The 229811-nt window shown below is 65.1% G+C and carries 217 protein-coding genes, 1 tRNA gene and 1 pseudogene (2 of these 219 cut by a window edge); 111 read left to right on the top strand and 108 right to left on the bottom strand.

The window, feature by feature from the left end:
- The 3 genes from P0Y59_15265 to P0Y59_15255 form a co-directional block, all read right to left on the bottom strand.
- Positions 1 to 1199: the 5' portion of a multidrug efflux RND transporter permease subunit gene (locus P0Y59_15265; GenBank protein ID WEJ98303.1), read on the bottom strand. The gene continues 1984 nt to the left of window position 1, outside the view; 1199 of the gene's 3183 nt are visible here — the first part of the coding sequence; the start codon lies at positions 1197 to 1199; the stop codon falls past the left edge of the window.
- Between the two features lie 4 nt (positions 1200 to 1203).
- On the bottom strand, positions 1204 to 2409 hold the full coding sequence (locus tag P0Y59_15260) for an efflux RND transporter periplasmic adaptor subunit (protein ID WEJ98302.1): 1206 nt from the start codon (positions 2407 to 2409) through the stop codon (positions 1204 to 1206).
- Between the two features lie 258 nt (positions 2410 to 2667).
- Positions 2668 to 5250 (bottom strand): PAS domain S-box protein, encoded by a 2583-nt coding sequence (locus P0Y59_15255; protein WEJ98301.1) that lies wholly within the window; start codon positions 5248 to 5250, stop codon positions 2668 to 2670.
- Between the two features lie 432 nt (positions 5251 to 5682).
- On the opposite strand from P0Y59_15255, the gene P0Y59_15250 reads away from it, so the two are divergent.
- From P0Y59_15250 to P0Y59_15240, 3 genes are all read left to right on the top strand, one after another.
- The gene (locus P0Y59_15250; protein ID WEJ98300.1) at positions 5683 to 7266 is read left to right on the top strand and encodes a toll/interleukin-1 receptor domain-containing protein; all 1584 of its coding nucleotides are present in this window, start codon (positions 5683 to 5685) and stop codon (positions 7264 to 7266) included.
- Positions 7267 to 7271: 5 nt separating this feature from the next.
- A complete protein-coding gene (locus P0Y59_15245; GenBank protein WEJ98299.1) occupies positions 7272 to 7898 on the top strand; it encodes a hypothetical protein in 627 nt (208 codons plus the stop codon).
- Between the two features lie 66 nt (positions 7899 to 7964).
- Complete coding sequence (locus tag P0Y59_15240) at positions 7965 to 9545, top strand: hypothetical protein (GenBank protein WEJ98298.1); 1581 nt, start codon at positions 7965 to 7967, stop codon at positions 9543 to 9545.
- Here the strand turns inward: P0Y59_15240 and P0Y59_15235 are convergent.
- Positions 9540 to 10178, bottom strand: a complete 639-nt coding sequence (locus P0Y59_15235) for a Crp/Fnr family transcriptional regulator (protein WEJ98297.1) — start codon at positions 10176 to 10178, stop codon at positions 9540 to 9542. The genes P0Y59_15240 and P0Y59_15235 overlap by 6 nt on opposite strands.
- A gap of 123 nt (positions 10179 to 10301) precedes the next feature.
- Positions 10302 to 10535, bottom strand: coding sequence for a hypothetical protein (locus P0Y59_15230; protein ID WEJ98296.1), 234 nt, complete (start codon positions 10533 to 10535; stop codon positions 10302 to 10304).
- A gap of 355 nt (positions 10536 to 10890) precedes the next feature.
- Between P0Y59_15230 and P0Y59_15225 the strand changes: the two genes are divergently transcribed.
- The 3 genes from P0Y59_15225 (at position 10891) to P0Y59_15215 (ending at position 15998) form a co-directional block, all read left to right on the top strand.
- A complete protein-coding gene (locus tag P0Y59_15225) occupies positions 10891 to 11682 on the top strand; it encodes an alpha/beta fold hydrolase (GenBank protein ID WEJ98295.1) in 792 nt (263 codons plus the stop codon).
- A 106-nt stretch (positions 11683 to 11788) separates the two neighbouring features.
- A complete protein-coding gene (locus P0Y59_15220) occupies positions 11789 to 13282 on the top strand; it encodes an ATPase domain-containing protein (protein WEJ98294.1) in 1494 nt (497 codons plus the stop codon).
- 7 nt (positions 13283 to 13289) lie between these two features.
- Positions 13290 to 15998, top strand: a complete 2709-nt coding sequence (locus P0Y59_15215) for a PAS domain S-box protein (GenBank protein WEJ98293.1) — start codon at positions 13290 to 13292, stop codon at positions 15996 to 15998.
- A gap of 117 nt (positions 15999 to 16115) precedes the next feature.
- On the opposite strand, the gene P0Y59_15210 is transcribed toward P0Y59_15215, so the two are convergent.
- The 12 genes from P0Y59_15210 to P0Y59_15155 form a co-directional block, all read right to left on the bottom strand.
- Positions 16116 to 16721: a hypothetical protein gene (locus P0Y59_15210; protein WEJ98292.1), complete on the bottom strand. Its 606-nt coding sequence runs from the start codon at positions 16719 to 16721 to the stop codon at positions 16116 to 16118.
- On the bottom strand, positions 16691 to 17605 hold the full coding sequence (locus tag P0Y59_15205) for a sulfotransferase domain-containing protein (GenBank protein ID WEJ98291.1): 915 nt from the start codon (positions 17603 to 17605) through the stop codon (positions 16691 to 16693). Before P0Y59_15205 ends, P0Y59_15210 begins: the two co-directional genes overlap by 31 nt.
- Before the next feature lie 148 nt (positions 17606 to 17753).
- Positions 17754 to 17930: a hypothetical protein gene (locus tag P0Y59_15200; GenBank protein WEJ98290.1), complete on the bottom strand. Its 177-nt coding sequence runs from the start codon at positions 17928 to 17930 to the stop codon at positions 17754 to 17756.
- A gap of 20 nt (positions 17931 to 17950) precedes the next feature.
- Positions 17951 to 18385, bottom strand: coding sequence for a hypothetical protein (locus P0Y59_15195; protein ID WEJ98289.1), 435 nt, complete (start codon positions 18383 to 18385; stop codon positions 17951 to 17953).
- Positions 18386 to 18526: 141 nt separating this feature from the next.
- The gene (locus P0Y59_15190; GenBank protein ID WEJ98288.1) at positions 18527 to 19549 is read right to left on the bottom strand and encodes a hypothetical protein; all 1023 of its coding nucleotides are present in this window, start codon (positions 19547 to 19549) and stop codon (positions 18527 to 18529) included.
- 3 nt (positions 19550 to 19552) lie between these two features.
- Positions 19553 to 20209: a hypothetical protein gene (locus P0Y59_15185; GenBank protein ID WEJ98287.1), complete on the bottom strand. Its 657-nt coding sequence runs from the start codon at positions 20207 to 20209 to the stop codon at positions 19553 to 19555.
- Positions 20163 to 20483 carry a hypothetical protein gene (locus tag P0Y59_15180; protein WEJ98286.1) on the bottom strand — a complete coding sequence of 107 codons (321 nt, stop codon included), beginning with the start codon at positions 20481 to 20483 and terminating at the stop codon, positions 20163 to 20165. The genes P0Y59_15185 and P0Y59_15180 overlap by 47 nt, the downstream gene beginning before the upstream one ends.
- A 220-nt stretch (positions 20484 to 20703) precedes the next feature.
- The gene (locus P0Y59_15175; protein ID WEJ98285.1) at positions 20704 to 22398 is read right to left on the bottom strand and encodes a portal protein; all 1695 of its coding nucleotides are present in this window, start codon (positions 22396 to 22398) and stop codon (positions 20704 to 20706) included.
- Positions 22398 to 22583 (bottom strand): hypothetical protein, encoded by a 186-nt coding sequence (locus P0Y59_15170; protein WEJ98284.1) that lies wholly within the window; start codon positions 22581 to 22583, stop codon positions 22398 to 22400. The genes P0Y59_15175 and P0Y59_15170 overlap by 1 nt, the downstream gene beginning before the upstream one ends.
- A gap of 129 nt (positions 22584 to 22712) precedes the next feature.
- On the bottom strand, positions 22713 to 25922 hold the full coding sequence (locus P0Y59_15165) for a tetratricopeptide repeat protein (protein ID WEJ98283.1): 3210 nt from the start codon (positions 25920 to 25922) through the stop codon (positions 22713 to 22715).
- A 138-nt stretch (positions 25923 to 26060) separates the two neighbouring features.
- Positions 26061 to 26702: a glutathione S-transferase gene (locus tag P0Y59_15160; protein WEJ98282.1), complete on the bottom strand. Its 642-nt coding sequence runs from the start codon at positions 26700 to 26702 to the stop codon at positions 26061 to 26063.
- 5 nt (positions 26703 to 26707) lie between these two features.
- On the bottom strand, positions 26708 to 27031 hold the full coding sequence (locus P0Y59_15155; GenBank protein ID WEJ98281.1) for a reverse transcriptase-like protein: 324 nt from the start codon (positions 27029 to 27031) through the stop codon (positions 26708 to 26710).
- Positions 27032 to 27206: 175 nt separating this feature from the next.
- Here P0Y59_15155 and P0Y59_15150 point away from each other — a divergent pair, with 175 nt between their 5' ends.
- Positions 27207 to 28304, top strand: a complete 1098-nt coding sequence (locus tag P0Y59_15150) for an IS630 family transposase (GenBank protein ID WEJ98280.1) — start codon at positions 27207 to 27209, stop codon at positions 28302 to 28304.
- Positions 28305 to 28314: 10 nt separating this feature from the next.
- On the opposite strand, the gene P0Y59_15145 is transcribed toward P0Y59_15150, so the two are convergent.
- Positions 28315 to 30078 carry a GGDEF domain-containing protein gene (locus tag P0Y59_15145; GenBank protein WEJ98279.1) on the bottom strand — a complete coding sequence of 588 codons (1764 nt, stop codon included), beginning with the start codon at positions 30076 to 30078 and terminating at the stop codon, positions 28315 to 28317.
- Positions 30079 to 30569: 491 nt separating this feature from the next.
- Between P0Y59_15145 and P0Y59_15140 the strand changes: the two genes are divergently transcribed.
- The 4 genes from P0Y59_15140 (at position 30570) to P0Y59_15125 (ending at position 34119) form a co-directional block, all read left to right on the top strand.
- Positions 30570 to 31553: an alpha/beta fold hydrolase gene (locus P0Y59_15140; protein WEJ98278.1), complete on the top strand. Its 984-nt coding sequence runs from the start codon at positions 30570 to 30572 to the stop codon at positions 31551 to 31553.
- Between the two features lie 53 nt (positions 31554 to 31606).
- Positions 31607 to 31756, top strand: a complete 150-nt coding sequence (locus P0Y59_15135; protein WEJ98277.1) for a hypothetical protein — start codon at positions 31607 to 31609, stop codon at positions 31754 to 31756.
- A 284-nt stretch (positions 31757 to 32040) separates the two neighbouring features.
- Positions 32041 to 33510 carry a DUF87 domain-containing protein gene (locus tag P0Y59_15130; protein WEJ98276.1) on the top strand — a complete coding sequence of 490 codons (1470 nt, stop codon included), beginning with the start codon at positions 32041 to 32043 and terminating at the stop codon, positions 33508 to 33510.
- Positions 33511 to 33900: 390 nt separating this feature from the next.
- Positions 33901 to 34119: a hypothetical protein gene (locus P0Y59_15125; GenBank protein WEJ98275.1), complete on the top strand. Its 219-nt coding sequence runs from the start codon at positions 33901 to 33903 to the stop codon at positions 34117 to 34119.
- A 66-nt stretch (positions 34120 to 34185) separates the two neighbouring features.
- On the opposite strand, the gene P0Y59_15120 is transcribed toward P0Y59_15125, so the two are convergent.
- On the bottom strand, positions 34186 to 35364 hold the full coding sequence (locus P0Y59_15120) for an alpha/beta hydrolase (GenBank protein WEJ98274.1): 1179 nt from the start codon (positions 35362 to 35364) through the stop codon (positions 34186 to 34188).
- Between the two features lie 124 nt (positions 35365 to 35488).
- Positions 35489 to 36400 carry an HNH endonuclease gene (locus tag P0Y59_15115; protein WEJ98273.1) on the bottom strand — a complete coding sequence of 304 codons (912 nt, stop codon included), beginning with the start codon at positions 36398 to 36400 and terminating at the stop codon, positions 35489 to 35491.
- A gap of 154 nt (positions 36401 to 36554) precedes the next feature.
- On the opposite strand from P0Y59_15115, the gene P0Y59_15110 reads away from it, so the two are divergent.
- The 5 genes from P0Y59_15110 to P0Y59_15090 all read left to right on the top strand — a co-directional run bounded on the left by P0Y59_15110 (position 36555) and on the right by P0Y59_15090 (position 42651).
- Positions 36555 to 37328, top strand: a complete 774-nt coding sequence (locus P0Y59_15110) for a DeoR/GlpR family DNA-binding transcription regulator (GenBank protein WEJ98272.1) — start codon at positions 36555 to 36557, stop codon at positions 37326 to 37328.
- Between the two features lie 14 nt (positions 37329 to 37342).
- Positions 37343 to 38482 carry an MFS transporter gene (locus P0Y59_15105; GenBank protein WEJ98271.1) on the top strand — a complete coding sequence of 380 codons (1140 nt, stop codon included), beginning with the start codon at positions 37343 to 37345 and terminating at the stop codon, positions 38480 to 38482.
- A 537-nt stretch (positions 38483 to 39019) separates the two neighbouring features.
- Positions 39020 to 41125, top strand: coding sequence for a TonB-dependent receptor (locus P0Y59_15100; GenBank protein ID WEJ98270.1), 2106 nt, complete (start codon positions 39020 to 39022; stop codon positions 41123 to 41125).
- 317 nt (positions 41126 to 41442) lie between these two features.
- Entirely contained in the window at positions 41443 to 41871 is a 429-nt protein-coding gene (locus P0Y59_15095; GenBank protein ID WEJ98269.1) for a hypothetical protein, read from the top strand.
- A 105-nt stretch (positions 41872 to 41976) separates the two neighbouring features.
- Positions 41977 to 42651 (top strand): hypothetical protein, encoded by a 675-nt coding sequence (locus P0Y59_15090; protein ID WEJ98268.1) that lies wholly within the window; start codon positions 41977 to 41979, stop codon positions 42649 to 42651.
- A gap of 119 nt (positions 42652 to 42770) precedes the next feature.
- Here P0Y59_15090 and P0Y59_15085 read toward each other — a convergent pair whose 3' ends face one another.
- The 9 genes from P0Y59_15085 to blaOXA all read right to left on the bottom strand — a co-directional run bounded on the left by P0Y59_15085 (position 42771) and on the right by blaOXA (position 50960).
- Positions 42771 to 43046 carry a hypothetical protein gene (locus P0Y59_15085; protein ID WEJ98267.1) on the bottom strand — a complete coding sequence of 92 codons (276 nt, stop codon included), beginning with the start codon at positions 43044 to 43046 and terminating at the stop codon, positions 42771 to 42773.
- 166 nt (positions 43047 to 43212) lie between these two features.
- Entirely contained in the window at positions 43213 to 44850 is a 1638-nt protein-coding gene (locus P0Y59_15080; protein ID WEJ98266.1) for a terminase family protein, read from the bottom strand.
- Positions 44822 to 45364 carry a hypothetical protein gene (locus tag P0Y59_15075; protein ID WEJ98265.1) on the bottom strand — a complete coding sequence of 181 codons (543 nt, stop codon included), beginning with the start codon at positions 45362 to 45364 and terminating at the stop codon, positions 44822 to 44824. The genes P0Y59_15080 and P0Y59_15075 overlap by 29 nt, the downstream gene beginning before the upstream one ends.
- Positions 45365 to 46064: 700 nt before the next feature.
- A complete protein-coding gene (locus tag P0Y59_15070) occupies positions 46065 to 46394 on the bottom strand; it encodes a hypothetical protein (protein WEJ98264.1) in 330 nt (109 codons plus the stop codon).
- Positions 46395 to 46458: 64 nt separating this feature from the next.
- Positions 46459 to 46866: a hypothetical protein gene (locus P0Y59_15065; GenBank protein WEJ98263.1), complete on the bottom strand. Its 408-nt coding sequence runs from the start codon at positions 46864 to 46866 to the stop codon at positions 46459 to 46461.
- Between the two features lie 144 nt (positions 46867 to 47010).
- Positions 47011 to 47778 (bottom strand): hypothetical protein, encoded by a 768-nt coding sequence (locus P0Y59_15060; GenBank protein WEJ98262.1) that lies wholly within the window; start codon positions 47776 to 47778, stop codon positions 47011 to 47013.
- Positions 47779 to 48081: 303 nt separating this feature from the next.
- Positions 48082 to 48546 (bottom strand): lysozyme inhibitor LprI family protein, encoded by a 465-nt coding sequence (locus P0Y59_15055; protein ID WEJ98261.1) that lies wholly within the window; start codon positions 48544 to 48546, stop codon positions 48082 to 48084.
- Positions 48543 to 50057: a hypothetical protein gene (locus P0Y59_15050; GenBank protein WEJ98260.1), complete on the bottom strand. Its 1515-nt coding sequence runs from the start codon at positions 50055 to 50057 to the stop codon at positions 48543 to 48545. The genes P0Y59_15055 and P0Y59_15050 overlap by 4 nt, the downstream gene beginning before the upstream one ends.
- A 60-nt stretch (positions 50058 to 50117) precedes the next feature.
- Positions 50118 to 50960 carry a class D beta-lactamase gene (blaOXA, locus tag P0Y59_15045; protein ID WEJ98259.1) on the bottom strand — a complete coding sequence of 281 codons (843 nt, stop codon included), beginning with the start codon at positions 50958 to 50960 and terminating at the stop codon, positions 50118 to 50120.
- A gap of 105 nt (positions 50961 to 51065) precedes the next feature.
- Between blaOXA and P0Y59_15040 the strand changes: the two genes are divergently transcribed.
- Together P0Y59_15040 and P0Y59_15035 are read left to right on the top strand one after the other, a co-directional pair.
- On the top strand, positions 51066 to 51935 hold the full coding sequence (locus P0Y59_15040) for a LysR family transcriptional regulator (protein ID WEJ98258.1): 870 nt from the start codon (positions 51066 to 51068) through the stop codon (positions 51933 to 51935).
- 170 nt (positions 51936 to 52105) lie between these two features.
- Positions 52106 to 52363 (top strand): hypothetical protein, encoded by a 258-nt coding sequence (locus P0Y59_15035; GenBank protein ID WEJ98257.1) that lies wholly within the window; start codon positions 52106 to 52108, stop codon positions 52361 to 52363.
- Here the strand turns inward: P0Y59_15035 and P0Y59_15030 are convergent.
- A complete protein-coding gene (locus tag P0Y59_15030; GenBank protein WEJ98256.1) occupies positions 52360 to 52803 on the bottom strand; it encodes an Rrf2 family transcriptional regulator in 444 nt (147 codons plus the stop codon). The genes P0Y59_15035 and P0Y59_15030 overlap by 4 nt on opposite strands.
- Before the next feature lie 124 nt (positions 52804 to 52927).
- Here P0Y59_15030 and P0Y59_15025 point away from each other — a divergent pair, with 124 nt between their 5' ends.
- Complete coding sequence (locus P0Y59_15025; GenBank protein WEJ98255.1) at positions 52928 to 53716, top strand: methyltransferase domain-containing protein; 789 nt, start codon at positions 52928 to 52930, stop codon at positions 53714 to 53716.
- Between the two features lie 99 nt (positions 53717 to 53815).
- A complete protein-coding gene (locus P0Y59_15020) occupies positions 53816 to 54715 on the top strand; it encodes a diacylglycerol kinase family protein (protein WEJ98254.1) in 900 nt (299 codons plus the stop codon).
- A 96-nt stretch (positions 54716 to 54811) separates the two neighbouring features.
- Here P0Y59_15020 and P0Y59_15015 read toward each other — a convergent pair whose 3' ends face one another.
- The 5 genes from P0Y59_15015 to P0Y59_14995 all read right to left on the bottom strand — a co-directional run bounded on the left by P0Y59_15015 (position 54812) and on the right by P0Y59_14995 (position 56970).
- A complete protein-coding gene (locus tag P0Y59_15015; GenBank protein WEJ98253.1) occupies positions 54812 to 55153 on the bottom strand; it encodes a hypothetical protein in 342 nt (113 codons plus the stop codon).
- A 17-nt stretch (positions 55154 to 55170) separates the two neighbouring features.
- Positions 55171 to 55590, bottom strand: coding sequence for a hypothetical protein (locus tag P0Y59_15010; protein WEJ98252.1), 420 nt, complete (start codon positions 55588 to 55590; stop codon positions 55171 to 55173).
- A 69-nt stretch (positions 55591 to 55659) separates the two neighbouring features.
- Positions 55660 to 56124, bottom strand: a complete 465-nt coding sequence (locus tag P0Y59_15005) for a hypothetical protein (GenBank protein ID WEJ98251.1) — start codon at positions 56122 to 56124, stop codon at positions 55660 to 55662.
- A gap of 11 nt (positions 56125 to 56135) precedes the next feature.
- Complete coding sequence (locus tag P0Y59_15000; protein ID WEJ98250.1) at positions 56136 to 56603, bottom strand: hypothetical protein; 468 nt, start codon at positions 56601 to 56603, stop codon at positions 56136 to 56138.
- Positions 56581 to 56970, bottom strand: coding sequence for a hypothetical protein (locus tag P0Y59_14995; GenBank protein WEJ98249.1), 390 nt, complete (start codon positions 56968 to 56970; stop codon positions 56581 to 56583). The genes P0Y59_15000 and P0Y59_14995 overlap by 23 nt, the downstream gene beginning before the upstream one ends.
- Before the next feature lie 339 nt (positions 56971 to 57309).
- Here P0Y59_14995 and P0Y59_14990 point away from each other — a divergent pair, with 339 nt between their 5' ends.
- The 4 genes from P0Y59_14990 to P0Y59_14975 all read left to right on the top strand — a co-directional run bounded on the left by P0Y59_14990 (position 57310) and on the right by P0Y59_14975 (position 60783).
- The gene (locus P0Y59_14990; GenBank protein WEJ98248.1) at positions 57310 to 57849 is read left to right on the top strand and encodes a hypothetical protein; all 540 of its coding nucleotides are present in this window, start codon (positions 57310 to 57312) and stop codon (positions 57847 to 57849) included.
- A 49-nt stretch (positions 57850 to 57898) separates the two neighbouring features.
- Positions 57899 to 59434: a M23 family metallopeptidase gene (locus P0Y59_14985; protein WEJ98247.1), complete on the top strand. Its 1536-nt coding sequence runs from the start codon at positions 57899 to 57901 to the stop codon at positions 59432 to 59434.
- Positions 59435 to 59667: 233 nt separating this feature from the next.
- A complete protein-coding gene (locus tag P0Y59_14980) occupies positions 59668 to 60207 on the top strand; it encodes a hypothetical protein (GenBank protein WEJ98246.1) in 540 nt (179 codons plus the stop codon).
- Positions 60208 to 60453: 246 nt separating this feature from the next.
- Complete coding sequence (locus P0Y59_14975; protein WEJ98245.1) at positions 60454 to 60783, top strand: hypothetical protein; 330 nt, start codon at positions 60454 to 60456, stop codon at positions 60781 to 60783.
- 12 nt (positions 60784 to 60795) lie between these two features.
- On the opposite strand, the gene P0Y59_14970 is transcribed toward P0Y59_14975, so the two are convergent.
- The 4 genes from P0Y59_14970 to P0Y59_14955 all read right to left on the bottom strand — a co-directional run bounded on the left by P0Y59_14970 (position 60796) and on the right by P0Y59_14955 (position 63901).
- Positions 60796 to 61263: an NUDIX domain-containing protein gene (locus P0Y59_14970; protein WEJ98244.1), complete on the bottom strand. Its 468-nt coding sequence runs from the start codon at positions 61261 to 61263 to the stop codon at positions 60796 to 60798.
- A 108-nt stretch (positions 61264 to 61371) separates the two neighbouring features.
- Complete coding sequence (locus P0Y59_14965; protein WEJ98243.1) at positions 61372 to 62187, bottom strand: LytTR family DNA-binding domain-containing protein; 816 nt, start codon at positions 62185 to 62187, stop codon at positions 61372 to 61374.
- A complete protein-coding gene (locus tag P0Y59_14960; GenBank protein WEJ98242.1) occupies positions 62184 to 63347 on the bottom strand; it encodes a histidine kinase in 1164 nt (387 codons plus the stop codon). The genes P0Y59_14965 and P0Y59_14960 overlap by 4 nt, the downstream gene beginning before the upstream one ends.
- 71 nt (positions 63348 to 63418) lie before the next feature.
- Positions 63419 to 63901 (bottom strand): hypothetical protein, encoded by a 483-nt coding sequence (locus tag P0Y59_14955; GenBank protein WEJ98241.1) that lies wholly within the window; start codon positions 63899 to 63901, stop codon positions 63419 to 63421.
- Positions 63902 to 64085: 184 nt separating this feature from the next.
- On the opposite strand from P0Y59_14955, the gene P0Y59_14950 reads away from it, so the two are divergent.
- Entirely contained in the window at positions 64086 to 64544 is a 459-nt protein-coding gene (locus P0Y59_14950) for a GNAT family N-acetyltransferase (GenBank protein WEJ98240.1), read from the top strand.
- A gap of 3 nt (positions 64545 to 64547) precedes the next feature.
- Here the strand turns inward: P0Y59_14950 and P0Y59_14945 are convergent, their stop codons facing one another.
- Positions 64548 to 65867, bottom strand: coding sequence for a YceI family protein (locus tag P0Y59_14945; GenBank protein ID WEJ98239.1), 1320 nt, complete (start codon positions 65865 to 65867; stop codon positions 64548 to 64550).
- A gap of 99 nt (positions 65868 to 65966) precedes the next feature.
- On the opposite strand from P0Y59_14945, the gene P0Y59_14940 reads away from it, so the two are divergent.
- Positions 65967 to 66401, top strand: a complete 435-nt coding sequence (locus P0Y59_14940) for a hypothetical protein (protein WEJ98238.1) — start codon at positions 65967 to 65969, stop codon at positions 66399 to 66401.
- A gap of 55 nt (positions 66402 to 66456) precedes the next feature.
- Complete coding sequence (locus tag P0Y59_14935; protein ID WEJ98237.1) at positions 66457 to 67806, top strand: hypothetical protein; 1350 nt, start codon at positions 66457 to 66459, stop codon at positions 67804 to 67806.
- A 75-nt stretch (positions 67807 to 67881) separates the two neighbouring features.
- Here P0Y59_14935 and P0Y59_14930 read toward each other — a convergent pair whose 3' ends face one another.
- The 3 genes from P0Y59_14930 to P0Y59_14920 all read right to left on the bottom strand — a co-directional run bounded on the left by P0Y59_14930 (position 67882) and on the right by P0Y59_14920 (position 69055).
- Positions 67882 to 68412 carry an O-acetyl-ADP-ribose deacetylase gene (locus tag P0Y59_14930; GenBank protein WEJ98236.1) on the bottom strand — a complete coding sequence of 177 codons (531 nt, stop codon included), beginning with the start codon at positions 68410 to 68412 and terminating at the stop codon, positions 67882 to 67884.
- A 27-nt stretch (positions 68413 to 68439) separates the two neighbouring features.
- A complete protein-coding gene (locus P0Y59_14925; GenBank protein ID WEJ98235.1) occupies positions 68440 to 68604 on the bottom strand; it encodes a hypothetical protein in 165 nt (54 codons plus the stop codon).
- Between the two features lie 256 nt (positions 68605 to 68860).
- Positions 68861 to 69055, bottom strand: a complete 195-nt coding sequence (locus P0Y59_14920; GenBank protein WEJ98234.1) for a hypothetical protein — start codon at positions 69053 to 69055, stop codon at positions 68861 to 68863.
- 212 nt (positions 69056 to 69267) lie between these two features.
- Here P0Y59_14920 and P0Y59_14915 point away from each other — a divergent pair, with 212 nt between their 5' ends.
- The gene (locus P0Y59_14915) at positions 69268 to 69951 is read left to right on the top strand and encodes a L,D-transpeptidase family protein (GenBank protein ID WEJ98233.1); all 684 of its coding nucleotides are present in this window, start codon (positions 69268 to 69270) and stop codon (positions 69949 to 69951) included.
- A gap of 243 nt (positions 69952 to 70194) precedes the next feature.
- Here the strand turns inward: P0Y59_14915 and P0Y59_14910 are convergent, their stop codons facing one another.
- The gene (locus tag P0Y59_14910; GenBank protein ID WEJ98232.1) at positions 70195 to 73173 is read right to left on the bottom strand and encodes a TonB-dependent receptor; all 2979 of its coding nucleotides are present in this window, start codon (positions 73171 to 73173) and stop codon (positions 70195 to 70197) included.
- A 522-nt stretch (positions 73174 to 73695) separates the two neighbouring features.
- The gene (locus P0Y59_14905) at positions 73696 to 74064 is read right to left on the bottom strand and encodes a hypothetical protein (protein WEJ98231.1); all 369 of its coding nucleotides are present in this window, start codon (positions 74062 to 74064) and stop codon (positions 73696 to 73698) included.
- 180 nt (positions 74065 to 74244) lie between these two features.
- Here P0Y59_14905 and P0Y59_14900 point away from each other — a divergent pair, with 180 nt between their 5' ends.
- The 4 genes from P0Y59_14900 to P0Y59_14885 all read left to right on the top strand — a co-directional run bounded on the left by P0Y59_14900 (position 74245) and on the right by P0Y59_14885 (position 78034).
- Complete coding sequence (locus P0Y59_14900) at positions 74245 to 74574, top strand: helix-turn-helix transcriptional regulator (protein WEJ98230.1); 330 nt, start codon at positions 74245 to 74247, stop codon at positions 74572 to 74574.
- A 27-nt stretch (positions 74575 to 74601) separates the two neighbouring features.
- On the top strand, positions 74602 to 75792 hold the full coding sequence (locus P0Y59_14895; GenBank protein WEJ98229.1) for a hypothetical protein: 1191 nt from the start codon (positions 74602 to 74604) through the stop codon (positions 75790 to 75792).
- Between the two features lie 210 nt (positions 75793 to 76002).
- Positions 76003 to 77052, top strand: coding sequence for a methyl-accepting chemotaxis protein (locus P0Y59_14890; GenBank protein ID WEJ98228.1), 1050 nt, complete (start codon positions 76003 to 76005; stop codon positions 77050 to 77052).
- A 76-nt stretch (positions 77053 to 77128) separates the two neighbouring features.
- A complete protein-coding gene (locus tag P0Y59_14885) occupies positions 77129 to 78034 on the top strand; it encodes a hypothetical protein (GenBank protein WEJ98227.1) in 906 nt (301 codons plus the stop codon).
- A gap of 129 nt (positions 78035 to 78163) precedes the next feature.
- Here the strand turns inward: P0Y59_14885 and P0Y59_14880 are convergent, their stop codons facing one another.
- Together P0Y59_14880 and P0Y59_14875 are read right to left on the bottom strand one after the other, a co-directional pair.
- Positions 78164 to 78556: a hypothetical protein gene (locus tag P0Y59_14880; GenBank protein WEJ98226.1), complete on the bottom strand. Its 393-nt coding sequence runs from the start codon at positions 78554 to 78556 to the stop codon at positions 78164 to 78166.
- Positions 78557 to 78713: 157 nt separating this feature from the next.
- On the bottom strand, positions 78714 to 80837 hold the full coding sequence (locus tag P0Y59_14875; protein WEJ98225.1) for a S9 family peptidase: 2124 nt from the start codon (positions 80835 to 80837) through the stop codon (positions 78714 to 78716).
- 125 nt (positions 80838 to 80962) lie between these two features.
- On the opposite strand from P0Y59_14875, the gene P0Y59_14870 reads away from it, so the two are divergent.
- From P0Y59_14870 to P0Y59_14855, 4 genes are all read left to right on the top strand, one after another.
- On the top strand, positions 80963 to 81367 hold the full coding sequence (locus P0Y59_14870) for a hypothetical protein (protein WEJ98224.1): 405 nt from the start codon (positions 80963 to 80965) through the stop codon (positions 81365 to 81367).
- Between the two features lie 68 nt (positions 81368 to 81435).
- Positions 81436 to 83790 (top strand): TonB-dependent receptor, encoded by a 2355-nt coding sequence (locus P0Y59_14865; GenBank protein WEJ98223.1) that lies wholly within the window; start codon positions 81436 to 81438, stop codon positions 83788 to 83790.
- 13 nt (positions 83791 to 83803) lie between these two features.
- A complete protein-coding gene (locus tag P0Y59_14860; protein WEJ98222.1) occupies positions 83804 to 85174 on the top strand; it encodes a PepSY domain-containing protein in 1371 nt (456 codons plus the stop codon).
- Positions 85175 to 85406: 232 nt separating this feature from the next.
- Positions 85407 to 85670: a hypothetical protein gene (locus P0Y59_14855; GenBank protein WEJ98221.1), complete on the top strand. Its 264-nt coding sequence runs from the start codon at positions 85407 to 85409 to the stop codon at positions 85668 to 85670.
- 679 nt (positions 85671 to 86349) lie between these two features.
- On the opposite strand, the gene P0Y59_14850 is transcribed toward P0Y59_14855, so the two are convergent.
- Positions 86350 to 87033: a hypothetical protein gene (locus P0Y59_14850; GenBank protein WEJ98220.1), complete on the bottom strand. Its 684-nt coding sequence runs from the start codon at positions 87031 to 87033 to the stop codon at positions 86350 to 86352.
- A 327-nt stretch (positions 87034 to 87360) separates the two neighbouring features.
- On the opposite strand from P0Y59_14850, the gene P0Y59_14845 reads away from it, so the two are divergent.
- Positions 87361 to 88050 carry a hypothetical protein gene (locus P0Y59_14845; GenBank protein WEJ98219.1) on the top strand — a complete coding sequence of 230 codons (690 nt, stop codon included), beginning with the start codon at positions 87361 to 87363 and terminating at the stop codon, positions 88048 to 88050.
- Positions 88051 to 88175: 125 nt separating this feature from the next.
- Here the strand turns inward: P0Y59_14845 and P0Y59_14840 are convergent, their stop codons facing one another.
- The 3 genes from P0Y59_14840 to P0Y59_14830 form a co-directional block, all read right to left on the bottom strand.
- Entirely contained in the window at positions 88176 to 88373 is a 198-nt protein-coding gene (locus tag P0Y59_14840) for a hypothetical protein (protein WEJ98218.1), read from the bottom strand.
- 427 nt (positions 88374 to 88800) lie between these two features.
- Positions 88801 to 89505, bottom strand: a complete 705-nt coding sequence (locus P0Y59_14835) for a DNA alkylation repair protein (GenBank protein WEJ98217.1) — start codon at positions 89503 to 89505, stop codon at positions 88801 to 88803.
- Between the two features lie 431 nt (positions 89506 to 89936).
- Positions 89937 to 90131 carry a hypothetical protein gene (locus P0Y59_14830; GenBank protein WEJ98216.1) on the bottom strand — a complete coding sequence of 65 codons (195 nt, stop codon included), beginning with the start codon at positions 90129 to 90131 and terminating at the stop codon, positions 89937 to 89939.
- A gap of 374 nt (positions 90132 to 90505) precedes the next feature.
- On the opposite strand from P0Y59_14830, the gene P0Y59_14825 reads away from it, so the two are divergent.
- From P0Y59_14825 to P0Y59_14815, 3 genes are all read left to right on the top strand, one after another.
- Positions 90506 to 91627, top strand: coding sequence for a galactose mutarotase (locus P0Y59_14825; protein WEJ98215.1), 1122 nt, complete (start codon positions 90506 to 90508; stop codon positions 91625 to 91627).
- A gap of 510 nt (positions 91628 to 92137) precedes the next feature.
- Positions 92138 to 92455 carry a PilZ domain-containing protein gene (locus P0Y59_14820; protein ID WEJ98214.1) on the top strand — a complete coding sequence of 106 codons (318 nt, stop codon included), beginning with the start codon at positions 92138 to 92140 and terminating at the stop codon, positions 92453 to 92455.
- 93 nt (positions 92456 to 92548) lie between these two features.
- The gene (locus P0Y59_14815) at positions 92549 to 92683 is read left to right on the top strand and encodes a hypothetical protein (GenBank protein WEJ98213.1); all 135 of its coding nucleotides are present in this window, start codon (positions 92549 to 92551) and stop codon (positions 92681 to 92683) included.
- 314 nt (positions 92684 to 92997) lie between these two features.
- Here P0Y59_14815 and P0Y59_14810 read toward each other — a convergent pair whose 3' ends face one another.
- A complete protein-coding gene (locus P0Y59_14810) occupies positions 92998 to 93396 on the bottom strand; it encodes a MerR family DNA-binding protein (GenBank protein WEK02589.1) in 399 nt (132 codons plus the stop codon).
- A gap of 81 nt (positions 93397 to 93477) precedes the next feature.
- Here P0Y59_14810 and P0Y59_14805 point away from each other — a divergent pair, with 81 nt between their 5' ends.
- Positions 93478 to 94242, top strand: a complete 765-nt coding sequence (locus P0Y59_14805; protein ID WEJ98212.1) for a glutaredoxin family protein — start codon at positions 93478 to 93480, stop codon at positions 94240 to 94242.
- Between the two features lie 24 nt (positions 94243 to 94266).
- Here P0Y59_14805 and P0Y59_14800 read toward each other — a convergent pair whose 3' ends face one another.
- From P0Y59_14800 to P0Y59_14790, 3 genes are all read right to left on the bottom strand, one after another.
- On the bottom strand, positions 94267 to 94752 hold the full coding sequence (locus tag P0Y59_14800; GenBank protein ID WEJ98211.1) for an SRPBCC family protein: 486 nt from the start codon (positions 94750 to 94752) through the stop codon (positions 94267 to 94269).
- A 119-nt stretch (positions 94753 to 94871) separates the two neighbouring features.
- Positions 94872 to 95501 (bottom strand): TIGR02281 family clan AA aspartic protease, encoded by a 630-nt coding sequence (locus P0Y59_14795; GenBank protein ID WEJ98210.1) that lies wholly within the window; start codon positions 95499 to 95501, stop codon positions 94872 to 94874.
- A gap of 115 nt (positions 95502 to 95616) precedes the next feature.
- Entirely contained in the window at positions 95617 to 95844 is a 228-nt protein-coding gene (locus P0Y59_14790; protein ID WEJ98209.1) for a hypothetical protein, read from the bottom strand.
- A gap of 371 nt (positions 95845 to 96215) precedes the next feature.
- Between P0Y59_14790 and P0Y59_14785 the strand changes: the two genes are divergently transcribed.
- A complete protein-coding gene (locus P0Y59_14785) occupies positions 96216 to 96404 on the top strand; it encodes a hypothetical protein (GenBank protein ID WEJ98208.1) in 189 nt (62 codons plus the stop codon).
- Positions 96405 to 96465: 61 nt separating this feature from the next.
- Here P0Y59_14785 and P0Y59_14780 read toward each other — a convergent pair whose 3' ends face one another.
- The 3 genes from P0Y59_14780 to P0Y59_14770 all read right to left on the bottom strand — a co-directional run bounded on the left by P0Y59_14780 (position 96466) and on the right by P0Y59_14770 (position 97429).
- A complete protein-coding gene (locus P0Y59_14780; GenBank protein WEJ98207.1) occupies positions 96466 to 96735 on the bottom strand; it encodes a GlsB/YeaQ/YmgE family stress response membrane protein in 270 nt (89 codons plus the stop codon).
- A gap of 112 nt (positions 96736 to 96847) precedes the next feature.
- The gene (locus tag P0Y59_14775) at positions 96848 to 97051 is read right to left on the bottom strand and encodes a hypothetical protein (protein ID WEJ98206.1); all 204 of its coding nucleotides are present in this window, start codon (positions 97049 to 97051) and stop codon (positions 96848 to 96850) included.
- Positions 97052 to 97117: 66 nt separating this feature from the next.
- A complete protein-coding gene (locus P0Y59_14770) occupies positions 97118 to 97429 on the bottom strand; it encodes a hypothetical protein (protein WEJ98205.1) in 312 nt (103 codons plus the stop codon).
- Positions 97430 to 97793: 364 nt separating this feature from the next.
- Between P0Y59_14770 and P0Y59_14765 the strand changes: the two genes are divergently transcribed.
- Both P0Y59_14765 and P0Y59_14760 read left to right on the top strand, forming a co-directional pair.
- Positions 97794 to 98837 carry a potassium channel family protein gene (locus P0Y59_14765; protein ID WEK02588.1) on the top strand — a complete coding sequence of 348 codons (1044 nt, stop codon included), beginning with the start codon at positions 97794 to 97796 and terminating at the stop codon, positions 98835 to 98837.
- Between the two features lie 317 nt (positions 98838 to 99154).
- Positions 99155 to 99478, top strand: coding sequence for a hypothetical protein (locus P0Y59_14760; GenBank protein ID WEJ98204.1), 324 nt, complete (start codon positions 99155 to 99157; stop codon positions 99476 to 99478).
- Here the strand turns inward: P0Y59_14760 and P0Y59_14755 are convergent.
- Positions 99423 to 99980, bottom strand: coding sequence for a TIGR00645 family protein (locus P0Y59_14755; protein ID WEJ98203.1), 558 nt, complete (start codon positions 99978 to 99980; stop codon positions 99423 to 99425). The two genes, P0Y59_14760 and P0Y59_14755, sit on opposite strands and share 56 nt — an antisense overlap.
- Positions 99981 to 100165: 185 nt before the next feature.
- On the opposite strand from P0Y59_14755, the gene rarD reads away from it, so the two are divergent.
- Positions 100166 to 101101, top strand: a complete 936-nt coding sequence (rarD, locus tag P0Y59_14750) for an EamA family transporter RarD (GenBank protein ID WEJ98202.1) — start codon at positions 100166 to 100168, stop codon at positions 101099 to 101101.
- Positions 101102 to 101284: 183 nt separating this feature from the next.
- On the opposite strand, the gene P0Y59_14745 is transcribed toward rarD, so the two are convergent.
- Complete coding sequence (locus P0Y59_14745) at positions 101285 to 102466, bottom strand: serine hydrolase (protein ID WEJ98201.1); 1182 nt, start codon at positions 102464 to 102466, stop codon at positions 101285 to 101287.
- A gap of 142 nt (positions 102467 to 102608) precedes the next feature.
- Between P0Y59_14745 and P0Y59_14740 the strand changes: the two genes are divergently transcribed.
- Positions 102609 to 103706, top strand: a complete 1098-nt coding sequence (locus P0Y59_14740; protein ID WEJ98200.1) for a PHB depolymerase family esterase — start codon at positions 102609 to 102611, stop codon at positions 103704 to 103706.
- 24 nt (positions 103707 to 103730) lie between these two features.
- Here P0Y59_14740 and P0Y59_14735 read toward each other — a convergent pair whose 3' ends face one another.
- Positions 103731 to 104630 (bottom strand): LysR family transcriptional regulator ArgP, encoded by a 900-nt coding sequence (locus P0Y59_14735; GenBank protein ID WEJ98199.1) that lies wholly within the window; start codon positions 104628 to 104630, stop codon positions 103731 to 103733.
- Positions 104631 to 104703: 73 nt separating this feature from the next.
- On the opposite strand from P0Y59_14735, the gene P0Y59_14730 reads away from it, so the two are divergent.
- Positions 104704 to 105333: a LysE/ArgO family amino acid transporter gene (locus P0Y59_14730; protein WEJ98198.1), complete on the top strand. Its 630-nt coding sequence runs from the start codon at positions 104704 to 104706 to the stop codon at positions 105331 to 105333.
- 42 nt (positions 105334 to 105375) lie between these two features.
- On the opposite strand, the gene P0Y59_14725 is transcribed toward P0Y59_14730, so the two are convergent.
- The gene (locus P0Y59_14725) at positions 105376 to 106305 is read right to left on the bottom strand and encodes a hypothetical protein (protein WEJ98197.1); all 930 of its coding nucleotides are present in this window, start codon (positions 106303 to 106305) and stop codon (positions 105376 to 105378) included.
- A gap of 278 nt (positions 106306 to 106583) precedes the next feature.
- Here P0Y59_14725 and P0Y59_14720 point away from each other — a divergent pair, with 278 nt between their 5' ends.
- Together P0Y59_14720 and P0Y59_14715 are read left to right on the top strand one after the other, a co-directional pair.
- Entirely contained in the window at positions 106584 to 107024 is a 441-nt protein-coding gene (locus tag P0Y59_14720; GenBank protein WEJ98196.1) for a VapA/VapB family virulence-associated protein, read from the top strand.
- A gap of 240 nt (positions 107025 to 107264) precedes the next feature.
- Positions 107265 to 108848, top strand: a complete 1584-nt coding sequence (locus tag P0Y59_14715) for a Na+/H+ antiporter (GenBank protein ID WEJ98195.1) — start codon at positions 107265 to 107267, stop codon at positions 108846 to 108848.
- Between the two features lie 108 nt (positions 108849 to 108956).
- Here P0Y59_14715 and P0Y59_14710 read toward each other — a convergent pair whose 3' ends face one another.
- From P0Y59_14710 to P0Y59_14700, 3 genes are all read right to left on the bottom strand, one after another.
- Positions 108957 to 109214, bottom strand: a complete 258-nt coding sequence (locus P0Y59_14710; GenBank protein ID WEJ98194.1) for a hypothetical protein — start codon at positions 109212 to 109214, stop codon at positions 108957 to 108959.
- A 424-nt stretch (positions 109215 to 109638) separates the two neighbouring features.
- Positions 109639 to 110154 (bottom strand): hypothetical protein, encoded by a 516-nt coding sequence (locus P0Y59_14705; protein WEJ98193.1) that lies wholly within the window; start codon positions 110152 to 110154, stop codon positions 109639 to 109641.
- Between the two features lie 79 nt (positions 110155 to 110233).
- Positions 110234 to 110842 (bottom strand): FMN-dependent NADH-azoreductase, encoded by a 609-nt coding sequence (locus P0Y59_14700; GenBank protein ID WEJ98192.1) that lies wholly within the window; start codon positions 110840 to 110842, stop codon positions 110234 to 110236.
- 121 nt (positions 110843 to 110963) lie between these two features.
- Between P0Y59_14700 and P0Y59_14695 the strand changes: the two genes are divergently transcribed.
- Positions 110964 to 111878, top strand: coding sequence for a LysR family transcriptional regulator (locus P0Y59_14695; protein WEJ98191.1), 915 nt, complete (start codon positions 110964 to 110966; stop codon positions 111876 to 111878).
- A 4-nt stretch (positions 111879 to 111882) separates the two neighbouring features.
- Positions 111883 to 112281, top strand: coding sequence for a thiol-disulfide oxidoreductase DCC family protein (locus P0Y59_14690; GenBank protein ID WEJ98190.1), 399 nt, complete (start codon positions 111883 to 111885; stop codon positions 112279 to 112281).
- Between the two features lie 71 nt (positions 112282 to 112352).
- Here the strand turns inward: P0Y59_14690 and P0Y59_14685 are convergent, their stop codons facing one another.
- The gene (locus tag P0Y59_14685; protein WEJ98189.1) at positions 112353 to 112841 is read right to left on the bottom strand and encodes a dual specificity protein phosphatase family protein; all 489 of its coding nucleotides are present in this window, start codon (positions 112839 to 112841) and stop codon (positions 112353 to 112355) included.
- Positions 112842 to 112870: 29 nt separating this feature from the next.
- On the opposite strand from P0Y59_14685, the gene P0Y59_14680 reads away from it, so the two are divergent.
- Complete coding sequence (locus P0Y59_14680) at positions 112871 to 114550, top strand: DUF4166 domain-containing protein (GenBank protein ID WEJ98188.1); 1680 nt, start codon at positions 112871 to 112873, stop codon at positions 114548 to 114550.
- On the opposite strand, the gene P0Y59_14675 is transcribed toward P0Y59_14680, so the two are convergent.
- Both P0Y59_14675 and P0Y59_14670 read right to left on the bottom strand, forming a co-directional pair.
- On the bottom strand, positions 114528 to 115067 hold the full coding sequence (locus P0Y59_14675; GenBank protein ID WEJ98187.1) for a GNAT family N-acetyltransferase: 540 nt from the start codon (positions 115065 to 115067) through the stop codon (positions 114528 to 114530). The genes P0Y59_14680 and P0Y59_14675 overlap by 23 nt on opposite strands.
- A 55-nt stretch (positions 115068 to 115122) precedes the next feature.
- Positions 115123 to 116085: a hypothetical protein gene (locus P0Y59_14670; protein ID WEJ98186.1), complete on the bottom strand. Its 963-nt coding sequence runs from the start codon at positions 116083 to 116085 to the stop codon at positions 115123 to 115125.
- A 47-nt stretch (positions 116086 to 116132) separates the two neighbouring features.
- On the opposite strand from P0Y59_14670, the gene P0Y59_14665 reads away from it, so the two are divergent.
- Both P0Y59_14665 and P0Y59_14660 read left to right on the top strand, forming a co-directional pair.
- Complete coding sequence (locus P0Y59_14665; GenBank protein WEJ98185.1) at positions 116133 to 117143, top strand: M28 family peptidase; 1011 nt, start codon at positions 116133 to 116135, stop codon at positions 117141 to 117143.
- 2 nt (positions 117144 to 117145) lie between these two features.
- A complete protein-coding gene (locus P0Y59_14660) occupies positions 117146 to 117580 on the top strand; it encodes a nuclear transport factor 2 family protein (GenBank protein WEJ98184.1) in 435 nt (144 codons plus the stop codon).
- 479 nt (positions 117581 to 118059) lie between these two features.
- Here P0Y59_14660 and P0Y59_14655 read toward each other — a convergent pair whose 3' ends face one another.
- Together P0Y59_14655 and P0Y59_14650 are read right to left on the bottom strand one after the other, a co-directional pair.
- The gene (locus tag P0Y59_14655) at positions 118060 to 118278 is read right to left on the bottom strand and encodes a hypothetical protein (protein WEJ98183.1); all 219 of its coding nucleotides are present in this window, start codon (positions 118276 to 118278) and stop codon (positions 118060 to 118062) included.
- Between the two features lie 85 nt (positions 118279 to 118363).
- Complete coding sequence (locus P0Y59_14650; GenBank protein WEJ98182.1) at positions 118364 to 118705, bottom strand: hypothetical protein; 342 nt, start codon at positions 118703 to 118705, stop codon at positions 118364 to 118366.
- Positions 118706 to 118878: 173 nt separating this feature from the next.
- Here P0Y59_14650 and P0Y59_14645 point away from each other — a divergent pair, with 173 nt between their 5' ends.
- Positions 118879 to 119334: a hypothetical protein gene (locus P0Y59_14645; GenBank protein ID WEJ98181.1), complete on the top strand. Its 456-nt coding sequence runs from the start codon at positions 118879 to 118881 to the stop codon at positions 119332 to 119334.
- Positions 119335 to 119410: 76 nt separating this feature from the next.
- Complete coding sequence (locus tag P0Y59_14640) at positions 119411 to 119800, top strand: hypothetical protein (GenBank protein ID WEJ98180.1); 390 nt, start codon at positions 119411 to 119413, stop codon at positions 119798 to 119800.
- A 15-nt stretch (positions 119801 to 119815) separates the two neighbouring features.
- Here the strand turns inward: P0Y59_14640 and P0Y59_14635 are convergent, their stop codons facing one another.
- Positions 119816 to 120640, bottom strand: coding sequence for an NAD(P)H-binding protein (locus tag P0Y59_14635; GenBank protein ID WEJ98179.1), 825 nt, complete (start codon positions 120638 to 120640; stop codon positions 119816 to 119818).
- Positions 120641 to 120746: 106 nt separating this feature from the next.
- Here P0Y59_14635 and P0Y59_14630 point away from each other — a divergent pair, with 106 nt between their 5' ends.
- On the top strand, positions 120747 to 121394 hold the full coding sequence (locus tag P0Y59_14630) for a TetR/AcrR family transcriptional regulator (GenBank protein ID WEJ98178.1): 648 nt from the start codon (positions 120747 to 120749) through the stop codon (positions 121392 to 121394).
- 23 nt (positions 121395 to 121417) lie between these two features.
- Here the strand turns inward: P0Y59_14630 and P0Y59_14625 are convergent, their stop codons facing one another.
- The 5 genes from P0Y59_14625 to P0Y59_14605 all read right to left on the bottom strand — a co-directional run bounded on the left by P0Y59_14625 (position 121418) and on the right by P0Y59_14605 (position 126382).
- Positions 121418 to 121888: an FKBP-type peptidyl-prolyl cis-trans isomerase gene (locus P0Y59_14625; GenBank protein ID WEJ98177.1), complete on the bottom strand. Its 471-nt coding sequence runs from the start codon at positions 121886 to 121888 to the stop codon at positions 121418 to 121420.
- A 104-nt stretch (positions 121889 to 121992) separates the two neighbouring features.
- Entirely contained in the window at positions 121993 to 122388 is a 396-nt protein-coding gene (locus P0Y59_14620) for a type II toxin-antitoxin system VapC family toxin (GenBank protein ID WEJ98176.1), read from the bottom strand.
- Positions 122385 to 122642, bottom strand: coding sequence for a type II toxin-antitoxin system prevent-host-death family antitoxin (locus tag P0Y59_14615; GenBank protein WEJ98175.1), 258 nt, complete (start codon positions 122640 to 122642; stop codon positions 122385 to 122387). Before P0Y59_14615 ends, P0Y59_14620 begins: the two co-directional genes overlap by 4 nt.
- Before the next feature lie 134 nt (positions 122643 to 122776).
- Positions 122777 to 123382 (bottom strand): DUF4142 domain-containing protein, encoded by a 606-nt coding sequence (locus P0Y59_14610; protein ID WEK02587.1) that lies wholly within the window; start codon positions 123380 to 123382, stop codon positions 122777 to 122779.
- A 99-nt stretch (positions 123383 to 123481) separates the two neighbouring features.
- The gene (locus P0Y59_14605; protein WEJ98174.1) at positions 123482 to 126382 is read right to left on the bottom strand and encodes an EAL domain-containing protein; all 2901 of its coding nucleotides are present in this window, start codon (positions 126380 to 126382) and stop codon (positions 123482 to 123484) included.
- A gap of 375 nt (positions 126383 to 126757) precedes the next feature.
- On the opposite strand from P0Y59_14605, the gene P0Y59_14600 reads away from it, so the two are divergent.
- The 5 genes from P0Y59_14600 to P0Y59_14580 all read left to right on the top strand — a co-directional run bounded on the left by P0Y59_14600 (position 126758) and on the right by P0Y59_14580 (position 130865).
- Positions 126758 to 127015 (top strand): hypothetical protein, encoded by a 258-nt coding sequence (locus P0Y59_14600; GenBank protein ID WEJ98173.1) that lies wholly within the window; start codon positions 126758 to 126760, stop codon positions 127013 to 127015.
- A gap of 84 nt (positions 127016 to 127099) precedes the next feature.
- Positions 127100 to 127726 carry a YbhB/YbcL family Raf kinase inhibitor-like protein gene (locus P0Y59_14595; protein ID WEJ98172.1) on the top strand — a complete coding sequence of 209 codons (627 nt, stop codon included), beginning with the start codon at positions 127100 to 127102 and terminating at the stop codon, positions 127724 to 127726.
- On the top strand, positions 127726 to 128325 hold the full coding sequence (locus P0Y59_14590; GenBank protein ID WEJ98171.1) for an alpha-ketoglutarate-dependent dioxygenase AlkB: 600 nt from the start codon (positions 127726 to 127728) through the stop codon (positions 128323 to 128325). The genes P0Y59_14595 and P0Y59_14590 overlap by 1 nt, the downstream gene beginning before the upstream one ends.
- 269 nt (positions 128326 to 128594) lie before the next feature.
- A complete protein-coding gene (locus tag P0Y59_14585) occupies positions 128595 to 128984 on the top strand; it encodes a cytochrome c family protein (protein ID WEJ98170.1) in 390 nt (129 codons plus the stop codon).
- A gap of 78 nt (positions 128985 to 129062) precedes the next feature.
- Positions 129063 to 130865, top strand: a complete 1803-nt coding sequence (locus P0Y59_14580; protein ID WEJ98169.1) for a diguanylate cyclase — start codon at positions 129063 to 129065, stop codon at positions 130863 to 130865.
- A gap of 23 nt (positions 130866 to 130888) precedes the next feature.
- Here P0Y59_14580 and P0Y59_14575 read toward each other — a convergent pair whose 3' ends face one another.
- The 7 genes from P0Y59_14575 to P0Y59_14545 all read right to left on the bottom strand — a co-directional run bounded on the left by P0Y59_14575 (position 130889) and on the right by P0Y59_14545 (position 141492).
- A complete protein-coding gene (locus P0Y59_14575; protein WEJ98168.1) occupies positions 130889 to 131515 on the bottom strand; it encodes a 2-dehydro-3-deoxy-6-phosphogalactonate aldolase in 627 nt (208 codons plus the stop codon).
- The gene (locus P0Y59_14570) at positions 131505 to 132383 is read right to left on the bottom strand and encodes a 2-dehydro-3-deoxygalactonokinase (protein ID WEJ98167.1); all 879 of its coding nucleotides are present in this window, start codon (positions 132381 to 132383) and stop codon (positions 131505 to 131507) included. Before P0Y59_14570 ends, P0Y59_14575 begins: the two co-directional genes overlap by 11 nt.
- 120 nt (positions 132384 to 132503) lie before the next feature.
- Positions 132504 to 134972 carry a zinc-dependent metalloprotease gene (locus tag P0Y59_14565; protein WEJ98166.1) on the bottom strand — a complete coding sequence of 823 codons (2469 nt, stop codon included), beginning with the start codon at positions 134970 to 134972 and terminating at the stop codon, positions 132504 to 132506.
- A 151-nt stretch (positions 134973 to 135123) separates the two neighbouring features.
- Positions 135124 to 136725: an amidohydrolase gene (locus tag P0Y59_14560; GenBank protein ID WEJ98165.1), complete on the bottom strand. Its 1602-nt coding sequence runs from the start codon at positions 136723 to 136725 to the stop codon at positions 135124 to 135126.
- 33 nt (positions 136726 to 136758) lie between these two features.
- Positions 136759 to 139866, bottom strand: coding sequence for a TonB-dependent receptor (locus tag P0Y59_14555; protein ID WEJ98164.1), 3108 nt, complete (start codon positions 139864 to 139866; stop codon positions 136759 to 136761).
- Positions 139867 to 140245: 379 nt separating this feature from the next.
- A complete protein-coding gene (locus tag P0Y59_14550) occupies positions 140246 to 140740 on the bottom strand; it encodes an Lrp/AsnC family transcriptional regulator (protein ID WEJ98163.1) in 495 nt (164 codons plus the stop codon).
- Positions 140741 to 140850: 110 nt separating this feature from the next.
- The gene (locus P0Y59_14545; protein ID WEJ98162.1) at positions 140851 to 141492 is read right to left on the bottom strand and encodes a L,D-transpeptidase family protein; all 642 of its coding nucleotides are present in this window, start codon (positions 141490 to 141492) and stop codon (positions 140851 to 140853) included.
- Positions 141493 to 141780: 288 nt separating this feature from the next.
- On the opposite strand from P0Y59_14545, the gene P0Y59_14540 reads away from it, so the two are divergent.
- Positions 141781 to 142326: a murein L,D-transpeptidase catalytic domain family protein gene (locus tag P0Y59_14540; protein WEK02586.1), complete on the top strand. Its 546-nt coding sequence runs from the start codon at positions 141781 to 141783 to the stop codon at positions 142324 to 142326.
- A 31-nt stretch (positions 142327 to 142357) separates the two neighbouring features.
- Here P0Y59_14540 and P0Y59_14535 read toward each other — a convergent pair whose 3' ends face one another.
- A complete protein-coding gene (locus tag P0Y59_14535; protein WEJ98161.1) occupies positions 142358 to 142510 on the bottom strand; it encodes a hypothetical protein in 153 nt (50 codons plus the stop codon).
- A 404-nt stretch (positions 142511 to 142914) separates the two neighbouring features.
- On the opposite strand from P0Y59_14535, the gene P0Y59_14530 reads away from it, so the two are divergent.
- The 25 genes from P0Y59_14530 to P0Y59_14410 all read left to right on the top strand — a co-directional run bounded on the left by P0Y59_14530 (position 142915) and on the right by P0Y59_14410 (position 169844).
- Entirely contained in the window at positions 142915 to 143622 is a 708-nt protein-coding gene (locus P0Y59_14530; protein ID WEJ98160.1) for a flagellar hook basal-body protein, read from the top strand.
- Positions 143619 to 144389: a flagellar hook basal-body protein gene (locus tag P0Y59_14525; protein WEJ98159.1), complete on the top strand. Its 771-nt coding sequence runs from the start codon at positions 143619 to 143621 to the stop codon at positions 144387 to 144389. Before P0Y59_14530 ends, P0Y59_14525 begins: the two co-directional genes overlap by 4 nt.
- A gap of 10 nt (positions 144390 to 144399) precedes the next feature.
- Positions 144400 to 145041 carry a hypothetical protein gene (locus tag P0Y59_14520; protein WEJ98158.1) on the top strand — a complete coding sequence of 214 codons (642 nt, stop codon included), beginning with the start codon at positions 144400 to 144402 and terminating at the stop codon, positions 145039 to 145041.
- Positions 145038 to 145616: a flagellar basal body L-ring protein FlgH gene (locus tag P0Y59_14515; GenBank protein WEJ98157.1), complete on the top strand. Its 579-nt coding sequence runs from the start codon at positions 145038 to 145040 to the stop codon at positions 145614 to 145616. Before P0Y59_14520 ends, P0Y59_14515 begins: the two co-directional genes overlap by 4 nt.
- 6 nt (positions 145617 to 145622) lie before the next feature.
- Positions 145623 to 146747 carry a flagellar basal body P-ring protein FlgI gene (locus P0Y59_14510; protein ID WEJ98156.1) on the top strand — a complete coding sequence of 375 codons (1125 nt, stop codon included), beginning with the start codon at positions 145623 to 145625 and terminating at the stop codon, positions 146745 to 146747.
- A gap of 12 nt (positions 146748 to 146759) precedes the next feature.
- Positions 146760 to 147104 (top strand): hypothetical protein, encoded by a 345-nt coding sequence (locus P0Y59_14505; GenBank protein ID WEJ98155.1) that lies wholly within the window; start codon positions 146760 to 146762, stop codon positions 147102 to 147104.
- 2 nt (positions 147105 to 147106) lie between these two features.
- Complete coding sequence (gene flgC / locus P0Y59_14500) at positions 147107 to 147535, top strand: flagellar basal body rod protein FlgC (protein ID WEJ98154.1); 429 nt, start codon at positions 147107 to 147109, stop codon at positions 147533 to 147535.
- A complete protein-coding gene (locus tag P0Y59_14495; GenBank protein WEJ98153.1) occupies positions 147532 to 147849 on the top strand; it encodes a flagellar hook-basal body complex protein FliE in 318 nt (105 codons plus the stop codon). Before flgC ends, P0Y59_14495 begins: the two co-directional genes overlap by 4 nt.
- 4 nt (positions 147850 to 147853) lie before the next feature.
- Positions 147854 to 149095, top strand: coding sequence for a flagellar basal-body MS-ring/collar protein FliF (gene fliF, locus P0Y59_14490; protein WEJ98152.1), 1242 nt, complete (start codon positions 147854 to 147856; stop codon positions 149093 to 149095).
- Entirely contained in the window at positions 149085 to 149483 is a 399-nt protein-coding gene (locus P0Y59_14485; protein WEJ98151.1) for a hypothetical protein, read from the top strand. Before fliF ends, P0Y59_14485 begins: the two co-directional genes overlap by 11 nt.
- Positions 149480 to 150148, top strand: a complete 669-nt coding sequence (locus tag P0Y59_14480) for a hypothetical protein (protein WEJ98150.1) — start codon at positions 149480 to 149482, stop codon at positions 150146 to 150148. Before P0Y59_14485 ends, P0Y59_14480 begins: the two co-directional genes overlap by 4 nt.
- Positions 150145 to 151476, top strand: coding sequence for a FliI/YscN family ATPase (locus tag P0Y59_14475; GenBank protein ID WEJ98149.1), 1332 nt, complete (start codon positions 150145 to 150147; stop codon positions 151474 to 151476). The genes P0Y59_14480 and P0Y59_14475 overlap by 4 nt, the downstream gene beginning before the upstream one ends.
- A complete protein-coding gene (locus tag P0Y59_14470; protein ID WEJ98148.1) occupies positions 151469 to 151918 on the top strand; it encodes a hypothetical protein in 450 nt (149 codons plus the stop codon). Before P0Y59_14475 ends, P0Y59_14470 begins: the two co-directional genes overlap by 8 nt.
- A complete protein-coding gene (locus P0Y59_14465; GenBank protein ID WEJ98147.1) occupies positions 151915 to 152748 on the top strand; it encodes a hypothetical protein in 834 nt (277 codons plus the stop codon). The genes P0Y59_14470 and P0Y59_14465 overlap by 4 nt, the downstream gene beginning before the upstream one ends.
- Before the next feature lies 1 nt (position 152749).
- Positions 152750 to 153196 carry a flagellar hook capping FlgD N-terminal domain-containing protein gene (locus P0Y59_14460; protein ID WEJ98146.1) on the top strand — a complete coding sequence of 149 codons (447 nt, stop codon included), beginning with the start codon at positions 152750 to 152752 and terminating at the stop codon, positions 153194 to 153196.
- Between the two features lie 3 nt (positions 153197 to 153199).
- Positions 153200 to 154378, top strand: a complete 1179-nt coding sequence (locus tag P0Y59_14455; protein ID WEJ98145.1) for a flagellar hook-basal body complex protein — start codon at positions 153200 to 153202, stop codon at positions 154376 to 154378.
- Positions 154379 to 154396: 18 nt separating this feature from the next.
- Entirely contained in the window at positions 154397 to 155176 is a 780-nt protein-coding gene (locus P0Y59_14450) for a FliM/FliN family flagellar motor C-terminal domain-containing protein (GenBank protein WEJ98144.1), read from the top strand.
- Positions 155177 to 155269: 93 nt separating this feature from the next.
- On the top strand, positions 155270 to 155509 hold the full coding sequence (locus tag P0Y59_14445) for a FliM/FliN family flagellar motor switch protein (protein ID WEJ98143.1): 240 nt from the start codon (positions 155270 to 155272) through the stop codon (positions 155507 to 155509).
- The gene (locus P0Y59_14440) at positions 155509 to 155907 is read left to right on the top strand and encodes a flagellar biosynthetic protein FliO (GenBank protein ID WEJ98142.1); all 399 of its coding nucleotides are present in this window, start codon (positions 155509 to 155511) and stop codon (positions 155905 to 155907) included. The genes P0Y59_14445 and P0Y59_14440 overlap by 1 nt, the downstream gene beginning before the upstream one ends.
- On the top strand, positions 155904 to 156614 hold the full coding sequence (fliP, locus tag P0Y59_14435) for a flagellar type III secretion system pore protein FliP (GenBank protein WEJ98141.1): 711 nt from the start codon (positions 155904 to 155906) through the stop codon (positions 156612 to 156614). The genes P0Y59_14440 and fliP overlap by 4 nt, the downstream gene beginning before the upstream one ends.
- Complete coding sequence (locus P0Y59_14430; protein ID WEJ98140.1) at positions 156611 to 157345, top strand: sigma-70 family RNA polymerase sigma factor; 735 nt, start codon at positions 156611 to 156613, stop codon at positions 157343 to 157345. Before fliP ends, P0Y59_14430 begins: the two co-directional genes overlap by 4 nt.
- A gap of 13 nt (positions 157346 to 157358) precedes the next feature.
- Positions 157359 to 157928 (top strand): hypothetical protein, encoded by a 570-nt coding sequence (locus P0Y59_14425; GenBank protein WEJ98139.1) that lies wholly within the window; start codon positions 157359 to 157361, stop codon positions 157926 to 157928.
- An 8-nt stretch (positions 157929 to 157936) separates the two neighbouring features.
- Positions 157937 to 158281 (top strand): hypothetical protein, encoded by a 345-nt coding sequence (locus P0Y59_14420; protein ID WEJ98138.1) that lies wholly within the window; start codon positions 157937 to 157939, stop codon positions 158279 to 158281.
- A gap of 113 nt (positions 158282 to 158394) precedes the next feature.
- Complete coding sequence (locus tag P0Y59_14415; GenBank protein WEJ98137.1) at positions 158395 to 169119, top strand: polymorphic toxin-type HINT domain-containing protein; 10725 nt, start codon at positions 158395 to 158397, stop codon at positions 169117 to 169119.
- A gap of 23 nt (positions 169120 to 169142) precedes the next feature.
- Positions 169143 to 169844, top strand: a complete 702-nt coding sequence (locus P0Y59_14410; protein ID WEJ98136.1) for a hypothetical protein — start codon at positions 169143 to 169145, stop codon at positions 169842 to 169844.
- A gap of 126 nt (positions 169845 to 169970) precedes the next feature.
- Here P0Y59_14410 and P0Y59_14405 read toward each other — a convergent pair whose 3' ends face one another.
- From P0Y59_14405 to P0Y59_14380, 6 genes are all read right to left on the bottom strand, one after another.
- Positions 169971 to 171104, bottom strand: coding sequence for a tetratricopeptide repeat protein (locus P0Y59_14405; GenBank protein WEJ98135.1), 1134 nt, complete (start codon positions 171102 to 171104; stop codon positions 169971 to 169973).
- 43 nt (positions 171105 to 171147) lie between these two features.
- A complete protein-coding gene (locus P0Y59_14400) occupies positions 171148 to 173178 on the bottom strand; it encodes a flagellar biosynthesis protein FlhA (protein WEJ98134.1) in 2031 nt (676 codons plus the stop codon).
- Positions 173175 to 174272, bottom strand: coding sequence for an EscU/YscU/HrcU family type III secretion system export apparatus switch protein (locus P0Y59_14395; GenBank protein WEJ98133.1), 1098 nt, complete (start codon positions 174270 to 174272; stop codon positions 173175 to 173177). Before P0Y59_14395 ends, P0Y59_14400 begins: the two co-directional genes overlap by 4 nt.
- Before the next feature lies 1 nt (position 174273).
- Positions 174274 to 175029: a flagellar biosynthetic protein FliR gene (locus tag P0Y59_14390; GenBank protein WEJ98132.1), complete on the bottom strand. Its 756-nt coding sequence runs from the start codon at positions 175027 to 175029 to the stop codon at positions 174274 to 174276.
- An 11-nt stretch (positions 175030 to 175040) separates the two neighbouring features.
- Positions 175041 to 175283, bottom strand: a complete 243-nt coding sequence (locus tag P0Y59_14385) for a flagellar biosynthetic protein FliQ (protein WEJ98131.1) — start codon at positions 175281 to 175283, stop codon at positions 175041 to 175043.
- 192 nt (positions 175284 to 175475) lie between these two features.
- A complete protein-coding gene (locus P0Y59_14380; protein ID WEJ98130.1) occupies positions 175476 to 176678 on the bottom strand; it encodes a serine hydrolase in 1203 nt (400 codons plus the stop codon).
- A 139-nt stretch (positions 176679 to 176817) separates the two neighbouring features.
- Here P0Y59_14380 and P0Y59_14375 point away from each other — a divergent pair, with 139 nt between their 5' ends.
- Positions 176818 to 177402: a hypothetical protein gene (locus P0Y59_14375; GenBank protein WEJ98129.1), complete on the top strand. Its 585-nt coding sequence runs from the start codon at positions 176818 to 176820 to the stop codon at positions 177400 to 177402.
- 138 nt (positions 177403 to 177540) lie between these two features.
- On the opposite strand, the gene P0Y59_14370 is transcribed toward P0Y59_14375, so the two are convergent.
- From P0Y59_14370 to P0Y59_14360, 3 genes are all read right to left on the bottom strand, one after another.
- Positions 177541 to 179040 carry a DUF4403 family protein gene (locus tag P0Y59_14370; GenBank protein WEJ98128.1) on the bottom strand — a complete coding sequence of 500 codons (1500 nt, stop codon included), beginning with the start codon at positions 179038 to 179040 and terminating at the stop codon, positions 177541 to 177543.
- A 132-nt stretch (positions 179041 to 179172) separates the two neighbouring features.
- Positions 179173 to 180786: a M28 family metallopeptidase gene (locus P0Y59_14365; GenBank protein ID WEK02585.1), complete on the bottom strand. Its 1614-nt coding sequence runs from the start codon at positions 180784 to 180786 to the stop codon at positions 179173 to 179175.
- Positions 180787 to 180820: 34 nt separating this feature from the next.
- The gene (locus tag P0Y59_14360) at positions 180821 to 181738 is read right to left on the bottom strand and encodes a dipeptide epimerase (GenBank protein WEJ98127.1); all 918 of its coding nucleotides are present in this window, start codon (positions 181736 to 181738) and stop codon (positions 180821 to 180823) included.
- On the opposite strand from P0Y59_14360, the gene P0Y59_14355 reads away from it, so the two are divergent.
- Positions 181739 to 181930, top strand: coding sequence for a hypothetical protein (locus P0Y59_14355; GenBank protein WEJ98126.1), 192 nt, complete (start codon positions 181739 to 181741; stop codon positions 181928 to 181930). It begins immediately after the preceding gene.
- Between the two features lie 95 nt (positions 181931 to 182025).
- On the opposite strand, the gene P0Y59_14350 is transcribed toward P0Y59_14355, so the two are convergent.
- Positions 182026 to 182973 carry a MurR/RpiR family transcriptional regulator gene (locus P0Y59_14350; GenBank protein ID WEJ98125.1) on the bottom strand — a complete coding sequence of 316 codons (948 nt, stop codon included), beginning with the start codon at positions 182971 to 182973 and terminating at the stop codon, positions 182026 to 182028.
- 192 nt (positions 182974 to 183165) lie between these two features.
- On the opposite strand from P0Y59_14350, the gene P0Y59_14345 reads away from it, so the two are divergent.
- From P0Y59_14345 to P0Y59_14325, 5 genes and pseudogenes are all read left to right on the top strand, one after another.
- On the top strand, positions 183166 to 185343 hold the full coding sequence (locus P0Y59_14345) for a TonB-dependent siderophore receptor (GenBank protein WEJ98124.1): 2178 nt from the start codon (positions 183166 to 183168) through the stop codon (positions 185341 to 185343).
- A 46-nt stretch (positions 185344 to 185389) separates the two neighbouring features.
- Positions 185390 to 186910: an amidohydrolase family protein gene (locus P0Y59_14340; GenBank protein WEJ98123.1), complete on the top strand. Its 1521-nt coding sequence runs from the start codon at positions 185390 to 185392 to the stop codon at positions 186908 to 186910.
- A gap of 41 nt (positions 186911 to 186951) precedes the next feature.
- Positions 186952 to 187974, top strand: coding sequence for a DUF1611 domain-containing protein (locus P0Y59_14335; protein ID WEK02584.1), 1023 nt, complete (start codon positions 186952 to 186954; stop codon positions 187972 to 187974).
- Complete coding sequence (locus P0Y59_14330; protein WEJ98122.1) at positions 187974 to 189614, top strand: serine hydrolase; 1641 nt, start codon at positions 187974 to 187976, stop codon at positions 189612 to 189614. Before P0Y59_14335 ends, P0Y59_14330 begins: the two co-directional genes overlap by 1 nt.
- A pseudogene (locus tag P0Y59_14325) lies at positions 189527 to 190921 on the top strand (erythromycin esterase family protein). The gene P0Y59_14330 and the pseudogene P0Y59_14325 overlap by 88 nt, the downstream one beginning before the upstream one ends.
- Before the next feature lie 87 nt (positions 190922 to 191008).
- On the opposite strand, the gene P0Y59_14320 reads toward P0Y59_14325, so the two are convergent.
- The gene (locus tag P0Y59_14320) at positions 191009 to 191365 is read right to left on the bottom strand and encodes an SgcJ/EcaC family oxidoreductase (GenBank protein ID WEK02583.1); all 357 of its coding nucleotides are present in this window, start codon (positions 191363 to 191365) and stop codon (positions 191009 to 191011) included.
- 393 nt (positions 191366 to 191758) lie between these two features.
- On the opposite strand from P0Y59_14320, the gene P0Y59_14315 reads away from it, so the two are divergent.
- From P0Y59_14315 to P0Y59_14290, 6 genes are all read left to right on the top strand, one after another.
- Complete coding sequence (locus P0Y59_14315; protein WEJ98121.1) at positions 191759 to 202804, top strand: LysM peptidoglycan-binding domain-containing protein; 11046 nt, start codon at positions 191759 to 191761, stop codon at positions 202802 to 202804.
- A 20-nt stretch (positions 202805 to 202824) separates the two neighbouring features.
- Positions 202825 to 203001 (top strand): hypothetical protein, encoded by a 177-nt coding sequence (locus P0Y59_14310; protein WEJ98120.1) that lies wholly within the window; start codon positions 202825 to 202827, stop codon positions 202999 to 203001.
- 83 nt (positions 203002 to 203084) lie between these two features.
- Positions 203085 to 203312, top strand: coding sequence for a hypothetical protein (locus P0Y59_14305; protein ID WEK02682.1), 228 nt, complete (start codon positions 203085 to 203087; stop codon positions 203310 to 203312).
- 3 nt (positions 203313 to 203315) lie between these two features.
- Positions 203316 to 203639 (top strand): hypothetical protein, encoded by a 324-nt coding sequence (locus P0Y59_14300; protein ID WEJ98119.1) that lies wholly within the window; start codon positions 203316 to 203318, stop codon positions 203637 to 203639.
- Between the two features lie 450 nt (positions 203640 to 204089).
- On the top strand, positions 204090 to 204335 hold the full coding sequence (locus tag P0Y59_14295; GenBank protein WEK02582.1) for an addiction module antitoxin: 246 nt from the start codon (positions 204090 to 204092) through the stop codon (positions 204333 to 204335).
- A gap of 2 nt (positions 204336 to 204337) precedes the next feature.
- Positions 204338 to 204649 (top strand): type II toxin-antitoxin system RelE/ParE family toxin, encoded by a 312-nt coding sequence (locus tag P0Y59_14290; protein ID WEJ98118.1) that lies wholly within the window; start codon positions 204338 to 204340, stop codon positions 204647 to 204649.
- Between the two features lie 31 nt (positions 204650 to 204680).
- Here the strand turns inward: P0Y59_14290 and P0Y59_14285 are convergent, their stop codons facing one another.
- From P0Y59_14285 to dapB, 5 genes are all read right to left on the bottom strand, one after another.
- Positions 204681 to 205061, bottom strand: coding sequence for a DUF2958 domain-containing protein (locus P0Y59_14285; GenBank protein WEK02581.1), 381 nt, complete (start codon positions 205059 to 205061; stop codon positions 204681 to 204683).
- Positions 205062 to 205346: 285 nt separating this feature from the next.
- Positions 205347 to 205423: transfer RNA gene (locus tag P0Y59_14280), tRNA-Arg, on the bottom strand.
- 43 nt (positions 205424 to 205466) lie between these two features.
- Positions 205467 to 205847, bottom strand: a complete 381-nt coding sequence (locus P0Y59_14275; protein WEJ98117.1) for a hypothetical protein — start codon at positions 205845 to 205847, stop codon at positions 205467 to 205469.
- 2 nt (positions 205848 to 205849) lie between these two features.
- The gene (gene nth, locus P0Y59_14270; GenBank protein WEJ98116.1) at positions 205850 to 206512 is read right to left on the bottom strand and encodes an endonuclease III; all 663 of its coding nucleotides are present in this window, start codon (positions 206510 to 206512) and stop codon (positions 205850 to 205852) included.
- Between the two features lie 13 nt (positions 206513 to 206525).
- Entirely contained in the window at positions 206526 to 207254 is a 729-nt protein-coding gene (gene dapB, locus P0Y59_14265) for a 4-hydroxy-tetrahydrodipicolinate reductase (GenBank protein ID WEJ98115.1), read from the bottom strand.
- Between the two features lie 423 nt (positions 207255 to 207677).
- On the opposite strand from dapB, the gene P0Y59_14260 reads away from it, so the two are divergent.
- Complete coding sequence (locus P0Y59_14260; protein ID WEJ98114.1) at positions 207678 to 208655, top strand: hypothetical protein; 978 nt, start codon at positions 207678 to 207680, stop codon at positions 208653 to 208655.
- A 25-nt stretch (positions 208656 to 208680) separates the two neighbouring features.
- Here P0Y59_14260 and P0Y59_14255 read toward each other — a convergent pair whose 3' ends face one another.
- Together P0Y59_14255 and P0Y59_14250 are read right to left on the bottom strand one after the other, a co-directional pair.
- Positions 208681 to 209370 (bottom strand): phosphatase PAP2 family protein, encoded by a 690-nt coding sequence (locus P0Y59_14255; protein WEJ98113.1) that lies wholly within the window; start codon positions 209368 to 209370, stop codon positions 208681 to 208683.
- Positions 209370 to 211685, bottom strand: a complete 2316-nt coding sequence (locus tag P0Y59_14250; protein ID WEJ98112.1) for a TonB-dependent receptor — start codon at positions 211683 to 211685, stop codon at positions 209370 to 209372. Before P0Y59_14250 ends, P0Y59_14255 begins: the two co-directional genes overlap by 1 nt.
- A 187-nt stretch (positions 211686 to 211872) precedes the next feature.
- On the opposite strand from P0Y59_14250, the gene P0Y59_14245 reads away from it, so the two are divergent.
- On the top strand, positions 211873 to 212571 hold the full coding sequence (locus tag P0Y59_14245) for an NAD-dependent deacylase (protein ID WEJ98111.1): 699 nt from the start codon (positions 211873 to 211875) through the stop codon (positions 212569 to 212571).
- A gap of 25 nt (positions 212572 to 212596) precedes the next feature.
- Here the strand turns inward: P0Y59_14245 and era are convergent, their stop codons facing one another.
- Both era and P0Y59_14235 read right to left on the bottom strand, forming a co-directional pair.
- Positions 212597 to 213499 carry a GTPase Era gene (gene era / locus P0Y59_14240; GenBank protein WEJ98110.1) on the bottom strand — a complete coding sequence of 301 codons (903 nt, stop codon included), beginning with the start codon at positions 213497 to 213499 and terminating at the stop codon, positions 212597 to 212599.
- 58 nt (positions 213500 to 213557) lie between these two features.
- A complete protein-coding gene (locus P0Y59_14235; GenBank protein ID WEJ98109.1) occupies positions 213558 to 214640 on the bottom strand; it encodes a hypothetical protein in 1083 nt (360 codons plus the stop codon).
- Positions 214641 to 214791: 151 nt separating this feature from the next.
- Here P0Y59_14235 and P0Y59_14230 point away from each other — a divergent pair, with 151 nt between their 5' ends.
- Together P0Y59_14230 and P0Y59_14225 are read left to right on the top strand one after the other, a co-directional pair.
- Positions 214792 to 215967, top strand: a complete 1176-nt coding sequence (locus P0Y59_14230) for a GGDEF domain-containing protein (protein WEJ98108.1) — start codon at positions 214792 to 214794, stop codon at positions 215965 to 215967.
- Between the two features lie 104 nt (positions 215968 to 216071).
- Entirely contained in the window at positions 216072 to 216434 is a 363-nt protein-coding gene (locus P0Y59_14225; protein ID WEJ98107.1) for a DUF2809 domain-containing protein, read from the top strand.
- Here P0Y59_14225 and P0Y59_14220 read toward each other — a convergent pair.
- Positions 216429 to 217559 carry a CapA family protein gene (locus P0Y59_14220; protein ID WEJ98106.1) on the bottom strand — a complete coding sequence of 377 codons (1131 nt, stop codon included), beginning with the start codon at positions 217557 to 217559 and terminating at the stop codon, positions 216429 to 216431. The two genes, P0Y59_14225 and P0Y59_14220, sit on opposite strands and share 6 nt — an antisense overlap.
- Before the next feature lie 158 nt (positions 217560 to 217717).
- On the opposite strand from P0Y59_14220, the gene P0Y59_14215 reads away from it, so the two are divergent.
- The 4 genes from P0Y59_14215 to P0Y59_14200 are packed head-to-tail and all read left to right on the top strand — an operon-like array spanning position 217718 to position 224852.
- Positions 217718 to 220633 (top strand): TonB-dependent receptor, encoded by a 2916-nt coding sequence (locus P0Y59_14215; GenBank protein ID WEJ98105.1) that lies wholly within the window; start codon positions 217718 to 217720, stop codon positions 220631 to 220633.
- Between the two features lie 38 nt (positions 220634 to 220671).
- Entirely contained in the window at positions 220672 to 222084 is a 1413-nt protein-coding gene (locus P0Y59_14210; GenBank protein ID WEJ98104.1) for a YfcC family protein, read from the top strand.
- A gap of 14 nt (positions 222085 to 222098) precedes the next feature.
- The gene (locus P0Y59_14205; GenBank protein WEJ98103.1) at positions 222099 to 223919 is read left to right on the top strand and encodes a CocE/NonD family hydrolase; all 1821 of its coding nucleotides are present in this window, start codon (positions 222099 to 222101) and stop codon (positions 223917 to 223919) included.
- A 9-nt stretch (positions 223920 to 223928) separates the two neighbouring features.
- Positions 223929 to 224852 (top strand): LysR family transcriptional regulator, encoded by a 924-nt coding sequence (locus P0Y59_14200; protein WEJ98102.1) that lies wholly within the window; start codon positions 223929 to 223931, stop codon positions 224850 to 224852.
- A gap of 155 nt (positions 224853 to 225007) precedes the next feature.
- On the opposite strand, the gene rnc is transcribed toward P0Y59_14200, so the two are convergent.
- The gene (rnc, locus tag P0Y59_14195; protein ID WEJ98101.1) at positions 225008 to 225697 is read right to left on the bottom strand and encodes a ribonuclease III; all 690 of its coding nucleotides are present in this window, start codon (positions 225695 to 225697) and stop codon (positions 225008 to 225010) included.
- Positions 225694 to 226527 carry a signal peptidase I gene (gene lepB / locus P0Y59_14190; protein WEK02580.1) on the bottom strand — a complete coding sequence of 278 codons (834 nt, stop codon included), beginning with the start codon at positions 226525 to 226527 and terminating at the stop codon, positions 225694 to 225696. The genes rnc and lepB overlap by 4 nt, the downstream gene beginning before the upstream one ends.
- Positions 226528 to 226754: 227 nt before the next feature.
- Here lepB and pgi point away from each other — a divergent pair, with 227 nt between their 5' ends.
- A complete protein-coding gene (gene pgi, locus P0Y59_14185) occupies positions 226755 to 228251 on the top strand; it encodes a glucose-6-phosphate isomerase (GenBank protein ID WEJ98100.1) in 1497 nt (498 codons plus the stop codon).
- Between the two features lie 107 nt (positions 228252 to 228358).
- Positions 228359 to 229705, top strand: a complete 1347-nt coding sequence (gor, locus tag P0Y59_14180) for a glutathione-disulfide reductase (protein WEJ98099.1) — start codon at positions 228359 to 228361, stop codon at positions 229703 to 229705.
- 66 nt (positions 229706 to 229771) lie between these two features.
- On the opposite strand, the gene P0Y59_14175 is transcribed toward gor, so the two are convergent.
- A protein-coding gene (locus P0Y59_14175; protein WEJ98098.1) for an AbrB family transcriptional regulator crosses the window boundary here: on the bottom strand, positions 229772 to 229811 show its end. It continues 1028 nt past the right edge of the window; 40 of the gene's 1068 nt are visible here — the last part of the coding sequence; the start codon falls outside the window, past its right edge; its stop codon occupies positions 229772 to 229774.

Raw genomic sequence — 229811 nt, 5'->3', positions numbered from 1 at the left:
AACAGCGACAGGTTGTTGAGGCTGAAGCCGAACAAGGCGAGCATCGCCAAAGACCCGACCAGCGACACCGGCACCGCGATCAGCGGGATGATCGTCGCGCGCCAGCTTTGCAGGAACAGCAGCACGACCAGCGCGACCAGGACAATCGCCTCGATCAGCGTGTGATACACCGCCTCGATCGACGCCTGGATATATTCGGTCGGGTTGTAGGGGATGCTGTACGCCATCCCCTGCGGGAAGCCCTTGGACGCCTCGGCGATATCGGCCTTGACCGCTTCGGCGGTGGTCAGCGCGTTGGACCCGGGCAGCTGGGTGATCGCGATGCCGATCATCGGCTTGCCCGAAAGGAAGGCGTTGATGCCGTAATCCTGCGCGCCGATCTCGACGCGAGCCACATCGCGCAGGCGCGTCAGCCGGCCCTGGTCGTCGCGCTTGACGATGATCTCGCCGAACTGCTCCGGATTGGCGAGCCGGCCCTTGGCCTGGATGCCGAGCTGGAAGGCGGTGCCGCCCTGGTTGAACGGCGGTGCGCCGACTGATCCGACCGCGACCTGGGCGTTTTGCGCGCGGATCGCGGCGACGATCTCGTCGACGGTCAGGTTGCGCGACGCGGCGCGATCGGGATCGATCCAGACGCGCATATTATAGTCGCGCCCGCCGAACGCGCGCACGCCGCCGACGCCGGGGATACGCGCCATGCGGTCGATGATCTGGGTCGTCGCATAGTTGGAGACATATTGCTGGGGCAGCGACCCGTCGGGTGAGGTGAGCGCGATCACCATCAGGATGTCAGGCGAATTCTTCAGCACCGTGACGCCGACCTGGCGGACTTCGGCGGGCAGGCGCGGTTCGGCGGTGGAGACCCGGTTCTGCACCAGCACCTGCGCCTGGTCGACATTGACGCCCTGCTTGAACGTCACCGTGATCTGCAGCGATCCGTCGCCGGTCGCCGACGAGGACATGTAGAGCATGTTCTCGACGCCGTTGATCGATTCTTCCAGCGGCGCAGCGACGGTTTCGGCCAGGGTCTCGGCGGTCGCACCGGGATAGGTCGCGCTCACCACCACCGTCGGCGGCGCGATCTCGGGATATTGCGCCACGGGCAGGCCGGGATAGGCGACCAGTCCGAACACGACGATGAGGATTGACATGACCGCCGCGAAGATCGGTCGTTCGATGAAGAAATGGGGAAACTTCACCGGGTCAGTCCGCCGTCGCTTCGGCCGGTGGCGGTGCTGTGTCCGGTTGTGACGTCGGCGCGGTATCCGCTGCCTGCGGTTTCATCACGACTTTCTTCGCCGTTACCGCCGCGCCGGGCTGCAAGGTCGTGATGCCTTCGATCACCACCTCGTCAGTCGGGGCAAGGCCGGTCTTGATGACGCGCAGGCCCTCGACCTGGGGGCCTGTTTCAACCGGCCGCGGCGATGCCTTGCCGTCCTTGCCGACGACATAGACGAGCTTCCGTGTCTGGTCGGTGATGATCGCCTCGTCCGGCACCAGCATCGCCTTGTAGGTGCCGGAGCCAAGCAGGCGCGCGCGGCCGAACATGCCTGGTGTCAGGAACCCGTCTGGATTGGGCACCACCGCATGGGCGCGAATCGTGCCCGAATTGGTGTCGATCGCATTGTCGAGGAATTCCATGCGCCCGCGCCAGCGATAGCCGCTTTCGTCGGCAAGCTGGATCTCGACCGGATTGGGCGTGCTGCGGGAGGAGCCGCGCTCGCCCTTGCGGTCCTGGCGGAGATATTTGAGGTAGAAGCTCTCTGCGCCCTCGAACGAGAACCAGATCGGATCGGTCGAAACGACGCGGGTCAGCACGGTCTGGCCCTCGGTCGCGAAATTGCCCTTCGACACGCGGCGGTCGGAAACCAGCCCGGTGATCGGCGAGCGAACGGTGGTGAAGCCGAGGTTCAGCCGCGCGTTGCTGACATTGGCCTGTCCCGCCGCAAGGTCGGCCGCGGCGCTGCGGACATTGGCCTGCTTCGTCTCATATTCCTCCTTGCTGATCGCCAGGGCGGCAAGCAGCTTGTCGGCGCGGGCCAACTCGGATCGGGCGTTGATCAGCGCGGCGTTGGCCTTGGCGACCTGCGCCTGGGCCTGGCCGAGGGCGGCTGCATAGGGGCGCGGATCGATGATGAAGAGCGCCTCGCCGGCCCGGACATGCTGCCCGTTGGCGAACAGGATCCGGTCGATCGCGCCGGAGACGCGCGGACGAAGCTCGACATCCTGGATCGCCTCGAACCGACCGACATATTCGTCCCAGTCGATCACGTCGCGTTGCAGCGGCACGGCGACCGTCACCTGCGGTTTGGGAGGAGCGGGCGGCTTGCCGCCGCCGGAACAGGCGGCCAGGGCAAGCGCGGCAACGGGGATCAGGGACGCGGCGGGCCAGCGGAAGGCAATCGGCATCGGCGGCTCATCCCCTTAACGGCCAGCGCTCTTTCCGGGCATCCCCCAAATGATCCTGGGTCTCCCGCCCGGCGTACATTCCCGCTGGAAGTGCGAACATTGCGACTCATTTGCAAGGGTGATCCAACCGTTCTGACCACCAGTTTGTCAGTAACATATTTCAAAAGAAGGAGAACTTTCTTTCTGCTTTGTTTCTGACGGGAACGCTCGGGTCGGGAGACGGCCGCAGGACCGATCAGCGACCGTTTTTCCGGGCGCCTATTCCTCCAGCTCGCCAAGCGCGGGCACGGTGAAGCTGAACATCGCGCCTCCCTCCAGCCGGTTGGTGGCGACGAGCGCGCCGCCATGCGCCTCGACGATCCGGCGCGAGATGGACAGGCCGATGCCCATCGACGGGCCGCCCTTGGTGGTGGCGAAACGCGAATAAAGACGGTCGGCCATCTCCTTGGGCAGTCCGGGGCCGCTGTCGCAGACGGATATCTCGACCATGTCCTCCATCATTCGCGAGCCGATGATGATCTCCCGCGCGCCGTCGGCCTGCCCGCGCAATGCATCGACCGCGTTGCGCAGCAGGTTGACCAGCACCTGCTGGATCTGGATTCGATCGGCGAAGATGGTGTCTGCCGCCGGGTCCAGGGCATAGGTCAGCTGGATATCGAACTGGGCGGTGCCGAACAGCACCAGCTCGACAGCCTCGCGGACGACGGTTTCGAGGGATTCCACGCGCATTTCACCTTCGCGCTTGGCCAGGAAGTCGCGCAGCCGGCGGATGATCTCCCCGGAGCGCAGGGTCTGCTCCTCGCCGAGGCGGAGCAGGTCGGCGATGCGGCCGCCATCCTCACCGCGCTCGATCAGGATGCGCGCGGTGGCGAGGAAATTGGCGGTTGCGCTGAGCGGCTGGTTGAGCTCGTGCGCCAGGTCGGCGGCGAGCTCGCTCATCGCGTTCTGGCGGGAGATGTGCGCCAGTTCCGAATTGAGATCGCTCATGCGCTGTTCGGCGGCGAGCCGGTCGGATACGTCGCGGATCACGCCGGTGAAGATATGTTCCCTGCCCAGCACTGCCTCGCCGATATTGACCTCGATCGGGAACAGCGTCCCATCGGCGCGGCGTGCGGTCAGCTCCCGCGTCGCGCCGATCACATGGCGCTCGCCGCTCGCCAGATAGCGCGCGATCGACGCGTCATGCCCGGCGGCGATCGCATCCGGCATCAGGAACTTCACGTTGCTGCCGATCGCGGTAGCCGCATCGATCCCGAACATCCGCTCGGCGGCGGGGCTGAAGCTGCGGATGATGCCCGTGGAATCGATCATCACCGTCGCATCCGGGATCGTCTCGATGATCGACTGGAGCTGCGATGTCGCTTCGCGCTCGTCCCGCTCGGTCACATCGGCATTGGCGCCGATCACCGTATCGAGCTGGCCGTCCGCATCGTAGAAGCAGCGCGCGGACCCTTCGATCGTGCGCACCACGCCATTGGCCTGGCGGAAACGGTATCTGAAGCTGACGCGCTCGTCCCGATTGGTGACCGCGCGTTGCATCGTCTCCATTACCCCCTGGGCATCGTCGGGGTCGACAAAGGCATACCATTGGTCGAAGGTCGCCAGCCCGCCGGTGGGCAGGCCAAGGCGCTGTTCCGATCCGGGCGACCATTCGAGCCGGCCGCTTTTGACGTCCCATTGGGACACGCCGAGCTGATGCGCGTCGGCTGCCGCGGCGAGCCGGCTCTCGCTCAGTCTCAGCGCGTTTTCGGTGCGCACGCGCTCCGATATGTCGAGCATCCTGAGCACCAGCAGCGGCTCGCGATCCGGTCGTTCGTGGATCCGGGTACTTTCAAGCACGCTGATCTCGCTGCCGTCACGCCGCCGCTCGACCAGCTCGCGCTCGGCCGACCCTGTCGGCCGGAGCGGCCCGACCTGGCAGTCCCTGCCGTGACGTGAGTGCAGCAGCTCGTATTTCTTGCGGCCGATCGCTTCGTCCGCCGGCCAGCCATAAAGCTGCTCGCAGCCGCGCGACCAATAGGTGATCTCGCCGTCCGCCCGGGTCAGCGCGATCGCCGCGACGTCAAGCGCCAGCGTGACCTCGTTGAGTTCCTCCTGCTGCCGCCTGAAGCGATCGGCCGACAGCCAGAGCAGGAAGCCCAGGATCGCCACATTGCCAAGCATCGCCAGCAATTCGGTCTCCGGCAGCGCGACCGGCCCGGCCCCTGCGCCCCACCGCGCGGCCAAAGTCGGTATGACCGGCAAGGCGATGACCAGTGGCAGGATCAGCCAGTAGAGCGGGCTGCGCGTGCGGTCTGGCGAAAGCAGCACGGTCCAGCCGGCATCGGGCCGCCACAGCAGGAACGCGGTTGCCAGCGTCACGGTAATCAGGCTGCCGGGCAGGGGCGCGACGAACATGTGCAGGATGGTCGCTTCCTTTCCCGGGCCGACGAAAAGCAGCAGCAGGGTGGAGGCGACACCGAAGCAGAAGGCAGCCGAGGCGAACAGGTTGGCCAGTTCCGCCCAGGCGTGGTTCCGTCGCCCGGCGACAAGCAATGCGAGGCCGAGAAAGCCGAAGGTGGCGATCGAGTTCGCGACCGGGCGCCCGGGATAGACCCCGCCGAACTGGCTGACCTGCCCCGGGAAGAGCAGCCGGTCGATGCCCGGCGTGACGCCGGCGACATTCTCAAGCAATATGCAGGCGGCGATCAGGATCGGGATGGCGAGGAGAAAGGGCGCGGCCCGGTGCTGCGCCATCGTCGCCCAGAAACCGGCCGCGAGAAAGATGTAACCGACCGCCGATAACGGCCACATCGGATAGCCGGTGACGCCGAAACTCTGGAGCGCGGGCGCATCGAACACCCATCCGGCAAATGGTATGCCGCTGAACAACCCTGCTGCGACGATAAGAGTAAGAACAATCTTCCGTTCCGTGGACCCACCGTGCCCTGGACGTGCATGCGATTGTTGTCGCAACCTTTTCGCAGCTCCTCAACCCGGAAGAACATCCCGGAAGGTTAACACAGGTCAGGGGTCCAGGCGAGATTGGCGGGCAGCGATAGTCCGGTCATCTGAACCGATATGGTTGTTCTTTGCGTGCGGCTTAGCTGAGCGAATTGCTCTCCGACTCACCGAAAGAAGGTAAAGCGGAAATTAGGCATATCGGGCGAGAGGGGCCGAAAATTGCTCGATTCACTCTGAATCGGTTGCATTTTAGTTTGAGGCGCGCGCCGTTTCTCTGTCAGCATGCGCGCGACGGCGTGTCGCCGTCGCGCCAACCGGGGGGAAGGCGGGATGACGGGCGGCGAGCCGCGTTACGGGGCATTTCTCAGCTATAGTCACAAGGATGCGGGTGCGGCGCGCTGGCTGCATCGGCGTCTTGAATCCTATCGCATCCCACGCCGTCTCGCCAGGACCGGCACCGCCCGCCCGGCGCTACCCCAACGGCTCGGTCCGATCTTTCGCGATCGCGAGGAACTCGCTGCCGGCCATGATCTGAGCGAAGGGGTGCGCGCGGCGCTCGCGCGGTCGGATGCGCTGGTCGTGCTCTGCTCGCCCGATGCGGCGGTGTCGGTCTGGGTCGGGCGGGAGATTGCGGCCTTTCGCGAGCTCAATCCGGGCAAGCCGGTCTTGGCCGCGATCGTCCGGGGGGACCCGGCTGATTGTTTCCCTGAAATGTTACGGGAAGGCGCGGACGGCGCGGCGCTTGAACCGCTCGCCGCGGATCTCCGGCCGGAGGGGGACGGTCGCCGTCTCGGCCTGCTGAAGCTGGTCGCTGGACTTGCCGGCATCGGCCTCGACGCGCTTGTCCAGCGTGACGCGCAACGCCGTATTCGCCGCGTGATGGCCGTCACGCTCGCCGCCGCAGTCGCGGTGATAGCCATGGCGGTGTTGACGATCTTCGCGCTCTCTGCCCGTGCGGAGGCCGATCGCCAGCGCAAGGAAGCCGAGGGACTGGTGGAATTCATGCTGACTGATCTGCGCGACAGGTTGAAGGGAGTGGGGCGGCTCGACGTCCTCACCGCCGTCAATCGGCGCGCGCTCGGCTATTACCGTCAGCAGGATGTGGCGGTGCTGCCGGCGGACTCGCTCGAACGGCGCGCACGCATCCTTCACGCGATGGGCGAGGACGACGAGCGGCGCGGGGATTTCGATCGCGCGCTCGCTCAGTTCGACGAGGCGTCGCGGACCACCGCCGCGCTGCTGGCGATCGCGCCGAACGATCCGCAGCGAATCTTTGCCCAGGCGCAAAGCGAATTCTGGATCGCTTCGGTCGATTATGAGCGCGGCAATCTCGTGCGGGCGAAGACAGGGTTCGGCCGCTATCGGGCGCTGGCGGAACGTTTGATCGCGATCGACCGGCACAACCCGGACTGGTTGAAGGAAGCAGGCTATGCCGAGGGCAATCTCTGCTCGATCGCGCTGAAGCAGCCGCGGGATGTCAATGCGGCGCTGCGTGCCTGCACCGCTGCGCTCGCCTGGATGGAGGCCGCCGCCCGCCGGACCGGTGACCCTTCTGCCATGATCAAGGATCTGGCGAACCGCCATGCCTGGATGGCGGACGCCTATCGCGCCGCCGGCGACTGGCCGGACGCGGTGCGCCACCGGGACAGTGAACTCGCCTTGCTTGATCGCCAGCTTGCGCGCGATCCGGCGAACGTCAAATTCCGCGCGGCGCGTCTCTGGTCGCTGCGTGGCCGGGCCAAGATCGATCTGGATACCGGCCGGACCGATGCCGCACGCGAGCGGCTGACAGCGGTGCTCGGACAGCTCGATGCACTCATCCGCCTCGACCCGGCAAATATCGAGTGGCGGCAGGTTCGGACCCAGATCGTGAACGAAATCGACGAAAGCCGCGCGCAAACCCCGAAGGAGTAAAGACAATGGCGACAAAGCCCCTCTGCAACATGAGCACCTTCAGGCCCGGAAGATATTTCGAGCAACACGAACTGAGCCCAGTCGGACCGATCTCCTATGATTACGAGGTGACGCGCTCTTTCCTCATCAGGGCGGAGACCAGCACGAGGGCGGGGCCGCTGGATGATCTGACCATTTCGATCTACCCGTTCGAGGAGTCCGTTCCCGACGTGGGGACGCCTCATATGGGGGCGAAGACGTGGAGGGACGTCTTGCAGCACGTCCTGAATTCGCAGCCATTTATCGGGGTTACATCACTTGACTTCTCGCTCGCGGTCAGGTCGCGCGTGATCTTGCTGCTTGCGGGAAAGTTCTGGCGATTCTCCAACACTATGGCCCCGATGACGACCAAGTTCGATCTGGGCACACAATATTTCGATCTGCTACGACACAAGCTGGACGAAAAGGGTAACGCGGTCGAAGCCGGCCCGACGGATGATTGCCAATGCATCTCGTTTTTCGCCGATCAACCATGTCCCTCTGGCCTGAATGTCGCTCACGGATTCAGTCTGAACATAGAACTGGTCAACGGCGGCAAGGTCCTTCTGCCGATGACAATCGATCCGGATATCGAGAACAAGGGCGGCGATTGATTCCTTCTCCGCGTCTCTTCGCCAGATCGGCGCCGCGGAAGGCGCGTGCAGCTTCATGGAATGCCGATGCCAGTTGACAAGCAGGTCCTGCTCTCGATCATCACCAATGCCCGTGCCGGGGCCCTGGATCATGCCCGGTTTCTCTTCGAACAGGCCGGCCTGGCCGCGATAGTCGACGATGCCGCCGTGCTGAGCGTAAAGGGCCGCCTGCTCAAGGATATGGCCGGGCGCATGGCGGGCACGGCGCGGCTCCAGCTCTATGCCGACGCGGCCCAGGCCTATCGCCAGGCGGCTGATGCCGGCGGCGGCACCTATCCGCTGATCAATGCGGCAACGCTCTCGCTGCTCTGCGGCGCGGAAGCGACGTCGCGAATGCTCGCCGGGGAAGCGCTCGCGCGCGTCGCCGCACATCCCGACGAACCCGAAACCCCCTATTACCGCGCCGCCACGCGCGCCGAGGCGCTGGTCCTGCTCGGCCGGAAGGAAGAGGCGCAGGCTGCGCTTGGGGAGGCGGTTGCGCTCGCGCCACTGGCCTGGGAGGATCACGCATCGACGCTCCGCCAGTTCGCGATCATCCTTGATGCGCTGGGGCAGGACTCGGCCTGGCTCGACATGCTCCGGCCGCCACGTTCGCTTCACTTCGGCGGACACATGGCCTTCCGGGCGCATTCCGGGGCGACCGCGCTTACGCACAATGTGGCGGCGGCGCTGGAGGATGAGCGGATCGGCTTCGGCTATGGTGCCCTTGCCGCGGGCGCTGACATCATCATTGCCGAGGCGTTGCTCGATCGCGGTGCCACGCTGCACGTCATTCTGCCCGGTGGGGTAGCGGGGTTCGCCGCGCTGTCGGTCGATCCGTGGGGATCGGAATGGCGCCGACGCTTCGACGCGGTACTTGCCAGAGCCGAGACAGTACGGACGGTGGAACCCCGGACAGTGCCTGACGAGACGATGATCGCGCTCGCCGATGAGATCGCCATGGGCAGCGCACTGGCCAACGCGCGTTTGCTGGCGAGCGAGGCAGTGCAGTTGCTGGTCCTTGCCGATGATGGGGAGAGTCCGGTCGATAGCGCATCGGGGCGGGCGCGAACTGTCTGGTCGCGTGCGGGCCATCGTCAGAAGATTCTGAGTGCGCCGCGCGAAATCGTCGACGGGCCTGCTGCTGCCGAGGGAACTTCCCGTTACCGTACGGCTGTGCTTGCGATCCGCGCGCCCGGTTCCGGAGAAGGGGGCCTTGCGGCTATCAAGGCGGCCCTCGATCGCTGCCCGACACCTGATGTTGCAGCCACCTTCACCGGAAACGAGGTTGTCCTCGCCTATGACGATCTCGCTCTCGCGGTTCAGGCGGGGCTGATCGTGAAGGGGGAAACACTGCGCATCGGTGGCCATTATGGCATCGCCGATAGGGTGAATGATCCCTTTGCCGGATCGCTGCGCCTGATTGGTCGGCCGGTCGATCTCGCCTGCGCCGCCGCGGCGTCCGCGCCCGCGGGAACGATCTGCGTGACCGACGACTTCGCCTCGGCACTTACAATCATCGCACCGGATGCCTCCCGCGCGGAATATGTCGGTGAACTTGCCAGCCCCGCCGGAGAATCGCCGGTCGGCCTGTTCGCGCTCAGGTCGCCCGACCAAGTCCAGTCATAGGATCATCTCCTCCAGCCGCTGTGGCGCCACGACGGTAAGGCAGTCGCCGTCGCGGCGGATGATGCCGCGGCGCTCCAGCGCGCTGATCGTGCGCGACGCCGTCTCGCGCGTGGTCGCGACGCGCAGTGCCAGATCGGCGATAACCGGTGCCGGCCGGATCGTCATCGCCGCGCCGCTGCGTGCCTGGCGCAGCAATTCGGCATGGACCCGGCCGACCGCCGACAGGGCGGTGCGTTCGTACATGCGCTCGGTCGTCTGGCGCAGCCGCTGCAACAGCATTCGGGATAGTGCGAGACCGATACAGCCATAACGCTGGGCCAGCAGGGCGAGATCGCCCGAATCGAGCGTCAGTGCCCGTACCTCGTCCACCGCTACGACATCCGCATCCTGGCGCACGGCTTCGGCTTCGCCAAGCGCGCCGAACAGATCGCCTGGCGCGAATTCGTGGAGCAGCACCAATTGCCCCTCGGCGGCATAGAGCAGTGCCTGGGCGCGCCCGACCAGCAGCAGGAAGGTCAGCGCTAGCCAGTCGCCCTGCCGCAGGATGATCGCCGTCCGCGCATAGGAGCGGAGCCGGCCGCGATCGGTCACCTGCTCGGCGACGTCGGCCGGGCAGGCAAAGACCCTGCTCACAAATATCCTGGCCTCTTCGAGTTGCACCGCGCATTCCCCCGGGGCGTTACCACCATGAGAGACGAAGCGGGTTGCGTTGGCAATCCGTAACGCGCCGTCAACGGGCGCGGCGATCGACCGTCGCTATTTTGTCGTGGCTACCTTGCTGGGCTGGGTCCTGCCGCCGGACGCCTGTCCGCCCTGCTCTGCGCTTTGCGACATTTCGGTGCGGACCTCGTCGGTGCGAATCCGGTCGAGCACGAACCATACCGCCGCTGACAAGAGGAACAGTAGCGCGAAGGTGATCAGCACGGGCACGGCTTCGCTGTCCTGCCCCTGGATCGCCTCTTCGGACTGATCGGTAACTCGCTCGTTCATACGGTCCCCCACATATTTGACAGGCGCAACGGCGGTGCGTCCCGCTGGTTCCCGACGGAAGATGCAGATCGCCCGGCAGCGGGCGCGTTGAGCCTCTGCCACACCGGTGATCGTGGGCCCCCCTAACAGAGCGATGATCGATATGGGAAGCCAAAGACGGTGGGATGGTCCCCGCGGGAGACGAAAATGCGTCGAACCCGACATGGAGCCTGTCCTCGCGGCGTTAGACTTAAGTCTAATCGCGCAGGATTCCTGAGGACATGCCGATTGCCTGCTCGCGGGCGGTTCCCGCCAGCCTCGCAAACGCCTCCGGGGAGGGCGTGAAACTTCCGCCCGGAATGATCGTTCGACCGAAATGACCGGAACCGAATGCACCTGGCTTGCCGACCGCAAATCCTTATCTGATTCCGCCGTACATATGCTTCGCGAATGCTGGTTCCTCGCCCGGAGCCTCGTTCCGGCGGGCAGGGTGCTGCGGCGACGCTTCAACAACCGTGGTGGCGCGCGTATCCTGTTATTGCCCGGCCTGTTCGCCACCGATGCCGCGATGCGGCCGATGCGGATCGCGCTGCGCTATGCGGGCTATCGGCCCTATCGCTGGGGCCAAGGGCGCAACCTGGGGGCTTCGGCCGATATGTTCGACCGGCTCGACCGGCGGCTCGATCAACTGCAGCGCCGGGACGATCGGCCTGTCATCCTGCTCGGCTGGAGCTTCGGCGGGTTGATGGCGCGAGAATATGCGAAGGTCGCGCCGCATCGCGTTCGCGCCGTCATCACGCTCGGCAGTCCCTTTTCGGGCGATCTCAGCGCAACCATGCTGGCGCGCGTCTATGAATGGATCGCCGGGCATCGGGTCGACGCGCCGCCGATCGAGTGTACCCTGTCCGAAAAGCCCCCGGTGCCGACGGTGGCGATCTGGTCGCGTTGCGATGGCGTGATTCCCGCCTCCGCCGCGCGGGGTGCGACGACGGAGGCGGATCACCGGATCGAGGTATCCTGCGCTCATCTCGCCTTCCCTTCGGATCGCGGTGCGCTTGCAGCGGTACTTGACGCGATCGCGCGCTGCTGTCCTGAGGAGGCGATGTCCGTACCGGCCCATCGGCCGGCCTTCGCGGGTGGCGATCTTGTTCGGGGTTTGGCTGCCTGATTTCGCGAACCATCTCCATGTTAAGGCGCCGTGTGACGGCAGCGCCTAGGACGGAACCCTCCAATCCCTTGCGCGCACGTCCGGCGCGGCGAACGACGGAGCCGAAATGACTGCGCCAAAAGACAAGGCAGCAACGGGCGTTGCCGGGCTCGACGACATCACGGCGGGCGGATTTACCCGTGGTCGTCTCTATCTCGTCGAGGGCAGCCCGGGCACGGGCAAGACGACGATCGCCAGCCAGTTCCTGATGGCCGGTGCCGCTGCGGGCGAACGTTGCCTGTACATCACGCTTTCCGAAACCGAGGAGGAACTGCGCGAAAGTGCCGGGTCCCATGGCTGGACGTTCGGCGACAATATCGAGGTGTTCGAGCTGGTGCCGCCTGAAAGCCTGCTCGACGAAGATCAGCAGCAGAGCCTGCTCTATTCCTCCGATCTCGAACTGGGCGAGACGACCAAGCGAATCTTCGAGGCATTCGAGCGGGCGAAGCCGGACAGAGTCGTGCTCGACAGCCTGTCCGAAATCCGGCTGCTCGCGCAAAGCTCGTTGCGTTATCGCCGCCAGATCCTCGCGTTGAAACATTATTTCTCGCACCACGGCTCAACGGTGCTGATGCTCGATGACCTGACCACGGAGATCCTCGACAAGACGGTCCACAGCGTCGCGCACGGGGTGATACGGCTCGAGGAATTGTCGCCCAATTATGGCGCCGAGCGTCGCCGCCTGCGTGTCGTGAAATATCGCGGCCAGCGCTTTCGTGGAGGCTATCATGATTTCGTGATCGAAACCGGCGGGGTGCGCGCCTTTCCCAGGCTGGTCTCGGCCGAACACAAGGGCAGCTTCACCCGCGATCTGGTGCCGACCCGGCAAAAGGCGTTGAACGCGCTTCTCGGCGGCGGACTCGAGCGTGGATCGAGCACTCTCGTCATTGGTCCCGCCGGTACCGGAAAATCGTTGCTGACCCTGACGTTCGTCGCCGATGCGGTCGCGCGGGGCGAACATGCCGCGTTGTTCATCTTCGACGAGGAAATGGGCCTGCTCATGGCGCGATCGAAGGCCCTCGGCATCGATCTGGCGGCGATGGTCGATAGCGGATCGCTGACGCTCGAGCAGGTCGATGCGGCTGAACTGACGCCCGGTGAATTCTCCGAACGGGTGCGCAATTGCGTCGAACGGCGCGAAGCGCGGGTCGTGGTGATCGACAGCGTCAACGGCTATCAGGCGGCGATGCCGGAGGAGCAGGCGCTGATCCTGCACATGCATGAACTGCTGCAATATCTGAACCGCCAGGGCGCGACGACCTTTCTCACCGTCGCGCAGCATGGGCTGGTCGGCGACATGAAGGCGCCGGTCGATGTCACCTATCTCGCCGACACCGTGATTCTGCTGCGCTATTTCGAGGCGGCCGGGCGGGTGCGCCGCGCGATCTCGATCGTGAAGAAGCGGACCGGTCCGCACGAGGATACGATCCGCGAGTTCAGGATCGGCGGCGACGGTATCGCACTGGGCGAGCCGCTGACCCAGTTCCAGGGCGTGCTCCGCGGGGTTCCGTCGCTGATCGGACGGGCGGGTGCCGGGATCGACGAATTCGTCGCCGAATGAGGCCTGCGTGAACCTGACCTCCGCCCGGCGCGCAATCATCCTCGCCCCGCATGGCCGCGATGCGATCATCGCGGCGGAGATGCTGCGCGAGGCGGGGATCGGCGCGTCCGTCGCGGGCGATCTTCCGGCGCTGGTGACGGAGCTTCGCGCCGGTGCGGGTTTCGCACTCGTCACTGAAGAGGCATTGCGTGGCGCCGATCTCCATCCACTCGACGCCTTCCTGCGGGATCAGGAGGAATGGTCTGACTTTCCTTTCATCCTGCTTACTCAGCGCGGCGGCGGGCTGGAGAGGAATCCGGCGGCGGTGCGCCTGCTCGAGACGCTCGGCAACGTCACCTTCCTCGAACGCCCTTTCCACCCGACGACGCTGATCAGCCTCGCCAAGTCGGCGGTGCGGGGCCGGCTCAGGCAATATGAGGCGCGGTCCCGGCTGGCGGCGATCAACGCGAGCGAAGCGCAATTCCGCGCCTTCGCCCAGGCGATGGCCAACCATGTCTGGACCTCGCCGCCGGATGGCAGGCTCGACTGGTTCAACCAGCGGACGCTTGACTATAGTGGCCTGGCATCGGCGGCATTGCTTGGCGAAGGCTGGGCAAGCATCGTCCATCGGGACGATATTGCGGGCGCGGCCACCCTTTGGGCGGCATCGCTCGCCTCCGGTGCCGACTACGAAACCGAATTCAGGATCCGCCGGGCCGATGGCGAATATCGCTGGCATCTGGTCCGCGCTCTGCCGATCCGTGGCGAGGGCGGTGCGATCCTGCGCTGGATCGGTACCAATACGGATATCCACGAACAGAAATTGTCCGAGGCGGAAAGCCTGCGCGATCGCGACCGGTTGTGGATGCTGTCGCAGGATCTGATGCTGGTCTGCGATTTCGACGGCATCATCACCGCGGTGAACCCTTCGGCGACACGACTGCTCGGCTGGAGCGAGGCAGAGATGGTCGGCCGCAACATCGTCGACTTCCTTCACGCCGACGATGTCGCGACCACGGCCATGCAGATCGCCACCCTGTCCGCCGGGGCGACGACGCTGGCGTTCGAGAATCGCTATGCCTGCAAGCAGGGCGGCTATCGCCTGCTCGACTGGACGGCAGTGCCGGATGCCGGGCGCATCCACGCGGTCGGTCGTGACATTACCAAGGAACGCAGCCTCGCGAGGGATCGGGAGCGGATCTGGAACCTCTCGCCCGTGGTGAAGCTGGTCCTGTCGACGTCGGGCGAGGTTCATGCGGTGAATCCGTCCTGGACCAAGGTTCTCGGCTGGAGTTCGGAGGAAACGGTCGGCCGCAAGATCACCGATTTCGTCGCGCCGGAGGAATTACCGAAAAGCAGGCTCGCCCTGGAGGAACTGTCGGGCGGTGCACCATTGCTTGAGGTCGAGCGAATCTATCTGAGCAAGGATGGCGGCCGCTGTCGCCTGGCCTGGATCACCGTCGCCGATGGCGGCACGCTCTACAGTTTCGGGCGAGACGTGACCGCCGAGCGCGAAGCTGCGGCAGCGCTTGCCGAAACCGAAGCGGCGCTGCGCCAGTCGCAGAAGATGGAGGCGGTGGGCCAGTTGACCGGCGGCATCGCTCACGACTTCAACAATCTGCTGCAGGGCATCACCGGCAGCCTCGAGATCGTCCAGCGACGATTGGATTCGGGGCGGCCAGAGGGGATCGAGCGCTTCATCGCCGGGGCTACCAGCGCCGCCAACCGCGCTGCCGCGCTTACCCACCGGCTGCTTGCCTTCTCGCGCCGCCAGCCGCTCGACCCCCGCCCGGTGGATGCCAATCCGCTGATAGCGTCGATGGAGGATCTGATGCGCCGCACGCTTGGCGAGCATATCGACCTCGACCTGGTCCTCGCCGAGGATCTGTGGTGGACCCTGTGCGACCACAACCAGCTCGAAAACGCGATCCTCAATCTCGTCATCAACGCGCGCGACGCGATGCCCGACGGCGGCAGGCTGACGATCGAGACCTCCAACGCCGATTTCGACAAGGGGTACACCGACCGGCATCGCGATCTGGAGCCGGGCCAATATGTCTGTATCCGGGTGACCGATACCGGGAGCGGGATGGACGCCGATACCATTGCCCGTGCCTTCGAGCCGTTCTTCACCACCAAGCCGCTCGGCCAGGGCACGGGCCTCGGCCTGTCGATGATCTATGGCTTTGCGCGCCAGTCGGAAGGGCATGCCACGATCGAGAGCGAGCCAGGCGTCGGCACCGGTTTCAGTCTGTGCCTGCCGCGCTATGCGGGGGTGGTCGAGGCTGAGGAGGCGGCGCCCGAAGGAACGCCCGTTACGCCCACCGACGCGGCGGAGGTGGTGTTGGTCGTCGAGGACGAGCCTGTCGTGCGCGGGCTGATCGTCGAGGTGCTGACTGAACTGGGCTATCGGGCGATCGAAGCAGGCGACGGTCCCGAGGGACTTGAACGGCTGCGTGCACGTGGCCGGATCGACCTGCTGATCACGGATATCGGGTTGCCGGGACTCAATGGCCGCCAGATCGCCGACGCTGGTCGAGAGCTTCGCCCCGGCCTCAAGGTGCTCTACATGACCGGCTATGCGGAGAATGCGGCGCTCGCGCCGGGGTTTCTCCAGCCCGGTACCGGGATCATCACCAAGCCCTTCGCGATGGAGACGCTGGCGACGCGGGTACGCTCGATCATCGAAACGCCGGTCGAGGCTCCGGTCCACGCCCCGGCGCATGCGATGCCGTAGCGCAGTCGGCGGGGGAATCCGTTCGGGCTCTTTGCGAAGGGAACGACCATCAACGCATTGCGCCAAATCAGTCGCACCCGATGTCTGCCGCTCCCCGATGTCTGCCGCTCGATGCCGTCAGGCCAGCGGGCACATCCCCGTTCGCATCACAGGCGTGCCGTTGGCAAACCAGCGGCTTGAATCCTGCATCGTCGCGGTGTCGTGATAACAGGCCTCGCCCGTGCCGATCGCCGGATCGAACCGGAACGTCCAGTTGAGCCCACTGCAATCCCGTGCGTTGCAGCCAGCCGCGACGACCTTGCCGTCCTGCGCGAAGATCGGCTTTTCCGGCTCTCTGGTTTCGCTGAAATGCGCCCGGATCGCGTTGTCGCGCACTGCCTCCGCCAGCGCCTTCGATACATCGGTGCGATCGAAGAACAGCACGCCGCCGACCGGATCGTTAGGGAACTTGCCGATATAGGCGGTGGCCGGTGTCTGCGGCGTCTGCCCCGGCAACGGAGTCGCGGCAACTTCGCGCGGCGGCACGAAGGTGGTGGTGGCATTGGCTGGCCCCACGCCCTCGCCTGGCCCGTTGCCGCATCCCCCGAGCAACAGGATAGCGAAGAGGATCGGGGTGGCGCGGGTGCTGAAACGACTGGTCATGATCGACCAACGCCCCGCCTGGCCCGGCGGGTCCGCAAAAAAATCGGCGGTCAGATGGCGCGCACGCCACCTGCCAGCCATCGCGCGCAGATCGGACCGAGCTCTTCGGCGCTGCGCGTCTCGTAGTCGGCGATGTCACCCGGGCTGAGCATATCGCGCCATCGGCCATTGATGCCCTTGTTGATGAAGGTCTGCGCGCCACCGTTCCAGAACGCGCCGCCCAGCGGCGCGACCCGGGCCGCATTCGCCTTCATCCAGTCGAAGCCGCAATGCCCGACCATCGCCGGGAAACGTGCCGGATCGATCCGGATCTCCAGGAAATCGGCGATGCGCTTCATCTCGCCCGGCAGGTCGCGCCTCAGATCCTCGAAATGCAGCAGCAGGACATTGGGCTGGTCCTTGATCGCCCACCAGCTTCGCACATGCTCCCAGAACGGCCAGAAGGGGTCGCCGTCCTTGTCGAGCCAGGTGCGGAAATAGCGAACGATATCGGGATCGGCCTGCGGGACCGGCGGGCCGATGCGGCCGGGGCTGTCGTTGAGCGCCGCATACCAGGCCGGCGTCGCATTGGCGTGGTGGTTGTGCAGGCTCCACGCCACGTCGCGGCCGTCGCGGGCGACATAGATGTATCTTGCCTTGTGGTCGAACAGCAGCGCGTCGACCGGCAGGTGCGTCTTCAGGAAACGGCGATGAGTCTGCGCCTCGACCTGGCGCAGCGTCACTTCCCTGGGCGGGACACGCAGGTCGAGCCAGGGGGACAATTCGGCGATGTCCAGGTCGGGATCGCCGTCGAACAGCAGCTGGCCGACGATCTGTTGAACCCAGGTGGTGCCCGATTTGGCATAGGTCGCGATGACGATGTCGTCGTCACGGAACGCGAAGTCGTTCCAGATGGTCGAGTCGACATGATGGTTGTGAATCTCGCGCGTCTTCACGGGCGCGCGAGAGGCGAGTTGCGTTGCCATTGCTGCTCCGGTGCGGAAAAAGAAGTCGCGTCCCGGTGCTGGAAAGGGCTGGCCTCGCCAATGCCGTTGCGCTCAGGAATCGACCAAGCGACCGGAGCGCTGCGCATCGCGGGGACGGTGTCGGTTTGCCGTCCCCGCGATGGGCCTGTTATGCCTTGTCCGCCTGGTTCTCGCGTTCGGCCGCGATGGCCGCCTTCTCCGCCGCGCCGATCGGCTCCCATTCCGCCCCGCGCGGTTCGGTGGTGGTGAAGGGCTGGCCGGGGCGGTAAAGGACGCCCCCGGTATAGACGTCGTGCGGCGCGGTGTAGGTCCTGGGCTGCTTCATGATGCTGCTTCCCTTCGCGCTCACGGGTTGGTCTGGTTGCCTGCGGTCACGCCGGCGGTGATCTTGCCCAGCGTGGGCGCGGTGCCGGCAACGGTGTATTTCAACCGCAGATAGCGTTCGTCGGTGCCGACCGGCAGCTCGTCGGGCAGCAACAGCTTCGCGCCTACGGCCAGGTCGGCCAGCGCATAGGCGGGCGAACTCCACACCGTCTTCGGCGAGGAGAAGCCGGCATTGTCGTCGGTCTCGATGCCGATGGTCAGCGAGGTCAGGTTGTTGAAGCTCTCGACCACGCTCGCGCGGATCGCGATCTCGCGACCCTTGCCGACATCGCGGGTGATGGCGGCGGCACCGCCGAACACGGTGCCGGTCGCGCCGAGATCGATGATATTGGTCGATGCCGCCGTGGCGGTAACCGCCTGGGCGTTCGAGAACAGGGTGGTTGCGTCGAAGATCATGATGGTTCTCCTGGTGTCTCGGAACAGCGCCGCCGTGGCCGTTCCCCCCGCGAAGGCGGGGGGCCAGCGTCACGGGCGTTGCGCTGCTTGGTTCTGGATCCCCGCCTTCGCGAGGACACGGCATGCCGCTTCGTTGAATGCCTAGCTGACCACGCTCTCCGCGTTGATCAGCGCATCGGTCTCGCGGATCGGCATGCCGCGATAGGACAGCACTTCCTCGCCCTGCAGCTCCATCGGCTTCAGCATCAGCGCGCCATTGGCCGAGTTGGTGCCGAGCGCGTCGAGTGCCTGCAGCATGTCTCGGTTCATGTAGATGACGGTGCGGCCCTGCGCCGCGACATTCGCTGCCATCTTGGCCGCGCGGCGGCCCTGCAGCTTGTAACAGGCCTGGCGCATGAAGCCGTAGAGGTCGACCGTGCCGGCAAGCACGTTCGACACGTCGATATTCGCGATCCGCGCATTGTAGCGCCAGTCGCGCACCGCCACGCCGACATGCTGGCGGAACAGTTCCTCCTTCACATAATAGATGTTGCCGCTGCCGTCGGTGGTGCGCTGCTCGCCCTTGTCCTCGCGCGTGACGCCGGCCTTGGTGCCCTTGGGGTGAATCAGGGTCGTGTAATCGTCGCCCCAGGTGACGAACCAGATCGAGGTATTGTCCGACTGGACACCACCGGCGTTGACGATCTGGTTGCCCGCGCCGCCACCGCCAAGCGAGGAATAGCGGGAGGCCAGGCCCTTGAACTTCTCCGGCGTGGTCGTGGTGTTGTGGTAGAAGAAACCGCGCGACACCTCCTGCGCCATCGCCTCCAGATAGGCGCGGCCTTCCGACAGGCGCACGCCGCCGGGATTGTCGGAGATTTCGAGCAGCCTGGTATCGACGGTCGACAGACCCTCGACGAAACCGGTCGTGTCGTCGACCTGCTGGGTGGTCGACTTGGACTGCGGGATGCCCTGGTAGAGCCGGCCCCACGCCACGTCGGGCAGGCCGGTGCGGATGGTATGACGGTGGACGGTGCCCATGTTGCAGGGCGCGGTCACCGCGTCCTCCATGATCGGGTTGAGCTGCCGCAGCACCTCGACCACTTCGCCGAGCTGGCCGTCGGCGCCGCCGGCGCCCTTGTAGAGATCGATGAGATTGAGGAACGAATTGCCGATGGTTGCCATGTCTTACCCTCCTTTGGGTGTGTCTTCGGGGTAGAGCGTCTCCGCCCTGTCTCGCTTCGAATGGTGGATGCCCGACGAGCGTTCGAAGCCGTCCTCGCCGATCGCCTTGCCGACCCGCTGGAAGGCGCGGATCATTTCGGGGTGGTTGCCCAGCCCGCTCTCGTCGAGCAGCGTACGGAACGCGCTGCCCTTGCCGAAGCCGAGGGCGTCGAGCGCCTTGGCCGCAGTGCCGATGGTGGACGTCCAGTGCTGGCCACCGATCTCCGGATCGTTGCGCGCGCTGTCGAGCCACGCCTTGCGCTCGGTCTGGACCTGGCCGAGCATCTGACGGTTGTGGCGATCGAGAACGCCTTGGGCGAACTGGCCCGCCACCGGCATCAGCTTGTTGGCCTGTTCGTTGGAAAGGCCGAGCTCGCGGAATACCGGCGTCGCCAGTTCGATCGCGACGGGGTCGAGGGTCAGGCCCTCGGGCGCGATGAGCTGATATTGGTCGGGGGTTCCCGCATCGGTGTCGGGCGTGTCGCCCTCATCGTCCTCCGGGAGGTCTTCCCCGCCATCGGCGACTTCATCGCCAAGCGCGGAAGGTTCGAAATCGTCGAAGCCATCATCCGCCTCAGGCGGCATCGTCTCCGAGTTCTGCATAAGTGTTTCGTCGTTCAAGGACATTCTCCTTGCGCCCCGAATGCGCCAGTTCGTGCAAGGTTTGAATCAAGGTCGCGGCGGGAATTCCGCCGGGCAGCGCGACCGGCTGCGCCGCGTCGAAATCACGCAGGATCTCAAGCGCGAGCGAGCGCCGGCCCTCGAGATAGAGGTGGCGCCCATCGGCGATATTGGCGGCGGTCTCGAACACCCCGGCGCTCTGCACGAGCGACAACAGGAAGCGGCGAAACGGCGCGCTTTCCAGCAGGGTGAGCTTGTCGGTCTTCTCGATCATGGGGTGCTCGCCGAAATTCCCTCTCCCCTTTTGGGGGAGAGGGAAGGGGCCCGCGCCGAAGGCGTGGGAAGGGTGAGAGGGAGTGAGGTTCGGGACCTCCTATGCTTTATCCGTCACCCCGGACTTGTTCCGGGGTCCATGGTGCGGCCAGAGCGTCGGGTCGTGGTGCGTGCGGACCGATGGCCCCCGGGACAAGTCCGGGGCGACGAGGAGGATGCGGCTATTGTCCCGGCTCCGGCCCCTGTCCGGGTGCCAGCCCCGCCGGCCCACCCTGCGGCCCCGCCATCTGCCCGAGCATCTGCATCGCCGCCGCGCCGTCCTTGGCTGGCCCGGCCATCGCGGCCATCTTGGCCATTTGCGCTTCCTGCTCGCGGCCCTGGCGCAGCTTGCCCGCATCCTCCACCGACCGGATGATTCTCGGCGGTGCCCCGGCGCGATCGGCATAGTCGTCGACGATCGCATCGACATCCAGCCGGTCGGCCGCCTCCGGGAAGCGCCCGGCCAGATTGCCGACGAACGCCACCGTCCGCTCGATCTGGCCGAGCCCCACCATCCGCTGCATCTGTGCCAGGATCGACACGAAATCGACCTTCACTGGCTCACCCTGGAGATGGTCCGGCGCCGGCGGCAGCAGGCCGCGCCGAGTCATGATGCCGAAGGTCCGGTCGATCGCCACCTCAAGCTTCTCGTTGTTCACGCGCTCGATCACGGGGCCAAGCTGGGTCAGCTTCTCCTCGTTGCGGCTGGCGATCTCCTCCACGTTGCGCGGCTGGATGCCGTCCATATTGGTGATCGCCATGAACAGGTCGGCATAGGTCAGCCGGTCGATCGCCTCGGCGCAGCGGTTCACATCCTCCATGATCGCGCCGATCGCCGCCGGGTTGATCATATAGGGCACGACCACCCCGGCCGCGTCGACCGCCGAGGCGGAGACGACATTGCCCGCCTTGCCGGTCAGCTTCACCGTGGCGGGCACGATCTTCTCGGGCCGGATCAGGAACTCGGTCGCCTCGGTCTTGCGCTTGGTCTGCAACTGCAATTCGCGCATGTCCGGCAGTGCATCGAAGCCGGGCGAGGTGCCATAGGTGTCGCCCCCGGTCGTGTCCCAGCGCGGCGCCCAGAAAGGCTGCTCCTCATAGCCGGAGACGCGCAGCACCCGGTCGGCGCGCCCGTCATTCTCGTCCCAATAGACCGATCGCCAGGGCTTGCCCCGCGCGGTCTTCACGCCCGGCACCCGGTCGTCGTTCGGCTCGATCGCGTGGACTACCGGGATCTGCTCGTCATAGCGCCCATTGGCGTGGCAGTTGCGCACGAAGTCGCTGGCCGTCTCCAGGCCGAACGACTGCACCACCTGGTGCACCGACATGGAACAGCGGCGATACAGCGTGTCCGGCACCATCGCGTCGCTCAGCGCGGTCCAATATTCGCCGGCGGTCAACGCGTGGCACACCGCGCCCTCGCGATCATGCTCCACCATCACACAGGCATCGGTGCCGAACAGCCCCATCTCGGCGTACCCGGCCTTGACCGCGCCGTAGAAATTGGTGCCCGCCAGAAAGGCGTACATCCGCTGCTCGACCTCGCTCAGCCAGGCCTTCACCGCGCCGTCGCCCGCCAGATCGGTATCGAACGGCGTCAGTCGGAACCACGGGCGCGAGGGCGAGGAAAGCCCGCTCGTCATGCCGCCGGTCAGCGTGCGGAAGCTGAGGATCGCCCGCGCGTTATAGATGGCTGAATTGCCCCGCCGGAAATTGCGGTTGTTCTCGGATGTGAGGAAACGCGATCGGGAAGGCTGCGCGTATTTCGCGATCTCCGCCCATTCGGCTTCATAGGGCTGGCGGGCCGCTTTCAGCGCTGAAAGGCGCCGGTTGCAGCGCTCCTTGAGGGAGACGTTGGGGAGCGCGGGGCCGGGCATCAGCCGCCCAGCACCGTCGTGGTCGACGGCCCCGATCCTTGTCCGAGGAGACTCGAGAAGACGGACGTCATCATCGCGCGGCGACGACGAACGCCATCCTCGACCCTCGGTGCGGTGGAGCCGCCATCGGGCAGCTTGAGCGCCTGGCGCTCGGGAATTTCTTGCGGCTTGGGGGGCTTTGGCATGCACATGCAGTGCGGAATAGGGGCTTTGGGGAAGGGTTTGAATCGAGGGGCGGGTTGCAGGGGTGGGCAGCCCGTCAGGTCGGTGAACGGCTGCGCTCCAGCGACCTGACGGCAGGGTTTCCTTTCGGTCTATAACGTGATCCCGAACCGCTCGAAATCGGTGCGAATCTCCGGGGCCACTTTCAGCGCCGCAGCCATGTCGGCTGCCGACTTATCCTTGTCGCCTTTGCGGGCCCAGGCCACGCCCCGGCCGAACAGCGAAAATGCCATATGCGGGTATTTGGCCAATGCCTTGTCATAGTCGGCAATCGCATCGTCGAGCCTTCCGAGGCGCAACAAGACGAGCCCTCTGCTATCCAGATAAGCGGCTATGCCCGGCGCCTTGTTCAAGGCGGTGTTGCAATCCGCCAACGCGGCTTCAAGCTCTATTCCCGCCTTTGCCTTCGACCAGCACATGTTGTTGAAATCGACGGCTTCCGTGGCTTTGGCGCGAGCACTGGTAAAATCCGCCGCCGCGCGTTTTGCATCACCCGATCGGGCATAGGCGATCCCGCGGTCGGTAAGGAGTTCGGCGTTCCCCGGTGATTTATCGATTGCCGAAGTATATGTCACGACAGCTCCCGCGAAGTCACCCTTGTCGATCTGCGCCTCGGCCTTTGCGGTGAGCACATCTTCGTCGTTCGGATCCAGTCTCGCGGCGGCATCGAGGTCAGCCTGACGACCGGCAATATCGGCTTTGGGGCGCATCAGTCTGCGATTCAGATAGATATAGGCCTCGGGCTTGATCGCGATTGCCCGATCATAAGCCTTCATCGCTTCCGCATCCTGGTGGAAAGCAGCGAACAGATTGGCGGCGGTGACATGCGCAAAGGCAATATCCGGGTTGGCAGCTTCGACTGCCACTGCTTCCTTCAGTGCGTCGTCGTTCTTGCCCTGATTCCGCAGGATGTTTGCCCGCAAAAGATAGAGGTCGATCCATTTCGGGTTGATTTTCAACGCCGCCGCCGCGTCCTGCAGGGCCGCTTCGTCATTCCCCGCAGCCTTGTTGGCTTCAGCGCGATGCCCCAGGTCGAAGGGATTGCCCGGATCAATGCCCAATGACTTTGTATAGGCTGCTACGGCCTCCTGAGGTGGGCCCTTGCGCTGCGCGATCATGCCGCGTCCCCGCCAGGTTCCCCCGTTGTTTGGATCGATCGCGGCAGCCGCGTCGAGATCCTTGGCAGCGAGGTCGAGATCGCCTTTCCAGACGCGTGCGATACCCCTGTTTGCTATGGCCCACGCATTCTTCGGATCAAGTGCGCTTGCCTGGTCAAAGTCCTTGATCGCCTCGTCTTGGCGGTTTCGGTCAAGCAACAGAACGCCTCGATCGAGATATTCTTGCGCGGTCGTCGGTGTAGCGGCGATCAGTAAATCCGCCTCTTTCTCGGTCGGCTTGTAGCCCGGGGGCTTGCGCAGGTAGGTGGTCTGGCTGGCGAGTTCACGGAGTTTGGCCTGGGCGGCGGCGGCGTCCTTCGCGGGGAATTCCGGCGCGACACTTCGTTCCGTCACCTCGATCGAGAATACCGCTGTCTCGACCTTGGACTGCCGATGATATTCGATACCGGCGACCGTCTGGTTCACGTCGCTCTTCAGTGCGGACCTGACACCGGCAAAGCTGGGAGGGAGAAGGATGGTTTCGGTCGATCGCTGATAATAGGGGTACGGCACGGCAAACGGCGCGTTCTGGTCCTGGGTCGCCGCCCGGGCGAAGTCGGCCTTGTACCCAACCCCGGTTCCGTCCGTCTCGTACCAGCCGCTGCTCCAGTCCATCTTGGCCAGTCCATCCATTGAGAGGCGCAGCTCGCCGGACTTGGGATCGAAGGCCGAACTGGCGGATGTCATATCGACAAAGTCGTATTGCTCCTTCCAATAGTCGCGCAGCATGGAGGTTCGCGCATCGCCGACGAGATTGGCCAGCGAAGCATTCATGGCAACGGCGCCGTCACCGCGAATGATCGTTTCGACCTTGAATGGCGCCGGAATGGTCAAGCCTGCGGTCGCGTCGATCCGGATCGAAACATCGCGTGTCGGCACCTCCAATGGTGTCGGCACCATCCGCACCAGCGCTGCGCCCGCCGGCACGAACGGGAGGCCCCATCCGAACGCCGGTATTGCCAGCCTGTCGAGACTGGTGTCGCCGGAGCGTGTGCCGTCGAGCCAATAGATCTTGCCGGCAATCGTGGCGCGAACAAGGACATGGTTGAACAGCCCGATCATCGGCAACCGGGCATCCATGCCGTCACCGAAGATGGTGCTGACCGCGACCGGTTCTGCCTGGATATCCATGGCGTGCAACAGCGCGAGCAGAAGAGCGGTCTTGCCCTTGCAGTCGCCGTAGCGGCGAGACCATGTCGCCTCCGCATCCGCAGGAACCAGGCCCCCGGCTCCCATCGCCAGCGCGACGTACCGGATCCGGTCCTGGACGAGTGCGAGTGCCGCTTCGGCCTGTGCCTTCGGATCGCGCGATACGCCGCGGATCCGCTCCAGTTCCGTACGCAACGGGCCTTGCGCCGGCACTGTCGCTGCCTTCTCGTAAAGCGGCGCCATCAATGCCCCGAGATCGGCCCATGAAGCGAAGTCTGTCATCTCGGCCAGCCGGCCGATGCGATAGCGGACAGGGGCGCCCTTGGGCGGGATGATCGGCTTCACGTCGTCGAGCAGTATCTCGACGGAGGTGCTCTCGCCTATCTTGACCGGCTTGAAGGCGGGCAAGGAAGGAGTCTGCCGAAGCCGCGTTTTCATCCCGTTCGGCCATTGCATGCGCAGGTGCGCGCGACCGATCGGGGTGCCGTCCCAATTGGCCCCGATCTGTTCGACATGACCTTTCAGTACCGGGTCGCTGGAGGAAACCGATATCGCGAATTCCAGCACGTCTCCGACCTGAAGGCCTTCGGGCTGGATATTCGCGGTGAGAACGCCGTCCAGTGTTGCGCTCTCCAGATTCTGCTCCCGCCGGATGACGGTGAAAGTCTGTCCGGAGGCGAGAACGTCGATGGTCTGGTCGCCACGCCGGATCACGAGCCTGTGCACCGTGAGTTCCTCGGTGTCGGGGCGCCACGGGAAGGATATGTTGCCGACGGTAAGGCCCTGCGGCGTCTGTATCTTCAGGGCCATCTGGGAATACACGGTCTGCCGGCCAGGCTGTAAATCGACCTGCTGGTCTGACAGCAGCAGCTGGACCGGCGCCTCGTCGGTCTTTGGGGGCGTGGATGGCAGGCTGACCGGCCTCACCCATGCAGGGGCCGGGGCAATCAGTGGTTTGTCACCCGCATAGGCTGGGCTTGTCAGCGCACCCGACACCGCGAGCGCACCAAGAAAAGCTCTCATCTGTCTACCCCCTCGACCGGACTGATGTCTGTCGAGACTATCGCCGGATGCTCGCATCCTGGATCATCATCCGACAGGCATGCAAGAACATCTGCCGCCATCTCGACTTGGTCATTCGTGATCGTGCCGGTCCGCAGCGAGCCACATGACAGGCGCGTCGCCGGGCGCCCATGATGCCAGACGCGCCATCGCCCGCTCGAACAACGGGGAGGCAATATGGTCCGCGAGCCAGCGTTGCACCCCCGGCAATGGCCGGGTGTCGAACCATATTCTGTCGACCGAGGCGAATTGCCGCACGAACGGCATGATCGCGATGTCGGCAAGCGACCGCGCCTCGCCGCACAGGTTCCTGCCGACGGCCAGCCGTTCCTCCAGCTCCCTCAACAGCATCGCACCGGCCAGGCGATGCTCCTCCGGGTTCGCATTGTGCCGGTCGGCATATTTGTACCGGTCGAGATGATGCTTGAACCGGTCGTCGAATGTCGCGATCAGCGCTGTATCGTCACCCGTCAGCCAGTCCTCCGGATCGGCGCGCCGGAGAGCCCAGCGCATGATGTCGAGGCTTTCGTCGATCACCTGTCCATCAGCCAGGACGAGGACCGGGACGGTTCCCTTGGGAGAGGCGGCGATCATCTCCACCGGCTTGTTTCGCAGGATGATCTCGCGAATCTCGATCCGGGCGCCGCTCACCAGCAACGCCATGCGCGCGCGCATCGCATAGGGGCATCGCCGGAAGCTGTAGAGAATATCCATTCGCGTCAGCGCGCATGCAATCGCGCCAGCGCGATGCCGGCGAGATTTTGCGACCGCTTGATGTGCCGGATTCGCGGCGGGTTCGCGGCGGATGTGATGGCGCGGAATTCCTCCAGATGCCGGATATTGCCGCCGCGGCATTTCGCGGTTCCGTTGGCCTGGTTCACGACGGCAGCGGAATCCCCGATGAACACCACGTCGGTCAGGCCAAACTCCCGCGCCAGGCCGACCGCGTGGATCAGGGCAAGCCATTCAGCATCCATCCCGGTTCCCGGCCCGAGGTCGCGCTGGATATGGGCCTTCCCGCCGATAACGACCGCGATTTCCATTCCTTGGGGGGCAGGGCGACATCCGCCATCGAAGAATATTTTGACGCGGGATGTCATGCGGGGCTCACCGTTATGCCATTTCGGCGCGGGCGCAATGTCGCCAAGCGCTAGTCATCTGGAACTGAAGTAAGTTACATTGTATGCTGATCCTGCCTGAACGACGGGAGCAAGCGAGATGGGGCGAGGTCGGCCTGTTGAGGTCCTGATTTTGACGGCGGATGAGCGCGACTATCTGGAGCGGCAGGTACGACGCCATCGGGTGACGCGCTCGCTATCGGAGCGTTGCCGTATCGTTTTGCGCTGCGCCGATGGCCTGCAAAGCAAGCGAGTGGCAGCGGAACTGGGCGTTAGCGAGCATATGGTCGGCAAGTGGCGTCGGCGGTTTGTGCACGAGCGCATCGATGGGTTACTCGATGAGCCACGATCCGGCCGCCCTCGCTCGATCGACGACGATGCTGTCGCGGCGGTGATCGAACGGACGTTGCGAACGCTACCCGCCGATGCGACGCACTGGTCGATCCGTTCCATGGCGGCGTCCGCTGGTCACTCCCATACGACGATCCGCCGGATGTGGAACGCCTTTGGGCTGCAACCCCACCGGGCGGAGACGTTCAAGCTGTCGACCGATCCGCTGTTCGTCGACAAGGTCAGAGACATTGTCGGCCTTTATCTTTCGCCGCCGACCCATGCCCTGATCCTGTGCGTCGACGAGAAGTCGCAGATCCAGGCGCTCGACCGTGAGCAACCCGTGTTGCCGATGATGCCCGGCATGCCCGAGCGACGCACGAACACCTATGTTCGGCATGGTACGACGTCGTTGTTTGCCGCCCTCGACATCGCCACCGGCGCAGTGATCGGCAAATGCTACAAGCGGCATCGGGCAACCGAGTTTCTCGATTTTCTCAAACAGATCGACGGCAATGTTCCAGACGGCCTCGACGTTCATATTGTCATGGACAATTATGCCACCCACAAGACGCCGACGATCAAGGCCTGGTTAGCGCGCAGGCCGCACTATCACGTCCATTTCACCCCAACATCGGCGTCGTGGATCAATCAGGTCGAGCGCTGGTTCGCCGAGCTCACCCGCAAGCAAATCCAGCGCGGTGTTCACACCTCAACTGCCCAGTTGGAAGCCGATATCCGCAGCTTCATCGAGCGGCATAATGCCAACCCAAAACCCTTCCGATGGACAAAATCCGCTGACGATATCCTCGCCGCGATCAAACGATTCTGCCAAAAGACCGAGCAAAATTTATGTCCCGAACTTTAGATTCAGATGACTAGGATGCCGCCCGGATTGTCGTGGGCGGGTCCGGTACCGGCGCGGTGACGACGGTAAACCGGCGCAGGACGATCCGGTTGCGACCCTCCTGCTTCGCGGCATAGAGCGCCTGGTCGGCAAGCCGGTAAAGCTGCTGGAAATCGCTCGGCATAGGCGCTTCGGCGACACCGATGCTCGCCGTCACCGGTCGCTCGCCGATCGACCCGCGATGGTCGCATGCGGCGATCTCGAGGCGGACATTGTCGGCGAAGCGGGCGAGCGCAAACCCCTCGATCCCGGCGATCATCAGGGCGAACTCCTCACCGCCGAGCCGGGCGACCGCGCACATCGGGCCTTCCCATCGTTCAAGCCTCCTGGCGATACAGCGCAGCACCATGTCGCCCGCCTCATGGCCATGGGCATCGTTGACCGATTTGAAGCGGTCGATATCGATCAGCAGCAGGGCGGCCGGTGCGCCTTCCGATCGGACCGGGTCGAGCAGCGGCGCGATCGTCTCGACGAAACCGCGCCTGTTGCGCAGCCCGGTGAGCGGGTCGCGCCGCGCGAGCTCGTTCGCCCGTGCCTCGGCGGCACGGGCATGGTCGCGCTCGATGCGAAGCCGCGCAAACCGCCTGGTCGCGACGATCGACAGCCACAGCGTCTGCCATGCCGCGGCCAGCAGGATCAGCAGTTTCGAACCACCGCCCCAGAGGCCGCTGTCGACATTCGCGATCTGGATGAACCCCAATGTCGCCATCGGCAGCGACCAGGCACCGGCGAAATCGCGAGCCTCGGCGCTGCCGTGGCGCCAGGCCCAGGTAAGGCAGGCTGCCACGGCCAGCAGATCGGCCAGGATGAGCAAGCTCGCCAAGCTCGCCAGCGAATCGATGCCCGCGCCGCGGACAAGGGAGAGCGGGATGCCGAGCAGCGCGATGCCGCCGCCCAGCGCGAGTGTAGCCCTTCTCGCCAGGCGTGGCAGGTCGGCCGGGCCGAGCGAGGTGACGACGCTGGTCGTCGCCAGGGCGATCGCAAGGCACGCGAGGAAGGTGCAGGTCTGCGCTGAGATCGTCCCCGCCATGCCCGGGACGGCGATCAGGTGTATTTCCGACCAGATCACCCCCCAGAGCAGCATGCACCCCGCCCAGCCGCCGTGCCAGGCAAGGAACTGCCGCCGAACCGAGATGGCGAGCGACAGGTTGTAGATCACGCCGATCAGCAGCAGCGTCAGCGCGGCGCCGATCGCCGCCGCCAGCGCTGCCGATTGCACGCCGCTCTCGCCCCGCGTCATCAGCCGGGCGTGAAGGAGGTTGTGGCTGGCAAGGGCATCGAACCGCAAAGTCATCGCAACGAGCGGCGCGTTCCGGGCGGGTGCCTCAAAGGCGATCTGTCCGCCCGTCCGCCAATGCGATCCATAGTCGCCGCTGCTGACCTGCTGCCGCTGTTCGGTGCCGTCGGCATAGGAAAATGTCACCGCGAGCCTGTCGAAGCGCGAATGATGGACCATCAGCACGATGTCGTTGCGATCGACCGGCAATCGTCTGAGATCGGCGCGCAGCCAGAGGCTGCTGTGCTGATAACCGGCCGGGGAACCGCCGCAGTGGAAACGCAGCGACGGGAGGCTGTCGTCCGCTTGTTGCCGCCCGGTGACGGCATGACAAAGCGATCCATCCAGGAGCGGTGTGTCAGCGGCAACCGGAAGCGACCAGCACGCGGCGGCGATGCCGAACACGGCCAGCAGCACGCGTGCCGCGACGGCCCGACATGAATCCCCAATCCCGCTCATGCTTCACATTATGCACCGATCGGATGAGAAAAGTCTTACCCCGCACGCTGCGCCGAGGTTCGCTTTCCTCCGGGGGAATATCGATGCCCACGACAGGGCAGCAAAAAAGGCCGCCCCTTTCGGGACGGCCTTTCCATTGTCAGCCGGTCACGGCTGGGAAATCAGGCGCGCAAAGCCCCCGCGCTGGAGGTCGTGCTCACATGATCCGCCATGGCCGGCGTGTGACAATGAGACATCTGACCACCTCCTTTCCGTTGTTGAACAAGGCCTTGGATATGGGGTGCACACGCCGGCGATCAAGGCGTGGAATATCGGGCGCCGTGCCGCCGCCATGGGTTGCTGTCGAAATCATCCTTTCCCTGCCGGCGAAGCTGGATCGTCCGCTGAATCGACATATCTATATCATTGCGCCCTCCGCGCTTCCGAATGCCGCGCGACGGCGCATGCGCGGGCGTGACACCGCCCGGCGGCTGTGAAAGGATGTGGCGATCATGAAGCGCGAGGAGAGACGTCATGACGATGGGCCAGTTCCACGCGGCAACGCATCAGTGATTGCCGCTATCGCGGCAGGGGTGGCGGTGCTGGCCGGCGGGCTGGTGCTGTTCTCGCGCTTCGCCGCGCGCCGGATCGAGCGGGAGGTGCCGCCCGACGGCCAGTTCGTCACCATCCACGGCACCCGCCTTCACTATGTCGATCGCGGCCACGGGCCCGCCATCGTGATGATCCACGGGCTTGGCGGCCAGATCCGCAATTTCGGCTATGCCCTCGCCGACCGGCTCGTCGCCGATCATCGCGTCATCCTCGTCGACCGGCCCGGATCGGGCTATTCGGCGGCCGGGCCTTCCGCGGGCATCGCGGTGCAGGCGCGGCTGATCGCCGGATTGATCGAGATGCTGCAACTGGATCATCCGCTGATCGTCGGTCATTCGCTGGGCGGCGCGGTCGCACTGGCATTGGCCCTCGATCATCCCGACAAGGTCGGCGGCCTGGCGCTGGTCGCACCGCTTACCCAGCCGGAAGGCGCTGTGCCCGCTGCGTTTCGCGGCATTGCGATCAACTCGCCCGCGGTGCGCCGCGCGGTCGCCTTGACGCTGGCTACGCCGCTCGGCCTGCTCTCCGGCGACAAGGGCGCGGTGGCGGTGTTCGCGCCGGAGCCGGTCGCGGCCGATTTCGGGACGCTGGGTGGCGGGCGGCTCGTGCTGCGGCCCGGCGCCTTCCATGCTGCCTCGACCGATCTGGCGGCCGCCCGTACCGACATGGCCGGGCTGGCGGCCCGCTATCCCGATCTGGCGGTGCCCGTCGCGATCCTGTTCGGCCGGCAGGATGAAATCCTCGATCCCACGCTGCATGGCGGCCGGATCGCCGCTGATGTGCCGCGTGTCGAACTGACCTTGATCGACGGCGGGCACATGATCCTGATCACCGCGGCCGAGACGGTGGCGCTTTGGATAAGGGGGCGGATCGGCGCGACCTGAGGCACCGCCGATATGGAGGATTCGTTAATCAATGCAGCTTAGGCTGGCGGTCCATGAAGTTCGTGCTCGCCGCCATCCTGATGCTGGTCCTGGGGGACCTCGCGTTCGCCCATGGTGCGAATACCGCCATGCTCACCGGTGCCGTCACGCGCTTTTTCCATTCGGCCGGAGACGAAGGCCGCTCCTCCATCTTCTCGCGCTGAGCAGCAGTACCCGGACCTGACTCCCCGGGGGAGAGAGCGTGTCGGAACGCCGTCGGGCGGGAGAAGAGTGGGCCGGAGATGCGGTTCTATCCCCGGCCCATCCCACCACCGTAAAAGGAAGCGCTTCCAAATCGGTCGGCGTCGGACAGTATAGCCATTTTGGGGATAATATGGATTAGGTAGTTTTCCGGGTCGATTCCGCCCCCGGGAAAAACGGGGGAAGCGCAGGCGCCCCGCCGCTAAACGCTTGCCCTCCCGCGCCCGGATCAGCCAAGGGCAGGCGCATGACGTTTCAGGTAGATATGGGAACGGACGGCACGGGCAAAACAGTCCATGTCGATCTGGAGGAGCTGCTCGCCACGCGCCTGCTCGTCCAGGGCAATTCGGGCTCGGGAAAATCCTATCTCCTGCGCCGGCTGATGGAGCGCAGCGCCGGCCAGGTGCAGCAGATCGTGATCGACCCCGAAGGCGATTTCGTCACTCTCGCGCCCTATGGCCATGTCGCGATCGAGGCGGTCGATTATGCGGTGGGCGAGATCACGCGCTTCGCCGCGCGCTGCCGCGAGCATCGCACCTCCGTGGTGCTCAGCCTCGAGGGCCTGGAGATGGAAGGGCAGATGCGCTGCGCCGCCGCCTTCCTCAACGGGCTGTTCGATGCCCCGCGCGAACATTGGTACCCGGCGCTGGTGGTGGTGGACGAGGCGCAGATCTTCGCCCCCGCGGCCGGTGCCGAGGTGAGCGAGGAGGTGCGCCGCGCCTCGCTCTCCGCCATGGCGAACCTGATGTCGCGCGGTCGCAAGCGCGGCCTTGCCGGCATCATCGCGACCCAGCGCCTCGCCAAGCTCAGCAAGAATGTCGCCGCGGAGGCGAGCAACTTCTTGATGGGCCGCACCTTCCTCGACATCGACATGGCGCGCGCCGCCGACCTGCTCGGCATGGAGCGCCGCCAGGCCGAATCGATCCGCGACCTTTCGCGCGGCACGTTCCTTGGCCTCGGCCCTGCCATCGCGCGCCGGCCGGTGATGGTGAAGATCGGCGCGGTCGAGACCAGCGCGCGCAGTTCCAGCCCGGTCCTGACCCCGCTACCCCAGGCCCCGTCCGACGACATGATGACCTTCCTGCGCGAAGGCATCGAGGAACCGCCCAGCACCCTGTTCCCGCTGCTGCCGCCGGGCGTCTCGCCCGCGCCGCGCACGCCGCCGGCCGCGCAACTGTTGCAGGATCTCGCCGCGACGCCGCCGCGCGAACATGACAGCGCGCCGGAACAGTCGCTCGAGGAGTTGGAGGAGGTGATCGTCCAGGTGCTTCGCGCGATCATGGACGATCCCGAGGCGACGCTGCGCACGGCCGCCGTGCTGTTCCAGGATTTCCAGGTCCGCTGCCGCATGGCGGGGGTGAAGCGGTCTCCGCTCGATCCGTCGGCCTTCGCCCGCCGCCTCGCCGCGGCGCGCGCGGGCATTTTCGACCGGCTCGACGACGAATGGCAACAGGCGCTCGAACAGGCGAACGACCTGCCCGACGACATGCTCGGGGCCTTCCTGCTGGTCGCCCGCGCGGCGCGCGAGGGCGAACCCTGCCCAAGCGACGAGGATGTGGCGCGCACCTACGGCACCAGCTCGCTCGGCCGCGCACGGCGGGTGATGAGTTATATCGAGGGACGCAACATCTTCGTCACGCGCGTCGATCTGTCGGGCAAACGCTCGATCACCATCCCCGGCCTTGGCTGGACGACTGCCGCGGCCGAGGTGGGGTAAGGAGAGTTTCGTCGCGCCGTTCCTGAAGGGCGAGTTCGGAAGTCCAGCGCACCAGTCGCTGGAGTATCAGTATCAGATGCCGACAAGGCATATCCGCTCGTCCCGCGTAGTCATCGAGCCTGCCGAGATGGCGTATCGAGGGACCAAAGTTTCGCGCGCCACCTATGCCCCAATACCGGTTGCTGATCCGGGTTGTCTGCTTGGTCGATACTCTTCGCGGACGACGGTTGATGATGCCGACTCCCGTCGCGCTGCTTTGAGAATTCTGCCCGTATCACGCGCTCTCTGGCTCACGAATCATGACATTTTTGTCATGTTGCCGTCACCGCCGCGGCGAGCCCCTCCGCATAGCCTCCCCTGCAGCCGACTGTATCGGCGGGAGAAAATGCCATGATCCGTACATCGTTGTTTGCCCTTGCCTCGCTCGCGTTGCTCACTGGCACGCCGGGCCTCGCCGCGTCCTGCAAGGATGCCAAGGGCAAGTTCGTGAAATGCCCGACCGCCGTCGCCGCACCGGCTGTCGTCGCCGCCGGCGTCACCAAGGACGCGAAGGGCAAATGCCACATCGCATCGGGTCCGAAAAAGGGCCAGTTCACCAAGTGCAAATAAGCGGGGCGGTTTAAAGCCCTTTGCGCGCCACGCCCGGGTTGGCCCCGGTGCGTGGCGTTTTCGCATCTATCGCTTCTTCTTTTCCGTGCAGCGTACCACGGTATAGTCCATCTTCAGCCGGCTCGGCCCGTTCGCGCAATCGGGCGGGCTGTCGAGGTGGAGCAGCATCACTCCCTTGTCGGCCGGCAACGGTGCGGCATCGGGTGCGAGCAGCTTGCGCAGCGCCGCGCGGCCCTCAGGCGTGGCGACATAGGCGCTGTGCCCGATCGGCGTGCCCGGAATGTCGGTCCCGTCGATCACGGTCAACTCGCCGGGTGCGCCGCGCGGGACGGGATAGCAGCGTGGCTGGGCGATGGCTGGGCCCCTGCGGCGCTGCAGGCGGAAGGCACAGCCGACATCGCCGGCGCGGGGATTGCCATGCACCGCCCAGCTGCTGCGCAACGCCAGGTCATGCCCGGAGGCGAACAACGCGATGCGCCGCCCCGGCTGGACGATATCGGGCGACACGTCGCGATCGAACAATTCCCGGTCCATGTCGGGTGCCGCGAGCACGACGGTGCGGACCCGCGCCGCCAGATCGGGCGCGCTCGCCTGGAGGTGGCGCAGCCCGTCGATCGCGATGCGACCGCCCATCGAATGCGACACCAGCACGACATCCGGGGCGATCCGCGCCAGATCGGCAAGCGCCGCGTCGAAGGATGGTTGGGTCCAGCGGGCATTCTCCTCGTCCCAGCCATATTTGGCCAGGGCATGCTGCGACGGCCAGAGGAACGCGACCACCGGTCCGTCGAAACGCGCCGCCATGGCGACCTGGTCAGCCATCGAGAGCGCGTGCGCGGGCGTGGTGTTATAACCATGGACATAAAGCAGGACGCGGCCTTTCACATTTCCTCCCGCCTGCAGGTCGCGCCGCAGCCGGTCCCGCCACTGGGCCGCCGCCGACAGAGTGAGTTCGGGCAGGACGGGAGTGCCCTGGGTCGCCATGCCGTAACGAACCGGATCGGACGGTGCCTCGCCATAAGGATGGAAGCTGCCCCGCAGGACGCTGAGCGACAAGGGCACGCCCGCCGCGCAGTCGGGCATGCCGGTGGCGACGAAATAGACCGGGTCCTTCGCCGCCGCGGGATCGGTGGTCTGCCCGGCGCAGGTGCCGGCGGCCGGGCCATAGGCCGGCGGAATGGTGATGCAGGCGGAAAGGGGGAGGGCAGCAAGGGTCGCCGCTAACGCCAGGAATCGCTTCGTCATGTCTTTGTTCTCGCCGCGCACGCCGTCCGGCCGTGCTTTGACATTCATTCGCCCCTCGGTGAAGGGGGCCCGGGCAGAGAAGGCACGATCTCGCCGCCCTGGCCGCATCCGTTGTCGGCGCAGCTCAGTTCTTGAAGCAGTGCTCGCGGTGCCACTGCAGGAAATGTGGGTGCGGCCGATCGGCCGGGCGAAGCGGCGGCAGGGCATGGCCGCTCTTGTTGATCATCGCATTCACGCCGTCGGGATCGTTGATCTGGCGGGAGACGAGGATCTTCAGGTCATCGTCCAGGCCGATCAGCCCGCGATCGAACATCCAGTGCACGGTGCCGGAAAGGGCTAGCCCGTTGTTGATGATGTCCGGCCCGCTCGCCTCGACCGGCCGGATATGCGCCGCCTGCACCTCGGCACGGCCGCCGCCGTTGATCAGCTTCAGGCCAGTGATGGCACAACGCTCGTCATAGGCGCGCAGCACGACGCGGCGGAAGATTTGCTTCCGCACGATGCGCGATCCGTAATAGCTGATGCGATCGCGTTCCTGCTCGAACGGGAAGGGCACCCGTTCATCCTGCACGAAATTGTCGGAAGTTGAAGAAAGAGCGGGATCGTCGTCGCGCGGCAGCAGCCTGTCGTCTCCGCCGAGTCCAAGCTCGATGATGCGATTGAAATCGGCCGCGGAGAGCGGCCGAACCGCCGATTGCGCGCGGCCGGATATGGCGCCGGCCTCGTTCAACAGGCCGCGCTCGACCGGATCGCCGGGGCTGCCGAAGGGCACGGCGTCGGGGAACTCCAGATAGCTGCCCGGCTCGATCAGCGCGATGTACATGCCCGGCGCGGCGGGATCCGGGATGATCTGCCTGACCTTGGCAGCCGCGAAATAGCCGCGTGTCCCGCGCACCTTGCGCGGCTCGTAATAGAGGATCCAGTCACCGACGGTCTGCTGGGCGCGGGTCAGATAGGGGCGGGGGAATTGATAGCGCTCGGCGGGACTGTCTTCGTAGATCGAGTCTGCTCGGTGGATGAAGACGCCGAAGGCCATCCCCGAGCTATAGAGGGGAACTTCGCGAGGCCAAGCGTTCGCGGGTTTCCACGGTGAAATCTCAGCGAGATCGGCATCTCCGTGCATATGATATGCACGTTCTCGCACGTTCTTGCGCATTGACTCGGCAAAACATGCACGATAGTGCGCGTTTATGACGATAGAGGTTCCACTCGCCCGCAGAGATGACATCGCGGCGCGGCTTGCGGCCGGGCAACCGGTATCGGCGCCGGCGCTTGCCGTTGAGTTCGACGTTTCGGAGGACGCCGTCCGACGCGATCTTCGGGCGCTCGCCGCCCAGGGCCTGTGCCGGCGCGTATATGGCGGCGCATTGCCGATATCCCCCGGCGCTGTGCCGATGTCCGCCCGTGCTGTCGCTGACCAGGAAGTAAAACGGCTTCTCGCGGGCGCGGCGGCGAAAACGGTTCAGCCCGGCGAGTTTCTCTTCCTCGACAGCGGGAGCACCAACCTCGCGCTGGTCGAGTTCCTGCCCGAGGATGCAGACCTTACCGTCGCGACCAATTCAGTGGACATCGCCGCCGCGATTCTCCGTCGCCAGGATATCCGGCTCATCGTGATTGGCGGCATGGCCGACCCGGTGGTGGGCGGATGTATCGACGCTGTCGCCGTGCAGGCGCTTGTCCGGATGCGGTTCGACCGCGCCTTCATCGGCGCCTGCGCCATCTCGGATGACGGCGTCGGTGCCGAGCATTTCGAGGACGCCAGCTTCAAGCGGGTTGTCCTCGCATCGTCGGCATGCTCGCTCATATTGATCACGAACGACAAGATCGGCAAAGCAGCGGCGCATCTCGTCGCTTCCGCCGAGCAGATCGACATGGTGATCATCGAATCCAGCGCGACGGCCCTGCAACGCGCTGCACTCGATGCCGCGGGCTGCCGCACTATCCTTGTCGCTGGCCAAGCCTGATCTCGCCCGGAGCAATGTCGATGATTTCCGCCGATCGACCGGCCACTCGGCTGGCGACCCGCCTTGCTTTCCTGGTGGCCGGCTTCGGCATCGCCTGCTGGGCGCCATTGGTGCCGTTCGCGAAGCAGCGACTGGCGGTGGATGACGCGACGCTCGGGCTGCTCCTTCTTTGCATCGGGGCAGGCTCGGTCGCGGCGATGATCGCCACTGGTCCGCTCAGCGCCCGGTACGGCAGCAAGCCGGTGATCGTCGGTAGTGGAATGGCGCTGGCCTGTGTCCTGCCGTTCCTCTCGGTAGCGGCGACCCCATTGGCGCTCGGCATCGTCCTGCTGCTGTTCGGCGGCGCGCTCGGCTCGCTCGACGTGGCAATGAACATTCATGCGGTCGAAGTGGAAAGCGCGGCGCAGCGACCCCTCATGTCGGGCTTCCACGCACTGTTCAGCATCGGCGGCTTCGCTGGTTCAGCGACGATGACATTGTTGCTGTCATTGAAGATCGCGGCGCTGGTCGGCAGCCTGATCTGCTCGGCCCTGATGGCCGTCGCGATGCTGATTGCCTGGCCGCGCCTGCTCTCGTCCGCCCGTGTCGACGAAGGGCCGCTATTCGTACGCCCTCAAGGTATCGTGCTGTTGCTGGCGGTGCTGGCGATGGTCACATTCCTTGCCGAAGGGGCGATGCTCGACTGGAGTGCGTTGCTGATCACCCAGGCCTCGCTGGTCGACACCCGCATGGGCGGTGTCGGCTACATCCTGTTCTCGATCACGATGACGGCCGGCCGGCTGTTCGGCGATCGCCTGACCGCCCGGCTTGGCGACTATCGCACGCTGCTGGGCGGCGGCTTGCTGGCGGCCCTCGGGTTCGTTCTGATTCTCGCTTCGCCTGTCGCCCCTGCGGCGCTCGCCGGGTTCCTGCTGATCGGGCTGGGCGCATCCAATATCGTGCCGGTCCTGTTCCGCCTCGCCGGTTCGCAAAAGAGCATGCCACCCGCACAGGCGATCGGGGCGCTGACGACATTGGGCTATGCGGGCATTCTTGTCGGGCCGGCCGCCATCGGGTTCGTCGCAAAGGCTGTTGGCCTGCCCGTCGCCTTCTGGGTCCTGGCCGCGCTCCTGCTTCTCGTGCCCGCGAACGCGCGGCGCGTGACGCGGAAATAGCCTGCCTCATGCGGTGACCTTTGGGAGTTCGGCCGGAATAGGGCGGGCGGGATAAAGAAAGCGGCGCGGGGTGACCGTTCTTCCAGTGAATGGCCAATTGTTTGGACAAGTCCTGACGTAAAAATCAACCGGTTCGGATGTTAAATACGGTATCAATATCACCCTGCTTGTCTAGATGGCTTTGCAACGGGAAGAGAATGGTGTGCTGCGGCCAGTCAACTGCTGAAAGTGGTGCAACATTTCATAGCGAGTGAGTCTTCGATTGTTGTAATGGTGACGGCGCGCTGGTGAGTATCAATGTCGCCAACAGATGATCCATTTGACATAGTGGAGAGAGTTTTCGGTTGGATAACCGCATGCGCGGGGTCGACCATTCTCGTCGCCGTGTCGATCGGGTGCGCATCGGCCCAGGCGCAGGAGGTGTCGCCCCCCGGTTCCGGCCATTCGGACATCATTGTCACAGGCCGCCGGCCGCCAAATGCGCCAGGCTCAGTCGAGGATCGATACGCCGCCGACAGCATCCGGTCATTGGGCGCCATGACGATCGGCGAGGTTATCGAACGCCTTGAACGCCGCAATGGCGGACGCCCCTTTTCGATCATCGTGAACGGCCGCAGGCTGGCGGACATCTCGGATCTTCGCGACGTTCCCCCGGAGGCGCTGGCCGAGATCCAGATTCTGTCGAACAGGAGCGCCGGAAACTATGGCTTCACGCCGGAGAACAAGGTCCTGAACCTTGTCCTCAAGCCCCGTTTTGCCTCGACGACCGCCGACCTTGGAGTGCGCTTGCCCACGGAGGGTGGGGGCGACGACGCGACCGCTGCCCTGCGCCACATCAAGATCGACCAGGAGAAGCGCTTCAATGCTTCTGTATCCCTGCAGGGAAATACCGGGCTGGACGGCCGCGACCGCATCGCCCTTCTCGAAGGTGGAGCGAACGATGCGCTGACTCCCTATCGCACCTTGCTGCCGTCGAGCAGAGCGGCCTCCCTTACGGCCGGGCTGGCGCTGCCCCTTGGTTCCACCAGCGTGACAATATCCGCGGCGCTTTCCGATTCGCTGTCGCGGCAGCTTGCCAGATTCACGCTGGTGGAGCCTGGGGAAGGGAATGTCGGGGCTGGCGGCAATTCAGCGCAATCCATCACGGCGCGCGGCGTGATCGATGCGTCGCGCACGCGTTTCTACCAGATCGGCCTCAGCGCCTCCGGTGCGCTGAAGCGCATCACCTGGGCGGGCGAACTTACCGGCTCCGTCACGGTCTCCCGGACAGGCAGCCAGCTTTCCCGGCAGGAAATCACCGGCCTTTCGGCTGATGGGGATCTGGCGGCTCTTCCTGCGAGCTATGTGCCGCTCGCCATCTCGTCCAGCAGCGGCACCCTGGGGGCCGCCCTGAGCGCGAATGCGCCCCTGGTGTCGCTGCCTGCCGGCGACCTGGCCGCCAATATGAGGCTGAGCGGCTCGCTCCAGCGCCTCGTATCGACGAACGGCGGGATTCAGCCGTCACGGCAGGTGGCCGGACAGGGGCGGTATCGGGGGCATCTCGGGTTTGACGTGCCGGTCGTCGGCCCGGGCGTGCCCCTTGGCGGTTTCCTGGGGCGGGTCGCGCTGTCGGCGAGCGCCGATTCCGAATGGGTAAGTTCCGCCGGCCGATACCCGAGCTATGATGCCAGCGTCGAATGGCAGCCGGCCGATTTCCTCTCGCTCAGCCTGGGCCGGAGCCGCGCCGAGGCGCCGCCCGTCCTCAACCGGAGCCGGGATGCTATTGTCTATACGCCAGGTGTGCTGGTGGTCGACACGCTGACCGGCGACTATGTTCTGGTGACGCGCATATCCGGGGGCGAAACCCGTCTGCGCGCCGTGTCGGAAGATATGTCGACGCTCCGCCTCAGCCTGAGCAAGGCCGTCGGGTCGACCAATATCTCCGCCACGACTGAATATATATCGTCAAGGATCGCCAACCCGGTCGTCTATACCGGCTATGCGAGCGCGCTGTTTCAGCGCGTATTCCCCGGCCGGTTCACAAGAGATGGTGCCGGTCAGCTCGTCTCCATAGATGTGCGCCCGTTCAACGCGTCCGAGGAACGGCGCAACATCCTGAAATCCAATCTGCACCTCACCGGCACCTTAGGTGCGACAGGTGGTGGCGCACCCGCTTTGGCGGACAATCGCGCGATCACCTGGGATTTCAGCGTCACGCACGAATTGACATTGCAGGACACGCTGAGCCCTTCCGCCGGCGCGGCTGGCATCGATCTGCTGAAGACCCCCCTTGATGGCGTCCAGGGCACACCGCGGCACAGGATCAACATTGAGGTGGATGCCTCCTATCGGGCCTTCACGTTCCAGCTCGGCGCGCGGTGGAGATCGGGGGCTCGCGTGGAGGATATCTCGGCCTTGGCTCCCTATTCGATCCGATACGCCGCTTTTGGCACCGCGGACGCAGGGATGTCCTGGACGCTTCCGCAAAAGGATTCGAAACCGGACCGGTCGAAACCGCTTCGCCTCTGGCTGACAGTCGAGAACCTGTTCGACAAACGGTTCTCGGTGCGAGATTCCAACGGGCAGGTCCCCGCAGCATTCAGCCCTGCATTCCTTGACCCGACAGGTCGTGTCATCGTCATTCGGGCAAGCCGCGCATTGTGACCGCGTGGAGGGGGCGTCATCCGGCCAGGATGCGACTTGGGCGACAGCCGGTCTTTTCGAATTGGTCCCGTAACAAGATTTCCGGTATTCCCATTTTCTCAAAGCATTGTTCTGGCTGATCTGGATCAGCTTTGGTCGTAAATTATTATCGCCACATCGGTTTATATAATTTCTGCAATATATATTAGCGTTGACTCCAATTTGGTAGCGATATCCTCCACTGTCGTCCCAAAAAAGTCGTAACATGTGTTTTCAATCGAGTTCGTCTCTGGCATTTACTTGAATGCTATTGCAGCATAACCGAGAGGATATTCACCATGAGGACTTTGTCTGTCGTTGCCGGTATTGTCGCCCTGTTGTCGAGCGCGCCTGCATTCGCTTCGTCCGTGTCGATGACATTCCAGAATGTCGGGACGGCCACGATGGTGCCGAACGGCGTGAACACCTGTGGCGTCTTCGCGCCGACACCAGCGAACATCCTGGCCGGCGCGACCTCGCCCACCTCCAGCACGAATTGCGGCACGACCTCGGCCGCGCACGTGACCTACAAGATCGGTACGAAGCAGTGCGTCTTCCATATCTCGACCATCTACACGCCAGCGAATCCGCTGACCGGCGCATCGGCCTATTGGACCCCGAACGCCTCGACGACCGCGAGCGGCAGCGCGACCTGCAAGGTCGTCAGCCAGGATATCTCGCAGATCTTCACGAACGGCAATTTCGCGGCGGTCTTTTCAATGAAGTAAGTCGAATGGGGCGTGCGGCGCGCGCCCCATTCACTTCTTTTTATAGAGATCGGCTTAGTATTTTGTTTCGGTAATGGCCTATGGGCAAGTGCAGGCGGAGGGCGCGTGAGTATTTCAACGACCGGCGTCGGATTCAATCGCTCCGGCATCGCGCTGGGTACGACAGCCTCCAAATACGCCGCGCTTGCGCCGTCGGCGTCAAGAACCAACGACGCGGCGAAAACATCCGCCATGGATACCGGTGATGTCGTTCAGATCTCCGACGCTGCGAAGGCGGCCGCGGCGGCGCTTCAGAAGCCCAGCCCGGCTGACAATGCAATTGCGGCCCGAAGCAAGCTGGATGCATTGTACGCGGATGCCAAATCGGACGGCACCTTCATCACCTTCGACACGGCAAAGGGTGGCCGCCAGCTCGATATGAGTGCGCTTAGCGACGAGGAACTGGCAGCGATCGCTGTCGATCATGGCGGTTCCTTCTCGCAAGACGAATCGAACGATGCGGCCGGCTGGCTCAACCTGCGCCTGGCGAAGACCCTCCAGCCGTTCCAGAACGCCACGATGAACGGCGATCGCCGTGCGCATGCAATGACGCTGAACGCGCTCTACGACAGTGCCAGCCAGGATGTGCGGGACGCGCTTGGCTGGACGCCGGCGATGCGAAGCGAGGGCGACACCCTGCTGTCCGGCGACACCGCGCGCTTCGGCAAGCTGGACTGGCCGTCGATCTTCGGCAATCTTCGGGACGCTTCGAACAACGGCGGCATGGCCTATAAGGGGTGAGCGTGCGGCCCTGGACCGGGGCCTCATTCCACAGCTTCAGTTCCGGATGCGGCGCCCCGATATAAAAAACGGCGCAGGGTCTCCCCTGCGCCGCTTCATCGATCAGCCCGTCGGCTGGATCAGTTCCTCCGCTTTTTCTTCTTGCCCGTGTCCGCCGGCTCGTCGGTGGGCGTGCTGGCGGTAGTTGCCGACGAATCGGCCGGCGCCGTGGTTGTCGTGCTGTCCGGTGCGGGTGCCGGCGTCGTCGCCTCGGGCGCCGGCGGCTGGCTCATGGGGTCGGCCGTTGGCGCATTGGTTGTCGGCGGGCTGCTCGGCGGCACCTGCTGCGCGGTGGCGGGCAGGGCGATGGCAAGCGCGGCACCGGCGACGGCAGTACTCAAGATCCTGATATTCATGGCTGTTATCCTCTCGATATTGGGCCCCTGTGCCCAGGGACATGGGGCAGGGCTTTAGTCGTTTCGACCCTGAGTCGGTGGAGCGAGCCACTTGCGGGGCGTGCGGAATTCACCGGATCGGTTCGTCCCACGTGTCGGCTCGCTTCGTCGTACGACGTCGCCCGCGTCAGCGCAGATCGCGGTACAGGTCCTCCGCCGACTCCTCCGCCCCGCGCCGATTCCGGTGCAGATCCTCCCACACCTCCAGCTTCATCGACCGGAAATTCGCCAGGCACACCGCGTCGCCTGCATCGGGTGAGCGGCCGAGCATCGCCTTCATCTCGTCCTTCGACCGCACCAGGATGCCGCGCGCCGTCACGCTCCAGTGATAGGCCGCCAGGTCGGCGCGCAATGTCGCATCGTCGGGCAGGGCGATCGGGTCGGCCCCTTGCGGGTCGATCGCCTCGCGCAGACGCCACACCATCTCGGCGCGCATATTGGCGAATTTCAGCCGCCCGTCAGAGGTTCCGGCGGCGCTGGCGGCGGCGGCATTGACCGCGACGGTCTGCACGCCATTCTCGGTGAGGAAATTCGCGGTGGTCAGGCCCCATCCGATTACATCGACATGGACCACGGCCCGGTCGCGCCGGTGGCGGATGACATGGCCGGCGGTAACGGGCCCGCCAGCTTCCTGCGGGATCTCGCGCCCGGGAATGCGGATCAGCGGGGCGAACCAGCCGCCGTGCCGGCACGCGATGACGAAAGCGTCGCGGCCGCCCACCGCGACGTCGACGCCCATCGAGTCCATTGCCGGCATCGGATCGCCCGGGGAATCGCACGGCCGCCAGCGTGCCATCGCCGCGTCGATCCAGGCGGTGGGGATGACCTGCCAGTCGTCGTCCTCAACCCCGGCCGCGAAATCGCCGTTGAGCATCTGCGAGCGTAGCGGTTCAGGCATCGCCTGGAGCGTGTCGATGTAGCCGGTACGCAGATAGAAGAAATTGTCGGTCACCCGGCTCGGCACGAAGGTGCGCGATCGCGGCGTGATGATCTTCTCCGCGCCGAAATCGGCCGGGTCGAAATCATAGAGCGGCTGGTGCCGGAAGATCACGAAGGGTTCGGCGCGCGGCACCTCCACGTCCCGCCCGCGGATGGTGGTGAACCAGCGAAGCTCGCCTGGTTCGGCCGGGTTGGAATGGTTCCTGTCGAGCCAGGGCCCGAAGAAATCGAGCACCCAGCGGCCCTCCGCGCTGGTCGGCGGGTTGAACGTCATCAGCACCCGGGCGCGCTGGCCCGGGTCGCTGGTCCGTGCCCAGCCCATGGTGAAGCGCACCTGCGCCTCGCGCATCTCGGTCACCTCGTCATAGGCGATCAGGTCGTGCGCACGGCCCTGCCATTTGTGGTGATCGCCCGGATTGTCGAGCCCGCCGAACTCGATCAGGCGGCCGCCGTCTGGGGCCGGAATCCTCCACACCGATTTCTGCGCGGCATAGCCCCTGGTCGAGCCTAGGATCTCCCCGATGCGCTGGACGATGCCGTCGGTCTGCGCCTTCTCCCGCCGCAGGATCAGCGACCGGCGGTGCCGGGTGAGCGCCAGCCCGGCGACCAGATCGGATTTGCCGCCGCCCGCCGCGCCGCCATAGCCGGTGATGTCGGCCGCGCTATCGAGCGCGCGCATCTGGGCGCCGGGCTGCGGCCGCCACGGGCAGGCCCGGGCATCGGCGGCGAGCAGTGTGGCGATCTCGGCCCGTTCCTCCGGTGTGGCGCGGGCGAGCAGGCCGTCGAGCGCGGCGGGATCAGTCGGGATCATCGATGTCGTCGCCATGTCCGATCAGGTCGGGCTCGCGCGCGCTGATGGTGGTGAGGAGCGAGGCAAGCCGCGCGGCGATCGCGACCGGCTCTGCCGCCGTCTGGCTGCCGCCTTCGCCGCCGCCGTCGCTCGCGGTCATTCCGGCGATGCCGCCGCCGGTAGCCGCGCTCCCGGCCGCGCCATAGCGCCGGGGGTCCCAGTGCGCGAGCACCCGCAAGCGCGTATCGATGCGCAGCTTGGACCGGGCGATACTGTCCGGGTTGCGGACCGGCGGGTCCTTCTCCTCGGCGTCAGCTCGCATCACCCAGTCGTTGCGGCTGTCATCGGCGATCTCGAGCATCTCCTCCGCGATCGCATCGAAGCCGATCGCGCGTGCCCAGGCCATGCGGTGCGCGAAATCCTCGTCCTTCATCCAGTCATAGACGGTGGATCGGCCCACCTGCAGTGCCCGGCACAGCTCCCGCAAGGTGCGGCCACCGGCGATGCCGGTCAGCAACTTCTCCTCCATGCTCGCGCTGCGCCTCGTCATCGCCCGTGGTTAGGGGAGGACGTCGCAGGATTGAATCGAGGGGCTTGCGAAACGTTGAGGGCAGTTGTTGCGATGGTCAGCCCATATCGCGTGGGTTAACGGACATGGTGAGCACGGGCAGGTGAGGCGCGTCGGGTTGCATATCTCCGGTGCATCGGCTTTCAGCGGAATCTTGGAAGTGCGCGTCGCACGAAGATCTTTTCGGTGCCGAAACCGGGGCCGCTCACTGACACACGATATTCCTGTCCCGCTTCCATCTTCGCCTTTGACGAGCCTTGGTAGTGCGGAGGAATCTCGGGGTAGACGATCTTGCTTCTACAATTCTCGGCATCTTCCACCTCGAGTAGTAGGGAGATCATCCAAACATCGGGGATGGCAAAACCGGATTTTCCGGGAGCTACGCGCGATACATCGATACTTTTGATACAGGGCGGGTGCTTGCTCCCATCGTCCGTTTCGATGCTTATCCGGCCATCGTCGAACTGCCGAACGACGATATCTACGGCAAGCTGGCAGGACGAAAGGCATAAAAGGGCTGCTCCGGAAAGCAGCGAAAGCCCAGGATGTCTAGAAGCCATATATACCCGACCCTTTCAGACGCGCTTCAAGCCGGCGCCGTTCAGCCAATGTTGATGGATTGTTGGCCGCGCGCAATGCCGCATAGTCACCGGCCGTCTGGGCTTGCCCTCCGATGGTCTCCTTATCGATGACCGCGTCTCACGATCGTCGTGCCCGCGCCGTAACTGGCACCGTAGATATCGATGACATATCGATGGCCGGGTACCAGTGGCTCGTCGGATTCGCCGTGATAATGAGCCGGGATTTCGGGGTAGATGATCTTGTTTTTGCATTTGTCGTCGTCCAGCCCCAAGTCGCGATTCACTGTCCAAATGTGCGGCGAGTCGATTTCGTCTTTTCCGTCTACAAGCTTGATGATGTTGACAGTGTAGATGCACGGCGGGTGGTCTGTCCCGTCGGCTGATGCGATCACGATGCGGCCATCGTCCAGTTGCGTGACGGTGATTTTCACCGCAAGCTGGCAGGACGAAAGGCATAAAAGGGCTGCTCCGGAAAGCAGCGAAAGCCCAGGATGTCTAAAAGCCATATATGCCCGACCCTTTCAGACGCGCTTCAAGCCGGCGCCGTTCAGCCAATGTTGATGGATTGTTGGCCGCGCGCAATGCCGCATAATCACCGGCCGTCTGGGCTTGCCCTTCGATGGTCTCGTTGTCGAATGTACGGCTCCGCTTATCATATCTGTATACCGCATTCCGATCAAAACCCTGATCGAGGGATGGGCCGAACACCAGTTCATCGGTGACGTACCGATCGCCAAAATTCTTGAAGCCAAGGCGCTGATATTGCGCGACATGGTAAAATTCGTGTATAAGGGCCTTTAGGCTTCGGTCATTATTTGAAAAATCGCTACGATAATGCCATAATAAAGTGCTTATTGCACATGTCGTCGTTATTTGTATTTTTGTGGCTTCGATTCGGTCCATTAATGGAAAATAAAATCAACGACCTTCATTTGAAATATCCTGATACCTTGATATCGATTATTTATCACACAATCTGGTGTCGGAATAACGATGTCGGGGGTATTTAAATTCACCATTTTGTGCATTATTGTCGATTCGTCGTTGTCACTTGGTGAATCTGATAGGATCTGTGCCCGGGTCACTTGGTCCGGATTTGCGCGTAGAACCCGAACAGCGACGGTTCGCGATCGACTTCACGACATCGTCGACCCTAAGACCGCGTGGGGCGAGGATGCCGCTCTTCCTCACCACGCCCCACGGATGGGCTTCAGTCGCGATGCTGCCGTCTGCACGGGTTTCCAGGTCGGACGATTGCAACCACCAGGCATCCGCGGCGTCATAGCGGATCGGACGCAATAGCTTCTCGTAATCGGGGGGCGGGTTGAGATCGTCGGCCTCGGGGGGCGGAGCGAATGGCGCTGTCACCGGGATGACGAAGCTGCCATCCCTGCTACGCACGAGGCTATCGGACATCTCGACGATACGGTATCCGCCCGATCTGTCCGATTTGAGATAGAACAGGAAATATCGGATGCGGCTATTATAGCGGGTATGCAGGCCCGTGTTGATGGTGACGGTCGATCCGGCCACCCGTCCGGCTATCACCTCCTCAACATCGAAGGTAATACGAACTGGCCAGCGAATAATGATATCATCGTCCTCGGGAACTGAGAGCCAGCGATACCGTGGCGCACTGGCAACCAACGCTACGTCGAAGCATGGCAGGGCCTGTACCTCGGCGGACGACGCTGCCTGCGGTTTGACGGGTTCGGATGGATCGACCTGCTGGAGCGCCTTGCTAAAAGCTTGAGGAACTGCCCATGTTGCCAGGATCAATCCAAAGGTGAGCGCTATTCCCGCCAGCTTGCGCATCTCAAAGTTTTCCCTGCTTCGCTTTCTTTGCCTTCGGGGTAAGGTGTTTTTCCTGGGCTGAAGTCAGATTGTGCTGAATAGCCGAAGCTTGCGATTTAGTGACTGCTGTCAAGGGCGCCGTGAAAATCAATTGACCGTCGACCATTTCATGCCAGCCGACCTTGGTATTGTAAACGGTCGCATCGGAATGATGTCTTTGAACAGTGCCTCGGTGTCGCCACAACCGTGATTTGTTCTCGCAAAGTCAATCTGTGTGTCCGGCCGCGCGCGGCGAGGGGCGCCTGTGAAATCGTGGACCGTCCTTCATCGGGGGCGACGGCCTGGCAATAGCGCCTCCAACTTGCTGAGGCGCGTATCGGTTTCCCGGATCAGGCAGCCCAGCCAGAAGAACTGGGAATCTTGGCCGAGGGCGTCGCTCCCGCCGGCTTCCTTCGTACAGGTCTTATCGAGCCGTTTGAGCCATGCCCGCTCCTCGATCCGCAATTTCCGGAATCGCGTCGGTGGCAGGGTTCGCCGAAGTTGCTGATAGGTTCGGTTGAGGGCGTTATCGACCCGGTCGAGTTCGGCACGCTGACAATCGAAGATCTTGGGCATCACGGCTCGCGCGGCGCTGGAGCATCGCTCATAGGCGCTTTCGACCGCCTTGCCCCCTGTATCCGCTTGGCTCCGGCCAAAGGCCGAACTCGGGATTGGCAATACGACGCATAGGGAAGCGAGAATCGAGTTATAGCAAGCGATGCGGAATCTTGATGTGAAGCGCTGGATCATCGACTGCCCTTCTGTTCGTCGCTTAGCATCTGCTGGGCAGCGGCTCGTTCCGATGGATATCGTTTCTTTATCACGTCGGTAAATTGTTTAGCTTGCCCAAGCAATTCCCTTCGCTTCTTTACGATTTCTGGGGCAGGTATTTTGGGAAGCTTGGCTGCGTCCGCGATTGCGATCTCGCGCTGCTTGGTGACATAGGCGGTGCGCCGATCATAGATATTGTCGATCAACGCCTGGTCGTAACCCGGGTCGGTTCTTGCCATGGCACGGTCCGTATCGCCGACTGCCTGCGACAGGATGAGCGCTGCACGTTTGTGCTGGACGGCAACCGACCATGCCGAGTTTCGAACAGCATCACTTCTGGAATCGAGGTCCAGCTTCGACTCCTTGCGGATGATCGTGACTGCCGGTTTGTAATGGGTTCGTTCGATGAACGCATGTTGTGCTTTGTGGAAGGCCTCGCGATCGCGGGCGGCGACAGCGCGCCACTGCTTGTCGAATTCGGCGTTGCCCGGTGTAAGATTCGCGAACTCGCCGGCCCAGGGGGCGAATTCGTTGCTTTTGAGAAAGGTACGCAACGTACCGGTATCGCTGGCAAGCTGGTAGCTGCCATAGGATTTGCCACCCTTGTCGTTCTTGCCAGACGAGATGGTGCCCGGTCCGCGACCACCTGTTTCATATTGGGTTGATAGCACACCCAGTTCGCGTCCGCTTTTCTGTCTGGCCGGGTGATTCGACAGTGATTCCAGCCATCGCTCCATGTCCGACTGCCGAGCGAACTCCGCGTCCGTCAGGGATCGCATATCGGCGACGCGTTGCGGATCGGCGGCGACGATGACGTCGGGCTCGGCCCGTTCGGGTATTGCTCTCGATAAAATGCCGGGCAATGGAACCTGCATTGGGTCAAGTGTGCTGGCGGCATGCACCACACTGCTGTCGGCTTCAGGCCGTGTCCCGAAAGCGCTGCTGTAGTTTGGCAATTCTGCCTGCGCCTCATTGTTGGTCATGACGGTCTGGGGCTGCTGATCACCTTCCGAAGCGCCCGCCAACACCTTGTACCCGCCCGATTTCCACCACCGGATCGCCTCGCCGGCGGTGTAGGTGAACGGCACCAGCCCCTCGGCGATCAGCGCATGGCCGAAATATTTGTCCACCTCCTCATAGGTCGCGGCACGCTCGCCCTTCGTGACCTCGTCGAGGTCGTCCATCGTCCGCGACATCAGTGCCATCGCCATATAGCCACCCTTGGGATGCCGCATGCTCAGATGGTCGGGCACCTTCCAGGTCGAAGGTGGTCCGTCCCAGGGCGAGGGCGGCGGGGCAGGCTGCCGCTCCGGGCGCGGACGGGCGAGGTGCGCGTTCTCCTCCAGGAAGCGATGCATCCATTGCTCGTCCGTCTCCTCCTCCGGTGCTGGCGGAGCCTCGGGCGGGCGGTTCGGGTCCGCCTCGTCCGGCGCGGTGACGGCGTCGGGTGAGGCTGTTGTCAGGTCATCCTGCGGGTCGGTCGGGATCATGCGGTGCCTCCTGGAACGGGAGGTCAATTGCGCATGGTCGCGGCCGGTTTTGAATCGACCCTACCCCGCCAGCCGCCCGATCGACGCCAGCAGATCGTCGCGCATCGCCATGCCGGTGGTGGGCGTGGGCAGGCCGGGCCCCGCCGCGAGCTTTGCGAACACCACTCGCCGCTTGCCCCCGCCGTCGGTCTTGTCCGCCCAGCCGACGAACCAGCCGAGCGGCTGAGTCCTGTCCTGATGCCCGTCCGGGGCGTTCAGCCAGCCGCTCCCGGTCTTGCCTTGGACGCGCCAGCCACCGCTGCCGTCGAACAGCGGCAGGATCTCCTCGGTCAGCGCACAGGCCTGCGCCGAAAGCAGCTTTCCCGCCAGCAACCGCCGCAACATCGCGACCTGCTCGTCGGGCGAGACGGCGAGCGAGGACATGAGCCAGGCGTTGATCAGCCCGTCCCCCTTGCCCGGATTGCCGCTGACGTCTCGATTGCCATAGCCCAGCCGGTCGACATAGGCCTTGAACCGCGCCGCCCCGAGGCGCTTGGTGATCTCCCGCGAATACCAGATCACTGAATTCAGCTCCCAGCTCGTCGGGTCGGTGCGCTGCTTCTCGACCGCCCGGCTCGCCTCGTGAACGGCCGGGTCATAGTCCCAGGCGGGGGTGCGCGCGTCCTTCAGGATGCCCGCGTCATAGCCCATCAAGGCCAAGGGAATCTTGAAGGTCGAGCAGGGCGAGAAGCGCGTTGCGCATTGGCCCGACCGGTGCAGCACCTTGCCTGTCGCCTGGTCGACCAGCAGGGTCGCGCGCGCCGGTTGCGCGATGATCGCTTCGGCAGTCCCCGGAAATCCGACGATTCCAGCACCTGCGCCAAGCAGCAACCGTGTCGTGAAGGTCCGCCGGTCGATCGCCATGTTCATTCTCCTCTGTCCCGATGATGCGCAGGCTAGGGTGGGCAGGGCCCCGCACACAAAGGATCAAAGCTGGCACGAGCCCCTAGATTAACTTATGGCGCGGCGATGGTCCGCCCGCATCTGCCGCTCAATGCCCTGCGCGCGTTCGAGGCATCGGCGCGCCACCTTTCCTTCACCCGTGCCGCGATCGAGCTGTGCGTGACGCAGGCGGCGGTCAGCCATCAGGTGAAGGGGCTTGAGACCCGCCTGGGCGTCCAGCTGTTCCGCCGCCTGCCGCGCGGCTTGGCGCTCACCGATGAAGGGCTGGCGCTGCTCCCCGCGCTCGCCGACAGCTTCGATCGCATCGCCGAACTGGTCGAGGGCATCGGGGGCGGCATGACGGTTCAGGTCCTGTCGGTCGCCGCGGTCGGCACTTTCGCAACGGGCTGGCTGCTGCCGCGGCTGCCCCTGTTTCGCGCGGCCCATCCGCGTATCGACCTGCGCCTGTTCACCAACAACAACCGGGTCGACATCGCGGGCGAGGGCCTGGATTTCGCGATCCGCTTCGGCGACGGCGCGTGGCACGGGACGGAGAGTGTCGCGCTGATGGAAACGCCGCTGACCCCGCTCTGTACTCCCGCCATAGCCCGCACCCTGGCCGAACCGCGCGACCTGCTCGCCGCCACGTTGCTCCGCTCCTATCGCGCCGACGAATGGCCGCGCTGGTTCGCCGCGGCCGGTGTGGCCGCGCCGCCGCTGCACGGCCCGGTCTTCGACAGTTCGGTGACGATGGCCGAGGCTGCGATGCAGGGTGTGGGCGTGGCGCTCGCCCCACCAGCGATGCTCGCCCGTCCGATCGAGCACGGTGCGCTGGTCAGGCCCTTCGCGGAGCAGGTTGCAACCGGCCGCTACTGGCTCACCTGGCTCAAGTCGCGCACGCCCAACCCGGCGATGCTGTCGTTCCGGGATTGGCTGCTGGCGGCGGTAGCAGGTTAGGGCAGGCGGGCCGACGCAATGGCCATCGGCGTCGGATTCGTCATCCGGCACATCGCTTATCGGCGCGTCTGCCCCGCCCGGTAACCGCCCCGGCGACCTTTATCGTTTCGGCCTGCATCCGGATCGCCTCCTTGCACGTAGCTGGCGCGTAGCGCCAAGCGGGAGGCAGGATGACCGAACTGGACAAAATCACCGACAGCATCGTGGCGTTGCGCGCATTACTGGTGCTGGACATGGACGCGCTGGACATCGCTGAAAGGCGTCTGTTGCGGGCTCATGTCGAACATTGCATCCTCGACCTGCAACGCCTGTTGTCGCGCCTCATCGCGGCGCCGGACGCCGTGCTCGATGGTGCCTGGGAAAGGGAAGCGGGCGCCGGGTACGATCAGTCCATAGTGAACCATATGGGCGTAAAGCCTGAAGGCTAGGGAACCGGTCGCAATATTTCCTGGCACCGCGCGTCGAATGCCGTCGCCAGCGTTGCCAGGCTCACCGTGCCCAGTCGGGCGATCAGCAGGGCCTCGGCCTCGTGTAGGGCATCGTCGAGGGCGGCGTTGACCACCTGCTCGACCGCGCAGCCGGGGTTGTCGCTCTCATTGCCGATGGCAAAGAGAGTGGGGCCACCCACTGCGCGATGAATGTCGAGCAGCGAGACCGAGTCAAGGTCGCACGCGATCGACCAGCCGCCGCCATGCCCCTTCTCCGACCGGACATAGCCGGCCTCGCGCAGGCCGGCCATCGTGCGGCGCACCACCACCGGGTTGGTCCCCAGCATCTTCGCGATCGTCTCCGACGTGGCGGGCCCTTCGTGCCGCGCCATGTGGAGCAGCACGTGGAGCATCCGCGAAAGCCTGCTGTCCTGTCTCATCGTCCCTGTGTCGTGATTGCACGCGTCGATGGCAAGTCACGAACATACTCGACACATCATAAGTTGCGTGACATCAGGCGCGCTCACCAAAAGCGGCGTCGCCCGCCGATCGCGAGGGAAGAATATGAGCGCGAACCTCAACGACCCGGGTTTCTGGGACAGCCAGTCCGAATATCAGAAAATGGCCCATGCCTTCACCTCGGTCTATGCGGGGCAGGCGTGGCGGCAGGCGGGGTTGCCCGCCGGAGCGACGGTGCTCGACATTGCCTGCGGGGCCGGCGCGCTTGCCCTGGTGGCGGCGCGGGGCGGGGCACAGGTGCTGGCGACCGATTTCTCGGCGGGCATGGTCTCCGCGGTGCTATCGCATGGCCTGCCCAATATCGATGCGCTGGTGATGGACGGCCAGGCGCTCGACCTGCCCGATGCGTGTTTCGACGCCGCCTTCTCGATCTTCGGCATCATGCTCTTTCCGGACTGGCGCCGCGGGCTGGCGGAGATGGCGCGGGTGGTGCGGCCCGGCGGGCTCGGCTGCGTGGCGAGCTGGACGCATCCGGGTGGGGCCGCGTCGAACCTGTTGCTGGCTGATCGTGTCGCCGCGCTGTTCCCTGGTGTCGTTCAGCCCCGGCCGATCGAGGGCATGAACGAATTCAGCGATCCCGCCCGGTTCGAGGCGGCGATGGTCGCGGCCGGCTTCGCCGACGTGCGGATTAGTCGGGTGACTCATGATTTCATGCTGGACATGGCGGCGCTCGCGGACCCCGGCCGGATATTCCAGTTCAGCCCGATCTGGGCGGCGCTCGACGAGGAGCAGCAGCAGGAGGCGTTCGCCTCGATCCGCGCCAGCGTGGCCGGGGCGGGTGGCAGCTTGCCGATTCCGTCACCGGCGTTGATCGCGATCGCGCGGCGGGTGTAGCGCGCCGGTACGGGGCTGGCGGACGACGCGACCAGCCCTCTTTGCTGCCACATTCCCGCGATTGGCCCCGAAAGCCGCCGGCGTACGTTCTCGCGCCAGATGAACGGAATCAGCCCAGCCAACACGCCCCGGATCCGCAGCGCGGCAATGGTCGTCAACGCGCGGTCGCGCCGGGGCAGGGCGTTGTTCGACCGGGCCTGCGTGCGGTGCGCTGACCTGCCTTACCCGGTCGACGCGCACGCCGTGGATGATCCCGCCCAACTCGGCGCGGTGGTGAAACGGGCGCTGGCGAAGAAGCCCGACCTGCTGATCCTCGGGGGCGGGGACGGCACGATCAGCGGGCTGGTCGACTATCTGGTCGGCACGGAGACGGTGCTGGCGGTGCTGCCGCTCGGCACCGCGAACAGCTTCGCGCGCACGCTTGGCATCCCGGTCGACATCGACGGCGCGCTTGAGGTCATCGCTGGCGGACGGCGGCGACGCATCGACCTCGGCATGATCGACGATGATTATTTCGCGAACGGCGCCGCGATCGGCATCGCGCCGCGCATCGCCCAGTCGGTGCCGCACGCGCTCAAGAAATATCTCGGCCGCGCCGGCTATCTTGGCTGGGCCGCATGGGAATTTCTTCACTTCCGCCCCTTCACCCTGATCGTGGGCGAGGGCGCTGCGGCGGAACGGCTGGCGGTGGTCGAGGTGCGCATCTCGAACGGGCCCTATCATGGCGGGACGGAACTCAACGAGCAGGCGGCGGTGGATAATGGCGCGATCGTCGTCCAGGCGGTGACCGGGCACGCCAGGACCCGGCTGATCAGGAACTGGGTCACGAGCATCCTCCGCCTCGATGCGCGGCACGAGACGGTGCGGTATTTCTCCGGCACCGAACTCCGCATTGTGACCGAGCCGCCGATGGCGATCTCGATCGACGGCGAGCTTCTGGCCAGGACGCCGGTGACGGCGCGGGTCGCGGCAGGGGTGATTGAGGTGCTGGTGCCGTGATGCGCGATATTTTCTTCAGGATCTCGGGTTTGCAATACGCTTCGTCGACAGGTTGGGCGATCGCTCGCGTCACTGTTTGGTGCCGTTATCTCGTCACTATTGTCCCGCTTCCCGCCCGATATCGATTGTCCGGCAGGGGATATAATAGTGGTCCAAAGCGCCGGAGGTGACATAACCAAGATTATGACGCTCGGGTCTCAGGCCATGTTCTCGAGTGAAGACGATATCCGGACCGTCGTCAGTGCCCACTTTGAATACGGTAAAGTTATTGCCAAACAGATTAACGCTATGTACCCGATATTCCAGAACCGTAACGCCGACAACTCGCACGTTGCTGGCACTGCAGCCGATATTAACAAGTATAATATTTTGTATCAGTAGAATAAAAATAATAGATGTGACTAATAAGGTGCCTGCTGCGATAAGTATTCTGACCATGTAATTAATCCGGACTATCACCGGGATGCAGTCGTGGGCGTTGGAAATACGGTGAACATTTCGCGTTGCGCGTAACCTGCCCTAATAGCCATTCTTGCTGGCTCGGAGGGAGGCATGTCGGGAAACAATTTGCTCAGAATCCGCAGATTGTGATTATTGGTTATATCCTGCAGGCGATCGCCTCTCAGTTCAAGGTTGCCGTGGATCGGGAAGTTTGATTCGTGGCCGTCTTCGATCCATTGCGCTGGGCGCTGACAGCGGCGCCCCCCCAGCACCTTGTATCCATTGCTCATCCGTCTCCTCCTCCGGTGCTGGCGGAGCATCGGGCGGGCGGTTCGGGTCAACTCCGGCGCGGCGACGGCGTCGGGCTGCGGCATGTCGATCGTCGGCGGTCGGTTGGTATTCGGTGGCGAGAAGGGATCGATAGCGTCAACCATTGGGGCTCTCCCTGATGTCGCACCCGCCCTGGCGCGGATGCGGGCAATGTTGAATCAAGCAGCGACGCCTCAGCGCAGCGCCGCCACCCGCGCCGCGAACGCCTCTTCGCGCGATTGCCAGCCGGCCCAGACCAGCTCGGCGACGAAATCGTCCAGACCCATTCCCTCGCGCCGCGCGGCCTTGATGATCGCCATCGTCATGTCGGGGTCGCGCGCCTTCAGCGCGTGCAGCGAGGCCGAAGGCATCCGGCCGGGCCGCTTCTTCGTGCGCCAGTGCGGCGTCTTGTTGGCCACCGGCGCGGTCGCCTTGCCGGTCGCCAGCACGGTGATGCGCCGGGTGCGCTGATAGCGCTCGACCTGGATCAGTCCCTTGCGCTCCAGCCGCTGGACAAGGTTGACGGTGGTGCTGATGGAATCGCAGCCGCAGCGTTCCTGCAGCTCGTCGCCGGTCGGCGCGGTCCGCCCGGCCTCGGCCGCCTCGGTCACGCAGGCAAGCACTTCGCGCTCCCAGGGCGAAAGGGTGATGTCGTCCATATCGGTCTCCTTCAGGCGGAAAGCGGCGCGGTGATCAGCGCCAGGCGCGCGCGTTGTGCTGCGGTCAGGGGTTCGGTCGCGGGCGACGGGTCGATGGGCCGCCAGTGGCGGTCGTGCGTCGCGATCAGCATGCGGATGCGCGACAATTCCCAGCGCCGCACCGCCATCCCGGTGCAACGCTCGCGGATCTCGGCGACCGCCGGGAAGAACCGGCATTCCCGCAGAGCTCGCGCGCACGCGGCGCCCAATATGTCGGCGGGGATATCGCCCAGCCCCTCGGCATAGAGTTCAAGCCGGGCCTCGGCTTCAAGGTCGCTTGCCTTGCCGGCGGGAAAGCCAAGCGCGAGCTTGCCGATCATCCGCCTGATCTCGCGCGGCGCTGCCGGGGTCAGCGCGGCTTCGGTCGCCACCGCCAGCGCGGCCAGCGCGCCGCGCTCCTCGGGCGTGCAGACATGGCTAAAAGCCGGTGCCTCCGCCACCAGCGCCGCGAGCCTCGGATCGCAGCACGGCGCGGACGAGAGGGTTTTGCGGCTCGCCCGGGTCACGGGTGGTTGCGGATCGGGATGGGGGGCGGTTGCCATGGCGGCTGGCTCCTCTGGGGTCGTCACGGGGATCGAAGATCTGCGCCCAGCCCTTCTCGGCGGCATGGGCGAGCAGCCTGCCCGGGGGCCAGTCGTCGTCGGCCTGTGCCGCGAGATCGCGGATCAGCTTGCGGTACGCGGCATCGGTCATCGCCAGCCGCTTGGTCCGGCGATTGGCGAGCAGGTCGCGCCAGTCGTTCGGGTCGCAGCCGTCCGGGCAGGGAAACCGCCGGGCGGGGCCCGCCCCTCGCGCGGGTGCCCCCACGGGTACGCGGGGGTTGGGATTAATTTTTGGGGTCTGGGGGCTTTTATCAAGGGAAGGGGGGATGGCGCCCGTCACGGCCGATGCCGCGTCATGTGACGCGTTACCGGCGTTATCGTGTGGGGCCGCAATCTCCGTCTCCCCTCCGGGAAAAGGGTCGGGGAGAAGGGTAGTATAGTGCGGTGAGGCCGATGTGTCGGACTGCCCCTCTCCCCGGAGAGGAGAGGGCGAAGAAGCCGCGTCCTTCCCCTCCGTCACCCCGGACTCGTTCCGGGGTCCACCGTCCCGCGAACTCAACGACGGTGAGGCTTGTGGAGCGGTGGATGCCGGAACAAGTCCGGCATGACGATGGGAGGGGGCTGGGTCGGCATCCTCGCCAAGGCCCCCGGCACCGGCGGCCATATCACCCCCGTCGGCCTCGACCCCCTCGAACAGATCGCCCGTCTCGTCCCCATGCAGCCGATCGCGATAGCGTCGCTGCCGCCGGGCATTGCCGGCGCGCTGCGCTTCGCGCCGCGCATCCTCGCGCGCCGCATCGGCCTTCACCGCGGCGACGATCACCTCGGCCGAGGCGCCCGCCGCAAGCATCGCGTCCAGGATGGCGGAATCGATCATGCGCGCTCCCGCATCGGGCACGCATCGCGGGCGACGGATACATCATCGCCGCCGCGGGAATTCCCGAACGGGCACCCCGCCATCTGGCAGTTCCGCGCTTCCGGATGCCAATCCGATATGCCGCACGGCGCGCACCGCCCCGGATTCAACATGGCGCCCACGCCCATAGAATCCGGCAGGCTTGCTTGCTGGCTCACGACTCGCTCCCGCTGTTTGTTCCTTTTATGTTCTCGTAGGAAATTTCCTACATTGCAAGCGCGCAATTGATTCAAGAGAGTCATTCGCCCGGTTAGCCCCTCCGGAACAGGAGGTGCCGATGGCCATGACTATTCCGCCAATCGAGGATGCGAACGCCTTTCCGACGTCCGAACCCGCCCAAGGTCCGCCGACGCCGGATACTGCCCGGAATGCTGCCACCCCACCGCAGGCACCGCAGCCAGCACCGGAGGAGGAGACGGACGAGCAATGGATGCATCGCTTCATCGAGGAGAACGCGCACCTCGCCCGCCCGCGCCCTGAGCGGCCGCCTGCCCCGCCGCCCTCGCCCTGGGACGGTCCACCCTCAAGTTGGAAGGTGCCCGACCATCTGAGCATGCAGCATCCCAAAGGCGGCTATATGGCGATGGCACTGATGTCGCGGACGATGGACGACCTCAATGAAGTGACCAGGGGCGAGCGCGCCGCGACCTATGAGGAGGTGGACAAGTATTTCGGCCATGCGCTGATCGCCGAAGGGCTGGTGCCGTTCACCTACACCGCCGACCAGGCGATCTGGTGGTGGAAGTCGGGTGGATACAAGGTGCTGGGGGGTGGCTCTGTCGATGCCCAGCCGATGCCATCCGATACCACTTCGGCTCATTCGCCTGATCAGGACCTTGGCGCGAATCTTCACGACGAGGAGGAGCCCACGGGTGTACCGCACCCGAGCCCGGCTCCGCTGCTCAGGGGTGGCCCCGGCGAGTCGTTCACAACCAACGCTTCCGCGCTGGACGAGACGTGGGAGGCGCAACGCGACGCTCTGATGAGGTCGTCCGCCTACATCAATGCCAAGGGCATGGTGAGCGACGATGGAGTCGACCCCCAGGGCAAGGCCGAAACGACGAGAAAGGCCCCGGCAGGCGAGCCGTCACAGGCCGCGACATCACCGACGAAGCCTGCCGATATGTTCAGGGATATCCAAGGCTGGGGCGCCCCCAAGTTGGCGCCGACCAAGGTTCCGCCTCAACCCGTCTCAGTTCCGACGCCGCGCCAGACCCCAGCCAAACCGGCCACCGTGGCGGGCGCTCGGCCCGGCGTCCTCAAAAGGGGCTGGCCGGTGCCCGGCGGCGGTTATACCGCGCAGAAAGGAAAAAGGGATTCGCGGGGCAAAGCCTATTCCGACGGCAGCTATGATCTCACCGGGCAGAAGAGAGGCGGCCGGAAGCACAAGGGATATGATTTGCCAGGCGAGATCGGCGCCCTCGTCAGTGCCGCCGCTGATGGTGTCGTGGCGGAACCGCCCCGAACCGAGTACGAGAAGATCTGGACGCGCGATGAGACCGGCGCGATCAAACGCGACAAAAATGGACAAAAACTCTTTACACTCGGCAAGAAGGTGGTCGGCTGGGGAAATTATGTCATTATCCAACATCCAGATGGGTATCGAACGGTCTACGCGCATTTGCGGGAAGTGCCGCGGCTGAAGAAAAACGATCCGGTTCGCATGGGTCAGGAAATTGGCCGGCTGGGCGTTACCGGGAATGCCGCGACCAAGGGCAGCCACGTTCATTTCGAAGTTCGCAACGGCACGATGTCTAAAACCTACGATCCTGGTGATTGGCTTGCCGGACGCCTGCCCGCACTCCGCCGCTGAAACGACGCATTCGGCCGACCATATTCTTCGATATGTCGGCGATGGATTGATCGGAACATTTGAAGTACAGATAAGTAGACTCGGACAGGGTGATTGTGCAGATGGGGAGCGGAAGGATTGGTCTCGGCATGGTGGCGGCGCTACTCGCGCTTGCGGGGTGCGGTAACGACACGCCTTCACGCCCTGCGCCCGATGCCTCCCATGGTCCTGCATCGTCCGCCCCGGGCAAGGCGGTGAAAACCGCCACTGCGCGACAGCTGGAAGCGGTGCCGGATGCGGCAAATGGTGTCGAGACGGGGCGAGTGAATGGAGAGGTGCAAGAGCCGCCGTTGCCGGCGCGGTCTATTCCCAAGGTCGGAGATATCGTGCCGAGCGATCGGGCACCGCTGAAGGGCGGCTGGTCCTATACCGGCGGTGCCTCCTGCAGTTCAGAAATCGATGATTGCTCCGCCGACACATATGACCAATTGGAGCCCGGCGATTCGAATATCGGCCACACTCTCTACGTGATCACTAAACCCACCGAACGAGACGCCTCGGGCGGTATCTCGAAAGGGCGCGTCACCCTTGTCTTCTACGCGCGTCTCAATGCGCTTGAGTCGATCTTCTGTTCCGTCGGCGGGCGCCATGCGGTCGTTGCGTTCGCCGATGAGAATTGGCGCAACGGCAGCGCTTACGTCACCGATGGCAAGACCCTGCAGGTCACGAAATGGCGCGACAAGGCTCCGCCGGATTGCCTGCCGCCTGATGAATCCGACGAGCCGGATGAGTAGGGCGCGACCTGGACTGACTGTATTTGGCGCTTTTCGTATTGAACCTGAGATATGATCGAGCGCTTTCGTCCGTATCCTTATGCTGCGATCGAGAAGATGATGCGGAAGATCGACGCTCATCCGGGATGAGGAACGCCCGCCAGCCCGTGGACCGTCCCCTGCCGGCCGTCCTGGAAAAACGCGCCGTCGCGCCCGTCCGCAGAACCGCCTTGATCCCGCCGCCACCGCCCGTCTAAGGCCGGGGCAATGGCCGACAATTACGCGCTTCGCATGCTCGCTCTTTCCATGGCTCAAATCCGTCAGCGGATGCGTGACGATCTCGGCATCGCGGGGATGGTGGAAAGCGGCGATCTCTCGATCAGGATGAAGAAGGGCTCGCTGTTCGGCCGTGACGCCAGCGGCGATTTCGGCACCGATCTGCGCCGTCGCATCCTTGAGGCGCAGGAATTCCTTGAACGCGCCGCCTTCGCCGTCACTGACGAGGCGCTGGTCGAGGCCTATGAGTTCACTGGCGGCACCGGCGCTGACGCTGACCTGCTGTGGCGTGAGATCAGGCACCGCGGCCTGATCGACTGAGTCGACGGCCCTTCAGGCCCCGGCAAGCCGTTCGAGCCGGTCGAGCAGGGGCCTCTGGCTCGCCAGCATCTTCGCCCGCGCGGTATCGATCGTGAACCAGTCGGCGCGGTCGACCTCGGGGATGAAGATCGTCTTCCCGCTGCGCGGCGGCCACTCCATCTCGCTCTGGTTGCTGACAATGCCGGCCGGGTCCAGGTCGCCCGCCAGCGCATAGGCTTCGACCCATTTGCCGCCCGATTGCCGGATTCGGCCGAGCGGTTCCAGCTGACCTTCCGCCTCGCTGCCGAGTTCCTCGCGGAATTCGCGCCGTGCCGCCTCGGGCGGCTGCTCGCCTGGTTCAACCGCGCCTTTGGGGATCTGCCACGCGCCAAGATCCCGCGCAGCCCAAAAGGGCCCGCCGGGATGGACGAGGAATACCTGCAACGCGCCGCGCCGCCTGCGATAGAGCAGGATGCCGGCACTCAGACGAAAGGGCGGCATGTGTCGTCCCCGCTTTCCGGCCGCTCGAAGCCGCCATTATGGCGATATCGGGTGTTCGGCCCGCGGAGGCAAGATGCGGTCCTGCCTCTTCTACTGCGCCACCCCCGCCTAATCCGTTCCGGCCCCAAGCACGCCGTTTCGCTCAAGCAACAACGCCCGCAGCCGCTTGGCATGCACCCGCCCGGCGGCGATGCGTGTGCCGCCTTGCAGGATCACCTCGCGCCGGCCGGTCGGGGTGCGCCGCACCTCGGCGATGCGCGACAGGCGGACAAGCGCGGCGCGGTGGACCCGGATGAACTGGGCGGGATCGACCCGCCCCTCGAACGCGCGAATCGACAGGCGCAGCAGGTGCGAGGTCGTGCGGGTATGCAGCCGCACATAATCGTCCTCGCTGCTCACCCAGTCGACCAGGTCGAGCGGCACGCGCGTCAGGCTGCCTGTCGCGCCGCGGATCCAAAGCTCGGTCTCATAGGGGGAGCGGGCGCGGTCGTGGAATTCGGCACGCAGATCCTCGATGATCGCCCGCATCTCCTGAACCTGGCTGGCCGAACCGTCCGCGGCCAGCCGTGCGCGGGCTCGGTTGATTGCCTCGTGCAGCCGGGGCGGATCGATCGGCTTCAGCACATAGTCGACGGCGGAGACCTCGAAGGCGCGGATCGCGAAATGGTCGAACGCGGTGATGAAGATCACCGCCGGCGTCACGCCCCTGGGCAGCCGGTCGAGGATGTCGAAGCCGGTGCCGTCGCGCAGGCGGATGTCGAGCAGCACGATATCGGGCCGGCATTCCGAGATCATTGCAACAGCCTCGTCACAGCTCGACGCCGATCCAAGCAGCCGCGCGTTCGGGATGCCGTTCAGCACGATCTCCAGCCGGCGCAGCGCGAGCGGCTCGTCGTCGACTGTGACGATGCTGAACACGCTCACCGCGCGAACCCTAACGGAATAGTGATGCTCGCCTCGAAACTCCCGGCGCCGGGCGCGATCGCAAGTCCCTGTGCCGGGCCGAAATGCTCGGCCAGCCGCTCGCGGACATTGGCGAGGCCGATCCCGTCGGTCCAGGCCCTCGGCGTGGCGGGCCCGACCCGGCCGGTATTGGCGACCGTCACCACCAGCGCGTCGCCATCGCGCCTTGCCGAGATGCGGATCGAGGTGGGCGGCAGGGACTTGGCGACACCGTGCTTGATCGCATTCTCGACCAGCGGCTGGAGGATCAGCGCCGGCAGCGCGGCCGTGCGAAGCTCCTCCGGGAGGAGGAATTCCACCGTCAGGTCGGGGTAGCGCATCTGCTCGATCGCCAGATACCGCCGGTGCAGGTCGAATTCATGCTCGAGCGACGCGTCGATCAGCGGATCGATCGAGAGGGTGGAGCGGAAGAAGGTCGACAGGCCGGTCAGCATCTTCTCCGCATCGGCGCTCTTCCCGTCGAGGATCAGCGCCGAGATCGAATTCAGGCTGTTGAACAGGAAATGCGGGTTGATCTGGTTGGAGAGCGCGCGGAGCTTCGCGCCGTGCGCGAGGTTGCGGAGTTCGGCCGATCGCCGAGCTTCCTCCTTCGCGTCGAAATTATATTCGATCGCCAGGTACAATCCGGTCCAGGCGATGAAGAACCAGGTCCATAGCGACAGGACGGATATCGCCGCGTTCCAGTCGACGATGGTGAGGTGGATCGTCCGCCCGTCGAAAGCAGCGAAGGCGAAATAATTGAACCAGGCGAAGGTCTCCGCCGCGAACGGCGCGGTCAGTGCGAGCGCGAGCGCGCGGGTGCGGAAGCTGCGGTGCGACAGCCGCCGCAACAGCCGGTGCAACGCGTAGCAAAAGGCGATGCCGATGCCGTACACCAATATCCGCACCACCGCTGACGCAAGCAGATGCGGGTTGCCCGCCAGCGCGGCGCCGAGCGCGAACATGGCGAGGCTCGCGCCCCACATGCTGAGTGTCAGGGTCAGCTTCGCGCGGGTCTCCGGCCAGGTCTCTTTGCGGCCCGTGCGGCCGGTCGATTCCTCGACATAGAAAGGCTCGCGCCCCGCGTTCGACCCGGCGTTCGACAGGGGCTCGTGCGCGGCAAGGGGAGTGGGCGCCTGCATCGGCCCGATGTCGCAAATCATCGCCTGTCTGTCGACAGACGCTCAACCCCTGGAAATCGCCGTTCGCCCGCTCAGGCGGTTGTGATTGACTCTTCCAGCCCCCGGCGGATCGACCGAGCCGTGATATAAGCCATCGGAATCCCGACGCAGACGATATGCGAGAACAGGGCGCTCGCCATCCGGAACGGGGCGACCGGCGGGAAGGTCGACGGCCAGCGGAGCGGCACCACGATCCAGTTCATGACGAGATAAAGGACGAAGCCATAGGCGATGCCGGAGATCAGCGGCCGGGCCGCGATGAAGGGCAGACGGCCCGCCGCCATGACGAACACGCCGGTCATCGCCGACATGATCGCGACATGGACGATCAACCCGGCCAGCGCGGCGGAGATGCCGCCGGCCAGCATGCCATCCCCGAACGGCCCGCTCGCGACGGTCTGGAGGACCTGGACCGAGCCAGTGCCGCGCAGTCCGGAGAACAGGAAGGCGCTCGCAAGGTCGAGCGTGCCGCAGGCGAGGGTCGCTGTCAGGATGGTCCTGCCGGCTGAGTACATGATCGATCCTCCCCGATGCTTCTCGGGAGGTCGTTGCGCCCTGGCGATGCGGCTTGCCACGGGGGTGCCCGCGAACGGACGGAATAGGCCGCCGAACGTCCGGTTTTGGCTGGGCGGGCTCCCTCCGCCCGCGATCCGCGACTTCCCGGTGGCGCGCCCGCGCGCCCGGCGGCATGATCGCTCCATGACTGACGATATGACCCTCCGCCGTGCCGAAGCCGCCGACGCCGCCACGATCCGCGCGCTGGTGCGCGAGGCCTATGCGAAATGGGTGCCGGTGATCGGCCGCGAGCCGCGACCGATGACCGCCGATTACGACAAGGCCGTGCGCGATCACCGTATCGACCTGCTCTACATCGACGGAACGCTGGCGGCCCTGATCGAGACGGTGGTGGAGGCCGATTGCCTGCTGATCGAGAATGTCGCGGTCGCCCCGGCCTTTCAGGGCAGGGGCCTCGGCCGGCACCTGCTGGCGCACGCCGAGACGCTGGCCGCGGCGGCTGGTCATCGCCGGATCAGGCTCTTCACCAACGCGCTGATGGCGGCGAACCGGCGTCTCTATGCCCGGCTCGGCTATGGGGTCGATGGCGAGGAGGAATTCCCCGGCGCGATCGCCGTGCATATGAGCAAGGCGATCGGCTGAGCGTTATTGCCGGTCGGCCTTGATCGCCACGGAGACAGTCACGCCTGCCTTCACATTGGTGGTCGCCGTCCATTCCCCCTGGCCGACCCCGAAATGGGTGCGGTCGATCGTCGTGCTGCCCGTCATGGTCGCGACGTCGCCGTCGATCTTCAGCGTGAAGGGCAGGGTCAGCGGCCGCGATACGCCGCGCAGCGACAGGGTGCCGATCGCATCGTAGCGGTCGCCGGAACGGTGGCGAAAACGGGTTGCGGCGAAGGTCGCGCTCGGATGGGTGGCGACCGCGAACCAGTCATTGTCGGGCAGGGCGCCCTCGGTGTCGGCGTTGCCCGTCCTGGCCGACGCCATGTCGATCGTCACCTTGACTGACGACGCGTCGAGCGCGGCCGGATCGAACAGGATCGTCGCGTCCCATGTACCGAAGCGGCCGTCGACCGGTCCCTCCGACCAGCTTGCCTTGAACGACAGCGAGGAGGCGGCCCGGCGCACCGTCCAGCGCGACGGGGCGACCTGTGTCGGCGTGGCCTCGGGCGTTGGGCTTGGCGTGGGTGTCGGCGCGGCGCTGGGTACGGCCGCGGGCGGTGGCACGGCGGCGGGCGCGGTTTCCGTAACCGGCGACAGGGCGACGGCGGCGGGTGCCGGGGTGGCGGCCGGGGTCAGGCGGACGATGCTCGCAATCGCGGTGAGCCCGGCAACGGCCAGGATCGCCCCCAGTGCGGCTGCGCCCAGCGCGCGGGACGGCACGGGGATCATCCGCGCGATGTCGTCGCCGCGATCGAGGAACTGGTGCTTCAGCGCGCCCGCGATGTGCAGCGCGATGACCAGATAGGAAATATAGACCAGCACCTGGTGGCCAAGCTCGGCCGCTTCCTCGACCCCGGCCCTGGCGCCGGGGGCAAGCCCCGGCACGCCGGGCACGTGCGGCCAGGGGATCGCACCGAACAGGACAGTCGGAATCGCCGTCCTGCTTGCCGATACAAGCAGCCAGCCGGTCAGCGGCAGGCCAAGCAGCAGGACGTAGAAACCGATATGGACTGCATGGGCCAACCACCTTTCCCAGACTTTCATCGTCGCGGGAAAGGGCGGCGGGGGATTGGCGATCCGCCAGCCGAGGCGGATCAGGGTCAGCAACAGGATGGTGATGCCGATGGATTTGTGGAGTTGGAAGACGGCGAAGGTCTCCGCGCCGCGCGGTCCATCCATCCGCCAGCCGAGCCCGATCTGGAAAGCGAAGCAGGCCGCGACCGCCCAATGAAGCAGGATGGCGCCGCGTGCATAGCGGGTCGGCACCGCCGACGGAGCCGTCTCGTTTCGTATGTCGGTCATCGCAGGACTCCACGGTGAAAGGCGCCGTCGGGGCACGATACCGACGTCCCAGCGCCGGGCAAGCTTGCGGAAGGCCGATCGATCGGCCAGCGTCGAGATATGACGTCAAGCCTGACCCTGACCTACGAATTTAGCCGCGATGACGATTTTGGCTGGCTTCAGGCCAAGGTGCTGACACCGAAAGTCGGCGGAGACTTAGGATTCTGGGTGCAATGGCAGGATATCGAGGAGTGGGCTGGGAGGTTGTCCCGCTACCCGATCACCCTGGATAGCCCGTTGAGAGCCGATTGGGGCCAATCGGATGATGATGGTGGCAACTATCAAGCGATCGTCAAGGTGACGGTGGCAGCCATCGATGCCGCCGGCCATCTGGAGGTGCTCGTGAATCTCTCCGACCAATATGATCGCCGGCACCACTGCCAGGCGGTCTTTCGCACCACCTATGTCGAACTGGAACGCTTTGCTGCGGCGTTGCGGGCGATGATGGCCAGGGCCGGCTGCGACGCCGTGCTGACCGGAAACGATATCGGCTGAGCTTCACCGCCGCTATTCATCGCCAGTGCATTGGGGCATCTCTATCGTCATGAGCATGCGCCACGCCGTCTTTCGCGCCGCCACCGTTGCCATCCTGGCAATCCTCTCCGTTCTGCCTGCCGTTGCGCAGGTCGGGGTTCCGGCTCCCGGCCAGACGCCATCGCTGTCGGTGCCGGCGCAGGTCGTGCCGCCCGCCATACCGGTCCAGACTCCCGCTGAGGCGCTGGCGCAGGATGCGGCCGAGTATGCGAAGCAGAACGGCGTGCCGCTTGACGAAGCGATCTTCCGCCTGCGAGCCCAGCAGGATTCAGTCGCCGAGACCGACCGGCTTGCGATGCTCTACAAGGATCGCCTCGCTGGCATCTCGATCGAGCATCATCCAGACTATCGCATCGTCGTGCTGCTGACCGGCAACCAGCCGGTCGCTGACGAGACGGTGGCCACGGGCGGGCGCACTGTCGGCATCACCTTCCATACCGGCGCACCGGCGACGCGCGACCAGATCCTCGCCGCGATCGAGAAGCACCAGGCGGATATCCGCGCCGCGCTGCCGCACCCGCCGGGCATGGGTGTCGATCCGCGCATCGGCGAGCTGGTCGTGATCATCAACGGGGCCGATGTCGCAACGATCGATCAGCCCGCCATGACGGCGAAGCTGACCACGCTGGCCGGCGTGCCGGTCCGGCTCCGGGTGCTTGGCCGCGACGTCAATGCCATCGGCACCATGGATGTCGGCGGCGGATCGCGCGTGGTCGGGGTCAATCCGGTCGACGGGCGCCGCTATGCCTGCACCACCGGTTTCGTCGTGACCGACGGTACGCGCACCGGCGTGGTCACCTCGGCGCATTGCCCGGATATCCTGTCCTATGTCGATCGGGAGCGGCACGAGACGCCGCTCGACTTTGTCGGCCAATGGGGCTGGGGCTATCAGGACGTGCAGGTCAATGTCAGTCCGGAGACGCTGCGGCCGCTATTCTATGCGGATACCGCCAAGACCGTGGCGCGGGCCGTGACCACCTGGCGCAACCGCACCAGCACGCGCGCGGGCGATGTCGTCTGCCATCGCGGCGAGACGACCGGCTATAGCTGCTCGCAGGTCGAACTGGTCGATTACGCGCCGGCGGGGGATTTGTGCGGTGGCGCCTGCACGCCGACCTGGGTCGTTGCCAACGGTCCGGTCTGCCGTGGCGGGGACAGCGGCGCCCCGGTGTTCAGCGGCAGCATCGCCTTCGGCATCGTCAAGGGCGCGAGCTATCGTGCCGACGGGAGCTGCATCTTCTATTATTACATGTCGACTGATTATCTGCCGCCCGGCTGGTCGCTGTTGCACGGCAACGCGGTGGGCGAGGTCCCGAAATTGAACGACCCCGCCAGCAAGGGGGGAGGAGCTGGCGGGGCGTTCTAGATCTGAAGCGGCGCGAGGGGGGACACGATGCCGCTTCGGAAAGGAAAACACGCCAGCGGGAGACCGGTTCCGTCCCTAGTCGAAAAAATCTTCCCGCGCCCGATTGAACGCCGCTGTCGCCTCGGCGCCGAAGCAGACGAACAGGATCAGGTCGAACGCGCGCGGTGCTGAATCGAGGAAGGCGGCTACCGTCTCCGTCGCGACCCGGGCGGCCGCCTCAAGCGGATAGCCGTAGATGCCGGTCGAGATGGCGGGGAAAGCGATGCTCCTCAACCCGTTGTCGTGCGCGACCCGCAGGGATCCGCGATAGCAACTCGCCAGCAAGGCCGGCTCGCCATTGCCGCCGCCGCGCCAGACCGGGCCCACGGTGTGGATGATATGGCGCGCCCGCAGCTTATATCCCCGGGTGATCTTCGCCTCGCCCGTGCGGCACCCGCCGAGCAGCCGGCATTCGTGGAGGAGCTCGCGCCCCGCCGCCCGGTGGATAGCGCCATCCACCCCGCCGCCGCCGAGCAGCGACGAATTCGCCGCGTTGACGATCGCATCGACATCGAGCGTGGTGATGTCGCCGGTCAGGATATCCCAGTCGGTTTCGCTGTATCGCATTGCCCCGTCCTGTCTATCCGCCGGGATCTATCCCGTTTCGCCGGACTCCTCCACCGAGAGCGCCAGCATCAGCACGACCAGCCGGTCGTCCAGGCCTTCGTCATCCTGCTGCCTGTAGCTGGAACGCAGCGCTGCCCCGACATGCGCGATCGCCTCGCCGTCGGGTGGACCGCTATAGACGCTCGAAGGCAATCCCGCATCACGGCTGCGCCTAGGGGCGATGCGCCGCCACATTGGCTTATCGGGGTGTCGCGGTCGTTGGGCAGACCACCCCGCCGGCACGGCGCGCGGCGGCGATCGTCAGTCCCTTGCCACGCATGCCCATCGCCGAGCCTCCCGGTTCGGGGCTGAAAACGACCGATGGTTCGGCCCGTTCCCCGCATCGGGTGTGACGGTCATGGAGTGGGACGGGCCGAACCTCGCGCGGATCGGTCGCAGGAGCAGCGTGTCAGGCCGCCTCGGTCGAGGCCCCTTCCTCGGGATCGTTGGCGCGGTCGAGATAGGATTCGGCAATCAGATAATGCGCGCGCACCACCGCCGGATGTTCGGCGCGTTGCGCCAGTTCAAGTTCCTGTTCGGCACGCTGGACATACCAGGATTCCTCATGTTCCTCAGCCGGCACCGCCGGCGCCTTACCGCGCATTGCTTGATGATCTCCAGGATATCCCACATGTCCTCAGACGTTTGGCCCGTGACATCGGTTCCGGCGGAAGCGACGAAATGCGGTGGATCGCGACGGGCGGTTCGTGTGTCGCCGGCGACCGCCAATCATAAACGCCACCCCCCTTCGTCCCGGTCCGGCACGCCTTGAATCAGCGGCTGGAAATCGTCGCGGATTCGCGCGATCAGCGGCGCATGAAGATGCGCGTAGGGACCATCAACCGGCAGACCGCCCTGTGGATCGGGGCGATGTTTCTTGCCCCTTGCGCGATCGCCGGGGGTTATGTGGTCGGCGCGCAGGACGCCCCGCGGCCCGTGACCGCCCGCAGCCTGCCCAAACTTACGCCAGCGCCGGCGCGCGCCGTGGCCGCGCTGAAGGCGGCGCCTGCCGTGGCACCTGCACCGGATCCAGCCGCCTATGTCGTGAAGAGCATCCTGCCGATCGACCATGCGATGAAGCAGGGCGAATATTATTGGGATGAATCCGCCGCGCCGAAGACCGGCCAGATCGTCGTCACGGTCGATCTCGCCGCGCAGGTGCTGTCGGTGTTCCGCGACGGGCATGAAATCGGCACCGCCGTCATCATCTTCGGCGGAGAGGACAAGCCGACGCCGCTCGGCGTGTTCAACATCACCCAGAAGGATGCCGACCACGTCTCCAACCTGTATGATGCGCCGATGCCGTACATGCTGCGGCTGACCAATGACGGCATCTCGATCCATGGCAGCGAGGTCGGCGACGGTTATGTCACGCATGGCTGCGTCGGCACCCCGCACAAATTCGCGAGACTGTTGTTCAATGCGGTGAAGCTGGGCGACCGGGTGATCGTGTCGCGCGGCGAGACGCTCGGCCTGGGCCAGCCGATCCCGGCCGCCTGAGCGCGCGCCGAGCGCCGACAAAAAAAGCCCGGATCGCGAACGATCCGGGCGTCGAGTTTTACGCAATCCTGCGCTGACATCCATCGAGGGAATCGGCTGAACGTCAACGCAGGGTGAGGTTGCCCTCCTGCGCATCGCGACCGCATCGGCTGTTCCAACCAGTCCCCGGGAAGGAGCCGAGACGATCGTGATCCGAACCGGAAGCGGAGGATGCCCGCCGGCACCGCCCGCTTCCGGAAACCATTAGAGATCCACCTTCGCGCCGACGCGGAAGGCCCGGCCGATGATGCCGGTTTCACCCACGACCGGGTTGTAGAGGTACGCACCATAAGTCGCGCCGTCGATCGGTGGCTTCCGATCGGCCACGTTCATCACGTCGGCATAGAGCGTGAAGCGATCGGCGACCTTCACCTGGCCATGCATATCGACCGAGATGAACGACTTCACGTTGCAGGGCTGGTACGCCGCGGTGCCGTTGCTCGGCACCAGGCCGCAATCGCCCGCTACCCCGCCCGGCTGGTCCTCAGCCGAATAGTTATAGCCGCTGGTGTAATAGGCGGTTGCGGTCAGCGACCACGGTCCGACATCCAGCGTGTTCTGCCAGTTGCCGCGCCAGCGTTGCGTGCCGGTGCCGGATGTCAGGTTGAAGTTGCCGAGCGTGCCGGCATAGTGCTGGACCGTCCCGTTCGGGAACGTGGTGTCGAGGTTGATGATATAGGTCGCCTCGATATTCGAGGTGAGCTTCACCTTGCTGCCGAGATTGAACGTGCCGCGCGCGCCGAAATCGAGGCCCGAGGTGTTGATCTTGTTGGCGTTGATGAAGCTGCCCTGGGCGAAGGCGACCCGGCGCATCGCGTTGGGGTGGTCGGGATCGGGCTCGTCCGGCGTGATGGTCACGCCGTTGAAGCTGGTCTGGCCGGTCGCATAATAATTGGCGATGGCTGATCCGAAGTCCACGCTGGTGATCGCGTTGGTCTTTTCGATATTATAATAATCGACCGTGAAGCTGATATTGTGGACCGGCTGGAACACCGCGCCGGCAGTGAAGTTGCGCGATTTCTCCGGCTTCAGATTGGGATTGCCCACCGTCGTCTCGCCGACGCAAACGTTGGTCAGGCACTGGGTGATGTAGAGGTTGGGCACGCCGCCGGCGGTCAGATGCTGGTCGATATAGGACTGGGGCAGCGAGGACAGAGGTGCCGTGACATAGCCGGTGGTGGGCAGCGCCCCCGCCTCGGCGAAGCTCGGGATACGGAAGCCCTTCGAGAAGGTGCCGCGGATCGCGAGTTGCTTGATCGGCGTGAACTTGGCGCCGATCTTCGGCGAGAAGTTGCTCTGTCCGGTCGAATAATGGTCGTAGCGGCCCGAACCGTTGATCTCGAGCATGTCGAGCACCGGCGCGTTGATCTCGAAATAGGCCGATTCAACCTCGCGCTTGCCGGTCGCGCCAAAGGCGTTCAGGCGGAAATAGCGCTCGGTCGGCCCGTTATAGTCCGGGTTGCCGCTGGGATCGTACAGCGATTCATGCCGGAACGCGCCGCCCACCGCGACCTGCAGGGGGCCGCCGGGGAGCTGGAAGAAGTCGCGCGAGATGCTGCCCTGCACCTGGTAGAGATGCGAGTTCTGGTGATTGATCTGGGTCGGCGTCAGATAGTCGAGCGCCGCCTGGCTGGTCTGCTGCGGGTTGACGAAATTGTACGATCCATCGGCGATCTCGTCGAGCAGATGCTGGATATAGACATAGCCCTTGGCGACGGTGGTCAGCTTGCTGATCATCGCGGTGCCGTCGATCGCATAGTTCCAGTCGCCGAAATTGCCATGCAGGCCGAGCGCCGCGCGGAAGACGTCGCTCTGCGATGAATTGAATTCGGTGCTGGTGGGCAGGCGGCCGACGATGCGCGCGACCTGGCCCTGTGCCGCGAACGGGTTGTTCGGGTTGAGCGTGCCGTTCGCCGCGGTGCAATCGACAGTGGTGCCGCGCGGACAGATATAGACCGGAAGGGTCAGGACGGTCGCATTGGCGGCAGTGGTATAGGCCGGGAAGTCGATGCCGGCCGGCGCGGCCGCGCGGATGATGCTGGCCAGGCCGGTATAGGAGGATTCGCTCCGCTCATAGTTGAACTCGCCGGTCAGCTGGGCATTGCCGATGTTCGCGGTGAGATGGGCCGAAGCCCCCCAGCGCTGCATCTTCGGCTCGATCTGGCCGTAATCATGCACGATGTCCTGCTGGCAGACGGTGCGCGGCGCGGTCGGGTTGCCAGCATAGTCGGAATCGCTGAGCGTATAGGGCGTCAGGCCCTGGCAGCCGTTGAGCAGCTGATAGCGGCCGAGCGCGGTGGTGTTGGTCGCGTCATAGGGCCGCACCATGAAGGCGTCGGTTCGCGTCGACAGGCCGTTGAAGACGCCGTTGGTGGCGCCGTTCTCGATATTGTTCGGACCGCAGACGCCGAGCTGGCCGGTCGTTCCGGTGCGCGAGCAGAGTCCGGTCAGGTCGGCGGTGTTGTACGGATAGCCGCGGTCCTTGTTATAGAGCGCGGCGCTGTTGAGATAATGTCCGCTGACATAGACATTGTAGCCCTGCTCGCTGAGGTCGCCATAGCCGAAGGTGGCGCTCAGCCGGTGGTTGGCCGCGTCGCCGCGCTGGCTGATGCCTGCTTCCGCCGTGGCGTGAAGGCCCTTGATCTCCTTCTTGGTGATGACGTTGACCACACCGGCGACGGCGTCGGCGCCATAGGTCGAGGAGGCACCGTCCTTCAGCACTTCGACGCGCTCGACGATTTCGTCGGGGATGGTGTTGAGGTCGACGAAGTTGCGTACGCCATCGTCGGCCAGCGGATAATAAGCCGCGCGCAGGCCGTCGAACAGGACCAGCGTCGACGAGGTGGTGAGGCCCCGCAGCGAGATCGCCGAGGCGCCGCCGGCGAACGCGCCGTTGGCGGTGGCGCTGTTGACCAGTGCCGGGCCGTTATTGGAGGAAAGCGTCTGGATCGCGCCCTGCACCGTGGTGATGCCGCGCTTCCCGATATCGTCAGCGGTGAGGACCGTGATGGGCGAGGGCGTCTCGGTATCGGTGCGACGGAACAGCGTGCCGGTGACGACGATATCGCCGCCGCCTGAATCGGCCGCATGATCGGCTGGCGTCGCGGTGTCGCCGGCGCCCGGCGCCTGCTGCGCGAAGGCGGGTGTCGCGGCGAGCGACAGGAAGGTGGCGGCCGTCGCCACGCCTGCGAGCAGGCGAGCCTTTCGGACTGACGGGATAGTAATATTCACAGAGACGCTCCTCACTGACCCGTGGGCGGCGCGCGATCGCGCCGACCTTGCGGATTATGTTTTCAGTCTCGGGGATCATGCATCCCGGCCCCCCGAGACATGATGGAGGGCGAATGAAACCGGCCCCGGGGTGCTGTAAAGAAGCTGCGTCGACCCTCATGATTTTCAGATGACGACGTGCCGGAAAAGTCACGAAATCCGTTAGATGGGCCGAAATGGTCCTATAAAAGGCCTCATCGGAAGATCATTCCGAGCTGGATGAAATACGTTGCGACTCTCGCGTAATTCGATCGGTGGCGTTTGTCAGGACTGATGATGCCGATGAAGAACGCAGCAGTTACGGGGAACCTTCTCTAAAAAAGTCCGGGAGGACTGCGGCGTGCGGGAATTTGGCATGATATCTAGCCCGTCCGTTGCCTGATCTAGATCAACTGTCCCGGAATTTAAGGCCGCGCCCCGATGCGTCCGCCGGAATTAGGCGAGACGCGCGTTTTTCCAGCGCCGAATTGTCCTTTGGCATGTCTCGGCCGAACGACGGTCGGCCAGGCTTGCGCGGTTTCGTCGAAAATCGCGCCCGGATCGCGCCGGAAATTGCTTGATCGCGGCATATGTTGCGCCGCGGCGGGGTATTGTGCGGCGCTGTTCATGTGGGAGAAAGGTTAAAAGGTCCGGATCGGAACTTGATTTGCCGATCGTGCCGATAATGGTGCCATTTTTGCCGCAAGATTTCGCCGTCCCGGATGACACAATTATGAAATAATTGTCATAGTCGTTTGAGAACACACGGTAAAATAGGCCGGGCTGGTCCCTTTCAGAACGCCGGGCCTGGATACGGCGGCGCACGGCGCTGCCCTATCGAGGGGTTGCCGGCACACCGCTCGACTCGTCGCGCTGCTGCCCCGGCCGATCACGGGGCTTCATAGCAGGATCAATGAGCGAGCACCGGCGACGGTCCGGGTTGACGACAGAAACGCTATACGCCATACACTGTGTATCACATAGTGTATGGCAGGCAGTGCAATCATGACCCTCGACACCGAATTGTTCGAATCCATGCGGCTTGAACTGCGCCGTGGATCGCTGGTCCTGGCGGTGCTCGCCCGGCTCACCGAGGAGCGGTACGGCTATACGCTGCGCCAGGCGCTCGCCGCCGACGGGCTCGAGATGGAGGAAAGCACCCTCTATCCGCTGCTGCGCCGGCTTGAGACGCAGGGCCTGCTCCACAGCGAATGGCGGGAGGAGGAGAAGCGGAAGAAGCGCTTCTACCGCCTGTCGCCCATGGGCGTTGCGATGCTCGCGGCGCTCACCGTCGAATGGCGCGGCATCAACGCCTCGCTCGACAAGATCCTTTGACCCCCGAATCCGGCGAAAGGCCCCGATATGGACATGCTCGACATCTATCTCGACGCGGTAGCGGCGCAATTGCCGCGCGATACCGCTGACGACATCATCGCCGAATTGCGCGACACATTGCTCTCACAGATCGAGGAACGCGAGGAGGCGCTTGGCCGACCCCTGACCGACGACGAGCGGGAGGCGGTGCTGCGCGCGATGGGGCACCCGCTCGTGGTGGCGGCGCGGTACCGCAAGGGGCCGCAGATGCTGATCGGCCCCGAACTCTTCCCCTATTGGATATTCGCCGTGAAGGCCGGGCTTCTGATCATGGCGGGGATATTCGTGCTGACCCTGATGCTGCGCCTGAGCGGCAATCCGGCGGCAGCGCCCGAGGCGTTCGCCCAGTCGATCGGCGGCCTGTTCGGCGCTGGCCTGAGCGTGATCGGCGCGGTGACGCTGGCGGGCGCGATCTGCGAGCATCTCGGGCTGCGGCCGGGCTATCTCGATAGCTGGCGGGTCAAGGATCTGGAACTGCTCAAATATGGCGATCCCGCGCGCTGGGCAGCGCATCTGGGCGTCGACCTCCGTGGCAAGAGCCAGACGCGGCCCAGGGCCGAGACATCGGGCGCCCCCTGGACTCAAGAGAGTTCATGGGCATCGTGGATGTCATCGGCACCGCGGGCGAAACGGGCCCGGTCCTGGCCCGGGTCGGATGCATTGTTCTCGCTGATCGGCGGCCTCGTCGTCGCTGCGTGGTGGGCGGGGCTGCTGCATATTCCCGGCCTTGGTCAGTTCGACGTCGATGGCGGCGCGGTGACGGCGGCCCCGTCGCCGATCTGGACGACGCTCCACCTGCCGATCCTCTTCTATATCCTGGCGCAGGTCGCGGTGGACGCGGTCGGCGTGGTTCAGCCCGCGGCGATCAGGTTGCGCGCCGCATTGCAGATTCCGGTCGCGGCCGCGGGCATTGCCCTGACCTGGGCGATCCTGAATGCCGGCGCCCTGTTCGTGCTTGGGCAGGGTGGCGGTCAGGCGACCATTGGCGGCGACACCGCGCTGTTCAGCCTTGAGGCGCTGCAGGGCATGCACGCGATTGGCCGCAGCCTGCAAGGCACGGCTGCCGGCATCAGCGTGATCCTGACCTGGATGCTGGGTGTCACGCTCATCGTCCTGGGGCTGTCGGTGGCGACCAGTCTCTGGCGGTTGTTCGGCCCCGGTCGCGTCGCCCGCGACTGACCCCGCAAACCGCCGGAACCGCGTTATCGTAAAGCCACCGAAACGGTTGTTGCGGGCCGGGCGCCGATGTCATAGCCTCGTCACATAAGGGCAGGCCATGGTCCATCGGCGCTTCGGTGTGCCGGACAATCGACCATGGCCGATCAAGCCCCCGCACGGGTCGCGAACGGGCACCCATGGAGAGGCATTCACCGGCTAGAGGGGGAAGCCGTGGCCGATGCCGTTCTGAAACTCGCCTATGAGGTTTCACGCGTCACTGAGGAAAAGGTCGCGCTGATCGAGGGGGTGATGCGGCGCACCGGCGTGCTGGCGCTGAACGCCCGGCTCGAGGCGGCGCGGGCCGGAGAGGCTGGCATGGCCTTTTCCGTCGTCGCGCAGGAAATGAACGGCGTCGCCACCGACATCCGCAACATCGCGCGCCAGCTGCGCGAGGCGGTCGCCGCCAATATCGAACAGCTCCGCCGCGCCGGGTCAGAGATGCATTTCGAACTGCGCGGTGAACGGCTGGCCGATCTCGCGCTCAACGCGGTCGAGATCATTGACCGTAATCTCTACGAACGTTCTTGCGACATCCGCTGGTGGGCGACCGACAATGCCCTGGTCGAGGCGCTGGCCGCGCCGGGTCCGGAGGCCGCCGCCTATGCGCAGGAACGGCTGGCGACGATCCTGCGTTCCTACACCGTCTATATCGACCTGTGGATCGCCGACCGCGACGGGCGGATCGTGGCAACCGGCCGGCCCGATCTCTATCGCGGCGCGGCGGGCGCGAACATGGCCGATGCCGAGTGGTTCAGGCGCGGCATGGGGTGCGCCAGCGGCGACGAGTTCGCGGTGTGCGACATCGCGCGCAACCCGCATCTCGGCAATGCGGCGGTCGCGACCTATTCGACGGCGATCCGTAGCGGTGGGCGCCGCGACGGCGAGCGGATCGGGGTGATGGGCATCTTCTTCGACTGGGCGCCCCAGGCGGCCGCGATCGTCCAGGGTCTTGGCCTCTCGGAGGAGGAGCGCAAGACCTCAAGGGTGATGCTGCTTGGCGCCGACCATCTCGTGCTGGCGGCGTCCGACGGGCGCGACATCCTGTCGAAGCGGTTCGAGATCGATGCGGGCGCGCAGAACCGGGGCTGGTATCGCCAGGGCGACAGCATCGTCGCCTATGCCCGGACGCCCGGATACGAGACCTATCAGGGGCTCGGCTGGTATGGCTGCATCGAGAGCCACGTCGATTCCGAATGGGACAAGGACAAAGACAAAGACTGAGTCGGCCGCGTGGACTCAGCGCCGAATATCGGGAACAAGCTGGTCCGGGCAGTTCAACAGCGGTGTTCCCTATCCAATGCCTGGCAGCAAAAGAGGCGGCGGCCCGGTACTCGCCGACGCGGCACTCCCCCTTATCGGACTGATATTCGCGCTCTTCATCGCATGGGGTGTCGGCTATCTGGGTGGTTCCGGGCAGGAGCGTGGGCGGAATATCCCCCGCGCTTATCAGCAGGGCGCCGAGCAAGCCGTGCAGCGCGACTGTGCCGGTCGGGATCGGGGCGAGATGGTCCGCTGCGTTCGTGATCACGTGCAGGCCGCCGCGCAGACAGCGCATGACGAACAGGATCTGAGCGCGCAGAAACGTGCTGCTGACAGCGCCCTTGCCGCCGCGATTGCCGCCTTCGCCACGTTGGTCGTTTCCGTAACGGGCGTCGTCTATGTTAAGCGCACGCTGGACGCGACGCTAAGGGCGGTGGAGGACACCAGCCGGGCGACCGAGGCGATGCTCGAGGCCAATGCGCTGGCCAAGGACACGGCGCAGCGACAATTGCGCGCCTATGTCGGGGTCCAGGCCGCCTGGCTCGAATTCAGCGACGAGGGCGAGCCGGTCGCGCACGTCAAATGGAAGAATTTCGGACAGACGCCGGCATTGGAGACCGCAAGCTGGACTCATAGCTGGACGGCGGAATTCCCGCTCCGGTCCAGCCTTCCCGAGCCCCCGGAGGGTTTCAGAAAAGGGGTGAATGTCATCAGCCCCGGCAACTTCACGGATACCGTGACACCGGACGGAGCGCCTCTGGCCGATCGCAACAGGAAGTCGATCGAAGCCGAAGAAGCCGCATTCTACGTCTATGGAAAGTCACGGTACGAAGACGTGTTCGGGGAGCGCCACGAAACGTCGTTCGTTTATTTCTGCAAGGGAAAGGGCAGCCTGGAGAGGGGCAGGCTGGCCGGCTATCTCGTCGGAAACGTCCAGACCTGACGCGATCTCCACGGTGCTTGGGAGAAGGCCGGGTTTGAACGCGCGCGCACAAAAAAGCCGCCCGGTCATTTCTGGCCGGGCGGCAGGGAGTCAACGCGTGCAGGCGTCGAATCCGGTGTGATCTGTGCCTTATCGGCGATAGCCATAATGGCCGTACCCGCCGCGATAATAGCCACCGCGATCGTCGTAGCGGCGATAGTCGCGCCGGTCGTAATAACCGCGGTCGTAATAGACGCGCGGCGGCGCGCGATAATAACCGTCATAGGCATAAGCGGGGCCGTAATAGCCGCCATCATAATAGCCCTGGTCGTAATAGCCGTTGTCGTAATAACGGTCGCGATGGGCGCTCGACGCGATGGCGGCGCCGATCGCCAAGCCAGCAACCCCGGCGACGATCGCGGTGCCGGTATTGTCATGGCCGCGGTGGCCCCAGTAACGCTGCGCCTGGGCCGGAACGGCGGCGGTCAGGGCGGTGGCGCCCAATGCGAGCGCGAGACCCGCCTTTGCAAACATGGTCTTCATCGGTGGACTCCTCGGGGCCGGGCGCGAAGACGTCCGGAATGAACGTCGGCCCGTGCCGGCTTGGGTCCTATATGGGGGTGCCGTGGTGAATGTGCACGGAACGCGGCTTGCAGCACCCGTTCATCTCGCCCCCCACCTGTTCGGTGCAACGTCCATCCTATTTCACGCGCGCATCATACCAGGCCAGCCAGCGTTCCATCCGGTCCTTCAGGAAGCTTGGCCGTTTAAGCCGGTGATATTCCCCCGGATAGATCACCAGTTCGGTCTCCACGCCGCGGCTCTTCAGCGCCTGGTACAGCTGCTTGGAATTGAGCGCCGGCACATTGGCGTCCTTCTCGCCGCCCATGAACAGCGTCGGCGTCACGATCCGGTCGTTCTGGTAGAAGGGATAGCTGTTCTTTAGCCATGTCGACATATTCTTCCACGGTACGCCGAGCTCCGTTTCATAGTCGCGAACATATTCGTCGGTGCCGTATCCGGCGAGGATGTTGCCGATCGACGCGCCGCTCACCGCCGCGCGGAACCGCGTGTCGGACGCGATCAGATAATTGGTGAGCATCCCGCCATAGCTCCACCCGCCGACGCCGAGCCGCTTCGGATCGGCCACGCCGCGCGCCACGGCGTCATCGACGGCCGCGAGCGCGTCGGGCACCGCGGGGCCTCCCCAATCGGCGTAGAGCGCCCTGGCATAGGTCTCGCCCCGCCCCGTGCTGCCGCGGGGGTTGGAGGAGGCGACCGCATAGCCATGGCCGGCGAAGATCTGCCAGCTGATGTTGAAGCCCGCCGCGAACTGCGACTGCGGCCCGCCATGATTGAACAGGATCGTCGGCAACGGCCCGGCCGGCGCCTTGGGAGGCGTGATGAGGAAGCCGTGCACGTCAGTCCCGTCCTTGCTCTTGTAGCTGGTGCGGACGACGGAGGCGACCGCGACTTCGCCGAGCCACGCGGCATTGTGGCGGCTGAGCGGGCGTAGCGTGCCGCGATCGAGCGCATAGACTTCCGCCGGGGCGGCGGGCGTGTCGACCAGCACGGCCATGCGGCCATTCGGTGACTGGGTTGGGGAGGAGACGACCTGGAAGCCACCGACGACGTCCCTGACCGGACCGCCGGCCGCTGGCACCTCGGCTACCCGCTCGACCCCGTCATCCTCCACGGTGAAGCGGATGCTGCGCCCGTCGGCCGACCAGAGCGGATGCGTGACGTTGCGGTCGAGCGCCGGGGTCAGGACCCGTGCCGGCCCGCCCGCCGCCGGCACCACCGCCAGCGTGCGGACGCCATAGGAGAAGAGCTCCACCGGCCCGCCCTGCAGATAGGCGATGCTGCGCCCGTCGGGGCTCCAGGCGGGATAGCTTTGCCAGTCCGCGTCGTTATCGGCGCCCTTGAATGTCGTGACCGCGCGTGGCTCGGCGGCCGCCGGCCCGACTGCCACGACGAAGAGGTTGCTGTCATAGGTCCGGTCGGGGTCGGGCGCTCGCTTCGAGGTGAAGGCGATGCTCCCGCCGTCGGGCGACCATGCCGGAAGCGCCTCGTCATAATCGCCCGTGGTCAGCCGCCGCGCGGTGCGGCTGGCGAGATCGTAGAGCCAGAGCCGTTTGCGCTGGGTGCGCAGATAGCCGTCAATGTCCCGCTCGAACTGGAAGCGGTCGATCACGATCGGCCGGGGCCGTTCCTTGTCCTTCTTGCCGTCGGCGCTCCTGTCGTCGCTTCCCGCTTCGGCGGCGGGTGCGACGGGGTCGGGTTTGGGGGCAGTCGAAGCGCCCGGCCTGGTCGCGGCCGGAATGGCGGCGGAGGCTGCCGCATTGGCTTTTCTGTCGGGGTCCGGGTCCTCGACGATCAGCGCGATCGTCTTCGAATCCGGCGACCAGGCGAGATCAACGACCGATCCCGTGATGCCGGGCAGCATCGCTCCCTCACCGCCGGCGCGGTCCATCAGCCAGAGGCGATCATCGTCATGATCGTCCCCGCGCGATGAGACGAACGCGAGCCAATGGCCGTCCGGGCTGAAACGGGGCGTGCTTTCGCTCTCGCCCTTGCGGCTGGTGAGCTGAACGCTGCGGGTGCCGTCCCATCGCGCCATCCACAAATGCGTGAATTGCTTGTCCGCCGCGACGTCGGTGGTCCCGACGGTATAGGCGACCCATTCGCCCTTCGGATCGATCTGCGGATCGCCGACCACCGCCAGGCGCGCGATATCGTCCGGGCCGATCGCGCGCTGCTGCGCGGTTGCGGGGGCCGTCGCCAGCACCGCCGCCGAGAAGACAAGAACCGACCGAATATCCATGCGTCACCCCGTTTGATCCCGGGATCATCATCGACCGGCGACGGGAAGGCAATCGCGATATCGCCGGGCGCGATATCTCCGGTTTCAAATCGACAGGGCGCTCCGGTCTCGCTAGGCACGCCGCCGTGACCGCCCTGCGCCGCCATTTCCTGCGTCATCGCCTTCTGGCGGCATGGATCGTTGCGGCCGGTCTGCTGATGAAGGTGCTGGTTCCCGCCGGCTATATGCCGATGGCGTCGGGCGGCAGCATCATCATCCAGATCTGCTCCGGCTATGGCCCGATGACGATGGCCATGCCGATCCCGGGCAAGGAAGACCAGTCAGGGCAGGACGGGCAGCAGGGCAAGGCTGAGATGCCCTGTGCCTTTTCGGGCCTGTCGACACCCTCGCTCGCCGCCGCCGATCCGCTGCTTCTCGCCCTTGCCATCCTGTTCGTCATGGTCGCGGCGACGCGTGCCGTGGTTCCTGTTCCGACAGCACCGCCACCCCATCTGCGCCCGCCTCTTCGAGGACCGCCAATCACTGCCTGATCTCGTCATTTTATAGCGCGCTTCCGTCGACGCGACGGCGCGCGCGTGGATCAGGAAGACATATCCCCATGAAGAAGACCTTGATCGCGGCTGCGTCCGCCATCGCCTTCTCGTCTGCGGCATCGGCCCAGACGAGCGCGCCCGAACAGCGCCGCGCCGAATTGCTGCGCCAGCGGGCCGACATCGACGCTCAACTGGCGCTGCTTGACCAGCCCCAGCCAGAACCGGCAGCGGCCATCGGCCGGACCGAACCCGCCACCGACGACATCGTCGTCACCGGCAAGGCCCTGTCGCTCACCACGCAGGTCATCGGCCAGACCGTCACCACCGTCGATGACGCCGCTTTCCGCAACACGCCCGCGACGACGGTGGCCGATATCGTCAGGCTCTCGCCCGGCGTCGCGGTCATGCAGGGCAACGGCCCGCGCGACGTCAGCGTGTCAGTGCGCGGTTCCAACGCCCGCAATGGTTTCGGCGCGCGCAATATCCAGGTGTTCGAGGATGATTTCCCCGTCACCCAGCCCGACGGCCTGGCGCGCTTCGACCTTACCGATCCGCATGCCTATGGCGCGGTCGACGTGGTGCGCGGGCCCTCGTCGGCGCGCTACGGCAATTATGCGCTGGGCGGCGCGGTCAATTTCCGTACCCGGCGCGGGCGCGACATCGACGGGGTCGAGGCGGGCGCCGATGTCGGCGGCGACGGCTATGCCAATCTCTATGCCACGATCGGCCATGCCGGCCCGGGCTATGACTATGCCGTGTTCGGCAGCTTCGTCCGCGCCGACGGCGCGACCGGCCACACCGGATATGAAACCGGCACGATCAACGCTTATGGCACTTTCGCGCTGGGCGACCGCGACCGGGTCACCGCCAAGCTGATCTACAATGAAGGCGAATTCCGCCTGTCGACCCGGCTTTCCTACAACCAGTATCTCGCCAATCCCTATCAGCAGGGCTGCGTTGCGGCGGCGAGCGCATCGCCCGGCTGTGGCACGATCTCGGTGCTGGTCAACGGCGTCAACGGCGCGCGCGTCGCGCAGACCGCCGATGAAGGGGATCTGGCGCGCAACGATCGCCGGACGATCGTCGGCGTGCGCTACGAACATGATTTCGGTCCGAATACGACCTGGCGGACCCAGGCCACTTTCGACAGCCGCGTTGTCAACCAGCCGACCAGCGCGACCCCGTTCAAGGGTACGCTGGATAGTTACAACATCACGTCGGACATCACCGATCGCGGCACGCTGTTCGGCATGGAGGCGACGAGCTTCGTCGGCCTGTTCTACAATTATCTCGATAACCAGAGCTTCAGCTTCAACAAGACCCCGGCCGGCCGCAACGGCTTCGGCGCGCTGACCCAGACCGTGTTCGGCGACATCCGAAACATGGGCGCGAGGGCGCGGGAAGAACTGCAACTCACCCCGCGGCTCCGGTTCGTCGCGGGGATCGGCGTCGAGCGCTCGATCATTGAGGTTCGGCAGACCGCCTATGCCTATCCTGTCGGCGGGAACCCGATTCTGGGCCTGATCCCGGCGGAACGCCATTTCTCCAACGTCGCGCCGGAGGCGGCGCTGTTCTGGCAGGCGATCGACGCAGTCCGGCTGCACGCCCGGGTCGGCACCGGCTACGGCATCCCGCAGGCGGGCAACCTGTTCGTCACCGCGTCGGGTGTACCGGGCAATAATGCCGGCCTCAAGTCGCAGCGGAACACCGGCGTCGACATCGGTGCCGAGATCGCGCTCGGCGGGAACCTGAAGGCTGAAGTGACGGGCTATTACGAATGGTTCTCCAACGAACTTGTTTCCCAGTCGGCCGGGATCGACCTCCTTGCCTATACCTCGAACGTGCCGCGCTCGGTCCATCGCGGCGTCGAGATCGGGCTGAGCTGGCGGCCATTGCCGGGGTTGCTGCCTGGCGCGAAGCTGGAGGGCAGCTACAGCTATAACGACCACCATTATACCGACTTCAGCGAGCGCCTGAGCGCTGGCCGCTTCTCGACGCTGCTCGATCGCGACGGCAACGCCATCCCCGGCGTGGTCCCGACCTTCGTCAACGGACGTGCCGGCTATGATCAGCCCGATGGCCCGTTGCGTGGCCTGGGCGGCTTTGCCGAGCTGACCTATCGCGGCCGCTATTTCATCGACAACAGCAACCTGCTCGCGATGCCCGGCTATACGCTGGTCAACCTCAACCTCCATTATGATCCCCCCAAAGGCGGGAACTGGTTGTCGCGATTCAGTCTCTATGCGTCGGTGCAGAACCTGTTCGACCGGACCTATGTCGGTTCCGCCTCGGTGATCTCCAACAGCCTCAATCCGACGACGGGGCTTGAGAATCCTGCCTCGGTGCTCTCCGCCACGACGGGCACGATCTATGCCGGCCAGCCGCGCACGGTCTATGCCGGCGTCAAGGCGCGGTTCTAGGGGGATGCGAACGATGAATGATTCCGTCCGCCGCTGGCCAGGCTATAATGCTGTCTGGCGATGGCATTTCTATGCCGGGCTGTTCTGCATCCCCTTCGTGCTGTGGCTGGCCGTCACCGGATCGATCTATCTGTTCCGGCCGCAGATCGAGGCGTTCCTCGATCGGCCTTATGCCCGTCTGGCGGTCGATGGCCCTCCCGCCACCGCCGCGGCTCAGGTCGCCGCCGCGGTGCGCGCGGTGCCGGGGTCGGTGCTCCATCGCTACCAGCTTCCGGAGACGCCAACCCAGGCGGTGCAGGTGATCGTGGGGGCAGGGCAGGGGGAGACCCGTGTCTATGTGCATCCCCGCACCCTGGCGGTGCTGGCCAGGGTGGATGAGGACCAACGCCCGATGCGCATCGTCTTCCGCCTGCATGGGGAACTCCTCGCGGGCACGCCCGGCTCCTATCTCGTCGAGCTGGCTGCTTCCTGGACGATCGTGATGATCCTGTCCGGCCTGTTCCTGTGGTGGCCGCGCGGTGGCGGGCTCGGCGGGGTCGTCTATCCCCGGCTTCGATCGGGAGGACGGCGTTTCTGGCGCGACCTTCACGGCGTCACCGGTTTCTGGGTGTCGGCTTTCGCGCTGTTCATGCTGCTTTCCGGCCTGCCCTGGGCGAAGAGCTGGGGCGGCTATCTTAGGACGATCCGGACCGTCGCCGAGGGACAGGCGGTCAGGCAGGACTGGACGACTGGCCGGTCCGAGGAGCTTAAGGCGCGCGCCGCCGCTGACGCCGGCACCCGCGCGATGATGGGCGAGCACGCCGAGCATGGCGGCATGGCGATGGCGCATCCCGCAGGCTCCTACGCGCCGCTCGACCGGCTGGTCGCGACCGTGGCGCCGCTCGGTCTCGCCGCACCGGTGCTGATCGCCCCGCCGACCGGCATGGGCGCGCCCTGGACCGCGAAATCGGATGCTGCCAATCGTCCGTTGCGCACCGACCTGACGTTCGACGGGGCAAGCGGCCGGATCCTGTCGCGACGGGACTTCGCCGAACGGCGGTTGATCGATCGCGTGGTGGGCTATGGCGTCGCGGTGCATGAAGGGCAGTTGTTTGGCTGGCTCAACCAGTTGATGAACCTAGCGACCGCGCTCGGCCTGATCCTGCTGTCAGTCAGCAGTGTGGTGCTCTGGTGGCGGCGACGGCCCGGCGACGTACTGGGTGCGCCCCCTGCGTTGACGCAACGACCCGCCACGATCGGTTTCTTCGTCCTGCTGATCGCGCTGGGCCTGTTCCTGCCGCTACTCGGCGTCACGCTGGTTGCCGTCCTGTTGACCGAGTGGCTGGTGCTGCGCCGATGGCTGCGGGCGGGGCTCTGGCTCGGCCTGCCGGTTCGTCCGGCCTGATGTGCGAGGAAGCGGGCCGTCGCGATCAGGCGACGGCACCGCTGGCGTCTGATGATCCGTCCCGAGCGGCAATCCGGTCGGCAGGGGAGTCCCAAATCGGGTATCGCACCCCATTGCAGGTCCTTCCTTTCGACTGCATCTTCAGCGAAAGGAGTAGCATGTTCGTGCGTACCCACTTCCAGGCCGGGTCGAGTCGACCGGCCCTTTCTCCCTTCCTTCGGATGCCTGCGGCATGAGCGGCACTGATCGCAAGGCGGCCTCTGGCCGCGCCGCCGCCGAAGCCGATCTCGCAGCGCTGATCCGCGCCGCGCTCGCCATTGCCGACGACATGGGCCTGAGCGGCGTAGGGCTCAGGCTCGACCAGGCGCTGATCGAGCTGACCGGCGAGGGCTCGGCCCCGGACATGGACGACGCGTCGCTCGACGATATCGCACCACTTACCGGCTTCCACCGCCCCGGCCCGGGCGGCAATGGCGAAAGCGCTTTGCTGGGCTGAGCGCCTGTCCGGTCGTACGCGTTCTAGGCGGACGACCGGATCATCCGGCGCATCACGTCGTCCAGCCGCGAAGCGCACCGAGGCACGGGATATTTGGCGCAATCGGCATTGCGGATCGCTTCCCAGCAATGTGTGGCCGAGCGAGCGGTGATATCTCCGTCGCCTGGTTTGCCGCCAGGCAGCCGAACAACGGTCGCGGCGATCGCCTGGTGATCTCCCGTACCAGTGTGGCTCCGGTCAGCACCGCGGCGCGGGCGATGGCGAAATCGGTATAGTGGGCGCTTATTGTCCCTGTGCCGCCAGCGCATCATGCCGCTCATCTTCCGGGGTCAGAATGACCGTCAACGGGTCGAAGATGTCGGAAAGCAGGTCGTTCAGGTGGTCGTTCTGAGCTGATAGGCGAAGCACCCTGTCGGTAGCCCGCGAAGCCTCGTCATTACAGGTCTGCAACTCGTTCGGGCCGGGGTAGGGGGTCGCGCCCTGGCATTTCTCACGCTTCCAGCGAATGGCCGCGATGACGCGCGCGGCCCGTTGCGGCGTTGCGGCGCTGGTTTCGGAGGAAGTGGCTGTCCGGGTCCGCGCCGGCTCCGCTGAGGGTTCCGCTCGGATTCCCTCGGTGACGAATGGCAGGACGCGAGCCCCATGGTGATGCGCAGCACGCTATGCCGGCCCGTTATTCTCAACCTTGGCTACCCTTCGTACAGTGATCGCGTTCCGGCTTCGGCTCCTCCGACGCCAGGAAGAAGACGACGGAGCCACTTTCGGTATAAGATGCTGAGCCATCCTTCTCCGCGATGAACGACTTGCCGATGATGCGTTCGAAGACGGCGCGATCCATTGAGCAATAATAGGACGCATATTCGCGGCCATTCGCGATTCTGATGATCTCATATTCCGGAAGGCCGCTCTCCACTCCATGATAACCGAATATATCGATCGACCCAGGTGTCTTTCTGATGCCAACATCATCGATAAAATTGGTGAAATTGGCAATTACCTTGCCTTTGTCATTATTGATTTCGGCATATTGGGAATCGTCGTCCATGAAGACATCGATCTTGTAGTATCGGGAGGCCGAGTCCCCGGGAAAGCGAAACCACGTCATTCCCGGGGCAGGGATGGTGCCGTCCCCCGAATATGTGACCCACCCGTCGGCGCCCGGATTGGGATAGCGCTGGACGATGTCGCTTGTGGGTTTGCTGGCTTTCGGCCTGGGCGTCGCAGCCGCCGCAAGAGGTTTGTGCGCAGGCGGTACCGTCGCCGCTTTCGGGCCAGCCGCATTGCTCGAAGCACCGTCACCCCCACAGCCGGCACAGGCGAACAGCGCCGCTACCAGGATAAGACGGCCCAGCCCATGTTGCATGATTCAGCCCCCCGCGCGATGCCCGCGATTTGCCAATATCCTGGCTTGTTGAAGTAAATGCAATGTTGCCGCATTGAATAGCTTGCGGAACAATGGGAGAACATCGTAGCCTTCATATCTTCTCATCGCGCGGGGGCAAGGGCAATGGAAAAAAGGTCGGAGGGTGGCCCACGGCGGCCCGGCGGCGCTCATTCGATATGGAGGATGGCGATTGCGTGTCTCCTCCTTCTCTTGCCGGCAACTTCGGCCGATGCAGGGGAGCGGCTGACGACTGAACAAATCCGGACGATGTCGCTTCGAGAGGCCAACGGAGTGCTGCGGAAGGATATGCTTTCCATCCTGGAGCCGGCCGAGAGAATCGTTCCGATCAATCGCCGGCAGCTGCGCGATGTCGACCTGACGACCCGGTCAGTCGGCACCGAATTCGACGGTGTCTGTCGCCGCGATCTGGTCAGGCTGAAATATGCTCCCGAAAAGCCGGGCGAACCCTATGAGAAGGGGGCGGTGCGGCCCTACGGCATCGAGGCGTGGCGGACCTTCCACATCGTCCAGCTACCGAAGGTTGAGCGGGATGCGGGGAGCCAGGCGCTGATCTGGCAGCAGGAATGTGTCGATATCGATCGCAAATGGCGTGAGCGCGTCGATGCGGATCGCGACAACGAATGGGACACGGCAAACTGGTTCCCGGCACCCGACGCATTCCACGCCGTCCAGGCGGGTTTTGTGCTTGATATGGCCCTCGCGATGGTCAAGGCGGGCACACTCAAGTCTCAGCCTTGCGAGCACGTCGTCTCATCGGAAGCGCTGAGCTGTGAAGCGGCCATCCTCAAGGCCGGCGGCCTGCTTGAGATCGGTGGTGTTTATCCATGCGCCGCTGACGCGGGCGCGATTTGTTACAGGTTCGACTTCCTCCGTTCCGGGACCGAACTGACGATCGTCGCCAGCGGTGATGAGAATAGGCTGAAACCTTCAGATATCCTCTCGGTCTCGGTCGGAAGTTTTGTGGTCCTGGGTTAGATGATGGAGCTGCGTTTGCAGTTATGATGTTGATATAGCTACTTTCATTACTTATTTTTCTCTTTTCTTTTGGAAATAGAAATTCCCTCTGAGAAATATTCGGGTTGTTCTGTAATAAATTGCCCTCAGAGCTGGCTGAGTTCCTCGCGCTCCCGGTCAAGGTCGGCGCCTGCGGCGCGTACCGACTGCACATCGAAGGACGGTATCTTGCCTGGCTGGTCGGCTTCCTTGCGGACGACCGCGACCAGTTTAGGCGCGCTGCTCAGCAACAGTGTCGCCATTCCCTCTTCGGCGCTGCCGAAAATCAGATAGCGACCGGCCATGATGGCCTGTTCCGCCGCCGTTCGAAGGTCCGGCGCGACGCCCGCACGGAAAGCGACGCGGGCCTCGGCCCTTCGCCTGAAAACCTGCACTGATGCGACCCTCCCTGGAGCTCCTGCTCCTGCGCCCTGCATAGGTCCGATGCGGTACTGAACGCAAACCGGGAAACACCCAAAAAGGAAATAATTCCGCGAGGCTGATACCGGGCCGGACGATGGCGGTGCCGCCCGGCAGCCCCAGGCGGCCAGCCGCCGTCGATGGTTGATGCCACTGTAACGAAGCCGGATTTCGGGCCGCCGGCCATGTCATGGGGCTGGCAGTTTCGACGTCCCCGATCCATCCGACTGGTTGCCGTCAGGGGGTTGATCAAACTCAAGCCGGCCCGCCACGTCGTCGATATCGCCTGGCTTGATCCGGGATGGACATTGTTCAGGGCGACGTTTCACTCGTCCGATCATCTGTCCTCGCGAACGCACGCATTGCGTCCTTCCCGTTCCACCGCGCCGTCCGATCCGTGGAGGCTGCCAGCCGTGCCGCGGTCTCGCGTGCCGCCGTCTGCAACGCCGGGCTCGCCTTCAACCCGATCGCGCGCAATGCCCAGTTGACCGCCTTCTTCACGAAATTGCGCTCGTCGGTCGCGCACGCCTCGATCAGCGCCAGACCGCGCCGATACTCAGCGTCGTCGCTACGTCGATGGATCGCGCGGCACGCCAGCAGCGCAAAGGCCGCCCGCCGCCCGAATTCGTCGTTCAGCGCAGCCCATTGGTCGATCTTGGCAAAGGCATGGGGCACCCGGTCGAACAGCTTGGCGCAGACCGTGTCGACGATTGCCCAATTATCGAAATCAAGGCGCCACGCGTCCATCTGCCCGGGGGACACCAGCGCTGGATCGTCGATCATCGACGCAACCATCCGCGCCTCGTACCAGCCGGTGTCCCACAAGGCGCCGGCCAGCGCATGATCCGGATAGAGCGGCTTCGCGATGGCCTGCATCGCCGCCATCTGCACCCCCATCGCCTTGTCGGCATGGATGCCGAAGCGGGGACCCATCTCCTCCCGGACCCGGGCTGATGCCGCGCGTTCCAGCGCCAGCAGGACGTCGGTGACCCGGTCCCTGATGATATCCGCCGTCATGCTTCAGCCGGCCTTGCTCTCATGATCTCCAGGTTCCGATCATAGCGACGGGTGATGTGATCGCGAAGAAGAACGACTCGCCGCGGTCGATAATGTCCCGACATCTGCCATCGGGGTCGCGGCTACCGGGGTTATCCGGAGTTGGGCTGGCTTCGACTCGGACGGTTACCGTGAAAACACCTAGTTTACGATCGCGGCGAAAGGGATTCTATGACGCCTCAGCCAACCGATTTCGGGGTCTCCCGTTTTGCGGTGGCATGGTTGGGCCGAGGGCTGCGAAAGCGGTTTTGCGGGCCAATTTCTCGATCAAGCCGTTACAATGCGTGTCTGCGAATTCCGGAATTGCGGGGGTCACCGAACTTCGGGATTCGCAGCCGTATGTCCCGCAAGGAACCCGACAAGCTGGCGTGATGCCGTGGCGAGCAACGGCGTCAATGCTGGAAGAACCGCTCTTCCGCGCCGCGCTTGATCGTCACCTTAGCCGCCTTGTCCCGGTCGCGCGGCGCGCTTTCCGTGTAATATCTGACGCGGTGTCTGGGCGGATCGCTCCAGAACTTCCATGCGAACAGCGCAATGCGATCGGCAGCTTTGATTATTTTTCTGAATAGTAACGCGATCAACCACAATGGCAGGGATATAGGAAGGAATAGTAAGAATATTCTTCGTGTTGACCGGTGCCAGGATCTTGGAGATCCAAGTCCGGACCATAAAGGTCGAGTCATTTCAACAATCCCTCGAAAGAGATGGCGGTCTATGCGGTATTGCGGCGTCAACAGTATCAATCCATCTTTTATATTTGAGAGAGTCTGACCAATATCGGTAAGGGGCGACTTAACGGATTTATAATTGACTTATATTTGAACCGTTTCGGCCCATTCGCCGCGGGCGCCTGAAAATGGAACAGATGTCCGGTGAGGGCGGCAAACGGGCTTGTCCCGTCCCATTGGTCATGGTCGTCGACGGTCGTAAGAAGGGCGGGCATGAGAGGGAGAAGGCCGTCTTGATCCAGGCAAAGCATCTGCTTGTCCTGCTCGCTCTGCCGTTCGGCGTCGCGGCGGGGCAAGGCCCCGAACGCAGCGCGTTCGGCGTCACCGCTGAAGGCCAGCCGGTCGAGCGCTATGTGGTGCGCAACGGGCACGGCACGCGGCTGGGGGTGCTGACCCTGGGCGCCGCGATCGACGAGATCGGCGTCCGCGACCGCGCGGGGCGTATCGCCAACGTCGTGATCGCGCTGCCTGACGTGGCTGCCTATGAGGCATCATCGACCGTCGGATCAGTGATCGGGCGCTATGCCAACCGGATCTCGCATGGTGGCTTCTCGATCGACGGCGTGCGCTATCCGTTGTCGCCCGATCCGACCGCCATCGTGTCGCATGGCGGCAAGAAAGGTTTCTCCACGAAGCTGTGGAAGGCGGAACCCTGCGCCACGCCGAACTGCCGCAGCATCACGCTACGCTACCACAGCGCCGACGGCGAGAACGGTTTCCCCGGCGCGATGGACGTGGCGGTCACTTACGCGCTGACCGAGGATGACGCGGTGCGGATCGATTATGTCGCGACCACGACGAAGCCGACCGTGATCAACCTGACCAACCACAGCTATTTCAACCTTGGCGGGGACCGGGTTGGCGGCACCGATGACCAGCTGATCCAGATCGTCGCCGACAGCTTCACCGCGATCGACGACAAGCGCAACGCGACCGGCGAGATCCGCCTGGTCACCGGCACCCCGTTCGACCTGCGCAAGCCGGCGCGGATCGGGGACCGTGTCGCGTCGAACGACCCGCAAATGCTGCTGGGCAACGGCTTCGACCATAATTTCATCCTGTCGAAGCCGGCCGGCGACCCGATCCCGGTCGGCGCGCGCGCCTGGGACCCGGCGAGCGGCCGCACGCTTGAGATGCGCACGACCCAGCCCGGCGTGCAATTCTACACCGCCAACCATTTCAACGGGCGGCAGGCGGCGCGCGACGGGCACATGCTGCGCCAGGGTGCCGGCTTCGCGCTGGAGACCCAGCATTATCCCGACAGCCCGAACCAGCCGGCCTTTCCGTCCACGGTGCTGCGCCCGGGCGAAACCTTCCGGTCGACGACGATCTACCGCTTCGGCGTTCGACGCTGATCGGCGCTGCCCCGACCGCCGGGGGGTTAGCTCCAGCGTCGGATGCGCCGCCAGTTGCCGTCGACGCGCGCCATGCGCCGTTCGCAACCGAGGCAGTGCGAATGCCACTCTCCGGAAACCTTGCGTGCGCCATACCGGTCCGGCTGATGCAGGCCAAACAGACATCTCAGGCGCGTGAAGACGCTTGCCTTGAACCACCCCACGAAACGGCAACTCCCTCTGGTACGGCGGCCTGGCGGCGGATATTTCCTGCCGCGGGCCGAACGGTGATGGCGGGCCCCCTAGGCGACGGCACCGGCCGCCGCAATATCGGGATGCGGCGGGATTCCGGGCGCGGGCAAGGGGCTGGACGCGAGGCGAACGGGAATTCCGGGCGGTTTTCTTGCGGTCGCGGCCATTTTCACGGTCCTCATTCGCCGCCGCCAAATCGACGTTGCCGCAACGTTAGGGATTCTTTCCGCGCGACCTCCGTGCGCCAAGCCGTCATGAACGGCCAAACCGGCGGGGCCTATGGCTGAATCGATCAAGGGGAAGGATGGACCGCATGCGCGCCTCGCGCCGCGGTTCAAGACGTTCCAGCCAGCCTCGATCGAATGCAACGGCACGAAGCGCCGCGCCCATGTCCTCGATGTTTCTTCCCGGGGCGCTCGACTCTATTGCGCCGATGCGCTCCCGGTCGGCTCCTATCTCGCGCTGAAATGCTGCGATTTCACGCTCTGCGCCCGCATCGTCTGGGCGAAGGAGCAGCGCTTCGGCGTCGAGTTCCAGTTCCCACTGCCCGACACGCATATCCGTCGCATCATGGATCCTGCCGCCGGCACCCGATAGCGTCGCCCCTTCCGTCGACAGGAACGACGCGGAAGATGGCGCGTTGGGCCGGATACTTCGCTCGAACAAGCGAAACCTCATGGGAGAAGGGTCATGGCAGAGATCAACAGCGACGAGAAAGTCGTGGTCGCCAAGAGCAGCATCAATGTCGCCAACATCATCATCGCCATCGCGGTGCTGATCGCGGTGCTTGGTTTGTTGAAATATATCGGTGCGTCGCCGTTCTGACGGTGTCCGGCGCTGGCTGAGGGGTTTTCTTCGGGGCCGCAACTTACTGGAATTCGGCCGGCTTGCCCGGTTGTCCACAGGATTCCGTTTCGGGACCGGAACGCGCGGACGCGCTCGTCGTTGATCTCCACGCGAAAGCGAAAAGGGGAAGCGATGAACTACGCTGTTGCGGCCGCCCCCGCGGCCTTCAGGTTGCGCCCGGGTTCCACCTGCCTCCGCACCGCCGCGTCCGGTCCGGGCGAAAGCCTGTGTACCCGGCCGCGCGGCCATCTCGGGCCATGTCGCCATATGCCGGCGCACATGATCGAGATAGCCTAGCGCCGGTCGAACGCATCGATGATCGGGCAGGGACCGGCCGCGCTCGCATCGCAAGCGTGTACGAGCCGCGTCAGCGCACTCCGCGCGCGCTGAAGCTCGTCGATTTTCTCGTCAAGCGCGGCGAGCCGCTCCGTTGCCAGCCGCCGTGCCCGATCGCGATCCTCGGTCGCGTCAAGGGCCAGCAGCTCGCTTATCTCCTCAAGCGTGAAGCCGGCGCCCTGCGCCGAGCGGATGAAGCGGAGCCGCCGGACATGATCCCTCCCATAACGACGAACGCCGCCCGCAAGGCCCGATCCGCCGGTACGTGCCGGCTCGTCGATCAGGCCGCGGCGCTGGTAATAGCGCACCGTCTCGACCCCAACACTGCCTTCGCGCGCAAGCCCCGCAATCGTCATGTCAGCCACCGCTTGACTCCGTACCATGGTCCGGACCCCATATGGGTCGGGTTCGATCGCGCACAAGCTGGAGATGCCAAGATGACGACCCCGCCGGCCAGGACGGCCATCCTCCATCGCATGGTCATGCAGGACCATGTCTGCCCCTGGGGGCTGAAGGCGAAGGACCTGCTCCGCCGCCAAGGCTATGTGGTCGACGACCGCTGGCTCACGACGCGCGAGGAGACCGACGCGTTCAAGGCCGAGCATGGCGTGAAGACCACGCCGCAGACGTTTATCGACGGGCGGCGGATCGGCGGCTATGACGATCTGCGCCGCTTCTTCGGCAAGAAGGTGCGCGACCCCGGCGCGACGAGCTATCGCCCGGTGATCATGCTGTTCGCGATGACCGCGCTGATGGCGCTGGCGGCGAGCCAGGCCGTGTACGGCACGCCCATCACCATCCGGGCGGGCGAATGGTTCATCGCCTTCAGCATGTGTGTGCTCGCACTGCTCAAGCTGCAGGATGTCGAGCGTTTCTCGGCCATGTTCCTGAACTATGATCTACTGGCGAAGCGCTGGGTGCCCTATGGCAGCATCTATCCCTATGCGGAGGGGCTTGCGGGCGTGCTGATGGTGTCGGGCGCGCTGACCTGGTTGTCGGTGCCGATCGCGTTGGTGATCGGCGGGATCGGCGCGGTGTCGGTGTTCAAGGCGGTCTATATCGACAAGCGCGATATCAAGTGCGCGTGCGTCGGCGGCGACAGCAAGGTGCCGCTCGGCTTCGTATCGCTGACCGAGAATGTGATGATGGTGGCGATGGCGCTGTGGATGGCGCTCGGGGCAGGCGGCATGGCGACGATGTGAGCCGGGGCGTGAGTGTCGAGGCGGCTATTTTTCCGCCTCGGCCAGCACCTTCATCGTTTCGATCGCGCCCTGGAAGCGCGGGTTGATCCGGTCGAACTGGGCCTTGCGGACCTCGTCCGACGGCATCAGCGCCGCGTCGTAGATCAGCGTGTAGACGATCCGCGACTTGCCCGTGCCGGCCGGCTCCACCGCCAGCGTGCCGTTATAGGCGAAGCCGGCCATGCCGCCAGCCGTCTGGCTGTAGGTGTAGGAATGCGATGTGCTGGCGACCATCGGTTCCAGGGTCGTGTCGTTGAGGCGCCGGATCGTGCCGACACCGCCGGTGCCAGAGACGATTTCGCATTTCAGCTTCAGCCATTCGGCGATGGCGCAATAGCCGCCGACCCGCTTCCACACCGCATCGGCCGGGCGATCGACCAGGATCTCCCTGCGGATCACGATATAGTCGGATGCCGAGGACGGCGCGGCGGCCATCATCAGGGCGGAGGCGAGGGCAGCGCGTGCGATCATCGATCATCCTGTCCGGTGGTGCGCGCTGTCCTATGGCGATTGCCGGGGGAAGCCAAAGTCATTGTTCGGGAAGATTGCCCGGGCGCATCGACATTCCTTCCGGGCGAAAGGAAAAGGGTTCACGCCGTCTCGGGTTTCACCGGCTGGGGATGGTTGGGTTCAAGGATCAGCGTCCGCCCCTCGACCCGCCAGGATTTGAGCCGCGACAGGAAGTTCATGCCGATCACGTCGGTATCGCCGAACGCGGGCGAGACGACCACCGCCAGCCGCCGCGCGACGATCGTGCCGAAGCGGAGCTCCGGGATCGTTCCGGCCTGGGCGTTGACCATGCCGTTAGCGGTGCGCAGCACGACGGGGAAGGGCGTGTCGTCCACCTCGATCCCGGCCTCGGCCGCGGTCTGGGCGGAAAGCGCGGTCACCGTCGCGCCGCTGTCGACCAGCATGCGCCGCTCGACCCCGCCGATCCGCACTCGGATCCAGAAATGGCCGTCGTCAGCCATGCGGATGCGGACCTCCTTGCCCACCACTTCCTGTTTGTCGGCCTGGAGCAGGCCGGCAACCTTGGTCAGATAGGGGTCGAAGCGCCCACGATCGCGCACCAACATCACGACTACCGCGCCCAGCACGCCCCAGATGACGAGCGTGGTCAGCGTCCGCATCACCGGCATGCGCCGCCCGATCACCGCCGCGACGATCAGGCCGGCCAGCAACAGATAAAGGGGCGTGGTGGCGCCAAGATCGGGGAACATTCTGCCTCTTCGTCCAGGCGGTCGGTCGGGCCGCCCGCGAGAATATCTATCCGGTTTCCCATGTATGAAGCCTGACCGCCGGGAAAAGGCCCCGCCCGGTTGGGGGCGGTGTCTACTATCGGGCTTTGCCGATATGAAGGTTCAGGCTGATGTCGCGCGGCCGTCCATTTTCGGACGGGGCCGTCCGAAAATGGACGGGGTCGCCCCCCACCGACAGCGACAGTCGCAGCGACCGGAACTCAAGCCCTGCGCTGAGCCGCGGGGCGGGTGCGATGCAGAGTACTAGGACGAGCACGCACAGCGCCGCGACCTTCAGCAGGGTGCCGCGTGTCGTCCGGGTCATGGCAAGGGGTTCCGCATTGGCCATCGTTCAGCAGGAACCGTGCCACATGACCCGGCGTAAAGAATCGTTTCCGGCGACGATTGTGCGACGAAATCGACCGAACGGGGTGGAACTGTTTCACATTCGGGACGTATAGAGCCCCGCCAACCGCATCAGGCTCACACCTAGTCGGGGGTAAAACCAGGCCGGATCGGACAGCATCCTCCGGCCTGGTTTTCTCGTGCCCTGCTTATTTCGGGTGCGTAACGTCCCGCCCGCGCCGCGCTTCGCCGAACATATGCTGCCCGCCGCTTGATGGGCCGGCCCGCCTGTGATTTGGGCCTCGGCCACCGGGCCCGGGGCCCGTGGCGAAACCATGAGCGGGACAGTCGATGTTTGGTGCGATCGCGTTTGCCTATGGCTTGCTGACCAGCTTCGTCCTGTCGGGCGCCAGCCGGAACCAAAGGCTGAAGCGGCCCAACCCGCCTATGCTGGTCTATGTCGGCCATGTCTGCTTCGGCTGCTCGGCCGGGCTTTCGGCAATGCTCTTCCTGCACGCCGCGCAGACCTTGATCGAGTGAAACGCGAACGGGGCAGCCGCTGCCGCCCCGCCCCTGTGCCTGACCCTCTTCGAAGGGTCGGTTAGCGGATCGACCCGCGGCGTACCAGGTTGACGATCGCGAGCAGCACGACCGCGCCAAGCAGCGACACGAGGATCGTCGCGATGCTGTATCCGCCGCTGGTAATCGGCGGCACGCCAAGCAGCGGCGACAGCAGGAATCCGGCCAGGACCGCGCCGACGATGCCGACCACGACGTTCAGGAAGACGCCCTGCTGCGCATCGGTGCGCATGATCATGCTGGCGACCCAGCCGATCACGCCGCCGACGATCAAGAGAATAATGAGACCCATCTTGCTCTCCATGGTTATGGAACAGCGCGGAGGCTTTCGCGGGCGCGCAGGCCTCGCTTGCGGGGCCTCGATATAGAACGGTCAGGCGCGCGTGACGTTCCCCATTTGGCCGCTACAACGACAGTGAAAGCTGGTTCGCGTCGCGCGCGGGCAAATCCTGGTCGAGTTCCTCCAGGATCGTCCTGGCAAGCGTCTCGGCCGCCCGCGCGCGCAGGCGCGGATCGCGCACCGTGATGCCGATGCGTGCCCAGGCCGGTGCCGCCAGGATGACGGGGGCGATGTCGGCGGCGGCAAGGTCTGGGGCGAATCGGCTCATGGCGGCATTGCAGATCAAAACGAGAACATCGCAAAGGCGCGAAACGCCCTGCCGGCCCGGACCGGGTCACGCGAATTTGGGTGAGGGACCGGGATCGGTGCTGGTGATCGTCACGTCCTGCTCGCCGACCGAGACGGCGACCACTGACGATGCCTCCTCCAGGCTGGCGCCCGCAAGGTCGATATGGACTGGCGCCATGCCAAGCTCGGTGCGGTTCTCTTTCAGCGCGGCGAAACATTCGGGCAGGGTCGGGTAGAAATCGCCGTGCGCCACCGGCGCGCCGGCGCGGCCGATGCGCTGCCACGTCCAGGTGCCCGACGCTGGCGCACCGGAAACCGCGCGCGCGCGGAAGACCTCGTAGAAATGCCTACCCGCCATAACGGACGTAACCGGGATCGATCCGGATGGTTCCTGCGCGCGCCGACATCGCTTCTCTCTCGGATCGGCCTGTGGCGGCCGGGGTGACCAAGGGCTCAACTGCCGAAAGCGCTATCCGCGGCATCCGCCGTATCCGGGCCGTTCGGCGGAAAGGGGCGTCGCACCCGCGCGCGAAGGTTTCAAATGAATTGCGTGTCATGACAGTGCGATCCGCCCGGGATCGACGATGCCGACACGGCCGCCCCCGAGATTCCGGCTATCGGGCCAAGCCATCGCGGGCGGCGATCGCCGTATCGCTGGCAGGGCCGCCGATACGGCGGCGTTGATCCTCGCGCTGACGGCGCGGTCGCGCTACATGGCCTGGATGTCGCGTCGTCCAGCCCCAGGGGACAGCTTTCCCGGCCTGCGCCGCAAGAGCCGGACGCCGGTCTGGCTGTCGCTGGTCTGGCGGGTGCTGCTCGCGCTCGGGCTGATCGGCATCGCGCTGGCGGTCCACTGGCTCGACCGCGACGGGCTGCGCGACAATATCGATGGTTCGATCACCTTTGTCGACGTGCTCTATTTCACGATGATCACCATCACCACGGTCGGTTACGGCGATATCGTGCCGGTCACGCCGCAGGCGCGGATGTTCGACACCTTCGTCGTCACGCCGATAAGGCTGTTCGTGTGGCTGATCTTTCTTGGCACTGCTTATGATTTCCTTCTCAAGCGCGTCTGGGAGAAATGGCGTATGAGCGTTATCCAGCGGCATCTGAGCGGCCACATCGTCGTCGCCGGCTACGGCACCAGCGGTACCGAGGCGGTGTCCGAGCTGATCCGGCGCGGCGCGGATGCCCAGACCATCGTCGTGATCGACGAGCGTGCCGCCGCGCTGCGCCATGCCGAGGAACGCGGTGCCGCCGTGATCGAGGGCGACGCGACCCGCAACGCGACGCTGGAGGCGGTGAAGATCGACCGGGCAAAGGCGATCATCATCTCGGCCGGGCGCGACGATACCTCGATCCTGATCGTGCTGACCGCGCGCCGCCTCGCGCCCCATGTCCCGATCAGCGTCATCATCCGGTCGGAGGACAATGAGGCGCTGGCACGACAGGCCGGCGCGACGACCGTGATCAACCCGGCCAGCTTCGCCGGGCTGCTGCTCGCCGGCTCTACCCATGGTCCGCATATCGCCGACTACATGGCCGATCTCGCCGCCGCCGACGGCCGGGTCGCGCTGCACGAACGCCCGGTGACGGCGGACGAGGTGGGCAGGCCGCTCGCACAGATCGGAACCGGGCTTGGCGTGCGCATCTATCGCGGCGATCGCGCCTTCGGCTTCTGGGAGATCGAGGCCGGGCACCTCCAGCAGGGGGATTCGATCCTCGAAGTGGTGCCGCGACCGGCTCACGATTCGCCTGGCTGAGGTCCGCCATGGAACTCCGGCGACTCTCGCGCATTGACTGATTGGAGAGCGTGGGTGCCAGAGTGTGCCAGGATGCGTAGAGTAAAACGGACGCCACCACGCGGGTTGTTCCAGGACCATGACCGGTTTTCGGGCGGTATCGCCTTTCTGATCCTGATCTTCATATCGGTCGCGCTTTGGGCGTGGCTGATCCTTTCTTTCGCCTGACGCAGCGAAGATCGATGCCGGCAATACGGATCGCACCGGCACCTTGAGCCAGATCATTGCGCGCCCGTTCCCATGGGCCGATGCTCCTCCCGACAAGGAGTGATGCGCGCATGGCTATGTCGGTTGATATCTCATGGAACGAGGATGCGGTCGCGGTGATGCGCCCGCGCGACGGCGGGAAGGCGAGCGGCGACCTGGAGGTCGTTGCCCAGGGTCCCCTGACCCGCGTGATGGACGCCATCGCCGCTGGCTTCGCCAGCGATATCGGGCGGATGCGGATATCCTTCCCGGATCGGCGCCAGCCGCCCTATCGCTATGAAGGCGTCGAGATCGCGGCGCTGCTCGCGGAGCGCGCGCGCGTCGCGGCGGCCGCCCGGCTCAATGCCTCTGCTGCGTCTGCTGGGACATCCGGTCGACCCAGGCGATCCCGATAGCGGAGAGGATGAAGGCCATGTGGATGATGGTCTGCCACATCACCCCGGTCTCGGTGACCCGGCCGGTGGGCAGGCCCAGCGACCCTGCCTCGATGAAGGTCCGCAGCAGGTGGATCGATGAGATGCCGATGATCGCCATCGCCAGCTTCACCTTCAGGATGCCGGCATTCACATGGCTGAGCCATTCGGGTTCGTCGCGATGGCCCTTCAGCCCGAGCCGCGACACGAAGGTCTCGTAGCCGCCGACGATCACCATCACGAGCAGGTTGGAAATCATCACCACGTCGATCAGGCCGAGCACGACCAGCATGATCTGCTGCTCGGTGAATTCCCAGGCGTGCATCACCAGGTGCTGCAGTTCCTTGAGGAACAGGAACACATAGACGCACTGGGCGAAGATCAGCCCGACATAGAGTGGCAATTGAAGCCAGCGCGAGCTGAAGATCAGCATTGGCAGTGGCTTGAGCTGGATGGAGCGTCGATCGGTCGGGTCGGGTGTCATGGGCTGAGCATATGGCCGCCCGGCCATGGCGGCAACCTGAACGGAGGGCGATAACGGGGCTATCCGGCCCCCAGGGAAAATTGCGGGCTGGCGGGTTGCCATGGCGCCGCGAGCGGACCATTTCGCTGCCTCGATCGTCCATCATCCGTCTGCGGCGTCATGCCCGGGCACAACCGGGCAGAACCGTGACCTACCGCGCACCGTCCCGACCCGCACTTTCCCCGGAAGGCACCGGCGTGATGCTGGGGGCTGCCGCCTATGTGTTCTGGGGCGTCCTGCCCCTGTATCTCAGGCTGTTGCGGCATGTTCCGGCGGGCCAGATCCTGGCGCACCGTGTCCTGTGGTCGGTGGTGATGCTGGTGGTGGTGGCGCTGCTGTTCCGCCGGGTGCGGACGATCGTCGCGTCGGTGACCTGGCGGACCCTGTTGCTGCTTTCGGCGAGCGCCTCGCTGATCGCGCTCAACTGGCTGGTCTATATCTGGGCGGTGCAGAATGCCCATGTGCTCGACGCGAGCCTCGGTTATTTCATCAATCCGCTGGTCAATGTCGCGCTTGGCGTGATCGTGCTCAGTGAGCGTGTGCGACGGACCCAGTGGGTCGCGATCGCGCTGGCGGCGCTGGGCGTCGCGGTCATGGCGCTCTCCAACGGCGGCAGCATCTGGATCTCGCTGGCGCTCGCGCTCACCTTCGGTTTCTACGGGCTGATCCGCAAGGTCGTGGCGATCGATGCGCTGGGCGGCCTGCTGATCGAGACGATCCTTCTGGCGCCCTTCGCCTTCGGGCTGCTGCTCGTCGCGCATGGCGGAGGCGAGGGAGTTTTCGGCCGGGAGGTGGCGACCGACCTGTTGCTGATACTGGCCGGGGCGGTCACCGCCGCGCCGCTGCTGTTGTTCGCCGGCGCCGCGCGGCGCATGCCTTATGCGGCGCTCGGCCTGCTCCAATATATCGCGCCGACCCTGCAGTTCCTGATCGCGATCTTCGTTTTCGGCGAGCATCTGCGCCCGCACGACCTCGCCGCCTTCGGGCTGATCTGGATCGGGCTGGCGGTCTACGCCGCCGACGGTATCAGGACGGGCCGCGCGGCGCGGACGAGTGCCGCGCCGGAGCCGGCGGCGCGCTAGACGCTGGACCGGGGTGCACGGCGGCGGCGTGAGCCCAAGCTGTCGAAGAATTGGGACCGTCGCCGTGCACCCGCGCGTTAGCATCGCGATCGAGGCAGTTCCTTTACATCCGCAGGAGAAATCGCGCCGCCCGCCTGCTTTATTGCGCTGCGGTGCAGCAAATCGTGACGCAGATGTATCGAATCAGGATTTGCCGGCGTGATCCCCATATTCCCAGTCATAGGGAACGCCCGTATTGCCCAGCACGAACCCGACAAGGTCGGCATAACTCGCCTCGGCCCGCACGTCGTTGGACAGGATGAGGACGCAGCGCTGGCCCCGGTCGATACAGACCATCGTATTGGCGGTCTGCTCGTCATGGCCGCCCTTGAAGAAACCATGGCCCTGCGGCCCGTCGAACACGATCACGCCGAGGCCCGCCGCCAGACCTTTGCGGCGTTGCCCGACGGGCAGGTCGGGCGCGAGGTTGGGGAACTGGTGCGCCGTGGCGATGGGCAGGCTTGGCCTGACCATCTCGGCGCGCGACGCCGGGGACAGGCCGTCGCCGCGCGCCAGCGCAGCGACGAATAACGACAGGTCGGCGATGGTGGTATCCATCGATCCGGCGACGCGCACTTTCGATCGCTGGTCATGTTCGACCGGCTCGCCCTTGTCGTTCCAGCCATCGGCCAGGTTGGGGCTGAAATCGGGGCGCCATTTCAGGCTGGTGCGGACCATGCCGAGGCGCGCGAAGATCGTCCCGGTCAGGTCGCCGACATCGACGCCGAGCCCTTGCGCCTTGCGGCCATTCTCGATGGCGAACTGCAACAGGCTGAAACCCTCGCCCGAATAGCTGAAGCGCGTGCCCGGATCGAAATGGATGCGCAGCTTCTCGTCGGGTTCGAGAAACCAGAAATTGCGGAAGCCGGTCGAATGGGTCAGCGCCATGCGCGGCGTGATCCGCCGCCAGCGATCGTCGCCGATAAGGTCCTTGTACGGGCCGTATTTGCCCGGGGCGATCGCGTTGCTGTCATACGCAGTCAGCGGCTGGTCGAGGTCGGCCGCGATGGGCGTGTCGAGCGCGATGGCGCCCCGATCGACCAGGGTCAGCGTTGTATAGGCCATCACCGTCTTGGTCAGCGAGGCGCCGTACATCACCGTGTCGGTCAGCAGCGGATCGCCCTTGGCGTTGCGGGCGCCATAAGCCCGGACATAGGCGACCTTGCCCTTGTCGATCACCGCGATAGCCATGCCCTTCGCGCCGGTCTTCGCCATGGCGGCGTTGACCTGAGCGTCGATCGTCGCGGGTGGCGGGAGTTTCTGGGCGGGCCTGGCACTGGCGGAGGCCGCGACGAGCAGCATGAGGCAAAAGGCATAAGGGCGCATGCCGTGAGCCTAGCCACCGCCCGGCGGTTTCACCATCGGACATGGCACCATCATCATGTTTATTGTGCAATGCAGCAACAATCGGGGCTATGATCCGTTGATGATCATGCGGACGAGTCGTTCGCCCCAGGGGGACCGATCCATGCGTACGCTTTCCGACACGATCACCCGGCTCGCCGCCGCCCAGGCGGCCATGGGCCTGCCAGGCGCCGCCGGCGAGAACCGGTTGAAAGACATGGCGATCACCGGCGCCAATCCGGGCCAGCTCGTGGCACGCGCCTATGTGCCGGAAGGGCTTGAGCCTGGCGCACCGCTAGTCGTGGTGCTGCACGGCTGCACCCAGAATGCCGATGGTTATGATCGCGGATCGGGCTGGTCGACGCTTGCCGACCGCCATGGTTTCGCCCTGCTCTATCCTGAGCAGCAACGCGGCAACAACGCCAACCTCTGTTTCAACTGGTTCGTGCCCGAGGATATCGGTCGTAACGGGGGCGAGGCGCTGTCGATCCGTTCGATGATCGTGCAGATGATCGCCGAACAGGATCTCGATCCGTCGCGCGTCTTCGTGACCGGGCTGTCGGCGGGCGGTGCGATGACGGCGGTGATGCTGGCGACCTGGCCTGAACTGTTCGCTGGCGGCGCGATCGTCGCCGGCCTGCCCTATGGCTCGGCCACGACCATGCCCCAGGCGTTCGACCGGATGCGCGGCCATGGCGCTCCGGCGGGGCCGGACCTGGCGAAGCGCGTCAGCCAGGCATCGGGCCATGAGGGGCCGTGGCCGTTGCTGTCGGTGTGGCACGGGACCGCCGATATGACGGTCGCTGTCTCCAACATGGACGACATCGTCGATCAATGGCGCCTGCTCCAGGGAATCGACGCCGAGCCTGCCCGCAGCGAAACCATGGGCAATCATGGCAGGCGCATCTGGACCGACGCCAAGGGGAAGGTCCGGATCGAGGCGCACACCATCGCCGGCATGGGCCATGGCACGCCGATTGCGCCGGATGAGGGCTGCGGCGCTGCCATGCCGCATATGCTCGATGTCGGGATCTGCTCGACCAGCCACATCGCCGCCTTCTGGGGCATCGCCGATCCGGCCGCCGTGAAGGCGCGAACGGCAAAACCCGCGCCCCGCGCCGCCCGCGCGGCGGGTGCCAGGCCTCCGCTCGCGCTGGCCGGGACGCCGCAGGTCGAGATATCCGGCGTAAAGAAGGTGATCGAGGACGCGCTGCAGGGCTGATGCGCTAGACGAAAGGCATTGCCGTCAACGATCGGGGCAGAGATGCTCGCTTGCTGCCGCTCGTATGGCGTCGGTCAGATAATGGAGCGAGGTGGCGTGGAGACGCGCCACCGTCCAATAGAGCTTTACGTCAAGCTGCAATCCCGGTGGCAGTTCCATCAGCCGATTTTCGGCGGCATGGGCCTGGACCAGTGAAACAGGCTGCATTCCCCACCCGATCCCGGCCAGCGCGAAATCCACAAAGCCATTCGTTGACGGCACCCGATGGGTCGCGGCGGTCAGCGTTACGCGATGCGCTTCTTTGGCCCAGCGGGTTTGCAGCCTGTCGCGCCGGTCGAAACGAATGCAGGGCGCCCGCGCCAGGGAATTGGCGTTCACGCCCTCGGGGAAATGCCGGCCCATGAAGGCGGGACTCGCATAGGCGCCATATCGCAGCGCGCCGAGCAGGATCGTTTTGCAACCTTGCACCGGCTCGGGGTCGCTGGTTACGGCCGCCAGCACCTCTCCTGAGCGGAGCCGGTCGGCGGTGTGCGCCTCGTCCTCGACCGTGAGGTCGAGCAGCAAGCCAGTTGCCAGCGTGAACGCCGCAGCGGCACACGGGAACCATGTGGCCAGGCTATCCGCGTTGATCGCCACCTTGAGTGGCGGTCGTGGTCCGGCTTGCCCGGCCATCGGGGCCAAAGCCGGCGCGAGATCGGCTTCCAGCAATTGTACCCGATCGAAATGGGCGCAAAGCGCCAGGCCGGGTTCCGTGGCGGTACATGGTTGGCCACGAACGATCAGGATGGCCCCAAGCCGTTCCTCAAGCCCCCGGACGCGTTGCGAAACCGCCGAGGGGGTGATGCCAAGCTGGTTCGCCGCGCGTTCGAAGCTGCCTTCGCGCACCACTGCCGAGACGGCGGCCAGGGCGGGATAATCAAGCATCGATGAAGCAATGCTTCATCCGGGTTAGAAGAACAAGCTGTCCTAATGTCGATGTCGCGGCCACAGCGCTGTCATGATCAACAGCTTCAATGCCTTTTTCAGTGGTTTTGCCCTGTCGGTGGCCCTCATCATGGCGATCGGCGCCCAGAATCTCTTCGTGCTGCGGCAGGGCCTGAGGCGTGAGCATGTCGGCCCGATCGTCCTGTTCTGCGCCTGCGCGGATGCGATGCTGATCGCCGCCGGGGTCGGCGGCGTGGGGGCGTTTCTTGCCGCCCTGCCGCAACTGGCGAAACTGCTGGCCATCGGCGGCGCGGGCTTCCTTGGCTGGTATGGCGTGAAGGCGTTGCGCCGCATGGCAGCGCCGGATGCGATGTCGGTCAGCGTTGGCGGAGGGCTCACGCTCGAACGCGCGCTTGCCGCCACGGCCGGGTTCACCTTCCTCAATCCACACGTCTATCTCGACACCATATTGCTCATGGGCGCGGCGGGGTCGGCCCAGCCGGCCGGCTTGCGCCCGATCTTCGTGGCCGGCGCTGTAACCGCCAGTTTCGCCTGGTTCGCGGCGCTTGGGTATGGCGCGCGCATCTTGCAGCCGCTGTTCGCGCGCCCGGCGGCGTGGCGCGTGCTGGATGCCATCGTGGGCGTTACGATGCTCACGCTCGCGGCGTCACTCGTCCTGCGTGTCGTCTATCCGTCCGGATAACCGCGGCGGGCGCAATGTTGCCGCATGTACCGCTCGATCCCGTCATGGCGAGCCTGTGATCCTGGCAAGGGCAATACGCGTATGGTGCTGAAAATAGCCGAGGAACGAGGCCATGAAGGCCAGAAACGCGCACGTCATGCGTGATGACGGGAGGATGTGGCTGCCCCCGCGCGGAGGCGCGTCGAGCAGGCCAAGTTCATAGCCGCTCTCCAGCGTTCGTATCAGGTTCGAGCGCGAGCCGCCGAACTGTTTGGCCGTGGCGCGCATGTTGAGCGAGACCGGTTCGATACAGGCACGGCTTTCGGTGTGCATCGAACGCAGCACCAGATTCTCCATCATCAGCCATCCACCGTCGGTCGAGGCGAAATGGAGGACCTCCGGAAAAGGGCCGAGAGCGTCCCACCCTTCAAGCAGTCCCTCGGCGCCGCTGGTGCGCATATATCGGCCAAGCTCGGGGTGGCGTGCCCGCAGCGCGAGCAGTGCGCCTTCGGGCGCGGCCGAATCTATCGAGGCAAAGATCTGATCGTTCCATTGCTCGACAGTCGCCATGAAGCGCGCCGTGGGTTCAAGATGGACCACCCGGGAGTCGATCGGGGAGCGCACCGCCGATAGATAACCGCCCAGCTTCATGATGTTCAAAAAGGCATAGACCCGGCCGGGACTCGCCAGTTTCAGCTGGGCGCAGCTCTTCTGCAAGTTGGTGACGGTCAATCCGGTTCGCGGATCGAGCGCGTCGCGGGTGTCGTGAAGATAGAGCGTGATCACCAGCATCTGAAAGCGCCAGACCTCGGTCACCACCCGGTTGAGGATGAGGTTGTGCGCGAAGAAGGGCTGCATCGTGCCTTCGTGGCGGCGGACCCCGTCCAGAAAGGCCGGGCGATCCCGAAAGGCGACAATCCGGGCCCAGTCCTCTGCCGTGGTGCGGCTGGCGAACAGCGCGTCATGTGCACGGATATCGAGATATTCGGTCATGGATCCCACCCGCCTAGCGAACGCCCGGCTGAGGCAGGTTGGAGATCCGTCAACTCAGCGTTTCTGGTGGAAATCACAATACATACAAATTTGGGCCCGAAGAAGCCGAATTGCCCCAAAATTGGGCCAAAATATCATTCTCGTTTCTGCTTAGTAAATCGGAGCGGCATTGTTGTCCTTGTCTGAAATGCGAACTGTTTTGGCAGTTGTCGTGACAAAAGTGCGTGCTGTGTTTTGATTTTCATTCTTCAAAGATGAGAAAAATAGGAGGTGGTAAAATGACGAAGCATCAGAATCCGCGGGATTTCGTTGCGGCAAGCGGCGGTGATATTTCGGAGAAAGAGGCTGAATTCGCAGTGGAATTTCTCAGTGGCCAGGAAGAAAGGTACAATATTGAAGTCACCGTTGCCGGCATCGCAGGCTATCTGAAGGTGACGATAAATATGGATGTCAATGGCAGGAGCTGGTTCTTCGAAGGGAATGCCGGGGCAACCACCCTTGTCGCGGTCGGAAAATATTGGGGGCATTGCTACACGAAAGATGTGGCACGGCTGACAAAAGACTCTCACGGCTTCAATATAAATGCGGTCAGCATTTTCCCCGCGGGCTATGTGAACGTCAATTTCTTTGATGGGAGCAGCAACTTCCTGGGCCATGCGCACGCTGGCGGGTTGACGAACCTGACCTGCACGGGCGGCGGTACCGGTTCCTGGAGGTAGATCTGCTTTCTTCTCGCACTTCTGCGAACTGGTCACGTCCGTTCGAGCGTGATCAGCCTGGCCGGGTGGTCCCACCGCCCGGCCAGGTCGTGTTCCGCAGCGTGTCGGAATAACCGTCAGGCCTTAAACAGGAGGATCATCGATCAGGGTTTTGCTCCCGCCCTCCCGCGGTGGCACAGTGGGCGCCGGACCAGGCAATGCCATGCCGGCGCATCGGTCCGATGATGTGGGGGAGGACCGATGCATCCTGTCGAGACATTCGAACTCGTCCTCGCCCTTCTTGCCGTCGTCGTGGCGCTGCATTGGGTGGCGCGTCGCGTCGGTTTGCCGCCGGCCACGGCGTTGCTCGTCGGCGGCGGCGCGCTTGCCTTTGTTCCCGGGCTGCCCCCGGTGGCGCTCGACCCCGAACTGGCGCTGGTGCTCTTCCTCCCGCCGCTGCTGATGGACGGGGCCTATTACACCGCTTTCGGCCGCTTTCGGCGACACCTCCCGGGAATCCTGTCGCTCGCCGTCGGCGCTGTCGTGTTCACCACGCTGGCGGTCGGCTTCGTCGTCCACTGGCTCGTCCCCGGCCTCCCCTGGGCCGCCTGTTTCGCGCTCGGCGCGATCGTATCGCCGCCGGATGCCGTATCGGCCCGCGCCGTGCTCCAGGGCGTGACGCTTCCCCGGCGGCTTTCGGCGCTGCTCGAGGGGGAAAGCCTGCTCAACGATGCGACCGGCCTGGTTCTCTTCCGCTTCGCCGTCGCGGCGACGCTGAGCGGCCTGTTCGATACGGGAGCGGCGGTTTCGAGCTTCTTCTTCCTCGCGCTCGGCGGGGTCGTCGTCGGTCTCGCTGTATCGGCGGTATGGATGTTCGTCGTCCGCCGCCTGCGCGACCAGACGCTGATCGTCATGGCCAACACGCTCATGTGCTGGGTCGCCTATAGTGCCGGCGAGGCGGCTCATGTGTCGGGCGTGATCGCGACGGTGGCCGCCGGGCTGGTGCTTGGCTGGTACCAGCATATCATCCTCCCGGCACAGGTCAGGCTTCGTGGCGGTGCTTTCTGGCAGACTCTGGTCTTCGTGCTGGAGGCGCTGGTTTTCATCCTGATCGGCTTCTCGCTTCGCGGCGTGCTTGATCGCGTCGGCGGAATCGAGGCCGTCTCGACGACCATGGCGGTTCCGGTGCTCGGCGTGGTGCTGGCGGTCACGGTGACGCGCTTCGTCTGGATCTTCGGCAGCGACGCCCTGCTCGCCGCGCTTCGGGGCATTGGGTTGAAGCGCGCGCGGCCCCTTGGCGTGCGCCAGGCGACGGTGCTGAGCTGGGCGGGCATGCGGGGGGTCGTGACACTGGCGGTCGCGCTGACCCTGCCTGAATCAATGCCGGGCAGGGACTTGATGCTCGTCATCGCCTTCGCGGTGATCTTCGCCACCGTGGTCATCCAGGGGACGAGTCTTGGCTGGCTGATCAGGCAGGTTCGCCCGGTCGACCGGGACCCCCCGGCAAAGATGAGCATGGCTGAATCGGAAGCGGCCATCGCCCGCGCCAGGAATGAAATGGTCGAGGCGCATGCCCATGCGCCGGACGGAACGCTGATTCACCCGCAACTGCTGGCGCAGTCGCAAAAGCGCCTTGAAATCATCGAGCGTTATGCCGCTGACGCCGACAGGTTCATGGAAGGTGCCCGGACTCATTTCGAGGTCGTGCTGATTGCCCTTGCCGCCGGGCGTGCTGAACTGATCCGTATCCACCGCGCGGGACTGATCGAGGATGAAGTGCTTCACGAACTGGAGCGCGATCTTGACGTCGAGGAACTCGGTATCATCCTTCAGCGCGGTGATTAGAGTCTGTTCAGCAAGGCTGAAACGGTGCGGGAGCGGGCCGGCACCGATTGCGACATTGAAAGCCTTCCGCCAACTTCATCCGCGGCGCCCCGGTCCACGCAACTCTCCTTATCCCTGGCGCCTTGTCGTACTGTCGGATCGCCGGCCGTTATCCGCCGGAGGCGGTGGCTCGGTCACCTTGACGATGTCCTCCTTCGTCGCGGTGAGGTCGATGCGCTGGCGCGGCCCATGGGAGCGCTTCTTCCGCTTCTTTGACCGGCGCCGTTTCTGCGAGTGGGTGACGGCGGCCTTGATCAGCGGCAGCAATATGGTCGCGCCGCCGGCGATGACGGCGATAGCCCCGAACCCGATGACGACCGGAATCATCGTGGGCCGCTTGTCATGGTGAATGCCGGCGCGGGACAAAGGCCCCGGCCCGAAGCAGAATAGGTCATTGGTTCTCCCGCGCGATCCGCTGACGCTCCTGGCGAAGACCGTGCCTTCCCCCGAAAGCGATTCTCGTCATTCGTCGCCTTCTTTCCACAAATCGCGGGGCCGCGCGAGGGGAGCGACGCCGCCTCGCGCAGCCAGTCGCGTCACGGCGGGAAAGAGCCCCGGCCAAAAAGGGGGGAGGCCGGGGCTCCGCATGGGCGCGAAAGGGGGGTGCCCACACCCGAATTGATTAACTCAAATTAATTAATTTTTGGTTAATTTCCTGTTCGCTTTAGCGGGAAACCGCCAGTTTGGCGTCAGAACGGATTAAAATCGGGGTGGATGCCCGGCGCATGAAGAGCGGCATGGCGCTCTCGTTTCAGGCCGGCCGCCGCGGATCGGCGACCCTGCGGCACGCGATAATTTTTTGTTCCGCTGAATCGGGCAGCGCTGCCTTCGGCCCCTCGATCAGCTTTGCCTCGTCCCCCTTGGTCTGCCACATCAGGCTCCGGCCCGGCGCCCGGCCGGTCTCGGACCGGTATTTGTTGTCCGTGTCGGAAAGCATGTTGGTCAGCTCGAACGTCGCGGTGCCGATCGTCAGGTGCATCACGTCCCAGGCCAGGTCATGATTGACCAGCACCGTCAGCCCGCCCGCGCAGCTATAGCGCGCCGTGCCCTCGACCTTGCTGGTATCGCGTGTCGGGGCTGCGGTGCCGCCATTGGCGGTGGCCGGCAGCGCCAGCAGAGGGTCTGCCGGTATTGCCGGTGTGTCCATCGCACCATGGGGTCTTGAGTCGCGTTCGCGGCTTTGCGTGGCGGGCTGTTCCGGCGTCGGGGCGCCGCAACCGGCCATGAACAAGGGTGCCGCAACAATCATGGCCAACCGGAAACGCATTCAAATTTCCCCGAGGGTCGGCGCCTTCCTGACGAAGAAGCCTTGCCCCGGGGCGCTAGCACAGCCGTGCCGCGATATTCTAGGCGGCCAGCTTGAGGATTTCCGCCTCGGCGCTGTCGATCGCCTGCTGGCGCTGCGGTTCGCCCATGGCGACACCCTCGGCGCGGATGAAGCTGATGTCGGTGATGCCGAAAAAGCCGAACACGCCGCGCAGATAGGTTTCCTGATGGTCGAGGAACGCCGCCTGGGTATCGGCGCCGTAGAAGCCGCCGCGCGACGACGCGACGATCACGGTCTTGCCACCGGCCAGGCCCTCGGCGCCGTTCGCGCCATAGCGGAAGGTACGGCCTGCGACCGCGAGACGGTCGATCCATGCCTTGAGCTGGCTGGGGATGCCGAAATTATACATCGGCGCGCCGACCACGACGATATCGGCATCGAGAAATTCCTCGAGCGCTGCCTGGCCGGCCGCGAGATCGCGCTGCAGTGCTTCGGCTTCGGGCACGGCACCCTGCGCCGCGGCAAGGTGGAGGCCGGAAAGGTGATCGACCGGATCGGTGGCGAGATCGCGGCGGACGATCCCGATGCCAGGATGCAACGCCTGTTGCTGGGCAACGATCGAGGCCGAGAGATGACGGCTCACCGAGCCCTGGCCGAGAATGCTTGAATCGACGTGGAGGAGCTTCATGATGGAATCCTTCGCAACGGAGTGCTGAAAAAAGGGTCTGGTTGCGAAGGTCCAGATATGCCCTGGCGATATAGCGCAAAAGCCTATATGTTACGATGCATTCCATCTGGGATTACGATAGATGCTTGACTCAGTCTCGCTCGATCAGTTGCGAACGTTCCTCGCGGCGGCTGAGGAGGGAAGCTTCTCCGCCGCCGGTCGCCGGCTCGGCCGGGCTCAATCGGTGGTCAGCCAGACGCTCGGCACGCTTGAGCGGCAATTGGGGGTCCAGCTGTTCGACCGCAGCGCGCGCTATCCGGCGCTGACCGAGGCTGGCAGCGCCCTGCTGCCCGAAGCGCGGGCGGTGGCTGGCCGGATGGATTCGTTCAAGGCCCGCGCCCGCGATCTGGCCGGCGGGCTTGAGCCTGAGCTGTCGGTCGCGATCGACGTGATGTTCCCGATCCATGTCTTCGCGCGCGCGGTCACCGATTTTCAGGCGACCTTTCCGCACACGCCGCTTCGTGTCCGTGTCGAGGCGCTGGGCGCGGTGATCGAGCCGGTGTCCGGCGGGCGTGCGGCTTTTGCCGTGGTCGGCACCTTGCCGCTCGTCCCGGCCGATTTCGTGCAGGAAAGGCTCCTGTCGATACCGCTGGTGATGGTCGCCGCACCCGCGCATCCGCTGGCACAGCGCACCGGGCCGATTCCGCGCGCTGACCTTGCCGAACATGTCCAGCTCGTCCTTACCGACCGGTCGGATCTGTCGCTCGGCAAGGAATTCGGGGTGCTTTCGCCCAGGACCTGGCGCATTGCCGATCTCGGCGCCAAGCATGCCTTTCTGCACGCCGGGCTCGGCTGGGGCAGCATGCCCTCCCCGATGGTCCAGGCCGATCTCGCCGCAGGCCGGCTGGTCGAACTGCCGCTCGAAGACGGCTGGCCCGAGGGCAACCTGCTGCCGATGCTCGCGGTCCATCGCAAGGACATGCCGCCCGGCCCCGCCGGACGCTGGCTGATCGAGCAGTTGAAAGACACGGTCAACCGCTGTCCCGGGCAGGGGTGAGGGGATGGCGGGGCATCCGGTCATCGTCTTCGACGCGCTCTGCGTCCTGTGTTCGGCCAATGCCCAGTTCGTGCTGAAGCATGATCGCCGGGAGCATTTCCGCCTGGCATCGATGCAGGGGGAAACCGGCGCTGCCCTGTACCGGCGGTTCGGCATCGATCCGGCGAATCCGGAGACGATCATCCTGGTCGATGGCGATGCTGTCAGGCGGGACAGCGACGCAGTGCTGGCGATCTATGCGGGACTGGGCTGGCCGTGGCGCGCGGCGGCGGTGTTGCGCCTGGTCCCGCGGTTCCTGCGCGATCCGGTCTACCGGTTGATCGCGCGCAATCGCTACCGGCTGTTCGGGCGACGCGCGACATGCTGGCTACCGACCGCGGAGCAGGCGCGGCGCGTGCTGTGAGCTCGATACCCGATCTCGCGCCAGGTGGCAGCGACCGCACGGCAGGCTTCACCCTGTGCCGGGAGCACCTGTCATTCGCGTGCCAGACGGCTCCGCAAATCGATCACCCATTGGCGCTGGTCCTCCGTGTCGGGCACCGCGACGCCGCGTGCCGACTTGATCAGAGCGAAGGCTCGGTCCGCATCCATGCCCTCCAGCGCCAGCAGCGAGGCCGCCATCAGCGACGACCGGCCGATGCCGGCGCGGCAATGCAGGATGACCGGCTTTCGCGTTTCGCTGACCTGCCGCAGGAATGTCAGCGCTTCACCGCTGTCGGGTACGCAGCGATCCGGAATCGGAAAGGCGCTGAAGTCGATGCCGCGCGCGATGCACAGGTCGGGCTCCCGCTGAAGGCCGAGCTCGGTCACTTCGTCGGGTTCGAGCAGGCTGACGACGAGCCGAACCCCGGCGCGGTGCCAGTGATCGATCTCGTCCTCGATCCAGTCGTCCGCACGCGGTCGTGCCGCGATCGCGATCCGTTGAGCAAAGGGGTGGGCGATCCAGTAGATATCGGATGCCATGCATCTCTCCTGACACAGGAAATTCCGGGATGAGCCGGATCCTGATCCTGGGGGGCTATGGGGGGTTCGGTGCGCGGCTGACGCGCCGGCTCGCGGGGCGTGGCTATCATATCCTCGTCGCCGGTCGCAATGCGGAGAAGGCGCGTGCCTTTTGTGCGAGGCTTGGCGGCACGGAGCCGGTGGTCGCCGACCGCGACGGCGATCTCGACCGGTTGCTTGTCGAGCAGCGCCCCGACCTGCTGATCGACGCGGCCGGGCCGTTCCAGAACAGCGGCTATCATGTGCCGCTTGCCTGTGCGCGGGCGGGGGTGCCCTATCTCGACCTGGCCGATGCGCGCGATTTCGTGACCGGGATCGGCGCGCTCGACGCTGCGGCGGTCGAGGCAGGCGTGGCGATCGTCTCCGGGGCTTCGAGCGTGCCGGCGCTGTCGGGCGCGGTCGCGCGGCACCTCGCCAGGGGGATGGAACGGGTCACGCAAGTCGAGGTGGCGATCAGCGCGTCCAACCGCGCGACCGCCGGGCCGTCGGTCGCCGCCGCGATCCTTTCCTATGTCGGCAGGCCGGTGCGGCTCTGGCGCCATCGCCGCTGGACGCGCGGATGGGGCTGGCAACAATTGCGGCGGGAGACCTTCGCGGTGGCTGGCGTGCCGGAGGTGCGCGGCGGCTGGGTTGCGCTGGCCGAGGTGCCCGATCTCGACCTGATGCCCGATATGCTGCCGGGCCGCCCGGCGGTGATGTTCCGCGCGGGCACCGAGATTGCGCTGCAGACGATCGGCCTGTGGCTGCTGAGCTGGCCGATCCGCTGGTTCGGCTTGTCAGCCACGCCGCTCGCGCCGGTCCTGCTGCCGCTGCAACGCCTGACGCGGGCGCTGACCAGCGATCGGTCGGCCATGTCGGTGCGGCTGGCGGGCGATGGGGCGGAGGGTTTCATCGAGCGTCGCTGGACGTTGATCGCCGAACGCGGCGACGGGCCGGAGACGCCGACCTTGGCGGCAGTGCTGCTGGCGGAGGCGGTGCTGGCGGGCCGGTTGCCGGCGGGGGCGCGGGACGCCGGGCGGTTGCTTGAACTGGCCGAGTTCGGGCCGTTGTTCGCCACGCTGGCGGTGCGGCACGAAACGGTCGAGGTGGGCCTGCTGGACCCGCTCTACCGGCGCGTGATGGGACCGGCGTTCGACGCGTTGCCGGTTGCTGTCCGCGCGATGCATCGGGTTTGCCGCGATGGCGGTGCTTCCGGCGAAGCGCGGGTGGAGCGCGGCACTGGCCTGCTGGCGCGGATCGTCGCACGGATCATGGGCTTTCCGCCGGCGGGCACGCATAGGCTGCATGTCGGGTTTGCCGAGCGCGATGGAGTGGAAACCTGGACGCGTTCCTTTGGCCGTCAAGCTTTCACCAGCCGGCTGAGCCAGCAGGGCGGACGGCTGGTCGAGCGGTTCGGGCCGCTGCGTTTCCATTTCGATCTGCCGTCCGACGGGCAGGGCTTGCGGATGGTGATTCGGCGCTGGACCTGCCTGGACATTCCCCTGCCGCTGGCGCTCGCCCCCCGGAGCGACGCGCGGGAGTGGCAGGAGGGCGATCGCTTCCGCTTCGACGTGCCCATCGCGCTGCCGCTGATCGGGCTGGTGGTCCATTATGACGGGTGGTTGCTGCCTTCGCCATCTCTCCTCCCTGTCAGGGAGGGGGACAGATTCAGGCGAGCGGCCCGTCCGTGAAATCCCGCCTGGCAATCGCATAGGTCACGTGGCGGATCACCGCATCGCCGACCTGGTGCTCCTGAACCCGGTCGGTCAGCACGCCGCCGATTTTCTCGACCGCCTTGCGCGACCGGAAATTCTCGTCGCCGATGCGGAAGATGACGCTGTCATAGGAGGCGAACGCATGAGTCAGCATCAGGCGCTTCATCTCGCGGTTCCAGCCGCCGCCCCAGCGGTCGCAGGCGAGGAAGGTCCAGCCGATCTCCACTTCGCCGGGGTTCGTGAACAGTTCCGAATAGCGCGAGAAGCCGAAGACACGGTTGTCGGCGCGGTCGCGCGCGACCAGCCCGCCGCGATCGGCCAGCGCCTCCTCGAAGAACTTACGGAACACCGGCTCGCGATAGCGCTCGCGCATCGGGTGCATCGCCCAGATCGCCGGGTCGGACGCCACCGCGAACAGCGCGTCCCAGTCTTCCGGCACCTGCGGGCGCAGATCGAGCAACTGGCCGGATAGCGTTGGCTGGAAATCGAACATGCCATTAGTCTCTTTGAAGGTCGCCACTCGTTGCAAGAGGGCGGGCGTTGGATACTTATCGGTGAGGGTTCGGGCAAGCTGACGCCGCACCATCGTTCGTCGGGCGTGTCATCCAGTCCCTTTCTCCGGAGAACGGGAAGCGGGTGGAGACGGCCCATTTTTTGCCACCGATCTCGACTGCGCCCTTTTTCTGCCGACTGCCAAGGAAGCGGGTCAGCGCGGGATAGTCAGCCGCAGGCACGAAGATACTGTAGGAATCGCCTCGCTTCACGGTGCTGGCGTCATCCAGGGCTGGCCAGTTCTTTGGCCAGATGATCGATGTGCCGGGCGCGTATTCATAGGGCCAGACCATCACCTCGATCTTGTCGGGTAGCCAGTCCCGTGCGTCCGGGCGATGAAAAGCGCGGAGCATGTCGTAGGCTGAGACAAAGGGCTCCGGAATCTTCGACCGCACGGAAGGGGATTTCATCGAGCCATAGACCGAGACGGAGGAGCGCCTGTCACCGTTGAAGATCGTGAGGGTCTCCGTCGGCTGGTCGGTCGCGGTTGCCGGGTCATAGGATTCGTTCAGGCAGGCCAGGGTGCCCAGGTCGAGGCGGTCGATCAGTTTGGACAGTTCCGTGTCGTCGAGCTTGACGGTTTTGTATCCTCCGTCGGTCAGGTAAATTGCCTGGCCATCATCATAGAGCGCGAAGCTGGGTGAATCCGATCCTGTTACCATGAGCCATGGGTTCGTCTCGACAAGGACGACCAGCGGCTTCGGCTTGCCTGTTTCCCGCGTGGCGAGAACCAGCGGCGGGGAGCGGACGAAACTCGCTGCGGTGACGGTCTGTGGCGGTGGTGGCGATGACGCGGTGAGAAGCAGCGACAACAAGGTCGCGCCTGTCGCCATCGCCAGCGTTTTGTATCTGGCCATGAACCGCATTAAGATTTCCACGATGTGAGTTCCGGGTGTGACAACCGCTTCTGACGCCAGAAAAAGGCGATGACGTGGCGCGAACAGACGGCCGTTTGGCATTAGGCGGAGTGCCTGTTAGCCGTGCAATAGCGGGAGGGGAGCCGATGATGGACGACACAGGCATCTGGCGGACCCGGCTGATCTCGCTCGCGATCGTCACCGCGATTTTCCTTCTCCCCGTTCTCGCCCTTCTCTGGCTGACGGCGGTGCCGGGCACCTCCTATGCCGGCCCGCTTCCGCCGCTTGCTCCTGCCGAAGCTCAACTCGCGGCAAGGCTGCGCGGGCACGTGACCGCCATCGCCGGCGTGCCGCACAATGTCGAGCATCCGATCGAACTCGAGCGCGCGGCGCGGCATATCGAGGGCGCGCTTGCCGGCATGGGCTATGCCGTGCGCCGCCAGAGCTTCAGCGCGGGCGGGGAGCGGGTGCGCAATATCGAGGTGGCGATCGATCCCGCCACGCCCGATGCGCCGACCCTGGTGGTCGGCGCCCATTATGACAGCGCGTTCGACGCGCCGGGCGCGAACGACAATGGCAGCGGCACCGCCGCCGTGATCGAACTGGCGCGGAGTCTTGCCGATCTGCGCGGCAAGGCGGCGCTACGCATCAGGCTGGTACTGTTCGTCAACGAGGAGCCGCCCCGGTTCAAGACTCCCCTGATGGGCAGCGTCGTCTATGCGGCGCAACTGAAACGCAGCGGCGAGCCTGTATTCGGCATGATCAGCCTCGAAACGCTCGGCTATTACAGCGACCGGCCGGGCAGCCAGCATTATCCCTGGCCGCTCGGCATGCTCTATCCGCAGACCGGCAACTTCGTCGCGTTCGTCGGAACGACTGACGCGCGTGGCTTCGTGCGTCGAACGGTCCGGTCGTTCCGGGAAGTCGCGCGCTTCCCGAGTGTAGGCGGGACCGCGCCAGGCTTCGTCCAGGGTATCGACTGGTCGGATCACTGGGCCTTTTCGGCCGAAGGCTTTCCCGCCCTGATGGTCACCGACACCGCGCCATTCCGTTACCCCTATTATCACCATGTGGGTGATACGCCGGACAAGGTCGATTACGACCGGCTCGCGCGGGTGGTCACGGCGCTCGACCTGACGATCAGAAAGATGGGGAGGTGACGATGCAGTTCCCGGTCCTGGCCCTGTTGTTGGCCGCGATGCCCCTTTCGGCGGCCACGCCGCCCGCCGGGGACAGCGCGGGACTGGTCGCCTTTGCCGACGCCTTCGACCGGGCGCAGCTCGCCAAGGATGGCGCTGCGCTCGAGCGAATGGTGGCGGACGATCTCGTCTTCATCGACGGGTCGGGCAAGCGGCTGGACAAGAAGGCGTTCATTGAGGGCTGGACGGCGCCCGGCGATCGCTTCGAGCCGATCGTCCTGCACGATCGCACCGTCGTCATGCTCGGTCCCGATGCCGGCGTGGTGGGGGCGGAAACCACCCTGCGCGGCGTTTCGGGTGGGGATGCCTTTGTCAGCCATTTCCGTTTCGCCGACACCTTCCGCCGCACCGGCCGCCGCTGGCAGGCAGCGCATATCCAGGTCACGCGCATGCCGTGATAGCGGTAACACATGCAGTTTGCGTATGCTGCGATGCAATATTTGCACTTGCGAGCGAATCTGTTGCAGTGCACAACGACTGTGCCTTTCAGGCATCCTCTCCTAAAACTTTCACGGCCGGTCTCGTACCGGCCTTTTTTTTGTCCGCGATCCGGCTATGAAGAGTCGCCGTCGTATCGCCCGACACGAGAAAAGAAACGCGCAGGAGCGGAAGAGCCGCCGGAAAGACCGGCACCGGCGAAACGACAGCGCGGGGGATCGAGCCGCCACAGGCGCTCTCCCCCGCATCTTCACTCCTTCATGATATTGCCGGGCAGGTCGACTTGCCGGAAGCGCGTCGCGATGCCGTCGACGTCGAAATCATTGTCGTTGACCAGCAACAAGGTAGGTGGCGACAGCGGGGGGGGCACCTTCCGGAAGGCCGAGCCTGCCAGGTGCCCGGCCTCGCCTTTGCCCGCGGATTGCCGCTTGCCCGAGGGTCACCCTCGCTTTGGCCGATCGACCGGACCGAAAAGCGCCGGACCTTCGACCAGCATCGCCAGGCCGGAGAGGCCGACAAGGACGATGAAGGCAGCGAACAGCAGTTCGGCGACGGTCGCCGGATGATTGTCCGGCGGCCGCGTTTCCAGCAGCCGCAGCGCGATCATGGCACCCGCGCTCGCCATCACCATCAAGGCCCCCGTCAATCGGGTCCGCATCGCTTTCGTCCTCGCGCCGGGCTGGCGCGAAGCCGACATGGGCGAAACGGGCGTTAAGTTTCGAGAGCGAAGCTGGCCGGCCGCGTTAAGATGATATTGGTGTCCCGGCCGCGTCGACGGCGTCCTCGCGGCAGGAGCCATCGAAATTGTCGACCGCGAGCTGGTCGCGGTGATCGGCGCTTGCTTCGCAAACCCATTCCACGATCATCGCTGGACGGCCCGACGGGTCGGCCTGCCGAAGCACCGATGCGACAAGGCGGGGAGTGGTGCCGAGCAGCAGGACGGCTCGGCCGTCCGCCACTGGCGCGAACACCAGATAGCGACCCCTTTCGATCGCTTCCTTCGCCTGGCCACGATAGTCCGGTCGTACGTCTGCCGCAAAAGTCAGGGTTTCCGCCGGACGCTTCTTTCCGAAAATGCCGCTCAACAACTGTAGGTCCCTCGAGATCGACGTATGTAAATGTCCGACACGGCCCAAACACGCCGGCGTGTTTGATCGAGCGCAAGCAACCGGCCCCCTAAAGACGTCACCGACCTTGATTCACCGCAGCGCCAAATCGCGCGATAATCGACAATCTTCGCGCATCCCGGGAGCAGCGCATGGCCGACGCCGATTCGATTGTCCGCTGGCTTCATCCGGCGGTCGTGCGCCAGGCCGGTTTTTCCGCCTGGACCGCCGATCCCGCCATCGCGACGCTGTTCGCGATCCTGCGCGACCTGGACAAGGCGGGCGCGCGGCTGGAGGCGCTCCAGCACGATCGCCCGGATCTCGGCGCGGATACTGCGCGCGGCGAGATCGGCGCAGTCGTCAGTCTCTATGAGCGGTGCCCGGCGCATTTTTTCGGCCATGGCTGGCGCACCCGTGCCAATGGCGGTGCCTGTGCCGGCCTGTGGGAGTTGCTCGCCGCGCGCCGCGATGCCTGGATCGACGCGCGGCTGGAGGCGGAGGGATTCAGGCTCGATGCGGCGAGCGCGGAAAAGGACGAGCGGACCATGGCGCTTGGCGACGAGGCGATGCCGGTAGAGCTGGCCTGGACGCGGTTTCAAGCTGGCTGATCGGAATCGCGCGTTTTCATCTTCACGGCGACGGCTGATTGGCGGAGACTGAGGGGATCACCTCGGAGTCGTCGCGATGAAGTTCCTTATGCTCGCTTCCGGTCTTGTCCCGGTGCTTACCCTGGCACTTTCAGGCTGCGGCCAGCCCGCGTCGCAGCAGAATGCGACCGCCCAGGTGCCGGCCCAGGCCCCAGCCAAGCCGAACGTCGACTATCTCGCGCGGATCAATGCGCTCGCGCCGAAGCAGCGTGACGTCGTCTTCTACCGTGCGCTCGACGATTCGGGCAGCGATTGCCAGGCGGTCTCCAGCTCGGAACCGCGCGCGCCGGTGGAAGGCCACCCTGCCTGGACCGCGCATTGCGAGGACGGGCGCGCCTGGGTCGTCATCCTGCAGGACAGCGGCCTGTTGCAGATTGCGACCCCCGAGGGACTTGATCGCGCGACCGGCAACAAGACCGCCCCCTGAACGGGTTCGCGCTATTCAGACCCGCCACGCCCCCGAGTCCGCCGTACGGCGCACATAGTCCGAAAAGCTGCGGGCCGGACGCCCCAATGCTTCTTCGACGCCATGCGTCACCTGCTCGTTGCGGCCGTCGAGCACGACGGTGAAGAGGTCGTGCAACAGGTCGACGATATCCGCCTCCACATAAGGTCGCAGCCCGTCGGCGAACGCTTCCGGCGAGATGCGGGTATAGCTGATCGGCCTTTCCGTCGCGGCGGCGATCTCCGCTACCGCCTCGGCAAAGGTCAGCGCGCGCGGGCCAGTCACTTCGTAGAGGCGGTTGGCGTGGCGCGCATCGGTCAGCGCCGCCACCGCAACGTCGGCGATGTCGTCGGCGTCGATGAACGGTTCGCGCATGGCGCCGGCGGGCAGCGCCACCTCGCCCGCCAGGATGCCGCCGATCAGATAGCCTTCGCTGAAATTCTGGTTGAACCAGCTTGCCCGCACGATGGTCCATGGCACGCCCGAGGCTTGCAGGACGGCCTCGGCACGCTGCGCGCCGGGTTCGCCTCGGCCTGACAGGAGCACGATCCGCTCAAGGCCCTTTTCGCGGGCGAGTCGCCCCAGTTCGGCGATGGCGTCGGCCGCGCCGTCGACCGCGAGATCGGGCTGGAAGGTGACATAGGCGCTGGAGACGCCATCAAGCGCCGCGCCCCAGCCCTGGGGATTGAGCCAGTCGAACGGGATCGGTGTCGAGCGCGAAACCGGCCGGGTGGCGATGCCGCGCGCGGACAGCAGTGAATCGACGCGCCGGCCGGTCTTGCCGCCACCGCCGATGATCAGGATCGGGGACTCGTTCGTCATTGATCGGGTTCCTTCGGGTTTAGCAAATACGAGAACTCCTCGTATTTGCTAAACCCGATAAACTCTCGTATTTTGTTCGTCAAGCATCCGGGAAGAAGGACGATCGGTGGCGGCGAAGGCGGGACAGGGTGGGGCGGACGGAGACGGCGGCGGCATGGCCCGGCTGGTCCCAACGCAGCGGCGCAGCCGCGAGCGTTTCGAGCGAATCCTCGAATCCGCCGCCTCGTTGATGGCCGAAAAGGGCAGCGAAGCGTTCCGCATGAGCGACGTCGTCGAGCGGAGCGGCGTGCCGTTCGGCTCGCTCTACCAATATTTCCCGGACAAGACGGCGATCATCGGCACCCTGGCTGAGCGCTACAATGCGATCGGGCGCGCCTGTGTGGCGGCCGAGCTGGCGCCGGTGCAGGGCATCGCTGACCTGAATCCGGCGCTGTGCCGCGTCGTCGACGGCTATTATCGCATGTTCATCGACGAGCCCGTCATGCGCGATATCTGGCAGGCGACCCAGGCCGACCGGGCATTGCAGCAACTGGACGAGGCGGACGGTGCCTTCCTCTCCGGCCTGCTGCTCGACGCGCTGACGCGCATCGCGCCGGAACGGGACGTGCCGGCGCTAGCGGCGGCGTCGCAACTGACGATGACGCTGATCGCCGCCGCCGTGCGTCATGCGATCACCCTCCCTTCAGCCGAAGGCGAGCAGATCATCGATCTGTTCAAGCGCATGATGCCGGACAATCTGCCCGGCCTTGCCTGATCGTCCGGCCTCGCGTGAAGGGATCATCCCCCGGCCGGCGCCGTGCCGAACAGCTCGATCGTGAACAACAGGGTGGCGCCGCCAGGGATCGGCCCGGTCGCCTCGGTGCCATAGGCCAGGTCGGCCGGGATCGCGAATTCGAAGGTATCGCCGACGGCCATCAGCGGAACGCCTTCCTGCCAGCCGCGGATCAGCCGGGGCAGGGGGAAGGTCGCGGGCGCGCCGCGGCCGACCGAACTGTCGAACTCGGTGCCGTCGATCAGCCGGCCGGTATAGTGGATCGTCACCACGTCGGTCCGCGTGGGATGCGGTGCGCCCGCCGGCCCGGCCTTGATCCGCCGATAGCGCAGGCCGCTGCTGGTATAGTGCCATCCGTCGGTCGCCTTGAGGCCGAGCAGATAGAGCATCTGACGGTTATGCCAGCCCGGGTCCTGGCTGTTGGTCGCGTCGGGCGTGTCCTGCGCCAGTGCCGCCGGGGCGTATGTTAGCATCATCGCGGCCGTCATTGCCGTTGCCCACATCCTCGAACCCATCGTCATCCTTTCATGCCCTGTCTCGTGCGCGCTCTATAGCGCACAGCATGGGCAGGGGAATTGGGTCACGTCGCGTCAGCGAGGGCGCTTTCGATATCGGTCCTTGCGAAGTCGTTGCCGACATAGAGCAGGCGGCACTCATGCTCGCGCGCCGTTTCATAAGCGAAGCAATCGCCGAAGTTGAGGCCGGCCGGGTGTACCCCCTTGCCCCATCGTGCATAAGCGTCCGCGATCCGCCGCGCCGACGCCGGTGTCACCGGCACGATGTCGAAGCCGAGGCCTTCGATAAGCCCGGTCAGCTCTTCGCCGACGTTGCGCCGTGCCGCGACGATCAGCGCTTCCGCCACTGTTCCGGCGGAGATGACAAGGTCGCCTTCATCTTCGAGCACTGCGATGCAGGCATTTGCCTGGGGCTCATCAAGCAGAATTGCCATCAGGGCCGACGTATCGACCGCGATCATTCGGGCAGGCCGTCATCACCATAGAGGAAATCCTGGCTTCGCGCGGCTATGGGCCCCGAAATTTTCTTCGCTGCCCCGGATGCCCGCATCGCTTCGAGCAGGATCCGGCGTGCCTTGCGGTCCGGCAACGGATTCACCGGTACCAGACGGACGGCCGGGTGACCGTGGCGGGTGAGCACAATCTCATCGCCAGCTTCGGCACGGCGTACCAGCTCGGTCAGTTGCGCTTTTGCCTCAGTCACCGATATACGCACCGCGCAACCCCTTCTGGTCCATCCAATGGTCTATTGCCTGGCAATATAGACTATCAAATGGTCCATTTCAACGGTCGACGCATCGAATCATCCGGTGGCGTTCTTTGACGTGACTCAGGTTCCCTCGGCAGAAGTCAGGGTTTTTCGAGTGCCTTGGCCATGTCGAGATGCTTCTTCACGACCGGTATGATCTCGCTGGCGGCGGCCTTCAGGGAGGGGACGTCGCCGTCCTTCGCGAAGTTTTCCATCAGTTCCAGGGCATCGTCATGCGCGTCGATCTGGCCCGCGATATAGGCCTTGTCGAAGTCGGCGCCCTTCAGCTTGCCGAGATCGGTGAGGTCGTCGTTCTGCTCGCCGGTCAGTGCCGGGTCGGGGGTAATCGCCGGGCGGGCCCTGGCGGCTGCCGCCTCGATCTTGGCGGTCGACGTGGTATGTGCCTTGATCATGTCATTGGCGAAGGCCTTGACCCTGGCCGACGACGCGTTGGTAAGCGCCAGCTTGGCCGCAGCGATCTCGAACGCGTCGCTCTTTGCCGCGCTGTCGGCGAAGCTCTGGCCGTTCGGCGTGGGCTGGAGCGCGTCGCCCGCGGCATCGAGCGCGTTGGAGGCGGCGTTCCCGACATCGGCTATCGTCTCGCTGGTGGTGTTGATCGTTTCGTCGGCCGCCTGCTCGGCCTTCGGACCGCAGGCGGCGAGGCTGAGGGCGAGGACGGCCGCTGCGAGCGGTGTGACGGCTTTCATCGGGATATTCTCCGTTGGGTGCAGGCGGTTCGAACGCGTGGCCACGCCCGCTGTTCCCGCATCGCCGACCATCGGGCCGACCATCGGGCCGACCATCGGTCAGTCCCGGTAGAGCCCCTCTCGCCACTGCGGGAATATCTGGTCGGCGGTCGCGGGATGGCCGAACAGGAAGCCCTGGCCGACCGCGCAGCCGCGCTTTCGCAAATGCTGCGCCTGCGCCCTGGTCTCGACGCCCTCGGCGACGATCGTGATGCCGAGATTGCGGCCGAGATCGATCACCGCGTCAGCGATCGCCGCATCGTCGGGGCTGTTTTCCAAATTGCTGATGAAGCTGCGGTCGATCTTCAATATGTCGACCGGATATTGCTTCAGATGGCTGAGCGACGCGTAGCCGGTGCCGAAATCGTCAAGCGCGATGCGGATGCCGGCGGCGCTGAGCATGCGCAGCGCCCGTTCGACATAATGCGCGCCGCGCCCGAGAAAGACCGTCTCGGTCACCTCGATCTCGAGCATGGAGGAGGGCAGGCCGCACCGCTCCAGGCTCTCCAGCACGCGCTCGGCGAAATTATCGTAGCGGAAATCATTGGCCGAGGTGTTCACCGCGATCGAGACCGGGTCGTACCCCTGGTCGAGCCAGCGCCTCAGGTCGCCCGTCACCTTGGTCAGGATGCGATCGGTGATCTCGATCGACAGGTCCGGATCGTCGAACGCGGCGCGGATATCCGCCGGCATATGCGTGCCACCCTGCTGGTCGTGCCAGCGCAACAGCGCCTCGAATCCGACCAGGCGGTGGCTGTTGAGGTCGATCTTCGGCTGGTAGAAGGCATCGACCCGCGCATTGGCCAGCGCATCCTTCGCCAGGTTGATCATGGAAAACTGGCGCTGCAACTCGGACCGCATTTCCGGCCGGAACACCCTGGTCCGCCCCCGGCCCGCCGTCTTCGCCGCGTACAGCGCGAGGTCGGCCGATTTGAGCAGTTCGGTGGGCTCGTTGCCATGTTCGGGGAAGATCGAGGCGCCGATGCTGGCCGCGCAATCCAGCGTCCGGCCGTTGAACGCGAAGGGCGCGCGCAGGCTCTTCAGCAGCGATGCGGCGCAGCGCATGAGATCCTCCACGCCGCCGACCGCCGGCATCACGATCGCGAACTCGTCGCCGCCGAGCCGGCCGATCGTGGCGCCATCCGGCGCGACCTCGACCAGGCGCCGGGCGAAGACGCGCAGCAACGCGTCGCCCGCGTCATGGCCAAGCGTGTCGTTGATCCGCTTCAGGTTGTCGACGTCGAACAGCATTAGCCCGATCCGTTCCTGAGTCCCGGCCGCCAGCGCGATCGCGCCGTCCAGTTCCTCCTGCAGCGCCAGGCGATTGGGCAGCAATGTCAGCGGATCGTGCGTCGCGGCCCAGCGGATTCGCTCCTCGGCGTCGCGTTCCTCCGTCACGTCCTGGAAGGTGACGATCATCCGGCTCAGATGGCCGGAGCCGCTGACCGATTTCCAGCCGGTCGATTTGAGCCAGCGTTGCGCGCCACTGTCCGCGCGGCGGACGCGCAACGCGACCTCGAAGGCCTCGGGCAGGAAACCACCGGTCACGGCGGTGACGATCGAGCGGAACTTGTTGCGGTCGTCGGGATGCACGATCTCGAGCGCTTCCGCCATGGTCGGCTCTGCATCGGCAGGCAGGCCGAGCATGCCGAGCAGTTCCTCGGACCAGCGCCGGGCGCCGGTGATGGTGTCATAGTCCCAGATGCCGAGTCCCGCCGCCTGCACCGCCAGCCGCAGCCGCTCCTCGCTTTCGCCAAGCGCCTGTTTGGCTGCCTTGCGGTCGTGGATATCCTCCAGCGATCCGTACCAGCGGATCACCGCGCCATGCTCGTCGCAACGGGGTGCGGCGCGCGCGCGCATCCAGCGATAGGCGTCGCCGCAACGCAGCCGATATTCGATGTCGACCGGCCGGCGCTGCCGCACCGCTTCGTGCCAGGCCCGCATCGTCGGGGCGACATCCTCGGCATGGAGCGCCTCGATCCAGCCATTGCCGCGCGCCTGGTCGGGGCTGGTCCCGGTCAGCGAGACCCAGAGGGGCCCGACTTCCTCGATCGACCCGTCGGGCCGCGCGGTCCACTGGATCTGCGGGTTGAGCTCGACCGAATGGCGGTGATGCTCGCGGCTTTCGCGCAGGGCCTGCTCGGTAAGACGGCGGCGGGTGATGTCCTGGGCCACGGTGATGATCGACCGGATCTGCCCCGCATCGTCGCGGACGAAGGAGATGTTCACTTCGCACCAGATCACCGAATCATCGGGCCGGACATAGCGAAGCTCGATGCGGAACGGCGTGCCCGTCTCGAGATGGTGGCGGTACCGCCCCTCGTTGCGGGCAAGATCGTCGGGGTGGAGATAGGCCTTGGCGGGCAGGTTCTCCAGTTCGTCCAGCGAGCGGCCGACCAGCGCGCAATAATGGTCGTTCGCCATCAGTACATGGCCTTCCACGTCGCGTTGCACGATGCCGACCATCGCCTCGCGGAACACCGTGTCGAGCTGCGCGGCGCGCAAGGGCGGGCGTGGCGCTGCCGTCCTGGAATCGGGCCAGCGTTCGGCGCCGGCCAGCGCGGCGAGACCGGCGAGCATGCGCATGACGCGGGCATCCGGGGCCTGGCGGGGCGTGGTGTCGAGCACGCACAGCATGCCAGCGTCAGCCTCTCCCGGCGTGCCGATCGGGAGGATGACGGCAAAGCGGGCGCCGAGCAGATCGGTGGCGGGGATCAGGCCGTGCCATTCCGGTGCCTGGGTATCGGGGATCACGATCGGGTCGGGCTGGCCGATCAGGCCGGCGGGCAGCAGCGCATCGGCGGGGCGCAACGGGCCGGCGACGCCGATCTGGACGCGCACGAGTTGTCGTTCGGCTGCGGCGAAGCTGATGAAACCGATCGGCGCGCCAAGCGCGTCGATCGCCAGCGCGACGATGCGTCGCAGGATCGAATCCTCCACCGCGCCAACGCCGAGCGGCATTGGCGTTATGGACGGTCCTTCCGGTAAGCCCCCGGCCCTATCCCTGCGGTCTGTTGATGGGCGTGCGCCCGTGCGGTTCACGCGTTCCTCCCGGGCCATGCTCCCCTCGAGACGGCCGGGGCCTTAACTATATTGGAAAGCCTAACAAAAGATTGGGTCTGTGGCGGCGATTTCTGGTCCGCGACCAGTCCGAAATGGAGGTTTTCGACGGGCGTCCGAATGGCCCGAAGGGGAGGCGCTAACACACTGGAATCGGCTGCGACCTTCGGGCGCCATTGTCGCGTCCGGTCGACGCATCACGATCTTCAGGGGCGAGCGTATCGACAGAATCAGATCGTTACGGAGCCAAACCGGTGTGCCCGGCGTTCGGCGGATATGCCCCAATATTATTTTCATATCCACAACGGCTCCGGACTGACGCCGGATGAGGAGGGGCAGGATCTCCCCGGTCCGCGCGAGGCGCACGCCGCGGCTCTGGCGGGCATCCGCTCGCTCCTTGCCGGCGAAGTCGATGAGGGCAGCCTCGACCTGGATGGCCGCCTTGAAATCACCGATGCGCTCGGCGAGCCGGTGCGCACCGTGCCGTTCGCCGAGGCGGTCGAGGTCACGCCGCCGGGCCGGGAGAACCGATAGCCGGGGTAACTTTGGGAAACCTCGCAACCTCCGCGGGTTCTTCCCATCTACTGCGTGCCATCTGCTGTGTGAAGGAGGCAGGCGATGCTCGAACATGTGCCGCACTGGCTGGGCAGGATGCTGCAAGGCGTTCGCGCGGGCCATGTCCGGCTGGCCATCGCCGATCCCGATCTTGGCCTGACCGGCGTGCCGATCGACCTGTCGAGCCCGGCCTTTGCCAATGGCGCGCGCCTGCCGGTGCGCTTCACGGCCGATGGTGCCGGCGTCTCGCCGCCGTTGCTGTGGGGCGCGGTGCCGCGAGAGACACGGAGCCTGGCGCTGATCGTCGAGGATCCCGACGCACCGTCGCTGAACCCGCTGGTCCATGCCGTGGTCTGGGGCCTGTCCGCCGACGGGTGCCGGCTGGCCGAGGGCGCGATCGCCGGGGATGGCGCGGGTGCGCCAGACGGGCGCGATGTCGGGCGGAACAGCTTCTTCACTCAGGGGTGGCTGCCGCCCGATCCGCCGACCGGCCACGGATCGCACGATTATGTGTTCCAGCTTTTCGCCCTGTCGGACACGCCCGAGCCCGGAGCCAATCCGGGCCGGACGGCGATCGTCGAGGCAATCCGCGGTCGGGTGCTGGCGGCCGGGGTGCTGACCGGCACCTATTCGCGCGGGGAGCAGGCGCCGACCCGGGCCGCGGGTTTGGGTGGGGCGGCGCGGGCCTGATGGCGGCGGTATCGCACGACCTGCTCGGCATGGCGCCGCCCGGCTTGCCACCGGGCCTTGATTATGCCGCCGACATCATCTCGGCTGACGAGGAACGGGTCCTGATCGCGCGACTGGAAGGGATCGAGGTCTCGCCGTTCCGCTTCCAGGGCTGGCTGGGCAAAAGGCTGACCGCGTCGTTCGGCTGGCGCTATGATTTCGGCAATGCGAGCTTCGGACCGACCGAGCCGATCCCCGATTTCCTGCTGCCGCTGCGTGCCCGCGCGGCGCGCTTCGCCGGACTGGTGGACGGCGAACTCGTCCAGGCGCTGGTGGTGCGGTACGATCCCGGCGCCGGAATCGGCTGGCACCGCGACAGGCCGGTGTTCGACCATATCATCGGCATCTCGCTCGGGACCCAGGCGACCCTGCGGTTGCGGCGGCGCGTGGAGAAGGGGTTCGATCGGGCCGCGCTCCCGCTTTCGCCGCGGTCGATCTACCATCTCCGGGGGGAGGCTCGGCATGGTTGGGAACACAGCATCGCCTCGATGGAAAGGCGCCGCTGGTCGGTGACGTTCCGGAGCCTGTCCGAAAAGGGAATGCGAAAGGTCGCGGGTTAGAGGCGTAAAACCAGGCCGGGGCACTCGCCTAAAGACCCGGCCTGGTTCCGCCGCCGTACAGCTACTCGATAGCGGCTGGCCGGGCCGATTAGGCTGGTAAAGGGTGCGTCAACCATTCCGTAGTTACCCAGATAGGTAGTTTTCCGGAACGGTGATCGTCCGGCTGCGCGCGATGCGAACAATCGTATTGCAAGCCACGGAACGGGCCGCCTTAAAGGCAATCGGAACACGCGATGTGGGTTCGTGGTCTTGCGTATGGGAGCATCCGAATGAGGTATCTTGCTGGCCTGACGTCGATTGCAATGCTGGCCGGTTCCACCATGGCGTCTGCCGCGCCGCCGGCCGATGCGGCTGCGGGGGCGGTTGTGTTCAAGAAATGCGGCGCGTGCCACAGCCTCGATCCGTCCGGCAGGAACGGCCTTGGCCCCAATCTGCGCGGCGTGGTCAATCGCAAGGCGGCCGCGGCGCCCGGCTTCAGCTATTCGCCCGCGATGAAGGCGTCCGCTCTGGTGTGGAACGACAAGAACCTCGCCAGCTTCCTCGCCGCGCCGCGCCAGGCGCTGCCGGGGACGAAAATGATCTTCATCGGACTTCCCAATGCGCAGGACCAGGCGAACGTGATCGCGTTCCTCAGGCAGAACGGCACAGCGAAGAAATAACCGGGCTGTCGGGCGATGGCGCCGCGCCGTGGCCCGCCTTAACGGGGCGGCAACCATGGCGGTGCTAGCCGCGTCGCCATGCGTATCAGCACCATCACCAACTGGGCCTACGGCTTCACGCTGTTGCTCACCGGCATCTCCGGCATTGCCTTTATCAGTTCAGTGCGCGCCGCCGATGAGGAGCGTCTCGCGGTCCAGCAGCATCTGACTCTCGACGATTTCGGCGAGGAACTGTCGATCGCCGCCGAGAAGCGCTCGGACGAGGCGCGGCTCTATGCGATGCGCGGGGCGGCCCGTCACCTCAACGCCTTCCGCGCCGAGGAGCGCGACATCCACGCGCGCGAGCGGATCATCGAACGGCTTCACGCGCTCGATCTCGCGCCCGCCGAGCGTTCCGCGCTGCAGGAGGTCCAGCGCAACCTGGAGGAGCTCGACGCGCTGGAACGCGCCGCGATCGCGAAGGTGCAGGCCGGCGACATGGCCTCCGCCCAGACGATGCTGTTCGGCCCCGATCATGAGCGGGCGCAGACGGGGGTCCTCGAGCCGGTCAACCGATTCCGCGCGCTGGCCGCGACCCGCACCCAAGCCGCGCTGCGCGAGGCGCGCGAGCGCAGCGACTGGTTCGGCCGCGTCGCCCGCGGGATGCTGGGGCTCACTGCCCTGCTGTTCCTCGCGGTGCTGTATTTCGTGCTGCGTCGCAGGGTCGCGCTGCCGCTCACGCGGATGACCGGCATCCTCGCCCGGCTGGCACGGCAGGACTATAGCGTCGAGGTGCCGCAGGATCGCCGCCGCGACGAGATCGGCGACATGACCAACGCGATCCATGTGTTTCGCGACAATGGCCTCGAACGCGACCGGCTTGAGGCAGAGCGGGCCGCCGACCAGCGTGCCAAGGACACCATCCTCCAGATGATGCACCGCCTGCAGGCGACGGAGACTCAGGGCGAGCTGGCCGAGGTGGTCGCCTGCTTCGCGCCGCAGACCTTCCCCAATCTGGCCGGGCATCTCTATGTCCAGAACCACACCCGCACCGCGCTGACCCTGGCGAGCAGCTGGCTCGATCCGGTCGTGTCGGTCGATGCCTTCTCGCCGGCCGCCTGCTGGGGCCTCCGGCGCGGCCGGCCGCATGTCAGCAACCATGATCATGTCGATATCGCCTGCCCGCATGTCGGCGAGGGGACCGTGGCTGCGCTGTGCGTGCCGCTGACCGCGCAGGGCGACACGATCGGCCTGCTCTATTTCGAGGAACGCCAGGATGGCGGCGCGATCAGCGGTGCCTCGCGCCTCTATCTGGAGCTGATGGCGGAGAATATCGGCCTCGCGCTCGCCAATCTGCGGTTGCGTGAACAGCTGACCAGCCTCGCGATTCGCGATGCGCTGACCGGGCTGCTCAATCGCCGCAGCCTGGATGGGACGATCAACCGCCGACGTCAGGATGGCGACGCCGCTCCGATCGCGGGGCTGATGATCGATATCGACCATTTCAAGCGCTTCAACGACGAATTCGGGCATGAGGCGGGCGACGTGGTGATGCAGCAGGTCGCGGCGATCATGCTCGACGCGGTCGGCGATGCCGGCCAGGTCCACCGCTTCGGCGGGGAGGAGTTCACCGTGCTGCTGCCGGGCGCGGACGAAACGGCCGGGCGCGAGATGGGGGAGCGAATCCGCAGCCGCACCGCCGCCACCCCACTTGCCTATCGTGGGCGCGTGCTCGGACATATCTCGGTATCGATCGGCGTCGCCGCCTCGCCACAGGACGGGCCGGTCGCGAATCTGGTGGCGCGCGCCGACGCCGCGTTGCTCGAGGCGAAGACGCGCGGGCGGAACCTGGTGATCGTTGCCTCGGGGGTGGACGGGACACAGAAGAGCGTCGCTGCCTGACTCTCTTCTCTTCCGCCTTCTCTTCAGCCGTTCCCCAATGCGGCGATGAAAGCGCGCGCGCGTTCACCAGCTTCGACAGGCGAAATGCCCGGCCGGTAGAGTGCCGAGCCGAGCCCGAAACCCTGCGCGCCGGCGGCGCGCCACGGTGCCATCCCCTCGGGCGTGATCCCGCCCACCGCGAACACGGCCATCTCCGGCGGCAGCACGGCGCGGTGCGCGCTCAGCACGGCCGGGGTGGCTGCCTCGGCCGGAAACAGTTTCAGGCCGCTCGCCCCGGCGGCGATCGCGGCAAAGGCTTCGCTTGGCGTGAAATAGCCGGGCAGCACGACCAGCCCGTCGCGGGCGGCGGCGGCGATGACGTCGATATTGGTGTTGGGCGACACGATCAGCCGGCCGCCCACCGCGCGGACCTTCTCGACCTGGGCGACCGACAGCACGGTGCCGCCGCCGACCAGCGCGGTGTCGCCATAGCGTCGGGCCAGCCGCTCGATGCTCGCCAGCGGATCTGGCGAGTTCAACGGCACCTCGATCATCGAGAAGCCCGCCTCGATCAGTGCATCGGCGACGCCCTCGACCTCATCGGGTTTCACGCCGCGCAGGATCGCGACCAGCGGACAACGGGCCATGGCCGCGGCGAAGTCAGCGTGCATCGATCATCCTCCACAGGGCGGTGATGCCGGCGATGAAGCCGGCCTGGCTGTCGATCGCGACCGGACGCCCGCCATAGGCCCCGATCGCGGCGGCATAGAGCGGGCCGAGCGCTGGATCGGCCAGGAGATGGACCGGCTGGCCCGGCACCAGCGCCTGTTCGCTGACATCGCTGCCGATCAGCAGGCCGCTGACATAGGAGGCAGCTTCCTCGCGCGGGCGCAGGTCGAGCAGCACGCTTGCCCGGACACCGAACAGAGCGGTCAGCAGCGTGGCGTCGGCCGAGGCAGCGATGCCCGCATGAAAGGCCGGGCCCTCCACGACGTCGGCCGTCAGGAAATCGGCGAGCAGGCTGTGGCGGCGGAGCAGCGCGAACAGCTCGCCGGTCATCGCCGTGCGGAAAGCCGCGACGCTGCCGCCCGCCATGCGGGCCCATTTGCAATGCGTGCCGGGCTGGCAGAGCAGGGCGTCGGGCGGGGCGAAGCCTGCGGCCACGCTGCCGAGCAACTGAACCTCCTCGCCGCGCATCACGTCGCCGCCGTCCCCGACAAAGGACAGGCCGGGCACGATCGCGGTCCGCGGTTCGACCCAGTGCAGTGCGTTTGCCAATGCGGTGAGGTTCGCCGGGCAGGCGAGATAGGGAACCTCGACCCAGCCGCGCACCGATCCGGCCATGCCGGCGATGAGGACCGGCAAGTCGCCAAAGCGGGCGCGGATGCCGGCGACCTCGGTGGGGAAGTCGCCGGGCGCGACCGAGGTGACGCCGCGATGGTCGCGTTCGCTCGCGACCACGGTGGCGTGTGCGTCGATCGCGTAAATGCGGCGGTTGGTGGTGCCCCAGTCGATGGCGAGGAAGACCGGCTCAGCCATGGGCATTATTTCTTCCCCGGCGAAGGCCAGGGGGAGGGGAGGCGGCACGCCGGATCATCCTCCCTCTCAATAGCATCCCACGCGCGCTGTCGAGAACCGCTCGCTCGCGGGTTCTCATTATCAGCCCAGCGGCGGTCCCGGCGGCTGTGGGAAGCGAGAGCGTGGCCCCTTGCCCCAGGCCGGCGTCGCGGTCTTGGGCGCATTGGCCTTCGGGTCCTCAAGATAATGCGCGATGTCGCGCGCGGTCTGGCGATGGAAGGCGGTGGTCAGCGCATCGGCGCCGGCTTTCGTCTTCAGAGTGGCCGCCAGCGTCGAGAGCTTGTCGAGCAGATAGGCCCGCGCCTCGGGCGCGGCGGCGTCGCTGCCGCCGAGGATCATCATCGATTCAAGCGCGACCTGCTGAGTCACCCGGCGCAGCGCGCGGTCGGATGCGGTGCCGTCGGCCGGTGCATTCCAGCTATGCGCGAAGACGGTATCGACCATCTCGGGGAAGGTCAGCGTGTCGGGCTGGCGGGCGGCAAGCGCGATCATGCGGGTCGACTTGGCGGCATCGAACAGGGGCTCAAGTACCATGCCGGCAAGGATGCGCGCCGCGCGAAGCTGGTCGAACACATCGTCGGTCGACAGGTCCTCCAGATTATTGCCGGGATCGGGGGTGAGCTGCCTCAGCAGCGTTTCAGGCAGCGCCAGGTTCTTCGGCTCGATCGCCTCCATCAGCAGACCGAGCGTGTCGCGCTGCAGCTTCGCCGGGATGAACTCGGTCGGTGGCAGGGTCTCGCCCTTCACGACGATGTTCTCGTACAGGCCACCGACATATTTCAGGCCGGATTCGATCGCGTAGCGGTGGTGGAGATAGGCCATCCACAGCCGGACATTGCGCAGCGAGCCGACCGGCTCGTCGGGCTTCAGCAGCTGCGGCCCGTAATTCGCGATCATGATCGCGCGGGCGGCCAGGGCCTCGCGCAGATTCTCGGTCGGCGTGGCGCGGTCGTCATACCAGGTCCAGCGCGGATCGGTCTCGGGCACGTAGAGGATACCCTTGGCGCGCATGTCGGCGATGATCGCGTCGAGCCTGGCCTTTTCCGATGCGGCGGGCAGCGGGGTATAGGCGTAGCGCACCATATAGGTGTCGTAGGCGCCGATCTGTTTCTGGAAGGATTCGCTCAGGTCGAGCTTGCCGTTCACCACCTTCACCCGCGGCGTGGGATATTCCATCACCGAGGCGCGGTCGTTGAGGCTCGAGGCGAAGTTGTGGCCGAAACCCTGGGCGTGTCCGAGTTCGTGCGCGGTGAGCAGCGCCTGGCGCAGCAGCACCATGTCGCGCTGCCCGGCCGGCATCGCCGCCATCCTGTCCTCGCTCAGCAGGCCGGGATCGGCGATGGTGATGCCGCTGCCGTCCGCCGGCAAGCCGCCGCTATAGCTGTCCCAATAATTGCCGACGGTGCGGATGCGGTGCGTGTCCATGCGCACCTTCGATCCGATCACCTCGCCGGTGCGCGGGTCGCGATAGGTGCCGCCCGAGGAGAAACCGCGCTCGTCCCGGTTGATCCACAGGACATAGGCGTAGCGGATATCCATCGGGTCCATGTCGGCCGGTGCGTCCAGCGCGACGATCGCGTTGCTGAAGCCTGCCGCCTCATAGGCCTTGTTCCACCACAGCAGCCCTTGCTTCATCGCGTGGCGGATCGGCGTTGGAATCGCGGGGTCGAAATAGATGGTGATCGGCTTCACCGGATCGCTGATCGCTGCGGACGGGTCCTTCTTCTCAAGCCGCCAGCGCGTGATCCAGCTTTCCTCCGGGCTCTCGTTGAACGGTTTCGAATAATCCTGGAAGCGGATCGCGCTGACGCCGATGCGCGGATCGGCCTTGCGCGGGGTGTAGCCCGTGGGCGCGCGCAGGAAGCTGTGGTGGATGCGCATCGTCATCATGCGCGGGTCGGGCGTCACGCCCGTTACCAGCGCGCCCGGATTGTCGGCGACGAAGGTCGCGCTGGTCTCGATCTCGGTATTGTCGGGAAAGGCCTTCATGCGTTTCGGGTAGAAGCTGCTCTTGCCCGCATCGAACTTGAAGCCGCCCTGGTTGGCGCGGCGGAGCTGCGATTCCACATTGGCGGCATCGCGCATGAAGAGGGACGTCGCGTCGACGACGACCTTGCCGCCCGCCTCGGATTCGATCGGCAACGCCGCCAGGGTCGAGGTGGGGAAACTGTCCGTCACCCCGTCCGCATGCGCCGCATCTCCGCTGAGCGAACGGAAGCGTAGATTCTGCTCGTTGACCAGCACCTTGCCGCCGACACGGGTGAAGCGGATCACCGCGCTGTCCATCACGCCGCGATCGAATGGCAGTTCGACCGATCCGCCGCCGGTCGCGGCGGAGACGTAATACAGCACGTCCGCGTCGAATGCGGGGATCTCGATCAGCACCCGACCTTTCGCCGCGTCGAAATAATAAGGGATGAAGCCGTCGACCCGTGCGGGCAGCGACGCACCCTTGGCCGGCGGCTCGGCCGGTCGCGCTATGGCGGACAGGGGCAGGGCGGCCAGACAGATCGCGCCTAGTGAGGAAGTAAGCAGCTTCGCCTTATTCATGGATCTGTCCTGATTGAGTTGATTGCCGGCCTGCCTTTCCCGTCACCCCGGACTTGTTCCGGGGTCCATGGTTCCGCACACGCAACGATTGCAGCGTGTGCGGGACGATGGATGCCGGAACAAGTCCGGCATGACGGATATGGGCGTGGCGTTACTGCGTGGCCGGCGGAGGCGGCGAGGCGGGTGCCGGATAGGCGACGCCCATCTGCTCGAGATAGCTGCCATATTTGGCCGGGTCGTAATAGAATTTCTCCATCTGGGGCCGCATCTGCGCCATCAGCTGGGTGTTGAGGTCGATCGCCGGCTTGTCGGCCGCGGTCAGCACCGGATCGTATTTCTGGTCCTTCTTCTGCACCGTGTTGAAATAGGTCTTGGCATCGGCGATCAGCTTCGGCGTCGTCATCAGGTCGAGCACCGTCATCGCCACCGCCTTGGCGCCGGCCACGGCCCCCTTGTGCGCGATCGGGGTCGCCATCGCGATCGCCGCCGTCACATTATGGCCGATCGTGCTCGGCACGTTGGACGGGAAGCGGATGGTGATGGTCGGCACCGCCCACATGATGTCGCCGATATCGTCGGAGCCGCCGCCATTGGACTTGCCGCGCGTCTCGGGCGTCGAGAGCGGATCGACACTGGTGCCGAGCGGCTGGATCTTCAGGCCGTTGGTTTCCTGGATCGCCTTGGCGAATGCCTGGTCCTCCGGGCTCCATTTCGGCATGCCGACCGCCTTGATGTTGAGATAGGCTGCCTCGGCCATCGGCTTGTTGGCGAAATTGGGCGCGGCATAGCCAAGCACGCGCCGCGTGACGGTGGTGCCCGTCGCCATCGCCGCCGCCTGGGAGATGGTGTTGCCCGTCTCGTAGAGCTGACGGATCGAATCGAAGGTCTGCTCGCGGAAATAATACCAGACCGCCGCTTCGCCCGGCACGACGTTCGGCTGCCCGCCGCCATTGGTGATGACATAATGCGAGCGCTGGGTGAGCGGCAGGTGTTCGCGGCGCATGTTCCACGCCATGTCCATCACCTCGACCGCGTCGAGCGCGCTGCGGCCTGCCCAGGGCGCGCCCGCCGCATGCGCGGTCTTGCCGTGGAAGCTGTATTCGACCGAGACCATGCCGTTGTTGCCGAGATCGCCGTAACCGGTGCCGAATCCATTGCCGACATGAGCGAAGATCGAAGCATCGACATCCTTGAACAGGCCTTCGCGGACATAATAGGCCTTGGTCGCGAGCAACTCCTCGGCGACGCCCGGCCACAGCATCAGGCGGCCCTTGATGCCGTGCTTGATCATGACGTCCCTGGCGGCGATCGCCGCGGCGACGATCAGCGGCATGCCGCTATTATGGCCTTCGCCGTGCCCCGGCGCGCCCGGGACCTGCGGCGTGATCCTGGGCGTGCCCGGCATCTGCGACAGGCCGAGCAGCCCGTCGATATCGCTGCCCAGCGCGATCAGCGGACCACCCTCGCCCCAGGTCGCGGTGAAGGCGGTGGGAATGCCCGCCACGCCGCGCGTGACCTTGAAGCCTTCCTTTTCGAGGATGCCGGTGATGTATTCGGAGGTCTTGAACTCCTGGAAGCCCGGTTCGGCGAAGCTGTAGATGGAATCGACCATCTGCTGCACCAGCCTGGCATGGGCATCGACATTGGCGATCGCCTCGGCCTTCAGCGCCGGCTTGGCCTGAGCGTTGGCGGCGGCGGGAACGTAAAGCGCGGTGGACAGCAAGGCGACCGTCAATCCAACCATCTTCTTCATTGGGATTCTCCTGATCTTTTCTGGTCTTGGGGTTTAGAAATCGAAGCGGAAACCGACCCGGAACACGCGGCCCAGGACGTCGTAGAGGTTGCGGTTGGTCTGCGGATAGGCAGGCGTGTTGTTGCCGGTCGGGCCGTTGCCCACCAGCACCGGATCGGTATCGAGCAGGTTCTTGATCGACAGGAACGCGGTCGTCTTCGCGCCGGCGATCTCGAAGCTGTGATTGACCTGGAGATCGAGATAGATCGCGCCGGCGATATCGTTGCGGTTCACCGTGCGGTTCGCGACGGTGGAGACCGGGCAATCGGTGCTGCAGACGATATAGCTGTTGTCGTACACGCCACCGCTGACACCGCGCCCGACGATCTGGAAGCCCCAGGGCCCGACATCGTACCCGGCCGTCAGGCGATAGGTCCAGTCGGGCAGGCTGCCCGAATTCTGGCCGGCCGCCTCGGTCGGCACGTCGACGCCGTTGTTGGTGTAGAGACTGATATTCTTCGTCACCAGCGCGCGCAGCGTCAGGGCACCCGGCCCGATCGGCTTGCGATAGCTCGCCTCGAAATCGATGCCCTTCGCCTCGATGCCGACGAAGTTGGTCGGCTTCAGCTCGATGCTGGTGATGACCAGGCCCGGCGTGGTGACGCCGCGACCGCCGGTGGTCGAGATGGCGGCACAGGCGGTGGCGTTGCTCTGCTCATAGCATTGCGTCACCAGCGTCTGCGCCGTCAGGTTGTTGATCGCGCCGCTGAGCTTGATCTGGAAATAATCGACCGAGAAGGCGAGGCCCGGGATGAAGCCGGGCGTGAAGATCGCGCCGACGCCATAGGTCTTGGCCACTTCCGGATCGAGAGCAGGATTGCCGACGGTGGATTCGTTGAACTGGTCGGCACGCTGGCCGCCGCCGGCCAATGGCACGTTGACGGTATTGGTGCGGCCGGTGCCCGGTGCGAACAGTTCGCCCAGGTTCGGCGCGCGGATGTCCCGGGAGATGGTGCCGCGGAACTTGACGTCGCGGATCGGCTGCCAGGTGACGCCGGCTTTCCAGGTGGTGACGGTGCCCGATGTCGAATAGTCGGTCAGGCGGAACGCGCCGTTGAAGTCGGCGCCCTTGAACAGCGGGACGATGGTTTCGAGATAGGCTTCCTTCACATTGTATTTGCCGAAGGTGGGCAGGTAATTGCCGTAGATCCAGGTGCCGCTGGTCACGCCGTTGGCGACGCGCGGCTGGAACAGCGGGTCGACCGAGCCTGAAACCGATTCCTGGCGCCATTCTCCGCCGAAGCCGAGCGAGATGGGGCCTGCCCAGATATCGACCAGATTGTTGGTGAAGAAGTTGAACGCCGCGACATCCTGCTTGAGCGTCTGCTTCCGCAGCGGTTGCAGCCCGTCATAAAGCACATAGGCAAGCGCCTCGGGCGAGACTCCGCCGATGCCGATGCGGTTGATCGGCACGCAGCCATTATTGACGTTGGCGGCGGTCAGGCGCGACCGGCAGACGATGGTGCCGGCGGCGATGCCCGAGGCATTGCCGGCGGGTGCCACGACCGCGTCGGTGGCAAGCGCCATGCGATCGATGTTCCACGCATTGGTCAGCAGCTCGTTGGTTTTGGTGATGCCCTTCTGGTAATAGGCGTCCCAGTGCCAGTTGCGGCCGAACAGGCCGAAATCGCCGCTGGCGCCCACCACATAGCGAAACACCTCGCGCGTATTGTCGCTGCCTTGCGGCGGGATGCCGATATTGCTGGTGCCGATCTGCGCCGTGGTGACGGGGGTGTTGCCCGGCGTCGCGTTATAGGCGTTGACCTGGTTGAGGAAGCTTGCCGGCAGATAGGCGTTGACCAGCCCGCCATTGGCGGCGGACGGCGCGATCTGGATGGTGACGCCGGTTGTGGGCGTCTGCTGGTAATAGCTCTGGCCCTGGTATCGGCTGTACGCGAACTGCCCGTAGACCTCGATGGCCGGCGAGAATTCGTAGCTGATGCGGCCGAACGCGCTCTTGCGGTCCTCCGACGGGAGCAGTGTCGCGCTGCTGACATGGCCCTCGCGCCCGATCAGATAGTCGCCCCCGACCATCCACTGGCCGTTGGACGGGCCGAACACGAAATTATTGGTGGTCGCCTTACCGGTCGCCGGATTGATCTGGCCGAAATAGACGCCCCTGAACGGCCCGGTGCTGATCAGGCCTCCCTCGGTGAACTGGCCGGTGCCGATGCCGCCCTGGATCAGGCGCGAGGGGTAGCAGATCGTCGCGGGGTTCGTGTCGGAACAGGCGGCCGCGCTATAGGCCGGGTTGTCGATCTGGAAGAAACCGGCGTCGTTCCAGTCGCGGTCGATGGTGTGGATGCCCTTCTGGGTGAAATATTCGCCGCTGACCAGAACATGGCCCTTGCCGCCAGCGAAGGGCGCCCCGCCCGTCAGCGTGAACTTGTGGTTCGGGCCGTCGCTATAGGTGGTGACGCCATATTCGTAGCTGCCCTTGATGCCGGTATATTTCTTGTCGAGGATGAAGTTGATGACGCCCGACACGGCGTCCGAGCCATAGGCCGAGGACGCGCCGCCGGTCACCACTTCGACCCGTTCGATCAGCGCCTGGGGGAAGGTGTTGACATCGACCACGCCGCTGGTAGCCGCCGCGACCGAGCGCTGGCCGTCGAACAGCACCAGGGTGCGCTGCGAGCCGAGGTTGCGCAAATTGACCGACGCGACGCCGGCAAGGCCGTTGCTAAGCGAGCCGTTCGAATTGGCCGCGGTCGAGCTGCCGCGCACCGAAGGAAGCGTGTTGACGAAGTCGGCGACGTTGGCGGGCGCCTCCGCCTGCAATTCCTTGCTGCTGATCACGCTGACCGGGGTGGGGGCGTTATAGCCGTCGCGCACGATGCGCGATCCGGTGACGGTAATCTCGTCTTGCGGCGTCTCGCCTCCCACAGGCTGATCCTCGGCGCCGCCATCGATCGGGATTGCGTCGCCGGCAGCGGCGGGGGCCTTGTCCTCGACGCTCGTCATCATCACCGGCGCCGTCTGCGCGCTGGCGATGCCGGGCATCGCCGCGGCGACCAGGGCCAGGATTCCGGCGGTCGACAGGTTGCGCCGTCTGAACAACTGGCGGTCTAAAGTCGTACTTGCGCTGAATAGAATTGTCATGGTCGCCCCCGATTATTGTTACTCCCTGGGCAACCTCTCCCTTCTTCCTGTTCATTTAGAACATTGTTTTCACACGCACCCGTTACTGGCTGATATATTCAACGCGCACTTCACCTGTGGCGCCGACGCGGTGCGCCGGTACCCGGTTGGTGTCTCGCATTATGGATTCTCCCGGTGGGGTAACTCTCTTCGGAACTGCCCCGGCGCAAGATTAGCAGAGTTTAGTTGGGGGATGTCGCTATTTTCACGCGTAGAATTACGTCGTTTGCGTGGAATATTTCAAAAACTATGAATAGGGCGCAGGTTTCGGGTGCTGCTCGACGCCAGCTAGCCCGATTCCCACATTGCAACCGGATTCGGTCCGAATCGGTGGAACGGCCTATGCCGGGCCGGTGAGCAGCACGGGCGGAACCGAGCGTTGCGCGACCTCGCGCATCACGAAGCTGCTGCGAATCTTGGCGACGTGCGGCAGCATGGAGAGCTCGCTGCGATAGACACGGTCGTAATCCTCGAACGACTTCACATGGACGATCATCAGGAAGTCGACATTGCCGGAGACGAAGCTGCAATAGGACATTGACGGGCACTTCACGACCGCCGTCTCGAATTCCATCAGCACGTTCTCGGCCTGGGAACGAAGCTCGATCATCACGATCACGACGATGCCGAAGCCAAGCCGGGCCATGTCGAGATCGGCCGAATAGCCGCGCACCGCGCCGCGCTCTTCCAGGATCTTGCGGCGCCGGGCAACCGCCGTGCTCGACAGATGGACCCGCTCGCTCAGTGCCACATCGGAGGCGCGCCCGTCGCTCGCCAGCTCGCGGAGGATTCGATAGTCGATCGCATCGATATCGCTGATGCCCGAATCGTTCATGCCCTGTCCCCTTTACGCATCAATCGATCGATTGTGCGTTGCAGCATGATCGGAAGCAACAAGGATGGCAACGTGCCCGGCAGATTCTATCTCGTGGAGGCGATCGACGGTTACCGCCCGACGGCTGTCCAGGCGATGGCTGATGCTGCGGCGCGGCGCGCAATGTCGAGCGGCACCATCCCCGACGGCACGGCCCGGGCGGAGGCGATCGTCATGTCGGGCGACTGCGGCATGGAGAGCGGATCGGTATAGTCGTCGGTGACGATCACCTGCGCGCCGAGGCTGATGATCGAGAACAGCTTCCTGGCAAAGGCGACCGGCAGTCGTACGCATCCGTGAGAGGCGGGATAGCCGGGGTTCCTGCCGGCGTGCAGCGCGATCCCGTCCCAGGTGAGGCGCAGCATGAACGGCATGGGTGCGTTCGAATAGATGTTGGAGCGGTGGTCCGCATCCTTTTCGAGGATGGTGAAGGCGCCCACCGGGGTGTCGAAACCGGGGGCGCCGCTGGAAATCGGCGAAAGGCCGATCAGCGCATCGCCGCGATAGACATAGGCGCGCTGGAGCGGGATGCTGACCAGGATGCGGATGTCACCGCCGCCGCCGGTGTCGTTCCAGACGAACTGGCCGGGTTCGAGCGTCGCGGCCACGTCCATGGTGAACGGGGCGCCGTCCGCTGCAAGGGCCGGCGTCGCGGTCCAGGCAAGCAGGAGCATCGCGGCGAGAGGCCAGGTCGAACTCCGGGACAGGGCCATGCGCACCTCGTTGTCGATCGGGGTTGCCGATCGGGACTGTCGATCGGCCACCCCGCCTTGGCGCCCGGGTGGTCGAATGGTTAATATGTGCCGCAACTTTATCCGGGAATCGAGGGCCAAATCTGCTATCCCGGCCCCGAGGACGGTCGAGGCGTGCCAGTGCGACATGGGCCAATGCTGGATGGGGACAGGATGCCGTCGCGGCGCGCGGTCCTGCGCAACAGCGCGGGTGTCGCCGCTGCGCTGACCGCGTCATTCGTGCTGCCCGACTTCCCTGGCAACGCCGCCATGGCGCAGGATTTCCCGCCGATCAGCGCGCCTTGCAAAACGCCCCCAGCCTTGCTTGGCCAGGCGCTGGTCGCGCTCGACCGGCATCGCCATCGGATCGAGTTCGCTGATCGTATCGCCATCGCCGACTTCAGCGCGCCGTCCTTCCAGCCGCGCCTCTATCTGGTCGATCTGCGTAACGGGGCCACCGTCAGCTTGCTCGTGGCGCACGGCAAGGGGTCAGACCCCGACCATAGCGGATGGGTGCGGCGCTTCTCGAACGACGAGGGCTCGCTTGCCTCTTCGGAGGGGGCTTTCCTGACATCGGACTATTATACCAGTGACCATGGCGTGTCTCAGCGCCTGATCGGCCTGGACGCTACCAACAACAACGCGGAAAGCCGCGCCATCGTCATTCACTGCGCCTGGTACGCCAACCCGGACATCCTGCTAAGCCAGCCGGTGCTTGGCCGCAGCGACGGCTGCTTCGTCGTGGGCGAGGCGGAAATCGACCTCCTGTTCGACCGGCTCGGGCCCGGGCGAATGCTCTTCTCGGCGAAGATCTAGCGCGGCGTCACCACCGCGCGCGCAGCGCTGATCAGGCGGGAAGGGTCGCAAAGGGGCGGCGACGCGGCCCCGCGATCCGGAAGCTGTCGCCCACGCCGCGCTGTTCGGCGCGCAGGCGAAGCTTCTCCGCCAGAACCCTGCCGACAAGCTCGTGATCGGCTCGGAAATAGATGGTGCCGTTCATTGTCAGTCTCCGTTTACCTGGCCTTGGACTCCTCTCGAGTCAGGTGCTTGATCGTATTTCCTGCACACCTCGACGTAGAACACAGTAGATTCGCGATTGTTCCGCGCTTCGTCGCAATCTTGGCCAACCGCATTCTTTGCCGGCGCCGGGAGAAAAGCCGGCGAGCTTGGCGGCGCCCGGCGACCCATTCGTGCCGCTATCGAAACGATTCTCCGATGCGGATGGCGATATCGCTGGGGGCGGTCCGAATCGTCAAAAACCATGACCGTCGTAAAATAAATTTCCGCCCGGAATCCGGCTGATTCCGGACCTATTCGTTCAAATCGAGCAAGATAGAACCAAAGTGGCGTTGACCGTGCCGGGATCATGTGTCTCATATTGGGACGGTATTCCGGGGGGAAATTATGACTGGCTTGGTGGAAGCCGCGACTGCGATTCTCAGCGCGTCCGAAAGACGCCTCGCCGCAGTTTCAGCAAATATATCCAATGTTTCGACGCCGGGCTACAAGCGCCAGATCAGTTTCGCTTCGCTCGTATCGCGGGATCGGGCCGATATGATCGGCGGGCTCGTGATGCGGCTCAGGCCGGATCTCGCCCAGGGCAAGATGGTCGATACCGGCAATCCGCTCGACATCGCGATCAGCGGCGACGGCTTCTTCAAGCTGCGGGACGGCAATGCGATGGTCTATTCGCGCCAGGGCCAGTTCCAGCTCGGCGCCAACGGCACCGTCGTCACGGCGCAGGGCCAGGTGCTGCAACAGGCGGGCGGCGGTGATCTGGTGCTTGAGCATGCGGGCGTCGAGATCCTCGCCGACGGCACGGTGCTTGATGGCGACCGCCCGGTCGCACGGATCGGGGTATTCCAGGCGAGTGCCGGCGCGATCGAGGCGATCGACGGCTCGCTGTTCAGGCTCGGCACTGGCGAGGCCGAAGAAGTGGCCGATCCGCTGGTGCGACAGGGCATGACCGAGGCGTCGAACGTCTCGGTCGGCGATGAGATGGTGACGATGATGGCCGCGCTACGCCAGGCGGAAAGCGGGGCCCGGCTGGTGCAGACCTATGACGATCTGCTCGGTCGCGCGATCACGACATTCGGGCAGAGCGGGCGATGAACGGCGCCTTCTATATCAGCTCGGTCGGGCTTCAGTCGCAGCAGCGCGCGCTGGATGTGATCGCCGGCAATATCGCCAATGTGAACACGCCCGCGTTCAAGCGGTCGCAGGTGCGTTTCTCCGAAGTGCTGGCGATGCGCAACGATCCGGATGTGCCGCGCGCGGATCTCGACACCATGGCGCTGACTACGTCGGGCGTGCGCGCGGATTCGGTCGCGATGATGAACGAGCCCGGCACGATGCAAGTCACCGGATCGAGCATGGACGTCGCGATCGAAGGGCAGGGCTTCATCGAGCTGATGGGGCCGAACGGCCAGACGCTGCTATGGCGCGGCGGCACGATGAAGGTCGGCGAGGACGGGTTGCTCTCCGCTGTGAACGGCATGGCGCTGAAGGCGGCCATCACCATTCCCGACGATACCTCAGCGATCACCATCGCCGCAGATGGCGTGGTGCGCGCCCGGACCGGGGAGGCAAGCCCGGTCGAGGTGGGGCAGATCGCCCTGGTCAAGGTCTCCGATCCGGCGATGCTGCAGCAGCTCGACGGCGGGTTGTACCGGGCGAATGACGGCGCGCGCCTGGTCGACGCGCAGGCCGGTGAGGACGGCACCGGCATGCTGGTGCAGGGATCGATCGAGCGGTCGAACGTCGAGATGACGACCGAGATGGTGCAGCTGATGCTGGTGCAGCGGGCCTATGCCGCGAACGCTCAGCTCATCCAGGCCGCCGATCAGCTCATGTCGATCGCCAACAGCCTGCGTCGATAAGGCTGCTCGCATGATTGCCGCCATCCTGCTCGCCGCCGGAGCCCCGACGATCACTGCCGCCGCTGAAGTGGCGGTGGCTGGTCGCCAGGTGCTGATCGGCGATGTGGTGACCGGATCGATGCTCGACGCCCGGACACGGGCCCGTATCGTGGCGACCCTGCCGCGCGACGGGGCGTCGGTGACGATTTCCCGGCAAGGGCTCGCACGCCTGGTCAGGCGCAGCCTGCCCGGCGCGGCCATGGCGGGGATGGACGGTGAGATCGTCCTTCGTTCCATCGCGCCCGCCCCTGTCGTCGGTACATGCTTCGTGCTGGCGGGTCCCGTGGCGAAGGGTGAGGCGATTACGCCTGATCTGGTCGCGGAGGCATCGTGCGGTGAAAGCCGTCCCGGCTCAGTCGGTTTCGATCGCGCGGCTGGCGGGGCCGTGGCGCTGGCCTCTCTGCCGGCCGGTACCCGTATCGGTCGCATCGCACCATTGGCCGCGCCCGGCGTCGGCAAGGGTGCGGCGCTCCGGCTGGTGTCGGTCGCCGGTCCGGTGCGGATCGAGCGGCAGGTGACCGCGCTTCAGCCGAGCCGCGGGCGTCGTGTCTTCGTGCGCGATGCCGACGGCCGGGTTTTCGCGGCGCCGCTGCAAATCGGAGGGACGAAATGACCGCTCGTATCGCCGCCTCAGCCATGTTCGCCGCGCTGGCGCTCGCGGCGCCGGCCGGGGCCGAGGATCTCTACAAGGGTGGCGGCTGGTCGGCGATGAGCAGCGATCGGCGCGCGAGCCAGGTCGGCGATGCGCTGACCGTCGTCGTCTACCAGGCGGCTGAATCGACCAGCACGGCGAAGACGGATTCGTCGAAGAACACCGCGCTCAGCGGCGGGCTCAGGGCCGGGTCGCTCGACGAATCCGGCGCCCTGCGCGTCGGCGGCAGCTATGCCGGCGGCGGCCAGGTGCAGCGCAGCGAGCGCTTCGTCACCCAGATGACGGTCGTGGTGCGGGAAATCCTGCCCAATGGCGATTTCGTCGTCACCGGCGAACAGCGCATGCGCGTCAATGGCGAGACCAGCAATATCGGCGTGCGCGGGCGGATCCGCCCGGCCGATATCGATGGTGAGAACCGCGTCCTTTCAAGCCGCGTCGCCGACGCGGAGATCAATTATGACGGCCAGGGTTTCGTCGCGCGCAGCGCGAAGCCCGGGCTCATCAACAAAGTGTTCCGTTTCCTCGGGCTTGGGTGATTTCCCGTGTTGTGTTTGCTTAGGTTGCTTGCCCTGCTGCTTGTCCCGATCGCGCTCGGCTCTCCCGCCATGGCGTCGGCGCAGGAAGTGTCGCTGCGCGGTCTCGGCCGGTTCGACGGCTGGCGGGAGAATGCGCTGATCGGCTACGGCCTCGTCACCGGCCTTGCCGGATCGGGCGACACGCGGCGCAGCGCGGTGACGCGGCAGGCGCTGCGCAACGTGCTCAACCGGCTCGGCACGACCGTGACCGACGACCAGATCAGCAGCCGCAACGTCGCGGTGGTGATGGTCATCGGCACCTTGCCCGCTTCCGCCAATGTCGGCGACCGGATCGACGTAACGGTGTCCTCGATCGGCGATGCGCGCAGCCTTGCCGGGGGGACATTGCTGATGACGCCGATGCTCGGGCCTGACCAGCACCCCTATGCGCTGGCGCAGGGCGCCCTGGTCGCTGGCGGCTACAGTTTCGAAAGCGATCTCAACCAGCAGCAGCGCAACTATCCGACCACCGCCATGCTGCAGGGCGGCGCCACGGTCGAAACCGCGGTCAACGCAACGATCCTGCGCAGCGACGGCCAGCTCTCCTTCCTGCTCAGCGACCCGAGCTTCGGCACCGCGCAGCGAATCGCCGAGACGGTGAACAATCGTTTCGGCTTCGGTTCGGCGATCGCCAAAGGCGCCGATGAAGTGAAGATCCGCTACGCCGGGGACCCCGCCCAGCTCACCACTTTCCTTGCCCAGATCGAGGCGCTGTCGGTTCGACCCGATCGCGCGCCCCGCGTCGTGGTCAACGAGCGTACCGGCACGATCGTTGCCGGTGGGGATGTGATGATCTCAAGCGTCGCGATCTCCCAGGGCGATATCAAGGTGACGATCAAGGCGGAGAACATCGCGTCGCAGCCGAATTTCTATTCGGGCTTCGCCAGCGACGTGCGCAGCCTGATTGTCACCAACACCAAGTTGGATGTCGACGATTCAGTCGGGGACACCGTGGTCAGCTTTCCCAACACGACCGTTTCCGATCTGGTCCAGGGCCTGTCGCGGGCCCGGGTCAATACGCGCCGGATGATCAGCATCCTGCAAGCCATCAAGACCGCGGGCGCGCTGCACGCGGACATCATCGTTCAATAAGGGGCCTGGAGCGTGGACGCCATTTCCTCCGTCATCATCAACAAGGCGCTCGACGGGCTGTCGATGCGTGCTCTCGCCACGGCGCAGAACATCGCCGGGGCCAGCTCGCGCGGTTTCCGTCCGGTGGAGGTCAATTTCGAGGACAGCCTCAAGGCGGCCGCGGCGAAGGGGCCGGAGGCAGTGCGCGACCTCGTCCTGACGATGAAGCCCTCGACGATCACCGGCATCGGCGACGAGGCGCGGCTCGACCTGGAACTCGCCACCGCGTCGGAAACGTCGCTGCGCTACGGCGCGCTGCTCGACATGCTCGGGCGCCAGATGTCGATCGCACGCACCGTCGTGCGCGGGGGGCAGTAATCATGGACGCAATGCAGATCAGCCGCACCGGGCTCGACGTCGAATGGCAGCGGCTTCAGGTGATCGCGCAGAACCTGGCCAATGTGAACACCAGCCGCACCGCATCGGGCCAGCCGTTCCGCGCCATGCGGCTGGTGTCCGCCGCCAAGGAGGGTTTCGCCGCGGTAATGGCAGGCAAGACGCAGGCGGCGAAGCCCAAGGGCGTGCAGGTGATGGGTCTCGAGCCGATGCCCGGCGGGTTGCGCCGGGTCTATGAACCGAACGATCCGCAGGCCGACGCGCAAGGCTATGTCAGCTATCCGGCGATCGACCATGCCGGCGAGATGACGCTGCTGATCAAGACGTCGCGCGCCTATGAGGCGAACCTCACCGCGATGAACGTCGCGCACCAGATGTACAGTCGCGCGCTCGAACTGGGGCGTCAGTCGTGACCGGGGTGGAGAGCATCGCGGCGACGACCGCGCTTTCCGCCGATCCGATCGCCATGCGGCTCGGCGCGATGCCGCAGGTGCAGCAGCCCTCGGGTTCCGGCTTCGGCGACATCCTGACCGCCGGCATGAAGCAGGTCGAAAGCAAGCTCGCCACCGCTGACGATCTGGTGCGCCAGTTCGCGCTCGACGATTCGGTGCCGGTGCACAAGGTGACCTATGCGCTCGAGGAAGCGCGCCTGTCGGTCGAGCTCGCGATGCAGGTCCGTACCCGGCTGGTCGAGACGTATCGCGAACTCATGAACATGCAGCTCTGATTCGATGACGACCGAGACTGCCACCCCACGGGCCTTCACCAACCAGCGGCGTATCGCCGTGGTGGCGTTCGTGGCGATCTGCCTTGCGCTGTTCGCCGGTTATTATCTGTTCCTGCGCACCGATTATGTCGTGCTCTACACCGGGCTGAAGCAGAGCGACGCGTCGGTGATCGTCGCCGAGCTCAAGGCGAAGGGCGTGTCACACCGGCTGCGCGACAATGGCACTACCATCCTGGTGCCGACCGCACAGGCCGACGATGTGCGCCTGTCGGTCGCGGGATCGGAAATCCCGATGAAGGGCGCGGTCGGCTTCGAGCTGTTCAACAAGTCCGACATGGGGCTGACCGACTTCGCGCAGAAGATCAATTATCAGCGCGCGTTGCAGGGCGAGCTCGCCCGGACGATCATGATGATGGAGGGCGTGGAAAGCGCCCGGGTTCATCTCGCCATCCCCGAACGCTCGCTGTTCCGCGGCAATCGCAGCACGCCCAAGGCGGCGATCGAAGTGATCGCGAAACCGGGCCAGCAGCTCACGGCGGAGCGCGTCGCTGGAATCCAGCAGCTCGTCGCCTCTGCCGTGCCGGATCTGCCGCTTGGCGAAGTCGTGGTGCTTGACGGTGACGGGCATATCGTCAGCCAGGCGCCGGCGTCGCAGGCGATCGCGTCGCCCGAGGTCGAGGAACAGGTTGCCGCGCAGAACTATTACAGCGCCCGTGCCAAGGCGGCGATGGCGGGCGTGCTGCCAGGGCTGAATGTCGGCGTGCGCACGCTGGTGCTGGGCGGCGGAGATGCCGGTACGGTCGGGACCGTGCCGGGTAGCGCGTCAGCACCGAGCGCACGCAATTTCCGGTTGCGCGTCACTGTGCTGACGCTGTCGCCACTGGAAGCGGGCGATCAGGATCGCGCGCGCGCCGCCGTCGCTACGGCGATCGGCCTTGACGAAGCGATCGGCGACAGCCTCTCGTTCGAAGTCGGGCCGATCACGCAGCCAGCCGCGGCGCCCCAGCCGGTCCTCCCGGCGGCGGTGCCGGCAACTGTGGTCGATCCGGTAACGCCGGTCACGGCGCTCGATTTTGGCGGATTGTTCAGCTGGTGGTCGCTAGCGCTGGCCGCGCTCGTGGCGGCGACCGCGGTGACCCTGGTCGTGCGCAATCGCCAGGGTGCCTTGTCGGTGGAGGACCGTGACGCCTTTGTCGGGCGCCTGCGCGCGCAGCTTGCCGGCGACCGGGGTGACGATGGCCGCTGACAGCCTGATCGCCCTGGCCGCTGAGCTCGACGCGATGCCGCATGGCGCGCGGCGTGCGATCCTGCGCGCGCTGACGCCGTCCGAACGCGCCGCGCTCGACCGGCGGCTCGCGGCCGAGACCGATGCCGCGGTGGCCTATGCGCCGCCCGAGGCCGCCAGCGAATATTCGGCCTGGATCGCCGAGCGGATCGATATCGCCCGCACTACCACCGGCCATGCTGTCGCGGGGAACATGACGAGCGCCGCGCGCCAGGCGCTGCTGCAAGCGGTCGGCGGCGGATCGAACCGTCCGGAGCAGCGGCCAGCGCTGGTGCCGCCGGGCACCTCGGGTCGCTCGCTGCTCGATGCGGTCGGCGGGTTGCTCGGCCCGCGCAAGGCACGACCATGATCATCAAGTCCGGCAGCGACGGCGGCAGCGTGAAATCCTTTGCCGGCGCGCCCGCGGTTGCGCCCGCCATTCCCGCGCCTCGCGTCGCGGCGCCGGTGAAGTCGGCCACCGAACTGGCGCTGGATGACGCGCATGAGGAAATCGCGGCGCTGCAGGAGGCACTGCTCGCGGCGCGCGAAACCGCTGCCGCCGCCGAACGCGTCGCGCGGGACGAGGGCTATCGCGAGGGCCTTGATGCCGCGACGAGCGACAGCGAAAGCCTCGCCGCCGATATCCGCGAGGCCGCGGATGCCGCCCGCGCCGCGTGGGACGAACGCCTCGCCGGACTCGATGCGCTTGCCGTGATGGTTGCACGGGCGTCGCTGGCGCGGATGTTCGGCGATGGTGCCGACATGGCTGATCTGGCGGCGCAGGCGATCCAGCATCGTATCGCCGCCCTGCGCGCCGAAAGCGTGGTTGCGGTGCGCGTCAGCGGCGTGGACTTTGCCGGCGATGCGCTTGATCTGTTGCGGCAACAGGCCGGCGGGACCGACATCATCGTCGACAAGCTGTTGCCGAGCGGGGAGTGCCGCATCGACCTGCAACTCGGCCATGTCGCCTGCGGGCCGGTCACGCAGTGGCGGGAACTCGACGCCTTTCTCGCCGGTCTGGCGAGCGGGTCGTGAAGACGCACGCCTTCCTTCAACGCATCGCCGAGGCGGATTTCGCGCAGCCCTATGGCTATGTGCGCAAGGTCGCTTCGGGTCTGGTCGAGGCAAGCGGCCCCGCCGCGGCGCTGGGCGATCTGTGCGAGATCGAATGCGATGGTGACGGCGGCACCCATTGGACCCCGGCGGAGATCGCCGCGGTCGATACCGACCGGGTCGTGCTGATCCCGCTCGAATCCGGTGCCGGCATTCGTCTGGATGCGCGGGTCGTGGCTCGCCCGCGTCACCGCCAGGTCTCGGTCGGCGACGGTTTCGCGGGGCGGGCGGTCGATGCCCTTGGTCGTCCGATCGACGGCGGTGCGGCGATCGTCGCCGATGCCGGCATGCCGCTGGCCGGCAGCGTGCCCAGGCCGATGGACCGCGCCGACCCGTCGCGCGTGCTGAACACCGGGCTGCGCGCGATCGACGGCCTGCTCACGCTGGGGGAGGGGCAGCGCATCGGCATCTTCGCTGCCTCGGGCGTCGGGAAGACCAGCCTGATGGAACAGCTCGCGACTCAGACGGAGGGCGATCGCTGCATTCTCTGCCTGGTCGGCGAGCGCGGGCGTGAGGTCGAGGCGATGTGGCGCCTGCTTTCGGCACGCAAGGATGCCGCGCGCTTCACCCTGGTCGCGGCGACATCGGACGAGAGCGCGGCGTTGCGTGTCCGCTCCGTGCAATATGCGCTGTGCCTCGCCGACTATTGGCGTGGGCGCGGCGAGCATGTCGTGCTGATGATCGACTCTGTCACGCGCATGGCGATGGCGCTGCGCGAGATCGGCCTCGCCGCCGGGGCGCCGCCGACCGTGCGCGCCTACACGCCCAACGTCTTCACCGCCTTGCCGCGCATCGTCGAACGCTGCGGCGCTACGCGCAACGGCGGGGCGATCACCGCGATCATGACGGTGCTGAGCGAGACCGACGATGTCGACGATCCGATCGTCGAGCTGATGAAGTCGTTGCTTGACGGGCATATCGTCCTGTCCCGCACCCTTGCCGAACAGGGGCATTTCCCGGCGATCGACATCGCCCGCAGCATTAGCCGCCAGTCCGAACGGCTGGTCTCGAAGGACCAGGCCGGCGCGATGCGCGAGGCGACGGCGATGCTTTCCGCTTATGAGGAAGCCCGGGTGATGATCGAAAGCGGTGTCTACAAGAACGGCACCAACGCCAATGTCGACCGCGCCATCGCGGCGCGGGCGGATCTCGCCGCTTTCCTGCGGCAGCCGCGGACTGAACGCACTGCCTTTGCCGAGGTGGTGCAGCGCTTGCGGCAGGTGGTCGATCGGGTTCGCGCGCATGGCTAGGCCAGTCGATCCGCGCCAGGTCGCGAAGCTGGTCGCGGTGCAGCATGTCCGCCGCGCCGCCGCCGATTCAGCCCTTGCCGCGGCGCGCGCTGCCGAGGCCGAGGCGTTGAGCGCGCAGCAATCGGCGCGGGAGGCGGCGGACAGCGCGCGCGACGACTGGTTCGCGCATCTCGCCGAGCCCGGTTTCGCGCCCGACTATGCGCGGGGACTCGCCGGTCGCCTGATGCAGCGCGAGGGACTCGCTGAGGAGGCGGACACCCGTCATCGTCTGTCGGCTGACCTCCATGCGCGGCGGCAGGACGACTGGCGTTCGGCCGAGGCGCGCGTCCAGCTCACCGAGGCGCAGCATGAGGCAGCGCGGCGCGACGCCGCACGCCGTCGCGAGGAAAAGCGGCTCGACGCGCTGTCGGACCGAGTCACGTATAATTGGATGATGCGATGACCGTCAGCATTGGACCGCGTGCCGCCGGGCAGCAACGCGTCGTGCCTCCGGCGCCACCACCGGCACCGGAAGCACCGCGCGCAGATTCTTCCTTCGACGATCTGCTTGGCGGGATGGGCACCCGGTTCGTGGCGGATTTTGATGGCGCCGCGTCCGGTACCGATCAGGATGCCGGTGTCGGGGGCCATGCCAACATGTTCAATGCCGACGGCTTTTTTCAGGGGGCGACAGCCCTGCCAGGGCAGCCGCGTGTCGCGGACCCGTCAGTCGATATCGTCGCGCCGGTTCCCGCAGTGGATATCGCCGGGGCGATCGCCGCCGCCGCCGATCCAGCGGCGCCGGGGACCGTTCCCGCCGTTCATTCCCTGCCATCGCCCGCTGCCGCAGTGGATTCCCGGCCAAGGCCCACACCCGGCACGGCCTCAATGATTTCAGGCAAGGCCGTCGTCCCGATGCCGCCCGAATTCCTGGCTGACGCGCCTGCTGCCGCGCCCCGGCCCGAAAAGGCCAGCGCATCGCCGTCGTCCTACGACACGCCGTCCTCGGCTGCCCCGGATATTGGCACGCCCGTTGGTCGTCGCCTGCTCGCAAGGCTTTTCGCAACACGCGGCGCGGCGCTCTCGGCCCGGGTCGCGGTGCGGGAGGTCGAGCAGGGCCTGCAGATTTCCATGCAACTGGGCGAGCTTGAACCGGCCGACCGCTTGAAATTGCGCGACCGGGTCGTCGCGCTGCTGTCGCGACACGGACTGGCGGCGAAGGACATCACGATCAACGGGGACAGCCGGACGATCCGCGCGGGCACGCCGGGCACCGGAACGGGAGGACAATGACATGCAGGTGAACCCCGTCGGATCGGGATCGAACAATGTCGTGGGGGGAGCCGCGCCTTCGGCGCAGCAGGCGGCGACGTCGGCCTTCGGCCTTAGCTTCGACGCGCTGCTCAAGATCATCCTGACCCAGTTGACCTATCAGGACCCGCTGAAGCCGATGGATAATTTCCAGTTCGTCTCCCAGCTCGCGCAATTCTCGCAGATCCAGATCGGCCAGACGACCAACGACCGGCTCGAAACGCTGGTCACGGCGCAAGGCAATTCGCAGGCTGCGGGGTTGCTGGGGCGGCGCGTCGATATCGGCGCCAACGCTTCGCTCGTCACCGGCAAGGTCACCGCGATCAAGTTCGAGAATGGCGATCCCCGCATCACTATCCTGACCGCCGATGGCCGGACGATCAGCAACATCTCCATCGGCAGCATCACGCAAATCCGCGAAGGGAGCTAAGCAATGTTCGGGTCGATCTATATCGGGCTCAGCGGCCTGAACGCCTATTCCAAGGGGCTTCAGCAGGTCAGCAACAATGTGTCGAACCTGAATTCGCAGGGATTCAAGTCGTCGACCGTCTCGTTCGAGGACGTGGTCGGGATTCGGGGGAATGGCGGCCTGTCCTATGCGTCGAGCGGGGGCTCGGGCGGCCATGGCGTGACCAATGCCGGCACGCGGATCGATCTCAAGCAGGGCGAGTTGCGGCAGACCGAACGCGACCTCGATCTGTCGGTCGATGGCGCCGGATTCCTGATGCTGCTGCGCGGGGAGGAGGTGGCCTATACCCGCACCGGCAGTTTCCAGGTCGGCAAGGACGGCTTCATCATGCTGACCGGTACCGAGTACCGGCTTGCGATGCTCGACGCATCGGGACGCCCGGTCAGCGTGTCGGTCGACACGTCGAGCACCAGCGTGCCCAAGGCGACGACCAAGATCACTTTCTCGGACAATCTTTCTTCCGACCAGACGACCTTCAGCGTGAACGACGTCAAGGTTGTCGACAAGAACGGTGTCCAGCGTCTCTGGCAGGTCAAGCTTGATCGCAGCACCACTGCCACCGGCGAGTGGACGGTGACGGTCAGGGATGGCAGCACCGATCCGGTCGGCACGGCCACGCTGAAATTCATCAACGGCATCGTCGATCCGAGCACCGCGAAGCTGACGATCACCGATACCCGCAACAACAGTCAGGCGGTCGTGCTTGATTTCACCACGGTGACGTCCTTTTCCGGCGGTACGACGCAGTCTTTGCGCGCGTCGTCGGTCGACGGGTACAAACTCGGTACGATCACCTCGGTCTCGGTCAACGAGAAGGGTGAGCTCGAGGTCGGCTATTCGAACGAGCAGAAGGTGCAGCTGGGCGCCATCGCGCTCGCGGATTTCCGCGATCCGCAGGCATTGAAGCAGAAGAGCGGCGGGCTGTTCACCGACGGCGGCAATGCGGGGCGGCAGTTGCTGACCAGCACAGACGATCGCGTCGGCACGGTGCTCTCGCGCCGGCTTGAGGCGTCGAATGTCGATCTGTCGCGCGAATTCGGCGATCTCATCCTCATCCAGCGCGGTTTCCAGGCCTCGTCGCAGATCATCAGCGTCACCAACGATATGATCCAGCAACTGTTCGGCATCCGCGGACAGGGCTGACGTTTTTAGGAAATTCCTGTGCAGCGTACCCCTATTTCCTGGCTGCCGCCCGGCGCGCTCGATCGATCGGCGATCGACGAGGGCCTTGCCGACATGGCGCGGCAATGGTCGTCGAAATGGTTCGCGCGGTCGACCGTGCGGCCGCTCGATGTGGTTGCCCCGCTGGCGAGTCTCGCCGGCGAGGCGCAGTGGCTGATGCTCGACAATGATCTTGCCATCGCCGTTCAACCGGGTGCGCGTACCGCGCTCGCCCGGCTGATGCTCGGGGCGCCCGCCGGTGCCGAAGCGGCCACCGACGGCGATGCCCGGATCGTCGCCGACCTGTCCTCCGCGTGTCTCGACGACCTGTGTCGCCGCGTGGCGCAGGCCTTCCGCCTGCCCGCGGAGGCGCGCTGGACGCCGTTCGACGGGGATGGCGCGCCGGAGATCGGGCAGCCGCGGGGTTGCGGCCTCGGCGTCGATTCGCGCGCGCTGCTGCGCATCGTCGCCAGTACCGATCTGATGATCGCACTGGTCAAGTCCGGCCTGCCGCCGACACCCAAAGCTGCCGCGCTGCCGCCGCTTGCCGCCGGCCTCGCCGCGCAGGAGGTCTCGCTGTCGGCGCTGCTCGGGCGCTGTGCCCTGACGCTCGCCGATTTCGCCGACCTGAGCGAGGGCGACGTGCTGGTGTTCGATACCGCGCTGGATGCGCCGCTGGGGCTCATGCTGGGCGGCGGCGCGGCACCGGCTGGCCGATGTACTGTCGAACGTTCGGGCGACCGGCTCGACCTCCATCTCCTCGCCCCCCTCAACAGGTAGTTTCATCACGTGACAGAGCAGAAGATCAAACCCGGCACGGCCGCGGTGCAAACGAGTCCCCAGAGCGCAGGCCCTGCAACGGCGCCGGATGCGGTGCGCAAGATCGACACCAGGCTGCTCGAAGCAGTCGAGGTGTCGCTCGAGGGTTTTCTGGGCAACGCCCGGATCACCGTCGGCGATCTCACCGCATTGAAGCAGGGCTCGGTCGTCGCGCTCGACGCGGCGCTCAATTCGGCGGTCGAGCTTCGTCTCAACGGTTCAGCCGTGGCGCGGGGCGAGCTCGTGGCGGTGGGCGACAAGTTCGCAGTCAGGCTGACCGAAATCGCATCGTGATGTCACGCGCGTTCCGGCGCTGCGGCGCCGTCCTTCCCCTGCTTCTCCTGCCCGCGGTCGCCCTGGCGCAGGAGGCTGCACGCCCGCGTCTCGGCGGCGGCGGCGCGATCGACATCTCGCTCGGACGGATCATCGTCTCGCTGATCTTCTGCATCATCATCGCCATCCTCGCGATCCTCCTGATCCGGCAGCGCAGCGGTAAGATGGACCTTGCCGCCCTGTTCGCCCGCATCGAGCCGCGCGCGGGGGCGATCAGAGTGGTGGAGACGCGTCGCCTCAGCCCGCATGCCGACATCTGCGTCGTGGAGCATCGCGAGACCGAATATCTCCTGGTCGTGCAGCAGGGCAGCGTGCAGGTGCTGCGCGAATGCCCGGTCGACGAGAAACCGTCCGCATGAGGCGCGCCGCATTCATCGTCCTTGCCGGCATCGCCCTGCTGGCGGCGACGCCCGCCTTGGCGGCCACCAAGGGCCTCGGCCTGTCGTCCGACGTGGTGCGCACCGCGTTGATCCTGACCTTGCTCGCGGTGATCCCGTCGATCCTGATCTGCATGACAAGCTTCGTCCGCATCGTCGTGGTGCTGTCGATGGTGCGCCACGCCTTCGGCATGCCGGAGACGCCGCCCAACCCGGTCCTTGTCAGCCTGGCGCTGTTCCTCACTGCCTTCACCATGGCGCCCACGCTCGGCGCGCTCAACACCGGCGCAATCCAGCCGCTGCTCTCGAACAAGATCTCCGTCGAGCAGGCGATGGCCAACGGCACCGCGCCGCTGCGCGATTTCATGCTCGCCCAGACGCGCGATTCGGACATCGAGGCGATCTACGCCATCGCCCATGCCACGCCACCCGAACGGCCCGATCAGGTCGATATCCTCAAGCTCGCACCGGCGTTCATGCTCAACGAACTGCGCGTGTCGTTCACGATCGGGTTCGTCATCCTGCTGCCGTTCCTGCTGATCGACCTCGTCGTCTCGGCGATCCTGCTTGCTCTCGGCATGATGATGGTGCCGCCGGCCACCATATCGCTGCCGATCAAATTGCTCATGTTCGTGCTGATCGACGGCTGGAGCCTCATCATCCAGGGAGTGCTCGGCAGCTTCAAATGATGCAGGCGCGCGACAGTTCGGGGCTTGAGCTCGTCGTGGATCCGCACCGGGTGGAGGCGTCGCTGTGGCGGCGTTTCCGCTTCGAGGACGACACGCGTTGCCGCGAGACGCTGTTCAACCGCTATTTCGCGCTCGCCCGCACCATCGCCGGGCGCCTGTTCCGCCAGCGCAATGCCCGGCCGGCTGATCGCGGCGATTTCGACCAGTTCGCCTGCGAAGGCCTGCTGCACGCGCTCGACAGCTACGATCCGCTGCGGGGCGTGCCTTTCAGCGCTTTCGCCCGACGCCGCATCTCCGGGAATATCGCCGACGGTATCGCCGCGCTGAGCGAGATCGGCGCGCAATCCAGCCACCGGAACCGCGTCGAGCAGGAGCGGTTGCGCTCGATCGTGCGGGAGGATAGCGATGCGCTCGTCGCTTTGTCCGATCTCGCCGTCGGCATCGCGCTCGGTCTGATGCTCGAAGGTACCGGGCTGATCGGCAACGACCAGTCGCCGGATCCCCGGCCCAATGGCTATGACAGCCTGGCCTGGCGCGAGACTCAGGCGATGCTGGTGGCGGAGGTCGCCCGCCTGCCCGACAGCGAGGCAGTCGTGATCCGCCAGCATTACGACCACGGCCTGCCTTTTGCGCAGGTCGCGCACTTGATGGGGATCAGCCGGGGGCGGGTATCGCAGCTTCACCGCGCCGCGCTGGACCGGCTGCGCAAGCGTTTGAGATCGATCGAATGAGTGAGGTGAAGACATGACCACATTGTGCAACGATTCCGATCTGCAGGATCTGATGGCGGCGATCGCGTCCGACGACCGCGACGAGATCGCGCGGATCGACCGGCTGATGGCCGCGCATCCGGACGATCCCCGGCTGCATTTCCTGCGCGGATCGGTGCTTGCCGGAATCGGCCGGCCGATCGAGGCGCTGGCGTCGCTGAAGCGCGCGGTGGAAATCGCGCCCGACTTCGCCATCGCGCGTTTCCAGCTCGGCTTCTTCCAGCTCACTTCGGGCGAGGCGGTCGATGCGCTGACCACCTGGGGGCCGATCGCGCTGATGCCGGAGGGGCATTATCTCCGCTTTTTCGTGGGCGGCCTGACTCACCTGATCCGCGACGAATTCGACTCGACGGTCGAGCGGCTCAACCAGGGCATCGCCGCCAATGACGAGAACCCGGCACTCAACAACGACATGCAGCTGATCATCGACCAAGTGACCGCGATCCAACGCACCGCGCCGCCGTCAGCATCGGACGAGAATGGGGATGCCGCATCGGCGACGAGCTTCCTGCTCGATCAGTTCGCCGGTCGTCGCCCGAACTGAGCGGCCGCATGACGCGCATCACCAATGCGGATCATGTCCTGCTGTTGCTGCAGGAACAGCTTGCGCGCCTCGGCAAGGATCGCGCGGGCCGTACCGCAAAACCGGCCCCAGTGCGTGCAGGCGTGCCGGAACCGATGGCGCGGCTGCGGGCGCTTGCCGGCCGGGAAGAGCTGTCGGACGACGATCTCAGGCGGGCGCTGGTGCGCGGGCTGCTGGTTCAGCAGCTGGGCGAGGCGATCGGCAATGATCCGGCGTTCGAGGCGATCGCTGGGGACGTGCTGCGCATCATCGGCGAGTCCGAGCAAGGCCGCGCGCTGGTCGATCGCGCCATCCAGCAACTGGGAAAGACCTGATTTGATATTGGCTCCATTGCGGCGGCAGTTCCGCTAAACTTCTCCGGACTCTTCCTGATCCCCCCGCACCGAACCGATGAACTTGCATCGGCGGAGAGATGTGGGGAACAGCGGTGGCTGGTATCTTTACCGGATTGGGCACGGGCTTCGAGCGCGGATCAGCAATGACGCTGGGGAGCCGGGGGCTGCTCGGCCAGTCCTCGCTCGGGCGCGGTGGCGACAGCGTGTTCGTCAACGCGGCGAACGGCAATCTGATGATCAGCCGGCAGGACGAGTTCCTTGTCGGCCGCGGCCCCGACATCGCCATCTCGCGCACTTATAACAGCCAGGCGACGCTGCCCGACGACAATAACGACAAATGGCGCCAGAGCACCGACCGCCGGGTCTTCGACTTCAACAGCGCGGCTGGCACCGTGCACCGGGTGTCCGCCGATGGCAGCGACATCACCTACACCTATAACGGCACCGCTTATGTCACCACCGACGGCAGCGGCGCTTATGACCAGATCGTCAAGGTCGGCAACGAATGGATCTGGACTGACGGCGATACCCAGCAGGTCGAGAAATATGACGACCTGAACGGCGGCCGGATCACCTGGCAGGGCGATACCGACGGCAACGCGATCACCTACACCTATGTCGGCAGCACCACGAAGCTCGACAAGGCAACGACCGCCGACGGCGCCTGGACTCAATATAGCTGGGTCGGCAACGACATCTCGAAGATCGTCACTGGCTATACCGATCTACAGACGGGGACCGCCAAGACGCTGACCCGTACCTGGTATGAATATACGTCCGGCCGGCTGACCAAGGTCCGCACCGACCTGACGCCCGACGACAATACGCTGCCGACCGACGCCCAATCCTATTGGACCGCCTATGGGTATGACGCGAACGGCCGGATCAACTCCGTCTCGCAGAAGGACGGGTCGCTCCTTTCCATTCTCTATGATGCATCGGGTCGCGTTTCGTCGCTGACCGAGACGCCGGCAAGCGGCGTCACGCGCGTTACGACACTCACCTACAATAGCACGACCAAAACCACGAGCATCCTCGATGCGAGCGGCCAGACCACCGAGTTGACCTACGACGCGGCAGGCAATCTCACCAGGATCAAGGCGCCGCCCGCCTCGGCCGGCGCAGCGCAGCAGATCGTGCAGTTCGGCTATGATGCCGCCACCGGCGACCTCACCAGCGTGACCGACGCGTTCGGCAACACCTCGACCTACACCTATGTCGGCGGCAACCTGACGAGCGCGACCGATCGTCTCAACAACGTCGTCACGCGGACCTATGGCAGCAAGAACCAGCTGCTCACCGAAACCCATACAGCGACGGACGCCAGCGGGGCGGCGGTCAGCATCACCACGCGCTACGCCTATGATGCGGAGAACCATCTGCGCTACGCGGTCAGCGGCGAAGGCTATGTCACCGAATATCGCTACACTCCGGCCGGCGAGCTGCAATACAGCTTCGAATTCCCCGAACATCCCTACACGATCGGCTCGACCGCGGTCACCGAAGCGGCGATGGACAGCTGGCGCGCGGCGATCGCCGACAAGCAGTCGATCAAGATCACCTATTACGCCAGCGACGCGCGCGGCGCGCTGACCGGGACCACCCGCTACGGTTACGCCACGACGGCGGGCGCTGCGTCGATGAACGAAAGCTATAGCGAGAGCTTCGTCACCTATGATCAGGCGGGCCGCCTGCTCAAGCGCAACGCCGGCGGACAGGCTGTCGAGACGTTCGTCTATGACGGCATGGGCCGGCTCACCGCCTCGACCGATGTCAATGGCGGCACCACCAGCTTCGTGTTCGACGATGCCCAGACGACCACCACGGTCACGCTTGCTTCCGGCTACGTCACCACCAACACCTATAACAAGTCGGGCGACCTGATCAGCCAGACCGATAGCGGCAGCGCGGTCACTGGTGGTACCACCAGCTACGCCTATGACAAGCTGGGTCGCCTGCGCGTGGCGACTGACGCGGTCGGCAGCAAGACTTTCCATATCTACGACAAGGCCGGCCGCAAGGTCGCGGAGGCCAATGCCTATGGCGACGTCGTCGAATATATCTACGATGCCGGCAACCGTCTCGTCGGTACCTGGCGCCACGGCGCAAGGCTCACCGCGGCGCAGATGACCACGCTGTCGGACCCGAACGCGGTGTTCGATTTCAGCTCCATGCGCCCGGCCGACCACGCCAATGACGTGCGTTCCTGGACCGTGTACGACAAGGAAGGCAATGTCCTCGCCGCGATCGCGGGCGACGGCAGCGTCACGGCCTATGGCTACGACAAGGCCGGCAATCTTGTTTCCACCATCGGTTATTTCAACAAGCTGACGGCGGCGCAGATCACCGCCTACAAGGTCACGCCACCAAGCGTGGTGACCACGCCCACGGCCGACGCGAGGGACAGCATCGCGCGCACCTTCTACGATCGCGACGGGCGGCTGCTCGGCACGCTCGATGGCGAGGGGTATCTCAGCCGCGTAATCTACGACAAGGCCGGGCAGAAGGTGGAGGACGTGTCCTTCGCCAATGCGACCGCCGTCGCCCAGCGCGCCGCCGGCAGCTTCAACGACCTGCTCAGCAGCGTCACCGTATCGGCCGACGACCGCCGCGTCCGCTATGTCTATGACGGCCAGGGCCTGCTGCGATACGCGCTGGACGGACTCAACCAGGCCACGTCGTACAGCTATAACATCGCGGGGCAGCAGACCAGTTGGACGCGATTTGCCGTCGCGATGGGCGCAACGGCCGACTATACCTATGACAATGTGAAGGCACTGCTTGCCGGGCAGGTGAGCAACGCGGCGAACCGTACGACCTGGTCGGTTTACGACGCTGCCGGTCGGCTTGCGTACGGAATCGACGCCGATGGCGGCGTCACCGGCTTTGGCTATGACACCATGGGGCAGGTCGTTCGCGCGGTTCAGTACGCCACCAGGCGTGCGACCCCGTCATTGCCGCTGCTCAGCGACATGACCAGCTTCAACACCACGAACATCGGCAATGCCGACAATCGCATCACCCGTACCTGGTACACCGCGCGGGGCGAAGCGCGCTTCACCGTCGATCCCGAAGGCTATGTCACGGCCAGCGAGTTTAACGCAATCGGCCAGACGGTGGCGGTGAAGAGCTGGGACGCGAAGATTGCCGTCAGCGACGCAACCACGCTGGCTCAGGTCCAGGCACTTGCCACCGGCACCTATACCGGACGTACCTACACATATCATCCCAATGGCAATGTGTTCATGGAATATGATGCGTATGGCGTCGCCACGCTGTACGACTATCTTGCCAACGGCCTGCTCAACGCGCGCTACGACGCCTACAATACCCCCGATCAGGCGCTCACCGCTTATAATTATGACGCGACCGGGCGGCTGATCTCAGAAGTACGTGGTGTCGGAACACCCGAGGTCTCGGCGGTCGGTTTCGCCTATGATGGCCTAGGCAATCGTATCTCGATGATCGACGCACGCGCGATCACCACCACCTACACATTCGACAAGGTCGGGCAGCTCAAGACGCAGACCGATGCCTTGGGCGGCGTAAGTGCTTTCGAATACAACGCCTTTGGCGAGGTCTGGAAGACGACCGACCCACGCGGCGCCGTCAGTTGCAACTGGTACGACAGTCTCGGCCGCATGACTCATGCTCGCGACGCCGAGAACTATCTGACGAAGACCAGCTACAACGTGTTTGGTGAGGTCGCCTCAGTAACGCGCTACTTCAACCCGGTCGCCGGTACGGCGGCGATCGGTACGCCGCCCTCAGTCGCCGCAAATGCTGTCGAAGATGCGACCACCAGCTTCGCCTATGACAAGCTTGGCCGCGTTCTGACCTCGACCGACGCGCTCGGCTTCTATGCATCCTACAGCTATAATGCGTTCGGGGATCGTATTTCGGCCACCGCCAAGTCCGCGACCGGTTCGGTCGCGGCCGGCGCCGTCACCAACTATAGTTTCGACCGCCGCGGGTTGATGCTGAGCGAAACGTTGCCGATGGCGACGTATGACAATGCCGGCAATGTGGTCAGCGCGACCATCGTCAATCGCTTCGAATATGACGCGCGTGGCAACCGCACCAAACTCGTCGAAGCGGACAATCTCTCCTACAAGCGCACCACGCTCTACATCTATGACAAGAGCGATCGCCTGATCGAGACGCGCGGCGATCAGGTGAGCGTCATTGGCGATGACCTGGTCACTGTGACTACGCCCGCCGCACCGAATGAGCAGATCAAGTACGACGGGCGTGGCAACATCATCGAAACGATCGATGCCGGCGGTGCGCGTACCCTGCTTTATTATGACGATCTCAATCGCAAGACGGTGGAGATTCGTCAGACCTCGGCCAGTGGCAATACCTATTCGACCTACGCCTATGACGCGAACGGCAATGTCACGCTGACCCGCGTATATGCTGGATCAATCGCCTTGCCGGCTACCGTCACGGCGACACCGCCCGGCGTGCCGTCCGGTGGTTATCGCGAAACCAGTTTCACCTACGACAATCTCAACCGCCTGAGCACCAGTCAGGTCTCGAACGTCGTCGTCGGTACGCAGGCGACCGGCTATGCCGCAGCCAACCTTGTCACGACCTATGTCTATGACGCCAACGGCAATGTCGTGAAGGTAACCGATCCCAACGGCGGCATCACCTATTCCTATTACGACAAGCTCGGCCGGAAGCTGGCAAAGGTCGATGCCGAGAAGGCGCTGACCACCTGGACCTATGATCCGGACGGCAATGTCGTGGCGGAGATGCGTTTCGCCAACCGCATCAACACGCAGAGCGGATCTCCGGTCACGCTCGATCAGAATGCTGCGGTGTCAGGGCTGGTCGCGTCCGCCGGCTATAACGACGATGATCGCTATACCACCTTTACCTATGACAGGAACGGCAATCGCCTGAGCGAGACGCGCTATTCGCTGCGCGAGGTGTTGGTATCGGGCGCCGCGACCACGACCGCCGGCTTCAGCACCGCAACGATCAGCTATCTCTATAATGGTCTCGGCCAGGTCATTCGCAAGACCGAGGCGACCGGCGACCAGACCAACTATCTCTATGATGGTGCCGGACGGCTTTCGACCGAGACCCGTGCCGCCTTTGTCGATTTCAACGGCCAGAGCGTCTCGCCGACCACGCAATATCTCTATGATGGCCTCGGCAATCTTTCGCGCACGGTTCAGTCGGGCGCGACGGGTGCCGCTGCACGCGTCACCACGTACAGCTATGGCGCTGGCGGACGTCTCTCCAGCATGACTGACGCCTCCGGTTTCACCCGTTCCTACGCCTATGACATTATGGGCCGGGTCAAGAAGGAGAGCTATACCCGCGCGACCGCGGCTGGCGGGACCGTTACCGACGCGATCGCCACGCGGTACGACCTGGCCGGGCGGACCATCTACCAGGGGGTAGCGAAGCTCGACGGAGCCGGCTTCACCGTCGTCGATTACAGCGAGACGCAATACAATAACTTCGGCGACGTCTGGAAGCAGGGCGCGCACGGCGTGTGGCAGAGCGAGAATCTCTACGACAATGCCGGCCGCCTGACCGCAACCAATGCCGGCGACGGGGTTTGGAAGTTCTTCGGTTACGACAGGAACGGAAACCAGACGGTTGCGATCACCTCGGCGGGTACCAGCCTCGCGGGACAGAGTTTCACTGGAGCGCTCTCGCTGATCCCTCAGGCGACCGTCAATGCCACTTATACGCTGTACGACAAGCGCAACATGGCGGTGCAGGTGAAGGAAGAGGGGCGCCAACTCAACGCCGCCGGCGGTGCGGTCAACGAACTGAACACCTACCGCACCTACAATGCGTTCGGCGATGTGGCGAGCGAGACCAACGCCATCGGCGCGACGCTTACCTATAGCTACAATAATATGGGCCGGCTGGTGAAGACGGAGAGCCCCTACGTCAATGTCACGCTGGAAAACGGCACGACGTCCAGCCTGCGACCGACCGAATATTATTATTACGACCTGAGCGGGCGCCTGACCGGCAGCCGTGACGCCAACGGCAACCTCTTGCGGCGCAGCCTGCTCGCCGGCACCGGCTATGGCGGTGGTGAGGCGCTGGTCGTGGCGACCGTCGCGGCGGATGGCGGCACCGCTACGACCAGCTATGACATCCATGGCGATGCACGTCGCCTCACCGATCAGGTGGGCCGCGTCACGACGCAGGACTATGACGCGATGGGTCGGGCGATCCAGGTCTCGCGGGCGGGCGGCCTGGTCGAGAACTACGCGTATGACGGTCTTGGGCAGCGTATCCAGGCATGGAACAATCAGTTCCAGACACCGATCTATGGCCCGACGGAGGAGTATTGGGTCGAAGACTATGATCCCTATTACGGCTATTATACCGGCCAGGGGCATTACGAATATTACACCCCGATCATCGGGTACACGCCCGAAAAGGCGCTGACGGAATATGACAGTTCCGGCCGGGTGATCAGTCAACTGGCTTTCGGCGGCGATTTGACCACGGTCGGCTATGTCTGGAATGCCGGCATCGGCACCGCCGTCGGCACGACCGGCGGGTGGGTTCAGACGACCACCTACGTCAATGGCAAGACCTCGGTCGAAACCAGCGACGTCTTCGGCCGGACCACTGCCAAGACCGATCTCGGCGGCCACGCCTGGACCTACACCTACGACGTTTCCGGCCGCATGACGCAGACCTCGATGGGCGGGCTTTCGACCTATTTCAGCTATTTCAATACCGGGCAGCTCGCCCAGACCGTCGTCGGCACGCTCACGCCGCAGGTCAATACCAACTGGTCGCGTACGGTCGCTGTCTATGGCTACGACCAGCTTGGCCAGCGTGTCCGGGAACAGCAGTCCGAGGAAGCGGGATATTATACCGAAGGTCATTATGAATATTATGGCGATCCATATGATCCCTGGGGGAATTACGGGGAATATTGGGTCGATGAGAGCTATTACGCCACCGCCGCGACACTGACCGACGTTACGGTCGGATATGATTCGCTTGGCCGGATGACGACGTTCCAGGAGGCGGGAACAACCTACTCACCGGCGGCAAACATCAGCTATAGCTATGACGCGAACGGCAATGTCCGCCGTACCACCGCGACGTATCGCATGCTCGACCGGCACGGTGTGGCGTCGGGTCCGGTGACCAGTGATTACTGGTTCCGTTATGATGCCCTGAACCGCCTCGTCACCGACAAGGGAACCCTGCGCGGAGGCCAGATCGTGCGGGGCGAAGCCGGCGGGCAGGATATCCTGTACAACGCGGCCGGTGATCGTGTCGCAATCCTCAAGACCGAATATGGTGCCGGTTATTACGACTATGAATATGGTTATTATAATCCCGGCTATTATTACGAAAATCGTGAAACCTATCTTTATGATGGTGCCGGTCGCCTGTCGGAAGTGCAGGTCTCGACCGGGGGCGTCGTCTATGAGGAATATGACTATTACACGGGCCTGACCACGCCTCCGGCCAGCGTTCCCGCCGCGCCGGTAGCGGGCACCAGGCGTTCGAGCTTTGGTTACGATCTGATGGGTCGCCAGATATCGCAGAGCGACTATGACTATAATGGCACAACCGTCATCTATAGTCGGACTGCAGGGTACAACAACAAGGGGCAGCTGACGTCGGACAGCACCTCGACCAAGAAATACGACGGCTATACCTATCAGTCCATCACTACCTATGATTATGGCTATGGCACCAATTATGCGCTGGGCAGCGTCGTCAGTTCATATTCCCGGAACTACCGCAACTGGAACGACGGGCAGGCGCCCGACACCTCGACCGTAAACACCTACCAATGGTGGGACGGCGCGGTGCAGTCGAGCATCAGCTTCAAGCCGAACACCAGCCAGTCGACGACCTATACGACCGGCTTCTATTATAACGGCTTCGGCCAGTTAAGCTCGATCTACGTCTCCGACGGCCGGGCACGCTCGATCACCTTCAAGACCAACGCCGAAGGCCAGATCATTCGCCGCGACGAAGAGGATTGGCGCGCCCAGGGCAACCCGCACGAGATCTGGTATCGCTTCAACGGCCGTCAGCTTGGCTATACCGGCAATAACGGCACCAGCGACGTCACCACCACGACCTCGATCGCCGAGCGGCAGCAGGTTTCGCCGAGCAGCCCCGGGGCATTCCGCGGCGGCTACAATTATGGCGTGTCCTATGCCGATTTCGCGAACAGCTACGATCCGATCAACAGCTATTCGCAGGGCTCGGCCGGCGGTAGCTACACGGTGCGCGCGGGTGACAGCCTGTCGTCGATCGCGCAGAGCCTGTGGGGCGACAGTTCGCTTTGGTACAAGATCGCCCAGGCCAACGGCATGTCCGGCGCGGGCGGCCTTGTCGAGGGGCAGACGCTGACCCTGCCTACCGGTGTGATCAAATCCACCAATAACGCCAATACCTTCAAGCCTTATGATCCCTCCGAGGCGATTGGCGACGTATCCCCGACCACGCCAAGGCCAGCCGCGCCGAAGAAGAACAAATGTGGCGTGTTCGGCATGGTCCTGCTCGCGGTCGTCGCGATCGCGGTTGCCGCGTGGGTAGGGCCGGGGGCGGTCGGATTCTTCCAGGGCCTGCTCGCGGGAGGGGGCACTGTCGTTGCTGGGAGCGCCGCGGCGATCGGCGGAGCGATTCTTGGCGGCGCGGTGGCTGGGGCCGCTGGCTCGATCGTCTCCCAGGCGGTCGGACTCGCCACTGGTATCCAGGAGAAATTCAGCTGGAAGGGTGTGGCGCTGGCCGCGCTGGGCGGCGCTGTCGGCGGCGGCATCGGAGAATTCGCGAAGGGGGCGACAGAGGCAGCGAAGCTGGGCAAGACGCTGAGTTCGCTCGGCAAGTTCGGCAAGCTTCTGGGCGGTAACGGCTTTGTCAGCGGTGTCGCGCGCGGCGTATTGTCGAGCGGCCTGACTCAGGGGATCGCCGTCGCCACTGGTCTGCAGTCGAAGTTCGATTTCGCTGCGGTCGCGGCGGCCGGTATCGGCGGCGGAGTCTCCAATCTGGTCGGTGGCGACCTGCCGGGATTTGATACCAGCAAGGGCGGCAACAACTCGATCGGCAATTATCTCAGCCACCTTGGCGCCAATGCCGCCGGCGCGCTGGCGAATGCGGCGACCAGATCGGTCGTGAGCGGAACCGATTTCGGCGATAACCTGATTGCCGCCTTGCCTGACGTCATCGGCCAGACGATCGGCAATATGCTCGTCCACGGGATCGTGGGCAGCCCCGCGATTTCCAACAGCGATGGCATGGCTTCAATCCGCGGCGCGTGTTTCGTCCTGGGAACGCCGGTGCACACGCCGCGCGGCCTGATCGCCATCGAAGAAATCAAGGTGGGCGACTGGGTCTTCGCTCGCGACGAGGCGAATCGATCCGAAGGCGTGCACCGCCGGCAGGTGCTGGAGCTATATCGTTTCGAGCAGGAAAAGGTCCTGACCGTCACCTTGCTCGACGCGAACGGGATCACGCACGAGATCCTGGCGACGATCGAGCATCCGTTCTTCAGGAACGGGCTGTGGGTTGCGGCGGTCGACCTGCAGCCCGGTGACGAGCTTGTCGCGATCGACGGCAGCGCCCTGACGGTCCAGTCAGTTGGCGGTACCCATCCGGTACCGCTGGTATGCAATTTCGCGGTAGACCAGGACCACACCTATTTCGTCGGCGATATTGGTGCCTGGGTCCACAACCAGTCGACACCTCCCGGCTCGGTTGTGGTTGCCAACTGCCCGGCTGGCGCCCAGGGATGTCGTGAAACGGTTGTCGTTCATGTCGACACCATCGAACAGGCAAGGGCAGGCCGTGCAACCTACGCCGCCGCCGCTGCCGCCAATCCGGCGCCGAACGATGCCGCGAATCTTCGGGACTGGGACAATTTCATCGATTCCATGGTCGCCGGCCAGAAGCCGCCGCCGGCTCCACCGGTGGAAAAGGTGCAGGAGGCTCCGCGCGAGCAGACCTCGAACACCGGGCCGGGCGCGGGATCGGCGGTTGCTGGTGCGGGCTGGGGTCTGGATGCCGCGGGCAGGAGAATTCTCACCGAAAATCCGCGCCTCGTGGTCCAATGGGATTTCTACCTGAGCGCGGTTACCCAGCGCGGAGGTCCCAGCGGTCCTCTGGCAGATCGCCTGCGGGCAGCTGGCATCACCGTGAACACGCAGAATGTCGTTCCACCCGGCTCGTCGGGTCGCGGCAGTGGCGGGACGATCCAGAGCATCAACCAGGCCAATGGTCTTGCTGGCGAGCGCTACAGCGAAGCGTCCGCGCGGTCCCGAGGTTTCACCTTCGACGGACGTCAGATCGATATTAACGGCAATGGCAGTCGTATCGTCGACTCGCAATTCTCGCGGCAGAGTTGGTGGCACCCGCGGAACAACGTCACGCTTCAGGTCGAAACCAAGGTTGGATATCGCACCAATGGCAGCGAGATAGGGCGCCAGATCAATTTCGATGCCGGACGAATCGTTGCCAATGGTTATGTGCGCCGCGCTGGTGTCGTGGTCGACGTCCTGGGGCGTGTCGCGCGCCCGGTCGGGTGGGCGATGGACGCCGCCGAAATCTACGGCGCCTATCGGGATGATGGTGGCCGGTTCGGCGTACGGACGCAGCGCGCCTCCGCCGGCGTGGCGGGCGGCACGATCGGCGGGGCTGGTGGAGCATGGGCCGGTGCCGCGCTCGGTGCCGCGATCGGGTCGGTCGTCCCCGGCGTCGGCACGGTGGTTGGGGGAATCGTTGGTGGCGTTATTGGCGGCATAGCGGGTGGCATAGGAGGTGACGTGGGAGCCCGGGCCACCTATGATGCGTTGCGCTGACAAGAGAGCGGAAACGCTGCCCCATGATCAAGAACTATGAAACCTGGGACTATCCGTTCTTCGAAGCGCCGCGGCGTATTCCGCGTGCTGAACGCGGGCGGTTGTTCGATGCGTTCGTGGCGGGCAAGGCGGAACGGGCCCGGTATTTCGCGACGCGTTTTCCCGCCATCGCCGATGCGCTCGCCGCGCTGTCCGCGCCCGACGGGGATGCCGTGGCCGCAATGCACCGGATCGAACGATGGTGGCGCAAGGATATCGCCACGATCCGGGTGCGGGAAGGCGGGTTGGCCGCGTTGTTCGGCAAGCTCGGGCTAGGTGGAAGCCACGAAGATATAGTCGGGCGGGACGATGCAGCCGGGCTGAGAGCCATGCGCAAGGCGCCCAATGCCGCCGCCACGGTAGTGCTCAGCATCATCGGCGACCTGTCCATTATATTGGGCGATGCGCTGATCCTGCGCCGACCCGACTTCCTTTGGGCGATCGACGATGATGCCGAGGACGCTCGTCTCAAGATGCCGGCGGCGGGGAGGGTGGTCGTCATGAAACCGCGTCAGGGCGAACTCGTGCCGATCTGTCTCGACTTCTATGACGGTCTCACGAACGCCTATGACATTCCCGCCCGCGACGACTTTAGAACAGTCGAGGTGCAGGGCATATGGAACAGCAATTTCGCTGGCTGGTGGGTGGTAAACACCGCCAACGGATGGGCCGACGCCATAGCGTGAGGCGGCGGATAGCTACATCCGCCATGCTGCCAGCCTCCCGTCGAGGGGACATGCCTTTGATGCTGGACGCCGCTTGCGTCTGAATATCGCGACCTGAACGAGCATGATGTGGCTGTCGCCAGTCTGTCACCCGATCCCCATGCCCATCTTCGCCAGTGCCTGGCCGATCGTCCGGCCGCTGCCGTCGATCGGCGTGTTCGCGGCGCGTTCGAAGATGCGTCGCGCGGTCTCCTGGTCGCCGCCGCTCGCCGCGAGCAGCGACTTGGCCAGGGCAGCCGAATAGCATTGCCGGTCGAGGCGGAGCGCCACGTCGCTCTTCGTCTTGGCCTGTTCCAGGTCGCCGGCCAGGATATCGAGCACCGCCAGCGACCCGTGCGTCTCCGCGAAGGTCGGGTCGATCGCCAGCGCTGTCTCGAATCTCGCTCGGCTGGTGACCAGGTCGTTGTTGACGAAATAGGCCCAGCCAGCCGCGATCCATGATCCCAGATGGTGGCCGAACAGTTCAGCGCCGCGATCGATATCGGCCGGTGCATCGCCCGCCTTGCCGGTCAGCAGTTTGGCGAGGCCGAGCCCGATCCAGGCGCGGGGCGATTCCCCGTTGGCGGCCAGCGCCCGCTCGAACAGCACGAGCGCGTCGGTCGCATGCTCGTCGGCGAGCGCCAGCGTGCCGCGCGTGGTGAGCGCATCCGGATGGTCGCCTGCCTTGGCCGCGCACTCCGCCGCCAGCGCCTCGTCCTCGATGTCGAGCGCCAGCACCGAGACAGCCGCCATCAGGCCACGATGCTCCGGGTGGAGCGCGACATAGGCCCGCGCTGCATCGCCGGCGCCGTCGAAGTCACCCGTCTCGTGCATCAACTGCACCCGCAGCATCGCCGCCTGCGGCAGGGCGCGGGCGCTGTCGTCGTCAAGCACGTCGAGCGCGGCGGTGAACTCCTTCAGGTTCGCGCGCGCCCAGGCGAGGTTGAAGCGCACCGCCGCATCGTCGGCGCCGCCGTCGAACAGCCTGCCGAAGGCGTCAGCCGCAGCGCCGAAGTCGTGCACCTGCAACGCCGCGATGCCGGCCAGGTTGGTCTCGCGCGGGCCAAGCGGTGCGATCGCGGCATAGCGCGCCAGCAGCGCGGCCGTGGTTTCCGGCTGCCGCTCGTCAAGCGCCGCTTCGGCCGTGTCGGCGAGCAACGGCAAATTGCCCGGATCGGTCTCCAGCAGCGCCAGCAATCTCTCCAGCCGGCTGGTCGTGGCGGGGCTTGCGGGATCGTTCATCATCGGCCTTTCTCGGGGCTGGCTTTCTCGGGATTGTGCGGCGTCATGCCTCGACCTTCACGACGTCGAAGGAACGCAGGTTGATCCGCATCGGGATTTCATTGACCGACAGGACCGCGAGCTTCGGGATGCTGCGCTTGGTGAAGGCCTTCAGGTGCCGGCGCAGCTCCGGCCCGCACAGCAGCACCGGCGCGCGGCCGTCATGGTGCATCGCCTCGACCATCGAGGACAATTTACGGATGAGCTGTTCGGCCAGCCGGGGCTCGACCAGCAATGTCCCCTGCGCGCCGGCCTGGGCGACATTGGCGGAAATCTGGTTCTCGATCCGCGGATCGAGGCTCAGCACCGCGAGGTCCTGATGCTTGCCGCGCAACTGGTGGCAGATCGCGTAGCTCAGCCGCTGGCGGATCTGCTCGGTCAGTTCGGAGGGTTCCTTCTGCGTGCGGGCCAGGTCGAGCAGATGTTCGAGGATCAGGTCGAAATTGGCCACCGAAACACCTTCGGACAGCAGGTTCTGCACGATACGCTGCACGTCCGATACGGCAAGCGCGTTGGGGATCAGTTCCTCGACCAGCCCTGGCTGGTTTGACCGGGCGTCTTCAAGCATCTTGACGATCACCGAACGGGTGACGAGCGTCGCCATCTCGCTGCGCACGATCTCGCCGAAATGGGTGATCAGCACCGTCACCGGATCGATCACGCGCAGGCCTGTTTCGCGGGCTTCGCCGGCCTGAGACTGCTCGATCCACGACGCCGGCAGGCCGAAGGCGGGATCATAGGTTTCGATCCCGTCGATCGCGGTCTTCCTGTCGGTCGGGTGGATCGCGAGCAGGCGTTCGGGATGCACCTCGGCCAGCGCGAAGCGCGATCCGAACAGGCGGATTTCATATTCAAGGCTGCCCAGGCCGGGCCCGTCGATCACGCGCACCGCCGGGAAGCCGATGCCATATTCCTGTTCGTGCAGGCGGCGCAGGCTGGCGATGCGATCCATGATGATCGGCTCCTCGCTGCGCCACGCCTCGCCCAGTTCGCTGCCGAGCCGGACCTCGAGCGGCGGGGCCGCCCCTGAAGCGACCATCTCCCCGGCGTCCTCGGCGATCACCTCGCTTTCAGCGCGCGCCTCGGCGGCGGCGCGGCGGGCGCGGTACCAGCCGAACAGCGACAGGCCGATGATTACCGCGATCGGCCATTTCGGCATGCCCGGCAGCAGCAGCAGGACCATCAGCACGCCCGCCACGATCAGCGGAATGCGCGGCACCGAGGCGAGCTGGCGGAACACCTCGGTGCTCAGCTCCTTGTCGGCGGAGGAGCGCGTGACGATGATGCCGGTTGCGATCGAGATGATCAGGGCCGGCAACTGCGTGGCGATGCCATCGCCGATCGTCAGCAGGGTGAAATGGGCAAGCGCCTGCGCCCAGTCCATTTCCATCTGCATCACGCCGACGATCCATCCGGCGATGATGTTGATCAGCAGGATGATGATCCCGGCGATCGCGTCGCCTTTCACGAACTTGCTCGCGCCGTCCATCGCGCCGTAGAAGCTCGCTTCCTTCTCAAGCTCCTCGCGCCGCCTGACCGCTTCCTTCTGGTCGATCAGGCCCATGTTGAGATCGGCGTCGATGCTCATCTGCTGGCCGGGCATCGAATCCAGCGTGAAGCGCGCCGCCACTTCGGACACGCGCTGCGCGCCCGACGTCACCACGACATATTGCACCACGACCAGGATCAGGAACACGACCAGGCCGATGACGAAATTGCCCTGGACCGCGAAGGTGCCGATCGATCCGATCACCTCGCCCGCGCTGCCCCCGGTCAGGATCAGGCGTGTCGCGGCGACGTTCAGCGACAGGCGATACAGGGTCGCGACCAGCAGCAGCGACGGAAAGGTCGAGAATTCGACCGGCTTGCCGACATAGAAGGTCAGCAGCAGGATCGTCAGGCCAAGCCCGAAATTGGCGATGATCGCCAGATCGAGGATCGCCGGCGGGATCGGCGAGAACAGGATCACCAGGATCAGGATCATGGCGGTGACCAGCGCCAGATCCTTGTTGTTGCGGAGAATGCGGTTGATCATGGCAAATCCTCGGGCTTCGTATCGGCCGTTTGGGCAGGGTCGGGGGCAAGCTTGAAATACAGGTCGGCGACGGCGTGATAGTGGCTGCCGCCGATCTCGCTGCCGACCTCGCACTCGGCGAACAGCGCGCGCGCGAGCGGCGGGCTTTCGAAGATCGGAATGTTCAGCTGGCGGGCGCGGCGCTTCATGATCTGCGCATGGAGGTTGCGGCCCTTCGCCAGGACCACCGGCGCGCCGGATTTCGCCCGGTCATAGGCAAGGGCCACCGCGACATGTTGCGGATTGACCACCAGCATGTCCGACCCCGGCAGCGCGCCGAGCCCTGCCGAGCGCTGGGCGAATTCGGCATGGAGCTGCTTGCGCTTGCGCTTCAGCCGCGGATCGCCCTCGCGCTCCTTGCCTTCGCGCGTCACCTCGCGCCGGCTCATGCGCATCTGCTTGCGGAACTCGCCGCGCGTCAGGATCTGGTCGAGGATCGCGAAGAAGAAGGCGAGGCCGGCAAAGACCCACAGCATGCGCATGCCGGCTTCGTGCATCGCGCCGCTCAGGCTGGCCGCGTCGCTGACCGCCAGCCCGGCGCCGTTCACGGCCGATCGGATCAGCAGATACGCAACCGTCGTATATACCGCCATCTTGATGACGCTCTTCAGCGCTTCCTTCAGCAGGCGCATCGAGAAGAGCCGCTTCAGCCCCTTGGCCGGGTTGATCCGGCTGAAATCAGGCTTGAGCGGATGCGCGCTGAACACGAAACCGCGCAGCTGGATGATCTCGAACAAGGCGACGACCGCCAGGATCGTGCCGCCGAACAGCAGGACCGGGCGCAATGCCGCGCCATAGGAAGTGGCGACCACGCCGAGCGCCTGTTGCGGATCGCTTGCCGTCGAGATGCCGGCGGCGAGCGCCCGTCGCATCATCATCGCCAGGTGCCCGATCATCGCCTCGCCGGCGACGCTCAGGAAACCGGCAAGCGCGATCAGACCGGCGAAGAAGCTGAGGTCGACGCCGCGCGCCACCTGGCCCTTTTCGCGGGCGCGGGCGAGCTTGTAGGGGCTTGCCTCCTCGCTCTTGTCCTGGTCCTGCGACGCCTCGGCCATGTCAGATCAGGCGCGGCGCGGTTTCGAGCGCGTAGCGCAGCATGCGCAGGAACAGCGTGCCCGACACGCCGATCGCGACTGGCAGGACGGCCAGCGTGGCGATCGCCTTCACCTGAAAGCCAAGCAGCATCACGTTCATCTGCGGCAGGGTGCGCGACAGGAAGGCGACGGCGATGTCGGCGAGGAACAGCGCCAGCATGATCAGCCCGCCAAGCCCGAAGGCCATCACGAACACGCCCGAGATATAAGCGGTCAGCACCGTCACGTCGCCGCCGATGCCGGCACTGCCCAGCGGTACCCGGTCGAGCGACTCCGACCAGATGGCGAGCAGGTCGGCCGGCCCTTCGGTGGCGAAGAACACCGCGCCCGCGGCATAGGCGAACAGGGTGCCGACCAGAGGCAATTGAGATCGCGAGGTGGGATCGATCAGCACGGCAAGCCCGAACCCGGCCTGGATGTCGATCGCGCGCCCGGCGGTGAGCAACGCCGCAAACGCCAGCTGAAGCGAAAGCGCCAGCGCGATGCCCAGCAGCAGCTCGCCGATCACCGTCAGGAACAGGCCGCGCGACCAGAAATCCGCCTGCCAGCTCGCCGCCGGGTGGCTCGACACCAGCCAGCCCGCCAGCGCGATACCCAGCATCACGCGGATGGTGGCGGGAACTCGGATCAGGGTGAAAGGCGGCGCGAAGGCAAGGGTCGGCGCAATCCGCAACGACACCAGCAGGATCGCGATCGCCTGGTCGGTCAGGTCCTCCATCGTCCCGCCGATCAGCCGGCGAGCGATGGAATGATCTGGTACAGCGAAATGGCGAACTGGGTGACCCGGCCCATCATCCATGGCCCGATCGCGATCAGCAGGAATGCCGCGACCAGGATCTTCGGCACATAGCTCAGGGTGATTTCCTGGAGCTGGGTCGTCACCTGGAACACGCTGATCAGCAGGCCGACCAGCAAGGTGGCAATCAACACGGGACCAGCCACCAGCAGGCTATTCCACAGCATATCGTTCAATATGCCAAGTGCACGATCCGCCCCCAATTCATCCCCCCGCGATACGCAACTGAGGCATTGCCCCCGAGTCGATCTGCCCCCGATCGTCTCATTTTAGGACATATGGGCTGAGCGTTCGAAAGACAATCATATGCGGGGATCCCTCGGGGGATGGTTCATTCTCTTGACGAGCCGGCGCGACGGAGCGCTTTTCTAGGGCCGGACGTCGGGACATTTCCCAGCGAATATCGTGGCGCGTGCCGCCCTCAGAAGCTCGGATGCCATGGGAGGGTCGCGGTTCGCCAGGACGAAAACGGTCACACCGTCTTCGGGAAAAACCACGGCTTCGGCATTCAGGCCGGGGGCGCCGCCGTTATGGCCGAACCAATTGTGTCCCTCGAAACTGCTCGTCCCGAAGCCAAGCCCGTAACCAAGCTCGGACAGGCTTCCACGCGCTGGGCCGGATACGATCTGCTTCTCCCGGAGCAGGCGGGCTGTCCCGGCTTTCACCAGTCGTCCGGACTGCAAGGCGACAAAGAATCGTTGAAGATCCCCGACCGTGCTGAAGGCACCGCCCGCGGGGCTTCCGGGCAAAACGGCTTCCCGTGCAAGGCGTAGCTCCGAATCCGGTCGGGGTCCTCCCGGTGGTGGGGGGCGCCCGCCATCGCGGGGAGGGGGCAGGTTACCGGGGCCGGCGTCGGGGCCTGGTCCCATGGTCCTGGGCGGTCCGCCCGCCTGTGGAGGCGCCATGCCGCCGGGCGGCGGTGGACGCATGCCCGTCATGCCTTGCGCGAGCGCCGCACCATTGTCCGGATCGAGGCTGGTGGCCGTCATGCCCGCTGGTGCGAACACATGGCTTGCAAGATAGGCCCCATAGGTCTGCCCGGACACGCGTTCGATCATCAGGCCCAGCAGCAGGAATCCGCTGTTCGAATAAGCGAACCGCGACCCGGGCGTGAAGGCGGGGGCCTCGGCCGAGATCAGGGGCTTGAGCGCATCGAGGTCGCGTGCCCGCTCGATCGCGACCAGATTGTCGGGCGTGAAGAAATTCCCCAGGCCAGAACTGTGCGTCAGCAATTGTCGAACGGTAACCACCGAGGCTCCAGGCGTCAGCCCGTCGACATATCGTCCGATCGGCGCGTCGAGCTCGACCTCGCCGGTGTCGACAAGCTGGCCCACCGCGACGGCGGTGAACATCTTTCCCGCCGAACCGATGTTGAAGCGCGACCCGATGGTTATTGGCGCGCCGCCCGGCCGCATCTCGCCGCGCGCATAGGTCATGGTCTGGCCGTCACGCGATATCAGGATCGCGCCCGAGAAATCGAGCCTCTCCGCGTGAGCGGCGACGCAGCGTCGCAGCATGTCGATCCGGGTGTTCGCGACACTGCCCGCGTCTGCCAGCGAAGGCGACAGCATGGCGACACAACATGGCAGGATAGTCCAACGTTGGGGCATGGGCCTCTCTCTCCTCGGGGGAGTGGATCAGTCGCCGAGCAGCTACTTCAATTGAAATATCTTCGATTGAAGCTGATGTGAAAATTTGGAAAGTCAGGACATGTCCGATCCTGTCGATGCCCGACTGACCGTGGGGAACCGTGAAGCCGCCGGCGTATTCGCCAATCTGCGCCAGCGTCATATCCTTCTCGCGCTCGTAGCGCAGGAAAGGTCGCTTTCGGACCTCGCAGCCGTCTCCGATACGCCGCTCAACCTGCTTCATCGCCATGTTTCCAAATTCGTGCGGCTGGGGCTGGCACAGGTCAGCCGGCGCGAAGCCCGGGCGGGCAGGGCGATCACATTCTACCGGGCGAGCGCGTCGACATATTTCGTCCCGGCGGATCTGGCGGGGTCGCTCCTCGACAATCCGGTCGCCCGCCAGATGCGGGAAGCGCTCGAACGCAATACCGCCGGTACCCTGCAGGGTATTCTCTATTCCCACGACGGTTCCGGGCCGCGCATGCAGGTGGTCAAGGACAGTGGCAGCGCGTCGATGGCCGCTGAATTGTGGCGCAATCTCCATCTGACCGAACCTGAAGCGCGTGAACTCGCGCAAGCCTTCAAGGCATTGCTTGAGCGATATGACCTGCCGCCACGTGGCGACCGGAGAAAATATCTCGCTCATACCGCCTTTGTGCGGGCCTGAGGCCGGATTCACGCCAGTCACGGTGACGGGAAAGAGGTTCGCGCGGAGGCGCGGATCGATGCGACGGTGGCTGCCAGCGTCGGGGTGTTCTTCCATGGCTATATCGGGGACGCCCGGCACACGGGCTGGCTCGGCGATTCACGATCCCCGGACGCGGCGCGGGCGATAAAGGATGCGGGCCTCGCCCTGCGCTTCGACCGGCAGGAACAGGCCCTGGCCGGTCGCCCTGATCAGGCCGTTGTCGACGCGCGAGACGTCTGCTGACAGGATGAAGTCGCCCTCGCGCCGCTCCGCGATCGCGCCGCGCGCGGCGGTCAGCACTTTTTCATAGTCGCCGACGAAATCGTGGACGAGTGCTTCCCGGATGCTTTCGCGCACCGAGCTGTTTTCGAACAGGGCGAACAGCAGGTTGACGCCGGTGCTGTCGGTTCGGCCGGCGATCTGCAGGTCCTTGACCCGAACCAGTTGCGAATTGGCGTCGTTATAGGGAATGGCCGACAGCCATATCTCTCCCTTCGTCGCGACGAGCGAGGTCTTGCGCGCCTTCACGCTGGCGACGATGCCGACCGCGAGGTGATTGTTGTCGGTCGCATAGATGGTGACCTTGCCGAAGGTCGCGTCGACCGGGCCGACCCCGGTCAGGACGATCTGTCGCTTCTTCGCCAGCTTGGCCAATGCCCGCTCGACGACCGGCTGAAGCTGTTCGTAATCGGCCAGCACGGGGATGAAGAAGCGCAGGCCGCGAGGCCCGGGCTGACGGGAAGGCGGCGGCAACGGTGTCGGCACCGGATCGGCCGGACGATCACCGACAAAGGTCTCGGTCAGCGCTTCGGCGGCAAGCGTCATGTCGAGCCGGTCGCCAACGATCCGATAGCCGCCGAACCCAAGCGAGCGCGGCGTGATGCGCATCCACACCGGCGGGCGCTCGCGGTTGAGCATCACTGAGGTGAAACCCTGCCGCCAGACACCGTCGAGGCGCTTGCGCAGGTCGATCCGCGCGAGTTCCTTCGGCAGATCGCGTTCCAGGCCGGCAATGACTGTCCCCAGCTTGTCGTCGGCTTTCCCGGCGAACTTGATTCGCTGGCCCAGGAAATCGATGCCCGGCGGATCGGTCCAGTCATAGGCGATCCGCACCTTGGCGGTGGGTGACCATCTTCGGTCGATCGACAGCGTCGCCGACGCGCGCACGATGGCGCTGCCGGTCGCGGTTTCCCGGCGGATGATGCCGCCGACATTCTCCGCGCGGATCGTGGCGGCTACCGGCATGGTGATGAGCAGCGTCGCGCCGCGGCCGCTCAGCCTGATCCGCCCGCGCGTCACATGCCCGACAATGTCGCAATGCAGGCTGGGCGTGACCTTCAGCTTCTTGCCGAACAGCTTGACCCGCTTGGGCGGCACGCAGAGCTGGCCGCGCTTTTCGATTCGCCACAGGGTTTTCGGCGTGCGTTCGTTCAACCCGCGTTCCAGGTCGGCCAGTCGGGCTGACACCGGGACCACGATAGTGGAACTGCGCTGCGGCAATTCGGCCGGCGTGACGACCCGTGGCGGCGCGGGATTGCCGACCGGGGGAGAACATGCCGCGAGCAGGGTGACGAGGACACCGACGGCGATGGCGCGAAAGGATCGGAAGTCAGTCATCCGGGCCTTGAATAGCCGCCCGGCCGGCAAACGCGCAAATTCTGCCTGCCTATGCTCGCTTCGGATCCGGCTTCATCTTTCCGGGCCGCTTCGAGCCGCTGTGCTCGCATCCGCCCGGACCAGTTGAGGCATTCATCGCCTGACCGGTTCGGGCGCCGCGAAGCGCTTGAAGACGCTGTCGTCGCGCCACCCGGGGCGAGAGGGTGCGTTGGCGATATCAGCCGTGAGTTCCGCGGCATAGTCGTCCAGACGGATCGCTTCGGCGGGCAGCACGCCGGGCTGATGAATGTCGTCGCTCGGCGCATGATAGCGGTTGGCGCGCCAATCATGCTCAAGCCTGAAGGCTTCGCTGCCCGGGGTGAAGCCGAACTTGAGCGCGAGCGCGGGGATGCCGGCGCGCACGAAGCTGTATTGGTCGGTACGAACGAAGCTGTTCCGGTTGGGCAGTGGATCGGGAACCAGCGTCAGGCCCCGTCTGGCCGCGACGGCGCGCGCCGCATCGCCCAGGCTGCTTTCCTGGTCTCCCTGCGCCAGGATGCTCGTCAGCGGCCATAGCGGCAGCAGCGTATCGAAATTGAGATCGGCGACGATATCCTTGGGCAAGATGGTCGGCCGTCGCGCGAAATAGGTCGAGCCGAGCAGGCCGGCTTCCTCCGCCGTGACGATCAGGAACAGGACTGATCGCCTGGGCCTTGGTCCGGCGCTGAGGACCCGGGCCAGATCGAGGACCGATGCCACGCCCGATCCGTCGTCCAGCGCGCCGTTGTAGATGCCGTCGCCGTTGATCGCCGGGCCGATCCCGACATGATCGAGATGCGCTGAAAGCACGACATGCTCCGTGCCCAGTTCGGGATCGGTGCCTTCGAGCCGGGCGACGAGGTTGGGTGAGGTCAATCGGCGTCGGTGCGTGACAAGCCGTGCCTTCAGCCGAAACGGCAAGGCAAAGCCAGGCATGCGCGCTGAAGTATCGGAGGCTGCGGCAAGCGCGGCGAAGCTGTGGCCGCTATCGGCGAAGAAACGCTCGCTCGCCGCCGGATCGAGGCTGGCGAGGAAGAAATCGTCGGGCATGTCGCGAAGCGCGGCGTCGGCAAGATACATGTCGCCCTGCCGGGCGAGCAGAGCCTGGCGCTCCCACGGGATCTCGATCTGCCCGGGTGGCGTAAGGGTGATGAGGCCGACCGCGCCTGCTTCCCCGAGCAATCGTGCACGCTCTCTTCTGTTGCTCGCCTTGATCGGCGCCGGAATGGTGGCGGGGCCGCCGGCGATGACCACGGCGATCTTGCCCCGAAGATCCACGCCCGCGAAATCGTCATGCCCCTGTTGGGGCAGGTGAAGGCCATAGCCGAGGAAGACCAGCGGCGCATCGACCGCTGCCGGGCGCGGCGCGCCCCAGGCGGCGACGATCATGTCACGCCCCGGGGCTATGGGGACGCGCGCGCCGTTCGCGCCGACGAGCTCGATGCTCGATGCCGCATAGTCGACGGTCTGCTCCTCGAGCGGCACCTGCTGGCGAAAGCTGCCTCGTTCGCCGGCCGGGGCGAGCCCGATCTCGCGGAACCGGCGCTCGACATAGTCGGCGGCGCGCAGATGACCGGCCGATCCGGTCCTGCGTCCTTCGTTCGCATCGCTGGCGATTTCCACGATATCGCCCCACCATCGCTCGGCGCGGGGCGGCCCCTCTGCTCCCGCAGGGACCGACGACGGGAAAAGCGCCAGCCAGGGGAGTGCCCATTTCACGTTGCGCATCATCTTTTTCCCCTCCTGGACCAGCCTTGATTGCTCACGAACGCGCTCCTCCGCCCCACACCGGTTCCTCGCACTGGATGAAGCCGTCGCGATAGGTGACGCCGGGTGTCCGGTCGGCCTTGAGGAAGATCGGACCATCGAGATCGACGATGTCGCAAAACTGGCCGACCAGATAGGCGGGTGCCATCGCCAGCGAACTTCCGATCATGTTGCCGACCATGACCTCCAGCCCGAGCGCGCGTGCGCGTTCCACCATGCGAAGTGCCTCAGTCAGCCCGCCGCATTTGTCGAGCTTGATGTTCACGACCTGATACAGGCCGGCGAGCCGGTCGATGTCAGCCAGTTCCTGAATGCTCTCGTCGGCCGCGAGCGGGACGGGCAGGTCGATCGATGCCAGTTGCTCGTCACGCCCGACCGGGAAAGGCTGTTCGACAAGTCGTACGTCGGACGCGACCAGCGTCGGCACCAGTTGCTGCAAAGTCTCGGGCGTCAGGCTGCGATTGGCGTCGACGCCCAGCCATGCGGCGGGTCGTGCCGAACGGACCGCGAGAATCCGGGCCGCGTCGTCCCCGTCGCCGCTGAGTTTGATCTTGATCGCGCGCGCGTGAGGATAGGACCGCGCCTTCGTCGCCATCCCTGCCGGGCTGTCATTCCCCACGGTGAAGGTCGTCAGCAGCGGCGTCGGATGCGCCATGCCGAGCAGTTGCCAGACCGGCAGGCCCGCGCGGCGCGCCTGCAGGTCCCACAGCGCGCAGTCGAGCGCGTTGCGGGCGCCTCCGGCTGGCAATCGCGCGGCCAGGCCGGCGTGATCGAGGCCGTCCGCGATCCAGCGCTCTGCTTCCAGGAGCGTGCGCATCATCCGGTCGGGATCGTCCCCCAGATAGAACACCCCGGCCGCCTCGCCCATGCCGACCTGCCCGTCCGCCTCCAGCCGGACGATGACCGTTTCCACATGTTCGAACTGATGGTCGCTGATCCGGAAGGGTTCGCGCAGCAAGAGTTTGACGCGACGCACCTCCATTCGGGGCCGGCAGGCTTCAAGCCGGGCAAGCGCGGCATCGATATTGAAAACCGGCGTCGATGGCATCGGTCGGGTTCCCTGCGCGACGGTCGGGCAATGCCGCGCCGCTGGCGCCTCGAATGATTCGTGCTCTCCCATGGCATTGGAGTAAGGGATGACAGATTTTCTGTCTATGACAGTGTAAGACCTAAAAACTGTCTCAACTTGCGAATCGGCAGCTAGGACGCGGGACGCCTTGGCCGCGGCGGGTGATGGCCTGCGTAACCGGTGAATGTCTTGTGAAGGCGGGTCAGCTTGTCGAGCCGCAGTTCCACGTCCGCGCCAATCAGTTTGACGACATTGTTCAAAAGCAGGTGAACTGCGCAGACAAGCGCGACCGGAGAACTCCAGAACGCGCCGGTCTGCGTCGGCACGGCGATGACATGCGGCGTGAAACGCGGCGCCCAGTCGCAATAGATATCGGTCAGCATGATCAACGGGATGCCGTGCTGACTGGCCTGCTCGGCAATCAGATAGGCCTGGCGCGAGTAGCGGCGGACATCGACCAGGACGAGGCAGCGATCCTCCCTGTCGCTCGCGAACACGTCGGCATAATTGCCGGCGCCGAGATCAACGAGCTGCACGCCGTCGCGCATATATTGCAGCCGGTTGGCGAGCAGCATCGCGATCCCGCGCTCGCTCTGAAAACCCGCGACATGCACCGTCCGCGACTGTGCCAGCAGCGCGACCGCCTCAGTCCATGCCGGCGTTTCCATCAGGCGATAGACCGCCAGCAGCCCGTTGATCTCGCGCTGGCAGTTGCCGTCATGCTCGCCTGGCTGCCCGGTGAACTCGGCGAACTCATCACCGATCAACCAGGGCAGCGCTTCCTCGGTGCTGTCCTTCAGCTCGTTCTTCAGCGCCTTGAAGTTGCGGTAGCCGAGCTTGCGGGCAAACCGCCCGATCGTGATCTCGCTCACGCCGACTTTCTCGGCCAGCGAATCCGCCGTCTCGAAGCCGAGCACCGCATAATGCGCGAGGATGTACGCGGCGATGGCGCGCTCCGCCGCTGAGTAACGGTCGATTTCGGCCTGCAGCCTGCGCAGCAACGGCACATTGGGTATCGCGTGCATGGCCTGGTGCGGCGACGGTTGTTCGCTGTCCCCGGCGGTTCGACCTTCACTCATTTCTTCGCCTCCGATTGTGAGGCGAATGTAGTACTAGATTGTTAGTTTTTCCATTAAAACTATCAGTTGACAGAAATGTGTCACATGCCGCTTCATCCGCGAAAGCCGGGGGAGATCCGGGCCGTGGGAGAGTGTCGCAGGCTGCGTTGTCGCGACGGCTTTTCCATTTCGGTCGAAGACGAGGGGCGCGAGATGAAGATGTTCGATGGAAAGCCTGGCGGTATGAGCGCGAAGCCGCGAGCGCGCGGGCTGAAGCCGTTACTGGCGACGGGCGGGATGGTGGCGCAGATCGCGCTGTGCGCCGGCACCGCCCAGGCCCAGACCACCCAGGCTCAGGATGCCCAGGCCCAGGATACCCAGGCGCCCGCGGCGAGCACCGACATCGTCGTGACCGGCTATCGTTATCTGAGCGAGGACACGAGCGGCACGACCGGCCTGCCCCTGTCGATCGAGGACGTGCCCCAGTCGATCAGCCTGGTGAACCAGGATTTCCTGAAGGCGACCGATATCAAGACCCTTGGAGAAGTCGCCCAATATACGCCCGGCGCGCTGTTCGACGGCAATCCGGGCGGCTTCGGGTCGGCCGTCAAGCTGCGCGGCTTCGCTGCGGGCAATGCCGTCGATGGCCTGAATGTCGGCCTGCTCGATTTCGAACCCGACTTTGCGACGCTCGATCGGCTTGAAATCGTGAAAGGGCCGACCTCGGTCGTCTATGGCGCGGCGAATCCGGGCGGTATCATCAACCAGGTGACCAAGGGCGCTCATGCCAACACGCCTTCCTACATCCAGGCGCTTGGCGGATCATGGGGTCGCTGGCGTGTCGAGGGGCAAGTCGCAGGCGCCCTGAACGCAGCGGGGACACTCCGCGCGATCGGCGTCGCGGCTCATGAAGAGGCGGGCAGCTTCATCAAGCGGATCGATTCGAACAAGACCGTCCTGTATGGCGGCCTGGATGCCGATGTGACCGATACGCTGACCGCCTATGTCCATGGCGGTTACGAACAATATCGGCGCACGCCCTTCGACGGCATCCCGACCTTCCCGGACGGATCGTCGCCACCGGTCAGCCGTTCCTTCTTCGTCGGCTCGGGCGACTTCAACCTGGTTACCAAGGTCAAGCGGGTGAACGGCGAGTTGAGCTGGAAGGCGTCGTCAAGCTGGTCGGTGACGCTGAAGCTCAATTACCTGTACTACAACACGACCGGCCAGACCGGTTTCGGCTTCGGCCTCCAGCCGAACGGCGACTTCTTCCTCGCCGCCCAGAAGTTCACGAGGAACGATCAGGAATCGTTCAGCGCCGGCCTCTCCAGCCTCTACAAGCTCGACGACCTGGGTCTTGCCGGCAGCTTCGTCACGGTGGCCGGGAACTATCAGAACTACGAGACCCATTCCAACGGACTGATCCCCGACCTGCCCGACGATACGGCCAATATCTTCGACGGAATCGGGGCGATCGAGAACAAGCTCAATGCGGCCCAATATCCCGGGTCCGCCTACGGCCTGACGCGCAGCCTGCGCTATCTGACGCTGTCCGGGCAGGCCAATATCAAGATCGCCGAACCGCTCACCCTGCTGGGGGGCGTTTCCTGGTCCAGGCCTGACGTCAGCAAGCAATCCGGCACCCGGCCACGGGAAGACTTCAGCGGTGACAGCCAGGTCAGCCTGCGGCTGGCGGCAACGCTCGAGCCGATCAAGGGGCTCAATTTCTACGCGTCCTACAGCGAATCCTTCCAGCCCCAGCTCTTCATCGACAGTCGCGGCAACGTGCTGCCGCCGCTCACCGGTGAGCAGTATGAAATCGGCGTCAAATATGTGTCGCCCGACCGGCGCCTGCTCCTTACCGGCGCGCTGTTCGATATCGGGCAGGCGAACCAGGCCCGCTACGACCAGACGATCGACCTGATCGATCGCTACGCGGCGATCGGCAGGGTACGGCATCGCGGGCTGGAACTCCAGGCGGTGGGGCAGGTCAGCAAGGGCTGGCAGGTCAATGCCGGCCTCAGCCTGCTCGATCCCACCATCCGCAAGGATGACGATGCCGCGCTCGTCGGCAAGACAGTCACCTTCCTGCCAAGGACGACCGCGAGCGTTTACACCAGTTACACGCTCGACAACGGATTGTTCCTGGGTGGCGGTGTCCGGTACGTCGGGTCGGTGAAGACCGCGTTCGACGGTTCGACCCGCGAGCTGTCTTCCTACACGCTGGTGGATGCCTCGGCCGGGTACAGTTTCGACCGGTGGCGGCTGCAGCTGAACCTGAAGAACCTCTTCGACAAACACTATTACATCAACAACTACCAGACGCTGTTCTACGGCAACGTCGTTGGCGAGCCGCGCAGTTTTACCGTCTCGGTGCGGACCGATTTCTAGTCCCGGCCGCAAGCGCGATGTCACGAAAAGCGGATGGAATGGGAGAATGCGTTTCATGATGGTGCGCCAGGGCCATGGCTTCGGCTTCGCAATGCTCGCCGCGGCGTCGCTGCTCGTGCCGCCGGCTGCCGCGGGGGCGCCCCGGCAAGCGGCCGTTCACGACGTCGTCTATCTCGGCGCGCGCGCGATCGATCCGGAAACCGGGCTCGACGCCATTCGCAACATCGCGATCGACGGCGACCGCATAACCGAGGTGACCGCCACCCGGATCGAGGGGCGGCGCACGATCGATGCGCGCGGGCTGATCGCCGCGCCCGGCTTCATCGATCTCCATTCGCATGCCACCAACCAGGAAACCGCCGGCTATCAGGCAAGGGACGGCGTCACCACGCGTCTTGAGCTCGAGATCGGCGCCTATCCGGTCAGGTCCTGGTACGAGGCACGGCAGGGCCGCGAGCTTCTCAACTACGGCACCAGCGTCGGCCACACGCCGATCCGCTACTATCTCCAGAAGGGCGGCGGCGCGGCAGGGCTTGAGGCCCTGCGCAAGCCGGAAGCGTTCTTCGCTGGGCCGGAGATTGCGCAGCCCATTCCGGACGCCGCTTACGGCCAGCTCGCGCCGTTGCTGGAGGAAGGGCTGCGCGAGGGGGCGATCGGGGTCGGCAGCGGCACGCAATATGCGCCCGGCATCACGCACGAGGAAATGCTGGACGTCACGCGCGTCGCCGGCAGGATGCGGACCTGCGTCTTTACGCATGTCCGCTACGGCAGTCTGGTCGAGCCCGACAGCACCCTGGAATCGGTGCAGGAAAACATTGCCAACGCAGCAATCACCAGGGCCTGCGTTCATATCGTCCACATCAACAGCATGGCGATGTCGAAGGCACCGCTGATGGTGGGGCTGATGCGCTCAGCGCGCGAGCATGGCGTCGACGTTTCGACCGAGATCTATCCCTGGGGCGGCTCGGTGGATTCGATCCGCAGCGTCATCTTCGATCCCGGCTGGGAAAAGCGCTGGGGGGTCAGCGTCGGCGATCTCCAGTCGCGCAGCACGGGCAAAAGGCTGACCCAGGCTGACTTCGACGCGCTGCGTAACGGCACCGGCGATGACGGTGTGATCATGCATATGAACAGCGAAGCGACGATCACGGCGTTGCTGCGGGATTCGCTGGTGATGGTGGCAAGCGACGGTGGCAATATCACCGGCTCCAACGGCCATCCACGCTCGGCGGGCACGTTCGCGCGCGTGCTCGGCCATTATGTGCGCGAGGCACATGTCCTCGACTGGAGCGAAGCGATCCGCAGGATGTCACTGATGCCGGCACAGCGGCTCGAGGCGTTCGTCCCGTCGATGCGGCGCAAGGGCAGGCTCCAGGCAGGCGCTGATGCCGACATTGTGTTGTTCGATCCCGACAAGGTCGGCGAACGGGCAACCTATGGCGATGCCGCACGCTATTCCGAGGGGTTCCATTATGTGATGGTGAACGGCGTTCTGGTGGTCGACGGCGGTGCCCTGGTGTCGAACGTGCAGCCGGGCCGGCCGGTTCGTTCGGAGCTGAAGCAATGAGCGCCGTGATCGATGCCGCTGTCCCGGCCACGACATATCCGATGGGAACGGTGCCGCTCGATTTGCCGCGCCCCTATCTTCTTTTCCTCGGCGATGCTGATGATACCGCCTTCCTGAAGACCGGGCTCGGCCTGCGTGACTGGGCACCGGACCTGTGCGTCGCCGAATATAAATGCGACGGTGCCCTTGCTTCGCTTGGCCTACCGCTGATGCAACCCGGCGAAGCCTATGCCGCGGGCGCACGGGCGGTGGTCCTTGCGGCCGCGTCGATCGGTGGCGTGATCCGCCCTACCTGGATTCCCTGTCTGGTCGATGCGCTCGAGGCGGGGCTGGACATCGTCAGCGGTGCGCACGACCGGCTCTCCGCTGACCCGCGCCTGAAGTCCGTTGCCGATGCGCTCGGGCGGCGGTTGATCGACGTTCGCACGCCTCCTCCCGGCCTGCCGGTCGCCACCGGGCGCCGCAGGACGGGCAAGCGCCTGCTCACGATCGGCACCGATTGCGCATTGGGCAAGAAATATACCGCCCTGTCGCTCACTGGTGCATTCCGCGCACGCGGCCTAGCCGCCGATTTCCGCGCGACCGGGCAGACCGGCATCATGATCGCCGGGTCGGGAATTCCGATTGATTCAGTGGTCAGTGATTTCGTCGCGGGCGCGGCTGAGGTGCTCAGCCCGGATGCGGACCCCGATCACTGGGATGTGATCGAAGGGCAGGGGTCGATCTTCCACCCATCCTATGCCGGTGTGTCGCTCGGGCTGCTGCACGGCTCGCAGCCCGACATCCTCGTGCTCTGCCATGCTCATGGGCGCGAACGTATCGTAGGTCTTGCCGACTATCCGTTGCCGTCGATCGGGGACGCCATTGCGCTGTCGCTCCAGCTTGCGCGACTGACCAGCCCGCAGGTTCGCTGCGCCGGTATATCCCTCAACACCGCGGGGCTTTCGGATGCCGAGGCTGCGGCTATCGTCGCGCGCCGTGCCGACGAATGGGGGCTGCCGGTTGCCGATCCGATGCGCCCTGGCCCGCATTTCGACAGGCTGGTAGAGGCATGTATCGGCTGATGCGCTTGCTTGTCGCCCTTTCGCTGCTGCTCGGGTTCGGCGTGCTGCTGCCTGCCGGTGCGTCGCATGCCACGGAGCCCGCGCGTTTCGAGGCGGCGCTCGCCGATGTTCGCGCCATGGTCGAGGCAGTGCCCGACAAATGGGGGCTCGCCGTCGCCGTCACCGATCGCGAACGATTGCGCCTGGTGGCGACTCATGGCGATGCGGATATCGACCGACATATCCCCGTCACGGCCGATACGCGCTTTGCGATCGGCTCCATCTCCAAATCCTTCGTCGCGATCACGCTGTTGCAAATGGCTGATGAAGGCCGGTTCGATCCGGCCGCACCGATCGTCCGCTACCTGCCCGATTTTCATCCGCGATCGGCCTTTTCGCCCATCACCGGACATGCGCTGCTTTCGCATACGTCGGGCCTGCCCAATTATCAGCCCCAGCTGGCGTCAATGCGTTTCCTTCCTTCAGCGCTCAACGATTGGGAACCGCGCTATCCGCCGGGCGCCCATTTCTGGTATTCGAACGCCGGCTATCAACTGCTTGGCTATGCGACCGAGCAGATCGAAGGGCAGCCCTATCCGCTCGTCCTGAAGCGCCGAGTCCTCGACAGGCTCGGCATGACCGATACCGATCCCCAGATCGACGACCGGCTGCTTGGCCGCATCGCGAAAAGCTATGTCCGCGCGCCCGACGGCAGCCGGCGGGATGCGCCGTGGTTCCCTTATCTTGCAGCGGACGGCGCAATCGCTTCAACGGTCGGCGACATGAGCCGCTACGCACGCATGCTGCTCGGCCGTGGGCAAACACCTTCCGGCCGCCTGATCTCGGCGCGGGCCTTCGATCGGTTCGCGACGCCGGTGCTCGATGATTATGGCTATGGCATTGACGTGCTCGAAGGCGGGAAAGTGCTCGCGCACAGCGGGTCGATCGCCGGCTTCGAGGCTTATCTCAATGTCGATCTCGGCAATGGCGTCGGGGTCGTCTTCCTTGGCAACGGCCCGATCGACCGGACCTTGCGCGACCGCGTCATCGCCCGATTGAGCGAGGGCATGGGAGGGCGGCCGAAGGCGACTTCCGCCGTTGCACCACGATCGTTCGCCCCTCCCGCCAGCTTCGCCGGGCGCTTCGTCGGGGCCAAAGACGAGACTTTGGTGTTCGCGCCCGATCCGGCCGGCGGGCTGGCCCTCCGCCAGGGGGAAGGCATGCTGCCGCTGGACCGCCTGGGCAGGGATGTCTGGGGTGCCTATCTGACGCCCGGCGGGCCGCGGACCTTCCTCTTCTTCCGTGACGGAACAGGCGTCGTGACTGACGTGTCGGAGGGAGTGTCGAGCTACGCGAGGCAGGGCGGCGGTGCCGTCCCCAAGCCTGCACAGGCTGGCTGGCGTTCGCTCGTGGGGCGCTACATGGCGCATGGCGAGGAAGGCCCGGGCGTGCGGATCTTCGCTCGAAACGGCCAGTTGATGATGACCTATGCGGATTCCAACGCGCCGCCAACGCCCTTGGTTGAAGAGGGACCGGGCCGGTTCCGCTTCGCCGAGCCGGTCTTCGCACCGGAATGGCTTGGGTTCGATACGATCATTGCCGGGCAGGCTCAGCGACTGATCCTGAGCGGTATGCCGCTCTACCGGATCGAACTTCCTTGATTGCAGCCCGGTTCCTGCTGCTCGCGGCAAGCATCCTGCTCGTCTCCGCGCGGGCGCCGGCACTGACGCAACCGGGCACCGACACCGGGACGGCGGCCTTTGTTGAATGGGCGCGCGAACATGCCGTGACCCTGCCGTTCTGCACTGAACAATCCGACCCGAATTTCCTGCGGAAAACCAGTTCGATCATTGGCGACGCCCGTGTCGTTGCCCTTGGCGAACCGGCGCATGGCGCGCACGAACCGCTCGCCTTCCGCAACTGCCTGTTCCGCTATCTGGTCGAGCGCCATGGATTTACCGCGATCGCCGTCGAATCCGGCCTCAATGAATCGCGCCGGCTTCAGGATTATCTGGCGGGCGGGCAGGGTGACCCCCGCCACCTTGCTCGCGACAGCCTGAGTTGGGGTTTCGGTCGCTTCGCCGAGAATGTCGACCTGATCGAGTGGATCCATCGCTACAATGCGGATCGCGCGCATGGGCGGAAGATTCGCCTGTACGGCATCGACATGAGCGGCGGCGAGCGCAGCGGTGAATGGCGCAATGCACGGATCACCCTGGACGACAGCATCCGTTATCTGGCGGCGACGGCCCCCGACCGCTCAAGGCATGTCGCCGCCGCGATCGACCCTTTTCTCAGCCACTTCACTCTGCCGGGTTACGCGGCGCTGCCCGCCGCCAGCCGGGCGCGCTTTCGATCGGCCCTTGCGGCGCTGGTTCGTTTCTTCGATCGTGAAAAGACACGGTTGATCGCGGTATCCGGCGAGGAGGATTTCGCCTGGGCGAAGCGCAACGCGATCCTTGCTGGCCAGGCGGAAGCGATGTTCCGGGTCTCCCGTCCTGCCTCGTCCGACGACACGCTCCTGCGCGAAGACTATAAATCCGATGCCGTCCGCGATTCAGCCATGGCGGACAATGTGCGCTGGGTGCTTGAACGCGAAGGGGCATCCGGCCGGGTCATGCTGTTCGCGCACAACGGGCACATCGTGAATGCGCCGCTACGGGGCGGCATCTGGTCGGTCTATGCGCATCCCCCGATGGCGATGGGGCAGCATCTGCGCGGCGTTCTCCACGACCGGTTGCGGATCATTCCCATGGTGGCCGCAGCCAATGGCCCGGGTCTTCCGCCTGGCGAAGGGCCGTCTGGCACCATCGACAGGGCGCTGGCAGGAACCGGGCTCGAGCATTTCCTGCTTGATATCCGCACCATTCGCGCACCCGTTCCGGCGGAGTGGCTCGCGCGGGATCAATCCATGCGCGTCAATTTCACGACCGAGCTTGTCCTCTCGCCGAGATCGGCCTTCGATGCCGTTGGGTTCTTTACGAGGCTGCCCCCCCCAGGCGACGGTGGATGCACGCTGAACGAGACTATCGGGATCTCCGGTACTGGCGGCGGCTCAGGGCCGCAGGATCGCGGTCCCGGTCATCGGATTGGTCAGGGTCACATTCTCCAGTGCCTTGATCCGCCAGTCGCCATCGCGACGGGTCACCACCGCGAGGATCAGGGTGTCGACCTGATGCGGCCCCGCCGGATGCGCGGCACCGGCGCTGAGGCGCGTCCAGAAATGCAAGATCGCCGCATCGTCGGAGATGGGGTCGATATCGGGCACGTCGATCGCAAGCGTCGAATCGCGATAGATTGTCGCGTGAATATGGGCATGGCCAGCAACGATCCGGTCGACCCCGCGCCAATAGGTCCCGAACCGGTTCACGAACGTCGCGTCGGGATGGAACAACTGGCCAAAAGCCTCCATGTCATGCGTGTTCCACGCTTCCTGGAAGCCTATGGTGACGTCCGCCGGTTCCGCGTTGTGATCCGTCATGCCTCGCCCTCATGATATTGCCCGTGCGCCATGCTGGTCCGGGAAGCGATCATATCGTGTCCCGCGAGATTCGCCCATTCCGGGCTGCGGGGCACCTTTTTCCGGACACCACATAGCCTAAACCACGCGGCGATCATCCGGGATACTGGGCGCCAGATTCTTCCCGGTTCTTTGAAGAGGTGATGTTAATATCGTTATATTTCAATATATTATAGATACATTCGGACTGAGGGAAAAAAACTCCTAAATAATCGCCGGGATTTCCTGATCGCCTTCTAAAGCCACGACAACCGTCATTTCCGTTGGCTTTGGGCGGGGGATTCCATGGTTTCCATTTTCACCGGGCTTGGCGCTGGCTTCGAGCGTGGGTCGCGGACGATGCTCGGGTCCTCGGGCCTGCTCGGCTCGGGATCGATCGGGCGGAACAATGAGCAGGTGTCGCTGAACGCGGCGACCGGTAACCTGCTGATCAGCCAGCGCGATGATTTCCTGGTCGGGGTCGGCCAGGATTCGGAGATTGCGCGGACCTATAACAGCCTCGGCGACATGTCGGACGACAATGGCGACAACTGGCGCCAGAGCACTGACCGTCGTGTCTACGGGCTGACCGGTACGGTCAACACGACGGGCAGCACGGTCAAGCGGGTCTCGGGGGATGGATCGGAGATCGCCTATACCTGGCAGACGATCGGCGGGGTTGCTGCCTATTGGACGGCCGAGGGCGCGGGAGCCTATGACAAGCTGAGCTATGCGAGCGGGGTATGGACCTGGACCGACGGCGACACGTGGGACACCGAGAAATACGCGGCGCACGGTGTCTATGGGCTGACCGGTACGGTCAACACCGCGGGCAGCACGATCAAGCGGGTGCTGGCCGACGGCACGAGCAGTACCTACAGCTGGGACTCGGCGACTTCTAAATACATTGTCAGTGCTGGCACGGCGAGCACCGACAATCTCGCCTATTCGGGTGGCGTGTGGACGTGGTCGAACAGCGGCAGCCCGCTCACCCAGGTCTATAGCAACAATGGTGCGAGCTGGAGGGTCACGGAACTGGCCACCATCCGCGGACAGAAGCTGAGCTTCTCCTATAGCGGCGCGAACCTCAGCCGCGTGACCACGCACAATGGCGACTATGAGGAATATGTCTGGTCGGGCGTGAACATCACGCAGATCGTGACCGGCTATACCGATCTTGTGACAAGCGTCGCCAAGACGCTCACTCGCACCCGTTACGGCTATGACGGATCGAACCGGCTGGCGACGGTGACCGTTGACCTGACGCCGAACGACAACAGCATCGCCGACGGCGCCACCTATGTCACGACCTACACCTATGATGGTTCGTCGAAGCGCGTCGCCTCGATCAGCCAGACCGATGGTTCGCAGATCGACATCCTTTACGACGGATCAGGCCGGGTCTCGACCTTCAGCCAGGCGGTGGCGGCCGGGGTCGCCCGCACCACGACGATCGCCTATTTCGCCGGTTATACGACCATCACCGACTCGCTCGGGCAGGTGACCCGGCTCGACTATAATGCGGACGATTCGCTGGCGAAGATCACGGCGCCGCCGGCCTTTGCCGGAGCGGCGGCGCAGGTGACGCAGTTCACCTATACCGCCGCCGGCAGCGGCAATGTTTCCTCCGTCATCGACCCGCTCGGGGTTGCGGCGACCTTTACCTATGACGGTTCGGGCAATGTCCTGACCGCGACCGATCGGCTCGGCAATGTCGTTACGCGCACCTATACTGCGAGGAACGAAGTGCTGACCGAGACGCGCACCGGATCGGACGCCAGCGGGGCGATCGTCAGCCACACCAGTCGTTATGTATATAATGACATAGTGGGTAATCTTTCATTTGGAAGTTTGGCATATTATATCAACCCTGAAGGAAGAGTAACGTACTATACGCGAGATACATTCGGCAGATTGTTCGGCGAATGCTTCATGAATGATGCTTTTTATGATATCTCTTCATTGAATTCATCGGAATCAATCGCAGTAGATTTGATGAATGCTTGGTTCAAGGGGATTCCAGATAGAAGTGGTACGGTAATATTAAGAGATTTGCCCGATGCGAGAGGAAATACAAGATTCAAGAGAGAGTTTTCTACCGCACTGGTCATTGGCAATGGTTCTCCTGATTTAACTGCGCCCTATGCCCACACGGATTACGTCTATGACCAGGCGGGGCAGTTGCTCAGCCGGACAACGACGGGCCTCGGCATCGAGACGTTCGTGTATGACGGGCTTGGCCGCGTCATCGCGTCGACCGACCTCAACGGCAACACGACCAGCTTCGCGTTCAACGATTCAGCCCAGCAGACGATCGTCACGCTCACCAATGGCTATGTCCAGACTTCGGTCTACAACAAGGCCGACGAGCTGATATCGTTCACCGATTCCGGCAGCAACGTGACCGGCGGCACCGCCACCTATGCCTATGACCAGCGCGGCCAGCTGCGCGTCACCACCGACGCGACGGGCCACAAGGCGTATAGCGTCTATGACAAGACCGGCCGGAAGATCGCCGATGTCGACCATTACGGCAATCTGATCGAATATCGCTATGATGCGGACAGTCGCCTGGTCGCGACAGTCCGCTACAATATTCCGGTCACCGGCACCCTGTTCGACGACCTGTCCGACGTAACCAAGACGCCGGAAATGTCAGCGCTTCGCCCGGATGCGACCACCCTCGATCTGTGGACCTGGACGGTCTATGACGCCGGGGGGCGGGTGATCGAGAAGATCGACGGCGATGGCGGCGTCACCACCTATCAATATGACGGCGAGAGCCGCCTGATCGGCACGACCCGCTACGCCAACAAGCTGGACGCGACCCAGGTCGCTTCGATCAGGGCGACGCTGCCGACGGCGATGGTACTGCCGGTCGCCGATGCTGCACGCGACAGCGTGGCGCGCAACTTCTACGACAAGGCCGGGCTGCTGATCGGCGTGCTCGATGGCGAAGGCTATCTCAGCCGGATCACCTACGACAATGTCGGACGCAAGGTTTCCGAGACCGGCTATGCGACCATCACTACTGCTGGTCTTCGCGCGACGGGTAGTTTCAATGCGCTGGTCGCATCCGTCACAGCCGTCGCCAACCCGGCCGACCGGATCATGCGTTATGTCTATGACGCGCAGAGCCATCTCCGGTTCCAGATCGACGGGCTGAACCACGTCACCGAATATGTCTATGATTCGGGTGTCGCCGGCGGGGCCATTGGCGTCGTGCGGCAGACGATCCACTATGCCGGCACGATCGGCGTGCTGGCTGACTACCGGATCACGACGGTCAAGGCGGCGGTGGCGGCGCTCGCCGGGAACCCAGACAACCGCAAGAGCTGGGCGGTCTATGACGCCTCGAACCGGCTGGCCTATGCGATCGACGCCACCGGCGCGGTTACGGGATACAGCTACGACAATCTCGGCCAGGTCACCAAGGCCGTCCGGTTCGCGGCCAGCCGTCCGACTTCGACCTTGCCCGATCTCGCGACGATGACGGCCTGGCAGACGGCCAATGCCAGCGCCGCGGCGGACCGGGTCACCCGCAGCTATTACACGGCGCGTGGCGAGCTGCGCTACACGGTCGATGCCGAGGGGTATGTCTCCTGGATCGACTATGACGCCGAAGGCCGCGCCGTCACGACCAGGCGGTGGGATAGCCCGATCGCCGCGACCGACGCGACCACGATCGCCGACGTCCAGGCGCTCGCCACCGGCAGCTTCGCCACCACCTCCACCGCCTATGACAATGACGGCCGGGTCGCCTGGACCAGCGATGGCGAGGGTGTCCTCACGACCTATACCTATAATGCCAACGGCACGCTGAATTCGACCTATCGGGCAAACGGTACCGCCGACCAGGTCCAGACCCTCTACGAATATGACAATGCCGGGCGGGTGATCGCGCGACATGATGCGTATGGGACAGCCGATGAGGCGACCACCCGGTTCGCCTATGATGGTCTCGGCAATGCCGTCTCGGTCACCGATGCGCTGGGCAACGCCAGCTACAATTATTACGACAGGCTCGGCCGGGTCGTCTCCACCCGTGACGCCGAAAACTATGTCACCGAGACGACCTATAATGCGTTCGGCGACGTCGCCTCGGTCACACGGCGTGCCAACAGGGCGACCAATGCCGCGTCGGTCCCGACGCTGCCGGCGTATGTCGCCGATCCCGCCCGCGATGCGACCAGCTACATTTATTACACGATCCTCGGCCAGGTCGCGGCGACCCGCGACGCCGAGGACTATGTCACCGAATATAGCTATACCAACTTTGGCGAGGTCGCCTCGACCACGAGGCGCGCGAACAAGGCGACCAATCCCGCCGACGCCACGACGCCGCCGGTCTATGTGGCTGACCCTGCCAGCGACGCGACCAGTTACGCCTATTATGACAGGCTCGGCCGGGTCACCACGACGCGCGACGCTGAAAGCTATGTCACCGAGATCGCGTATGACGCGTTCGGCCAGACGGTGTCGGTCACCCGTCGCGCGAACAGGGCGACCAACACCGCCGACCCCGCGACGCTGCCGGTCTATGCCGCCGACGCGAGCAGGGATGCGACGAGCTTCACCTATTACAACCGGCGCGGCCAGGTAACGACCACCCGCAACGCGGAGGGCTATGTCACCGAGATGGCGTATGACGCCGCCGGCAACATCGTGTCGATCACGCGCCGTGCCAACAAGGCGACCGGCGCCGGCGATGTCGCGACCCTGCCCGGCTATACTCCCGACGCGCTCAAGGACGCGACCAGCTACAGCTATTACAATCGTCGCGGCCAGGTCGTCGCAACGCGTGACGCCGAAGATTATGTCACCGAAACGACCTACAATGCGCGGGGCGAGGCGATCTCGGTCACCCGCCGCGCCAACAGGGCCGACAACCCGGCCAGCACCACGACGCTCCCGACAGTCACGGCGGACGCCGGGAGGGATGCAACGACCAGCTTCCAATATGATCGCATGGGCCGCATTACCCGGTCGACAGACGCGCTCGGTTATTACGAGCAATATACCTACACCGCGCTCGGCCAACGCGCGACGGTCGTCAACAAGCTCGCCAGCGTCGCCGGGGCCGGCAACGCCGCGCTGTACACGACGAGCTATGCCTACGATAAACGAGGCCTTCTGCTCTCGGAAACCCTGCCGGTCTCTTCGGTGAAGTCCGACGGCACCGTCCAGGCGACGACCGTCACCAACAGCTATGGGTATGATTCGCGCGGCAACCGCACCAGCATGGTCGAGGCCGCGGGCCTCGCCGAAGAGCGCACCACCATCTACGTCCATGATCGTCTGGACCGCCTTGTCGAAACCCACGGCACGACCGCGAATGCCACCAGCAGCGGGGTGGTCGGGACGGTCGTTTCCGCGCAATATGACGCGCGCGGCAACGTCATCCAGAAAACGGACGCGATGGGCGCCCGCACCCTGTTCTATTACGACAAGCTCGACCGGATCACCGTCCAGATCGGGGCAACGGGCACCTATTCGACCATAAGCTATGGCGACGTCACCGGCGCCGGCAGCACCCAGGTCACCCGTGTCTATGCCGTGCAACTGGCCTCGTTGCCGGCGGCCGGAGGTACGCCCCCTTCGGTACCCGCCGGCACCTATCGCCAGACCACCAGCAATTTCGACAAGCTGGGCCACCTGACATCGACCGTCATCGACAATGTCCGGACCGGCAGCTGGGTCTCGGGTGTCTATGTCACCTCCGCAGCGACGACTGTGACGGTCAGCTACCAATATGATGCAGGCGGCAACGTCGTCACGACCACCGACGGCAATGGCGGCGTCATCTGGTCCTGGTTCGACAAGCTCGATCGCAAGACCGCCCAGGTCGACCAGAACAATTATCTCACCAGCTGGACGTTCGACGCCGAAGGCAATGTCCTGAACGAACGCCGCCATGCCAACGCTGCGAGCGAGGCGATCGCCATCGCCGCCCCGCCGACGGTGTCTGCCAATGCCGCCGACCGGGTGACCAACTTCACTTATGACAGGAATGGCCGGCGGCTTACCGAGCAGCGCACCGATGTCGAATATTATATGCTCACCAGCCAGTCGACCGGCACTCTCGCGTCGACCATCAGCAGCTCGGACATCGCCTATAGCTATAACGCCCTCGGCCAGGTCCGCACCAAGACGGAAGCGGTCGACAATGGCGGCTCGACCCCGACCATCACCTATACCTATGACGAGGGTGGCCGGCTGATCGTCGAAAGCCGTATCGCCGATCCGTCCAGTCCGTCGCTCACGCCGACGGTGCGGTATTTCTATAACGGCCTGGGCGATCTCACCCGCACCCAGCAGGGCGGCGCGAGCGCCGACAACGGCGCGGACCGCATCACCACCTCTGAGTATTGGGGCGGTCGCCTGACCGGCACGGTCGATGCCGGGGGCAACCCGCATCGTTACTATTACGATCTGGCCGGCCGGAAGACCGGCGAAAGCTATGAGCGCGTGAGGTCCGACCTGACGACGCTGCATGAGGGGCTGTCCTATCAATATGACGCCGCCGGCAACTTGATCCGCCAGGCATATGGCACGGTCAGTTCGGGTGTCTTCACCGACGCGGGCGACGTGACCACCCTGAGCTACAATGCTTATGGCGAAGTCGTCAGCCGCGGCCTTATGGGCTTTGGCAGCGGAACTGCCGTCGTCCAGGAACAATATGCGTATGACGATGCAGGGCATCTGTGGAAGAGCAGCGCCGGCGACGGTGTCTGGCGCTATTATGTCTATGACGCGAACGGCAACCGGACGCTGACGCTTGAGGATGCGGCCAGGGCCTGGGGTGACCTGGTCGACCGCGCCAGCATCGGGGATGTGCTGGGGATCGCCACCAATGGCAATGAGAACAGCCTTGGCAGCGTCTATATCGACGGCATCAACGCCACCGTCACCGTCTACGATGCGCGCAACCAGGCGACCTCGGCGATCCAGCCCCAGCGCCAGTTGAACAGCGGAGCCACCGGCACGGCCACGACGGCCGACCTCATGACGGAACGCACGTACAACGCGTTTGGCGAAGTGCTGACTGAAACCGATGCGCGGGGCTCAACGACGAGCTACAGCTACAACACGATGGGCCGCACCACTGCTGTCCAGCACGCCGGGGTCGGTTACGAAACCACCCACGGCTCGTTCACGACGATCGCGCCGACGGAAGGCTATGCCTATGACCGGTCCGGCCGGCTGATCGGGACGCGCGATGCGAACAGCATGGCGAATCCGTCCGGCATCTGGAAATCGCGCCTGTTGCTGGCCGGGAGCGGTTTCGGCGGCACGGATGCCCTGGTCGTGAAGGAATATCATTCCGACGGCGGTGTGCGGACCAACGTGTACGACGTCTTCGGCGATCTGCGGGACGCAGCGGACGAGCTCAACCGCCACACCATCAATGTCTACAACAAGCTCGGCCAGCTCACCCAGGTCACCCATGCGGGCGGGCTGGTCGACAATTACGACTATGACGTGCTCGGCCAGCGTACCAGGCACTGGAATTCGTTCCTCGGCGCGTCGGATGTCGAGAAGACCGATTATGACGTGCAGGGCCGCATCGTCTCGAGCGTCGCGTTCGGAGGGGACGTGACGACGATGACCTATAGCTGGTCTGCCACGACGGCGACGGCCGGCCTGGGAACCTTCGGCGCCGTTACGCAGCGGACCACCTATGCCAATGGCAAATGGACCGAGGATGTCAGCGACGGCTTCGACCATATGGTTTCCCACACCGACATGGGTGGCCGGGTCACCGCCTTCACCTATGACAGCGGCGGCCGGCTGATCGAACGGTCGGGCGCCGAGGTGCAGCGTTACACCTATCTCAACACCGGGCTGGCCGCCTCGATCTCGACCGGCACGATGTACGGCTCGGTCTTCTACGAAACAGCGCATGCCGATTACAGCTACAATGAAAACAGCAACAAGCTGACCGAATATGCGACGATCGGCGGCGCGGTGACGCAGAATGCCAGTGCCACCTATGACGCGCTTGGCCGGATGACCAGCTGGGCGGAAGCCGGCAACGGCACCGCGCCGGCGGCAAGCGTGACATGGAGTTATGACGCGTCCGGCAATATCCGGCACCTCAGCCAGACGTATCGCGTGCTCGACAGCTATGGCAATGCCTCGGCGACGGCGACGGGCCCGGAGCATTTCTGGTACGACTATGATTCGATGAACCGGGTCGTGACCGACCGTGGGGCATTGTCGGGGGGCGTGGTCGTACGCGGCGCGAAGGGAGTCAGCCTGGCCTATGACGCGGCCGGCCAGCGCCGCACGGTGCTGTCGGACGACTATATGATCGGCTACGCCCAGACCTGGGTATGGTATCCGGACTATGACCCCGGGTCGGGGCATCACGAGCCGATGCCGATGGATCCCGGCGTGACCGGCGACTATGAGTACCGGCAGGTCAATTTCTTCGGCCAGCGGCAGGAAACCTATAGCTACGACAATGCAGGCAACCTGATCAGCGCGGCGATTGCCGAAAGCGGTTATGAGGATCAGGGTGACGGCACCGTCGTCGCCAGCGGGGCGATCGACCGTTCCGTGGGTGGCGGCAGCTACAGCTATGATGCGCTCGGCCGGCTGCTCCACCAGGCCGACACGAACGCGGCCGGGACGGTGATCTACGACAATCGGCAGACCTATGATTCGAAGGGGCGGATCGCGACGCAGCAGACGACGCAGCTCCAGAAGAGCGTCTATTACGGGACCACGGGCACCTACACGACGACGGTGACCAACAGCTATGGCGACGGCACGGCCGACTATGCGCTGGGGGCGATCACCTCGAGCACGACGAGCGGTTTCGCGATCGAGAACGGCGTCTACCGGACGATGCCGGTATCGAGCACGGTGAGCAGCTATGCCTGGTACGAAGGGGCGGTCCAGTCGAGCGTGGTCTATACGCCCGACACGGGCCAGCCGGGGACGAGCTTCACCACGAGCTATTATTACAGCGGCTCGGGCGTGTTCACCTCGGCGATCGTGGCTGATGGCCAGCCGCGCACGATCACGGTGAAGAGCGACGTGCTTGGCCAGGTGATCCGCCGGGACGAATCCAAGAACAGCGGCAACACAAAGATCGGCGGCGACCCGCATGAAGTGTGGTACCGGTTCAATGGCCGGCAGATCGGGTTCAACGGCAACAACAGCACGTATGACAGCAGCTATGCAGGCTCGCTGGTGGATCGCGAGCGGACTCCCTTTTCGGGCACGAGCACCGGCTCGTTCCGGTTCGGCGCGACCGCTGGGGCGTCGTTCGGAGATTTCAACACGCGGCTGACGCCGGTGAACAGCTTCCAGCAGGGCAGCTCGGGCGGCAGCTACACCGTGCGTACTGGCGACACGCTGTCGAGCATCGCGGCGCAGGTCTGGGGCGATGCGAGCCTGTGGTACAAGATCGCCGAGGCCAACGGGCTGAACGCCGCCAGCACGCTGGTCGAGGGCCAGACGCTGACTCTTCCGGGCGGTGTGTCGAAGAACGGCAACAGCAGTTCGACGTTCAAGCCCTACGACCCGAGCGACGCGTACGGCGATACATCCCCCACCACGCCCAAGCCCCAGGCTGCGAACAAGAACAAATGCGGCGTGTTCGGGCAGATTCTGCTTGTGGCAATCGCGATCGCGGTGAGCGCGGTGACCTATGGCGCGCTGACCAGTGCCAGCACCACAATTCTGGGCGGGATCGCCGCGGGCGCCGTCGCCGGTGCGGCGGGCAGCATCGCGAGCCAGGTGGTTGGGGTGGCGACCGGGATCCAGGATAGCTTCAGCTGGAAGGGGGTCGCGCTGGGCGCGATCGCCGGAGCGGTTGGCGGTGGGATCGGAGAGTTTGCAAGAGGGGCGACGGAAGCGGCGAAAGCCGGCGAAGCTCTCTCCGCGCTCGGGAAGGTCGGCAATTTCCTGGGGAGAGGCGGCTTCGTGAGTGGTGCCGCGCGCGGCGTGCTCAGCAGCGTGATAACCCAGGGGATCGGCGTTGCGACGAAATTGCAGTCGAAGTTCGATTTCGTCGGCGTCGCGGTTGGCGGGATGGTCGGCGGTGTTTCGAGTGCAATCAACTTGGGCGGCTTCGAGGGGCGCATAGTGTCCGGCGCCGCTGGCGCACTGGCTGGTGCTGCCACGCGGAGCCTGCTCGACGGATCGAGCTTTGGCGACAATATATTGGCGGCGCTGCCGGATGTGATCGGCAGTACCATCGGTAACTTGGTGGCGCGCCAGGTCGCCGGGGGCCGTAAGCAATCAGCAGGCGAGAAAGTGTTGCTCGCCGAAGCACAGAAGAGCGCCAACGCACCGATTGGAGCGGCCGGTAGCCAGACAGCGGCCATCTCCAGCCCGGCCGCAACCGAAGTGGATGCGCAGCCTGACGATGTCGTTGTTACCGCGCGCCGGTCACGCGTCAGTGTCTCCGGTACGTATTCCCCAACTCACAATATCGGGTTGCTCGAAAATATTGGTTACACCAACCGCAGACCACAAACGAGAGAGGAGAATGCTGCTCAGACTCAAGGTGTGACAAAATCCATCAATAGTAGAAAGGATTTGACTTTAGGGCAGAAGGACAAGGCGTTAACAAATCTATACAATAGAAGCTCATATTGGGATTCTATTTTGCCGAGCAATGCTCCGGACGTGGCTGCCGGTATTGCCGGATCGGCAAGTTTTCTGGGAATAGCTTACGTGGGAGGGGCGCTGACAATAGGAGGCTCGGGTGGCCTCGTGATCAGTGCGGAAAGTTTATCCCTAGGCGGAAGTGATGGTATTTACCTTGGCAACGATGCGATCACCATTGGAGGGCGAGGCGGAATATATCTTGGCAATGGTGGCATTTCGATTGGAGGAACGGAGGGTATCTATGCTGGAACGGGCAGGCTCAGCATTGGAGGTGCCAGTGGAATCGTTGTCGATCAACGCACATTCAGCATCGGAGGATACACGCTTTGGAACGAAGGGGCCGCAGAGAATGTAGGTGCCAGTAGCGTTGCGAATGGGGCGCGTCTCGGTCCCCAACTTCTCGCGGAGGAAGTGGCGAACGGACATGCTCTCGCAAAGCACCTTGCAGGTGGCGAGTTTGCTCCGTTGGGCATCCGGACCAAAGCGCAGTTTCAGGACTTTGTGGAAGGCATTGTGAGCAATCCAGCGACGCCCACGAGGTATGCTTCTGATGGAACAAAATACTTCCTTGATGAGAGCACCCGCACGATTGTGATCAGCGGCTCTAGAGGTGAGGCGACGGCGTTCCGGCCAGATTATGGCGTTGGTTGGGAAAACTATCTAAACTCGCAGGTCCCTCGCAACGCTCGCTTGCCGGGGTATGACCCTGTCCCGCGCGGTAGGTAAGTGAATAGAGGATGATGAAGATGCAGATTGAAATTACCGCAGAAGAACTGCGCTACATAATCCGGTGCGGAGCGGCATTGGCTCAAAATGTGCCGAACACGTCGCTGCCAACCTACTGCGGCTTCAACAAAGACCAGATTGTAGAGTTCTCGGGTCGCATGAGAGATGAGTTGGAGAAAGAAGGCCTCGATATGTAGTTGCCGCAGAGACGGCGCCTGCCCTAAAGATGAACCGCGCTGGTTTTGCCGGAGGCTCCCACTACTGAGAAGGTGGAGCCTGTATGAGCAAGACGACGAATAAGTTTGCGCCGGAAGTCCGCGAGCGTGCGGTGCGGATGGTGGTCGACCACGAGCGCGATTACCCGTCGCGCTGGGCGGCGGTGGTGTCGATCGCGGAGAAGGCGGCACCGTGCCCGCTCGATCACGTCAACCGCCGGTTCTACGCGCCAGCGCCGAACATGCTGTGCAGCGTGCTCCCAGCATCGTCCTGCCGCGCTAGAGGGGGCTGAGAAATGTCGTTCTATGATCTTTATGGGATAGAAGCCGAAAGTCTGGACGATGCGAAAGCTATCCTTGAAAGGTTGCTCGCGTGCTCATTTGAGGAGCGAGATAGCACCTACCATGCAGGCACATATTACACCTTCGGTGACGAAGCCGGAGAGCACTTCATGCTCAAGGAAAATCGCGATCCGTTTGAGGATGTGCCTGCCGAAGACAGCTTTCCGAACAGCAAGTTACTTCTCTATGTGAACGAAACGACGCGCTCGGATGAGTTGCAGGATGCTCTCGCCAGGGGCGGTGATGCCATTATGCTTCTGCGGCATGAAGACCTGTAGGGGCGCTTGAGGAGTGAAAAACCTTCAGTCAGAGTGAAGGCAAGATAAAGGGATGGCTCCCCCTGCGGGGTAAGCCATTGTTTGTGCATAGTTTTTTACGAGATGGGTGGCGCTGGTGGGAGACTCTTGGTGCCATTGTGGTACCAAGCTGTTGAATATCTTGTGCAAATATTGGTGCCATCGCGAGACCGGCCTGTCCTCGCATGCGGTTCTGGGTCGTCGAGGGTTCGCCGTGACGATCGCCGATGGGGGGCGAGCCTGCGGCCCGACAAGCGGACATCGCGCGTGCCGCGCGCTGCGCGGCCATGCCTGATACGAACCAGCTCAGGCTTCCGCTGTAGACGCCGAGGCTTGGCGCCTACGCGGGGTGGATGAGGTTGCCGTTCGAGTCTTGCTGTTGTCCACAATATTCCATAATATGCGGACAAGAGGTGACCCGTGAACAAGCCGATGACATTGAACGTCCGGATCAGCGGCGTGCTCAGCGATTTCGTCGCGACGCATGTCGGCGATGATGGCGCCTACGAAAATATCAGCGAATATGTTCGCGACCTGATCCGGCGCGACAAGGAGCGCAGCGAGGCGGAGACGTTCGAGCGGCTGAAGGCGGAACTGGTCCACGCCTTCGCGGAGCCGGAGGGCAGCTATGCTGTTCTTGATGCGGACGATGTGATCGCACGCAACAGCCGGGCCTGATCATGGCGTCGTTTCGGGTTTCCGCTACCGCCAATCAGCGGCTCGACGAGATTTTTGCCTATACATATGACACCTGGGGGCAGAATCAGGCGGGGGCCTATATTCGCAGCCTGTTCGCTTGTTTCGAGAGGATCGCGACACGCGATATCGCCTCGCGCGCCATCCCGGCCGAGTTCGAGGTCGAAGGCTTTTATTGCCGGCACGAGCGCCACTATGTCTATTGGCGACGGCTGAGCGATGGAGCAGTCGGCATCGTCACGATCCTGCATGAGCGCATGCACCAATTGGACCGGCTTCGTCAGGATTCGAGGTAGGCGGTCGGGCTGGGCTATTTGACAAAGTCCGTCACCGGCCTCCTCTCAATACGGCGGCGGCCTGATGGAGCAGGCGTTCGACCAGAACCAAAGAGCCGGCCCGACATGCGGCCTGGGCATAAACCGACAAGGGAAGCTTGCCCTCGAACAGGATGTCGCGCTCGATGCCGAGACCGAAGGGCCGGCGAAGCGACTCCAGTTCTTCGAGCGCAAAATAGCCTAATTCCGGACTGCCAAAGCCAAGGTCGGCGAGGCCGAACATGACCCCGTCCTCATCGATCTCGGTGGCGATCCAGGTTGCCTGACCCGCGGGATTGAAGAATCGGACGACCGGAATGGGATCGGGTTTGCGCTTGCCCTTGCCCAGCGCATCGAGCCGGGCGCTATCGTTGGCGCGCAGCGCCGCGCGGATTGCGAAGGGCTCGGCGTACGCGGCTCAATGTGCGAAGATCCGGCGCTTCTCCCACTGATCCTGTGCCGCAGACGCGCGCATTTTGGGGGCGGACCGAGCAAGTCTGCCGACCAGTTGTCGTTTCCGCGCATCTCAACTTGATTGGTGAGAAATATGCGGGGAAATTGCCTAATAAAATCAATGAATTATGGAGTTTTCAGCTCGATGGCGGTGAGTTTCCCCCACTGCCAAAGCTAAAAAAGAGGCCAAATGACCGGCATAGATCATTGATTTATAAGAGAAAAATGGCGCACCCGACAGGATTCGAACCTGTGACCTCTGCCTTCGGAGGGCAGCGCTCTATCCAGCTGAGCTACGGGTGCCTGGTCGCAGGCGCCTAGCAAAGCGCGGCGGGCTACGCCAGCCCTATCGCTTCTTCTTCGCCAGTGTGACGGGCTGGAATATGCCAAGGCCGCAGGTCGGCCCCCGCACGGGGCCGCCGCCGGTCCGGAGCACGGTGATCGTATCGACCGAGCATAGCTGGCCGATCGAGGTCTTGTAGGAAAAGGCCTCGTCGAAACCCAGACCGGGGCAGCTCTGCGGCAGGGTGTTGCGATAGATCTGGCCGCCATTCATCTCGAAATCGATGATCGAGTCGTTGCGCACATGGCTCGTCCGGATCCGGTTCGTCATGATGCAGCTCTGCGGCTTGCCCGCGGGCGTTGCCTCCGGGACCCGGTTCTTGTCCTTCGCGACCCCGGGGGCGGCGGTCGCGGCAATGGCGAGGGCGATCAGGATCATGCGCATGGTCAGGCCTCCTTGGCGGCGCCGCGTGTCGGCGCCGGCGTCTTCGGTTTATAGGCGCACAAGTCCCATACCACGCATCGCCAGCATTCGGGAGTGCGTGCCTTGCAGACATAGCGGCCGTGGAGGATCAGCCAGTGATGGGCGTGGAGGCGGAAGGGCTGGGGCACCGTTTTCTCAAGGCCCAGCTCCACCGCGAGCGGTGTCTTGCCGCGCGCGAGGCCGGTGCGGTTGCCGACTCGGAAGATATGCGTATCGACCGCGAAGGTCTCGGCGCCGAAGGCGGTGTTCATCACCACGTTCGCGGTCTTGCGGCCGACGCCGGGCAGCGTTTCGAGCGCGTCGCGGTCGGCCGGCACCTCGCCCCCATAGTCGGCGATCAGCTTTTCGGAGAGGGCGATGACGTTCTTCGCCTTGGTGTTGAACAGGCCGATCGTCTTGATGTGCTGCTTCAGCGCCTCCTCGCCAAGCGCCACCATCTTCCCGGGCGTGTCGACCTCCGCGAACAGGCGCCGCGTCGCCTTGTTGACGCCGACATCGGTCGCCTGCGCGGACAGGGCGACCGCGACGAGCAGGGTATAGGGATTGGTGTATTCGAGCTCGGTCTCGGGATGCGGATTGTCCGCCGCGAGCCGCGCGAAGAACTCGACGACATCCGCCTTTTTCAAAGCCCTAATCCCTTCAAAGACCCAGCACCTCCGCCATCTGGTACCGTCCGGCGGGCTTGTCCGCGAGCCACAGCGCTGCGGTGATCGCGCCGCGCGCGAAGATCTCGCGGCTCTCGGCGCGGTGGCCGATCTCGATGCGTTCACCCGACCCTGCGAACACCACCTGGTGATCCCCGGCGACCGAGCCGCCGCGCAGGCTGGCAAAGCCGATCGTCCCCTCGGCCCGCGCGCCTATCAGCCCGGCCCGGTCGGTCACTTTCGCTTCGGCAAGCGGGATGCCGCGACCGGCCGCCGCCGCTTCGCCGAGCAGCAGCGCGGTGCCTGACGGCGCATCGACCTTGTGGCGATGGTGCGTCTCGACGATCTCGATATCCCAGTCGGTGCCGAGCACCGACGCTGCCTCGCGCACCAGCCGCGCGATCAGCGTGACGCCGAGCGACACGGTGCCGGTCTGGAGCACGGCCACCCGTTTTGCTGCCTCGTCGATCAAGGCGTGATGTGCGGGCGACAGGCCGGTGGTGCCGACCAGGATCGGCGTGCCCGCCGCCACCGCCGCGGCGAGATTCGCCTCGAGCGCCGAGGGCACCGAGAAATCCAGCAGCACATCGGCAGCGTGCGCCAGCGTTGCGGGATCGCCCCCGGCGTCGATCCCGCCGGCCAGGGTCCCGCCCAGGTCGGAGACGACGCCGGCCAATGCCTGCCCCATTCGTCCAGCGCTGCCGATGATGCCGATCATGGTCATTTGCCTGGTCTCCCGGGAATGCCGCGATTGCCGATGCAGTGGATCACGCGACAGGCCCATATTTCCGATGTCGGCGGGCAGATGCCACAATGCGACGCGGCAGGACAGGGCCTTCGTCTTCACGAATGCTTCGCCATATCTGGCAAGACTTTGCGTATTTTACGCGTGGCACAGTGATGTGAGGTGTCAATCAATGCGAAATTAATTCGACTTGCTATTCTGAGAAATGGCAATTTTTGATATATTTGATCAAGTATATCATATGGCTGCGGGATCATAACTACTGCGGATATTGTTACTCTTTCCGATGGATGGCGTCGATAGTAGGATCATCACTCAGTTGCACGGTGAAGGCGGACGTGATTTCCCGGCGTGTCGGCGGGAAACGTAACGTCGCCGTGTCTGCCTGTCAGGAGCGATGCGATGAGCGATCCGGTTTCGACGACGATCTTCGGCCCCAACCAGTTCGTCACGGGCGTCCGCGGCTGGACGGGATCAGACGTGATCCTGACCGGGACGACCAACAGCGATGGTGCGACCACTGCCTTGCTCTATCTCGGCCCGCTGACGCCGACCGACGGGAACGGGCTCTATTCAAGTCCGCCGGTCTTTCCGGGGCAGAGCGTGACAGGCTCGACCCTCTACGGACCCGATACTTTCGTGTTCAATCCGGCGCTGGGCGATGGCAATGTCCGGGCGGTCGGCAACTACCAATATTCGGGAAGCGCGGCGCACAGCAACGGCATGATGTATCAGGGCCCGCCCCAGGGCGGCGGCACCTGGAGCCAGATCGACGTGCCGAGCAGCCTGGTCGGTGGCCAGGCCGTGTGGAACACGATCCCGCACAGCACCATGGGCGATCTCGTCGTCGGCGACTATGATCTGAAGGGCGTTCCGCTTTCCGCCAACGCCTTTCTCTACGATATCGCGAAGGATCGCTGGACGATCTTCGACATACCCGGCTGCACCCTGACCACCGCCTATGGCATCTGGCAGCACGGCATCGGCAGCAGCAGCTACACGATCGTCGGCGGCACGCGGAACGGGCACGGTATCAACCAGGGCATGGTGATCGGCTATGATTCCGCGACGGGCGCCTTCAGCAACCTCAAGCTGTACAGCTATCTCGACCAGCCGGCGCTGGTGACGCATTTTGAAGGGATCGTCGCGACGCCGACAGGGTTCAACCTGGCCGGCGGCGCCAGCGGGTCATCGGCCCTGCTCGCCTCCATCTCGATCAATCCCGACGGGGCGTACAGCGATGCCACCTGGATTCCCTATGCCTATCCCGGTGCGGCCCTCACCACCGGCAACAGCATCTACCGGAATGCGTTGATGGGGATCTTCGCGATATCGGGGACTCCGGGTGTGCAGAGTTACGTCGCGACCTTCCCTCTTTGACGCATGCCGTAAGCCGGGATCGGACTCAGGCAGTGGCGATTCCGGCGGCGACCAGTTCCTTCCGCGCGGCATCGAAGGCAGCCCGGAACGCCGGCTCCGCCATCAGCCGTTCTGCGATCAGCAGGCCGAGCATCTGGCCGGCGCTCACGTCGCTGCGGAAATGCTGGCCGCAGACGATGCGGCTTTGCCCATAGCGGGCGGCGCGGGCGAGGATCGGACCGGCCTTTTCGGGCACCAGCCGCGCCAGCACCTCGCCCATCGAAAAGGCCATCGAGGTATGGCCGCTGGGGTAGCTCGACAGCGGATCGTCGTTACGCTTGCAGCTCTTGAGCGCGGGGTCGACGATATAGGGCCGGGGCCGCTTGAATTCGTCCTTGCCGCGGTCGACCGTCGCTTTCTCGGTGGCGCGGACCATGCCGAGCAGCGCGCTGGTGGCGGGCAGTGCGGCAAGGTCGAATCTGGGGCCCAGCGCCACCGCGAAGATCGACCCGTTCTTGGTATCGCCATCGGCGCGGGCATCGGCTTCGTCGGCGGGCGACCGCGCCGTCTCGATCGCATGGAGTTCGGCAAGCTCGGCCAGGGCCTGCGGGCTGCCGGCCGCGGGCGGCGGCGGCAGGACAAGAACCGGATCGATGTTGCGGAGCAGGACGGGCGCCTTGTCGGCAGCGGGGGCCGCGGCGGCAAGCGCCACCGCGGCGAGGAGCAGGCGTTTCATCAGAAGGTCAGCGTGATGTCGCCGGTGAAGGACCGGCCGGTCTGGTAGAAATACTGGTCGAACGGCGTGGTCTTGCCCGTGTTGATGTTGGTCACCCGCTGCGAATCGAGCAGGTTGTTGATCTCGAAGCCGACCCGCACCGGGCCGATATCGTAGCGCGCCGACAGGATCGCGCTGTTGTAGCCGTTGCTGCGATAGCTGTTGTAGACGGGGAGCGTGGTGCTCGCGTTCAGGTTGGTGATGCTCGACGGATCGGTGAACCATTGCCGGCCCGTATATTTGTCGATCAGCGAGAAACGGATCGGGCCGCTCTTGTAGAGGATGCCGGCCGCGGCGGTCCATTCCGGTGCGTTGGCGACCTGCAAGTTGGGCGAGCCGTCATTGTTCGTCTTCGCATAGTTACGCGATCCGTTGGCGAAGAGGGCGAGGCCGTGCGGCAAGGCATAGGTGATCTGGCCCTCGATGCCCTTGTACTGGACTGAACCCTGGTTGATCCAGATCACCCCGTCGCTGGCGACCGGCGCGTTGATCGACGCGAACTTGTTGGTGAAATCGATCTTGTAGACATCGGCGTCGATCGAGAGATTGCCGCCATGATAGACGACGCCGGCCTGATAGTTGGTCGAGCGCTCCGGCTCGACCGTCGAGAGGCTTGGCTTGGCGACATAGAGCACGCCCAGCGAGGGTGCGAGGAAGCCGCGCGCATATTGCGCATAGACCGCCAGCCGGTCGTTGACCGCATAGTTGATCGTCGCGAAGGGCAGGTTGGCGCTGTAGGTGTTGCTCAGCTTCTGCGGAATGCGCGTCGTCTGGTTGTAGAGCGCATCGACCTGGCGGTTGAAATCGACATGCTTGAAGCCCGGGGTGATCTTCAGCCCCGCGATCGGACGCAGTTCGAGTTCGACGAATTCCTCGGTGTGGTTGGTGTGCGAATTCTGGTCGAACTTGATGTTCTGCGGGGTGGCCAGGCCTGAAACCGGGTCGATGACCTTCTTCTCGACATAGTTGGGCGCGCCGGTCACCAGGTTGACGTCGCGCTGCTGGCGATAGGTGTTTGACCATTCGATCCACGCGCCCGCGGTGATCGCGCCGAAGCCGAAGTCGATCCGCGTCTTGGCGATGTCGCCGAACATCCGGTACTTGTTGGTCTTGGTATAGCCCGGCACGCCGGGGGCGGTCGTGGCCACGCCGTTGACCGGCGTATAGACATTGGCCTTGGCGATGTCCGCCGCGCTGGCGGTCGCGAACAGCGTCACATCGTTGCCGCTGAGCGTCTCGTTGTCATAGCTGTAGGTATAGGCGCGATTCTCGAAGATCGAATTGGGCGCGATGGTCGCCTCGAACTTCACCACTTCGAAATCGGTCGTCTTGTGGGTGTGGTTGTACCCGTAATAGGTCTGCGAGTTCGGGTCGTTGTTCAGGCTGAAATATTTGCCGAATTGCGCGATCTGCGACAGCGTCGCGCCGTCCTTGTCGGGCTGGTTGAACGTATTCTCGTTATAGGTGGCGAGGATCGTCAGCTTCGCGTCGGGCCCGATCGGGATCATGACCTTGCCGAACACATTGTTCGACCGGAACGGGCTGTAGGTGCGGGCACCGTCCGATCCGATATGCTGGCCGCTAAGGACGATCTCGGTCCCGCCGAGCTTGTCGATCGCGCCGCTCTGCGCCACGCCGCGCAGCATCCAGGTGTTGAAGCTGCCATAGGTGGCCTTCGCCTCGATGCTGGCATCCTCGCGCGTCGCGCGGGAGAAGAGGTTGATGTTGCCACCAAAGGTCGCCTGGCCGAGCTGGCTGGCATTGCCGGGGCCGCGATCGACGATCAGCGTCTCGATCGTGTTCGACGGGAAGAAAGTGTTCGAATGGTGCGTCGGATCGTTGGTGTCGCCGAACGGAACGCCATCATAGGTGACGTTATATTCGCCGTCCTGGAAACCGCGGATCTGCGCCTTGGATTCGGACAGGCCGGGCCCGTTGGCATTGCCATAGCCCGAGACGCTGGGTCCGATCAGCGCGATCTGGTTGAAGTCGGAGGTCGCCGGCAGCGAATCCTCGATGAAGGAGCGCGAGATGATCGATTGCGGCTGGGTCGTCTGCAGCGAGGCGGTGACGGGCGCGATCTCGTTCGCGCGGGTCGCGGTCACGACGATGTCGGAGCCTTCGGCCAGGTCGGTCTTCGGCTTCTGGTCGGGCGCTGCCTCGTCGGCCGGGGCGAGGGCCGGGGGCGTTTCCGCATAAGCGGCGGAGGACAGAATCGAAAGCGCAAGCATGCTCACGCCGAGCAGCAGCCGCTGCGGCCTGGTTGAGGTCGACATTGATCTGGTTTTCCCTGGCGCCCCGATCGGCGCGGGGTCGGCCTATGGAGAGCCTGTGACTCTTTCGCTGCCGTAACGTTACAGAAATGCGTCAAACGCCAACATGACAAATAATCAATATTCCGGTTAGGAAATGGCGATATTCGGCACGGTGGCGCGGGCCTTCGCAGCCGGATAGGAGCGCCCCATGACCAAGCTTCGCAACATCGTGATCCTCACCGGCGCCGGCATCTCGGCGGAAAGCGGCCTCGCCACCTTTCGTGGGCCGGGCGGCTTGTGGGAGGGGCATAGGGTCGAGGATGTCTGCACGCCAGAAGCGCTCGCGGCCGACCCCGATCTTGTCCACCGTTTCTACGATGCGCGCCGTGCAGCATTGGCGACGGTCGAGCCCAACGCGGCGCACCGTGCGCTGGCGCGGCTCGATGCGGCGTGGCCGGGCGCGCTGCTGATCGTCACCCAGAATGTCGATGACCTGCACGAGCGGGCAGGGGCGTCGCGGCTGCTCCATATGCACGGTGAATTGAACTCCGCGCTCTGCGCCGCCTGTGGAGCGCGGGTGCCCTGGGCTGGCGACATGCCGCCCGGCACGCGGTGCGATTCGTGCGGCGCGGCGGCGATGCGGCCCGACATCGTGTTCTTCGGCGAGATGCCCTATGCGATGGACCGGATCGAGCGCACCCTGTCGGATGCCGACCTGTTCGTCTCGATCGGCACCTCCGGGGCGGTCTATCCCGCCGCCGGCTTCGTCCAGACCGCGCGCTATCACGGCGCGACGACGCTTGAGATGAACCTGGAGCCGTCAGCCGGCAGCGCCTATTTCCACGAGACCCGGCTCGGCCCGGCGAGCGAGCTGGTGCCGGCTTGGGTGGAGACGCTGCTCTCCTGAATCCGCCCCGTCCCGGGAGGATCGATCACTCCACCCAGTCGAGGCCCATCTCGCGGTAGATGTCGCGTTCGTCGTCCCAGCCGGGCTTGACCTTCACGTGCAGGTAGAGATGCACCGGGCGGCCCATGATGCTGCTCAGTTCGGTCCGCGCGCGTGCGCCGATCTCCTTGATCCGGGCGCCGCCCTTGCCCAGCACGATCGCGCGCTGGGTGGGGCGCTCGACGAGGATCTGCTGGTGGATCTCGACTGAGCCGTCCTCGCGTTCCTTATACTGCTCGGTCTCGATCGCGCTGGCATAGGGCAGTTCCGCGTGGAGCTGGAGATAGAGCTGCTCGCGCGTGACCTCGGAAGCAAGGCTGCGCTCGGTCGCGTCGGAGACCTGGTCCTCCGGGAAATGCCACGGTCCCTCGGGCATCGCCTTGGCCAGCACCTTCTTCAGTTCGGGCAGGCCGTCGCCGGTCGAGGCGCTGACGAAGAAGGTCTCGGCGAAATCGACGATGCCGTTGAGCTTCTCGGCGTGGAGCAGCAGCTTCGCCTTGTCGGCCAGGTCGACCTTGTTGAGGATGAGGTATTTCGGCTCTGGCCGCGAGGCGATCGATTCAGCGATCGGGATCACCTTGGGGCCGAGCCCGCCCTTGGCATCGACCACCAGCGCGATCACGTCCGCCCCCTCGGTCCCGCCCCAGGCGGCCGAGACCATCGCCCGGTCGAGCCGCCGCTTGGGCTCGAAGATGCCCGGTGTGTCGACCAGCAGCAACTGGGTCTCGCCCTCGATCGCCACGCCCATCAGCCGCGCGCGTGTGGTCTGCGCCTTGGGGCTGACGATCGCGACCTTCTGGCCGACCAGCGCGTTGACGAGGGTGGATTTGCCGGCGTTGGGCGCGCCGAGCACGGCGACGAGGCCGCAATGGGTTTGGGAGTCAGTCATGATAGCCTCATTCAGGTGATCAACGCCCCGGCAGGCCAGGGCGAACTAGCTGGAGCCCCTACACCCTTTGACCGGCTCTTGTCGAAGCCCGGGTCTTGCCCTGCCGCTTTCGTGTGCCTTTGGGCGCGGCCGGGGGTGTCGGCCGGAACAGCGACACCAGTTCCCGCCCGATCCCGGCGAAGCTCTGATGGTTCAGCGGCAGCTCAAGCATGACGTGCAGCACGCTCAGCGAATAGAGCACGACGAAACCGGTGATGTAGCTGTGCCAGTAGAGCGCCAGCGCGCCGAGCCACAGCGCCAGGATGATGCCGGCGCGCAGCGTCGATATCCGGTGCCAGCGGATGACCGAGGTCTTCGAGAACCAGTTCAGATAGTGATAGGTGTAGGCGAAGGCGATCAGGCGCATCACGACCACGCCGGCCGGCGATTCATAGATCTCCCACAGCGCGGTGCCCGGTCCAAGCCCCAGCACCTGGATGAGTTGCATGTTGAGCGTCTCGAACGGGGCGTAGACCTGCCGCACCGGCTCGCCGATGGTCGGGTCGAACCCTCCGCTCGAGAACAGGAAGAAGCTGGCGGCGAAGAGCAGGAACGCGGCGAAGGCGATCCCGCCCGAGCGGCTGCGCGTCTTCAATGCCCCGAGCAGCAGGAACGCACCGGTGAACACCAGCACATGCACGATGGTGATGATGAAGAAGGCGATCAGCCCGTACCAGGGCGAATGGCCGAACAGCAGCACGCCGATCCCGGTCAGCACGATCACGCCCGCTGCTATCCAGGGTCGCGGGGTGAAGATGAGCAGGGCGGCCGAAACGAACACCAGGTAGAACAGCCCGATCTCCCATTGGGGGGAGGCGGCGCGATGAAGCAGTTTTTCCGCCACCACGCCGTACAGCATCACCGCAAGCGCGATGCCGACCAGGGCGAGCCAGCCAAGCGTGAGCTGCCGCGCCCGCACCGACTGGTCGCTGTCCAGGAAATAGCGCCGGTCGTGGAGCCAGGATATCTCCGTCAGATAGTGCAGCGGGCCGAGCACGGCATAGGCCAGCAGGAACAGTTCGAACGGCAGGAACCAGGCCACCGCGCAGGACGCCGCCATCAGGCCGATGTTCAGATAATTGAGTCGGTCCTGCACGGTCATGCGACGTGCCTGCCCCAAATCCACGAGTTCCGCCATATCGATCGATCCGGGTGCGTGCCGCTCCGCCCTACGTCCTTTCCCAAGCCGATGCTTGCCCGTTGTTAACGAATTGGGCGCAGCATCGGATCGGGCGCGGCGAATGGAAGAGGACGTGGCGACGACGCGAGGCGGGATGCGGGTTGCTCCCTTGGGCAGGGCGGCGATGGCCCTCGAAAGCGGGTTCGAACTGCTGACGCGCCCTGATGCCCCGCGGGATCGCGACCTGCGGCCGGAACTGGTCGGCACCATCCTCGGCACCATCGGCATGATGACGTTCGGTGCGGTCTGCATCGTGCTGACGATCCTGCTCTATGCCTGGCTGGCCGATCCGATGGCTGGCGTCGCGCTCCTGCTGGTCGCCGGGCTCGGCCTGGCGTCGCGGCTGTCGGTGCTGTCGCAGGCGGGTCGCGCCCGGAATGCGGGCGACCGGTTCCAGGCCGAGCGCGGGGTGATCGCGACCGGCCTGCTCTGGGCCCTGATCGTCGGTGTGGTGGGATCGGCCTGCGCGCTGACCGGCGACCCCATCCTGCTCACGCTCTCGGCGCTCGTGGTGACCGGGCTCACCTTCGGCATGGCCTTCGCCAATGCGGGGGCGCCGATGTTCGCCCGGGTGCAGGTGTCGCTCACCCTGGTGCCCTTCATGATCGCGGTCGCCTGTTCGGGCGTGCCGGGCATCAGCCTGGTCGCGTTGCAGGCGCCGCTCTGGCTGATCGGCATCTTCGGCATCATCGGGCGCAGCCATCGCCTGCTCGCCGAACTCGCCCGGTCGCACCAGACCAACCGGGAGCTTGCGTACAGCGACTCGCTCACCGGTCTCGCCAATCGCGCCCGGATCATGGAAACCCTTGCCGTCCGGTGCGGCATGCCAGCGCCGCAAGATATCCGGTCGAGCTATCTGCTCTATCTCGACCTGGACGGGTTCAAGGCGGTCAACGACAATTACGGGCACGGCGTCGGCGACGACCTGTTGCGCGAGATGGCGATGCGGTTTCGCGGCGTGGTGCGGTCGGGCGATGTCATCGGCCGCATCGGCGGGGACGAATTCATCGTCATCCTGGTCGAGGTGACGGCGGTGCAGATCAGGTCGGTGGCCGAACGGCTGGTCATTGTCGCCGGCTTGCCCGTCGAGGTGCTGGGTACGCCGGCCAGGATCCAGATCGGCGCCAGTGTCGGCGGCGCGCCCATTGTCCCGCACGATCCGCAACGATCGATCCAGGCGGCCGATGCGATGCTCTATCGCGCGAAGCAGGCGGGCAAGGGCAGGCCACGCCTTGCGGGCCTGGAATGAGGCGGCGCGAGGGTAGGTTCGCACCGGGACGCCATATCGGACCGCACGCGATCCTGCCGGGTTCTCCCTTCCTTCTGCACGGAGCCGGCGTAGAGACCGCGAGCATGACGATCCGCCTGCCCTATGCCCTTGCCGCCGTGGCGCTGTTTGCAATCGAGGTGGTCATCGCTCTGTTCGTGCATGACGGGATCGTTCGGCCGTTCCTCGGCGATAGCCTTGCGGTCATCCTTGTCTATCTGGGGCTTCGGGCGGTAACGCCGATGGAGACAGGGCCGGCAATCCTTCTCGCACTGGCGACCGCCTTCGCCATCGAATTCGGCCAGTTGTTCGGCCTGCTGGGCGCGCTCGGGCTCCAGGCCAACCCGGTCGCGCGCGTTGTGCTCGGCACCGGTTTCGATCCGATGGACTTCGTCGCCTATACCGCCGGCGCGCTGTGTGCGGCGGGAATCGAACGCTGGCGTCTATAGCAGGATCGAGTCTCCTCGCACCGCGATCTCGCAGCCCAGTCGCGCGCTCATCTCCGCCACATGCCGGCAGATGTCCCGGCCATCGTCTCCGCGCGCGATCGCCGGGACGCCCTTCGTATATTCCGCCTCCGGTGTCGCGCGGGATTCGTCGAGCAGCACCGGGGTGATCCGCGCACCGACGAAGGCCCGGTCGCGGAAACGTGCGTCGACGATCAGCGACTGCCAGTTGGCCGGGCCATAGGCATCGCCGGTCTTGCGCGTCTGGAAGATCAGGCTGCCCAGCCCGTGCAACAAGGGCGCCCCCTTGTAGCGCTCGATCCCCTGAAGCAGCGGCGGGCCGTGGGCGACGAAGATCGCCGCGCCGGCATCGACGCATTGCCGGGCATAGGCGCGTTGCCATTCTGGCGTCGCCGCCGGGTCCTTCTCCCAATAATGATTGTGGAGATAGGCGATCACGGTGTTGCCCTGGCGATGGGCGGTGCTGATCGCGTCAAGCGCGCGGGCCACGTCGGTCGGCTCCAGCGCGCCGTCGGCGGCGCGCCGCAGCTCGTTGACCCCGGCGCGCGCCGCAGTCGCCGCGGCCCCGTCGCGGATCGCGCCAGCCGCCGCCGCGACCAGCGCGACGCCGCCGTGTCGGGTCGGCTGCACCGCCGCCATGGAGGCCGAGGCGAGATCCAGCCCGCTGCCGGCATGGAACATGTGCCGCGCGTCAAGCTCGGCGAGGGTCGCGCCGATCCCTGCCGTGCCGAGATCCCAGGCATGATTGTTGGACGTGGCGACGATCGAGACGCCAAGACCGCGCAGGCAATCGATCACCACGGGCGGCGCGGCATGGAGCACCTCGCCCTGCCGGGTCGGCGCGCCGGCCGAGGGGTTGAGGATCGCCGTCTCCAGATCAGTGAACACCGCGTCGGCTGGTTCGAGCAGCGCCGCGATCTCTGCCCGGCCCGGCCAGGGCGCAGCGCAGACATCCTGCTGGATCAGCGACTGACCGAGCAGCGCAATCCGGAGATCGGCGCGCAGACCGGCGGCCGCGCGCCGGGCGAGCGACGCGGCGGGGGCCAGCGCCGACAGCGCGATCCCGCCCGCCATCATCGTCCGGCGATCGATCATCCTGCTGGTCATCGTAACTCCTTCGGGAGGAGGGCATACGCCTATTGGTCGCCGTACCGAAACTTCATACCAAAACTGATATGAGCGAATGAAATACAGCCATCATGTTTCGGCAACCGGATTGCCACCCTAGGGTCAGCCCGAATCGATAAAAAATGGGGGACCGGGCAATGCAGCATCATAATATGCGGGCCAGAACATCAGCACTTCGGGCGGGTTTTTGCGGCGCGAGCCTGCTTGCCCTCGCCATCGCCCTTCCGGCGCACGCGCAGCAGGCTGAGCCAGTTGCGAGCCAGGTGGCCGCCGCCGACGCACAGGCAGACGAAGCCGATGCCGCCACCGCGGAAATCACCGTCACCGGATCGCGCATCCGCCGCCGCGACGCCGACAATGTCGGCCCGCTGCTGACCATCACCAGCGAGGACCTCGCCAAGTCGGGCTCGACCTCAGTCGGCGACGTGTTGCAGAAGCTGCCATCGGCCGGCGTCAGCCTCAATTCCAACGGCACGCAGGGCACCTCCTACGGCGCCAGCTCGATCAACCTGCGCTATCTCGGCGGTGCCGAGGGCAGCGGCAACCGCGTTCTCGTGCTCGTCGACGGCCATCGCTGGGTCGATGCGGTCGGCCAGCGCGGCTTCCGCGACTTTGTCGACCTGAACACCGTGCCCGCCGGCATGATCGACGGGATCGAGATCCTGAAGGACGGTGCCTCGGCGATCTACGGCGCTGACGCGATCGCGGGCGTGGTCAACATCAAGACGCTCCAGCCGTTCGACGGCATCCGCGCCAGCACCAAGGTGGGCGTGACCGACAAGGGCGACGGCGCCGAGTACAGCGGCACGCTGAACGTCGGCAAGCGTATCGGCCGTGCGTCGATCATCCTGTCGGGCAGCTATTTCAAGTCGCAGCCGATCCTGACCGCCGACCGCGCGCTGACCGCGCGCACGCTGGTCCCCACCACCGCGCCGGGCACCAGCCCCAACGGCCTGTTCATCCTGCCCGGCCTGGCGAACAACGCCTATTTCGGTACCGCCGCCGGCTTTGCGAACAGCGCCAACCCGATCGCGTTCAACGGCGGCGCAGGCTATGGCGCCGGTGCGCTGGCCGACAACAGCTATCATGTCGCGACCTTGCCGGGTGACGACTACAACACCCAGGCACAGGGCATCTACAGCGCCGGCCCGTCCGAGCGCTACGGCTTCTACGGCCGTTTCGGCTATGAGCTGACCGACAGCATCAACCTGCATGTCGAGGGCATGTACAACCGCCGCAAGTCGGACCAGCTCTTCTCGCCGGTCCTGCTCGATATCGGCGGCACCGCCGGCACGGTGCGCGGCTTCTCGATCCCGAACAACCAGGCGTTCAACCCGTTCGGCACCGCGAACGGCGTGCCCGGCGCCAATGCGCTCGCCTTCGGGGCGAACTCGGCCTTCCGTATACGCAAGGTGCTGACCGATGTCGGTAACCGCGACAATATCCAGGATGTCGAGACGATCCGTTTCGCCGGCGGCCTGGACGGCAAGTTCAGCCTGTTCGGCAACAACTGGCACTGGGACGTCTATGGTGCCTATTCGAAGAACAAGATCGAATCGACCGCGCTGAACGGCGTCAACTACGACAATCTTTTCCTTGGCCTCGGCTCGCCCGCCACCTGCGCGGCGACCCCGGGCTGCGTGCCGATCAACCTGTTCGGCCCGATGACGGCGGCGCAGGCCAACTATATCCGCTTCACCACCCGCGAATCCAACTATACCGAATTGTACAACGCGACCGCCAACGCGACCGGCTCGCTGTTCCAGCTTCCGGCGGGCGCGGTCGATCTCGCGGTCGGCTATGAATATCGCCGCAACAAGGGCGTCGACAATCCCGATCCCATCGCGAATGCCCCGTCGCTCTATCTGAGCTCGGCCTATACCAAGACCACGGCGCAGACCCGTACCCCGACATCGGGCAGCTACGACCTGCACGAGGTTTACGGCGAGCTGTCCATCCCGATCTTCAAGGACCAGTCGTTCGCCAAGAGCTTCGATGTGGATCTCGCGGCGCGCTATTCGCGCTACTCGACGGTTGGCGGCAAGCTGACCTTCAAGGCGGGTGCCGGCTATCGGCCGTTCGAGGGGCTGCTGGTTCGCGGCACCTATGCCCAGGGCTTCCGCGCGCCGTCGATCCTCGAGCTTTACCAGGGTGCGCGCCAGACCAGCTTCCAGGGCAGCGATCCCTGCAATGGCGGCGCCGCGACCAACCCGAGCCTGCCGGGCTGCGCTGGCGTGCCGACCGGCTACAACCAGGCCAATTACAATCTCAACGGCCTGATCCCCGGCGTCATCAGCGGCAATCGCGCGCTGAAGCCGGAAACGTCGGACAGCTACAGCGCGGGAATCGCGATCACGCCGGTCCAGGTGCCGGGCCTGTCGCTGACGGTCGATTATTACAAGATCATCGTGCGGAACGCGATCGCCTCGCAGTCGGCCACGCAGATCCTTCAGCTTTGCGCCGCGCGCGGCGGGGTGTTCTGCGATCTCGTGACGCGCGATGCGGGCACGGGCGCGATTACCGAATTGCTGCAGGGGTCGCAGAACCTTGCCTCGATCACCACCGACGGCGTCGACGCGACGCTGCGCTATGACTTCACCACCGGCATCGGGCGGTTCAGCGCGGTCGTCGATGCGAGCTATCTGGGCAGCTTCCGCACCGTATCGCCCAACCCCGCGGGCGGCGCCGCGATCGTCGACAACCGGGCGGGCAAGGGTGACCAGCCGCGCGCGACCTATCCGCGCTGGAAGGGCCAGACCTCGCTGAGCTGGACCAACGGGGCGATCGATACCGTCCTGCGCGGCCGCTATATCGGCCCGACCACCGACATCGCCAACCCGGTCAAGGATTCGCGCACCGCGTCGATCCTCTACACCGATGCTGAGATCGGCTTCGCGGTCGACCATGATCGTGCCCGCTTCACCCTGGGCGTGAACAACCTGTTCGACCGCATGCCGCCGGCATCCTATGCCAATGCGCCGATCAACTACGACATCTACACCTACGACGCGCGGGGCCGTTACATGTACGCGCGCTTCTCGGTGAAGATGTAAATACGGCACGAGGCGGACGGCGCGAGGCGGGGGGCGACATGGCGAAAGACGAAACCACGGCGCCACCCGCCGCCGAGCGGCGATCGCACGGCGCGCTCGATCCGGTGATGATGATGCTGGCGGCGATGCTGCTGGCGATCGCGCTGACCTGGATCATCCCCTCGGGCAAGCATGACCGCGTTTCCGACAAGGACAATGCGCCGGTCATCGCCGGCACCTACAAGCAATTGCCCAAGCCGATCGGGCTTGACGGGCTTGTCCCCCGGGCGCGCGAACCCGGGGTGGCGCGCCCGGTCAGCCCGCTCGCCATGGCCACCGCCATCCCCGAAGGGCTGAAGCGCTCGGCACCCTTGATCTTCATGATCCTGATGCTCGGCGGGATGTTCGGCATCCTGCGGGCGAGCGGCGCGCTCGATGCCGGTATCCAGCGGCTGATCGGTGTGAGCCGGGGCGATGTGCGCATCCTGGTGCCGGTGCTGATGCTGGCCTTTTCCGCGGGCAGCACCTTTCTTGGCATGATCTCCGAATATCTGCTGCTGATTCCGGTGATGATCGCGCTGGCCGACCGCATGGGGCGCAGCCGCATGTTCGGCTTCGCGCTGCTCACGCTTGCCGCCAAGATCGGCTATCTCGCCTCCGTCACCAGCCCGGTCGCGTTGCTGATCGCCCAGCCGATCGTCGGGGTGCCGGTGTTCAGCGGCCTCGGCTTCCGCCTGACGATCTGGCTCGTCTTTCTCGGCATCGCCATGCTCGTCGTGCTGCGCGCCGGCCGGGTGACCCACGCACCGGCGCCGATCACGGTCGAGCATCTGTCGCCGCGCCATCTCGGCATCCTGCTCATCGCCGGTACGGCCATCGCCGCATTGGTCTATGGCTCGATCGTGCTTGGATGGGACGATGGCGAGTTCTCCGCCCTGTTCATCCTCGCGGCGGCCGGCATGGCGGCGATGGCGCGGATGCGTCCGGCCAAGGCGGCCCATCTCTTCGTCGACGGCATGAAGATGATGATGCTCGCCGCGTTGCTCGTCGGCATGGGCCGCGCGGTCGAGGTGATCCTGCGCGAAGGCCAGATCCTCGACACGATCATCGAGGCCGTGTCGGTGTGGATCCACGGCCTGCCGCCGGTGATCGTCGCGCCGATCGTGATGGGGGTGGAAATGGTCCTCACCCTGCTGATCCCGTCGACCTCGGCCAAGGCAGCGCTCAGCATCCCCGTGCTTGGGCCGATCGCCGCCTCGGCCGGCGTTTCGGGCCAGACGACGGTGCTCGCCTTCCTGCTCGGCAACGGGCTGGTCAACATGCTTGCGCCCACCTCGGGCATGCTGCTCGCCTATCTGGCGGCGGCGGGCATTCCTTATAACCAATGGTTCCGCTTCGCGTTGCCGGTCTTCCTGCTGTTCACCGCCCTGTCGGTGGCAGCGATGATGATCGCCGTCCTGATCGGATATTGATCGTGGTGACGACGATGACGACGAATGGGACGACAAAAGCGGCGACGGAATTGCGTGGCCTGATGGTGGCGATGCGCGATGGCGTCCGCCTAGCGACCGACGTCTATCTGCCCGAGGGCCATGTCGCGGGCGACCGGTTGCCGGTGCTGCTCGAACGTACGCCTTACGACCGGCAGGGTACCAACCATGGCGATTTCACCGTCGCCGATCCCGAACCGCGATCGAAGCCGGAGATCGCGCGGACCTTCGCCGCCGCCGGCTATGCCTATGTGTTGCAGGATTGCCGTGGCCGGTACGGCTCAGAAGGGACCTTCACCAAATATCTCAACGAGGCTGAGGACGGGGCGGACACGCTTGCCTGGCTGCGCGAACAGCCCTGGTGCGACGGCCGGATCGGCACGCTCGGCCTGTCCTATGGCGCGCATGTGCAGAGTGCGCTTGCCTGCCTCGACCCGCCCGGGCTTGGCGCGATGTTCCTTGATTCAGGCGGTTTCTCCAGCGCCTATCATGGCGGCGCGCGGCAGGGCGGGGCGTTCGAGCTGAAGCAGCTCACCTGGGCGCGCAAGCATGCACTGCTCGCGCCGGAGACCGAAGCCGACCCGAAGCGCAAGGCAGCGCTTGAGGCGGAGGATATCAATGACTGGATCGGCCGCCGCTGGTCGCGCGGCTATTCGCCGCTGAGCGCCGCGCCCGAATATGAGGATTATATCCTCGAACAATGGGACAATGACGCATTCTCGCCCTTCTGGCGGCGGCTCGGCATCTATGCGCGCGGCTGGTACGATCGCTATGCGGATGTGCCGATGGTACACATGTCGAGCTGGTACGACCCCTATTCCCAGACGGCGATCGACAATTTCACCGGCCTCGCGCCGATCAAGCGCGGTCCGGTCAAGCTGGTGCTCGGCCCATGGACTCACGGCCAGCGCTCGGCCTCTTATGCCGGCGATGTCGATTTCGGGACGGCCGCGCCGCTCGACGGCAATCTCGCGCCCGACTACGTCACGCTGCGCCGCGACTGGTTCGACCGGCATTTGCGCGGGCTCGATGCGCCCGAGCATCTGGCAGCCCCGGTCCATATCTTCGTGATGGGCGGCGGCAGCGGCCGGCGCACCGCCGACGGCCGGCTCGACCATGGCGGCTGCTGGCGCGCCGAGAGCGCCTGGCCGCTTGCCGATACGGTGCCGACCAGCCTGTACCTGACGGCGGATCGCCGCCTCTCGGTGATGCCGCCCGAGGACAGGCGCGCGCCGCTGTCCTATGATGCCGATCCGGCGAACCCGGTGCCGACGCTGGGCGGGGCGATCACCTCGGGCGCGCCGGTGATGTTCGCCGGCGCCTATGACCAGGGTGCCAGCGCGGGGCGCGCCGATGTTTTGCTGTTCGAGACCGAACCGCTGGCGGAGGATGTCGAGGTCACCGGATCGGTCGTCGCGCATCTCCATGTCAGGTCGTCGGCGGTCGACACCGACTTCACCATCAAGCTGATCGACGTCTATCCGCCGAGCGTCGATTACCCGCGAGGCTTTGCGATGAACCTCGCCCATGGCATCCTGCGCACGCGGTTCCGGAATTCCTTCGAGAACCCCGAGCCGATGGAGCCCGGTGCGATCCATGCCATTGCCGTGCCCAGCTTTCCGACGAGCAACCTGTTCCGCCTGGGGCATCGTATCCGCGTCGAGATCGCCAGCAGCAACTTCCCGCATTTCGACGTCAATCCGAATGTCGACTGGCGCGTGCCTGGCGCCGTGCCGCAGGTCGCGCGCAACAGCGTTCATGTCGACCGCGACCATCCCTCGCGCATCGAGCTGCCGGTCATTCCGCGGCGCGGCTGAGGTGCCGCGATGACGCGCGTCGGCCGGATCGCCAGCGACGCGATCGGCCTGCGCGCGCTGCGCAGCTTTGCCGAGATCATCCGGACCGGATCGGCCACCGCCGCCGGGCGCAACCTCGGCATGACCCAGCCGGCGGTCAGCCGGATCATCGCGCAGCTTGAAAGCACCGTCGGGTTCGAGCTGTTCTACCGCGATCGCGGGCGGCTGGTGCCGACCAAGGACGCCCTGCTGCTGGCGGAAGAGGTCGAGCTGGCGCTGGCCGGGATGGAGCGCGTCAGCAGCCTGGTCCGCGATATCGCCATTTCCGCCACCGGCGAACTGCGCGTCGTCGCGCCGCCCAGCTTTGCCGAGGGGCTGCTGCCCGACATGGTCGCCGGGTTCATCGCGCAGAATCCGGGCGTGCGCTTCAACCTGGATTCACGCACGATCGACACGACCAAGGCGCTGATCGCCACCCGCGTGGTCGATTGCGGCTTCATGAAACTGCCGATCGACGAGCCGGATCTCGAGGCTGAGACGATGGTGTCGAGCGGGTCGGTCTGCGTCATGGCGGAGGGACATCCGCTGGCCGCGCATGACCTGCTTACCCCGACCGAACTGCACGGCCATTCGCTGATCCTGCTTGGATCGGGCCGCCAATGGCGCGCCCAGGTCGATCGCGCCTTTGCCGATTACGGCCTGCGCCCGACCGTCGCGATCGAGACCCATACGCATGGCTCGGCCTGCGCGCTGGCGGCGCGCGGCGTGGGTATCGCGATCGTCAACGCGCTGCTGGCGCGGCGCTATATCCGCGCGCCTTTGCTCGCCCGCCCCTTCGCGCCGCCGATCATCCACGAATACGCCTTCGTCACCTCGGTCCTGTCGCGCCCGTCCCGCCTGACGATCGAGTTCCGCGACGAGGCGCGGCGGTATCTGGCGGCGCTTACGTCATAGGGACGAAAGACGTCTTTCCGTTGGTGTCGACCCATGTCGAGACAGGGCGGGACACAGGTTTCTCGACTACGCTCGAAACGAACGGTGTTGGGTGTTTGGCATGGCTGAAACCACCGGAGAGCGTGGCACGGAACCGCGTTGAGAGCGCAGTCCTGTTACGCGCCTCTTACCTTCTCCAGCAAGGCTGCCGCCGCCGCAGTCTCAGCTTCCTGCTTTGAACTACCCGTCGCGCTCGCCTCGGCCAGCGCGCCGATCGAGGCCTTCACGGTGAAGCGCGGCGCGTGGTGCGGGCCGGAGCGTTCGATCACCTCATAGGCCGGCGTGCGGCGGTTGTTCGCCGCCGCCCATTCCTGCAGCGCCGATTTCGGATGCTGCGGTGCGGCCGATCCCTGGGTCTTGACCCGGTCGCCCCATGCCTTGCGGATTGCCTTGCGCGCTGGCTCGAGCCCGGCATCGAGATAAAGGGCGCCGATCAGCGCCTCCATCACGTCGCCAAGCACATTGTCGCTGTCGGCCGCGCCGTCGTCGCGGGCCTGCTTGCCGAGCTTGAGCTGGGTGCTGACGCCGATGTCACGCGCGACGTCGGCACAGACGGCGCCTGTCACCAGCGCGTTCAGCCGCTTCGACAGGGCACCCTCGGGTTCGTCTGGGAAGGTCTCGAACAGCCATTCGGCCATGGCGAGGCCGAGCACGCGGTCGCCGAGGAATTCAAGCCGCTCGTAGTTCGCCGCCGCCTGGCTGCCGTGAGTCAGCGCGCGTTCGTATCCGGCCAGGTCGCGGGGCTGATGACCGAAACTTTCCCTGATCCAGTCGGAGAGATCATTCCTGGCTTTCTGCCCGCTCAAAAGCCTTCCCCGATCCTCGACCAGCGCGCGGCGGAGAACCAGGTCCAGGGCAGGAACCAGTTGGCCGTGCCGTCAGTGGAGAAGAAGGTGACGACTGCCTTGCCCTCGATCCGGTCCATCGGGACATAGCCCATGCCTGCCGGCGGATCGAACCGGCTGTCGCCGCTGTCGTCGCGATTGTCGCCCATGACGAAGACGGTGCCGGTCGGTACCGAATAGACCTGGGTTTCGTCAGCGGCGGCATTATCGCCTCGGTCGAGCACCATATAGGACTTGCCGTTGGGCAGCGTCTCGCGGAACTGCTTGTAGCGGCAGATCTGCTTGCCGTCGGCGCCATTGTCGAGGAAGTCGGAGGGGCATTCGGTGCCAGCCGGGTAATTGGGCGTGATCGGCAGGGTGAAGTCGGCCACGCGCTCCTTGGGAATCGCGGTGCCGTTCAGGATAAGCTGGCCGTGGCGCATCTGGACGGTGTCGCCGGGCAGGCCGATCACCCGCTTGATCACATCATGGTCGCCTTGCGGCGCGCGGAACACCACGACATCGCCCCGCGCCGGATCGCGCCCGAAGATTCGCCCCGGGATCAGCGGCAGGCTGAGCGGCAGGGAGTGGCGCGAATAGCCGTAGTTCCATTTCGACACGAACAGATAGTCGCCGATGTACAGCCTGGGCAGCATCGATTGCGACGGAATGTTGAACGGGGAGAAGAGGAAGCTGCGGAAGATCAGCACCGCGAGGATCAGCTTCACCAGGAAGATGATCGTGTCGCGCGTCTCCGACCGCGGCTTGGGCGGCTTGACGGTCGCGCCGGGGGCGGGCTCGGATGCGGGCATGTCTTGGGTATCGGCCATGCGCGGCGGTTTGCGGTGGCTGGGGCGGGGCGTCAAGCCGTCGCGAGCCAAGGTGTGCGGCGGGACAAACGGGAGCGGGGTAAAAGGGGGCCGGTCGCGCCTGGCCGACCATCGCCCGACACGTCCGTGGTGCCGGATGATTGCAGGTTCGAGGTGGCATATTGGCCGATGCGCGCCTACCTGTCGCCCACGACTAGCGGAGATTTTCCATGCCTGCCGACTGGACCTCGATAGAAGCCCTGCCCTCGCCCCGACTCGAGGCGCTGTTCGCCGACGAGCCGGACCGGCTGAAGAAGCTCAGCCTCGATGTCGCCGGCCTGCATTTCGACTGGTCCAAGACTCATCTGACCGCGGGCGCGATCGCCGCGTTCGAGGCGCTGGCCAGGGCGCAGGACCTTGCCGGCAAGCGCGAGGCGCTGTTCGCGGGCGAGATCGTCAACCTCACCGAGGGCCGCGCCGCGACCCACACCGCCGAGCGGGGGGAAGGCAAGCCGGAGGATGTCAGCCTCGCAAAGACCTTCCATGCCCGGATGCGCGCGCTGATCGACGCGATCGAGGCGGAAGCGCTCGGGCCGATCCGCCATGTCCTTCACGTCGGCATCGGCGGATCGGCGCTTGGGCCCCATTTGCTGGTCGATGCGCTTGGCCGCGAATCCGGCCGGTACGACACGGCGATCGTCTCCAATGTCGACGGCGTCGCGCTCGAGGAGGCGTTTGCCCGGTTCGATCCCGCGGCGACCCTGCTCGTTGTCGCTTCCAAGACCTTCACCACCACCGAGACAATGCTCAACGCGGAAAGCGTGCTCGAATGGATGGAGGAGGGCGGTGTCGAGGACCCCTATGGCCGGGTCGTCGCGCTGACCGCCTCGCCCGACAAGGCGGTCGAATGGGGCGTCGACGAAACGCGCGTGCTGCCGTTCATGGAAAGCGTCGGCGGGCGCTATTCGCTCTGGTCGTCGATCGGCTTTCCCGCCGCGCTCGCGCTTGGCTGGGATTGTTTCGAGCAGCTGCTCGACGGCGCGGCCGAGATGGACCGGCATTTCCGCCTCGCCTCGCTGAGCGAGAATGCCCCGGCGCTCGCTGCCTTTGCCGACCTCTATTACACGCAGGTCCGCCATGCCGAGACACGCGCGACCTTTGCCTATGACGAAAGGCTGCGACTTCTGCCCTCCTATCTCCAGCAGCTCGAGATGGAATCGAACGGCAAGGGCGTGACGGTCGACGGCAAGCCGCTTGGCCGGCCGAGCGCGGCGATCACCTGGGGCGGGGTTGGGACCGACGCTCAGCATGCGGTGTTCCAGCTTCTCCACCAGGGCACGCATCTCGTGCCGGTCGAGTTCGTCGCGGTGATCGAGCCGGGCGACAGCCTGGCCGAGGACCATCATCGCCAGCTGCTGCTCAACGCTTTCGCTCAGGGGGCGGCACTGATGAAGGGCCGCGCCAACGACAAGGACCCGGCGCGCAGCTATTCGGGCGACCGGCCCAGTTCGACCATCCTGCTCGACGTGCTCGACGCCCGCACGCTCGGCGCGCTGATCGCCTTTTACGAGCACCGCGTGTTCGTGAATGCGACGCTGCTCGGCATCAACCCGTTCGACCAGTTCGGGGTTGAGCTCGGCAAGGAAATGGCGAAGGCCGCCGGGGAAGGCGGGCAGACATTCGATGTCTCGACCGAGGATCTGATCAGGCGCGCATTCGGCGAATGATGTCGTCATGCCGGGCTCGTTCCGGCATCCACCGTGCCGCAGCCTGTGGCGATGATTGTTGAACCGTGGACCCCGGCAAATCCGGGGTGACGAGGAAAGAAGAACAGATGGCAAGCTATGACTACGACCTTTTCGTCATTGGCGCGGGTTCCGGCGGGGTGCGCGCGTCGCGCGTCGCGGCGGCGCATGGCGCGAAGGTCGCGGTGGCCGAGGAATATCGCGTTGGGGGCACCTGCGTGATCCGCGGCTGCGTGCCCAAGAAGCTGCTCATCTACGGCGCGCACTTCGCCGAGGACCTGGCGGATGCGCGCCGCTTCGGCTGGAACGTCCCCGACTGCGACTTCGACTGGAAGGTGCTGATCAAGAATGTACTCGACGAGGTCGACCGGATCAACGGTGCCTATACCGACACGCTGAACAACAATGGCGTCGAGATCATCCAGGAGCGTGCGACGATCACCGGGCCGCACGGCATCCGGCTCGCGAGCGGGCGCGAGGTGACCGCGAAGACGATCCTGGTCGCGGTAGGCGCAACGCCGTCGGTGCCGAAATGCCCGGGCCACGAACATGGCATCACCTCGAACGAGGCGTTCCACCTCGAGAGCATCCCGAAGCGCATCCTGATCGCTGGCGCCGGCTATATCGCCAACGAGTTCGCCGGCATCTTCCACCAGTTCGGTGCGCATGTGACGCTGATCAACCGCACCGACGTGATCCTGCGCGGCTATGACGAGCAGATCCGCGACCGGCTGCTCCAGATTTCGATGATGAAGGGGATCGAGTTCCGCTTCCACGCCGATTTCCAGGGTATCGAGAAGCTGAAGGACGGCAGCCTGAAGGTCAGCATGTCAGGGCATGAGCCGATCGTGGTCGATTGCGTGATGTTCGCCACCGGGCGCGACCCCAACACGGCGGATCTCGGGCTCGAAACGGCCGGCGTCGAGCTGGATGCGAAGGGCGCGATCGTGGTCGATGACGACAACCGTTCGACCTGCGCCAGCATCTATGCGGTCGGCGATGTCACGAACCGGATCCAGCTCACCCCGATCGCGATCCGCGAGGGCCAGGCTTTTGCGGACACGATGTTCGGCAACAAGCCGACCCGGGTCGATTACGAGAATGTCCCCTCGGCCGTGTTCAGCCATCCGCCGATTGCCGGCGTCGGTCTCACCGAGGGGCAGGCGAAGGCGAAGTTCGGCTCAGCCAAGGTCTATACCTCGGATTTCCGCCCGATGAAGAACGTGCTGGCGGGGCGCAACGAACGCTCGCTCTACAAGATGGTCTGCGACAGCGAGACCGACAAGATCCTCGGCCTGCACATGATCGGTCCCGACGTGCCGGAGATCCTGCAGGCGGCGGCGATCGCGGTGAAGGCCGGGCTGACCAAGGCGGCGTTCGACCAGACGGTCGCGCTGCATCCGACCATGGCGGAGGAACTGGTGCTGCTGCGCTAGTTGTCGCCAAAATCCTTCACCATTCGATGAACGTGGACCGCAGCATCCGCGTCCGACGGCTGAGTCTCAGCCGGCCGCCGCGCGTTGTCGCCGCACCGCGAATGTC

It is taken from the genome of Candidatus Sphingomonas phytovorans, from assembly GCA_029202385.1.
Lineage (GTDB): Bacteria > Pseudomonadota > Alphaproteobacteria > Sphingomonadales > Sphingomonadaceae > Sphingomonas > Sphingomonas phytovorans.
The sequence above is the reverse complement of the archived record's forward strand: the minus strand, read 5'-3'. Positions and strand labels throughout refer to the sequence as shown.

Coding starts and splice junctions, on each gene's coding strand:
- P0Y59_15260 (WEJ98302.1), bottom strand. CDS start 2,409: ATGCCGATTGCCTTCCGCTGGCCCGCCGCGTCCCTGATCCCCGTTGCC.
- P0Y59_15250 (WEJ98300.1), top strand. CDS start 5,683: ATGACGGGCGGCGAGCCGCGTTACGGGGCATTTCTCAGCTATAGTCAC.
- P0Y59_15245 (WEJ98299.1), top strand. CDS start 7,272: ATGGCGACAAAGCCCCTCTGCAACATGAGCACCTTCAGGCCCGGAAGA.
- P0Y59_15240 (WEJ98298.1), top strand. CDS start 7,965: ATGCCAGTTGACAAGCAGGTCCTGCTCTCGATCATCACCAATGCCCGT.
- P0Y59_15230 (WEJ98296.1), bottom strand. CDS start 10,535: ATGAACGAGCGAGTTACCGATCAGTCCGAAGAGGCGATCCAGGGGCAG.
- P0Y59_15225 (WEJ98295.1), top strand. CDS start 10,891: ATGACCGGAACCGAATGCACCTGGCTTGCCGACCGCAAATCCTTATCT.
- P0Y59_15220 (WEJ98294.1), top strand. CDS start 11,789: ATGACTGCGCCAAAAGACAAGGCAGCAACGGGCGTTGCCGGGCTCGAC.
- P0Y59_15210 (WEJ98292.1), bottom strand. CDS start 16,721: ATGGCTGGCAGGTGGCGTGCGCGCCATCTGACCGCCGATTTTTTTGCG.
- P0Y59_15205 (WEJ98291.1), bottom strand. CDS start 17,605: ATGGCAACGCAACTCGCCTCTCGCGCGCCCGTGAAGACGCGCGAGATT.
- P0Y59_15200 (WEJ98290.1), bottom strand. CDS start 17,930: ATGAAGCAGCCCAGGACCTACACCGCGCCGCACGACGTCTATACCGGG.
- P0Y59_15195 (WEJ98289.1), bottom strand. CDS start 18,385: ATGATCTTCGACGCAACCACCCTGTTCTCGAACGCCCAGGCGGTTACC.
- P0Y59_15190 (WEJ98288.1), bottom strand. CDS start 19,549: ATGGCAACCATCGGCAATTCGTTCCTCAATCTCATCGATCTCTACAAG.
- P0Y59_15180 (WEJ98286.1), bottom strand. CDS start 20,483: ATGATCGAGAAGACCGACAAGCTCACCCTGCTGGAAAGCGCGCCGTTT.
- P0Y59_15175 (WEJ98285.1), bottom strand. CDS start 22,398: ATGCCCGGCCCCGCGCTCCCCAACGTCTCCCTCAAGGAGCGCTGCAAC.
- P0Y59_15170 (WEJ98284.1), bottom strand. CDS start 22,583: ATGCCAAAGCCCCCCAAGCCGCAAGAAATTCCCGAGCGCCAGGCGCTC.
- P0Y59_15160 (WEJ98282.1), bottom strand. CDS start 26,702: ATGGATATTCTCTACAGCTTCCGGCGATGCCCCTATGCGATGCGCGCG.
- P0Y59_15155 (WEJ98281.1), bottom strand. CDS start 27,031: ATGGAAATCGCGGTCGTTATCGGCGGGAAGGCCCATATCCAGCGCGAC.
- P0Y59_15150 (WEJ98280.1), top strand. CDS start 27,207: ATGGGGCGAGGTCGGCCTGTTGAGGTCCTGATTTTGACGGCGGATGAG.
- P0Y59_15145 (WEJ98279.1), bottom strand. CDS start 30,078: ATGAGCGGGATTGGGGATTCATGTCGGGCCGTCGCGGCACGCGTGCTG.
- P0Y59_15140 (WEJ98278.1), top strand. CDS start 30,570: ATGAAGCGCGAGGAGAGACGTCATGACGATGGGCCAGTTCCACGCGGC.
- P0Y59_15135 (WEJ98277.1), top strand. CDS start 31,607: ATGAAGTTCGTGCTCGCCGCCATCCTGATGCTGGTCCTGGGGGACCTC.
- P0Y59_15130 (WEJ98276.1), top strand. CDS start 32,041: ATGACGTTTCAGGTAGATATGGGAACGGACGGCACGGGCAAAACAGTC.
- P0Y59_15125 (WEJ98275.1), top strand. CDS start 33,901: ATGATCCGTACATCGTTGTTTGCCCTTGCCTCGCTCGCGTTGCTCACT.
- P0Y59_15120 (WEJ98274.1), bottom strand. CDS start 35,364: ATGACGAAGCGATTCCTGGCGTTAGCGGCGACCCTTGCTGCCCTCCCC.
- P0Y59_15115 (WEJ98273.1), bottom strand. CDS start 36,400: ATGGCCTTCGGCGTCTTCATCCACCGAGCAGACTCGATCTACGAAGAC.
- P0Y59_15110 (WEJ98272.1), top strand. CDS start 36,555: ATGACGATAGAGGTTCCACTCGCCCGCAGAGATGACATCGCGGCGCGG.
- P0Y59_15105 (WEJ98271.1), top strand. CDS start 37,343: ATGTCGATGATTTCCGCCGATCGACCGGCCACTCGGCTGGCGACCCGC.
- P0Y59_15100 (WEJ98270.1), top strand. CDS start 39,020: ATGACGATCGGCGAGGTTATCGAACGCCTTGAACGCCGCAATGGCGGA.
- P0Y59_15095 (WEJ98269.1), top strand. CDS start 41,443: ATGAGGACTTTGTCTGTCGTTGCCGGTATTGTCGCCCTGTTGTCGAGC.
- P0Y59_15085 (WEJ98267.1), bottom strand. CDS start 43,046: ATGAATATCAGGATCTTGAGTACTGCCGTCGCCGGTGCCGCGCTTGCC.
- P0Y59_15080 (WEJ98266.1), bottom strand. CDS start 44,850: ATGGCGACGACATCGATGATCCCGACTGATCCCGCCGCGCTCGACGGC.
- P0Y59_15075 (WEJ98265.1), bottom strand. CDS start 45,364: ATGACGAGGCGCAGCGCGAGCATGGAGGAGAAGTTGCTGACCGGCATC.
- P0Y59_15065 (WEJ98263.1), bottom strand. CDS start 46,866: ATGGACCGAATCGAAGCCACAAAAATACAAATAACGACGACATGTGCA.
- P0Y59_15060 (WEJ98262.1), bottom strand. CDS start 47,778: ATGCGCAAGCTGGCGGGAATAGCGCTCACCTTTGGATTGATCCTGGCA.
- P0Y59_15055 (WEJ98261.1), bottom strand. CDS start 48,546: ATGATCCAGCGCTTCACATCAAGATTCCGCATCGCTTGCTATAACTCG.
- P0Y59_15050 (WEJ98260.1), bottom strand. CDS start 50,057: ATGATCCCGACCGACCCGCAGGATGACCTGACAACAGCCTCACCCGAC.
- blaOXA (WEJ98259.1), bottom strand. CDS start 50,960: ATGGCGATCGACCGGCGGACCTTCACGACACGGTTGCTGCTTGGCGCA.
- P0Y59_15040 (WEJ98258.1), top strand. CDS start 51,066: ATGGTCCGCCCGCATCTGCCGCTCAATGCCCTGCGCGCGTTCGAGGCA.
- P0Y59_15035 (WEJ98257.1), top strand. CDS start 52,106: ATGACCGAACTGGACAAAATCACCGACAGCATCGTGGCGTTGCGCGCA.
- P0Y59_15030 (WEJ98256.1), bottom strand. CDS start 52,803: ATGAGACAGGACAGCAGGCTTTCGCGGATGCTCCACGTGCTGCTCCAC.
- P0Y59_15025 (WEJ98255.1), top strand. CDS start 52,928: ATGAGCGCGAACCTCAACGACCCGGGTTTCTGGGACAGCCAGTCCGAA.
- P0Y59_15020 (WEJ98254.1), top strand. CDS start 53,816: ATGAACGGAATCAGCCCAGCCAACACGCCCCGGATCCGCAGCGCGGCA.
- P0Y59_15015 (WEJ98253.1), bottom strand. CDS start 55,153: ATGGTCAGAATACTTATCGCAGCAGGCACCTTATTAGTCACATCTATT.
- P0Y59_15010 (WEJ98252.1), bottom strand. CDS start 55,590: ATGGTTGACGCTATCGATCCCTTCTCGCCACCGAATACCAACCGACCG.
- P0Y59_15005 (WEJ98251.1), bottom strand. CDS start 56,124: ATGGACGACATCACCCTTTCGCCCTGGGAGCGCGAAGTGCTTGCCTGC.
- P0Y59_14990 (WEJ98248.1), top strand. CDS start 57,310: ATGACGATGGGAGGGGGCTGGGTCGGCATCCTCGCCAAGGCCCCCGGC.
- P0Y59_14985 (WEJ98247.1), top strand. CDS start 57,899: ATGGCCATGACTATTCCGCCAATCGAGGATGCGAACGCCTTTCCGACG.
- P0Y59_14975 (WEJ98245.1), top strand. CDS start 60,454: ATGGCCGACAATTACGCGCTTCGCATGCTCGCTCTTTCCATGGCTCAA.
- P0Y59_14970 (WEJ98244.1), bottom strand. CDS start 61,263: ATGCCGCCCTTTCGTCTGAGTGCCGGCATCCTGCTCTATCGCAGGCGG.
- P0Y59_14960 (WEJ98242.1), bottom strand. CDS start 63,347: ATGCAGGCGCCCACTCCCCTTGCCGCGCACGAGCCCCTGTCGAACGCC.
- P0Y59_14955 (WEJ98241.1), bottom strand. CDS start 63,901: ATGTACTCAGCCGGCAGGACCATCCTGACAGCGACCCTCGCCTGCGGC.
- P0Y59_14950 (WEJ98240.1), top strand. CDS start 64,086: ATGACTGACGATATGACCCTCCGCCGTGCCGAAGCCGCCGACGCCGCC.
- P0Y59_14945 (WEJ98239.1), bottom strand. CDS start 65,867: ATGACCGACATACGAAACGAGACGGCTCCGTCGGCGGTGCCGACCCGC.
- P0Y59_14940 (WEJ98238.1), top strand. CDS start 65,967: ATGACGTCAAGCCTGACCCTGACCTACGAATTTAGCCGCGATGACGAT.
- P0Y59_14935 (WEJ98237.1), top strand. CDS start 66,457: ATGCGCCACGCCGTCTTTCGCGCCGCCACCGTTGCCATCCTGGCAATC.
- P0Y59_14930 (WEJ98236.1), bottom strand. CDS start 68,412: ATGCGATACAGCGAAACCGACTGGGATATCCTGACCGGCGACATCACC.
- P0Y59_14920 (WEJ98234.1), bottom strand. CDS start 69,055: ATGCGCGGTAAGGCGCCGGCGGTGCCGGCTGAGGAACATGAGGAATCC.
- P0Y59_14915 (WEJ98233.1), top strand. CDS start 69,268: ATGAAGATGCGCGTAGGGACCATCAACCGGCAGACCGCCCTGTGGATC.
- P0Y59_14900 (WEJ98230.1), top strand. CDS start 74,245: ATGACCCTCGACACCGAATTGTTCGAATCCATGCGGCTTGAACTGCGC.
- P0Y59_14895 (WEJ98229.1), top strand. CDS start 74,602: ATGGACATGCTCGACATCTATCTCGACGCGGTAGCGGCGCAATTGCCG.
- P0Y59_14885 (WEJ98227.1), top strand. CDS start 77,129: ATGCCTGGCAGCAAAAGAGGCGGCGGCCCGGTACTCGCCGACGCGGCA.
- P0Y59_14880 (WEJ98226.1), bottom strand. CDS start 78,556: ATGAAGACCATGTTTGCAAAGGCGGGTCTCGCGCTCGCATTGGGCGCC.
- P0Y59_14875 (WEJ98225.1), bottom strand. CDS start 80,837: ATGGATATTCGGTCGGTTCTTGTCTTCTCGGCGGCGGTGCTGGCGACG.
- P0Y59_14865 (WEJ98223.1), top strand. CDS start 81,436: ATGAAGAAGACCTTGATCGCGGCTGCGTCCGCCATCGCCTTCTCGTCT.
- P0Y59_14860 (WEJ98222.1), top strand. CDS start 83,804: ATGAATGATTCCGTCCGCCGCTGGCCAGGCTATAATGCTGTCTGGCGA.
- P0Y59_14855 (WEJ98221.1), top strand. CDS start 85,407: ATGAGCGGCACTGATCGCAAGGCGGCCTCTGGCCGCGCCGCCGCCGAA.
- P0Y59_14850 (WEJ98220.1), bottom strand. CDS start 87,033: ATGCAACATGGGCTGGGCCGTCTTATCCTGGTAGCGGCGCTGTTCGCC.
- P0Y59_14845 (WEJ98219.1), top strand. CDS start 87,361: ATGCTTTCCATCCTGGAGCCGGCCGAGAGAATCGTTCCGATCAATCGC.
- P0Y59_14840 (WEJ98218.1), bottom strand. CDS start 88,373: ATGGCCGGTCGCTATCTGATTTTCGGCAGCGCCGAAGAGGGAATGGCG.
- P0Y59_14835 (WEJ98217.1), bottom strand. CDS start 89,505: ATGACGGCGGATATCATCAGGGACCGGGTCACCGACGTCCTGCTGGCG.
- P0Y59_14820 (WEJ98214.1), top strand. CDS start 92,138: ATGGCTGAATCGATCAAGGGGAAGGATGGACCGCATGCGCGCCTCGCG.
- P0Y59_14815 (WEJ98213.1), top strand. CDS start 92,549: ATGGCAGAGATCAACAGCGACGAGAAAGTCGTGGTCGCCAAGAGCAGC.
- P0Y59_14810 (WEK02589.1), bottom strand. CDS start 93,396: ATGACGATTGCGGGGCTTGCGCGCGAAGGCAGTGTTGGGGTCGAGACG.
- P0Y59_14805 (WEJ98212.1), top strand. CDS start 93,478: ATGACGACCCCGCCGGCCAGGACGGCCATCCTCCATCGCATGGTCATG.
- P0Y59_14800 (WEJ98211.1), bottom strand. CDS start 94,752: ATGATCGCACGCGCTGCCCTCGCCTCCGCCCTGATGATGGCCGCCGCG.
- P0Y59_14795 (WEJ98210.1), bottom strand. CDS start 95,501: ATGTTCCCCGATCTTGGCGCCACCACGCCCCTTTATCTGTTGCTGGCC.
- P0Y59_14790 (WEJ98209.1), bottom strand. CDS start 95,844: ATGACCCGGACGACACGCGGCACCCTGCTGAAGGTCGCGGCGCTGTGC.
- P0Y59_14785 (WEJ98208.1), top strand. CDS start 96,216: ATGTTTGGTGCGATCGCGTTTGCCTATGGCTTGCTGACCAGCTTCGTC.
- P0Y59_14780 (WEJ98207.1), bottom strand. CDS start 96,735: ATGGGTCTCATTATTCTCTTGATCGTCGGCGGCGTGATCGGCTGGGTC.
- P0Y59_14775 (WEJ98206.1), bottom strand. CDS start 97,051: ATGAGCCGATTCGCCCCAGACCTTGCCGCCGCCGACATCGCCCCCGTC.
- P0Y59_14770 (WEJ98205.1), bottom strand. CDS start 97,429: ATGGCGGGTAGGCATTTCTACGAGGTCTTCCGCGCGCGCGCGGTTTCC.
- P0Y59_14765 (WEK02588.1), top strand. CDS start 97,794: ATGTCGCGTCGTCCAGCCCCAGGGGACAGCTTTCCCGGCCTGCGCCGC.
- P0Y59_14760 (WEJ98204.1), top strand. CDS start 99,155: ATGGCTATGTCGGTTGATATCTCATGGAACGAGGATGCGGTCGCGGTG.
- P0Y59_14755 (WEJ98203.1), bottom strand. CDS start 99,980: ATGACACCCGACCCGACCGATCGACGCTCCATCCAGCTCAAGCCACTG.
- P0Y59_14745 (WEJ98201.1), bottom strand. CDS start 102,466: ATGCGCCCTTATGCCTTTTGCCTCATGCTGCTCGTCGCGGCCTCCGCC.
- P0Y59_14740 (WEJ98200.1), top strand. CDS start 102,609: ATGCGTACGCTTTCCGACACGATCACCCGGCTCGCCGCCGCCCAGGCG.
- P0Y59_14735 (WEJ98199.1), bottom strand. CDS start 104,630: ATGCTTGATTATCCCGCCCTGGCCGCCGTCTCGGCAGTGGTGCGCGAA.
- P0Y59_14730 (WEJ98198.1), top strand. CDS start 104,704: ATGATCAACAGCTTCAATGCCTTTTTCAGTGGTTTTGCCCTGTCGGTG.
- P0Y59_14725 (WEJ98197.1), bottom strand. CDS start 106,305: ATGACCGAATATCTCGATATCCGTGCACATGACGCGCTGTTCGCCAGC.
- P0Y59_14720 (WEJ98196.1), top strand. CDS start 106,584: ATGACGAAGCATCAGAATCCGCGGGATTTCGTTGCGGCAAGCGGCGGT.
- P0Y59_14715 (WEJ98195.1), top strand. CDS start 107,265: ATGCATCCTGTCGAGACATTCGAACTCGTCCTCGCCCTTCTTGCCGTC.
- P0Y59_14710 (WEJ98194.1), bottom strand. CDS start 109,214: ATGATTCCGGTCGTCATCGGGTTCGGGGCTATCGCCGTCATCGCCGGC.
- P0Y59_14705 (WEJ98193.1), bottom strand. CDS start 110,154: ATGCGTTTCCGGTTGGCCATGATTGTTGCGGCACCCTTGTTCATGGCC.
- P0Y59_14700 (WEJ98192.1), bottom strand. CDS start 110,842: ATGAAGCTCCTCCACGTCGATTCAAGCATTCTCGGCCAGGGCTCGGTG.
- P0Y59_14695 (WEJ98191.1), top strand. CDS start 110,964: ATGCTTGACTCAGTCTCGCTCGATCAGTTGCGAACGTTCCTCGCGGCG.
- P0Y59_14690 (WEJ98190.1), top strand. CDS start 111,883: ATGGCGGGGCATCCGGTCATCGTCTTCGACGCGCTCTGCGTCCTGTGT.
- P0Y59_14685 (WEJ98189.1), bottom strand. CDS start 112,841: ATGGCATCCGATATCTACTGGATCGCCCACCCCTTTGCTCAACGGATC.
- P0Y59_14680 (WEJ98188.1), top strand. CDS start 112,871: ATGAGCCGGATCCTGATCCTGGGGGGCTATGGGGGGTTCGGTGCGCGG.
- P0Y59_14675 (WEJ98187.1), bottom strand. CDS start 115,067: ATGTTCGATTTCCAGCCAACGCTATCCGGCCAGTTGCTCGATCTGCGC.
- P0Y59_14670 (WEJ98186.1), bottom strand. CDS start 116,085: ATGCCAAACGGCCGTCTGTTCGCGCCACGTCATCGCCTTTTTCTGGCG.
- P0Y59_14665 (WEJ98185.1), top strand. CDS start 116,133: ATGGACGACACAGGCATCTGGCGGACCCGGCTGATCTCGCTCGCGATC.
- P0Y59_14660 (WEJ98184.1), top strand. CDS start 117,146: ATGCAGTTCCCGGTCCTGGCCCTGTTGTTGGCCGCGATGCCCCTTTCG.
- P0Y59_14655 (WEJ98183.1), bottom strand. CDS start 118,278: ATGCGGACCCGATTGACGGGGGCCTTGATGGTGATGGCGAGCGCGGGT.
- P0Y59_14645 (WEJ98181.1), top strand. CDS start 118,879: ATGGCCGACGCCGATTCGATTGTCCGCTGGCTTCATCCGGCGGTCGTG.
- P0Y59_14640 (WEJ98180.1), top strand. CDS start 119,411: ATGAAGTTCCTTATGCTCGCTTCCGGTCTTGTCCCGGTGCTTACCCTG.
- P0Y59_14635 (WEJ98179.1), bottom strand. CDS start 120,640: ATGACGAACGAGTCCCCGATCCTGATCATCGGCGGTGGCGGCAAGACC.
- P0Y59_14625 (WEJ98177.1), bottom strand. CDS start 121,888: ATGATGCTAACATACGCCCCGGCGGCACTGGCGCAGGACACGCCCGAC.
- P0Y59_14620 (WEJ98176.1), bottom strand. CDS start 122,388: ATGATCGCGGTCGATACGTCGGCCCTGATGGCAATTCTGCTTGATGAG.
- P0Y59_14610 (WEK02587.1), bottom strand. CDS start 123,382: ATGAAAGCCGTCACACCGCTCGCAGCGGCCGTCCTCGCCCTCAGCCTC.
- P0Y59_14605 (WEJ98174.1), bottom strand. CDS start 126,382: ATGCCGCTCGGCGTTGGCGCGGTGGAGGATTCGATCCTGCGACGCATC.
- P0Y59_14600 (WEJ98173.1), top strand. CDS start 126,758: ATGCCCCAATATTATTTTCATATCCACAACGGCTCCGGACTGACGCCG.
- P0Y59_14595 (WEJ98172.1), top strand. CDS start 127,100: ATGCTCGAACATGTGCCGCACTGGCTGGGCAGGATGCTGCAAGGCGTT.
- P0Y59_14590 (WEJ98171.1), top strand. CDS start 127,726: ATGGCGGCGGTATCGCACGACCTGCTCGGCATGGCGCCGCCCGGCTTG.
- P0Y59_14585 (WEJ98170.1), top strand. CDS start 128,595: ATGAGGTATCTTGCTGGCCTGACGTCGATTGCAATGCTGGCCGGTTCC.
- P0Y59_14580 (WEJ98169.1), top strand. CDS start 129,063: ATGCGTATCAGCACCATCACCAACTGGGCCTACGGCTTCACGCTGTTG.
- P0Y59_14575 (WEJ98168.1), bottom strand. CDS start 131,515: ATGCACGCTGACTTCGCCGCGGCCATGGCCCGTTGTCCGCTGGTCGCG.
- P0Y59_14570 (WEJ98167.1), bottom strand. CDS start 132,383: ATGGCTGAGCCGGTCTTCCTCGCCATCGACTGGGGCACCACCAACCGC.
- P0Y59_14565 (WEJ98166.1), bottom strand. CDS start 134,972: ATGAATAAGGCGAAGCTGCTTACTTCCTCACTAGGCGCGATCTGTCTG.
- P0Y59_14560 (WEJ98165.1), bottom strand. CDS start 136,725: ATGAAGAAGATGGTTGGATTGACGGTCGCCTTGCTGTCCACCGCGCTT.
- P0Y59_14555 (WEJ98164.1), bottom strand. CDS start 139,866: ATGACAATTCTATTCAGCGCAAGTACGACTTTAGACCGCCAGTTGTTC.
- P0Y59_14550 (WEJ98163.1), bottom strand. CDS start 140,740: ATGAACGATTCGGGCATCAGCGATATCGATGCGATCGACTATCGAATC.
- P0Y59_14545 (WEJ98162.1), bottom strand. CDS start 141,492: ATGGCCCTGTCCCGGAGTTCGACCTGGCCTCTCGCCGCGATGCTCCTG.
- P0Y59_14540 (WEK02586.1), top strand. CDS start 141,781: ATGGCGCAGGATTTCCCGCCGATCAGCGCGCCTTGCAAAACGCCCCCA.
- P0Y59_14535 (WEJ98161.1), bottom strand. CDS start 142,510: ATGAACGGCACCATCTATTTCCGAGCCGATCACGAGCTTGTCGGCAGG.
- P0Y59_14530 (WEJ98160.1), top strand. CDS start 142,915: ATGACTGGCTTGGTGGAAGCCGCGACTGCGATTCTCAGCGCGTCCGAA.
- P0Y59_14525 (WEJ98159.1), top strand. CDS start 143,619: ATGAACGGCGCCTTCTATATCAGCTCGGTCGGGCTTCAGTCGCAGCAG.
- P0Y59_14520 (WEJ98158.1), top strand. CDS start 144,400: ATGATTGCCGCCATCCTGCTCGCCGCCGGAGCCCCGACGATCACTGCC.
- P0Y59_14515 (WEJ98157.1), top strand. CDS start 145,038: ATGACCGCTCGTATCGCCGCCTCAGCCATGTTCGCCGCGCTGGCGCTC.
- flgC (WEJ98154.1), top strand. CDS start 147,107: ATGGACGCAATGCAGATCAGCCGCACCGGGCTCGACGTCGAATGGCAG.
- fliF (WEJ98152.1), top strand. CDS start 147,854: ATGACGACCGAGACTGCCACCCCACGGGCCTTCACCAACCAGCGGCGT.
- P0Y59_14485 (WEJ98151.1), top strand. CDS start 149,085: ATGGCCGCTGACAGCCTGATCGCCCTGGCCGCTGAGCTCGACGCGATG.
- P0Y59_14480 (WEJ98150.1), top strand. CDS start 149,480: ATGATCATCAAGTCCGGCAGCGACGGCGGCAGCGTGAAATCCTTTGCC.
- P0Y59_14470 (WEJ98148.1), top strand. CDS start 151,469: ATGGCTAGGCCAGTCGATCCGCGCCAGGTCGCGAAGCTGGTCGCGGTG.
- P0Y59_14465 (WEJ98147.1), top strand. CDS start 151,915: ATGACCGTCAGCATTGGACCGCGTGCCGCCGGGCAGCAACGCGTCGTG.
- P0Y59_14460 (WEJ98146.1), top strand. CDS start 152,750: ATGCAGGTGAACCCCGTCGGATCGGGATCGAACAATGTCGTGGGGGGA.
- P0Y59_14455 (WEJ98145.1), top strand. CDS start 153,200: ATGTTCGGGTCGATCTATATCGGGCTCAGCGGCCTGAACGCCTATTCC.
- P0Y59_14440 (WEJ98142.1), top strand. CDS start 155,509: ATGTCACGCGCGTTCCGGCGCTGCGGCGCCGTCCTTCCCCTGCTTCTC.
- fliP (WEJ98141.1), top strand. CDS start 155,904: ATGAGGCGCGCCGCATTCATCGTCCTTGCCGGCATCGCCCTGCTGGCG.
- P0Y59_14430 (WEJ98140.1), top strand. CDS start 156,611: ATGATGCAGGCGCGCGACAGTTCGGGGCTTGAGCTCGTCGTGGATCCG.
- P0Y59_14425 (WEJ98139.1), top strand. CDS start 157,359: ATGACCACATTGTGCAACGATTCCGATCTGCAGGATCTGATGGCGGCG.
- P0Y59_14420 (WEJ98138.1), top strand. CDS start 157,937: ATGACGCGCATCACCAATGCGGATCATGTCCTGCTGTTGCTGCAGGAA.
- P0Y59_14410 (WEJ98136.1), top strand. CDS start 169,143: ATGATCAAGAACTATGAAACCTGGGACTATCCGTTCTTCGAAGCGCCG.
- P0Y59_14405 (WEJ98135.1), bottom strand. CDS start 171,104: ATGAACGATCCCGCAAGCCCCGCCACGACCAGCCGGCTGGAGAGATTG.
- P0Y59_14400 (WEJ98134.1), bottom strand. CDS start 173,178: ATGATCAACCGCATTCTCCGCAACAACAAGGATCTGGCGCTGGTCACC.
- P0Y59_14395 (WEJ98133.1), bottom strand. CDS start 174,272: ATGGCCGAGGCGTCGCAGGACCAGGACAAGAGCGAGGAGGCAAGCCCC.
- P0Y59_14390 (WEJ98132.1), bottom strand. CDS start 175,029: ATGGAGGACCTGACCGACCAGGCGATCGCGATCCTGCTGGTGTCGTTG.
- P0Y59_14380 (WEJ98130.1), bottom strand. CDS start 176,678: ATGCTGTCGCCTTCGCTGGCAGACGCGGGCAGTGTCGCGAACACCCGG.
- P0Y59_14375 (WEJ98129.1), top strand. CDS start 176,818: ATGTCCGATCCTGTCGATGCCCGACTGACCGTGGGGAACCGTGAAGCC.
- P0Y59_14370 (WEJ98128.1), bottom strand. CDS start 179,040: ATGACTGACTTCCGATCCTTTCGCGCCATCGCCGTCGGTGTCCTCGTC.
- P0Y59_14365 (WEK02585.1), bottom strand. CDS start 180,786: ATGCGCAACGTGAAATGGGCACTCCCCTGGCTGGCGCTTTTCCCGTCG.
- P0Y59_14355 (WEJ98126.1), top strand. CDS start 181,739: ATGTTCGAACTGATGGTCGCTGATCCGGAAGGGTTCGCGCAGCAAGAG.
- P0Y59_14350 (WEJ98125.1), bottom strand. CDS start 182,973: ATGAGTGAAGGTCGAACCGCCGGGGACAGCGAACAACCGTCGCCGCAC.
- P0Y59_14345 (WEJ98124.1), top strand. CDS start 183,166: ATGAAGATGTTCGATGGAAAGCCTGGCGGTATGAGCGCGAAGCCGCGA.
- P0Y59_14340 (WEJ98123.1), top strand. CDS start 185,390: ATGCGTTTCATGATGGTGCGCCAGGGCCATGGCTTCGGCTTCGCAATG.
- P0Y59_14335 (WEK02584.1), top strand. CDS start 186,952: ATGGGAACGGTGCCGCTCGATTTGCCGCGCCCCTATCTTCTTTTCCTC.
- P0Y59_14330 (WEJ98122.1), top strand. CDS start 187,974: ATGCGCTTGCTTGTCGCCCTTTCGCTGCTGCTCGGGTTCGGCGTGCTG.
- P0Y59_14320 (WEK02583.1), bottom strand. CDS start 191,365: ATGGAGGCTTTTGGCCAGTTGTTCCATCCCGACGCGACGTTCGTGAAC.
- P0Y59_14315 (WEJ98121.1), top strand. CDS start 191,759: ATGGTTTCCATTTTCACCGGGCTTGGCGCTGGCTTCGAGCGTGGGTCG.
- P0Y59_14310 (WEJ98120.1), top strand. CDS start 202,825: ATGCAGATTGAAATTACCGCAGAAGAACTGCGCTACATAATCCGGTGC.
- P0Y59_14305 (WEK02682.1), top strand. CDS start 203,085: ATGAGCAAGACGACGAATAAGTTTGCGCCGGAAGTCCGCGAGCGTGCG.
- P0Y59_14300 (WEJ98119.1), top strand. CDS start 203,316: ATGTCGTTCTATGATCTTTATGGGATAGAAGCCGAAAGTCTGGACGAT.
- P0Y59_14295 (WEK02582.1), top strand. CDS start 204,090: ATGACATTGAACGTCCGGATCAGCGGCGTGCTCAGCGATTTCGTCGCG.
- P0Y59_14290 (WEJ98118.1), top strand. CDS start 204,338: ATGGCGTCGTTTCGGGTTTCCGCTACCGCCAATCAGCGGCTCGACGAG.
- P0Y59_14275 (WEJ98117.1), bottom strand. CDS start 205,847: ATGCGCATGATCCTGATCGCCCTCGCCATTGCCGCGACCGCCGCCCCC.
- dapB (WEJ98115.1), bottom strand. CDS start 207,254: ATGACCATGATCGGCATCATCGGCAGCGCTGGACGAATGGGGCAGGCA.
- P0Y59_14260 (WEJ98114.1), top strand. CDS start 207,678: ATGAGCGATCCGGTTTCGACGACGATCTTCGGCCCCAACCAGTTCGTC.
- P0Y59_14255 (WEJ98113.1), bottom strand. CDS start 209,370: ATGAAACGCCTGCTCCTCGCCGCGGTGGCGCTTGCCGCCGCGGCCCCC.
- P0Y59_14250 (WEJ98112.1), bottom strand. CDS start 211,685: ATGTCGACCTCAACCAGGCCGCAGCGGCTGCTGCTCGGCGTGAGCATG.
- P0Y59_14245 (WEJ98111.1), top strand. CDS start 211,873: ATGACCAAGCTTCGCAACATCGTGATCCTCACCGGCGCCGGCATCTCG.
- era (WEJ98110.1), bottom strand. CDS start 213,499: ATGACTGACTCCCAAACCCATTGCGGCCTCGTCGCCGTGCTCGGCGCG.
- P0Y59_14235 (WEJ98109.1), bottom strand. CDS start 214,640: ATGACCGTGCAGGACCGACTCAATTATCTGAACATCGGCCTGATGGCG.
- P0Y59_14225 (WEJ98107.1), top strand. CDS start 216,072: ATGACGATCCGCCTGCCCTATGCCCTTGCCGCCGTGGCGCTGTTTGCA.
- P0Y59_14220 (WEJ98106.1), bottom strand. CDS start 217,559: ATGACCAGCAGGATGATCGATCGCCGGACGATGATGGCGGGCGGGATC.
- P0Y59_14215 (WEJ98105.1), top strand. CDS start 217,718: ATGCAGCATCATAATATGCGGGCCAGAACATCAGCACTTCGGGCGGGT.
- P0Y59_14210 (WEJ98104.1), top strand. CDS start 220,672: ATGGCGAAAGACGAAACCACGGCGCCACCCGCCGCCGAGCGGCGATCG.
- P0Y59_14205 (WEJ98103.1), top strand. CDS start 222,099: ATGACGACGAATGGGACGACAAAAGCGGCGACGGAATTGCGTGGCCTG.
- P0Y59_14200 (WEJ98102.1), top strand. CDS start 223,929: ATGACGCGCGTCGGCCGGATCGCCAGCGACGCGATCGGCCTGCGCGCG.
- lepB (WEK02580.1), bottom strand. CDS start 226,527: ATGCCCGCATCCGAGCCCGCCCCCGGCGCGACCGTCAAGCCGCCCAAG.
- pgi (WEJ98100.1), top strand. CDS start 226,755: ATGCCTGCCGACTGGACCTCGATAGAAGCCCTGCCCTCGCCCCGACTC.
- gor (WEJ98099.1), top strand. CDS start 228,359: ATGGCAAGCTATGACTACGACCTTTTCGTCATTGGCGCGGGTTCCGGC.